Below are 216,978 nucleotides of genomic sequence, written 5' to 3' on the forward strand. Positions count from 1 at the left end.
CCCGCGACGAGGCGGTGCTGACCCTGCTCTACGGCTGCGGCCTGCGGATCTCCGAGGCCCTGTCGCTGAAGCGCTCCGACGCGCCGCTTCCCGACAGCCTGCGCATTCTCGGCAAGGGGTCGAAGACCCGCATCGTCCCCGTGCTGCCCGCCGTGCGCGAGGCGATCGAGGCCTATCTGGCCGAGGTCCCCTTCGCCATCGCCCCGGATGAGCCGCTGTTCCGCGCCAAGCGCGGCGGGCCCCTAAGTCCCCGCCATGTGCAGGCGACGGTGCAGAATCTCAGGGGCCGCCTCGGCCTGCCCGCCAGCGCCACGCCGCACGCGCTGCGCCACTCCTTCGCGACCCACCTGCTGGGGGCCGGCGCGGACCTGCGCTCGATCCAGGAGCTGCTCGGCCACGCCTCGCTCTCGACAACTCAGCGCTACACCCAGGTCGACGCAGCCGCCCTGCTCAGCGCCTATTCCAAGGCCCATCCTCACGCGTGACGGGAGGCGGCGGAACGTCCGCCGCGCCCGGCGCCACGGCCGGGTGATAGCCGATGGGCGTCGGCACCGAGCAGCCATCGAGCTGACGGTGCACCGCATATTGCATGCCCTCACGCACGCTGCCGCGCGCGCGACCGCCGAGGGCTACGGTCTGGCGGCCGACCTCCTGCTCGACGACCGATCGGCAGTGAGCAGGCTGGCGATATAGATTGGGCGTGCGCTCGGCGATCGGCGGCGGAACCTTCACCGCGGGTGCGGCGATCGTGAGAGCGCCGGCCAAGGTGAGCGCGGCGAGGATCATGGCGCGACCTCCACCATGCACATGCGGCCGTCAGGATAGTCGGCCCACTTGAGATACATCCGCCCCGGACGGTCGCCGCGCCGATAGAGCGCCATCGGCTGGGCGAGGGACGCCTCCATCCGCCCCGCGCCCGCACAGGTCGCCGGCGCCGGCAGCCTTGTGATGATCCCGGGCCGGCCGCCAAAGGCGCTCCGGACGGCGGGCGAGTTGAACGATGGAAACTGGTCGAGCGGCGCGTCCCGCGGAAGGGCCGCGGATAGCTGGGCGGCCAGGAGCATGGCGATCATGGCGCTTGTCTCCGTATCGCTTCGATGGCGGAGGCTCTCACCTCCGCGGACCGGCGCCAAGTTAACTCTGCCGCACGAACCTCTGCCAGGCGATGTCGGATCCGGCGTCGCGGCCGTGCTCGATGCAGCGGAACCCCTCGCGCCGGTAGAAGGCCTGGGCGCGGCGGTTGGGCGCCTGCACCTTCAGCGACAGCGGGCCGTCGCCCAGGCCCACGACGTGATCGAGCAAGGCCTTGCCGACGCCGCGGCCGCGCGCATCCACATAGAGCGAGTGGAGGAAGTTCTGCGGTCGGAAATAGCCCGCGAGGCCGAGAATCTGCGCCGCCTCCACCGCCACATAGATCTCCTCCTCGCGGGCCGAGCGCAGGAAGTCCTCGCGGCTGTGCCGTTCCGGCGGCAGCCAGGTGAAGGTCTCGCTCAGCACCTTCACATAGAGGTCCGCGCAGGCGCCGATCTCGTCTGACCTGGCGCGGCGGACCTCCATTGTCTCCAGGGCCTGCCGTCAGGCCTGCATCGTCCACCCCTCGACGCCCATGGCCGCCTGGCGCAGCGCTTCGGAGCGGGTGGGGTGCGGATGGCAGGTGCGGGCCACGTCCTCGGACGCGGCGCGGAATTCCATGGCCACGCAGTATTCGCCGACCATCTCGGAGACCGACGGGCCGATCATATGGGCCCCCAGCACCTCGTCGGTGACCGCGTCGGCCAGCACCTTCACGAAGCCCTCGGTCTCGTGGTTGATCTTGGCGCGGCTGTTGGCGGTGAACGGGAACTTGCCGACCTTATAGGCGCGGCCCTCGGCCTTCAGCTCCTCCTCGGTCTTGCCGACCCAGGCGACCTCGGGGCTCGTGTAGACCACGCTGGGGATGATCCCATAGGCCACGTGGCCCGCCTTGCCGGCGATGGTCTCGATGCAGGCCACCGCCTCGTCCTCGGCCTTGTGCGCCAGCATCGGCCCGTGGGTCACGTCGCCGATCGCCCAGACGCCGGGCGCCGAGGTCCTCCAATGGTCGGTCTCGATGAATCCGCGCTTGTCGGGGGTGATCCCGACGCTCTCCAGGCCCAGGCCCTCAGTGTAGGGCCTACGGCCGATCGCCAGCAGCACGTAGTCGGCCTCGAACGTCTCGGCCGCGCCGCCGGCCACCGGCTCGACGGTCACCGAAACTCCGGATTTCGAGGCCTTGGCGCCGGTCACCTTGCTGGAGAGCTTGAAGACCATCCCCTGCTTGGTCAGCGACCGCTGGAAGGTCTTGGCGACCTCAGCGTCCATGCCGGGGGTGATGCGGTCGAGGAACTCCACCACCGTCACCTGGGCGCCGAGCCGGCGCCACACCGAGCCCAGCTCCAGGCCGATGATCCCGGCGCCGATGACCAACAGGCTCTTCGGGACTTCCGGCAGCGAGAGCGCGCCGGTGGAATCGACGATCCGCTTCTGGTCGACGGTGACGCCTGGCAGGCCGGAAGGCAGCGAACCCGTGGCGATGACGATGTCCTTGACCTCGTAGGCGGTGGTCTTGCCGTCATCGCCGGTCACCTCGACCTTGCCGGCGCCGGCGATGCGGCCCGTCCCGCGCAGCCAGTCCACCTTGTTCTTCTTGAACAGGAACTCGATACCCTTGGTGAGCTGGGCCACCGAGGTCGCCTTTTGGGCCATCATCTGGACGAGGTTCAGCTTGGGCTTCACGTCGATGCCGAGTTCGCCGAAGTGGTTGGCCGCGGCGTCGTACATCTCCGAGGCGTGCAGCAGGGCCTTGGACGGCATGCAGCCGACGTTCAGGCAGGTGCCGCCCAGCGTCGCGCCGCCGTCCACGCCCCTGTCGACACAGGCGACCTTCAGCCCGAGCTGGCCCGCCCGGATCGCGGCGTTGTAGCCGCCGGGACCGCCGCCGATGATGATGACGTCGTACTGGGCCATGGGTGTCCGTGCCTGCTCGGGAAGATGTCGCCCAGATATAGGCCTTTTGGCGAGGATGCGAGGGGGGCCTGGCGGCGGTCTTGGCTAGAGAGCGGGCCCGTCTCCTAGCCGTTCGAAGCGGCGGGGACGCAGGGGCACGATAAATCCAGTGAGCCAGGTCAAGGCGAGGGAGAGAATGAGGCGGAGGGTGGCCTCGACGCTTCCCAGGGGCGCAAGGGTTGAAGGTTGTGTTCGAACCTCGTTGAGGAAGGCGCGCGCCGCTTCCGCATCCTCCTCCGGGACCAAGAGGCCGGGACCGCCGATCGCGTAGATCAGGTTGACGTGGACCTGGATGACCAGGTCGCGCTGGAGGATGACGGGAATGCCGGACGCCCGCAGCGCCGAGGCGGCGACCTGTGGTTCCGTCAGATCGGTAAAACGGGCGACTTCGACAAAACGCATGGCCGGAAGCTTGGCCTTAACGCCAGCAGTCGTCCAGCCGAAGGATCAGGGAGATGCCGGTGGCGAGATCGCCTTCACCGGCCGCTGTTCGACCCACCAGATGAGCAGGCCCACCAGAACCAGGACCGCCAGCCGGTCATAGTTGAAGCGCAGCGCGGCGGTCCCGAACACCCGCCGGTAGGCGCCGCTGAGGTGCATGAGCTGCGTCAGGCCCATGTTCAGCCCAATGCCCGCGACATAGAACCAGAGCGCCGGACGCCGGAGCACCAGGCGCAGGGCGGCGACCGGCAGCAGCAGCACGGCGGCCAGCCAGACGACCAGCTGCCAGTCCGGCGTGGCGCTCCACAGCGAGATCATCAGGACGGCCGGGCCGGCAGTCGGATGGATGACCCCCAGCCGATAGGCGGCGAAACCCATCAGCGGGAAGCCGGTCGACGCCGCCTGCAGCAACAGCAGGATCGCCAGCACGATGCGCAGCCAGATCATCCCTCAGCCTCCCCCGAGGCCGGAAATCTGCGCCGCGGAAGGCCGTGCGTCGAGCCCAGGGGTCGAGCGCCAACCTCTTGCCCCTCTTGATCGTCATCGCCCGGCTTGTCCGGGCGACCCATGATCTCCGCGCCGACGACGTTCTCGGCGGCGGCGGCGCGACCAATCACGCGTTTGCCGTGTTCATGGGTGGCCCGGACCAGCCGGGCCATAGATTTATTTAAACATTTCAACTATTTGACGGGTATCGACCTAGAGGTCGAGCAACAGGCGCTGCGGTTCCTCGATGGCTTCCTTGACATGGACCAGGAAGGTCACCGCGCCCTGGCCGTCGACGACGCGGTGGTCGTAGCTCAGCGCCAGGTACATCATCGGCCGGATCACCACCTGGCCGCCGATGGCCATGGGCCGCTCCTGGATCTTGTGCATCCCCAGGATGCCCGACTGCGGCGCATTGAGGATCGGCGTCGACATCAGCGAGCCGTAGACCCCGCCGTTGGAGATCGTGAACGTCCCACCCTGCATGTCCTCGATGGCCAGCTGGCCGTCGCGGGCCTTCTTGCCAAGCGCGCCGATGGCCTTTTCGATCTCGGCCAGGCTCATGGCGTCGGCGTCGCGCACCACCGGCACGACCAGGCCCTTCTCGGTGCCGACCGCCACGCCGATGTCGTAGTGGTTCTTGTAGATCAGGTCGGTTCCGTCGATCTCGGCGTTGACGTCGGGCACCATCTTCAGCGCGTGGGTCACCGCGCGGACGAAGAAGCTCATGAAACCCAGCTTCACGCCGTGGGTCTTTTCGAAGGCGTCCTTGTAGGTCGCGCGCATCGCCATCACCGCGGTCATGTCCACCTCGTTGAAGGTGGTCAGCATGGCGGCGTTGTTCTGGGCTTCCTTCAGCCGGCGCGCGATGGTCTGGCGAAGCCGGGTCATGCGGACCCGTTCCTCGCGCTCGTGGATCTCGCGCGGACCGGCGGGCGCCGGCGCCGGGGCGGGGGTCTTGGCGCGGGCGTCCAGGGCCGCCAGCGCGTCGCCCTTGGTGATGCGGCCGTCCTTGCCGGTGCCGGGAATGGCGGCGGCGTCGAGCTTGTTCTCCGCGACCACGCGCTGAGCCGACGGCGCCAGCACCGGTTCAGCGGCGGCCTTCACGGGGGCGGGGGCCGGAGCCGCGGCGGGCGCAGGCGACGGCGCGGGCGCGGGCGCGGCGGCCTTCGCCGGTTCAGGCTCGGGGGCGGGCGCCTTGGCGGGCGCGGCCTTGGGCGCGGCGGCGCCTTCGGTGATCTTGCCCAGCACGGCGCCCGGCTCGACCGTCGCGCCTTCTTCCGCGGAGATCTCCGACAGCGTGCCGTCGGAGGGCGCCGCCACCTCCAGGCTCACCTTGTCGGTTTCCAGCTCGACGAGGATCTCATCCTTGCGCACCGCATCGCCGGCCTTCTTGGTCCAGCGCGCCACCGTGGCTTCGGTGACGGACTCGCCGAGGGCGGGCGTCATGATGTCGGCCATTGGGGATGCGCTCCTTGGGGGTCTTGAAGATCTTTAGGCGAAGGCTTCCGTCAGGAACGTCTCGAGTTCCTTCAGGTGGCGGGTCATCAGGCCGGCGGCGGTCGAGGCCGAGGCGGGGCGGCCGACGTAGCGGGCGCGCTTGGCCTTCACCGCCATGCGCTCCAGCGTGAGCTCCAACCAGGGGTCGACGAAGGTCCAGCCGCCCATGTTCTTGGGCTCTTCCTGGCACCAGACCAGCTCTGCGTTCTTGAAGCGCTTCAGGACATTGGACAGCGACTTCAGCGGCCAGGGATAGAACTGCTCCAGCCGCAGGACATAGATGTCGTCGCGGCCGGTCTTCGCGCGATGCTCGATCAGGTCGAAGTAGACCTTGCCGGAGCAGAGCACGACCCGGGTGATCTTGTCGTCGGGCTTGAGCACGACCCCGCCGACGTCGGCCCCGGCCTCAGCCCCGTCGACCATCACCCGATGGAAGCTGGTGCCCTCGGCCATGTCGCTGAGGTTCGAGACGGCTCGCTTGTGCCGGAGCAGCGACTTGGGCGTCATCACGATCAGCGGCTTGCGGAACTCGCGGATCATCTGCCGGCGCAGGGCGTGGAAATAGTTGGCCGGCGTGGTCGGGTTGATGACCTGCAGGTTGTCCTCGGCGCAGAGCTGCAGGAAGCGTTCGAGGCGCGCGGAGGAGTGCTCCGGCCCCTGGCCCTCGTAGCCGTGCGGCAACAGCATGACGAGGCCGCTCATCCGCAGCCACTTGCGCTCGCCCGACGAGATGAACTGGTCGATGACCACCTGGGCGCCGTTGGCGAAGTCGCCGAACTGGGCTTCCCACATGTCGAGCGTGTTGGGGTCGGTGAGCGAGAAGCCGTACTCGAAGCCCAGCACCGCCTCTTCGGACAGCGCCGAGTTCAGCGCCTCGAAGTGCGCCTGGCCGGGGCCGAGGTTGCGCAGCGGGAAATAGGTCTCCTCGGTCTTCTGGTCGACAATCCCGGAGTGGCGCTGGGTGAAGGTGCCGCGGATCGAGTCCTGGCCGGAGAGGCGCACCGGATAGCCCTGGTCGAGCAGGGAGGCGAAGGCCAGGGACTCGCCCGTTGACCAGTCGAGGTCCGCGCCCTTCTCGATGGCTTCGCGGCGCCCGGCGATCACGCGCTCGACCGTCTTGTGGACGCTGATCCGCGCGGGGATGGTGGTGATCTTCTGGCCGAGGTCGAGGAGCTTCTGCCTGGAAACGCCGGTGACGCCGCTCTCTTCGGAGCCCGGGAGCTTCAGGCCGGACCACTTGCCGTCCAGCCAGTCGGCCTTGTCGGCGTGGTAGCTCTTGCCGCTGTCGAACTCGGCGTCGAGGAAGGCGTCGAATTCGGAAATCCAGCCGTCGACCTCGGCCTGGGTGGCCGTACCCTCGGCGACCAGGCGCTGAGCGTAGAGGTCGCGGACGCTCGGGTGCTCCTTGATCTTCGCGTACATCAAGGGCTGGGTCATCGTCGGGTCGTCGCCCTCGTTGTGACCGAACCGGCGGTAGCAGAACATGTCGATGACCACGTCCTTGCCGAACTGCTGGCGGTATTCCGTGGCGACCTTGGCGGCGAACACCACGGCTTCCGGATCGTCGCCGTTGGCGTGGAAGATCGGGGCCTCGACCATCAGCGCCACGTCCGACGGATAGGGCGAGGAACGGCTGTTCTTCGGGCTGGTCGTGAAGCCGATCTGGTTGTTGACGATGAAGTGGACCGAGCCGCCGACGCCGTAGCCGCGAAGCTGGGACAGCGCAAAGCACTCGGCGACGACGCCCTGGCCCGCGAAGGCCGCGTCGCCGTGCATCAGCAGCGGCAGGACGTGGCCGCGGCCGGCGTCGGGGCTGGCGCGCAGGGTGAAGGCCTGCTTGGCCCTGGCCTTGCCGATCACCACCGGATTGACGATCTCCAGGTGGCTGGGGTTGGCGGTCAGCGACAGGTGGACGGAGTTGCCGTCGAACTCGCGGTCCGAAGAGGCGCCCAGGTGGTACTTCACGTCGCCCGAGCCCTCGACGTCGGACGGCAGGCTCGAGCCGCCCTGGAACTCGTGGAAGATCACCTGGTAGGGCTTGCCCATGACGGCGGCGAGCACGTTCAGCCGGCCGCGGTGCGGCATGCCGACGATGATATCCTTCACGCCCAGCGCCCCGCCGCGCTTGATGATCTGCTCCAGCGCCGGAACCAGGCTTTCCCCGCCGTCGAGGCCGAACCGCTTGGTGCCGGGGAAGCGGCGATGGAGGAACTTCTCGAAGCCCTCGGTCTCGATCAGCTTCTTCAGGATGGCGATCTTGCCCTCCTTGGTGAAGACGATCTCCTTGTCGCGGCCCTCGATGCGCGCCTGGATCCAACCCTTCTCCTTGGGATCGGAGATGTGCATGTACTGCACGCCGACGCTGCCGCAGTAGGTGCGCCGCAGGATCGCCAGGATCTCGCGGATCGTGGCCGTCTCCAGCCCCAGCACGAAGTCGAGGAAGATCGGCCGGTCGAAGTCGGCTTCCGAGAAACCGTAGGTCGCCGGGTCGAGCTCGGAGGCGTCGCCGGGCGTGGTGGCGATGCCCAGCGGATCGAGGTTGGCCTTCAGGTGGCCGCGCATCCGGAAGGCGCGGATCATCATGATGGCGCGCAGGCTGTCGAGGGTCGCGGCGCGCACGGCGTCGGTGGAGACGGCAGGGGCGCCGGCCGGCGCGCGCTCGGCGATCTTCGTCGCGAGCTTGGCCTCGACCGCCGGCCACATCCCGTCGATGGCGGAGAGCCAGTCGGGGCGCGCGGCGGGCGCACCGGCCTTCATCCAGGCGGGGTCGGCGGCGGCGCGCTGAACGTCGCCGGCCGAGTCGTGCAGGGAGGCGAAGAAGGCGCGCCAGGAGGGCTCGACCGCGTTCGGGTCGGCCGACCATTTCGCGTAGAGGTCCTCAACGAAGGCCGCGTTGCCACCGTAGAGGAACGAGGTCTCGGCGAGCACCTCGTTGATCAGACCTGCGTCGTCCGCCATGTCGTCCGCTTTCCCGAGCGGGACCGCGGAGCTTCTGAGGAGGAGCCGAGCGCGGACCGCTCTTTAACGTTAGTTGCCGCTCTAGGCGCCTTTCAGCACCTCGAGCAGGGTGGTTCCGAGGGCCGCGGGAGAGGGAGAGACACGGATGCCCGCGGCTTCCATCGCGGCGATCTTGTCATCCGCCCCGCCCTTGCCGCCCGAGATGATCGCGCCCGCGTGACCCATGCGCCGTCCGGGCGGCGCGGTGCGTCCCGCGATGAAGCCGACCATAGGCTTCTTGGTTGCTGAATTTTTAATGAACTCAGCCGCGTCCTCCTCGCCGGACCCGCCGATCTCGCCGATCATGATGATCGACTCGGTCTCCGGGTCCTTCAGGAACAGGTCGAGCATCTCGATGAACTCGGTCCCCTTGACCGGGTCGCCGCCGATGCCAACGGCCGTCGTCTGGCCGAGGCCCACCTGAGTGGTCTGGAACACGGCCTCATAGGTAAGGGTGCCGGAGCGGGAGACAACGCCCACCGAGCCCTTCTTGAAGATGTTTCCCGGCATGATGCCTATTTTGCATTCATCCGGGGTCAGCACGCCGGGGCAATTGGGTCCGATCAGCCTGGATTTCGAGCCGTCGAGCGCGCGCCGCACCTTGACCATGTCGGCCACCGGTATGCCCTCGGTGATGCAGATGATCAGCGGGATTTCCGCGTCGATGGCTTCCAGGATGGAGTCCGCGGCGAAGGCCGGCGGGACGTAGATCACGCTGGCGTCCGCGCCCTCCTGACGCACCGCCTCGCCGACGGTGTTGAACACCGGCAGGCCGATGTGGGTCGTGCCGCCTTTGCCAGGCGTCACGCCACCGACCATTTTGGTCCCGTAGGCGATGGCCTGTTCAGAGTGGAAGGTGCCTTGCGCCCCCGTGATGCCTTGGCAGATCACGCGGGTGGATTTGTTGATCAGGATCGACATTCAGGCAGCGTCCCGCACGGCTTTGACGATCTTTTCCGCACCATCGGAGAGGTCGTTGGCGGCGATGACGTTCAGGCCGCTCTCGTTGATGATCTTCTTGCCGAGCTCGGCATTGGTGCCTTCGAGGCGCACCACCAGGGGCACGTTAAGGCCGACCTGCTTCACCGCCGCGACGACGCCCTGGGCCAGGATATCGCAGCGGGCGATGCCGCCGAAGATATTGACCAGGATCCCCTTCACGTTGGGGTCCGAGATGATAATCTTGAAGGCAGCGGTGACCTTCGCCTCATCCGCCCCGCCGCCAACGTCCAGGAAGTTGGCGGGCTCGGCGCCATAGAGCTTGATGATGTCCATGGTGGCCATGGCCAGGCCCGCGCCGTTGACCATGCAGCCGATCTCGCCGTCCAGCGCGATATAGGAGAGGTCGTACTTGGAGGCCTCGATCTCCTTCGGGTCCTCCTCGCTCTCGTCGCGCAGGGCCTTGATGTCCGGGTGGCGGAAGAGGGCGTTGTCGTCGAAGGACACCTTGGCGTCGAGGACGCGCAGTTGGTCGTCCGCGGTGACGATGAGCGGATTGATCTCCAGCATCGCCATGTCCTTGGCGAGGAAGGCCGCATAGAGCTGACCGAGCAGCTTGCCCGCCTGCTTGGCGAGGTCGCCCTTCAGGTCCAGAGCCGCGGCGAGCTTCAGGCCGTGGAAGCCACGGACACCGGTCACCGGATCGATGCCGAAGGTGATGATCTTGTCGGGGGTCGAATGGGCGACCTCCTCGATGTCCATGCCGCCTTCGGTCGAGGCCACCACCGAGACGCGGCTCGTTTCGCGATCGACCAGCAGCGAGAGGTAGAGCTCGCGGGCGATCTGCGCGCCTTCCTCGATATAGAGCCGGTTGACCTGCTTGCCCTTGGGCCCGGTCTGGTGCGTGACCAGCACCCGGCCGAGCATCTCCGCGGCGTTGGTCTTCACCTCGTCCACCGACTTCACGACGCGGACCCCGCCCTTGGCGTCGGGGCCGAGGCCCTCGAAGCGGCCCTTGCCGCGGCCGCCGGCGTGGATCTGCGACTTCACGACGAAGACCGGTCCCCCCAGTTTCTGGGCGGCCTCGACGGCCTCTTCGACGGTGAAGGCGGGAAACCCGCGCGGGACCGCCACGCCGAACTCGGAGAGGACGGCTTTGGCTTGGTGCTCGTGGATATTCATGAGGCTCGGTGAGGCTTTTTGGGGCGCTGGGAATGTCGCCTCGCCTCAGCGGCGAGTGGGCGCGGTTATAGGCGCCGCTCCCAGGGATGACAACCGCGCGAGGCCGGAAAACCGGGGTCTCTAGCCGGCGCCTTCGAAGCCGGCCGAGGCGCGGCGTTCGAGCTTGCCCCAGCCGACCCGCGCGCCATGCAGGGCCGCGTCGATCGACTTGACCACCACGTAGTACATCAGCTGGCGGTAGCCGAAACGTTGGACCGGCAGCCAGACCAGGTCGGCCCAGGGGGCGCGGCGCTCGAGCGCCATGCCGAGCGCGCCGGCCGAGAGGTCGAGGAAGATGAACGCGGCCCAGAAGAACAGCGGCCGCGACAGGTCGTCGGGCGACCACTCCACGGGGTGGAAAGCCCAGGCGTAGATCGCCGAGATCAGGCTCCAGACGATGGCCAGGTCGACCAGCGGGGCGATGGCGGTGAGGATGATCTGGAACAGCCAGATCTGCGGCAGGGCCACGAAGCCCAGCACCGGCCGCTTCACGTCGAACAGCGCCGCGCGGTGCTTGTAGATGCATTGCAGGGTGCCGAAGGACCAGCGGAACCGTTGCTTCAGAAGCCCGCCCACCGTCTCCGGCGCCTCGGTGTAGGCGCGCGCCTCCGGATCGAATTCCACCCGCCAGCCGGCCCGCTGCATGGCCAGGGTCAGGTCCTGGTCTTCGGCCAGGGTGTCGTCGGGATAGCCGCCGAGGGCTTCCAGCGCTGCCCGCCGCCAGGCCCCCACGGCGCCCGGCACCACGGTCACCGCGCCGAGCGCCGCCAGCGCCCGGCGCTCCAGGTTCTGGGCGGTGACATATTCCAGCGCCTGCCAGCGGGTGATCAGGTTGCGGCGGTTGCCGACCAGGGCGTTGCCGGCCACCGCGCCCACCTCGGGGTCGCCGAACCAGCGGGCGAGCTTGGGGAGCGTGTCCGACGGGAACAGGGTGTCGGCGTCGAGCGCCACGACCACGTCGCCGCTGGCCTTGGTCAGGCCGCGGTTGAGCGCGCGCGCCTTGCCGCCGTTCTCGAAGGCCATCAGCGTCACGCGCGGCTCGTCGGCGAAGGCGCGGCGCACCACCTCGGCGGTGTGGTCCTGCGAGCCGTCGTCGAGCACCAGCACCTCCAGGCGCGCCCAGTTCGACGCCAGGATCCGCCGCACCGAGGACTCGATCACCTTCTCCTCGTTGAAGCAGGGGATCAGCACACTGATCAGCGGCCCGGTCGTCGGATCGGGCATGGGCGGCGTCCGCTTCACGATCGTGAAGCGATGCACCAGGGCCAGCACGCCCAGCAGCAGCAGGCGACCGACGCCCAGGACGATGGCGACGATGAACAGGCTCTGCAGCGCGATCTGCACGCCGTGGAAGAAGCCGAAGCCCATGCGGTCGAGGAGCAGCTGGACGGAGTTGCGGCTGGTCGGCGGCAGCACCTCGGCCTGGGTCATGCCGGCCAGGTCGCCGACGGTGACGAGCTTGTAGCCGTGGGCCCGGATCGCATCGATGAGCGCCGGAAGAGCCTCGACCGTGCGGCTGCGGTCGCCGCCGGAATCGTGCAGCAGCACCACCTGGCCCGGCCGCACCGTGTCCTGCAGCCGCGAGATCACCGTCTCGACGATGTGCTTCGGCGTCGAGGCGTCGGGCGACTTCCAGTCGTCGGGGTCGATGCGCAGGCCGACGCTGAGATAGCCCTGGGTCTGGGCGGCCAGCAGCGGGGCGACCTCGCGCGGGGTCGAAGGTTCGGCGTCGCCGAAATAGGGCGGCCGGAAGAGGCGCATCGACCGGCCGGTGATGGTCTCGAAGAGCCGCTGGGTGGCCGACAGCTCCACCGCGGTCTGCGCCGCCGGCACCTTGGAGATGTCCGGGTGGGTCCAGGTGTGGTTGCCGACGTCGTGGCCTTCGCGCACTTCGCGGGCCACCAGGCCGGGCTTGGCCGCCATGTTCTTGCCGATCACGAAGAAGGTCGCCGTCGCCTTCTTCTCCTTCAGGATATCGAGGATCTTCGGCGTCCAGCGGCCGTCCGGCCCATCGTCGAAGGTCAGCGCCACCCAGCCCGGATGGAAGCCGTAGCGCTGGATCACATAGGAGGTGGGCATCACCTCGTAGTTCTCGCCGGAGATCAGGCCGGTGTCGGAATCCATCTCCAGCGAACGGCGGCCGGGGGTCGGGATGGATTCCACCCTCAGGACCTCGCCCGAACCGTCGAAGTCGACGTCGACGCCGGGCTTCAGGAGCTCCAGGCCCTCGGACTTCACCTGCCCGTACTCGTGGCGCAGCACCTGCCAGTCGAGCTGGTCCTCACCGCCCATCCGCCACAGCGCATAGCCCATGGGCCGGAACCCGTCGGCGACCTTGATCTGGTTGAACAGCGTCGGGGCGTCCAGGAACCAGACCACGTGCTTGCGCCCGGCGTCGTCCTGGTAGCCGAAGGTCGGGTTGAGCGAGGTCTCGTCCATCTCGGCCTGGGCTTCGGCGTCGTGGGCCTTCTGGGTGGCCTCGTTGAAGAGGATGGTCTCGGCCGACGCCTTGTTCTTCGGGCCCTTCAGCGTCCAGTCGTAGCCATAGGCGCCCAGCGCCAGCACGGTCTTGGCCGGATCGAGCGTCTCCATCCGCTTGGCGAGCGTCGCCTCGAACCAGTCCTGGCCGGCCGCCGGGCCCGGCTCGCCGCCGCCCCAATGCTGGTCGTAGGCCATCAGCACCACGGCGTCGGAGACATCCTGCAGGCGCTTGATGGGGAAGTCGTCGTCGGCGAACGGCGTGGTGACCCAGACTTCGCGGCCGATCGGCTTCAGCGCCGCGCGCGCCTGGGCGATGAAGGCCGGATAGGCCCGCGCGGAAGCTTCCGACAGGCTCTCGAAGTCGAAGACATAGCCCGCGTAGCCGCGCTTCTGGGCCTGGGCGACCAGATTGGCGATCAGCGCCGTGCGCGCGGTCGGGCTGAGCAGCACGGCGTCGGCCTGGGGCCCGTTCCACTCGTGGCCGGCGGTGTTGTAGTTGAAGACCCCGGGCAGGATCGACGGCGGCTTTTTTGCCGAGGCGATGATCGCGCGGGCCTGAAGGTCCGAGGTGATCGACAGGCTGCCGTCCACGCCGCTGAGCGCGATCCACTGGGGCGAGACCACATCCAGCTGATCGATGTGGTCGGCGAGCGATTCCCGGGAGCTTTCGTCCCAGGAGACGTAGAAGCCGACGGCCAGCGGGCGGGCGGGCCCGCCGGATGCCGCGGCGCCCCGCGGATGGGGGATGCGGCTCCACTGGGCGCGGCCCTTCAGCTTGTGGGCGTTTTCGGCGTGCAGCGCCGACAGCACCTGAGGGTCCTTCAAAGTCAGGCTCGGCAGCCGCGGCGCGAAGGCCAGGGTCGCGAAGAAGCCGGCGACCATCAGGGCGATCGCGGAGGCTACAAGCCCGCCCGTGAACCGCACGCGCCTGGCGCGCCGCCCGGTCGGATCGTGGAAGATGAGATCGGCCATTGAGAACCGGCGGCCCAAGGTGAATCGGCCAGTCTTATGCCTCGCCGCGATGACCGACGCTAGGCGCGCGCCGCTTGCGAAACCGGCGGCATCCGCTATCCCGACGCCTGAGAGACCGGCCCGGAGCCCGCCCGCCGATGGCGTCACCGCAAAAGCGCCTGAGCTGGGGGCCCTACGACACCTGGGTGGACTGGGCGCGCGGCTTCGGCCTGGCGGTCGTGGCGGCGGGCTTCCTGGCCTATGGCGGCGCCTTCGGGTCCGGGGTGCTGACCACGCCGGTCCGCTTCGCCTACTGGTTCGGCCTAATGATCGTGGGCTGGGTCTGGGGCGTCTTCGTATCGAGCTATGTCTTCCGCCCCCACCGCCGCGTTCGCCAACACCTTTGGCGGCGCGTTCTGCTGACCTCACTGGCGATCTCGATCCCCTATTCCGTCGTCGTGGGCGTCGTGACCCATTTCACCCGCGGATCGCGCTTCGACAACCTGATCGACCTCACCGACCTGCTGGTCTCGGTGACCCTGATCTCGGCGGTGATGATCGGCATCAATGTGCTGGTCGGCCGCCAGATGGGCGCCATGACCTCGGCCTCGTCGGAGCCGCCCAAGTTCCTCGACCGCCTGCCCCTCAAGCTGCGCGGCGCCGAGATCTGGGCTGTGGAGGCCGAGGACCACTATCTGCGGCTGCACACCTCCAAGGGCCAGGACCTGATCCTGATGCGGCTCTCCGACGCCATCGCCGAGCTGGAGGGGATCGAAGGCGCCCAGGTCCACCGCTCCTGGTGGGTGTCGCGCGACGCCATCGCCGGCGCCGTGCGGGGCGACGGGCGCGCCACCCTGACGCTCACCGACGGCGCCGAGGCGCCGGTGAGCCGCACCTATGCGCGGCTGCTGCGCGAGCGCGGCTGGATCTAGCTAGTCCTTGTTTCAGGGAATCGCGGTGCGATTCCCCTGCCGTCTCGCCAGCCACTGCTCGCGGGTCTGGCCCCAGGATTCGACAAAGGTGTCCTGATAGGGCGCCGGCATGGCCGACGGGCCCCAGAGCGTCGACCCGAGGCGCTTGGCCACCGCCTGCGAGGCCGTGTTGGCCGGCTCGATGGTGTGGATCACGTCGGGCCAGCCCAGGACGTCGAAGACATAGTCCATGCAGGCCGCGGCCCCCTCGGTGGCGTAACCCTTGCCCCAGGTCTCCCGCGCCAGCCCCCAGCCGACCTCCCGGCCCGGCCAGTCCTCGGGCTGCCAGGGCCCCAGGCGTCCGATCCAGCGGCCCGACGCCTTTTCGATCACCGAGAACATCGAAAAGCCGCGGATCGACCAGGCGCCGGTCACCGTGCAGATGCCGCGCCAGGCCACCGAACGCGCCTGCGGCCCGCCCAGATGGCGCATGGTCACCTCATCCGCGGCGAATTCCGCCCAGGCTTCAAAGTCTTCCGGGGCCGGGGCGCGCAGGATGAGGCGTTCTGTCTCAAGAATTGGCGCTAGCGTAACGGTCATATTTCAGGCTCATACTGCGTCGGGGAGAGAGCTCGTTGCGGGGGCCGTCACCTTAGCCGTGGGCGCGGCGAGGCGGCCAGCGCTTCGTTCGTCGAGGGATCCGCTAGGGCTGGGATCTCGATCGATGACGTCTGACAACTTCAACCACAGGTCGCCGGCCAGGCGTCGCAGGGGCCCGGGCCGTCTTGTGCTGTTCACCGGCGTCGCCGGCGCCTGCCTGCTCGGCGGCGGCCTCGGCCTCTGGGCCCGGCCGGCGATGAACGAGCGGCAGATGGCGGTCGCCGTCCCGGAGGCCCCGGTCACGGCGGCCGCGCCGAAGGGCAAGATCCAGATTGTGGTGGTCGACAATCCGGCCCCGATCGGCGCCCCGATCGAGGTGCTGTCGTCCGCCCCGGCCAGGCCCGCGCCCGTCGTCCTGCCCGCCCCGCCGCTCGCGCCGGAGCTCCGGGCGCCGGTCAGGCCCCCGGAAGGCCTGACGCGGGTGCGGTCCATAACGCCGCCCGCTCAGGCGCCGCTCCCGCCGCCGAAGCCCGTTCCGGTCAAGGCCAGGCCCCTGGCCCCGCCCGCGCCGAAACTGGTGTTCGCCAGGGCTCGGCTGGTCGCGCCGCCCGTCCACGCCGCTTCGGTTCATGCGGCCCCGGTCCGGCTCGCCAAGGTCGTGACCCCGGCCAAACCCCCGCAGAAGATCCTGCTGGCTCGCGCCGCCGAAGCCCGCGCCGAGCTCGCGAGGGCCGCCCGCGCCAAGGCCGAAGCGCATAGGACCGAGCTCGCCAAGGCGCTCAAGGTCCAGAAGCAGGAGCAGATCCGCCTGGCCAAGGCCGAGGCCAGGGGCCGCGCCGAGGCGCGCGCGGAGGCCAAGGTTCAGGCTTTCGCCCAGGCCCAGGACGAGGCGCGCCGGCGCATCCATCTGGCCAGCCTCGCGCGGGCCACGGCCCGGGCTTCGGCGCATGCGGCGAGGCCGGCGCCGAGCTTCGAACTCGCCCGGCTGGACCGCAGGGCCGCCCAGAAGGTCCGCCATGAGCCGAAGGTCGAACGGGCCTCGGCCCGCAAGCCGCCGCGCGTGGTCGAGCCGTCGTACAGGGCCCACCCGATCCCGCTGGCGCCGCAACCGCACGCCGGCCTAATGAGGGTTTCGACCACCCCGGCCCGGACCGATCCGGCCGTGGACGCCGCCGAGCGCCAGCTCGCCCGCGCCTATCAGGGCGCGAGGGCGGCCGGAGTCCCCGACGCCCAGCTGCAACGCCAGCAGCAGCGCTGGCTCGCCGCCCGCTCGGCCGCGGCCCGCGAAGCCCCCTGGGCGGTGCATGACGTCTACCTGGCGCGTATCGCCGAGCTGAACGGCCAGGCGCACGACGCCCACGACGAGGGCTATTGAGGGGCGCTCCCGGCTAGGAGAGCATCTCCTTGATCGTCTCGCGCTCGCCGACCAGCTCGTCGTTGGTCAGCGCGATCTTCGACTTGGCGAAATCGTCCATCTGGTAGCTGTCGATGACCTCGTGGCCGGTGGCGGTGGTGCGCACCGGCATGCCGGCCCAGACGCCGTCGGCGAAGCCGTAGCGGCCCTGGCTCTCCACCGCCACGGAGTGGACCTTGCCCACGGTGGTCAGGTCGCGGACGTGGTCAACCAGGGCGTTGGCCGCCGAGGCCGCGGAACTCACGCCGCGGGCCTCGATGATCGCCGCGCCGCGCTTGCCGACGGCGGGGAGGAAATCGTTTTTCAGCCAGGCCTCGTCGCCGATCACCTCGGCGGCGGGCTTGCCGTTGATCTTGGCGTGGGTGAAGTCGGCGAACATGGTCGGGGAGTGGTTGCCGTAGATGAAGGTGTCGGTGACCGCGTCGATCGCCACGCCGGCCTTCTGGGCGAGCTGCGCGCGCGCACGGTTCTCGTCCAGGCGGACCATGGCGGTGAAGCGGTCCTTCGACAGGCGCCTGGCCTGGTTGGCGGCGATCATCACATTGGTGTTGCAGGGGTTGCCCACCACCGCCACGCGGCAGTCGTCGGCGGCGACCTTGTCGATCGACTTGCCCTGGGCGACGAAGATCCGGCCGTTGTCCTTCAGGAGGTCGGCCCGCTCCATGCCCGGCCCGCGCGGCTTGGAGCCGACCAGCAGCGCCCAGTTCACGTCCTTGAAGGCCACGTCGGCGTCGCCGGTCAGGACCATGCTCTGCAAGAGCGGGAAGGCGCAGTCGTCGAGCTCCATGGCGACGCCCTTGAGCGCCTTCTGCGGGCCTTCGACGGGGATTTCCAGGAGCTGCAGGATCAGCGGCTGGTCGGCGCCGAACATCTGGCCCGAGGCGATGCGGAAGAGCAGCGCATAGCCGATGTTGCCCGCGGCGCCGGTGACCGCCACGCGGATCGGTGTCTTTGCCATGCTGCTGCTCCTTTGGATGACTGCGGCGGGTCCCTAGCCCAGCGTGGGGCGGGCCGCAATGGCGGGCGCTCGCGCGGGCTTTGGCAAACGGGCTTTGCGGCGGCGCGCGCGGCGTGTTCCCCTGCCGGCATGTTCGAGATCGATCCCGCCTTTCCGGCCACCTCGCAGGCCGTCGGCGACCTGGCGCTGAGCCACGTGCGCCTGCAGGGCGACGCACGCTTCCCGTGGATCGTGCTCATCCCGCGCATCGCCGCGGCCCGTGAGCTGGAGGACCTGCAGGCCGGCGAGCGCGACGTCCTGATCGAGGAGGTTCTGCGGGCCGGCGCGGCGGTGCGCGCGGTGGCCGAGGCGCTGGGCCGGCCGGCATCCAAGCTGAACGTCGCCCAGCTCGGCAATGTGACGCCGCAGCTCCATGTGCATGTGATCGCCCGGCGCCCCGACGACGCAGCCTGGCCGGCGCCGGTCTGGGGTTTCGGCGTCGCCGAGGCCTATACGCCCACCGCCCTCGAAACCGCCCTGGCCGCGGCGCGGACCACGCTGGGCCTCTAGTAGGGGCCGCTGCGGCGCAGGGTCACGGGCCGCCGTGCGCCGCCCTCGGCGAGCTCGCCGGTCCAGCGGCCGTCCGCCCCGCCGTGCAAGGTCGCCACCGTGGTCGGCGCGCCGGGCGCCGGGGTGAAGCGCAGCGTGACCTCCGAGCCCTGCCGCTGGATGTCGTCCACCAGGCCCGATGCATTGATCGAGCCCTTGCGGCGCATGTCGCGCCACACGCCCTCCAGGCGATCGCGCTGGTCGACGAGCTGCAGGGCGTAGAGGTCCTGGCCGTCCGCGGTCAGCGTCCAGCCGCCGTCCAGCGGGCCCTGGAAGCCTTCCGCCGAGGCGAAGGAGGAGCGGATGCGCGCCTCATAGGCCATGTCGCGCGGGGTGGGCGGGGCGTCGGCGGTCTTGCCGGTCTCCTCCAGGTGGACCGGCGCGTCGAGGTGCGGCCGCGGCGCCGGGACGTAAGGGACGGCCCCGGCCTGGGGCGTGAGCACGGGCTCGGGTTCCGGGGCGGCGCGCGGCGCGCTGGCGGTGTCGGGCTCGTCCTCGTCGGTCGGCTGCTGGCCGCGATGGTCCAGCAGCGCGCCGATCACGTCGCGGGGCGCGGGCGGCGGAGTCGCCGGCTGGGCCCAGGCCGGCGGGGCCAGAGCGGCGGCGATCAGCAGGGGCGGCAGGCGCAAGCGCATCGCGTCAGCCCTCGCGGGCGGCGATGGCCTCGGCCACGGCGATCAGCCGCCGCGCCTCCGCCAGATGCAGCCGCTCGACCATGCGTCCCTCGACCTTGAGCACGCCCTTGCCGGCATTTTCCGACGAATCGAAGGCTTGCGCCACCGTCCGCGCCCAGGCCACCGCCTGAGGCTCTGGCGAGAAGGCGCGGTTGGCGGTTTCGAGGTGCGTCGGATGGATCAGGCTCTTGCCGTCGAAGCCGAGGTCCGCGCCCTGCGCGCACTCCCGCGCCAGGCCGTCGAGGTCGGGGATGTCGTTATAGACGCCGTCGAGGATCGCCAGGCCATGCCCGCGGGCGGCCATCACGCTCATCGCCAACGCCGGAACCAGCGGCGCCCGATCGGCGCCGAGGCGGCAGCGCATCTCCTTGACCAGATCGTTGGTCCCGATCACCCAGCAGCCGACGCCTTCCGCCGCCGAGGCCCGGCCGAGCGCATCCAGGGCGAACACCGCCTGGCAGGTCTCGATCATGATCCAGAGCGGCGTCCTGGGCCCCAGCGCCCGGCGGTAGGCGGCGATGTCCTCGGGCGAGCCTGCCTTTGGCGCCAGCACCGCGTCGGCCCCTGCGCCGCCCGCCGCGGCCAGGTCGTCGGCGCCCCAGGGCGTGTCGAGGCCGTTCACCCGCAGCACCAGCTCGCGCGATCCGAAGCCGCCGGCGCGGATGGCCTCGACGGCCAGCGCGCGGGCGGCGACCTTGGCCTCCGGCGCGACGGAGTCCTCCAGGTCGAGGATCACCACGTCGCAAGGCAGGGTGCGGGCCTTCTCGATGGCGCGCACGTTCGAGCCCGGCAGATAGAGCGCGCTGCGGCGGGGTCTCGCGCCATTTTCCGGCAGGGCGGCCATCGTCGCCATTCGCGCGCCTTCTCGCATGGATATCCGCCACTCTTAGCGGTTAGGGTGGGACCATGACCACACGCTACGATCCAGGCGCCCGAAACGTGCTGGGCGGGGAGCTCGAGCCTTGCTCGGTCGAGCCTCTCACGGGCTTCTTTCGCAACGGCTGCTGCGAGACCAGCCACGAAGACATCGGCCTGCACACGGTCTGCGCGGTGATGACCGCCGACTTCCTGGCCTTCAGCCGCGCGGTCGGCAACGACCTGTCGACCCCGGTCCTGGAGTCGGACTTCCCGGGCCTCCAGCCCGGCGACCGCTGGTGCCTCTGCGCACCGCGCTGGAAGGAAGCGCTCGACGCCGGCGCCGCGCCCAAGGTGGTGCTCGAAGCGACCCACGAGGAGACCCTGGCCATCGTCACCCTGGGCGTCCTCAAGGACCACGCGGCCGAGGCCTAGATCAGCGGATAGTCCGCTTCCAGGCGGTAGTGCGCCTGCTCGCTGCCGAGGAAGCTGGAATAGAGGCCGAAGCGTTCGATGCGGATCGGCGGGGACTTCAGCAGGTTGTTGGCCTGGATCCAGGCGGCGACCTCGGCGGGATCGGGGTGGCGCAGGTAGGCCAGGGTCACGTGCGGGCGGTAGTGGCGGCTGTCGGCCTTGAGGCCGGCCCGGCGGGCGGCAGTCTCGCAGGCCTTGGCCAGTCGCCGCAGGGGCTCGCACTCGGCGACGCCCGCCCAGACGGCGTGGATGTCCGGCCCGTCGCTGAACGCGCCGGCGCCCGAAAGCTCGATCTCGAAGGCCCGGCCGCGCACGGTCGAAAGCTCGGCGTCGAGGTCGCGGGCCACGTCCTCGCGGATCTCGCCGAAGAACCTCAGCGTCACGTGCAGGGCCTCCAGCGGCCGCCACCGGGCCCCCTCCACGCCCATCTGGCGCCGCGCCAGCGCCCGGCCGATCTCGTCGGGGATTTTCAGCGCGGCGAAGAGCCGGATCATGCCCCTAACTAGCGCAGGCGGCGGCGGGCCGCCACGGCCCCCCGAAAACGCCGGCGGATCGCTGACAACACCTTAAGCAACAAGGCCTTGCTTCCGCCTCACGGGGCCACGATATTTCAGTGGCGTCCAATCGGGACGTTTAGATCAAGGGCTATGCTCAAATGAGCGACTTCAACCGCGGCTACGCGCGCACGGTCTCCACAGACCGCGCCGATATGTCGGTTGACGCAGGCCTCCGCAGTTTCATGCTTGGGGTCTACAACAAGGTGGCGCTGGGCCTGGTGCTCTCGGCCGCGCTCGCCTGGCTGACGGCCGACTTCGCGCCTGTCCAACAGCTGCTCTACATCACCACGCCGGACGGCCGGCTCGCCGGCTTCACGGCGCTCGGCATGATCATCCGGTTCCTGCCGCTGGTCGTGCTGATCGGGGCGATGTTCATCCGCAATCCCAGCCCCCGCGCGGCCGGGATCGTCTACTGGTCCGTCGTCTCGGGCATCGGCGCGGGCCTCGGCGTCTGGCTGCTGGCCTACACCGGCGTCTCCGTCGCCTCGACCTTCCTGATCACCGCGGCGGCCTTCGGCGGCCTCTCGCTGTTCGGCTACACCACCAAGCGGGACCTGACCGGCATGGGCAGCTTCCTGATGGTGGGGCTGATCGGCCTGGTGCTGGCCTCGCTGGTCGGGATGTTCTGGCATCCGGCGGGCTTCTCGATGATCTTCAGCATCCTTGGCGTGCTGATCTTCGCGGGCCTGATCGCCTACGACACCCAGCGCTTGAAGATGAGCTACTACCAACTGGGCGGTGACCAGGCGGCGATGGGCGTGGCGACCAACTACGGCGCGCTCAGCCTCTACCTGAACTTCATCAACCTCTTCCAATTCCTGCTCAGCCTGACGGGCAGCCGCCGATAAGGCGGGGAACAGGTTGAACGGATCGGGCCCCGGGGAAACCTCCGGGGCCTTTTCTTTTGCCTTCCCGCTGCGCGGGAAAGGCCTAGTCGACCACCTTGAACCGGCCGCGGTCGAAGAAGCGCAGCACCTGCTCCAGGTCGTGGCCGCGGCGCAGGACCATCTCGCCCTGGCCCAGCACAGCCCAGGCGCCCTGCCGGCGGGCCAGGGCCGGGCGCTTCTCGATCCGGTAGAGCGGGGCCTCGGAGCTGCGCTTGTAGACGGAGAACACCGCCGACTCGCTCAGGCCGTCGATGGCGTAGTCGCGCCACTCGCCGGCAGAGACCATGCGGCCATAGAGGGAAAGCAGGCGGATCAGCTCGCGCCGCTCGAAAAAGACGGTCGCCTGACGTGGCGACGCGTGAGACATGTCGAAAGCCATCGACCGCGAGCCTAAACCGGAATCAGGCCGTCTCGCCAGGGGCCTTGCGCGCCTCTTCGGCGGATGCGGCCGTAACGGTCCCGCCGCGAAATGACCTTATTCCCGACCCGCGAGCGCCCGATGCGGTTTCGATATTGGAGAGGTCGGTTGGTCAGAGACGGCGGTCCCGGATCCTGAACAGCCCCCCCAGCCCCCCTGGATCGGCGGCCTGGCCAATCGGCGCTTAGATCTCCTCCAAACGCGAACCCCCGCGGGTGCTCTCCAGCCGCGGGGGTTTTCGCATCTGGCCGCTTGCCTCGCCGCCGATTGCTGAAGAAGCTCCCTGAATTGGGGAGGCGAGTCGATGATGCGTTGGATCTGGCGCGGCGGCCTGGGGCTGTGCCTGGCGACCGCCTTGGCGGGAGCCGGCTCCGCGGAGCCGGCGAAGCTCTCCCCCGAATTTCAAGCCCAGCTTGAGGAAGGCCTGCTTCGCGTGCCGGTCTATCCGGTGATGAAGCAGTACTACCCCGAGGTCTACAACAACCTCCTCGCCCGGGCGATGGACGGCCTGGCGCAGGGTAAGACGATCCTGGCGTTGCAGGGAGAGATCCGCCCGACCTATCTGGCGCTGCTCAAGGCCCAGCTCCCCAAGGCTGAACCCGCGCTTGTCGTCGCCCTGCTCGAACTCTCGCGGAGCGAAACGGAAGGCTTGGTCAGCGCGCCCTCCGACTGCATGTCATTCCTGGGGCTCACGCCCTTCCAAACGCGTATCGATCAGCTGATCTCCCCGGACCTGGCGCAGAAGGAGCTCAAGCTGGACGCGCAGATCCTGCAACAGACGGCCACTCATCCCTACGTCCGCAGGCCCGGGCCCAGGGAGCCGCCAACGGCGGCGCAGATGGCGCTCATCGCCTATGACGAGCTTCCGTCCGACGACAGCCGCCAGCGGTTCACCCGGCTGTCGACCAACCTTCGGGCCGCGACCGATCCCGCCGACCAGCGTGTGGTGTGCGAATATATGGTGGGATTCTTCAGCGCCCTCCTGAAGCAGACGCCTGAAGACGCCGCGGCGGTGTTCACCGGAACCTCAGCCAAGCCCTGATCAGCCCTTGGGCTCGCCCGCCCCCAGCACCCGGCCGCCGCGGCCGGCCTGCACCAGGACCACGGTCTTCAGGCCCTCCTCCGAGGCGGCAGGCAGGCGAAAGGCCGCGGGCTTGCCGCGCCAGGGGCCCAGTCGCGTGACTTCGCGCACGACGTTCCTGTGCGGGATGGTCTGGCCCTTGTTGTCGCCGGTCTTGACGGCGACGTCCTGTTCGCGCGGGTCGTAGCGGATAAGCCAGACCTCGCCGCCGCCCTTGGGCGCGCGCGCCGAGCCGACATAGACCCGCCGGTCGCCGGCGAAGTGAATGTCCGGCGGATTGTGCGGCCCCTTGGCGGCCGCCTCGACCAGGGAATCCACCTTGTCGGTCTTGGACCCCGCGGCCTGCTCGGCGCCGTCCACCACCACCTGCGGCGTATAGGGCTCGCGCAGCGCGAGCTTGGCCACATAGGCCTTCTGCCGCTCGGCGAACTCGGGCTTGGCGAAGGTGTCGGCCCAGCCGAGATAGTCCCAGTAGTCGACGGAGAAGGTCAGCGCGAGAACACCGGGCTTTTCGGCCAGCTTGGCGACGTGCGCATTGGCCTCGCCACAGGAGGCGCAGCCCTGCGCCGTGTAGAGCTCGACCACCACGGGAGGCCTGGCCGCCGCCTGGAAAGGCAGGGCGAGCAGGGCCAGGCTGAAAAGCGCCGCTTTCCGCATGGCTCCGGGCTTAAGGGGACTTCCCCGCCCTGTAAATTGCAACAAGGCGTGAGCGGCGGCAGGCGGACGGCGCATCGAGGCGCCGCCCGCCCCGACCAGGCGCCTAGGCGGCCTGGCGCGCCAGGTTGCGCAGCACGTAGTTCAGCACGCCGCCGTTCTTGAAGTACTCGAGCTCCGTGGGCGTATCGATGCGGCAGCGGACCGGAAAGCGGGCGATGCGGCCGTCGGAAGGACGGTACATCTCGATGGTCAGCTGGCGGCGCGGCGACAGCTCCGTCAGGCCGCGGATGGTGACGATCTCCTCGCCTGTGAGCGCCAGCTTGTTCCAGCCTTCCTGCAGGAACTGCAGCGGCAGCACGCCCATGCCCACCAGGTTCGAGCGATGGATGCGCTCGAAGCTTTCGGCGACCACGGCGCGGACGCCGAGCAGCTTGGTGCCCTTGGCCGCCCAGTCGCGAGACGAGCCGGTGCCGTATTCCTTGCCCGCGAACACCACCAGCGAGCGGCCCTCGGACTGGTAGCGCATGGCCGCGTCATAGATCGACATCACGTCGCCCGAGGGGAAGTGCTTGGTCATGCCGCCCTCGATCTCGGGCGTGATGCGGTTGCGGATCCGGATGTTGGCGAAGGTGCCGCGCATCATGATCTCGTGGTTGCCGCGCCGCGCGCCGTAGGAGTTGAACTCCGAGGTCGGCACCTGATGGTCGCGCAGGTAGACGCCGGCCGGCGACGTCGCCTTGATCGAACCGGCCGGGGAGATGTGGTCGGTGGTGATCGAGTCGCCGAACACCGCCAGCACCCGGGCCTCGACGATGTCGGTGACCGGCTTCGGCTCCATCGACATGTCCTGGAAGTAGGGCGGGTTCTGGACGTAGGTCGAGCCCATGTCCCAGGCGTAGGTCTGGCCGCCGGAGACCTTGATCCCTTGCCACGCCTTGTCGCCCTTGAAGACGTCGGCATAGCGGGTGGCGAACATCTTCTGGGTGACGAACTTGCGCTGCAGGACCGCGACTTCTTCCGAGGTCGGCCAGATGTCCTTCAGATAGACCGGCTTGCCGCCCTTGCCCTCGCCCAGGGGCTCGGTGGTGATGTCGATCGACATGGAGCCGGCCAGCGCATAGGCCACCACCAGCGGCGGCGAGGCCAGGTAGTTGGCGCGCACGTCGGGGTTCACCCGGCCCTCGAAGTTGCGGTTGCCCGAGAGCACCGAGACGGCGACCAGGTCGCCCTTCTGCACGGCCTCGGAGATCGGCTCGGCCAGCGGGCCGGAGTTGCCGATGCAGGTGGTGCAGCCGTAGCCCACCAGGTTGAAGCCGAGCGCGTCGAGGCCCTTGGTCAGGCCGGCGGCCTTCAGATAGTCGGTGACCACCTGGCTTCCGGGCGCGAGCGAGGTCTTCACCCACGGCTTCACCTTCAGGCCCAGTTCGACGGCCTTCTTGGCCACCAGGCCCGCGGCGATCAGCACGCTGGGGTTGGAGGTGTTGGTGCACGAGGTGATGGCGGCGATCACCACGTCGCCGTGGCCGACGTCGAAGTTCGCACCCTCGACCTTCACCCGCGTCGCCATGTCGTCGGCCTTGCCGAAGTCGCCGGCCAGGGCCGCCTTGAACTCGACCGCCGCGCCGGTCAGCACCACCCGGTCCTGCGGACGCTTCGGGCCGGCCAGCGAAGGCAGCACGCTGCCGAGGTCCAGCTCCAGGGTGTCGCTGAACACCGGATCCGGGTCGGACGGATCGAACCACAGGCCCTGTTCCTTGGCGTAGGCCTCGACGAGGGCGATCCGCTCCGGATCGCGGCCGGTGGCGGTCAGGTAGTCGATCGTCGAACGGGTGACCGGGAAGAAGCCGCAGGTCGCGCCATATTCGGGAGCCATGTTGGCGATGGTCGCCTGGTCCTCGATGGTCATCCGCGCCAGGCCCGGGCCGTAGAACTCCACGAACTTGCCGACCACGCCCTTCTTGCGCAGCATCTGGGTGACGGTCAGCACCAGGTCGGTCGCCGTCGCGCCCTCGGGCATGGCGCCCTCCAGGCGGAAACCGATGACCTCGGGGATCAGCATCGGGATCGGCTGGCCGAGCATGGCCGCCTCGGCCTCGATGCCGCCCACGCCCCAGCCCAGGACCGACAGGCCGTTGACCATGGTCGTGTGGCTGTCGGTGCCGACCACGGTGTCGGGATAGGCGACCGGCTGGCCGCCGTCCTCGTTCACCCAGACGGTCTGGGCCAGGTACTCCAGGTTCACCTGGTGGCAGATCCCGGTGCCGGGCGGCACCACGCGGAAGTTGTTGAAGGCCGAGGAGCCCCAGCGCAGGAAGCGGTAGCGCTCCATGTTGCGCTCGTATTCGCGCTCGACGTTCTCGCCGAAGGCCTTGGCGGTGCCGAAGTAGTCGACCATCACCGAGTGGTCGATGACCAGGTCGACGGGGTTCAGCGGATTGATCTTCTCGGGATTGGCGCCCAGGTGGGTCATGGCGTCCCGCATGGCCGCCAGGTCGACCACCGCCGGCACGCCGGTGAAGTCCTGCATCAGCACCCGCGCCGGGCGGAAGCTGATCTCATGTTCGACCGAGCCCTTGTTCTCGATCCAGGCGGCGATCGCCTGCAGGTCGTCGCGGCCGACCGACAGGCCGTCTTCGTTGCGCAGCAGGTTCTCGAGCAGCACCTTCATCGAGTTGGGCAGGCGCGAAATGCCGGAAAGTCCCGCTTCCTCGGCGGCGCGAAGGCTGTAGTAAGCGTAGGTCTTGTCACCCACCACGAGTTCGCGGCGGGTTTTCAGGCTGTCAGCAGACGCCATGTGGGGAGATCCTCTCTCTGTTCCCGGCCGCATCACGCCAACCCCGGAGATCGCGCGCTTTGATGAGCGGACACACAGCGTCCGATCCTGCGCGGCGAGGGTCCCCCGAGGCGACGGCGACCGCGCGCTACATAGACCCGAGAGTCTTACGCGTCCATGCACCGCCACGGCCTAGCTTGGCGCGGCGATGATCCAGGCCCTGGAGCTGCGGAATGTCGGCGTGCGCCGGGGCGGCCGGCGGCTGTTCTCCGATCTGTCCCTGACGCTGAAGGCCGGTGAGGCCTGCGCCCTGACCGGGGCGAACGGCGCGGGCAAGACCAGCCTGCTGCGCGCCGTGGCCGGGTTCGTGCCGCTGGAAGCCGGCGAGATCGCCTTCGGCGGCGCCGACGCCACCGAGGCGCGCGGCGGCGGACTGCATCTGGTCGGCCACCAGGACGGGCTAAAGCCGGCGCGGACCACGCGTGAGGAGCTCCGGTTCTGGAGCGTCTGGAGCGGCGGGACGACGGCCGCCGCGGACGCAGCCGCCACAGCCCTCGACCTCACCGCCCTGCTCGACCTGGAAGTCCGCAGGCTGTCGGCGGGACAGCGGCGGCGCCTGGCGCTCGCCCGGCTGCTGGCCGCGCCGCGGCCGTTGTGGCTGCTGGACGAGCCGCTGAGCCCGCTAGACGCCGGGTGGCGAGCACGGTTCGGGGCGATGATGCAGGCGCACCTGGCCGGCGGCGGCCTGATCCTGGCGGCGGTGCACGACCCCCTGCCGATCAAGGCCAAGGTGCTGGAGATCGGCGCGTGAGCCGGATCGGCGCCCTGCTGGCCCGCGAGACGGTGCTGGCCTGGGGCCGCGGCGGCGGGCCGCTGGTCAGCGTCGGCTTCTACGCCGGGGTCGCGACCCTATTGCCGCTGGCCATCGGGCCGGAGCCGGCGCGGCTGGCCGCCGTCGCCCCGGGCGCGGCCTGGGTGGCCCTGGCGCTCGCGTCCCTGCTCTCGCTCGACCGCCTGTTCGAGCGCGATTACGAGGACGGCGCGCTCGATCACCTGGCCCTGTCGCCGGTTCCGCTGGAGCTCACCTGCGCGGCCAAGTGCGCCGGCCAGTGGCTGGCGACCGGCGCGCCCCTGGCGCTCGCCGCCCCCATCGCGGCGATCGGTCTGGGCGCGTCCCTGGCGCTGGTCCCGCTGATCTTCGTCTGCGCCCTGATCGGCGGCCTCGCCTTCGCCTTCGCCGGCGGGATCGGCGCGGCGCTCAGCCTCGGGGCGCGGCGCGGCGGCCTGCTGACCGCGGTGATCGTGCTGCCGCTTTTCGTGCCGCCGGTGATCTTCGGCGGCGGCGCGCTCGCCGCCTTGGCGGGCGGCCTGCCGTGGACCGGCGGGTTCGCGTTGCTCTGCGCCTATGCGGCGGCGGCCGTGGCGCTGGGTCCGCTGGCCATGGCCGCGGCCTGCCGCAACGCACTCTCCTGACCGCGCCTAAACCCCCGCCGACATTACGAAAGCTTCACTTCGCATGGCGCCGTTTCGCCAATATCCGGCATGACGGTGAAGCTCGAGCCTTGCAACAGGAGACACCGATGTCACGGCCATGGATGGGTTATCTCGCCGGGGCGGCCTTCGCCCTCTCCGCGGCGGCCGCCGCGACGGCCTATGCGCAGTCTTCGGCGCCCGACGCCGATGCCCGCGACCACGTGCGCACGGAGCGCCATGTCATCATCCGCGACGGCGACGGCAACCGCGAGTTCGAGATCGGACATCATCGCGACATGGGCGAGCACCTCAGCACCCTCCTGCAGCTGAAGCCCAGCCAGCAGCCGGCGCTGGCCGCCTATCTCGCCGCAACCAAGCCGCAGCACATGGACCACCACGTGGTCGAGATGTCGAACAAGGGCGACGCCAGGACCACGCCGCAGAGGCTGGCCGAGGTCGAGGCCCGCATGGCCGAGAACACCGCGGCCACCCACGCCCGCATCGAGGCGACCCGCAGGTTCTACGACCAGCTCGAACCCTCGCAGAAGAAGGTGTTCGACGAACTGCCGATGCTGATGATCGGCCCGATCGGACCCATCGGCCCGATGATGCTGCCGAGCGGCCCGATGAAGGTGATGATCAGCTCGCGGCATTTCGACGGGGTGGACCGCTTCGAGCCGCCGATCCCGCCGCTGCCGCCTCGGCCGCCGCATCCGCCCAAGGCGCCGCCCGCGCCGCCGGTTCCGCCCGTCCCGCCGCAGCCCTGAGGCGGCCCCTTGCGACGGTCCGGCTTGTCCGGGCCGTGTGCGCGGTCTAATCCCGGCATCAGATGGTACCGGCGCCCGCCTTCCTGTCGAACCCCGAGCGGTTCATGGCCTTTTCGCGCTGGGCCGCGCCGATGTTCGGAGCGATCGCCGTCGTCCTGGGCCTGGCGGGCCTGTGGCTCGGCTGGACGGCGCCGGAGGACTACCAGCAGGGCTCGACGGTCCGGATCCTGTTCATCCACATCCCCACGGCCTGGATGAGCGAGTTCGTCTATGTCTGCCTGGCCGGCGCGAGCCTGCTGTCGCTGGTCTGGCGCCAGGTCCTGGCCGACGCCGCCGCCCAGGCCGCAGCTCCCCTGGGCGCCGGCTTCACCCTGCTGACCCTGGCCACCGGCTCGCTCTGGGGGCGGCCCGAATGGGGGACCTGGTGGGTCTGGGACGCGCGGCTGACGTCAGAGCTGGTGCTGCTGCTGATCTACGTCGCCTACATGGCGCTGCGGGCCTCGATGGACGACGAGGCCAAGGCGGCTCGCGCCGCGGCGATCCTGGCGCTGGTGGGCGCGGTGAACCTGCCGATCATCCACTACAGCGTCACCTGGTGGAACACCCTGCACCAAGGCGCCTCGGTGTTCCGGGCCGGCGGCTCGGCCCTGGCGCCGGTCTTCTACTGGCCGGCGATCCTGATGGCGCTGGCCTATACCTCGGCCTTCGGGTCACTGTGGCTGGTCCGCATCCGCGGCGAGGTCTGGCGCCGCCGCGCCGAGACCGCGGCGCTGCGCGCGGCGAGGGCTTGAGGACATGCTGCACCTCGAAACCGGGAAGTACGCCTTCTACGTCTGGACCGCCTATGGCCTCACCGCGCTGGTGTTCGGGCTGATGATCGCGGCCTCGCTCAACCACGCCCGCCACTGGAAGGCCCGCGCCGAGGCCCTTTCGCGCAAATGAGCCGCTGGCTGACCCTCCTGCCGCTGATCGTGCTGGCCGCCCTGGCCGTGCTGTTCGCGGGCTACGCCCTGCACCACGACCCGCACGTCGTGCCCGAGGCGCTGGTCGGAAAGCCGATGCCGGACCTGACGCTGGCCAGCCTCGACGACGGCTCGAAGGTCCGGCTGCACGACGCGCTCAAGGACGGGCCGGTGCTGGTGAACTTCTTCGCGTCCTGGTGCGGCCCCTGCCAGCTGGAGCAGCCGGCCCTGCTCAGCCTCAAGGCGCAGGGCGCGCGGATCATCGGGGTCAATTACGAGGACGTGGAGCCCAAGGGCTCGCCGCAGGCCGCGCAGGCCTTCCTGGCCAAGCTCGGCAATCCCTACATCCAGCGCCTGGTGGATCCCGACGGCCGCGCCGGCATCGAATTCGGCCTCACCGGCGTGCCGGAGACCTATGTCGTCGCCCAGGACGGCCGGATCGTCGCCAAGTACACCAACCTCGACGAGCGGGACGTCAAGACGCTGATGCGGCGGCTGTTAACCGGGCGTTGATCCGCGGGCCCGCAGATTGGCCGACGTTAACCATAAGCCGAGCCGCCTCCCGTGACGCCGATCCGCCCCAACCCCTACCCCGTCACGCCCGCCGCCAACCCGGCGGCCGACGCCGCGCGGGCGGCGGCCCAGAAGGCCTTCTTCGCCGCGGCGATGGGCCGGGCCGCGGCGCCCGCCGCGCCCCAGACGGCGGCGTTCACGCCCTCCGCCGCGCCGGTCCGACGCGCCGAGATTCGGCCCGATCCGACCGCCGAGCCGCCGGCCAAACTGCTGCGGCCAGGGTCGCTACTCGACATACGTGTGTGAGCCTACGGCCACGCTTGGTGTTAAGTTCTTAATATAATTAACTTTCCGAATCCGGAACGCCAGCCGTGACTCGGTGTTTGCTCAGTCATGATGAGCCGCGAACAGCGAATCTATGAGGAGGCCGCCGCCCTCTGGCGCGAGATCTTCCACGAGCCGCCGCCGGCCCGCGCCGATGGAACGACGATGCTTGAGATCATCACCCGCAGCCTCGGCGACCCCTCGTACGAACGGCTGCGCTCGCCATTCCTGCGGCCTTCGACGATCGTCGGGCCGGGCCAGCCCACAGAGCAGGGCTCCGGACTGCGCTAGGCGGCTTTCTTCTTCGCCTTCTTGCCGCCCTTGTGCGCCTTCGCGGCCTTGGGCGCCTTCGCAGCCTTAGCCTTCGCCTTGGGCGTCTTGGCCTCGGAAGCCGCGCCCGTCTTCACCAGATCATGCAGCAGGCTGACGAAGGTCGCCCGGCGGCCGCCGCCGGAAATCAGCTTCAGGAGCCGGGCGTCCGCCGCGGCCATTTTCGGCCGGGCCTCGGCCAGGGCGGCGCGCCCGGCCTCGGTCACCCGCACCGCATTGGCCCGGCCGTCGAGCGGCGAGCGTTGCCGTTCCAGCAGGTCCTTGCCCATCATCCGCCGGGCCATGTCGGCCAGGGTGGAGCGATCGATGCCGGTGATCCGCACGAGGTCGGCCTGGGTCGCGCCGTCGCGCTCGTCCGCCGCGGCCAGAACCGCGAACTGGCGCTGGGTGATCCCGCCCTCGCCAAATTCCTCGGCATAGATGTCGAGCGCGCGCTGCAAGGCGCGATGCAGGAGGTGGCTCGGCGACAGGTCCAAGGCGGCGATGCCGCCCTTCGCGCCGGATTTTGACTTGGCCATCGGTCGTCCCCCAAGGCTTGGGCGGAAGCTAGAGGCCGATTGCGTCGATTTAATTACAGACGCTCCGTGGGCGGCGCAGGCCTCTTCCTATGGTGCGTCCGTCGGCGGCTTGGCGTCCACCGGTTCCTCGTCCGGCATGTGCTTCATCATCAAGGGCGCCTGGCTGAGCGCGAAGAGGAAGATCAGGATCGGGGTGCCCGGGAACTTGAAGAAACCCCAGGTGAGCGTGCTCTGTGTGCGCCAGACCGCCTCGTTGGTCAGCGCGAGGGCAAAGAAGAACAGGGCGTAGCGCAGGGTCAGCGTCCGGACCACCGGGTCGGGCAGGTGGAAGGCGTCGCCCATCAGGACCTTCAGCGGATTCTTGCCACGCAGCGCCCCGGTGATCAGGAAGATCCCAAAGGCCGTGTAGAGGATCGTCGGCTTGACCTTGATGAAGCGCTCGTCGTGGAAAAAGATCGTCAGGCCGCCGAAGATCAGCCCAAGGACCGCCGTCACCAGCGGCATGGGCGCAAGGCGCCGCTCGAACACCAGGCCGGCCACCAGCGCCAGGATCGATCCGCCGACGATGGCCCAGCTGGCGGCGATCGCACTGTCGCTGTCGGAATGGTGACTGACCTTCATCCCGACCAATGTGATCAGGAAGACCACCAGCCCGGCGTAGTCGACGAACCAGCGCACCCACTTCGGCGCGCTCCGCGGCGTCGTGGCCTCGCTCATTGCACGGGCTCCGTCAGCCCCACCAGGGAGCGGGCGAAGGCGCGGGCGTTGAACGGTTGCAGGTCCTCGATCCCCTCGCCGACCCCGATCAGCTTGATCGGACTGTCCGAGGCCTGGGCGACCGGCACCAGCACCCCGCCGCGGGCGGTGCCGTCGAGCTTGGTCATGACGATGCCGGAAACCCCGATCTGGTTGCCGAAGATGTTCTCCTGGGCGAGCGCGTTGCGCCCCACGGTGGCGTCGAGCACCAGCAGGGTCTCATGCGGCGCATCGGGATCGATCTTCTTCACCACCCGGATGATCTTGTGCAGCTCGTCCATCAGGCCCTGCTTGTTCTGGAGGCGCCCGGCGGTGTCGATCAGCACGACGTCGTAGTTCTCCGCCTTGGCGCGCTCGACCGCCTCGAAGGCCAGGCCGGCGGCGTCGGAGTTCTGCGGCCGGGACATGAAGTCGGCCTTGGCGCGCTCGGCCCAGACCTTCAGCTGCTCGACGGCCGCGGCGCGGAAGGTGTCGCCGGCCACCACCAGCACCTTGGCGCCGCGCCCGGTGAGGTCGGCGGCGATCTTGCCCAGGGTCGTGGTCTTGCCCGAGCCGTTCACCCCGATGAACAGGACCACGTAGGGCCGGGGCCCCGACAGGGCGTCGAAGTCGCCCTGGCGCGCGGCGAGTTCGTCGCCGATGGCCAGCGCCAGGGCTTCCTTGATCTCGTCCTCGCCGACCGACTTGCCGAATTTCTCGTCGGAGAAGCGCTGGGTGATGCGGGCGGCGGAGTGCGGGCCGAGGTCGGCCTCGATCAGCATCTCCTCCAGCTCGTCGAGCTTGGCCTGGTCCAGCGGCTCCTTGGCGACGAAGACCTGGGTGATCTGCTCGGTCATCTGCTTGGAGGAGCGGGTGAGCCCCTCGGTCAGGCGCGAGAACCAGCCACGTTTGGGTTCGGTCATGACCGGGCTTCTAGAGCGCATCCCGCCAAAGTGGAAACCGGTTTGGCGACGAGGATGCGCTCAAGGCGAAAAATAGCCGGCCTGTCCAAGGGACAGGCCTTGGCCGCAGGCTTGCACCGCGTCACGCGCCCTTACAGGGTGCGGCGTCATGGATCGCCTGGCCGCCACCCTCATCGTCCTCGACTACGCCGCCGTGGCGGTGTTCGGCGCGAGCGGGGCGCTGGCCGCGGCCCGGCGCAAGCACGACATCGTCACCTTCGGCTTCTTCGCCGCGGTCACCGGGGTCGGCGGCGGCACCCTGCGCGACCTCTTGATCGGGGCGCCGGTATTCTGGGTCGGACGGCCGGACTACATCGCCGTCTGCCTGGGCGCCGCCGCGGCCGTCTGGATCCTCGGCCCCAGGCGCTTCCGGGGCCGCATCCTCACGTGGCTCGATGCGGTGGGGATGGCGGCCTATGCGGTCGTCGGGGCGCTGAAGGCCAGCTCGCTCGGCGTCCCGCCCTTCTCCGCCGTGGTGATGGGGGTGCTGACCGCCACCTTCGGCGGGGTGATCCGCGACGTCCTGGCCCACGAGCCTTCGGTGCTGCTGCAGCGCGAGCTCTACGTCACCCCGGCGCTGGCGGGGGCGGCGACCTTCGTGGTCCTGGGCCTGGTCGGCGCCCCGACCATCCCGGCGGGCGTCGCGGGGTTCGTCGTGGCGCTCAGCCTGCGGGCCGGCGCGATCCTCTGGAAATGGTCGCTGCCCGGCTTCGGCGGGCCGCTGCCCGAGGACCCGCCGACCTAGGGCCTATTCCGCCGCTTCAAGCAGCCGCACGCCCGCGAGCGCCCGCTTGCCGTCGTGGCCGGTCACGGTGAGCGGCGCGATCGAACCGACCTGCGCCTCGCCAGTGAAGGCGATTTCCGTGAAGTCCTCGGCGCGGGCCACGCCCCCCTGTCCAAGATCGGCCCGTTCGACCAGGCCCATGACCGTGCGGCCGACCTGGCGCTGCAGGTGGCGCGCGAGCGCCGCGTCGCCAGCGGCGCGCAGGCGGGCGGCGCGCGCCTTGACCACCGGACCGGCTACGGCCGGCATCCGTGCGGCCGGCGTCCCGGGCCGCGCGCTGTAGGGAAACACGTGCAGGAAGGACAGGCCCGCCGCTTCCACCAGCGACAGCGTGTTCTCGAACATGGCGTCGGTCTCGGTCGGGAAGCCCGCGATCAGGTCGGCGCCGAACGCGGTGTCGGGGCGCACCGCGCGCACCTGCGCCACCAGCTTCAGGGCATCGGCGCGGCTGTGCCGGCGCTTCATGCGCTTCAGGATCATGTCGTCGCCGGCCTGCAGCGACAGGTGCAGATAGGGCATCAGGCGCGGCTCGGTCGCCAGGCAGCGCATCAGGTCCGGATCGATCTCTGCGGCGTCGATCGAAGAGAGCCTGAGGCGCGGAAGCTCCGGGACCAGCTTCAGGATCCGGGCCACCAGTTGGCCGAGCGTCGGCGCGCCCGGCAGGTCGGCGCCCCAGCTCGTCACGTCGACGCCGGTCAGCACCACCTCGCGGTAGCCCTGGGCGGCCAGGCGCTTGACCTGCGCCACCACCTCGCCGGCCGCGGCCGAGCGCGAATTCCCGCGGCCATAGGGGATGATGCAGAAGGTGCAGCGGTGGTCGCAGCCGTTCTGCACCTCCACGTAGGCCCGCGCCCGGTCTTTCAGCCCGTCGATCAGGTGCCCGGCGGTCTCGCGCACGCTCATGATGTCGTTGACCCGCACGCGGCCGAGCTCCGGCGCGGGGACATAGGAGCCCGCCGCGCTCTTCTCGGCGTTGCCCAGCACCAGGTCGACCTCGTCCATGGCGGCGAAGGCGGCGGGGTCGATCTGGGCCGCGCAGCCGGTGACGATCAGCCGGGCTCCCGGCCGTTCGCGCCGCGCCTTGCGGATCGCCTGGCGAGCCTGGCGCACGGCCTCGCCGGTCACCGCGCAGGTGTTGAAGACGATGGCGTCGCTGAGCCCGTCGGCCGCCGCCTGCTTGCGGATGATCTCGCTCTCATAGGCGTTCAGCCGGCAGCCAAACGTCACGACCTCCACATCATTCGCCATGGGGCCGCTCATGGCAGCTCCCCCGCGAAGTCGACGGCGGCGGGGCCGGTCATGATCACATGGTCGTCGGCGCGCCATTCGATCAGCAGTTCGCCGCCGTCCAGCAGCAGGGTCGCGGTGCGCTCGGTCAGGCCGCGGCGGGCGGCGGCGACCAGGGCGGCGCAGGCGCCGGTGCCGCAGGCCTGGGTCAGGCCCGCGCCGCGCTCCCAGACGCGTAGGGCGATCCGGTCGCGATCCAAAACCTGGGCGAAACCGACATTCACGCCCTCCGGGAACAGCCGATGACGCTCGATGGCCGGTCCGGCGGTCGCGACCGGCGCGGCGTCGATGTCGTCGACGAAGAACACCACGTGCGGATTGCCCATGGAGACGCAGCCCGGCGCCGTCGCCAGGGCGGGGTCGTCCGAGAGCGTCACGTCGAGGGCGGCGGTGTCGTGCGCCTCGGCGAGCGGAATGTCGGCCCAGTCGAGCCCGGGCTTGCCCATGTCGACGCTGACCAGCCGCTCGCCGGCCCGGGTGGCGACCAGCAGGCCCGCGCGGGATTCCATCACCGCATGGTCCTTGCCGCTGGCCTGCATCAGCAACCAGCCGACGCAACGCGTACCGTTGCCGCAGGCCGCGATCTCCTCGCCGTCGGAATTCCAGAACCGCACGCGGGCGTCGACGCCCTCGCCCGGCTCGATGGCGATCAGCTGGTCGCAGCCGACGCCGCCGGCCCGGTCGGCGATGGCGCGCACGTCCGCCGCGCTCGGCGCGAAGGGCGCGGTGCGGGCCTCGACCACGACGAAGTCGTTGCCGAGCCCGTTCATCTTGAGGAACGGACGGCTCATGGCGGCGGACATATAGGCGAAGACGGCCCCCTTGGCACGCGGCGCTAGGCAGGCCGGCGCCGACAACGCTAGAAACGCCGCCATGAAAGCCCTGCTTGGCGCGCTCGCCGCGCTTGCCCTCGCCCCCCTCGCCGCGCACGCGCAAGCCGCCCCGGCCGACCCCTTCCAATGGCTGGAGGACATTGACGCGCCCCGCTCCATGGCCTGGGTCGAGGGCCAGAACGTCAAGTCCGCCAAGCGGCTGGAAGGCGATCCGCGCTACGAGACCTTCCACGCCGAGGCGCGCGCGATCTTCACCGCCGAGGACCGCATCGCCACGCCGCATTTCCGGGCCGGCGGGATCGACAACCTCTGGCAGGACGCGGGTCACGTGCACGGCGTCTGGCGCCACACGACGCTCGCCTCCTACCGCACCGCCAGTCCGCAGTGGCAGACGCTGCTCGACCTCGACGCGCTCTCGAAAGCCGAAGGCAGGAACTGGATCTGGAAGGGCGCGGACTGCCTGAAGCCCGCCCAGACGCTCTGCCTCGTGCGCCTCTCCAACGGCGGCGGCGACGCCGTCGAGGTTCGCGAGTTCGACACCGCGACCGGCCGGTTCGTGGACGGCGGCTTCCGCTTCGCCAATGGCAAGCAGAACCTGCGCTGGATCGACCGCGACACCCTGATCGCCAGCCGCGAATGGACGCCGGGCGACGTCACCGCCTCGGGCTACGCATACATCGTCAAGACCGTGGCGCGTGGCGGAGAACCCCGCGAGGTGTTCCGCGGGACCAAGACCGACGTCGGCGCGCAGGGGATCGTGCTGGACGGCGCCGGCGGCAAGGCCGACGGGATCATCCTCCAGCGGACGCTCACCTTCTACGATCGCGCCTTCAGCCTGATGGGCGACCAGGGCCAGACGCCCATCGCCCTGCCGCCGAAGGCCGAATACCAGACCTACGTCGCCGGCCAGGCCGTCTTCCAGCTCAAGCAGGCCTGGCGGGGCTTCGGCGCCGGCGCGGTGATCGCCTTCGACCTCGCCGACCTGAAGCGCGGGGCCGCCAAGCCCCAGCTGATCTTCCAGCCGGGCCCTCGCCAGGCGGTGCAGACGGTGGATTCCACCAAGGGACGGCTGGTGGTGACCCTGCTGGAGGACGTGAAGGGCGCCGTGGACGTCTATGGCCGCAAGGACGGCCGCTGGACCGCCAGGCGCCTGCCGCTGCCCAAGGACGCCAACATCAACGAGGTCTCGACCTCGGACGATGACGACCAGCTGTTCTTCACCGCCGAAGGCTTCCTCGATCCGACGTCGCTGTGGCTCGCCGACGGCGCGTCCGGCGCCGTTGCGAAGATGAAGACCTTGCCGGCCCGGTTCGACGCCTCGAAGGATGTAGTCGAACAGCATTGGGCGACGTCCTCGGACGGGACCAGGATCCCCTACTTCCTGGTGCGGCCGAAGGGCATGAAGCCGGACGCATCGACGCCGACCCTGATGTACGGCTACGGCGGCTTCGAGATCGCCAAGCCGCCGGTCTATGTGCCGGAGATGGGCAAGATCTGGCTGGAGCGGGGCGGCGCCTATGTGATCGCCAACATCCGCGGCGGCGGCGAGTTCGGCCCCGCCTGGCACGACTCCGTGCTGCGCGAGAAACGCCAGCTCGCCTTCGACGATTTCGCGGCCGTCGCCCGCGACCTCTTCAAGACCAGGGTCACCTCCCCGCGGCGCCTCGGCATCTACGGCCGGTCGAACGGCGGGGTGCTGATGAGTGTCTCCATGACCCAGCATCCGGAGCTCTGGAACGCCATCGTCATCGAAAGCCCGCTGATCGACATGCTGCGCTACAATCACCTGTCGGCCGGCGCGTCCTGGGTGGCGGAATACGGCGATCCGGATGTCCCGTCCGACCGCGCCTTCATCGAGAAGTACTCGGCCTATCAGAACCTCAAGCCCGGCGTGAAATACCCCGAGCCCTATATCACCACCAATACGCGGGATGACCGGGTGCACCCGGGGCATCCGCGCAAGTTCGCCGCCCGGCTCGAGGCCATGGGGATCCCCTACCTCTACTACGAGCAGACCTTCGGCGGGCACGCCAACGACGCCGATCCGGAGCTCAACGCCCGCCGCTGGGCCAGGCACTATGTCTACCTGGCGCAGAAGCTGATGGACTAGGCGGCGGGAGAGGCCTGCGGCGCGCGGCGCCATTCCACCGCCAGTTCGGGCTCGCGGACGGCGACCCGCTTCAACTGGCGTTCCATCGCCTGCTCCAGGGCGCTCAGCGCCTCGGGCTCGGCCGCGTCGGCCAGGATCATCAGCGTCACCGGCGAGGCGCGCAGATAGACCTCGCCGCTGTCGAAGGCGATCCGGCCTTCGCGCTCGCCCAGGAGGGCGACCGCGCCGTGCAGGAAGTGGTGGCAGAGCTCGGCCATGTAGCGGTGGCTCTGGCCGGTGACGATGGTCGAACTGGACCGCATCGGGGAGGCCCTTAGACCTTTTCGATGGCCGCGGCGGCCTCGTCGATGATGGCGACCACGCGGTCGATTTCGTCCTGGGTGATCGGACGGCGCGAGATGCGCTGGCCCATGGCCATGCCCAGGTTCGCCATGGCGCGGTGGATGCGCGGGCGGGTGGAATCGGAGCCTTCGGCGGCCTCGGCCATGCGGCCGAAGACGGCGTCGACGCCGGCGCGGTTTTCCTCGAGCGCCGCGCGGCCCTCGTCGGTGGCTTCATAGAGCTTGCGGCCGGCCTCGCCGGTCACCGGGCGGATGAAGCCCTCGTCCTCGAGCAGGGCGAGCGTCGGATAGATCACCCCGGGGCTGGGGCGATAGGCGCCGCCCGTGCGGTCTTCCAGTTCCTTGATCAGCTCATAGCCGTGGCGCGGCTGCTCGGCGAGCAGGGCCAGGACGATGAAGCGAAGGTCGCCGTGTTCCAGGAACCGGCCGATGCGGCCGCCGCGGTGGCGTCCGTGACTGTGGCGCTCGCCCATGCGGCCGCCCCAGGGATGACGGCCGCGATGTTCGTCCCGGCCGCCGTGAAAGTGATGATGTCTGTGCATATCGAAAGCCCCCTCCTTAGGTGGGGCGCTATCGATATATCTAAATCGGATCGAGGATGCAAGCGTATTTCGATATGTCTAAATTAGTCTGTCATTCCCGCAGCACCTCGGCCAGCAACCGCCCCTCGGCGGCGCGGTTGGAGCCGGCCCGCCAGGCGACGACGATCTCGCGGCTGGCGTGGCCGGGCGCGATCGGGCGCACGGCCACCGAGGCCGGATCCGTGAGCCCCGCATTGACTGCCATGGCCGGCAGGAAGGTCACCCCCAGGCCCGAACTCACCATCTGGACCAGGGTCGGCAGCGAGGTGGCGGCGAAGGACTCTTCGCCGGAGGCGGTCTTCGGCGGCTTGAGGCCGCAAGCCGCGAGCGCGTGTTCGCGCAGGCAGTGGCCGTCCTCCAGGAGGATGATGTCCTCCTGCTCCAGCGCCTGCGGGTCCGCCGACTTCAGCTTGGCCAGCGGATGGCCGGCCGGCATGGCGGCCAGCAGCTCGTCGTCGGAGACATGCGCCCAGTTGAGACCGTGCATGTCGAAGGGCAGCGCGATCAGCGCCGCGTCGAGCTGGCCAGCCTTCAGCGCCGCGATCAGCCGCTGGGTCAGGTCCTCGCGCAGATAGAGCCGCAGCTTCGGGAAGCGCGCGCGAAGCAGCGGCAGGGCGCGGGGCAGCAGGAACGGGGCGACGGTCGGGATCACCCCCAGCCGGAACCGGCCGGTCAACGGCTGGCCGGCGTTCTTCGCCGCCTCCACCAGCTCCTCGGCCTCGTTGAGGATCACCGTCGCCCGGCGAAGCGCCTCTTCGCCCACCGCCGTCAGGATCACGCCGGAGCGGGCGCGGTCGACCACCGGCGCGCCCAGGGTGCGTTCCAGCTCCTGGATGCCGGAGGAGAGCGTCGGCTGGGTGACGTGGGCGGCGTCGGCGGCGCGGCCGAAGCTGCCCTGCTCGGCGAGGAGCTTCAGGTACTGGAGTTGGCGCAGGGTGGGGAGCATGGATACAAGATAGGCTTGCTCTATCGAAAATCCAGAGGCAATCGATTGGCTATTGGTTCGAGGCGGCCCTATCTCCAGCCCTCGACGCCGCGGACCTCCCCGTCCCGGCCCATCTGAAAACTGGAGACTGTACTCATGCTCGGCGTTGGCGAGACCCTGCCCGACTTCAAGATCGTGGGCGTGAAGCCCAAGTTTAACCGCCACGAGGAGGGTGGCGAGAGCGCTTTCGAGACGCTCACGAAAGCGAGCTTCCCCGGCAAGTGGAAAGTGATCTTCTTCTATCCGAAGGACTTCACCTTCGTCTGCCCGACCGAGATCGCCGAGTTCGCCAAGCTCAATCCGCAGTTCGAGGAGCGCGACGCCGTCGTGCTCGGCGGCTCGACCGATAACGAGCATTCCAAGCTCGGCTGGCGGCGCGAACATCCCGACCTGACGGGCCTGCCGATCTGGAACTTCGCCGACTCGTCCGGCAAGTTCGCCCGCGCGCTCGGCGTGCTCAACGAGGACGAGGGCGTGGCCCTGCGCGCCACCTTCGTGGTCGATCCCGACAACGTGGTGCAGCACGTCTATGTCACCAACCTCAACGTCGGCCGCAATCCGCAGGACACCCTGCGGGTCCTGGACGCCCTGCAGACCGATGAGCTCTGCCCCTGCAACCGCTCGGTGGGCGGCGAGACCCTGAAGGCGGCCTGAAGCCGTCACGGCGGGAGGCGCCGGCGCCTCCCGCACCCTCTTTCAATTGGAGACTGCCATGTTGCTCGACGCCCTGCGCGAGACGCTGCCGGCCTATGCCAAGGACCTCAGCCTGAACCTGTCCAGCCTGGCCGGAGAAACCCTGCTCACCGACCAGCAGAAGTGGGGCGCCTTCGTCGCCTCGGCCTATGCGTTGGGCGCGCCGACCGTGATCCGCGCGGTGGAGGCCGCCGCCGCGGAGGCCGGCCTTTCGCCGGGGGCCCTGACCGCCGCCAAATCCGCCGCCGCGATCATGGGCATGAACAACGTCTACTACCGCGCGACCCACCTGCTTGCGAACAAGGAGTACGGGACCCTGCCGGCGCGGCTGCGGATGAACCTCCTGGCCAATCCCGGCGTCGACAAGGCCGACTTCGAGGTCTGGTCGACGGCGGTCTCGGCGGTCAACGGCTGCGGCATGTGCCTCGACGCCCACGAGGCCGAGCTGAAGAAGCACGGCGTCTCCGCCCACCAGATCCAGGCCGCGCTCCGCATCGCCGCTGTGGTCAACGCCGTAAGCCGTGTCGTGACCGCCGAGACGGCGCTCGCAGCCGCCTAGTCCGGCTTGCCGGTCTCCAGGTACTTCTTGAGCCTGGAGACCTGCTCGCCCATTACGCCGTCGACAGGCCCCGCGAGCTGATCGATCCCGCCCTTGGCGTAGCCGCCGACGTCGTAGGTGAGCACGAGGTCGGTCTTGCCGGCGTTGTCCTTCAGCGTGATCCCCAGGTTGCCGGAGGCGCCGGTCAGCTGCAGCGGCCCCAGGCCGCCGTTCAGCCGCAGCGTCGTGGCGCCATCGTTGTAGACGATCGTCATGTGCCGGACCGCGCCGCGCTTCAGCCGCTCGCAGAAACAGCCCGAGGGGTCGAAGTAGAGGTTCTTGGCGTCGCCCGACCAGCTGTGCTGGCTCGACCACCATTTGTCCGGCCGCATCAGGCCATCCCAGACCTTGCTCAGCGGCGCGGCGATCGTGGCCTTTTCGGTGACCTCGAAGCCGGCGGCCGACTTGTCGGTCACCTCCGCGCGCGCCGTCCCGCCCAGCATCGCCGCGGCGAGCGCCAGTCCCATCAGCCGTTTCATGGATCCAAGTCCCCTAAGCCCGCTCGAAGCTTAGCGGCGCTCCCCAGAAGGCTTCAACCAGACTCGACTGGGCGCCGGGACGGCCGGTGGTCAAGAAGCGACGAACGGAGCCGGTCCCGGTCTTGAATTCCGGGTGCCGCTCGAAATAGCGGACCAGCGCGTCGGCGGTCGCCTGTGGCTGGTGGATCAGCGGCGTGCCCGCCGGCAGGGCCGCGCGGAAGAGGTCGGCCGTAATCTCATAGTGGGTGCAGCCGAGGATCGCCCGGTCGGGCGCACGGCCGATCCGGCTGGTGATCGCCTTCACGTGGCCCGCGATGGCGGCGGCCAGTTCCTCGCGCGGCGTGCCCTGCTCGATCATCGGGGCGAGGTCAGGGCAGGGCTGGGAGAAGACCGCCACGTCCTGGCGGCGCTTGTCGATCTCGATCTCGTAGACGCGGGAGGCGGTGGTGGCCGGCGTCGAGAACACCGCCAGGATGTCCAGCTTCTCGACCTTGTCGCCGCGCCGCTCGGCCTCGTGCTCCCAGGGCAGGCCGGTGGCGGCCTCGATGGTGGGGACGATGATGCCCAGCACGTTCACCGGCCGGCCGAGCTCGCGCCGGTAGCCGGGCAGCCAGGTCTGCTGCAGCCGGCGAAGCGCGATGCCGGAAGCGGTGTTGCAGGCCAGCACGACGAGGTCGCAGCCCTCGGCGAACAGCCGCTCGCAGCCGGCCTTCGTCAGCGCGACGATCTCCTCGCCGGGCCGGCCGCCGTAGGGGGTGTTGGCCTGGTCGGCGAGGTAGACGAAATCGGCGGTCGGGAACCGCTCCACGAGCTTGTGATGGACCGAAAGCCCGCCCACCCCGGAATCGAACACGCCGATGGCCATCCCTGGGTGTTAGCGGCGGGCGGGTCGGCTGTCATCCGGCGTCAACACGTCTGGACGCTGTCGCCGGCGGCGGTTAAGCGCGGAGCGAACGGATCGCGAGGGGCGCCATGACCAGTCCGGCAATCATGAGCCGCCGGGGGCTTATCCTGGGGACGGCCGGCGCCGGCCTGATCGGCCTCGGCGGGTGCGCGACCCGGCCGCTCGCCGCCCCGGGGCCAGGCCCGGCCCCAGTCCCCTTCGCCGAGCGCCGGCCGCCGATCCTGCCGGTCCACGCCCAGATGAACCGGGTGTTCGACATCACCGTCTGCCTGCGGCCGTTCCGCGCCCAGGGCCCGAGGCTCGACGCCGAGCCGGTCGGCGACGCCCTGGTGGTGCACAACTACGGGCACGGCGGGTCGGGCTGGTCGCTCTCCTGGGGCTCCAGCACCATCGCGGTCCGCAAGGCCATGGCCAACACCCCGACCGAGATCGCCGTGGTCGGCTGCGGGGCGCTCGGCCTCACCTCCGCCATCCTCGCCCAGGAGGCCGGCGCGAAGGTGACCATCTACGCCCGCGACCTGCTGGCCGACGCGCGCTCGTCCCGGGCGACCGGCAGCTGGACGCCGGACAGTCGCATCGCCCTCACCGAGGCCGCCGGCCCGAAATTCGGCGAGCTTTGGGAGGAGATGGCCCGCACCTCGTTCAAGCGCTACCGGCGCTACCTCGGCCTGCCGGGGAACCCGGTGGAATGGACTGACCGCTACGCCCTCTCCGACCCTCCGCCCGCCCAAGCCGCGCCAGCCGCAGCCCAAGCTCCAACCGCCCCCGCCCACGACTTCGCGGACTATGGCGACCGCATCCGCGACCTGACGCCGCCCTGGGAGCTCCTGCCGGCCGGCGCGACGCCCTTCCCGACCGCCCGGGTGCGGCGCACCTCGAGCATGCAGTTCAACATCGCCGACTACGGCCACACCCTGATGGCCGATTTCCTGGGCGGCGGCGGGCGGATCGAGCGTCGCGAATTCCACAGCCTGGGCGAGCTCGCCACCCTGAAGCAGAAGGTGGTGATCAACTGCCCCGGCTACGGCGCCCGCGCGCTCTGCAGGGACGAGACGGTGACGCCGGTGCGCGGCCAGATCACCTGGCTGATCCCCCAGCCGGAGGTCGACTACGGCGTGTTCTACAAAGGCGTCGGCATGCTCTCCCGCCGCGACGGCATCGTGGTCCAGGCGCTCTGGGGCGGCGACGAATTCGGCTATGGCGACGACCATGAGGCGCCCGACCGCGCCGAGGCCGAGCAGGCGGTCGGCCGCCTGGCCGAACTCTACGGACGGATGACACGCTCGGCGGCGTGACGCCGGGCAGGCTTCTGCCTAAGGTCGCGCCGACGCGACATGTCCTTCCGGAGTTTCCATGCAACGGCGCACGTTTCTCGCGGCTTCTACAGCCATGGCCGCATCCTCGATGATCTCCGGCGACGCCGGGGCGCAAACCTCGGCCAACCCGCTGACCCAGCCCTGGACCGGGCCCTACGGCGGCGTTCCGCCCTTTGGTCAGGTGAAGGTCGCCGACTTCCGGGCAGCCTGGGCGGCGTCCATGGCCGCGGAGCTGGCCGAGATCGACGCCATCGCCAACAACCCCGCCCCACCCACCTTCGAGAATACCATCGGCGCCCTGGAACGCGCTGGCGCGGCCGGCGATCGGGTCGGCACGATCTACAGCATCTGGAGCGGCACGCTCTCGACACCCGAGATGCGCGCCGTTGAAACCGAGGTCGAGCCGAAGCTCGCGGCGCACAACGACACGATCCTGCAGAACGAGAAGCTCTTCCACCGCATCGAGGCGGTCTACGAAGGCCGCGACAAGGCCGGCCTGACGCCCGAGCAGAAGCGGCTCGCCTGGGTGCGCTGGAACGGCTTCGTCCGGGCCGGCGCCAAGCTCTCGCCTGCCGCCAAGACCCGGGTGGCGCAGATCAACAAGCAGCTGGCCGGGCTCTTCACCACCTTCAACCAGAACCTGCTGGCCGACGAGACCGACTACGTCCTCTACCTCGACCAGAAGGATCTCTCAGGCCTGCCGCACGACGTGACCGAGGCCGCCGCCCAGGCGGCCAAGGAGCACGGCAAGCCCGGCCAGTACGCGATCCTCAACACGCGGTCCTCGATGGACCCGTTCCTGACCTATTCCGACCGCCGCGACCTGCGCGAGAAGGTCTGGCGCACCTTCTACGCCCGCGGCGACAACGGCGACGCCCATGACAACAACGCCGGCATCAAGCAGATCCTGAAACTGCGCGCCGAACGCGCCAAGCTGCGCGGCTATCCGACCCACGCCCACTGGCGCCTCGACGACGCCATGGCCAAGACCCCCGAGCTCGCCATGGACCTGATGATGCGGGTCTGGCCCTCCGCGGTCGCGCGCGTCCACCAGGAGGTGGCCGAGATGCAGGCGGTCGCCGACAAGGAAGGCGGCAAGATCAGGATCGCCCCCTGGGACTATCGCTACTACGCCGAGAAGGTCAGGGCCGAGCGCTACGCCCTCGATATGAACGACGTGAAACCCTACCTGCAGCTCGAGAAGCTGCGCGAGGGCATGCACTGGGCTGCGGGCCAGCTCTACGGCTTCGAATTCACACCCATCGCCGACGTCCCCGTCCAGCACCCCGACGTCCGCGTCTGGAAGGTGACCCGCGCGGGCCAGCTCGTCGGCCTCTGGTACTTCGACCCCTATGCGCGGACCGGCAAGCGCTCCGGCGCCTGGATGAACGCCTACCGCGCCCAGCAGACCTACGAAGGCAAAATCACCACCATCGTCTCCAACAACGCCAACTTCGTGAAGGGCGCGCCGGACCAGCCGGTGCTGGTCTCCTGGGACGACGGGACCACCATGTTCCACGAGTTCGGCCACGCCCTGCACGGCCTGAACTCCGAGGTCACCTACCCCAGCCTGTCGGGCACGCGGGTGGCCCGCGACTATGTGGAGTTCCCCTCGCAGCTCAACGAGAACTGGCTGCCGACGCCGGAGGTGCTCAACCGCTTCGCCCTGCACTACCAGACGGGCAAGCCGATCCCCGCCGAGCTGGTCGCCAAGATCGACAAGGCCCACACCTTCCGCCAGGGCTTCGACGTCACCGAGTACCTGTCCTCGGCGCTGATCGACATGAAGCTGCACCTGGCCGGCGACGCCGACATCGACCCCCGGGCCTTCGAGAAGGACGAGCTCGCCAAGCTGGGCATGCCGGCCGAGCTGCCGATGCGCCACCGCACCCCGCAGTTCCAGCACATCTTCGCCTCCGACGGCTATTCGGCCGGCTACTACTCCTACCTCTGGAGCGAGGTGCTGGACCACGACGCCTTCGAGGCCTTTACCGAAAAGGGCGGGCCCTACGACAAGGCGGTCGCCAAGCGGCTGCACGACAACATCATGAAGGTCGGCAACACCGTCGATCCGGCCGTCCAGTACCGCGCCTTCCGCGGCCGCGACCCGGACGTGAAGGCCTACCTGCGCGACAAGGGTTTCCCGACCTAAGGGCTTCCCGACCTAGGGCCGCAATCATCGAAGGGGGCAGGACACTGGGGGCGTTCGAATATCTGCTGATGTTCGCGGCCGTGATCCTGGGCCTGGCGGTCAGCGATCTGGCGACCAGCCTGCATCGGCTGCTGGGCGCGGGCCGGCGCGTGCGATGGGACGCGCTCGCGCCCCTGGCCGCCGTCGTCGCCTTCCTGAAGATCGTCACCCAATGGTGGAGTTGGTACGCGACGGCCCAGATCGCCCGCGGCCTGACCTTCGAGATGTTCCTGGGTGTGCTCGTCGGGGTGGTGATGATGTTCCTGCTGGCGGCCGCGGCCCTGCCGGACGAACTCGGCGAGGGAGAGGTCGACCTCGCCGCCCACTACCGCTCGGTCTCCCGGCGCTTCTGGCTGCTGTTCAGCGGCGAGCTGGTCCTGATGATCGGCGTCGACATCTGGGCGCAGATGGCGATCGGCCATGCGCGCTTCGATCCCCGCACCCTGCTGGCGCCGGTCTTCGCGATCATCCCCGCCGCGATCGCCCTGGCGTTCGTACGCAACCGCTGGGTCCACGCCATCGCTCTGCTGGGCCTGATCGGGCTCTACATCGCCCAGTTCTTCGGGCGCTCGCTGGGCGGCTAGTCGAACAGTGAGGGCTGCGGCGCGGGCGCGAGCCTGGCCTTCGGCGGTGCGGGCTCCAGCACCTTGGCGCCCTCGATGGCCAGCAGCTTGACCTTGGTGTTGACCCCGCCACGCGCCGAGAAGCCGCCGAGCTTGCCGTTCGCCGCCGTCACCCGGTGGCAGGGCACCACGATCGGCCAGGGGTTCTGGCCGAGCGCGGCCCCCACGTCGCGGGCCAGCAGCTTGTCGCCGAGCCGCACCGCGATCTCGCCATAGGTCAGGGTCTCACCCGGCGGGATCGCGCGGGCGATCTCGTAGACGCGGGCGTTGAAATCGGGGACGCGGGCGATGTCGAGCGGCGCGCCTGTAAGGTCCGCCTTCTCGCCGCGCATCAGGGCCTGGATACCCTGGATCGTCGCCGCGAGGCTTTCCGGCGCGGGCGCCTCGGCAATCCCCGGGAAGCGCCGCTCGAAGCTGCGCCGGTTATTGTCCGGATCGCGCTCGGGCAGGTGCACGCCGATCAGGCCGTTGTCGTTCCAGGCCAACCCGGCCCAGCCGATCTCGGTTTCGAAGAGGGTGTATTGGGTCATGAGGTGAATATAGCGGGGATCGGACGCTTCCGCTGGCGGCTTTCGGACATCGATGCGCGACCTCGCTCTTCTCCCTCGCGCAGCGAAGGGAGAGGCTGGGAGAGGGCGGCGCCGAGGCGGGTGCGCCCAGGCTTTGGATCGAGGGGCCTCGTCCCAACACTCAGGAAGCCGCAAGGCCCGGCCGCCCTCTCCCAACCTCTCCCACGGCGCTTTGCGAACTATTGAACGAGTGGACCTGGGCGTGCTCGACGAGGAGTCCGCCAGCCCAACCGACCCCCTTCCTTGACCCCACCGCCCCTTTGAGCGCATAAGCGCGCCCTTCCGGCGCCAACCTCGGTCAGCGCCCTCCACCGCCACGACCCCCAGCTTCTGGGACGAGGGCGGCGAGGCCCCCCGTCGACGCAATCGTCCACGGGGGTCGATTGCGTTTGGACTACTAGGGCTTGAGCTTGTTTGACGCGCTAACAGATCGTCTGTCGTCAGTCTTCGACCGGCTCTCCGGCCGCGGGGTGCTGTCGGAGAAGGACGTCGCCGAGGTGATGCGCGAGATCCGCGTCGCCCTGCTCGAGGCCGACGTCGCCCTGCCGGTGGTCCGCGACTTCATCGCCAAGGCGACCGAGGCCGCCACCGGCGAGGCGGTGATCCGCTCGGTCCGGCCCGCCGACCAGGTAGTCAAGATCACCTACGACGGCCTGGTCGAGATGCTGGGCGGCGAGGGCGAGCCCGAGGGCCTCAACCTCTCGCTGAACCCGCCGACGGTCATCATGATGGCCGGCCTGCAGGGCTCGGGTAAGACCACCACCGCCGGCAAGCTGGCCCTGCGCCTGGTCAAGGAGCGCAAGCGCGTCCTCCTGGCCTCGCTCGACACCCGCCGTCCCGCCGCCATGGAGCAGCTCGCGACGCTGGCGACCCTCGCCGGTGTCGAGAGCCTGCCGATCGTCGCCGGTCAGGCCGCGCCCGACATCGCCCGCCGCGCGCTGCAATCGGCCAAGCTGCAAGGCTACGACGTCGTCATCCTCGACACCGCCGGGCGCACCACGCTCGACGAGGCGATGATGAGCGAGGCGGCCGAGATCGCGAAGATCGCCAATCCGTCCGAAACCCTGCTGGTCGCCGATGCGCTGACCGGCCAGGACGCGGTGCGCACCGCCAAGGCCTTCCACGAGCGCCTGCCGCTGACCGGCCTGATCCTCACCCGCGCCGACGGCGACGGGCGCGGCGGTGCGGCGCTCTCCATGCGCGCGGTCACCGGCCTGCCGATCAAGTTCCTCGGCACCTCCGAGAAGATCGACGGCCTGGAAGCCTTCGACGCCGCCCGCGTCGCCGGCCGCATCCTGGGCCAGGGCGACATCGTCGCGCTCGTCGAAAAGGCCACCGAAGAGTTCGACGCGGCCAAGGCCGAGGCCATGGCCCGGAAGCTGGCCAAGGGTCAGTTCGACCTCGACATGATGGCCGAGCAGCTCGCCCAGATGAAGAAGATGGGCGGCATGGAAGGCCTGATGGGCATGCTGCCCGGCGTCCAGAAGATCAAGAAGCAGATCGCCGAGGCCAACATCTCCGACAAGATGGTCGACCGCCAGGCGGCGATCATCGGCTCCATGACCAAGCTGGAACGCAAGAAGCCGGACATCCTGGCCGCCTCGCGCAAGCGCCGCATCGCGGCCGGCGCCGGCGTCGACGTGGCCGAGGTCAATCGCCTCCTGAAACAGCACCGCCAGATGGCCGACGCCTTCAAGATGATGAGCAAGGGCGGCGGCAAGGGCTTCGCCCAGATGGCCCAGATGCTGGGCGGCGCCGGCGGCGGTGGCGGCATGGACCGCATGCGGAACATGGGCGGCGGAAAGATGCCGATGCCGTCGGAAAAAGAGATCGAAGAGATGGCCGCCAAGCTGCAACAGGGCGGCGGCCCGAAATTACCCGGCCTGGGCGGCTTGCCCGGCTTCAACCCGTTCAAGAAATAGCTGAGTTCAAGAGGACCATCCGATGCTGAAGATCCGTCTCGCCCGTGGCGGCGCCAAGAAGCGCCCCTACTACTCCATCGTCGTCGCCGACAGCCATTCGCCCCGCGATGGCCGCTTCATCGAAAAGGTGGGCTCCTACAACCCGCTGCTCAAGAAGGACGACCCCAACCGCGTCGTCCTGAAGGTCGAGCGCATCCAGGAATGGATGGGCAAGGGCGCCCAGCCCACCGACCGCGTAGCCCGCGAGCTCGGCAAGCTGGACCTGGTGAAGTGGGAACACGGCAACAACCCCAACAAGGGCAAGCCGGGCGTCAAGGCGCTGGAACGCGTCGAGGAAAAGACCAAGCGCGAAGCCGACCGCGCCGCGGCCATCGAGGAAGCCAAGAACGCGCCGCCGCCGGCCCCCGAGCCGGAACCGGTCGTGGAAGAAGTCGCCGCCGAAGCCGCGCCCGCGGAAGAAGCCGTGGCCGAGGAAGCGGCTCCGGCTGCTGAAGAAGCTCCTGCGGCTGAAGAAGCCCCGGCCGCCGAAGCCGTGGCCGAAGAACCTGCCGCTGAGGCCGCCCCCGCGGAAGAGGCTCCGGCCGAAGCCGCCGCCGAGGAACCGGCCGGCGAGACCGTCGCCGAGGAAGCCGCTGAAGAACCCGCCGCCGAGGCCGCTGCCGACGCCGGCGACGAAGCCGGCGACGAAAAAGCCGAAGGCTGATCCGGCCTTCGCTCTTGAGCGATGACCTGATCCTCGTGGGCCGCGTGGCGGGCGCCTTTGGCGTCCGCGGCGAGGTCCGCATCACCAGCTTCACGGCCGAGCCGCTGGCGCTAGTGGACTACAAGACCCTGCTGCGTGAGGACGGCTCGCCCGCCCTCACGCTGATGGGCGGCCGGGCCGCCAAGGGCGGCGTCGTCGCCCGCGCCCGGGAGATCGAGACCCGCGACCAGGCCGAGGCCGCCCGCGGTCTGCGCCTCTACATCCCCCGCGCCGTCCTGCCCCCGCCGGACGACGAGGACGAGTTCTATGTCGCCGACCTGGTGGGCCTTTCGGTGGTGAGCCCGGACGGCGCGCCCCTGGGCCGCGTCCGCTCCGTCCGCGACTTCGGCGCCGGCGACCTGCTGGAGATCGAGCCCCCCGCCGGCGAAAGCTGGTGGCTTCCCTTCACCAAGGAAGCGGTTCCGGAGGTCTCGATCTCCGAACGCCGCATCGTCGGCGTGAAGCCGGAAGAGACGGAATAGCCACCGCGGACTTAGGCGCCCTTCGGCTTCCGCATCCGCATCAGGCCTTCCTGCGCCACGCTCGCCACCAGGGTTCCGTCGGCGGCGAATATCGAGCCTCGGATGAAGCCCCGGCCGCCGGACGCGCTCGGGCTGTCCTGCGAATAGAGGTGCCAGTTGTTGAAGTTGATCGGCTTGTGGAACCACATGGCGTGGTCGAGGCTGGCCGACTGGAAGCCCGGCGTCTGCCAGTGGACCTTGTGCGGCCGCATGGCGGTCGACAGCAGGTTCATGTCCGAGGCGTAGGCCAGGATCACCTGGTGCATGTGCTGGTCGTCACCGATCGGCTCGCGGGCCCGAAACCAGACCTCGCTGGTGGGGTCCCTGGGCTCGCCGCCCTGGAAGAAGCTGCGGCCGTCGGCCGAGCGCATCTCGATGGGGCGCGGCCGCGACATCCAGCGCTTGGCCTCCTCCGGCAGGTCCTTCATGGCCGCCATCGCCTCGCGCTGCTGCTCGGCCTCGTCGGGCAATTCGTCCCAGGACTTGGTCTTGGGCATCTCCGCCTGGTGCTCGAAGCCGTCCTGCGCCTCCATGAACGAGGCCGCCAGGTTGAAGATCTGCTGACCGTGCTGGATGGCGATCACCCGCCGCGTCGTGAAGCTGCCGCCATCGCGGGAACGGTCGACCTCGAAGACGATCGGCACGGTCGGATCGCCCGGCCGGATGAAATAGCAATGCAACGAGTGGCAGATGCGGTCTTCCACCGTCTCGTAGGCCGCCAGCAGCGACTGGCCGATCACCTGGCCGCCGAAGATCCGCCCCGGCGAATTGTCGGCGGTCACGCCGCGAAAGAGGTTCACTTCGATCCGCTCAAGCTGGAGCGTCTCGGTCAGGTTCTCGGTTTCCATGTGGCGCCGCTTACGCTCCGGCTGTCGGCCCAGCAAGACTTGACGCCGAACTCTCTCGCGGCCCTTTGAAGCGCCATGCCGTTCGACGCCACTGTCCTGACCATGTTTCCCGAGGCCTTTCCGGGCCCGCTAGGCGTCTCGCTGATCGGGACCGCCTGGCGCGAACAGGGGCTTTGGGCGTTGGAAACAGTGGACATTCGCGGCTTTTCCAAAGATAAGCGCGGCTTCCTCGACGACACCCCCGCGGGTGGCGGTCCTGGACAGGTGATGCGGGCGGACGTGATCGCCTCTGCGCTGGACAGCGTGGAGCGGCGGGAACGGCCGCTTTTGTACATGAGCGCCCGGGGCCGGCCCCTGGCCCAGGCGCGCGTGCGTGAGTGGGCCCAAGGGCCCGGGCTGATCGTCCTGTGCGGTCGGTTCGAGGGGGTGGATCAACGGGTCATCGAGGCTCGCGGGTTCGAGGAGGTCGCCGTGGGCGATGCGGTCCTGGCCGGTGGCGAGGCTGCGGCGCTGGTGGCGATCGAGGCGTGCGTACGGCTGGTCCCGGGTGTGCTGGGGCAGGCCGAGAGCTTGAGTGAAGAAAGCTTCGAGGACGGGCTCCTCGAGCATCCGCAGTACACGCGACCGCGGGCGTTCGAAGGGCTGGACATCCCCGAGGTCCTGTTAGGCGGCAACCACGCCGAGGTTCGGAAGTGGCGGCAGGCGGAACGGGAGAGGACCACGCGGGAGCGGCGGCCGGACTTGTGGGCGCGGCATCCCGCCAATCAACAGGCAAAGGGCGATTAAGCCCAGAAGGACGAAGACCATGAACGTGATCGAGACCCTCGAGAAGGAAGAGGCCGACCGCCTCCTCGCCGCCCGCAAGATCCCCGAGTTCCAGCCCGGCGACACCGTGCGCGTGAACGTGAAGATCAAGGAAGGCGAGCGCGAGCGCGTCCAGGCCTATGAGGGCGTCTGCATCGCCCGCGGCGGCCAGGGCATCAACGAGAGCTTCACCGTGCGGAAGATCAGCTTCGGCGAAGGCGTCGAGCGGCTGTTCCCGGTGATGAGCCCGATGATCGACTCCATCGAAGTGAAGCGCCGCGGCGTGGTGCGTCGCGCCAAGCTCTATTACCTGCGCGACCGCCGCGGGAAGTCGGCCCGGATCGCCGAACGCTCCATGGCGCGGACGAGCGACGACGTGGCTCCGGAGGCCGAGGAAGCCTAGAGCTCCCCGACCTCAACGAATTTCAGGCGGCGGCCGCAGCGATGCGGCCGCCGTTTTCGTTTGGGGGCCGATCAGACGCCTCGCGGATGTTGCGGGAGGCCGTCGTCCAGGGTCACCCAGTCCAGCTTTTCGCTGACCCAGATGTGCGCCTGCGGCCGGATTGCGCCGGGCTCGTCGAGGCTCGCCAGCGACACGCCGAGCCGGGCCGGCGGGTCCTTGGGCGCGGCGAACATCGGCGTGCCGCATCGGGCGCAGGAGAGCCGGTCGATGCGCGGCGAGGTGGGCCAGCGGGTGGTCTCGCCACTCCAGGCGATGTCCTCCGCTAGGAAGATCGCGCGGGCGAAGAAGGCCCCGCCGGTGGCGCGCTGGCAGTTTCGGCAGTGGCACAGGCGCACGTTGGCGGGCTCTGCCGCGGCCCGCCAGCGGACCTGGCCGCAGAGGCAGCGCCCTGAGTAAAGCGTCTCATTCATCGCCCTCGCTCCATCGGCCGCGCCGGGGTGACGCAAGGTCCACCCATGGCAGGGGGTGGTTCGACCCCTGGCTGCATCATCACCCCCTCCGGTTGTCCGGATCGCCAGCTTGTTGCGAAGGCGCGACCCAAGCAGTTTCCCCGGCCAACCCATAAAGGATTGTTTAACCATGAGATCTCATCAAGGCCGCTTTCTGCGGCTGGCCGCCGCTGCGGCCTTGGCCGGCGCTGTGGCGCTCGTCGGTTCGGTTGCCCAGGCGACCACGGTCACCAACGGTTCCGGCATTCTCGACACCTTCATCGGCAAGAACGAGGACCACCCGGACCTCAACGCGGTGTCGGCCTCGGCGACCTTCGACTTCAACAACGTCTACCTGAACGCCACCATGGCCGGCGCGATCGGCTTCACCGCGGCGAACAGCGACGGCAAGCAGCAGGGCGTCTATGTCTGGGGCGTCAACCGGGGCAACGGCAAGGCGATCCTGAACGGCGGCCCCAACAACCTGGGAACCGACACCTCCACGCCGATCGGCGGCCCGGACATCAAGTTCGACGCCTTCATCGTCCTCCAGGACCTGGCCGACGGCCATGGCGACGGGTTCGTGGCGCTCATCGGCGACGACGGCAAGGTCGCCGGGACCTTCGGGCTCGACGCCAGCAACATCAGCTATTCGGGCAATGACATCGATCTGACGCTGGCGCGGTCGGACCTGCCCGGCAACGGCTTCACCGACTTCGCCCAGTACGGCTTCAACATCTGGCCGCGGCTGAACGGCCTGGCCTCGAACACGCTGGTCGCCAGCTTCCTGCCGGGCGCCAGCAACTTCGAGGGCAGCGCGGTTCCGGAACCGGCGAGCTGGGCGATGATGATCGCGGGCTTCGGCATGATCGGTTCGACCCTGCGCCGCCGTCGGGTGCTGGCGGCCTAGAGCTGACCTGGATCCGGCGACGCGATCCCCACCACCACGCGTCGGATCCAGGCCGGGCGGCGGCTGTCGAGAGGCAGCCGCCGTCTTCCTTTTTCGGGCGCCTTCAGGCCTCGCGGCCTTCGCCGATATAGGCCGTGGTGCCCTCGACCAGGTGATCGAACATCAGGCGCATCCGGCGGCTGGCCCGCAGGTTCTCGTGCATGACGATCCAGACGCCCAGGTTGAAGACCACGACGTTCGGCATCACGCGCACCAGGCCGTTGCGGCGCGCGATCGTCGGCTGGCAGACGCCGATGCCGTAGCCGGCCCGCAGGAACGCCAGCTGGGCCAGGTCGCTGTCCGACCTGAAGTCGAAGCTCTCGCGGCTGACCTCGAGATTGATCCCAGCCAGGTCCTTGATGCTTCGCGCCGGGCCGTCGAAGCCGATGATGGTGTGCCCGTCGAGGTCTTCCACGCAGCCCGGGCGTCCATGATGCTCGAGGTAGTCCTCGGTGGCGTAGAACCCGAGCTGCACCTCGCCCACCTTCTTGGCCACCAGCGCGCTCTGGGTCGGCGGCGCCATGCGCACGGCGATGTCCGCCTCGCGGCGCGAGAGGTCGTCGACGATGTTGGACATCATCAGCTCGATGATGATGCCGGGGTGCTGGCGCCGGAAGGCCGTCAGCATCGGCGGCAGGACCTCGGCCCCGACCATTTCGCTGGCGGTGATGCGGATCGAGCCGGTCAGAGAATCCGCTGCGCCGGAAGCGTCCCGGACCGCCGCGGAGGCGGCCGCGGCCATGTCGTGCAGGTGCGGCTTCAGCTCCAGCGCCAGGTCCGTCGGTTGCAGCCCACGCGGGCTGCGCAGGAACAGCGGCGAGCCCAGCCGCTGTTCCAGGCTCTCGATGTGGCGGCCCAGCGTCGGCTGGGTCAGTCCGCGCAGCCGCGCCGCGGCCGACAGCGTGCCGGCCTCCAGCACCGCGTGCAGGCTTTGGAAGAGGTCCCAGTCGTTCGGTCCAGGCATGCGCCAATGAATAGCCGATCTAGAAGATTCGGCAATTCTGTTTGGACTGCGGAGGGCGCATCTCTGTCGCGAAGCCAAGGGAGGCCTTGAGATGTCGGGCAAGCGGGACGCACAGCTGGCGCTGGTGATCGGAGCGACGGGCGGGATCGGCGGAGCGGTGGCCGACCGCCTCGTGGCCGGCGGCTGGCGCGTGCGGGCGCTGCACCGCGATCCGGAGACCGCGCGGAAGACCTCGGGCCGTCCGGGCCTGGACTGGGTCAAGGGCGACGCCATGGTCGAGGCCGACGTCGTGGCCGCCGCGAAAGGCGCGAGCCTGCTGGTCCACGGCGCCAACCCGCCGGGGTACAGGAACTGGGCCGGGCTGCAGCTGCCGATGCTGAACGCCAGTATCGCCGCGGCCAGGGCGGCCGGCGCGCGGCTGGTCTTCCCGGGCACGGTCTACAACTACGGCCCCGACGCCTTCCCCACCCTCACCGAGGCCTCGCCGCAGAACCCGCTGACCCGCAAGGGCGCGATCCGGGTGCGGATGGAGGAGGCCCTGAAGGTCGCCTCCGAAGACGGCCTGCGGGTGCTGATCGTCCGCGCCGGCGACTTCTTCGGCCCCAGGCCTGGAAACAACTGGCTGTCGCAGGGCCTCCTGAAGCCCGGCCGCCCGATCGCCGCGCTCACCTATCCCGGGCCGATGTCCGTGGCCCACTGCTGGGCCTACCTGCCGGACCTGGCCGAGACCATGGTTCGGCTGGCCGAACGCGAAGACCTCGCCGGCTTCGAGGTCTTCCACATGCGCGGCCAGACGCTCACCGGCGACGAGCTGGTCGCGGCCCTGGAAGCCGTCGCCGGCCGCAGGCTGCCGGTCAGCCGCCTGCCCTGGTTCGCCATCCGCGCTATGGCGCCGTTCAACGAGACGATGCGCGAGATGCTGGAGATGCGCTACCTCTGGGAGAGCCCGGTGCTGCTGGACAACAGCAAGCTCACCGCGCGCCTTGGCGCCGAACCGCACACGCCCACCCAGGCGGCGCTCAGGGCCGCCCTCGCCGGCCTGGACGCCCTGCCCCGCGAGACGGCGGCGCTCGCCGCCTGACCGCGGCAAGACATTGCGCCGATAGGTGAAAAACTGCGGCTCCGCGGCACTAGACGTGCGCGGGGTCGCGGACCTACATGCGGTCCATGCCCGGCAAGACGCTCTACGACAAGATTTGGGACGGCCACCTGGTCGCCGAACAGGACGGCGAGGCGATCCTCTATATCGACCTGCACCTGATCCACGAGGTGACCACGCCGCAGGCCTTCGCGGGCCTCCGCGCCGCCAAGCGCCCCGTGCGCCGACCCGACCGCACGCTCGCCGTCGCCGACCACAATGTGCCGACCGAGGGCCAGGCGCTGGGCGTCGCCGCGGTCGCCGACGAGGAGGCGCGCCTGCAGCTCCAGACCCTGGAGCGCAACGTCAAGGACTACGGCATCGAGTTCTTCCCGATGGGCGATGTGCGCAACGGCATCGTCCATGTGGTCGGGCCCGAGCAGGGCCGCACCCAGCCCGGCATGACCATCGTCTGCGGCGACAGCCACACCTCGACCCACGGCGCCTTCGGGGCGCTCGCCCACGGCATCGGCACCTCCGAGGTCGAGCATGTGCTGGCCACCCAGACCCTGCGCCAGAAGAAGGCCCGGAACTTCCGCGTCACCATCGAGGGCGAGCCGATCCCCGGCGTCGGCGCCAAGGACTACGCCCTGGCGGTGATCGGTGAGATCGGCACCGCCGGCGGCACCGGCTACGTCATCGAATACGCCGGCTCCGCGATCCGGGCGCTCTCCATGGAAGGGCGCATGACGCTCTGCAACCTGACCATCGAGGCCGGGGCGCGGGCGGGCCTGGTGGCGCCCGACGAGACCACCTTCGACTACCTGCGCGGCCGGCCCGCGACACCCAAGGGCGGGGCCTGGGAGATGGCGCTCCCCTACTGGCAGAGCTTCTTTTCCGATCCCGACGCCCATTGGGATCGCGAGATCACGCTCGATGCCGGGAAGATCGCGCCCCTGGTCACCTGGGGCACCAGCCCGGAGGACGTCATCGCCGTCACCGACCGCGTGCCGGATCCGGCCAGCTTCGCAAGCCCCGACAAGCGCGCCTCGGCCGAGCGTGCGCTGGAGTACATGGGCCTCGCCGCCGGCCAGCCGATCGGCGACGCCAAGGTCGACGTGGTGTTCATCGGCTCCTGCACCAACAGCCGCATCGAGGACCTGCGCGCCGCGGCCAAGATCGTCGAGGGCCGCACGGTGGCCGGCCACGTCCGCGCCTTGGTCGTGCCGGGCTCGGGCCTGGTCCGCGCCCAGGCCGAGGACGAGGGCCTGGACGAGATCTTCCTGGCCGCCGGCTTCGAATGGCGCGAGCCGGGCTGCTCCATGTGCCTGGCCATGAACCCCGACAAGGTGCCCCCCGGCCAGCGCTGCGCGTCGACCTCCAACCGCAACTTCGAAGGCCGCCAGGGCCGCGCCGGCCGCACCCACCTGATGAGCCCGGTCATGGCGGCCGCCGCCGCCATCGCCGGCCACATCGCCGACGTCAGGGACTTCCTGTGAGCCCGCGCCTCGACCATGTCACGGTCGCGGTTCGCGACGCCGAGGCCGCGGCGGACGCCTACCGGCGCCTGCTGGGCGTCCAGCCGGACCGCGAGGACGGCGGCGGGGCGAAGCGGGCCTGGTTCCGCTTCCCGAACATGGCGCTGGAAATCATCGGGCCCGATGGTGACGGCCCGGCCGGTGACCGGCTCCGCGCCTGGCTCGACGCCAACGGCGAGGGCATGTGGATCCTGGCTTTCGCCGCGCACGACCTGGATGCGGTCGCCAAGCTCAGCGAACGCCGAGGCCTGAAGATCTCCGAGCGCACGCCGCGCGCCGTGTTACTCGACCCCGCTGGTCTCGCCGGCCTGCAGGTGCTGTTCTTCGACGGCCCCGCGCCGCCGGCCAAGGCCACTGGCCCGATCGCCGGCCTCGACCACGTGGTCATCCGCACGCCGAACGCCGACCGCGCGGTGGCCAACTTCGGCGGCCGCCTTGGCCTCGACCTGCGCCTCGACCGCTCCAACGAAAGCTGGGGCGTGCGGCAACTGTTCTTCAAGGCGGGCGAGGCGGTGGTCGAGTTCGGCGCGAGCCTGAAGACCCCCGCCAGTGACGGCCCCGACAGCTTCGGCGGCCTAGCCTGGCGGGTTCCCGACCCCGCAACCGCCCGGGCCGCGATGGCCGCCGCCGGCTTCAACGTCTCGGAGGTCCGCACCGGCCGCAAGCCCGGCACCCACGTCTTCACCGTGCGCGACGCCCCGGCCGGTGTGCCGACCCTGATGCTCTCGGCCGAACCGCAAAAAGCTGACACGACGGAAGCCGCCTGATGGACGCCTTCACCCGCCTGGACGCCAAGGTGGCCCCCCTGCCCTTGGCCAACATCGACACCGACCAGATCATCCCCAAGCAGTTCCTGAAGACCGTGGAACGCGCGGGCCTGGCCAAGGGCCTGTTCTACGACCTGCGCTTCGACGGCGAGGGCAAGTCCCGGCCCGACTTCGTGTTGAATCGCCCCGAATACAAAGGCGCCGGCGTGCTGGTGGCGGGCGACAACTTCGGCTGCGGCTCCTCGCGCGAGCACGCGCCCTGGGCGCTGATGGACTTCGGGATCCGCTGCGTGGTCTCCACCAGCTTCGCCGACATCTTCTACAACAACTGCTTCCAGAACGGCCTGCTGCCGGTGGTGCTGAAGGCCGAGGAGGTCCAGGCGTTGATGGAGGAAGCCAAGGGCGGCAATCACCTGGTCACCGTCGACCTGGAGACCCAGACCCTGGTCTCGCCCTCCGGCCGCACCTTCACCTTCGAGGTCGACGCCCAGCGCAAGGAGAAGATGCTGAAGGGCCTCGACGCCATCGGCGAGACCCTGCAGGCGGCGCCCGACATCGACCTCTACGAGATGAAGCAGGCGCTGGCGAAGCCCTGGCTCGAAGACGCATGACCCTGCTCATCGCAGGCACGGTGCGCGTGCCGCCGGAGAACCTCGCGGCCCTGAAGCCCCACATGCTGGCCATGCTGGCCGCCAGCCGGGCCGAAGATGGCTGCCTCACCTATTCCTACGGCGAGGACGTGGCCGAGCCCGGGCTGATCCGCGTGTTCGAGGCCTGGCGCGACCAGGCGGCGATCGAGGCGCATTTCAAGGCCGCCCACATGGCGACCTGGCGGGCGGCCTGCGCCGAGCATGGGGTTTCCGACCGCAAGCTCTTCGCCTACGAGGTCGCCTCCGAACGTCCGCTCTAGCGCCGAGGCCTCCCATCTTGAGACCGATTACATGACCGACCTGCTGCTCCTGCCCGGCGACGGGATCGGGCCCGAGGTGACGGCGGAGGTGCGCCGCGTCGCCGCCAAGATCGCGCCGGACCTGACGATCGATGAGCGGCCCTTCGGCGGGTCGAGCTTCGACAGCCATGGCTCGCCGCTCACCGACGAGACCCTCGCCGCCGCCAAGGCCGCCCGCGCGGTGCTGATGGGCGCGGTCGGTGGGCCGAAGTGGAAGGATGCGCCGCGCGACAAACGGCCCGAGGCCGGCCTGCTCGGTCTGCGCGCCGGCATGGGCGTCTTCGCCAACCTGCGCCCCGCGCTCTGCTTCCAGCCGCTGGCCGGGGCCTCCAGCCTGAAGCGCGAGCTGATCGAGGGCCTGGATTTCCTGATCGTCCGCGAACTGACCGGCGGGGTCTATTTCGGCCAGCCCCGGTTCATCGAGGACCTGCCCGGCGGCGGCCGCCGCGCCGTCGACACCCAGGTCTATACGACCATGGAGATCGAGCGGATCGCCCGCGTCGCCTTCGAACTCGCCCGCGGCCGCCGCAACAAGGTGTCGAGCGCCGAGAAATCCAACGTCATGGAGACCGGCCTGCTCTGGCGCGAGGTGGTCACCGACCTGCACAGGCGCGAGTACGCCGACGTCGAGCTGGAGCACATCCTGGCCGACAACGCGGCCATGCAGATCGTCAAGAATCCGAAGCAGTTCGACGTCATGGTCACCGACAACCTGTTCGGCGACATCCTCTCCGACGCTGCGGCCCAGCTCACCGGCTCGCTGGGGATGCTGCCGTCCGCCGCGCTCGGCCTGCCCGGCACGCCCGGCCTCTACGAGCCGATCCACGGCTCGGCGCCGGACATCGCCGGCAAGGGGATCGCCAATCCGCTGGCCGCCATCCTCTCCTTCGAGATGGCGCTGCGCTGGTCGCTCGATCGCGCCGACCTCGCCGACAAGCTGTTCGCCGCGGTGGGCCAGGCTCTGGAAAAGGGCGCCCGCACCCCGGACCTCGGCGGCGCGATGACCACCGTCCAGATGGCCGACGCGGTGCTGGCGGAGCTTTAGAGCACCAACCGCCAGGTCTCGCTGACCTCGGGCGCGCCGAAGTCGTCGTGGGTCCAGGTGTGCTCGAGCTGGAACCCCTCCACGGCGTAGATCGCCCGGGCGGCGGTGAGCACCGCGTGGGTCCAGAGCACGATCTCGCGGTAGCCGGCGGCGCGCGCGAAGGCGACGCACTCGGCGACCAGGCGCTTGCCGACACCGAGGCCGCGGGCCGACGGCTCGACCATCAACAGGCGCAGGCGCGCGACGCCGTCGATCTCGTCCTTCACCAGGAAGACGCAGCCCAGCCGCTCGCCGCCCCGCTCGGCGAGCCAGCAGCGTTCGCGGGCCGAGTCGTGGCTGTCGAGGAAGTCGGCGCAGATGCGGGCGGTGACCGCCTCGATATGGCCGTTCCAGCCGTATTCCCGGGCGTAGTGCACCCCGTGGCGCTCGGTGATCCAGCCCATGTCGCCGGTCGCGTGCGGCCGCAGGACGACCGGGCCGGGCTCCGGGGCGCCCAGCAGGGCCTCGACCTCGGCCATGGCTCCGGTCAGCCGCCGGCGCCGCTCGGCCGAAAGCCCGCCGATCATCCCCTCCACGAGCGCGGCGGAGCGCCGGTCGAAGGCCGGGAACACCTCGCGGCCGTGGTCGGTGAGCCTGAGGACCGTGCTGCGGCCGTCGCTCGCCAGCCGCTCGCGGCCGACCACGCCGTCGCGCTCCAGCCGGGCCACGATGCGGCTCAGATAGCCCGCGTCGAGCGCGGTGATCTCGCCGATCGCCTTGGCGGTGACGCCATCGGCCTTGGCGATCTCGTAGAGCACCCGGCCCTCGGCCACGGTGTAGGATGTGCCGAGGTAGCCCTTTTCCAGCACCCCGATGGCGCGGGTGTAGAAGCGGTTGAACCGGCGGACGGCGGCGACGGGATCGAGAACCTCGGCGGACATGGACGCTTCTCCTCCGTCACAGAGGAGCGCGAACTAGTTGACGGAGTCAATTGTTTCCCGAGCCAGTGCGGCCTTGGTCGCGGCGACCGCGCGGGCCACGTCGTCGTCGCTCGTGCGCCAATTGCAAACGCTGACCCGCATGCAGCGGCGACCCCGGAAGGTGACGCCGCCGAAGAAGGCCTCGCCGGAAGCGTTGACCGCGGCGATCACCTCGTCGGTGTAGCGGTCGTCGTCGGCCTCGCTGGCGCCCGGGACCGACGACTCGAAGCGCACGAGGCCCTGGTTGAGGCGGGGATTGGCCACCAGTACGGCGCCCGGCAGGGCGCCGATGCCGGTGACGATCGCCTGGGCGTGGCGGCTGGTGCGCTCGACGAGGGCCGCCAGGCCGTCGCGGCCGAGTTCGCGTAGGGCGGCGTAGACGGCGAAGCCCCGCGCCCGCCGGGAGAACTCCGGGTTCCAGTCGATCTGGTCGCGCGCGGCGCCGGCCGGCAGATAGCTGGTCGACAGCGTCATGGCCGCGCGGTGCGCGTCGGCGTCGCGCACGAAGGCCAGGCCCGAGTCGTAGGGCACGCTCAGGTACTTGTGCGCGTCGGTGGTCCAGGAGTCGCAGAGCTCCAGGCCGCGGACCAGGTCGCGATGCCGCGGGCTGGCCTTGGCCCAGAGGCCGAAGGCGCCGTCCACGTGGGTCCAGGCCCCGGCGGCCCGGGCAAGCGGGGCCAGCGTCTCGAAGGGGTCGAAGGCCGCCCGGTTCAGGTCGCCGGCCTGCAAGGCCACGATGGTCGGGTTCTGCGAGACGGCCAGGGCGGCGCTCAGCGCGTCCGGCGTCACCCGGCCGTCGCCGTCCACGGGCAGGGGGACGATGGCGTCCGAGCCCAGGCCCAGGAAGCGCGCAGCCCGGTCGAGAGATCCGTGCTGGTCGGGGTTGGCCAGGATGCGGATCGCCGGCGCCCCGGCCAGGCCCTGGCGCTCCACGTCCCAGTTGCGGTTGCGCAGCAGGGCGTGGCGGGCGGCGGCCAGGCAGGTCATGTGCGCCATCTGGGTGCCGGTGGTGAACCCGACGCTGGTCTCGGCCGGGAAGTCGAAGATGTCCTTCAGCCACTCGGACGCGACCTCCTCGACGACCGAGGCGGCGGGCCCGCAAGCGTGGATGCCGGCGTTCTGGTCCCAGGCGGTGGTCAGCCAGTCAGCCGCCATGGGGGCCGCCGCGCCGCCGCCGATCACCCAGGCGAAGAACCGGCCGCTCTGCGAACCCAGGATGCCACCCTCGGTGTCGGCGACCAGCTCGTCGATCACCTGGGTCGCGGGCAGGCCGTGGGCCGCCAACGGCTTGGTCAGCCGGGCCCGCAGCTCAGCGACCGACGCCGTTGTGGCCACCACGCGGTCGTCGAGGCCGTCGAGCCAGGCGAAGGCGTGCTCAGCGGCGCGCGACAGCGCCGTGCGCTCAGGTGACTCGGTCGGCATCGGCGTCCTCCAGACGCGCGAAATGGGCGGAGCCCGTGACTGAGTCAATCTCCCCCGGCCGCGGGTTTCGGACCTCTCTCCCGTTGCCAATTCCGCGGCGTCATGGTCCGTCTGCAGCATCAGACGCCGGTCGAGGGGGAAACGGACATGGCCCATTGGCTCGTGAAATCGGAGCCCGCGAAATACGGGTTCGATGACCTGAAGCGCGACGGAAAGACCGTCTGGGACGGCGTGCGCAACAACGCCGCGGCCCTGCACCTGAAGACTATGAAGCTGGGCGACGAGGTCTTCTACTACCATTCCCAGGAGGGACTCGCCGTCGTCGGGATCGCCAAGGTGGTCCGCGAAGCCTTTCCGGATCCGAGCGACGCGGCGGGCCGCTTCGTGGCCGTCGAGCTCGCGCCGGTCCGGGCCCTGCCCAGACCCGTGACCCTGGCCGAGATCAAGGCCAATCCGGCGCTCGCCGGCATGACCATGCTGCGCGAATTCCGGCTCTCGGTCTCGCCCGTGAAGCCGGACGAATGGGCGACGATCCTGAAGATGGGCGGCGAATAGCGAAGGGTCCCTCACCCTCACCGCCCCGGTCCGTTAAGGGTTGTTATAAGAGTTTCATAATAAGTAGAGGCCGTATTGGCGTCGTGAGTTCGGTGTCGTTCATGAGACCGAGTCTAGTCCAGACCAGCCCCATCAGGCTCAAGCCTGACCGGTTCGAAGCCTTGATCAGCGCCCACGAAGCCTTCGTGGCCGGGCGGCGCGGCGGACGCCGGGCGGCGTTCAAATTCATCGTCGCCGCCGGCTATAACTGCGATCGGCGCGTGCTCGCCGAGGGCCGGTTCGACGGCGCCGACTTCCGGGGCACGAGCTTCGTCGAAACCGATTTCAGCCGCGCCTCGCTGTTCTGCGCCAACCTCTCGAAATGCGACTTCCGGCGAGCGCGGATGAAGCGCGCGGACCTGCGGGGCGCGACGCTGAGCGGGGCCAACCTCGCCGGCGCCAACCTGGACGGGGCCGACCTTCGCGCGGCCGTCCTCTTCGCGAGCGACGACATCAACGGGATCCGCTGGGTCGGCGGGCGCACCGGCGTCGGCGACGCCAGCCCCAACAACACCGACCTGGGCGAAGCCGTCGCCCACAGCGTCGACTTCTCCAACTGTTCCCTGCAGGGCGCGAGCCTGCGCGACGCCAACATGAAGAACGCCGACTTCAGCGGCGCCAATCTCAGCGGCGCAGACCTTGGCGGGGCGCGCCTGGAGGGCGCGCGCTTCCTGGGCGCCATCCTGAGCGGCATCGATGTCACGAGGCTCGCCATCGGCCCGACCGTTCTGAAGGGCTGCGTGCTCGACCCCTCCCAGGAGGCCCGCGCGCGCGTGGACGAGGTGGAGCGCGAGCTCGACCGGGCCCACGACTGGGTCGCGACCCAGGGGCGGCCGGCCAATCTGGAGGGCTTCGACCTGCGCCCGGCGAGCCACCTGTTCCGCGAGCGGCTGCTGGCCGGCCTGCAGGCCAAGGCGGCCATGGCGATCGGCGTCGACTTCACCGGCACCCAGCTGCAGGGCGCCAACTTCGAGGGCGCCGACCTGCGCGCGGCCAATTTCACCGGCGCGGACCTGCGCGGCGTCTCGTTCGTGAACGCCAACCTGGCCCACGCGGTCTTCGACCGCGCCGATCTCAGCGAACTCGACCTGCACTCGGGCCTGAAGCTCGCCACCCGCTTCGACGGCGCCGTCCTGGACGGCTGCGGGCTCAAGGCCGCCTGATCCGGATCAGGCGGCCTCGATCGTCATCTGGGTCTGGGTCACCAGCGCCAGGAGCTTGCCTTCGGCGTTGGTCAGCCGGGTCTGCCAGACGCTGGAGCGCCGGCCGACGTGCAGCGGCGTCGCCTCCCCGGTGACCACCGAGCCGACCGGCGCGCCGCGCAGGAAGTTGGTCTTGCTCTCCAGCGTCGTGGTGTGCGTCCCGGGCGCCAGGTTCAAGACCCCGCCGATCGCCCCCAGCGCATCGGCGAACGCCATATAGGCCCCGCCGTGCAGGATGCCGCCCGAGGTGCAGAGGTCGGCCCGCACCGTCAGCCGGCCGACGACGCGAGTCTTTTCGCGTTCGAGGATCTCCACCCCCATCAGGTCGGAGAAGGGCATGCCGGTTAGGGACTGTGGCGCATCGGCCATGACGGTTCCGTTTCTCGCTGGGCGTGGGTTGCGTGGCGCGAGCCTAGCCGCCATCTCAGCCATTCTTAAGAGGCGAAGAGTATCGCTCGCCTTGCTTAGGTGCGTTCGAGAGCGTAACGGGACGCTCCGTTTTTTAGGAGAATTGCGATGGGTTACCGGGTGGCCGTCGTCGGCGCCACGGGCAACGTGGGCCGCGAAATGCTGAACATCCTCGAGGAAGTGAACTTCCCCGTGGATAAGATTCACGCGATCGCGTCCCGCAAATCCATCGGCGTGGAAGTCTCGTTCGGCGATCAGATCGTCCGCTGCGAGGACATCGCGCAGTTCGATTTCGGCCGCGTCGACATCGTGCTGATGAGCGTCTCCGGGACCTTCTCCAAGGAATGGTCGCCGAAGATCGCCGCGGCCGGCCCGATCGTCATCGACAACTCCTCGGCCTGGCGCATGGATCCGGACGTCCCGCTGATCGTGCCGGAAGTGAACCCCGACGACGTCGAATGGGCGAGCCGCAAGAATATTATCGCCAATCCCAACTGCTCGACCGCCCAGCTCGTCGTGGCCCTGAAGCCCCTGCACGACCGGGCGCGGATCAAGCGCGTGGTGGTCTCGACCTACCAGTCGGTCTCCGGGGCCGGCAAGGAAGGCATGGACGAACTGTTCGACCAGACGAAGAATGTCTTCGTCCTGGGCGCCACGCCGCCCAAGAAGTTCCCCAAGCAGATCGCCTTCAACGTCATCCCCTTCATCGGCGCTTTCCAGGACGACGGCTACACCGACGAAGAGGGCAAGATGTGGCGCGAGACGCACAAGATGCTCGATCCCGACATCGCCCTGACGGTGACCTGCGTCCGTGTGCCGGTGATGGTCGGCCACTCCGAGGCCGTGAACATCGAGTTCCACGAGCACCTGGACGAGGACGAGGCGCGCGACATCCTGCGCGAAAGCCCCGGCCTGATCGTCATCGATAAGCGCGACGACACGGGCTACATGACGCCGAAGGAGGCCCAGGGCGAGTTCCCGGTCTTCGTCAGCCGCATCCGCAACGACCCCACGGTCGAACACGGGCTCAACATGTGGGTGGTCGCCGACAACCTGCGAAAAGGCGCCGCCCTCAACGCGGTCCAGATCGCCGAGCTCCTCCACGAGCGCGGACTGATCCGCCAAAAATCCCTCGCCTGACGCCATGACCCAGTCCGCGCCCGGCGAATCCCGCCTGGCGCTGGGGGCGGGGATCGGCTGCTACCTCCTGTGGGGGATCGTTCCCCTGGTCTTCCAGGCCATGGACAGGCTCGGCATGTCCTCCTGGGAGATCGTGGCCAACCGCACCGTCTGGGCGGTTCCCCTGGCGCTGGTCTTCGTCCTGATGGCGGGCCAGGGCCGCGAGCTTGTCGCGGCGCTGAAGAGCCCGCGCACGATGGCCTGGCTGGCGCTCTCGGCCCTGCTGATCGGCTTGAACTGGTCGATCTATATCTGGGCGGTGAACTCCGGCCGGGTCCTGGAGACCAGCCTCGGCTACTACATCATCCCGCTGCTCGCCATGGCCGCCGGGGCGTTGATCTTCCATGAGCGGATCGACCGGCTGGGTATGGTCGCCATCGGCCTGGCGGCGCTGGGCGTCGTCATCCAGACGGTGGCCATCGGCGGCCTGCCGTTGGTCTCGCTCGCGCTGGCGCTCAGCTTCGGCGGCTACGGCATCGTCCGCAAGCGGGTGGCGGCCTCGGCCCAGACCGGCCTGCTGATCGAGTGCCTGCTGCTGATGGGGCCGGGCCTGGCCTATGTGATCTGGCTGCAGCACTCGGGCGCGGGGCACTTCGGCGCCAGCGTTCCGGCTACCGCCTGGCTCCTGGCCTGCGGACCGGTGACCGCCGTGCCGCTGGTGCTGTTCTCCTGGGCGGCGCGACGCATCCCGCTGTCGTCGCTGGGCTTCCTGCAGTTCATCGGCCCAACCATCGGCTTCGGGATCGGCGTGACGCAGGGCGAGGCCTTCACCCCGGTCCGAGCCATCTCCTTCATCTTCATCTGGGGCGGTGCGGCGGTCTTCGCCTATGGCGCCTGGAGACGGTCGCGGTCGATCAGCCGGGCCATCGCCGAAGCCGCGCCCGCGGAATGACCAAAGCTTAACTGGGGCCGCCGCGCCGCCGGGCCTAGCCTTCCCATCGGGCTGGAGGATCCTGGGCCATGGGCAAGCTGCTCTGCGCAATCTTGGCTACGGCGGCGGTGGTTGCCGCCGCGCCGGCCTGGGCCGTCGCCCCGGACGCGGCCCAGGCGCCCAAGGTGTTCCTGCGCCAGACCGAACAGGTCACCGCCCGCGCCCACCTGATCTACAAGCCCAACCCCACCGATCCGCCCTTCGAGGGCAATGTGGTGGTGATCGAACAGACGCAAGGGCTGGTGGTGGTTGACGCCGGCGGCTCTCCGCCGTCGGGCGAGGCGGCGGTGGCCGAGATCCGCAAGATCTCCCGCAAGCCGGTCCGCTACCTGATCTACACCCACTACCACGGCGACCATAACCTCGGCGCCGGCGCCTTCCGCGCGGCCTGGCCGGGGATGATCGTCGTCTCGACCGCCAGGACGCGCGAGAACATGACCGGCGCGCCGATGGCCTATGTGGCGGGCTACGCCAAATCCTACAGCGACATGGCCGACTTCGCCGCGAGCCAGGCGGCCGACATGAAGCTCCCCGCCGCCGTGCGCGACGGCTGGGCTCGCACGGCCAAGGCCGGCCCGGGCATGGTCGCGGGCTACACAGGCTTGACGGTCTATCCGGCCGACAAGACCTTCACCGACCGGTTCTCGATCCCCGACGCCGAAGCGCCCATCGAGGTGCTGTTCCTCGGCCGCGGCAACACCGACGGCGATGCGGTGGTCTGGGCGCCGCGGCAGCGGCTGCTCGCCGCCGGCGACCTCGTCGTGGCGCCGATCCCCTACGCCGCCCACACCTATCCCGGCGAATGGATCGCGACCCTGAAGAAGCTGGAGGCCCTGGACTATGCCTACCTGGTCCCCGGGCACGGCCCGGTGATGACCGACCGGACCTATGTGGAGAAGGTGATCGCGGCGCTGGAGACCGTCCGCGCCCAGGTCGGGCCGCTGGCCCGGGCCGACGTGCCGCTGGCCGAGGTCCGCAAGCGCATCGACCTCGCGCCGATGAAGGCCTCCTTCACCGGCGACGACCCCTGGCTCAAGGTCCTGATCGACGCGGTCTTCACCGGCGACCTGGTGTCCAACGCCTACAAGGAAGCCCGCGGCGAAGCGGTGGTTCAGGGAAAAGGCTGAACCCTCGGGAATAAACCCCGCGGCCCTCGCGTCTAGTCGGCAAGAGCAATCGAACCGACAGGTGAAGTGATGGGCGACCAACCGCACAGGCGGCGTTTTCTGGAATGCATGGGCTGGGCCGGGACCGGCCTCTTGTGGACCGCGAGCGGCGGGATCGCCAGTTCGATCACCCTCGACAGCGCGCTCGCCGCCCCGCACGGCGGCGCGAAGAGCGCGGTGAAGCCGTTCAGCTTCCTGCAGGTCAGCGACAGCCACATCGGCTTCGAGAAGCCCGCCAACCCCGACGCCCGGGCGACCTTCCGCGAGGCAGTGGAGAAGATCAAAGCCCTGCCGACAAAACCGGACTTCATCCTGCACACCGGCGACATCAGCCAGCTGTCGAAGGACCAGGAGTTCGACGACGCCGACCAGATCCTCAAGGAGGCCGGCCTCACCGTCTTCCACGTGCCGGGCGAGCACGACATGCTCGACGAGGGCAATGGCGCGGCCTACCTCGCCCGCTACGGCAAGGGCTCGCTGGGCGACGGCTGGTACAGCTTCGACCACAATGGCGTGCACTTCGTGGCCCTGGTCAACGTCAAGGCGCTGAAGGCCGGCGGCATGGGCTCGCTGGGCCAGCCCCAGCTCGAGTGGTTGCAGAAGGACCTGGCCGGCCGCTCGTCCTCGACGCCGATCGTGGTCTTCACCCACATCCCGCTCTGGACGATCTACGCCGACTGGGGCTGGGGCACCGACGACTCGGCCCAGGCCATGACGCTCCTGAAGCGGTTCGGCTCGGTCACCGTGCTCAACGGCCACATCCACCAGGTGATCCAGAAGGTGGAGGGCAATGTCGCCTTCCACACCGCCCGGTCCACCGCCTTCCCCCAGCCGGCGCCCGGCCAGGGCCCCGCGCCCGGCCCCTTGAAAGTCCCGGCCGGCGAGCTCCGCAACGCGCTCGGCGTCCGCACTGTCAGCCTGATCCGCGGCGGCGAGCCGCTGGCTGTCGTCGACGCCAGCCTGGCCTCCTGATCCCTCTCAATCGGAAACCCCTCATGTTCCAACACCTGATCCGCCGCGCCCCCGTCGCGGTGGTGGCCGCCCTGGCGGCCGTGACGCTCGGCGCCGCAGCGCCGGCGCCGAGCGTCATCACCATCGGCAACTTCACCTTCGGCGCGCCGGTCGTGACAGTGCCGGTGGGGACCACCATCACCTGGGTCAACGGCGACGACGTCCCCCATACGGTGGTGGCCAACGACAAGTCGTTCCGCTCCAAGGTGCTGGACACCGACGACCGGTTCTCCTTCACCTTCACGCGGCCGGGCACGTTCGACTATTTCTGCTCGATCCATCCGCACATGACCGGCAAGGTCGTGGTCAAGGCGTCCTGAAGGACTTTCGACAAGGCATGACCGGCCGCATCCTCCCGTTCGGGCCCTTGATGGCCGCCAGACCCGGCCCGGCGGCCACGGCCTTCGTGCTGCCGTTCCGCGCCCGGCGGGCGGCGGCCCCGGCCGATGATGCGCCGCTCGATCCCGGCGAGGCGGAGCGGTTCCGGCGGCTGATCCTGCCGCACCTGGACGCGGCCTACAGCTTCGCCCGCTTCCTGTGCCGCGACGCCACCCTGGCCGAGGACCTGGTGCAGGAGGCCTTCCTCAAGGCCTATCGCGGCTTCCGGGGATTCCGGGGCGGCGAGCCGCGGGCCTGGCTGTTCACGATCGTGCGCACCAGCCATCTCAGCACCGTACGACGCCGGTCCGAGACGCCAGCCGAGCCCGAGGTGCTGGAGGCGATGGCCTCCGACGCCGATACGCCGGAGGTCGCCTTGCTGCGCCAGGGCGAGGTGGAGACCGTGCGGACCGCGATCGAGTCCCTGCCCGAGCCCTTCCGCGAGACCCTGGTCCTGCGCGAACTGGAAGAACTCTCCTATCGCGAGATCGCCGAGATCACCTCGGCGCCGATCGGCACGGTGATGTCGCGCCTGGCCCGAGCCCGGACCATGCTGCTGGCCGCCTTGCCGCCGGAGGAGACGCGTCCATGACCGCCTGCCCCGACAAGGAAGCCCTGCTGCATGGCCTGCTGGACGGCGAGCTCGACGCCGCCAACGCCCAGGCGTTCGAGGCGCATCTGAAGACCTGCCAGGGCTGCGCCCAGGCGCTCGGCGAGTTGCAGGCCCTGAGCGGCCGGCTGTCGGCGCCCGGCGTCGGCTATCGCGCGCCGGCCGCCCTGCGCCAGCGGATCGAAGCCATGAGCGAGGCCCCGGCCGCGCCCCGCCGGCGGCTGCGGCAGGCGGCCCCCTGGGCGCTCACCGGGACCTTCGCGGCGATCGCCGCCAGCCTGGCGATCGTTTCGCTGCAGCCGACCGGCCTCGCGCTGGAGGATCAGCTGGTGTCGAGCCACGTCCGCTCGACGCTGGCCCTGCACCTGGTGGACGTCGAGACCTCCGACCGGCACGTGGTGAAGCCCTGGTTCAACGGCAAGATCGACTTCGCCCCGCCGGTGGTGGAGCTCGCCGACAGCGGCTATCCCCTGGTCGGCGGACGCCTCGACTACGTCGGCAACCGGGTGGTGGCGGCGCTGGTCTATCGGCGCAACCGCCACGTCATCAACCTCTTCATCTGGCCCTCGAAGCCCGGCTTGTCGCTGCCACCGGTTCCCGCGACCCACAGCGGCTATTCGGTGGAGCACTGGCGCAGCGGCGGGCTCGAGTTCTGGGCCGTTTCCGATATCGAAGCGCGCGATCTGCAGTCGTTTCATCAAGCCTTCGCAATCCGGACGCAGAGCTGACAAGTCCGGGCGCTCGTCGTCACGCCACAGGTCGGCTACTGATGGCCCGGGTCAGAGCCAGGGGGCCGTCAGATGCGCCAGTTGCGTCCGCTGTTGATCACGGGGCTCGCCGCCACCGCACTTGCGACGACCGCGCTCGGCGCCGGGCCTGCGCAAAAGCCGCGGCCGATCGGCGAGGCCACCAAGGCGCTGCCAGGTCCGATGCCCGGTGGCGGCTTCGACCTGCCGAACGGCTGGCGCATCACGCCGGCCGGCAAGCGGATCGCCGACACCAACGACCTGATCCTCAAGATGTCGCTGTCACCGGACGGCAAGGTGATCGTGGCGGGCCACGCCGGATATCTGCCGCATGGCCTCAGCGTCATCGACGCCAAGACCCACAGGCTGATCCAGGAGGTTCCGCTCAAGACCACCTGGCTGGGGCTGTCCTGGTCTCCTGACGGCCACAGGCTCTACGTCTCCGGCGGAAACGCCAACGGCGAGAAGAAGATCGAAGCCTCGACCGCGCCGATCTATGCGCTGGCCTACCGCGACGGCCGCCTCGATCCGAAGCCGATCGCGACCTTCATGGACACCCTGCCGACGGAGGAGACCTGGTGGTCCGGCGTGCTGGCCGATCCCAGGCGGGGCCTGGTCTGGGCCGCCAACCGCGGGACCTCGATGGCGGCCACCGACGTCGTGGCGTTCGACGCCAGGACCGGTGCGATCAAGAAGCGCGTGAGGGTCGGCGTCAGCCCCTATGAGCTGGCGCTCAGCAAGGACGGCAAACAGCTCTTCGTCTCCGACTGGGGCGATAAGGCCGTCAGCGTCGTCGACGTCGCGAGCCAGAAGGTGATCAAGATCATCCCGGTCGGGTTCAATCCGAACGACATGGTGCTGAGCGCCGACGGGCGACTGTTCGTCGCCTGCTCAAACGAGAACACCGTCTATGTGATCGACACCCGCACGCTCGAGGTCCTGGAGACCATTTCCACAGCGCTCTATCCGAAGGCGCCCGAGGGCTCGACGCCCAATTCCCTGGCGGTGGACGCCAAGCGCCATCTGCTCTTCGTCGCCAATGCGGACAACAACGACGTCGCCGTGGTCGACATCCATAAGCGGGAAACCAGCGCGGTCTTGGGATTCATACCGGCCGGCTGGTACCCGTCGGCGCTGGCGTTGGGCGAGGCCGGCCAGGCGCTCTACATCGGCGCTACCAAGGGCGAAGAGGGCCACCCCACGCTCAAGGGGCCGACCAGTCCGCTGGTGGCGAAGGGCCAGCCCAACGAGACCATCAAGACCCTGCAGAAGAGCAGCGTCGAGCGCCTGCCGCTCGCGGCCCTGAAGACGAAGCTCGCCCGCTACACCCGCCAAGTCTACGCCAACACCCCCTACAACGACGCCCTGCTGCAGGCGGCGCGTCCGCCGGCCGGCGCATCGATCATTCCAAGCCGGGTCGGCGCGGGATCGCCGATCAAGCACGTCATCTACATCATCAAGGAAAACCGCACCTACGATCAGGTCTACGGCGACCTGCCGCACACCAACGGCGACCCGCGGCTGGCGATATTCGGCCGCCAGATCACACCGAACCAGCACGCCATGGCCGAGCAATTCGCCGCCTTCGACAACTGCTACGCCGACGGCGACGTGAGCAAGGACGGTCACTCCTGGGCCAACGGCGCCTACGCCACCGACCAGAACGAGAAGTCCTGGCCCACCGAGTACGGCGGCCACAGCCAGGCGACGTGGCGCTCGATGGCGTACATGCCCTCCGGCGGCTATCTGTGGGACGCGGCGCGGCGCAAGGGACTGACCTACCGCAGCTACGGCGAGTACGCGACGCGGGCCTCGACAGGCGAGCCGATGATGAACATCTCGGGCGCCAACGGGCTCGTGGGCCACGTATCGCCCAACTACCTGCAGAACCGCGTGCGCGACACCGAGAACGCCAAGGTCTTCCTCGACGAGTTCTCGGCCTATGAGGCGAACTACAACAGCCGCGACCCGGAAAAGCGGCTGCCCAACTACGTCGTCATGTCCATGCAGGAGAACCACACCCACGGGTCCGACCCGAAGTCGTTCACCCCGCGCGCGATGGTCGCCAACCAGGATCTAGCCCTCGGCCAGATGCTCGAGCGGCTGACCCACAGCCGCTATTGGCCGCAGATGGCGATCTTCATCATGGAGGACGACGCCCAGGACGGGCCCGATCACGTCGACGCCCGGCGCACCGCCTGCCTGGTGATCAGCCCCTACGTCCGGCGCGGGATCGTGGACTCCACCCTCTACACGACCTCCTCGATGGTCCGTTCGATCGAGCTCCTGCTCGGCATGCCGCCGCTCAGCCAGTACGACGCCGCGGCGACGCCCTTCTACGCCGCGCTCGGGACGACGCCGGACCTGACGCCGTTCATGGGCCTGCCGGCGCAGTGGGACGTCAACGAGAAGAATTCGCCGGAAGCCTACGGCGCTCGGGAAAGCGCGAAGATGAATTTCGCCGAGGCCGACGAGGCGCCCATGCACCGGCTGAACGAGATCATCTGGAAAAGCGTGAAGGGCGCCGACTCGCCGATGCCGCCGCCCGTGCACCGCTATCGGGCCGTCGCAGGACCAGGCGAGTAGCCGGCCGGCAACCTCGCCGCCAACCGAAGGATCAGGTCTGCGCTAGAGGGCCGCGTAGGCCGCCTCGATCAGCCGCCGCGGGCGGCCGTCGCCCAGCAGGTCGGTCGACTGCCGGTTCATGACATAGGCGCCGCCCAGCCTGCGTTCGGGGTCGGCGAAGGCGCAGGATCCGCCCCAGCCGGCATGGCCGAAGGTCGCGTTCCCGGGACCCCACGGGTGCACGGTCTCATTGCGCATGAAACCCGCGCCCCAGCTGATCTCGAAGGGCAGCACCAGGTCCTGGCCGCGAATCCGCTGGCGGGCGGCCTCGGCGATCAGGGCCGGGGAGAGGATGTCCTCGCCGTCGAGCCAGCCGTCGTTGGCCAGCGCGCCCATCAGCCGGGCCAGGGCCGCGGCCGTCGCCTGCCCGGTCGCGGACGGCAGGTCGAAACGTTTCAGGTCGATCCCGCCGCGCCCGCCCGGCTGGGCCCAGGGGGTCAGGAACGCCGCCCGCGTCGCCGGGTTCTGATGGCCGAAGTCCGGCAGCGCCTTTGGCCGCTGCAGTTCGGCGACCCGGCCGAACTCGGAGTCCGGCAGGCCGATCCAGATGTCGAGGCCGAAGGGGCCCGCCAGGTCCTCCCGCAGCGCCGCCCCCATCCGCCGACCGTCGACCCGCCGGAAGACCTCGCCCGCCAGATAGCCGAAGGTGATCGGGTGATAGCCGCTGGCCGTGCCGGGCGGCCAGAGCGGCGCCATGGCCGCGAGCTTGGCGCAGATGGCGTCCCAGTCGAACCACAGGGATGGGTCCATCGGATCGGGGAATCCCGAGAGGCCATCCTGGTGCGACATCAACTGTTCGATGGTTATCGAAGCTTTTCCGGCCGCGGCGAACTCCGGCCATACCGAGGCGACCGTCTGGACGTAGTCGAGCTTCCCCTGGTCCACCAGCCGGGCGATCAGCAGGGCGGCGATGGCCTTGGTGGTCGAGAAGATCGGGGTCAGGGTCTTGTCGTCGAAGGGCTTGGCGCCGGTGCGGTCGGCGGAGCCGGCCCAAAGGTCGACCACGGTCTCACCGGCCTCCACCAGGGTGAAGCGCGCGCCCAGCTCCTCGCCGGCCTCGAAACTGGCCGCGAAGACGTCCTTCACCGCGGCGAACCGGGGGGACGCGTGGCCGGCGATCTCGACCATGGGGGCTCCTGAGACGGTCAGAGCGGCTCTATACGCAGGGCCGCGGTCGGTTGCACCAGCCGCTGGCCCAGCGCCACGATGGGCAGCTCGGGCGCATTCCAGTCCTGGGCCGCCTGCACCGCTTCGCTGGCCGCGCGGGCGGCGCGCTGGGCGGCGACACAGGGCGCGAGGCCTTGGATAAGACCCGCGCCGAAGCTTGCGGTCACCAGGTCGCCGGTTCCGTTCGGCGATTGTTCCAGGCGCGGATGGGCGAAGAGGATCGCGTCCTCCGGTTCGACCAGCAGCAGGCCGATCTCGTCGGCCCCGGCCGGGGCGGAGGTGATGAAGGCGGGCTTGCCGAGCCGCCGCGCGGCGGCGATCGCCGCCTCGACGCTGTCGATCGGCGCGCCGGTCAGATGGGCGAGCTCCCAGAGGTTGGGGGTGATCCAGTCGGCCATCGGGACGAGCCGGCTCGCCACCGCCTCGGCGACCTCGGCGCTCACATAGAGCCCCTTGGGCGCATCCCCGAGAATGGGATCGACCACGATGACCGGCTTGCGCAGGGCGGCGCCGCGGATGCGGCCCAGGGCGTCGGCGGCGATCTCCACCTGCTCGGCGGACGAAAAGTGGCCGGTGATCACCAGGTCGACGAGACCGAAGAGGGCGTCGGCCTCCACATCGGCCAGCATGCGGGCGAAGAGGTCCGGCGGGGTCGCCTGGCCTTGCGAGCCGCGCGCCGGGTTGCGGCCCAGCATGACGGTCGGGACCAGCACCGGATCGATCCCGTGCGCGGCCAGCACATACTGCTGCGCCGCCCCGCCGATCCGGCTGGCCGCAACGAAGGAGGAAAGGACGAGCGCCAAGGGCATGGCGCTGCTTTATCTGCCTTCCCCATTCATGGGGAAGGGGGACCATCGGCCAAAGAGCCGATGGTGGAAGGGGCAAGCGGCAAACTCGGCGCCCGGTCCTCGCCCCTCCACCACCCGCTCTTCGGCGAGTGGTTCCCCTCCCCCGCTTCGCGGGGGAGGCGGCTAGTACCGGTAGTGGTCAGGCTTGAACGGGCCCTCGGTCGGGACGCCGATATAGTCCGCCTGGTCCTTCGACAGCTTGGTCAGCTTCGCGCCCAGCTTGCCCAGGTGCAGCATGGCCACCTTCTCGTCGAGGTGCTTGGGCAGGGTGTAGACCTGGGTCTTGTACTTGCCGCCGTTCTGCCAGAGCTCGATCTGGGCGAGCGTCTGGTTGGTGAAGGAGGCGCTCATCACGAAGCTCGGGTGGCCGGTGGCGTTGCCGAGGTTCACCAGGCGGCCTTCCGACAGCACGATGATCTTCTTGCCGTCCGGGAATTCCACGTGGTGGACCTGCGGTTTGATCTCGTCCCACTTGAAGTTGCGCAGGCCCGCGATCTGGATCTCGCTGTCGAAGTGGCCGATGTTGCAGACGATGGCGTTGTTCTTCATCGCCCGCATGTGGTCGACGGTCAGCACGTCCTTGTTGCCGGTCGCCGTGCAGAAGATATCGGCCTTGTCGGCGACGTCTTCCATGGTCTGGACCTCATAGCCCTCCATGGCCGCCTGCAGGGCGCAGATCGGATCGACCTCGGTGACGATCACCCGCGCGCCGCCGTTGCGCAGCGAGGCCGCCGAGCCCTTGCCCACGTCGCCGTAGCCCAGGACCACGGCCACCTTGCCGGCCAGCATCACGTCGGTGCCGCGGCGGATGGCGTCGACCAGGCTCTCGCGGCAGCCGTAGAGGTTGTCGAACTTCGACTTGGTGACGCTGTCGTTGACGTTGATGGCGGGGAACGGCAGTTCGCCGCGCTCGGCCATCTGGTAGAGGCGGTGGACGCCCGTGGTGGTCTCTTCGGAGACGCCCTTGATGGCGTCGCGGATCGCCGAATAGAAGCCGGGCTTCTCTTTCAGGTAGCGCTTCATCACCGTGTAGAGGGCTTCTTCTTCCTCGTTCTGGGGGTTGTTGAGGACGCTCGGGTCCTTCTCGGCCTTGGGGCCCAGCACGCAGAGCAGGGTGGCGTCGCCGCCGTCGTCGAGGATCAGGTTCGGGTAGCCGCCGTCGTGCCACTCGAAGATCTTGTGGGCGTATTCCCAGTACTCGATCAGGTTCTCGCCCTTGATCGCGAACACCGGCGTGCCCTTGGCCGCGATGGCGGCGGCGGCATGGTCCTGGGTCGAGAAGATGTTGCAGGAGGCCCAGCGGACCTCCGCGCCCAGGGCCTGCAGGGTTTCGATCAGGACGCCGGTCTGGATGGTCATGTGCAGGGAGCCGGCGATGCGGGCTTCCTTCAGCGGCTGGTCCTTGCCGAACTCGGCGCGCACGGCCATCAGGCCCGGCATCTCGGTCTCGGCGATGTCCAGTTCCTTGCGGCCCCAGTCGGCGAGCGCGATGTCCTTGACGACGTAGTCGGTCATATCAGTCCTCGGGAGGGGAATTGGGTTGGCGGCTCTATAACCACGCCCGCCGCCGAGCGCAAGAAATCATATAAAGATTTCTTTATGTCTTGATTAACCCCAGAACGGCTTGGTCCCTGCGAGCCGTTCCGCCGCCTTGGCCGCCCGCGCCACCAGGCGGGGCTTGCCGGCGATCTGCAGGCCCACGAGCTCACCCGCCGCGAAAGCCGCTTCCGGCCGCAGGGTGAGGCTGGCGATCAGCGGTTCGACGGTGGCGAGGTCGTTGAGCGCTCCCAGCACCTCCTGCAGCTCGCGCACGCCGTGGAGATACCGGCCAGCGTGCTTGCGGCCATAGAGGCTGGCCAGCGCCTCGGCGGTATAGCGGAGTTTCTTGGCCTCGATGCGCAGGCGGTGGCGCGCGGTGTCATCGCCGTCCCTGGCGTCCCGCGCGCGCTTGCGGAACGACCGCACCCGGCGGGTCAGGGCCCGGTCGGCGAACGGTCCGATCGAGCCCCCGGCGACCTCGCCGTTGCGCCAGTCGCCCGTCTCCACCCAGGCGGTGGTGTCGATCATCAGGGCCCGGAACCGGGCGGACGACGCCGCGTCCGCGGCGCTCGCCCAGGCCCGCCGGCGCTCAGCCTCGACGGCCTTGCGCAACGCCGGAAGGCCCTCCGGCGTGACCGGGCCGCCCGCCGCGGGCCTGAGGGTCTCCTCGGCGAAGACGTCGAGGTTGCGGGCGCGGTCGCAGGCGTGGCTCAGCCACCTGAGGTCGGCCGTCCGGACGTCCAGGCCCTCGCCCGCGAGCGCGGGCTTGAAGGCCGTGAGCGCGCTGCGCAGCCGCCGGGCGCCGACGCGGAGCTGATGCACGGCGTCCGGCCCGGGATCGGCGCGAAGCACCGCGGCGTTGGCGGCGATCTGGGCGAGCGCCCGGCGGGCCACCGACTGGAAGGCCTCGGCCACGCTGGCGCCGGATGACAGCTCGACCCCGTTGTTGTGGCGCGCCGACCGCGCCTGGCCCGCCACCAGGGCCTGGCCCCGGGCGGCCTTGGTCTCGAAGGCGATGTATAGGGGCGCGGCGGCCGACAGCTCGCGGGCGAGCGCGAAGAGCGCGGACGGCGGGCCGGACTTCAGCTCCAGCTCCACCTCGCAGATCGGGCTCTTCTGCTCGCCGCCGGTGACTTCGCCCTGGTCCAGGGCCAGCTCGATTTCGGCGTCCAGATAGCGGAAGGTCCGCTGGCGGCGGCTGACGCGGACGTTGAAGGCCGGCCTAAGGCTCGCGCCTTGCGGCATCAGGGACGGCAGGGGCCCAAGCTCCGGATCGGGGGCCAAGCCATCGATCGGCGCCTCGTGCTCCTCGCGAAAGAGGCCTTCGCCCCGTTTCAGGGTCTGGACGCGCCGGCCCTTGCTCTCGCGCACCCGAAGCGAGGCGCCGGCCTTCTGGAGCGCCAGATCGGGCGTGTCGAAATAGACGCTGATCAGCTCACGGCTTTCGTCGTCGCCGGGCGGCGCCGCGGCCAAAACAGCCGCCAGGTCGTCCGCCCCGCAGGCGAACTTCAGCTCGATCTCGTGATCGCTCATCGGTCACCGTCGGTTGCGGTCGGTCCCGGCGCCACGCTATGTCGGCCAGCCGCCAAGACCCTGGAGCTTCCCATGAACGCCCACGCCCACCCCTTCGATCCCGCCGTCCCGCGCCACGACTGGACGCTGGACGAGGTCGAGGCCCTGTTCGAGCTGCCGTTCACCGAGCTGATCTTCCGCGCGGCCGAGGTCCACCGGCGGTGGTTCGATCCCACGCAACTCCAGCTCTCCCAACTGCTCTCCGTCAAGACCGGCGGCTGTCCGGAGAACTGCGGCTACTGCAGCCAGTCGCAGCATTTCAAGACCGCGACCACGGCCTCCAAGCTCATGGAGGCAGAGGCGGTGATCGCCGCGGCGGCCGAGGCCAAGGCCGGCGGCGCGCAGCGGTTCTGCATGGGCGCGGCCTGGCGCGACGTGAAGGACCGCGACCTGCCGAAGGTGGCCGCGATGATCGCAGGCGTGAAGGCGCTGGGCCTGGAAACCTGCGCCACGCTCGGCATGCTGACCGCCGCCCAGGCCAAGGCCCTGAAGGCCGCCGGCCTCGATTTCTACAACCACAACCTCGACACTGGGCCGGACTACTACGACCAGGTGGTGACCACCCGCACCTACCAGGACCGGCTCGACACCCTGGCCCATGCGCGCGAGGCCGGTATGTCGACCTGCTGCGGCGGCATCGTCGGCATGGGCGAGACGCGGCGCGACCGCGCGGGCCTGTTGCACCAGCTGGCGACCCTGCCCAGCCATCCCGAAAGTCTGCCGATCAACGACCTGATGCCGATCCCCGGCACGCCGCTGGGCGGCTCGACCCCGGTCGACGGGCTGGAGTTCGTGCGGATGATCGCGGCCGCTCGCCTGGTCTGCCCGAAATCCATGGTGCGGATCGCCGCCGGTCGCGAGCACATGAGCCGCGAATTGCAGGCGCTGTGCTTCCTGGCCGGCGCCAATTCGATCTTCATCGGCGCGCGCCTGCTCACCACCGACAATCCGGACCAGGACCAGGACACGGCCTTCCTGGCGGACCTGAAGATGGGCCCCCTGCGGACGACCGCGGCGCAGACCGTCTAGCCGCAGACCACCGAGCGGACCGCGCGGGTCAGGAGTTCGACCTCGGCGTCGGAGGTGACGAAGGCCGGCGTCAGATAGACCACCTTGCCCATCGGACGGATCCAGGCCCCGGCCTCGGCGAAGCGCTGACACCAGGCCTGGACAGGGACCGCCGCCTGGAACTCCACGACCCCGATCGCGCCCAGCACGCGGACGTCGACGACGCCGGGCGCACCACGGCACGGCTCCAGCCCGGCCCTCAGCCCCTCACCGATCCGGGGGACATCGGCCCGCCAGGTCCCGGTCTCGAAGAGGTCCAGAGAGGCGTTGGCCGCCGCGCAAGCCAGCGGATTTCCCATGTAGGTCGGCCCGTGCATCAGGGCCGCGCCCGGATCGTCCGACCAGAAGGCCTCGAACACCGCCCGCGTCGCGATGGCCGCCGACAGCGGCAGCGTCCCGCCGGTCAGCGACTTCGAGAGCGTCACGATGTCGGGGACCACGCCGGCCCCTTCGCAGGCGAAGATGTCGCCGGTGCGCCCGAAGCCCACGAAGATCTCGTCGAAGATCAGCAGCACGCCATGCGCGTCCGCCAGCCGGCGCAGGCGCCGCAGCACCTGGTCGTCGTGGAACAGCATGCCGCCGGCGCCCTGCACGCGCGGCTCGACGATGATCGCCGCGATCTCCCTACCCTTCTCGGCCAGCAGCCGGTCGAGGGCCGCCTCGGAGGCCTCGTCGGTCGGCAGGGCGGCGATATGCTGCGCCGGCATGACGCCCGCGAACAGGCTGTGCATGCCCTCCTCGGGGTCGCAGACCGTCATCGTCGCCAGGGTGTCGCCGTGATAGCCGCCGCGGAACGCCACGAAGCGCGCCCGGCCGTGGACGCCGCGGTTGATCCAGTACTGGATCGCCATCTTCATCGCGATCTCCACCGAGACCGAGCCGGACTCGGCGAAGAACACGTGGTCGAGGTCGCCCGGCAACGCCTTGGCGAGCCGCGTCGCGAGGCGATAGGCCGGTTCGTGGGCCAGGCCGCCGAACATCACATGCGGCGCGGTCTCCAGCTGGGCCTGCACGGCGGCGCGGATATGGGGGTGGTTGTAGCCGTGGCAGGCCGTCCACCAGCTGGCGATCCCGTCCACCAACTCCCGGCCGTCCGCGAGGATCAGGCGGGCCCCTTCGGTGCGGGCGACGGCCAGAGGCGGCGGCGCGGTCTTCATCTGGCAATAGGGCCGCCAGACGTGCGCCGCGCCCTGCGCGAGCCAGGCCGGTTGGTGGTCCATGGATGGGTCTCTCTTCCGGGGCGCGTCGGGGTGGGGCATACGGGCGCCGTGATCGACAGCCTTACCCGTTACGCGCAAGCGAAAATCGCCGGCCTGGCCGCCCAAAGCCTCGCCCGTTCGCTGAAACCCACTCACCGCATCGACAGCGTCTGGGTGGAGCGGGACGGCCGGCGGATGATCTCCTTCTCCTGCAATGACTACCTGGGCCTCTCGCACCATCCGGCGGTCAAGGCGGCGGCGGTGGCGGCGATCGGGCTCTACGGCGCAGGGGCCGGGGCTTCGCGGCTGGTGACCGGCGACCATCCGCTCTATGGGCGGCTGGAAGCCCGGCTGGCCGGTCTGAAGGGGACGCAGGCGGCCTGCGTCTTCGGCTCCGGCTACCTGGCCAACACCGGCATCATCCCGACCTTCGCGGGCCCCGGCGACCTGGTGGCGATCGACGAGCTGGCGCACGCCTGCATCTGGGCCGGCGCCAGGCTCTCGGGCGCCGAGGTCGTGGCCTTCCGGCACAATGACGCGGACGATCTCGCGGCCAGGCTGGCGGCGGCGCGGCCCGGCGCCGGCCGCGCCCTGGTGGCCACGGACGGGGTCTTCTCGATGGACGGCGACATCGCCCCGCTGGGCGAGATCAGCCGGGTCGCCCGCGAACATGACGCCTGGCTGATGGTCGACGACGCCCATGGCCTGGGTGTCCTGGGCGGCGGCGCGGGAACGGCCCGGCTGTTTCCGGACGCCCAGATCGACCTGCACATGGGCACGCTCTCCAAGGCGGTCGGCGGCTATGGCGGCTATGTCTGCGCCAGCGCGCCGGTGATCGAGCTCATCAAGATGCGGGCCCGGACACTGGTCTACACCACCGGCCTGCCGCCAGCTTCGGTGGCCGCCGCCCTCGCGGCGCTCGATCTCATCGAGGACGAACCGGAGCGGGTGGCCGCGCCGCTCGCCAAGGCCCGCCGGTTCACCGCCGCCCTCAACCTGGCCGACGCCCAGAGCGCCATCGTGCCGATCGTACTGGGCGCGGCGGAAACCGCGCTCGCCGCCGCCGCGGCCCTGGAGGCGGAAGGCCTGCTGGTCGTGCCGATCCGGCCGCCGACCGTGCCGGCGGGCACGGCGCGGCTGCGCGTCGCCTTCACCGCCGGGCATCCGGACGAGGCCGTCGACCGGCTGGCCGAGGCCGTGCGCCCATGGCTGGCGCGATGAACGGCGCCCGGGTCTTCGTGGCGGGCAGCCACACCGACGTCGGCAAGACGCACGTCGCCTGCGGCCTGATCCGCGCCGCCCGCGCTTCGGGCTTCAGCGTCGAGGCCCTGAAGCCCATCGCCAGCGGCTTCGACGGCGCGGACTGGGCCGACAGCGATCCCGGCCGATTGCTCGACGCCCTCGGCCGACCCCTGACCGACGACGAGCTCCACCGGATGACGCCCTGGCGGTTCGCGGCCCCGCTGGCCCCGCCGATGGCCGCGAAGCTGGAGGGCCAGGCCCTGCCGCTGGCGCCGATCGTTGACGTCTGCGCCGCGCGGCTCGCGGCGACCACGGCCGACCTCTTCGTCCTGGAAGGCGTCGGCGGGCTGATGTCGCCGCTGGCCGACGGCGCCACCGGCCTCGACCTGATGACCGCGCTGACCCTGCCGGTCCTGCTGGTCGGCGGCGGCTATCTCGGCGCGATCAGCCACACCCTGACCGCGCTCGAGGTCCTGCGGATGCGCGACCAGACCGTGGCCGCGGTGGTGGTGAGCCAGGACGCGCAGGCCGACGCGCCTGACTTCGCCCAGACGCTCGCCCTGGTCGCGACCCATGCCAGCGGTGTCCCAGTCCTCGGCGCGCCCCGATCCGGCTCGGACGACTGGGCCGCCGATCTATTGGCCCTGATCGGCGTCCAGCCGGGCGAGTCGGCCTAGCCCTTGAGCAGCGTCACGGCGCGGTCGAGCTGGTAGTCGCCGTTGGCGGCATAACCGGCCGGAGGTGCTTGAGGCGGGCGGGCCGCCGGCGGCGATCCGGCCGGCGGATCGATCGCGCCCGGAAGCGCCGCCTCGCCCGCCGGAAAGCGCGCCGCGGCCTCCGCCGCGCTATTGGCGACGGGAAGGTCCGGCGTCAGCCCGACCTTCTGGATAGGCCGCCCCGAGGGGAGGAAGAACATCGATGTGGTGAGCTTGATGGCGCCGTCGCGGCCTCCCGCCAGCGGGATCACGGTCTGGATTGTGCCGTTGCCGAAGGTATGAAGCCCCAGCAGCTTCGCCCGCCCGCGGTCCTGCAGGGCGCCGGCGATGATTTCCGCGCCCGATGCGGTGCCCCCGTTGACCAGGACGATCATGGGCAAGCCCTGCGCGACCTGCGCCGGGCGCGCCACATAGCGTTCCACATCGCGCGGCTCGCGCCCGCGCTGGGACACGATGTCGCCGCCGTCCAGGAACAGGTCCGCGACCCCGACGGCCTCTGAAAGCAGGCCGCCCGGCGAATTTCGCAGATCGAGCACCAGCCCCTTCATCGCCGGATTTTGCGCCCGCAACGCCCGTATCGCGGTCTCGGCGTCGCGCGCGCAGTTTTCGTTCAGGGCGGAGATCGAGAGATAACCCACCGCGCCGATCATCCGGGACGACTGCGTGGGGCCGGGCGGAACCAGCTGCCGGCTGAGCGTTACATCGAGCAGCCGGTCATCCCGCCGGATACTCAGCACGACGGAGCTCGCCGGTTCGCCCTTCAAGAGGCCCACCGCCTGATCCACCGACAGGTTGGAGGTATATTGGCCGTCGATGGCGACCAGTTCGTCGCCGGGCTGAATGTCGGCTCGCGCGGCCGGTCCGTTGGGCAAGGCCGCGATGACCCGCAGTCCGCGGGAGGTTTCCGTCAGGGATATCCCGATCGCCGCCGGCGTCGGCGTCCGTCCGGTCATCAGGGAAAATGTCGCGGGCGAGATATAGCTCGAGTGCGGATCCAGCGATCGGAACATCCCCTCGAGGCTCGCCTGAATCAATTTCGGCGTGTCCACCGGGCGCAGGTAGTGTTTCTCCACCTGGCTCAGCGCGTCGCCGAAAACCCCGAGCCAGTGGAAAGTCTCCGGAGGCGCCCCGGCGGCGGCCTGCGCCCGGTTGTCGATGAGCGCCATTCCGGTGGCGCCCAGGACAAGCGCGCCGGCCAGGCTCGCGATATGTTTTCTGGTCATTTTCCCCCCGGACGCCGCCACTATTAGGCCAAGGCGGGGGCGCTGCCGCAAGCCCTGGCGGCTCCGGCGCCGGTCGGCGCTTGAAGCGGCAAAAACTGACAGGGCGGCAGCTTTTTTACGGCGCCGCTTGCCGCCGTCACCGCCGCGCCGAACCTAAGAGCCGGAAACGGAACAGGGTTTCCTTCGCACAGGACTTGCAAGGTCTGGCCCAAAACGAGGGCCCATCATGCAAATCCCTTCCGGCGGTGCGAGCCCCTACGTCCCGCCGACATCGCAGACCTCCGCCACGATGACGCCGGTCGCGAAGAAGACCGCCGGGGAAACGGCCGTCGACGATTTCAGGGCCTACGCGCAGATGACGCCCGCCGAGAAGATGCGGGCGGCGATCCTCGGCTCCTTGGACCTTACCGAGGACAAGTTGAAGGCCATGGACCCCAAGGAGCGCGAAAAGGTCGAGGCGAAGATCAAGGAACTGATCAAGGAGAAGGTCCAGGAGGCGACCGAGAAGAAGACCGGCGTCGCCATCGACATCAAGGTCTGAGGCCCGCTCGCGCCGAACGATGTCGGCTACGGCCTAGCCGAAGCGTCCTGGGAACCCTATCTCGGAGGCACCAGGGGGACGCGTGCAGCCAATCATCTCGATCAAGGGTCTTTCAAAGACCTACGCCGGCGGCTTCCAGGCGCTGAAGAACGTCGACCTGGAGATTTCCAAGGGCGAGATCTTCGCCCTGCTGGGCCCCAACGGCGCCGGCAAGACGACGCTGATCGGCATCACCTGCGGCATCGTCAACCCGACCTCCGGCACGGTGACGGCCGACGGCCACGACATCATCCGCGACTATCGCGCGGCGCGCGCCAAGATCGGCCTGGTGCCGCAGGAACTCTCGACCGACGCCTTCGAGACCGTCTGGGCCACCGTCAACTTCAGCCGCGGCCTGTTCGGCAAGCCGAAGAACACCGCCTATGTCGAGAAGGTGCTGCGCGACCTTTCGCTGTGGGACAAGAAGGACGCCAAGATCATGGCGCTCTCCGGCGGCATGAAGCGCCGGGTGATGATCGCCAAGGCGCTCAGCCACGAGCCGCAGATCCTGTTCCTCGACGAGCCCACGGCCGGCGTCGATGTCGAGCTTCGGCGCGACATGTGGGAGATGGTCCGCGGCCTGCGCGAAAGCGGCGTCACCATCATCCTGACCACCCACTACATCGAGGAGGCCGAAGAGATGGCCGACCGGATCGGGGTGATCTCCAAGGGTGAGCTGATCGTCGTCGAGGAGAAGGCCGAGCTGATGCGCAAGCTCGGCAAAAAGCAGCTCACCCTGCACCTGCAGGAGCCGCTGAAGGCGGTGCCCGGCGGATTGAACGGCTTCGACCTGGCGCTCGCCAACGACGGGGCGGACCTCGTCTACACCTTCGACGCCCAGGCCGAGAACACCGGCATCGCCGGCCTGCTGCGCCAGCTCAACGAGCGCGGCGTCGACTTCAAGGACCTGCAGACCGAGCAGAGTTCGCTTGAGGACATCTTCGTCAACCTGGTGAGCGACCGGCGATGAGCGGACCTGCCCTGAACCCCTATGCGATCCGCGCCATCTACCGCTTCGAGATGGCCCGGACCTTCCGCACCATCGTCCAGTCGATCGCCGCCCCGGTGATCTCCACCTCGCTCTATTTCATCGTCTTCGGCGCCGCGATCGGCTCGCGCATGGCCAAGATCGACGGGGTCTCCTACGGCGCCTTCATCGTGCCGGGCCTGATCATGCTGTCGATCCTGACCGAGAGCATCTCCAACGGCTCCTTCGGCATCTACATGCCCAAGTGGTCGGGCACGATCTACGAGATGCTGTCCGCGCCGGTCTCGGCGGTGGAGGTGGTCCTTGGCTATGTCGGCGCGGCGGCCTCGAAGTCGGTGATGCTGGGCACGATCATCCTGATCACCGCGCGGCTCTTCGTGCCGTTCGAGATCCTGCATCCGTTCTGGGCGCTGGCCTTCCTGGTGCTGACCTCGATCACCTTCAGCCTGTTCGGCTTCATCCTCGGCATCTGGGCGGACGGCTTCGAGAAGCTGCAGATCGTGCCCCTGATGGTGATCACGCCGCTCACCTTCCTCGGCGGGAGTTTTTACTCGATCAACATGCTGCCGCCGCTCTGGGCGAAGATCGCGCTGTTCAACCCGGTGGTCTACCTGGTGTCGGGCTTCCGCTGGAGCTTCTACGGGATCTCCGACGTCCGCGTCGGGATCAGCCTCGGCATGACACTCCTGTTCATGCTGATCTGCCTGGGCGTCATCACCCTGATCTTCCGCACCGGCTGGCGGATGAAGACCTAGGACCTATTCGTCTTCGTCGAACTTGGCGCTGACCAGCTGCTCGAGGGCCGCGACGGCGGCTTCGGCCTCGGCGCCCTCGGCCTCGATCTCGATGCAGCAGCCGGGGCCGGCGGCCAGCATCATCAGGCCCATGATCGAGCGGGCGTCGACGGTCTGGCCGTCCTTGGAGACGCGGACCTCGGCGTCGAAGCCGGAGGCCGTCTTGACGAACTTGGCGGAGGCGCGGGCGTGCAGGCCGCGCTTGTTGACGATCTCGACCGTGCGGATCGCCGGTCCGGTCACTTCTCGCCGGCCAGGACGTAGGAGGCGACGGAGATGTATTTGCGGCCGGCCTCCTGGGCGCAGGCCACGGCGTCCTCCAGGCTCTGGCGGGCGCGCACGCTGGCGAGCTTGATCAGCATCGGCAGGTTGAGGCCGGCGATCACCTCTGCCTTGGTCTGCTCCATCACCGAAATCGCCAGGTTCGAGGGCGTGCCGCCGAACATGTCGGTGAGCAGGATCACGCCCGCACCGGTTTCCACGCGCCCGCAGGCCGCGAGGATGTCCTTGCGGCGGCGCTCCATGTCATCCTCGGGCCCGATGCAGATCGCTTCGACCGCGACCTGCGGTCCGACCACATGCTCCATGGCGAAGACGAACTCCTCCGCCAGCCGCCCGTGCGTGACGATCACGAGCCCGATCATACGAAAGCTTCCAAGGGTATCCCCGACGCGCCGCGGTCAAGTTCCCGTCCCGCGAAGCCGTGCTAAATACGCCTCTTGTGCGCCGCGTCAAAGTGGTCGAGCGCGCGACGGAGTTTCGCAGGCGCTGAAGCTTCCCGCGGATCGAGGGTCAGGCGCGGCACCGAAACCCCAAGGATCTCGTCGAAGGCGGGCGCGGGGACGCGCTCGGGCGTCCCGCAACGAACCGCCAGCGCCACCTCGGCCAGCGGCAGGGCTGGAAGGTCCACCACCTCGAGTCCGCGGATTTCCAGCCGTCCGAGCAGCGTATCCGGCGCGCGGCCGAACAGCCGTCCGGCCGAGACCCACAGGATCACCCGGTCGTCGGCCACCAGCTGGAACCCTTGCGCCAGGCAGCGCAGGGCGAGGTCGCTCTTGCCCGCGCCGGCGGGCCCTTCGATCAGCAGGCCGCGCCAGGGTCCGCCGGCCCGGACGGCGATCAGCCCGGCGTGGCGGATCACGCCTTGGCTTCCGGCAGCATCAGCAGGAACACCGCCCCGATCACCTTGCCGTCCACCACCCGGTTCTGGGCCCGCAGGGTGCCCCCGTGCGCCTCGGCGATCTGGCGGGCGATGGAGAGGCCCAGGCCCGAGTTGCCGCCGAACGCCGCCCCCTTGGGCCGGGAGGTGTAGAATCGCTCGAAGATGGTCTCGACGTTTTCGGGCGGGATGCCCGGCCCGGCGTCGGAGATCGTGGCGATCACCCGGCCGCCGGCGCGCTGCAGGGCCACGTCCACCTCGCCGCCCGGCGGACTGAAGGAGCGGCCGTTGTCGATCAGGTTGCGGAAGACCTGCCCCAGGGACCCCTCGCGCCCGGACACCAGCACCGGATCGAGCCCGCCGGACGGATGGAAGCGCACGGCGACCTCCCCGGGCTTGGCGGTCGCCTGGTAGAGCCCGACGATGTCGCCGAGCAGCCGCTCCAGGTCGATGGTCTTGGGCGGATCGCGCGACAGCTCCGCATCCAGCCGCGAGGCGTTCGAGATGTCGGTGACCAGGCGGTCGAGCCGCTGCACATCGTTCTTGAGGATGCCCAGCAGCCGCTCGCGCGCCACGGGATCGGTCACCAGGTCGAGGGTCTCCACCGCCGAGCGCAGCGAGGTCAGCGGGTTCTTGATCTCGTGGGCCACATCGGCCGCGAAGCTCTCGATGGCGTCCATCCGCTCGGAGAGCGCCTGGGTCATGGCCTCGAGGCTGCGGGTGAGGTCGCCGAGCTCATCGTCGCGACGCGCGAGGTCGGGGAGCGAGATCGCCCGGGCTCCGGCCAGCCGCACGCGGTCGGCGGCGCGCGCCAGGCGCAGCACCGGCTGGGCGATCAGCTGGGTCAGCAGCAGGGACGACGACAGGGTCACCCCGATGGCGATGAGGATGAAGGGGATCAGCGCCATCCGCTCGCGGGCGATGATCTCGTCCACGTCATTGGCCTCCAGCGTCAGCACGCCGAGCACGGCCTGGACGCGCTGGATCGGGATCGAGACCGAGACCACGCGGTCGCCGTCCTCCCCGCGCCGCAGGCCCGCCACATGCTGACCGCGCAGCGCCTTGGCCACCTCGGCCCGCAGGGCGGCGCGGGCTTCCCCGGCCATGCCGGCGCGCGGCGGGGCCGGGCGGAGGTCCAGCGACAGTCCGCCGCCGTCGCGCGGCCGGGCCGGCGGCAGGGTCTTCTGCTCCACCCGGTCAGCCACCAGCTCGCTGTCGGCGATGGTGCGCCCCTGCGGATCGAACAGCCGCGCGCGCTGGGTCTTGGGGTTGGCCAGCAACTGCAGGGTGAGGCCCGCGTCGGCGGCGTCCATCGCCGGCTCCGGCTCGCCGAAGGTGTAGGCCTGGTCGATGATGGCGGCCATCAGCTCGCCCTGGGTGGTCAGGCTGTCGATGCGGGCGTTGACCAGCCCCTGGCGAAGCTCATTGAGCACCAGGGCGCCAACGATCAGCACCGCCAGGCCCAGCACGTTCAGCGCGATGATCAGCTGGCCTAGGCGGGTGCCCGGCAGCCAACGGCGTCGCGGAGGCTTGCGGCCCCGATCAGGTTTCGCGGTATCGGTATCCGACGCCATAGAGGGTTTCGATCGCGTCGAACTCGGGGTCAACGTCGCGGAACTTCTTGCGCATGCGCTTGATGTGGCTGTCGATGGTGCGGTCGTCGACATAGACCTGATCGTCGTAGGCCGCGTCCATCAGGTTGTCGCGGCTCTTCACGAAACCGGGCCGCTGGGCCAGCGACTGCAGCAGCAGGAACTCGGTGACGGTCAGCTTCACCGGCTTGCCTTCCCACAGGCAATCGTGACGCGCCGGGTCGAGGGTGAGCTTGCCGCGCTTGATCGCCCGCGAGCCGCCGTCCGCGGCGGCCGCGGCGGCGGTCGGCTCCTCGCCTTCGACGCCCGCGCGGCGCAGCACCGCCTTCACCCGCTCGATCAGCAGGCGCTGGCTGAACGGCTTGTGCATGTAGTCGTCGGCGCCCAGGTTGAAGCCCAGGATCTCGTCGATCTCCTCGTCCTTGGAGGTGAGGATGATCACCGGCATGTCGGAGGTCCGGCGGAGGCGCCGCAGCACCTCCATGCCGTCCATGCGCGGCATCTTCACGTCGAGGATGGCGAGGTCCGGCGGGTCGTTCTCCAGCGCCGCGAGGCCCGCGGCGCCGTCGTAATAGGCCTTCACGGCGTGGCCGTGGCTCTCGAGCGCGAGGCTGACCGACGTGACGATGTTCTCGTCGTCGTCCACCAGGGTGATCTTGGCCATTGGGCTCAGCGGTCTCCTACGTAGCTGTCGTGAAGCTAGTCACCCTGCACCATGGCCTCAATGGGGCGCGAGAACGACGGTCAATCGGACCTTAAAGCTTCGGCGATAGGCTTCAGTTCATTGGGAGGGGCCATATGCCCGGCGCAGACGTGCATTTCGAAGTTTTCGTCCGTCGTTATCCAGACTCGGGGTGGGCCCTGAAGATGGCGACGGACGTGCGGGCCACCGCGCTCGACGCGGCCAACGAGATGGTCGGGAAGGGCGAGGTCGCCGCCGCGAAGGTGACCCGCGAAATCCTCGACGCCGCCTCCGGCGAGTTCCACGCCCTGACCATCCTCACCCTGGGGGCTCCCGAAAAGCCGCGCAAGGTCAAGGCGCCCCAGGCGACCGAGCCGCTCTGCGTCGCCCCGCAGGACCTCTACACCTGCCACGCCCGCGAGCGGATCGGACGCCTGTTCGAGGTCTGGCTGGAGCGCCGCAACGCCACCCCCTTCGAACTTCTGCATCGTCCGGACCTGGTGGAGCAGTTGGAGGCCAGCGGCGTCGAGATCCAGCACGCCGTCCAGAAGATCGCCGTTCCCGAGGCCCACGCCCGCGGCGCCTCGGTCGCCGATATGACCAAGTCCTTCAAGAGCCTGGCCGACCGCGCCATCGAACGCCTCATGCGCGACGCCAAGAAGGGCCTGCCTCACGTCACGCCGGAGACCTTCGCCAAGACCGCGACCCAACTCGTCAAGGACCCGGAAGGCGCCTACCGCCTGGGCTGCGCGGTGGCCACCAGCCTCGCCCCGGCGCAAAGCTGGAGCGAGAAGGTGGGCCTGCTGCTCGACCTCGCCGACGGCGCCCCGGCCTCGGGATCGGCCCGCAAGCTGGCGCTCTCGGTCCTCGCCGAGCCGCTGGAGGAGATCGTCGCGAGCCAGAAGGGCCTCGACAACGTCGTGGGCGGCGGGCTCGACCTCGGCGCGCGCCTGGCGGCCATGAGCCGGCTGGCCGCCGCCGACGTGGTCGACCAGCTGGTCAAGCTCGAACCGTCGGTCGCCAAGGTGATGCCTGAGCTGTCGGTGCGCGCCAAGCGGCTGGCCGGCTGGCTGGTCAGCGAGGATTTCACCGGCGTGCGCGCCGCGATCGGCCAGCGCATCCTGCGCGACCTCGGCGGCCAGCGGCGCCTGCGGCCCACCGATCCGGTGAGCGAGATCGACGTCATCCGCGGCCTGGCCATGGCGCTGACCGCCGCCTCCGGCAAGCTCCTGCCGCTCGACAATGTGCAGGCCGCCTTCTCCGCCCGTTCCAAGATGCTGGTGACCCGCGACTTCGTGGAGGTCTATCTGGGAGACGGCCGCACGGCGCATGAAGAGGCCACGGCGCTCATCTGGCTCACCGAGAACGTCATCGGCCAGGCCGCCAAGCGCGAGGCCGGCCGCTGGCTGCAGTCGCTGGTCTTCAGCCTGCGCTTCGAGACCGAGAGCCGCGAGACCCAGCAGCCCGCCCAGCGCCTCGCCGAGTTCGCCAAGCTGCAGCGCGCGGTCAGCCGGTGCGGCCTGATCGAGGAAACCTATAAGCCCGTCCAGGAGAAGCTCGGCGAGCTGGGCGACATGGTCGAACGCGACGCACGGCTGGTCATCATGACCGCCCACGCCGACGCCTCGGCCCTCAGCCGACTGACCGTCCTCCTGCGGCTGGCGTCCGGCGAGGTGTGCCCGCTGGGCCCCGCCGCCGACCGCGCCCGGGCCGAGGGCCTGAAACTCGCCCGCCAGGACGACACCCGCGCCGAGCTCAGCGACGCGCCGGACCGCGTCGACGCCATCCGCGACCTCCTGAAGCACGCTTCGCTGGCGGCCTGACCGCCCACGCCCGCCGCCGGCCGGCTGGCCTATAGGCCGATCCACCCCTAGGTTGGCGCCTGGGAAGCGGGGAGGCCGGACCTTGGGCGACGGCGCAGAGACCCTTTGGGGCGTGGTGATCGGAGCCCTGCTGGCGACAGTGGGCGGATTCGCGGCGACGCAGATCGAGCACCTCCTGCGGCGGCGCGAACGCGAACGGAGCGCCGCGCTGCTGTTCGGGGAAATCCTCGTGGCCCTCGACCTGACCATCCGGATCGCCGACGAAACCCGGGGCCGGGGCGATCCCTACGGCCATTTCACCATGCGCCTGCTGCGCGCGGTCAGGCGCGAGGCCGAGACCTACGACCGCAACCGCGAGCAGCTCTACGACCTGCGCGACGCCAGGACCCGCGCCCAGATTCACGGGCTTATGGTGCGCATCACCCTCGCGCTCGAGGGAATCGCCGACTCCGCGGCGCAGGTCGCATCCCTGGAAGCCGCAACGAGGGCGCTCAGTCCGGAGGATCCGCTGCGGGAGGATCTCGCGAGCCAGATCGCGGCCATGGCCGACGCCCGGCATGTGACTTTCGGCTTCATGGTCGACGCCGCCCAGCAGATTAAGCCGATCGTCACCACGCTTCGGCCGCTCGCCAAACAGGCCTTCGACGAACACGAGGCGCTTCTCCGTGGCTGATAGCTGGACCGACACCTTTTCGCGCGGCGCGACGTCGGGGGCCACGGCAAGGGCCTTCGCGATCGGCGCCATATCCGCCGCCCTGCTGTGCGGCGCGGCCAACTCGGCGCGGGCAGCGCCCGGGCAAGGAGGCGGTCAGGGCCCCACCGTCTCGGAGCTCGTCGTGACGGCGTCCAAGGAGGTGGCGGAACTCACCGTGACCGCAAAGCTCGCGTGCCTGGCGCCGGACAAGCTTGGCGGGCGGGCGGAGCGACCCAAGGTCGTCAGCAGTTTCCCGGCCAAGGGCTCGGTCGTGCGGCCGGGCCTGCTCGTGGTGCGGGTCACCTTCAACCAGCCCATGGCCTGCGATGGCGCCTTTACCGCCGCGCCGCCGCTTGAGAACCCCTGCCCTGGAGCCGCCCGGCAGATGCTGCTGAGCTATGATCGACGCACAGTAAGAACGGTCTGCGTGGTCGAGCCCAACGTTCAGTATGGGATGTGGATCAGTCAGGACCCCGCCGCGCAGAGCTTCCTGGGTCTGGCCGGCCTTCCGTCCGAGGCCCACCGCATCACCTTCTCCACCTCTGCTGAACCGCCCGCGACAAGCGTTTGCGAGGCCCTGGTTCAGGACCTGGCCACCGCGCACCAGATCCGGCAGCGTCGAGCCCTGGATTGCTCGCAGACGCAGCCAGCCCCTGCAGGCTAGGCGGGCTGGCTCAGAGTTTCAGCACGGCCTTCAGAGCCTCGGCGACCTTGCCCACATCGTCGTCCGCCATGCCGGGGTAGAGCGGCAGCGAGAGGCAGCGGTCGTACCAGCCCTCGGCGCCCGGGAGGTCGAGCTCGCCGTAGCGGTCACGGTAGTAGGGCTGGCGGTGGACGGGGATGTAGTGGACCTGGGTCCCGACGCCGTGTTCACGCAGCGAATCGACCGCTTCGCGCCGAGTGACGCCGGCGGCCTCGAAGTCGATCAGCACGCACATCAGGTGCAGCACCGGGTCGCTCCAGGCGGGCCGCGCGGCGATGCGGACGACCGGCGCCAGCGGCGCCAGCGCCTTCTCATAGGCCTTGGCCAACGCCCGGCGGCGCGCGGCGAAGCGGTCGAGCTTGGCGAGCTGCGACAGGCCCAGCGCGCAGAGGATGTCCGGCAGGCGGTAGTTGAAGCCCGGCTCGGGCATCTCGTACCACCAGGGCTCGGCGCCTTCCGGACGCGCCATGCCGTGGCTGCGCATGATCCGCAGGCGCTCGGCGAGGCCCGCGTCATTGGTGGTGACCATGCCGCCCTCGCCCGTGGCGATGGTCTTCACCGGGTGGAAGGAGAAGGTGGCCATGGCCGAGTGGCGCGCGTCGCCCACCCGCTCGGCGACATTGCCGAAGGTCATGGTGGAACCCAGCGCGTGCGGCGCGTCCTCGACCAGCACCGCGCCCGCGTCGCCGGCCAGGGCCGCGAGCCCCGGCAGGTCGGCCACGTCGCCCCGCAGGTGCACCGGCAGGACCGCGCGCAGCTTGCGGTCTCCGACCCGCTTCAGGGCGTCCGCCAGGGTGTCCGGCGTCATCAGGCCGCTCATCGGGTCGACGTCGGCGAACACCACCTCGGCGCCGACGTAGCGGGCGCAGTTGGCGGTGGCGAGGAAGGTGATCGAGGGCGCGATAACCGCCTCGCCCGGCTGGACGTCGAGCGCCAGCATGGCCAGGTGCAGGGCCGCCGTGCCGTTGGCGCAGGCGACCGCGTGGCGCGCGCCGACCTTTTCGGCGAAGGCGGTCTCGAAGGCCTCCACCATCGGCCCGGTCGTCAGGAAATCGGCCTTCAGCGCGGCGACCACGGCTTCGATGTCGTCGTCCTCGATGGTCTGGCGGCCGTACGGAAGGACGGGGCGGGCCATCCTAGTCCTGCGCGCGCCGCCGGCGCCGGGGCGTGGCGTCCTCGAGCAGCGCCAGCAGGCCGTCGCCGGTCAGCCAATCCTTGTTGGTGTCGCTGGCATAGCTGAAGCCCTCGGCCAGGGCGGCGCCCTTTAGGCCCTTGCGCGTATATTCCACGAAGGCCGGCTCGATGGCGTAGCGGTCGCCGAGATCGAGGGTGGACCGGGCGTCGTCGGCTGAGATCATCATCTCGTGCAGCTTTTCGCCGGGACGGATGCCGACCACCTTGATCGGCAATCCGGGCGCCATGGCGGCGGCGAGTTCGGTCATCTTCATCGACGGGATCTTGGGCACAAAGATCTCGCCGCCCTGCATCATGCCCAGCGAGGAGAGCACGAACTCGACGCCCTCGTTGAGCGTGATCCAGAAGCGGGTCATCCGCGGGTCGGTGATCGGCAGTTCGGTCGCGCCCTTGGCGATCAGACGCTGGAAGAGCGGGGCGACAGACCCGCGCGAGCCCACCACATTGCCGTAGCGCACCACCGAAAACCGCGTGCCGATGTCGCCGGAGAGGTTGTTGGCCGCCACGAAGGTCTTGTCGGAGGCGAGCTTGGTCGCGCCATAGAGGTTGATCGGATTGCAGGCCTTGTCGGTGGAGAGCGCCACCACCGTCTTCACCCGGTTGGTCAGGCAGGCCCAGACCACGTTCTCCGCGCCCAGCACGTTGGTGTGGATGCATTCGGAGGGGTTGTACTCGGCGGCCGGCACCTGCTTCAGCGCCGCGGCATGGATGATGATATCGACGCCGCGGGTCGCCAGGATCAGCCGCTCGCGGTCGCGCACGTCGCCCAGGAAGAAGCGCAGGCGCGCCATCTCCTCCGGGCTGAAGCGTTCGCCCAGATCGGCCACCATCTCGCTCTGTTTCAGCTCGTCTCGGGAATAGATGATAAGTTTCCGGGGCTTGGCGCTCGTCAGCACCGTCTCCACAAACCGCCGCCCGAAGGAGCCGGTGCCGCCGGTGATGAGGATGACCTTGCCGTCAAGGTCGAGGGTAGTCGGCGAAAATCGGCCCAAGGCGCGCTCCGGGAAGGCGGCGAATCTGATCGCTCAGGCACTTGTGGCGCCGCCGCGTAAAGAGACCGCTAACCATAAGTGAGAGATAGTCGCGCCATGAGACGCCGCGACTTCGCAGCCTCGCTCGTCCTGGCCGCAGCGACATCGCTGATCGCGCCCTCAGGCCGGGCCTGGGCCGAGGAAAAGAAGAAGAAGACCGGCGGCCCCGACTACATCGCCATCGACACCCTCACCGGCGCCACCAACAAGGCGGGCGGACGACGCGGGGTCATGACCGTGGATTGCGGCCTCAGCGTTTTCGACCAGAAGCTCCACGAACGCGCGGTGGCCTCGCTCCCCAGGCTGCGGGCGGCCTATGTCCAGGTGGTGCTGATCTACGCCGCGGGACTACCCCCGGGCGCGGAACCGAACGCCGATTTCATCGCCACCGCCCTACAGCGCCAGACCGACCTGGTCCTGGGGCGGCCCGGCGCTCGCCTGTTGATCGGCGCGATCGTCGCGAACTAGCGCCGCGGCCGACGTCACATCGCGCTGATGCCGCCGTCGAGCTTCATTTCCGCCCCGGTCATGAACTTGCTCTCGTCGGAGGCCAGGTAGAGGCAGGCGTTGGCGATGTCGTCGGGCTCGCCGATGTGGCCCAGCGGCACCTGGCGGCCGAGCTTGGCCTCCGCCTCCTCCTTGCCGAACCTCTGGCGCAGCGGATCGAGGATCGGGGTGTCGATGAAGGTCGGGTGGATCGAGTTGGACCGGATATCCAGCCCCTGCTTGGCGCAGTGCAGCGCGATCCCCTTGGACAGCAGCCAGACCGCGGCCTTCGACGCGTTGTAGGATGGCGAATTGTGGGCCGCGATCAGGCCCGCGATCGAGGAGATATTGACGATCGAGCCCGGCTGATGGGCGCGCATGTATTTCAGCGCGTGCTTGGTCCCCAGGAACACCGAGTCGACGTTGACGCTCATCACCGTCTTCCAGTCCTCGAACGCCAGGCTCTCGATGTCGCCGCCCAGGCTGATGCCGGCGTTGTTCACCAGCACCGAAATGCCGCCCATGGCCTCGTCGGCCTCCTCGAGCGCGAAGACCCACTGCTCTTCCTTGGTGACGTCCAGCGGGAAAGCGAAGGCCGTGCCCGCGCCGTGCGCGGCGTTCAGCTCGGCGGCCACCGTCTTGGCGCCTTCGAAGTTGATATCGGCCAGCGAGACCTTGGCGCCCTCGGCGGCCAGCTTGCGGGCCATGGCCGCGCCCAGTCCCTGCGCCCCGCCGGTGATAAAGGCCTTCTTGCCGGCCACCCGTCCTGTCATGTCGTCCTCCAGCGCCGCCGCAGCGGCTAGTCTTCTTTCATCCCGACGCTCTTGGCCGCCATGTCCATCAGGCCGGCGAGCGTGACGTCGAGTTCGGTCACCCCGTTTGCGTCATGCGTCGTCAGGGTCACGTCCACGCGGTTGTAGACGTTGAACCACTCCGGATGGTGGTCGAGCTTCTCAGCCATCAGCGCGGTCCGGGTCATGAAGCCGAAGGCCGCGGTGAAGTCGGAGAAGCGGAAGGTGCGCTGGATCGCGTCGCGTTCACCCTCGGCGAGCTTCCACAGCGGCCGGCGCTTGACCGCCTCGGCGGCTCCGATCTTCGCGGGCCGGCTCATGCGGCTTGCTCCGCGTCGAAGGTCAGGCCCGTCGCCGCGGCGAGTTCCCCGAGCGTCTGGTCGACATCCACCACCTTGATGGCCTTCATCCCGAGCGCCGCGGCGGGTTTGCAGTTGATGCCGAGGTCGTCGAGGTAGACGCAGGCCCCCGGCTTCACGGCCAGGAGCTCGCACATCATCAGATAGATCCGCGGATCGGGCTTGCGGACGCCCGCCTTGGAGCTTTCGATGATCGCGTCGAACAGCGGCATCACCTGGGCCATGGCGCCGGCCGTGCGCTGGCCCTCGTCCTGGCCGGGGCTGTGCATCGAAACCACGTTGTTGGTGATGCAGCCCACCTTGAAGTGCTGCTTGCAGGCCTTCAGCGCCGCCACCATCCGCGGCCGCAGCTCCCCCGACAGCTTCGGCAGGACGTCGGCGCCACGGAGCGGATGTCCGAGCGCGGCGGACTCTTCCAGGAAGAGGCGGTCGAAGCCCGCCGCGTCGATCTCGTTGCGCTCGAACAGCGCCCAGGCGTTGGTGTCGGGGTTGGTCGAATTGACCTTGCGGACCAGGTCCTTCGGCAGGCCCTTCTCGGCTTCCAGGCGGTTGAAGGCCTCGAACGGCGAGGAGGTGAACACCCCGCCGAAATCCCAGATCACCGCCTCGATTTCAGGCTTGGCCGCCATTCCACGCTCCGCATTTCGACAGGCGGCGGACGCTAGAGACGTGGGCGCGGACGTGCAAGTAAGGCGCATGCTTCCCTATCGCCTGCCGCGGCCGCTCCGGCTCGCCCTCTACGCCCTGGCCACGGCCATCCTGCTCTACCTCTGCCTCGCGCCCAGCAAGGACCTGCCGAAGGTCAACCTGTGGGACAAGGAGGAGCACGCCGCCGCCTGGCTGGTCCTGACCCTGACGGGGCTGGCGCTCTCGCCCTGGCGGCCGCGCGCCATCGCGGCCTTCGCCTTTGCGGTCGGCGTCTTCGTCGAGCTGGCCCAATGGGCCATGGCCTTCGGCCGGGACGCCGACTGGCACGACGTGGCGGCCGACTGCGTCGGGATCGTCGTCGCCTTCATCCTCTATGCGCCGGTGCTGGTCTTCGCCCGCTCGCGCCCCCGCCCCCAAAGCCATCCCCAAAACCATCCCCAAAACCATTCATGACCCTGCGCCACCGGCCCTGGGAAGAGGCCGCCGACTTCCAGATCGGCCTGAAGCCCATCGCGCCCGGCGACTGGCTGGAGGGCGGCGAGGCCGACCCGGCGGCGCGCAAGGACACCCTCATCGCGGCCTATCGCGGCCTGGTCTGGGCCGAGACCGAAGACTCGCGGCCGGCTCAGGCCGAGGTCTGGGAGATGGTCGAAGCCGCCCTCGGTCCGGCACCCCGCCCGCCGGACCTGCCGCCGCTCTACGCCGCGGCGCGTCGGGTTCCGGACGACCTCTGCCTGATGGAAAAACGCGACGGCCAGTGGCGATTGACGGCGCTCTCGCTTTCGGCCGGCAGCTTCTTCACCGCCGAGCAGGTGATCGGCCGCAGCCTCGCCGAACTGCACGGCCCGGTGACCGGCTTTGCCGAGCGGTTCCTGGCGCGGGTGCAGCGGATCTTCGAAGGCCTGCGCCCGGAACTGGTGCTGGAGCGGCGCAACTGGACGCTGCTCAACTCCGCGGCCCTGCACACGCCCACGTCGGGGCCCATCCGGTCGCGGATCGGCGAGATCGATCCGGCGCAGGCCGGCGATGTGCTCAATCTGCGGGTCGAACGCCAGACGCTGCGCCGCCTGCCCAGGACCGGCGGCGCGCTGTTCACGATCCGCGTCTGGCTGGCGCCGCTGGACAGCCTCAGGGACGATCCCGACCGCCTGGCCGCCTTCGCCCGCGCCTGGGGTGCGGCCACGCCCGAACTGCGCGCCTACAAGCGATTCGATCTCTATGACGATCTGGTGGAGGCCTTCCTCCGCGGTTCGCAATCCCGCTAGGCTTCAGGGGACACCATGCCGCCGTCCGCCGCCCCCTTCGTCTATCTGGCCACGCCCTGCTACGGCGGGATGCTCACCCTGGCGTTCATGCGTTCGGTCCTGGCCCTGCAGGAGGCCTGCCGCGAGCGTGGGATCGGCCTGCATGTCGAGCTGATGGGCGGCGACGCCCTGATCACCCGCGCGCGCAGCCGGCTCGCCGCCAGTTTCCTGGCCCACCCTCAGGCGACCCACATCCTGTTCTGCGACGCCGACATCGGGTTTGCGCCTGAGAACCTGTTCCGGCTGCTCGAGGCGGACAAGCCGATGATCGCCGGCGTCTACCCGCTGAAGCTGATCGACTGGACCAAGGTCCGCGCCGCGGCCAAGGCCGATGCGCCCGACCTGATGGCCGCCTCGGTCGGCTACGTCATCCGCTTCATCCCGACGCCGGATCATTCAGTGCAGGTCGAGAACGGCATGGCCAAGGTCGCCTATGGCGGCACCGGCTTCCTGCTGATCCAGCGCGAGGCCATGCAGAGCCTCGTCGACGCCCATCCGGAGCTCCGCGCCCGCATGGGCGACATGGCCGACACGCTCGGCGAGGAAGCGGTCATGGTGTTCGAGACCATGATTGAGCCGGAGACCGGCCAATACCTCTCCGAGGACTACGCCTTCTGCCGCCGCTGGCGCGACCTCGGGGGCGAGATCTGGGCCGACACGGAGGCCCGTCTGACGCATGTCGGGGCGATGGCCTATTCGGGCGGCCTCATCCAGGCGTTGCGGCCGGGCTGACGCCTAGCGGCTGTGGAGGACCACCGCGCCGGCGGTCTGTTCGACGCGCACCGGCACGAAGGCCTGCAGACGCCGCAGAACCTCAGGCTCGCTGTCGGTCACCAGCACGCCTGAGAAGCGCAGCGAGGCCGTGTGCGCGTCCGCCGTCCGCACCGGCGTCGCGAACCGGCGGGAGAGGTCGGCGGCGACCTCGGAGAGCGGCTGGTCGCGGTAGATCTGCTGGCCGCTGGTCCAGGCGAAGGCCGCCCCGGGATCGGAGACCTTGAGGATCGAGCCGGCCTCGCCCTCGGTGTAGGTCAGCATCTGACCGATGGTCACCCGGGTCGGGTCGGCCTGCAGGGCGTCGGCCGGGCGCACCTCGACCACGCCGCGGCGGACGGTGAGCGCGACCTTGTCGGCCCGATGACGCAGATTGAATTCGGTGCCGACCACCCGGACCTGGCGGTCGCCGACGGCGATCAGGAACGGCCGGGCGGTGTCGTGGGCCACGTCGAACACCGCTTCGGCGTCAGCCATCTCCACGCGTCGCGCGTCGCGGCCGAGGCTGACGGTGATCTTCGAGGCGGCGTTCAGCTGGATATGGGTGCCGTCGGCGAGCGCGATCTGCCGCGTCTGGCCGGGGCCCGTCTGATAGGTCTGGATCGCCACGCCGGGCGCCGACCAAAGTCCCAGCCCGACAGCGACGGCGAGACCGGCTGCGATCGCGGCGCCCGCGCCGATCCAGGCGCGGCGGCCGGGACTGGCTGCCGAACCGCGAGACGCACGGCGGCGGCGAGCCGCCATCAAGGGACGTCCGCCAAGGTCGCGGGCGACCGGCGCATAGTCGAGATCGACCCACAGGCGCTCTAGACCCTCATAGGCGCGCGCGTGCGTCGGCGACCTCTGCAGCCAGCGCTCGAACGCCAGCCAGTCGTCGCCGGTGGCCGCCTCGCCCTGCAGGCGCGCGAACCAGCCGGCGGCCTCCTCGGCCACCGCGGCTGCGACCCCGCCCGGGCCTGGGATTTCCTCGGTCCTGCTCATCAACCTCGCGCCCGCGGATCGGCGAACCATCCGCTTTCGATGAGATGACGCCACGGCCCGCCGTGCTCCTCCAAATAACGTGTTCCGCGGATCACGGAAGCCGTCCCAGAAGGTGTTTCAGCGCGGCCATCATGTGTTTTTCGACGGCGCTGCGCGAAATGCCGAGCGCGGCGGCCACTTCCGGATGGCTCAGACCCTCGAACTTGTGCATCCGGAAAACCCTCTGGGTCTGCGGATTGAGCTCCGCGATCGCCGCGGTGAGCAGGGCCAGGCGCTGGCGCGCGGCCACCGCGGCCTCGGCGCTGGGCTCGGCGGAAATCTCCTCCGTCCCGATCCGGGTCGTCTGGCTGTCGAGCCAGGCGCCGTCGCGGTGCGCTGTGCGCCGCTCCCCGCGCAGGCGATCGAGCATCAGGTTGGAGCCCAGCCGATAGAGGTAGGCCATGGGGTTCTGGATTTCGGTCGGCTGGTCGAGGCCCGAGAGGCGGACATAGATGTCCTGCACCAGGTCCTCGGCGGCCGCGACGGAGCGCAGGCGCATGGTGAAGAACCGGACGAGGTCTGACCGGCGCTCCAGATAGAGCCGGATCAGGGCTGTGCCGCCGCGCTCCTGCAATCCCACGCGCTCCACGCCACCCCGCAGCCCGACACCGGCGCCCTCCGCCCCAAGGGGATCGGCGCAAGCGACACCATTGGCGCCGCGCGAGGCCGGCGCCAATGGGCCACGCGCGCGACGCCCGGGCGGTCCGGCTCGCCATCGGAAGGTTCCCACTCCCGGGCGTGGCGGGTATGAGGGCGGATGCGCGCGCCGACAGGGGGCCCTTTGCGTCAAAAACCCGCCGTGCGCGAGCCGCGCCCGCTCGAACTGGGCGTCATCGTCCCGACGTTCAAGGAGGCCCCGAACGTTGCGCCCCTGCTGGCCAAGCTGGAGGCGGCGCTCGAGGGCGTGGCCTGGCAGGCGATCTTCGTCGACGACGACAGCCCGGACGGCACCGCGGCGGCCGTCAAGGCCATCGCCGCGGTCGATCCGCGGGTCAGCTGCCTTCACCGCATCGGCCGGCGCGGACTGGCGGGCGCCGTGATCGAGGGCGCCATGGCCAGCGCCGCGCCCTTCGTCGCGGTGATCGATGGCGATCTGCAGCATGACGAGACCCTGTTGCCGCAGATGCTGCGCGCCCTGCAGGAGGATCGCGCCGACGTGGTGGTGGGCAGCCGCTACCTGGCCGACGCCGGCTCCGGCGCCTCGGCGCTCGGCGCCCGGCGCGAGGCCGGCAGCCGGCTGGCCAACTGGCTGGGCCGCCTGGTGTTGCGCGCCGAGGTGACGGACCCGATGAGCGGCTTCTTCATGATCCGCCGGGAGATGGTCGAGGCGGTGGCGCCCGCGCTCGCCACCTCGGGCTTCAAGGTGCTGTTCGACATCCTAGCCTCCCAGAAGACCCCGCCGCGCTATCTCGAGCTGCCCTACGAGTTCCGCGCCCGCCACGCCGGCGACTCGAAGCTCGATAATGGGGTGGTCATCCAGTACCTCGGCCTGCTGGCCGCGAAGTTCACCCGCGACCTGATTTCCCCGCGCTTCATCATGTTCGCAATGGTCGGCGCGAGCGGCGTCGGCGTCCATCTGGCGATCCTGCGGTCGCTGCTGCATCTTGGCTTCGCGGAGGCCCAGCTCGTCGCCGCGCTCGGCGCCATGACCTCCAACTACCTGATCAACAACGCCGTCACCTACCGCGACCGGCGCAAGCGCGGCCTGGCGCTGATCAGCGGATACCTCAAGTTCGTCCTGCTCTGCAGCATACCGCTGGCGGCCAATGTCGCGGTCGGCACCATGGTCTATGAGCGCGGCCCCTCCTGGTGGGTGGCGGGCGTCGCGGGCGCGGTCGTGGCGGCGGTCTGGAACTATGTCACCACCTCCCGGGCGGTCTGGTGACGGCGGACACGCTGAAAACCGGCCGCGGCGTCCTGCTGCTGGCTTTGGGCCTGACCGCGCTTCGCCTGATCGCCGCCGGGACCATCCACCTGACCGAGGACGAGGCCTACTACCGCCTCTGGGCGCAGCATCTGCAGCTGGGCTACCTGGACCACCCGCCGATGATCGCCTGGTGGATCCGGGCCGGCGAATGGATCGCGGGCGACACGCCGCTCGGCGTGCGTCTCCTGCCGGCGTTGGGGAGCGGGCTCTCGACCTGGCTGATCGGCGACCTCGCCCGGCGGCTGGGCGCGGAGCCGAAGACCGCCTTCCGCGCCGCGCTCTGGTACAACGCGACCCTGACCGTGGGCCTGGGCGGCATGCTGGCCATCCCCGACGCGCCGGCGAGCCTCTTCTGGACGGCCACCCTCTGGGCCCTGGCCCGGTTCTGGGCGGAGCGGCGCGCGGCCTGGTGGCTCGCGGCGGGCATCGGCGCGGGCCTGGCCGTGCTCTCGAAATATTCCGGCCTCTTCCTCGCCCCGGGCGTGCTGCTCTGGCTGCTGCTCACGCCCGGCGGCCCGGCGGAGCTGCGCAAGCCCGGCCCCTGGGCCGCCGCCGTCATCGCGGGCCTGGTCTTCGCGGTGAACGTGACCTGGAACGCCCAGCATCACTGGCTGACCTTCGCCAAGCAGTTCGGCCGGGTAGCGCCCCATGGCCTCTCGCCGCTGCACCTGGCCGAGCTGCTGGGCGCGCAGACCCTGCTGTTCACGCCGCTGATGGCTCTCTACGCGGCCCGGGGCGTAGGCCAGGGGTGGCGCGAACGCCGCGAGCCCGGCGCGGTCCAGCTGATGCTGCCGCTCGCCACCGCCGCGCCCTTCGCGGTCTACCTCCTGATCCACAGCCTGCATGACCGCGTGCAGGGCCATTGGCCCGTGCCGCTGTTCGGCGCATTCGCGATCTGCGCGGCGGTGGCGGCCGAGGGGTCCGGCGCCACGCGCGGCGGCCGGTTCCTGCGGGGCCTGACCCCGGTGCTGGGCTTCGCCTTCGCCGCCGCCGCCTTCGTCCTGATGGCCCTGCCCACGCCGACCCCGCTCGGACGGTTCGACCCGACGTTGGCGCTGCGCGGCTGGCCGCAGTTCGCCGGCGAGATCGAGCGGCTCCGCGCCCGGACGGGAGCGGCCTGGGTGGGGACCGAGAGCTATGGCGTCTACGCCCAGCTCAACGACGAACGCCAGATCGCGACCCCGCTCCTCGATGTGGTCGAGCGCGAACGCTACTGGCTGGGCGACGCCAACCGGCCGGACTTCACCCGCCCCGGACTGATCGTCGACCTCGCCCGCCGGATGAAGCCGGACGGCCTGCGCCGGTGCTTCACGAGCTTCGCGCCCGCCGGCGAGCTGACCCGCGCCGGCGGACCGGGCCGCAACCAGCGCTACACGGCCTATCTGGTCTCGGGCCCGCGGCGCGACGTCTGGCTGATCGGCTGTCCGGACGAGATCTCCCCCGGCGTCTGGCGCTAGAATTTTCGGCTGAGGCCCAGCCCGAAGGTGCGCGGCCTAAGCGGCGTGGCCTGGGTGGCGCGCGCCCGGCTGAAGGGATTGCCGTAGGCGAAGGTGTTGCCGGCCTCGTCGGCGACATTGTCGACATAGGCCGTCGCCCGCCATGCGGCCGCGCCGAGCGCCATGGCGACCCGCCCCGAGCCGTAGCCCCCCATGCTGTTCCCCGACCCGCCGTCGAAAGTCAGGAAGGAGCGGCCGACATAGGCGATCTGGGCGGAGGCCTCGGCGTCGAACCGGCCGATCCGCCAGCGATAGCGAACGTCGGCGGCGCCCATGTTGTAGGGCACGCCCGGCAGGCCGATGTCGCGGCGCGCCGGAAAGACGTCAAAGGCCCGGTTGATCGTGGGATCCTCGACCAGCAGATTGGCGCGGACCTGCAGCTGCGCGTTCGGCCGCCAGACCAGCTCGGCCTCGAGGCCGGTGTTCGAGCCATTGCCGATATTGACCGTCATCGGCAGGCCCGAGGCGAGCCGCTGGTCAGTCTGCAGATCGCGCCAGTCGGCGTGGAACAGGGCGCCGCGCAGGACCAGCGCATGATCGAACAGCGGCAGGGCCGCGCCCAGTTCGTAGCTCCAGAGATGGTCGGGCCGGAACCGCGCGGCCACTGTCTCGATCGCGCCGCCGCCGGCCGCGGCCGGGATGTTGAAGCCGCCGGCGCGGTAGCCCTCCTGCACCTGGACGTAGATCACCACGTCGGGGGTGGCGTCGAAGCTCAGCCGCAGCTTGGGCGCCAGGCCCTCGTCGGTCAGGCGGCCGCGCACCGGCGCCAGCGGCGACGCCGCGAGTTCGAAGGCGCCGGCGTGGGTTTCGACGCGGGTGGCGAACCATCTCGCGCCTGCGGTCGCGGTCAGCCGAGGCGTCAGGTCATAGGCCACCTCTCCATAGACGGCGGCTTCCGAGAGCAGGTCATGGCGGCGGTAGATCGACCGCGCCGGCTCGGGCGGCGTCACACCGACCAGCTGGGCGGCGTCCATCTCGTCGGTATAGGCGGCGAAGGCCCCGGCCAGCCAGCGCAAGGGCCCTGGGCTGTTCGAGGACAGCAGGCCCTCTGCCGCCCACAGCTTGATCCGCTTGTCTTCGTCGAACGCGCCGCCGGTCCGCGAGCCGCCGGCCGCGCGGAAGGCGCCGGTGGCGTCGTAGCGGGTTCCGAGGTTGTGGTCGATGAAGGCGGTCGAGATCTTCAGGTCGGCGCCCGCGCCGGCGTGCGAGGCGGTGACCCCGATCTCGGAGAAGTCGTTGTCGTGCGGCTCGCGCACCGCGGAGTCGCGGGTGAGCGGTCCGTCGGACCCCTGGGTGTACTGGCTGTCGGCGGTCTCGATCGACTGGTGGGCGAGGCCGCCCTCCAGCCGCCAGCCGTCCGGCAGATCGACGAGCGCGGCCAGCCGCCCGCCGGAGCGGCGGCTGTAGTTCACGTCGCGAAGCCCCAGCACCGGGTTGTCGATGTAGCCGCCGCGGGCGTCGCTGTAGACCACCCCTCGGAGCGCGGCCCGCCCGTTCGCCAGGGGCAGGTTCGCCATCGCTTCGACGCCCGACGAGGGATCGCCGTGCTGGGTGAGCATGCCCTCGGCCGAGACCTCGCCGGAATAGGCCGAGACGTCCGGCTTGGCGGTGACCATCCGCACGATGCCGCCGATGGAGCCCGCGCCATAGAGCGTGCCCTGCGGACCGCGCAGCACCTCGACACGGTCGATGTCGGCGAGGCGCAGGTCGGGGTCCGGGGCGTTGTAGGTGATCGGGACGTCGTCGAGATAGAGGCCGACGGTCGACTGCGTCTTGCCGGTGAAGGAGCCGTCCGAAAGCCCGCGCACGAAGATCTTGTTGCGCCCAGAGCCGAGGTTGGTGACCGATACGCCCACGACCTGGGCCGCCACCTCGTCGAAGCTCTTGCCGCCGAACGCCAGGACGTCGTCCGCCGAGAGGACACTGACCGCCGAGGCGCTGCGGGTCAGGAATTCCGGCCGCTTCTCGGCGGTCACCACCACCTCGTCGAGGCGCGGCGCCGCATAGGCCTCCGTTTCGAGCCGGTGGGGCGCCACCGCCGCGGCCGCCACCGGCCGCCCGGCGACCCGGAAGCTCTTCGCATCCACCGGTTCGAAGCGGCAGCCCGCCGGCAGCAGCGCGGCCAGGGCCCTGGCCGGCGTCATGGTCCCCGACACCGCGTGCGACATACCGCTGCATCCGCGCGACGGCACTCCGCCTACGGAGACTCCCGCCTGCAGGGCGAAGCGGACCAGGGCGGCCTGCAGAGGTTCCGACGGCAGCTGGAAGACGCGCGTCTCCGCCGCCGACGCCGCGCCGGCCGCCGCAACCGCGCACGCCAGCGCCAGCACGCCCACGGAAGCCGCGACGACGCGACGTCTGGCGCCCCTCCTGCTGAGGTGATTGTCTGCCTGCGGCGTCATTTGAGCGTGAGCTACCCCCGGCAAGGCGACCAGATCAATGCGTAGAAGTCCACTGGCCTTGCTCGATCCCGCGCCGAGCGGGGGGCCGCCGGCCGATGAGACGACCCGCGATCGGGACGCCTGCCGTGCTCAATTCGCCAAGAGTCTCCGCACCGCCGCGGCTTGCGAGGATCCCTACAGGCACTGGCTGCTGCGTGACGTCCTGCCTGACGACATGGCCGCGGCCATGAACGCCCTGCCCTTTCCCGCACCGGCCCTGAGCGGCCTATCCGGCTCGCGCGAAATCCACAACAACACCCGCCGCTATGTAGACGACGACGCCATCGCCGCCCACCCGGTCTGCCGCAGCCTCGCCGACGCCTTCCATCATCCGGAGACCGTGGCCGCGATCGAAGAGATCACCGGCGCGCGGCTGGATGGCTGCTGTCTACGGATCGAATACGCCCAGGACACCGACGGCTTCTGGCTGCAGCCGCACACCGATCTGGGCGTGAAGAAATTCACCCTGCTCTACTACCTGAGCCCGGCGGGCGAACCCGACCTCGGCACCGACGTCTATCTGAACGCCGAGACCTGGTCGCACCGCGCGCCCTTCGAGCCGGGCGGGGCGTTGGCTTTCGTGCCCTCCGACCGCACCTGGCACGGTTTCGAGCCCCGGCCGATCCCCGGCGTCCGCAAGTCGCTGATCGTCAACTATGTGACCGAGGAATGGATGGCTCGCGAGCAGCTCGCCTATCCGGACCGCCCGGTCAGCGGCCGCCCGGCCTAGCCGACCACGGGGAGGGTGACGATGGCCGTCACGCCGCCCGGCTTGGACGTCAATTCGATATCGCCGCCATGGGCGCGGGCGGTGGATCGCGCGATCGGCAGGCCAAGTCCCACCCCGCCGTTGTCGAGGTTGCGCGAGGCGTCGGTGCGATAGAACGGCTGGAAGACCCGCCCCAGCTCTTCCGGCGAGAGGCCGGGACCCTTGTCGGCGATGGTCACCACAGCCTGGTCGCCTTCGCGCCGCACATCGATGCGCGCCTCGACGCCATACTTCAGCGCATTGTCCACCAGGTTCGAGAACAGCCGCTGCAGGGCCACCGGATCGCCGTCCACCGTCACCGGGCGGCCATCCACGATCTCCACCTGCCCGCCGACCATGGCCGCGTCGTCGGCGACGCATTCGATCAGCGACAGCAGGTCCAGCTTCTCGCGGCGGCGCGGCGCGCCCTCGTCTCGGATGAAGGCCAGCACGCCGCCGATCATCTGCTCCATCTGCTCGACGTCCGAGAGCACGGCCTCCTTCAGCGCCGGCGGCGCGGCCTCCAGCTTGAAGCGGATGCGGGCCAGCGGGGTGCGCAGGTCGTGGCTGATCGCGCCGACCATCGCCGTGCGGTCGATGATGTAGCGCTTGAGCCTGGCCTGCATCTCGTTGAAGGCGTGGGCGGCGGCGCCCACCTCGGCGGGCCCTTTGAGGGTCATCTGCGGCGCGTGCGGATCGCGCCCCAGGGTCTCGGCGGCCTCGGCGAAGCGGCGGAGCGGGGCGGAGATGCGGCGGGAGAACAGATAGCCGGCCGAGGCGACCAGCAGGAAGCCCGCCAGCAGCCAGCCCGAGGCCTGCATCTGCCATTCGTTCGGGAAGGCGTCGGGCTTGGAGCGGACCACCGTCCAGCTTCCGTCGTCCTGCTGCAGGGCCGCGGTGAAATCGCCGAAGATCGGCAGCTCCGAGCCGCCGAAGCGCCGCCAGCCGCCGCGCGGCCGGTCAGGGCGCGGCTCTCCAGACCCCTGCGCCTCGAAGCCCGGTGGATCGGAGGACGCGGCTTGCGGCCCGCGGTCCATTTCGAACGGCGAAGCGCCCATCGGCCCGCCGCGATCGGGCCGCCGCGGCGGCGACTCGCCGGTCAGCACCCGGCGCAGCCGCCAGATCGGGGAGGCGTTCTGCTCTTCCAGCCGCACGCGGGTCTCGGGCGCGCCGAGCGCGCGGGCGAGCGAGGCCAGGGTCCGTTCGTGCTCACGATGCGGCGCGACGAGCTCGGGCGGGAGGCTCTTGGCCGTCGTTCGGATCATCGGCCGGCCGAACCGGGTCTTCAGCAATCCGCCGCGGATCGCGGCCGCGACATCGGCCACGCGGTAGACCGGTGGGCGCGGCGGCGGGATCAGGAAGACGATGCCGAAGCTGATCGCCTGGGCGACCAGCAGGCTCGCCAGCAGCAGAACGATCAGTTGCAGGCCGATCGGGGCCCGTGGCCAGGGGCGGCGTTCTCCCGCCGGCCCCGCCTTGGTCACGCCCGTGTCACCTTGGCGTCGAACAGATAGCCCGCGCCCCGGTAGGTCTTGATGATCTCGCCCTCGACGGAGGCGTGCAGCTTGCGGCGCAGCCGGCTGATCTGCACGTCCACCGCGCGGTCGAAGACCTCGGTCTGCGAGCCGCGGGCCTGCTCCAGGAGCTGGTCGCGCGACAGGATCCGCTGCGGATTCTCCAGGAACACGCTGAGCAGCGAGAACTCCCCCCCGGTGAGCAGGATGGTGGTGCCGTTCGGCGCGCGCAGCTGGCGGCGCAGGGTGTCCACGACGAAGCCCTGGAAGTGATAGGTCTTGCCGCGCCGCGGCGCCCCACCGCGCACCTCGTCCAGCCGCCGGAACACCGCCCGGACGCGGGCCAGCAGCTCGCGCGGGCTGCAGGGCTTGGGCAGGTAGTCGTCGGCGCCCAGCTCAAGGCCCAGCACGCGGTCCACCTCGTCGCCCATGGCGCTGACCATGACGATCGCCGGACCGCCGGTCTCGGTCAGGCGGCGGCAGATGGAGAGCCCGTCCTCGCCCGGCAGCATGACGTCGAGCACGATCAGGTCGATCGGCGCGGCGGCAAGCGCCAGCTCCATGCTGGCCGCGTCGCTGGCGGCGTGGAGCTGGTAGCCGTGCTCGCGAAGGTAGCCGACCACCTGCTCGCGCAGCTGGGAGTCATCATCGACGACGAGGATGTGACGGGCGGGAAGGACGCTGGCTTGCGTGTTCATGGCCTCTCCTTCCCCATCATTGTGGCGCCGCGACTACGGCGACGCCACAATCCTTGTGGATGGCGCGGCCGCGAGGGGTTCGCTAGCCGCGCGGCGGACCATCCGGAGGACCGCCCTCGGGGCCTCCAAAACCGTGGCCGTGGCCCCAGCCGCCATGCCCGCGCCCGCGGCCTTCCACCCGCGTCAGGGCGTCGAACACCGGGCGCTGGTCCGGGCTGAGCGCGGCGTAGAAGGCGCGGACGGCGTCGGTGTGGCCTTGGCGCATCTGGGCGTGCTCAGCCTCGCGCCGGGCATCCTCGTCGAGCCGCTGCGGGGTGGTCAGGACAGCGCCCGGCGGTGCGCGGCGCTCGGCCGGCGGCATGGGCGGCTTGTGCGACTGCAGGAAGGCGGTCAGCGCCGGTTCCTGGTCGGAGCGCAGGCGCAGGATGGTCCGCAGGTCCTGGGCGCGCTGGCGCTCGTGCGCCTCGCGCATGGCCTGGAACTCCGGCCGCGGCGGGTGCGGCGCGGAGCGGTCGGCCTGCGCCCAGGCCGCGGACGGAATGGCGGCGGACGACGTGGCGGCGCCCAGGGCGAGGGCGGCGCAGAGCACTGTGGTGCGGCAGGTCAGTGGCATGAAAGGCTTCCCCATCTTTCGTCGCCGGCTTGATCGCACGCCACCAGTCCAGGGGAATTTCGGGCGGCAAGACGCCCGCGACATCCCCGCGACACAGAGACCGGCAGGCGGCGAAGACGGCCGGGACCCCCGCGAAGGGCCCCGGCCGGCCGCGTCAGGCCGCGACGACCTGGGCGGGTTGCGCCGCGGTGGAGGTCGCCGGAGCCCCGCGGTGGTGCGCGGCACGGAACGCGTCGATCGCCGTGCTCAGTTCGCTCGCGCTGAGCTTGCCGTCGGCGTCGGTGTCCAGATTGCCGATGGCCGAAGTCAGGGTGTCGCTCGCCTTCGAGCCGAGGGCCGTCTGGATCTCGCCGGCGCTGAGTTCGCCGTCGCCGTCGGTGTCGAGCGCACCCAGCACGTTGCTCGCCAGGTCCGAACTGCTCGGCGCGGACTGGTGCGCATGATGGGCATGGTGGGCGTGATGCGCGCCGGACGCCGACTTCTGGGCGTCGAGGGCGGAGGTGAGTTCGTTGGCGTCGACCTGGCCGTCACCGTTGGTGTCGACCTTCGCAAACGCCTGGCTGAGCGCGTCCGCGCCCGTGGTGGTGTCCTGGCCGAGCGCCTTTTCGACTTCGTCGAGGCTGAGCGCGCCGTCGCCATTCGCATCCGCCGTCCCGATGACCTTCGCCGCCACATCGGCGCTGGTCGGCGGCGCTTCCTGCGCGGAGAGGAGGGAAGACAGGGTGTCCGCCGTGAACTGGGCCGCGTTCGGGCCGCCGGCGGGCTGGGTCGTCGTCGGCGGCGTCGCCGACGTCGCGGTCTGATCGGCGCCCGGCAAGTCTTGCCCAGGCTGGCCGCCGCGCCGCTGGAGGAGCATGTTGAGCAGGCGTTGCGCCTCTGTCCCTCCGTAAGCTGTTGGAGTTGAAGATATTTGCATCTAAGCCTCGCATGCGGTTTCAAAGGGCGCGCGCCGGTTTGCGCCCCGAGGGGCTCGCCGCGCGGCTAAGACCATGCAATTTCTGGGAAAGTCGGTGGAAAAACCGATTGTTGCGGTCTTCGATGCAGGGTTGAAACGATAGGGGCGATCTTACCGGCCGGTCGCGGCATATCGAGGGCCGGAAGTCATTCGTAGGACACAATCGTGCTCAATCGATCGGTCCGTCGTAGGGGATACAGTTAGATGACTGGGTATTTTTCGCCGAACGCCGCGAAGAGCGCGGACCAGCGGCGGCGTTGGGCGCGGATTCTGCGATTCGGCCCGCCCCTGGTCAGCGTCACGGCCCTGATCTGGGCCGGCCAGTCGCTCGCCCAGACGACCATCAGCACCGACACCACCGCCCCGGTCGCCACCGCCACGACGGGCGACCTCACCATCGCCACCGGCGGCACGATAAAGCCCGCCTCGGGCGTGGCCGTGACCATCAACAGCAACAACGCCGTCATCAACGGCGGTTTGATCCAGTTCCAGGACAAGGACAACACGACCGGCGTGCTGATCCTGGGCGGCCACACCGGCTCGCTGATCAACAACAACACCATCCAGGTCGACGACACCTCGACCACCACCACCGATTCCAACGGCATCGTCCACGGTCCGTTCGCCGTGGGCGTGAACCGGATCGGCGTGCGCGTGGTGGGCCCAGGCGACTTCACCGGCCCGATCACCAACGCCGCCGGTGGCGTGATCACGGTGAGGGGCGACAGCTCGTACGGCATTTCGGTCGAGACGAACGTCACCGGCTCGATCGGCACCCTCGGCTCCCTGACCGTCCAGGGGACCAGCAGCGTCGGCCTGCGCACTACCGGGGTGATTACCGGCGACGTCAACCTGGGCGGCTCGGTCGCCGTCTCCGGCGAAAAGACTCAGGCCGCCTCGATCGGCAACGACGTGTCGGGCGCCCTGCTGATCAACGGCGCGATAAGTTCGACCGGCTACCGCTACACGACCCGCAGCACCGACCCCAATTTCTTCGCGGCCTTGAAGGCCGACGATCTCCTGCAGGGCGGCCCCACGGTCGTCGTGGCCGGCAGCGTCGGCAAGGGGATCCTGGTCGACTCCACCACGACCACCGACACGGCGGGCAACGTCACCACGGTCGCCGGCAGCATCAGCTCATCGGCCGCCGCGCCGGCGCTGATCGTGGGCGCGATGGGGCGCGACATCCACGTGGGCGACGTCGGCACGGGCGTCGACGCCTTCGGCATCGAGATCAAGGGCACCGTCCTCGGCAACGGGATCTATGACGGCGTCACCGCCCAGGCGATCCAGCTCGGCGTCGCCGGCGGCGGCGCGGTCACCACCGGCGACGGGATCCGCGTCAGCGGCACGGTCGGCGCGACGGCCTTCGCCGCCGGGGCCACGGCCCTGCAGATCAATTCCGGCGTCAGCGCGCCGTTGCTGCGCAACGAAGGCAATATCGGGGGGGTCATGAGTTCGGACGCCGCCGGCGCCGCGGCCCGGGCCATCGACATCGCGGCCGGCGCGACCCTGCACACCCTGGCGAACGCGGGCGAGATCACCGCGAGCGTGGCGGGCCAGAAGGCCAGCGCCATCGCCATCAGCGACAAATCCGGCACCCTGAGCGAGATCGAGAACATCGGCACGATCCTCGCTGGGCGCACGCTCACCGACGTCACCGCCGCTGTCTCCGGCAGCGCCATCGCCATGGACCTGTCCGTCAACACCAGCGGCGTGCACGTCGTCCAGACCGACCCGAGCGCCGGGGTGACTCCACCGTCGATCGTGGGCTCGGTCCTGTTGGGCTCCGGCGCCGACCGGGTGGAGATCCTCGCAGGCAAGCTCACCGGCGATCTCGACCTGGGCGCGGGCGCCAACACCCTGACCATCGACGGCGGCTCGACCGTCGTCGGCGCGCTGAAGGCCCAGGGCGGCACCGTGGCCTTGTCGGTCGGCACGGGCTCGCTCGACATCAAGAGCCCGAGCCAGCTTCAGCTCACCAGCCTGTCGCTGGGCGCCGCCTCGACCGTGATCTTCACCGCCGACCCCGCGACCAATACCGCGACCAGGTTCGACGTCGCCGGAAACGCGACCATCGTCAGCGGCGCCAAGATCGGCCTGCGGCTGAACGACATCCTGCAGACCAGCGCGACCTACACCCTGATCCGCGCCGACCACCTGACCGCCGGCACGATCGATTCGAGCCTCCTGGGCAGCGTGCCCTACCTCTATAATTCCAGCCTGAAGACCGACACCGTGGCCGGGACGGTCACCGCCACCCTGGCGCGCAAATCCGCCGCGGAACTGGGCCTGCCCGTCACCACCTCCGGCGCCTATGAGCCGCTGATCCAGAACATCAGCCGCGACGCCGGCCTCGAGGGCGCGCTGCTGGCCCAGACCACCCGCTCGGGGCTGATCAATCTCTACAACCAGCTGATGCCGAACCACTCGGGCGGGCTGTTCAACATCGCCGCGGCCAGCATCAGCGCCTTCTCCCGCCCGATCGACGACCGGCAGGACCCGCAGGGCGGCGGCTTCTGGCTGCAGGAGACCAACCTCGGCGTCTTCTCCGACGGCCACAACGACGACCCGGGCTACAAGGGCTGGAGCATCGGCGCGGTGGGCGGCTACGAGCTTCCCCGCAATTCGCTCGGCATCCTGGGCGCGAGCTTCGGGGTGAGCTCGAACCAGATCTATCCGGACAATGTCGACAGCGCCGAAGACCTGCACGCCACCCTGATGGACGCCGGCGTCTACTGGCGGGCCACCCGCGGCGGCTTCTCGGCCAATGCGAAGATCGGCGGCGACTATATGCGCGTGACCAGCGACCGGGTGATCGCCGTCCTGGGCGGCGACGGCCTAGCGGTCAACCGCACCGCCAACGGCCGCTGGTCGGCCTACGGCTTCAACGCCCGCGGCATGGTCAGCTACGAGAAGCGGATGGGCCGCTACTACATCCGCCCGCAGGCGACGCTCGACTACCTGACGCTGATCGAAGGCGCCTACACCGAGAGCGGCGGCGGCGATGGCATGGACCTCTCCGTCAAGTCGCGGACCAGTTCGCGCCTGGCGGCCTTCGCCGGCGTGGCCGTGGGCGCGACCTACGGGCCGGACAACTCGTGGGGCCCCGAGGTGCTGGTGGGCTACAAGGGGGTCATCAGCGAGACCCTGGGCGACACCACGGCCCGGTTCGTCGGCGGCGGCGACGCCTTCACCCTGCGCGCCGACAATCTCTCGGGCCAGGGCGTGGCGGCCCACTTCTCGCTCAAGGGCGAGAACGGCTCCGGCGGCTTCGCGGTGGAGACCGGGGCCGAGGCGCGCGATGGCCTGGCGATCTATGACCTGAAACTCGCCGGCCACGTGCAGTTCTAGGAGACGCGCGCCGTGACAGGACCCGTCGCATGAGGCGCGATCCGTGGCCAATGTAGACGGCGCCCAGGGCAAGGTCGGCGCGAGCCCCGTGTCCTTCGGCCGTTTCACCTACGGCTACCAGCGCCTGGCCGTGAAGCAGTGGGACGAGGGCGCGGCGCTGCGCATCGGCAGCTTCTGCTCGATCGCTGAGAACGTGACCATCTTCCTGGGCGGGAACCACCGGGTGGACTGGATGACCACCTATCCGTTCGGGCACATCTTCGTCGAAGAACTGGGCGGGGCGGGCCTCGTCGGCCATCCGGCGACCAAGGGCGACGTCGAGATCGGCAGCGACGTCTGGCTAGGCCATGGCTCCACGATCATGTCCGGGATCAGGATCGGGCACGGGGCGGTCATCGCGGTCAACGCCACGGTCGTGAAGGATGTGGCGCCCTACGAGATCGTCGGCGGCAATCCGGCCAAGCACCTGAAATTTCGCTTCGACGAGGAAATCCGCGGCCTGCTGCTGGAGCTGAGCTGGTGGGACCTGCCGCTGGACGACATCCGCCGCCTCACCTGGAGCCTGTCTTCCGCCCCCACGCCTGGCTTGGTGCGCGACCTGATACGCCGGTTCCGCGGCGGCGAGCGTCCCGCCGAGCAGGGCTGAGAGACCAAGGCCGCTGGCGCACCCGACACGATTCGAACGTGTGACCTTTGCCTTCGGAGGGCAACGCTCTATCCAGCTGAGCTACGGGTGCGTTTCCAGCGGACGCTTCCTCTAGCCGAAAGCCCCCGCCGCCGCAAACCCCGCTCGCGGATCAGCCCTTGACGCTGTCCCAGAAGGTCTTGGCCTTGCCGGCGAAGTTGGCGTTCTTCGGGTGCTGGGCCTCGGTGGAGAGGCCGGCGAATTCGCGCAGCAGCTCCTTCTGGCGCGCCGTCAGCTTGGCGGGCGTCTCGATGAACAGCTCGACCACCAGGTCGCCGCGGTCGCGGGAGCGCAGCGAGGGCATGCCGCGGCCCTTCAGCCGCACGGTCTTCCCGGTCTGGGCGCCCTCAGGCACCTTGACCGGCATCTTGCAGTTGCCGTCGCAGTTCTCGCCGCCCATCAGGCAAGGCGCCTCGATCTCGCCGCCCAGCGCCGCCGTCGCCATCGGCACGGGGACGGTGCAGAGCAGGTCCAGGCCGTCGCGCTCGAAAAGCTCGTGCGGCTTCACCGAGACGAAGATGTAGAGGTCGCCGCGCGGGCCGCCCCTGGTCCCGCCATCCCCTTCGCCAGCCAGTCTTATGCGCGCGCCGTCGTCGACACCGGCCGGGATGCGCACCGAGAGCGTCCGCTCGCGGCGCACCTGGCCCATGCCGTGGCAGTCGGCGCAGGGGTCGAGCACCAGCCGCCCGGAACCGCCGCAGCGCGGGCAGGCGCGCTCGATGGAGAAGAAGCCCTGCGTCGCCCGCACGCGGCCCTGGCCGCCGCAGGCGTTGCAGGCGGTGGGGCTGGTGCCGGGCTTGGCGCCGGATCCCTCGCAGGTCTCGCAGGTCAGCGCGGCCGGGACGGTGATTTCCACCTCGGCCGAGGCGTAGGCCTGCTCGAGCGTGATCTCGAGGTCGTAGCGCAGGTCCTGGCCGCGGGCCGGGCCGTTGCGCTGCTGGCCGCCGCGCCGGCCGCCGAACATGTCGCCGAAGACGTCGCCGAACACCTCGTTGAAGATGTCGCCCACATCGTGGAACTGGGGGCCGCCCGGGCCGCCGCCGGCGCCGTTCACCCCGGCGTGGCCGAAACGGTCGTAGGCCGCGCGCTTCTGCGGATCGGAAAGGACCGAATAGGCCTCGTTGATCTCCTTGAAGCGCCCCTCGGACTCGCCGCAACCGCCGTTGCGGTCCGGATGGTGCTCCATCGCCAGCTTGCGGAAGGACGCCTTCAGCGCGCCCGCGTCGCAGGTGCGCTCGACACCCAGGATTTCGTAATAGTCGCGCATCAAACCGTCAGGTGTTTGAAGTGTGGCTGTTGGGAAGGTGGGAAAACCCCCGCCCGGCTGCAAGGCCAAAGCTTGGCCGAGCGGGCGGGGGTCCCTAGTCGCACAGAAGCGGCGGCGACGTCCCCAGTGGCAAACTCATCGCATCGTGGCTGTGAGGTCGCCATGGGGCAGGTTGTCACGCCGACTTCTTGTGATCGTCGCCGTCGACTTCCTCGAACTCGGCGTCGACCACGTCTTCGCCATGCTCGCCCTGGGCCGCATGGGCCGCATCCTCGTCGGATGCGGGGCCTTCACCGCCGCCCTGCTGGGCGTTGTACATGGCCTCGCCGAGCTTCATGGACGCCTGGATCAGCGTCTGGGTCTTGGCGGAGATCACTTCGGAATCGCCGCCGTCGACCACGCCCTTCAGATCGTCGAGCGCCGTCTGGATCGCCGTCCGCTCAGCCTCGCCGACCTTGTCGCCGTGTTCGGCGAGGGCCTTTTCGGTCGAGTGGATCACCGCGTCGGCCTGGTTCTTGGCCTCGACGCCGGCCTTGCGCTTCTCGTCCTCGGCCTTGTTGGACTCGGCTTCCTTGACCATGGCGTCGATGTCCGCGTCGGAAAGGCCGCCGTTGGCCTGGATACGGATCGACTGTTCCTTGTTGGTCGCCTTGTCGCGGGCCTGGACGTTGACGATGCCGTTGGCGTCGATGTCGAAGGTCACCTCGACCTGCGGCACGCCGCGCGGCGCCGGCGGGATGCCGACCAGGTCGAACTGGCCCAGCATCTTGTTGTCGGACGCCATCGGCCGCTCGCCCTGGAACACCCGGATGGTCACCGCCGACTGGTTGTCATCGGCGGTCGAGAAGGTCTGCGAGCGCTTGGTCGGGATGGTGGTGTTGCGCTCGATCAGCGGGGTGAAGACGCCGCCCAGGGTCTCGATGCCGAGCGTCAGCGGGGTGACGTCGAGCAGCAGCACGTCCTTGACGTCGCCCTGCAAGACGCCCGCCTGCACGGCCGCGCCCAGCGCCACGACTTCGTCGGGGTTCACGCCGGTGTGCGGCTCGCGGCCGAAGAAGGCCTTCACGGTCTCGACGACCTTGGGCATGCGGGTCATGCCGCCGACCAGGATCACCTCGTCGATGTCGGACTTCTTCAGGCCCGCGTCCTTCAGCGCCTGTTCGCAGGGACCGACCGTCTTGTTGATCAGGTCCTCGACCAGGGCTTCCAGCTTGGCGCGGGAGAGCTTGATGTTCAGGTGCAGCGGGCCGTTGGCGTTCATCGAAATGAACGGCAGGTTCAGCTCGTACTGCGTGGTGAAGGAGAGTTCCTTCTTGGCCTTCTCGGCCTCTTCCTTGAGGCGCTGGAGGGCCAGCTTGTCTTTCCGCAGGTCGACCGAGTTCTCCTTCTTGAACTCGTCGGCGAGGTAATCGACGATCCGCATGTCGAAGTCTTCGCCGCCCAGGAAGGTGTCGCCGTTGGTCGACTTCACCTCGAAGACGCCGTCGCCGATCTCCAGGACCGAGACGTCGAAGGTGCCGCCGCCCAGGTCGTAGACCGCGATCTTCTTGCCTTCGTTCTTCTCGAGGCCGTAGGCCAGCGCCGCGGCGGTGGGCTCGTTGATGATCCGCAGGACTTCCAGGCCCGCGATCTTGCCCGCGTCCTTGGTCGCCTGACGTTGCGCGTCGTTGAAATAGGCCGGGACGGTGATGACCGCCTTTTCGACCTTCTCGCCGAGGTACTGCTCGGCGGCTTCCTTCATCTTCTGCAGGATGAAGGCGGAGACCTGCTGGGGCGAATAGTCCTTGCCCTGGGCGCGCACCCAGGCGTCGCCGCTGGGGCCCTTGACGATCTCATAGGGCACCATGCCCTTGTCCTTCTCGACCATCGGGTCGCCGAAGTTGCGCCCGATCAGGCGCTTGATCGCGAAGAGGGTGTTGGACGGATTGGTGACGCCCTGGCGCCGCGCGGGCTGGCCGACCAGACGCTCGCCGTCTTCCAGGAAAGCCACGACGGACGGTGTGGTCCGCGATCCCTCGGCGTTTTCGATCACCTTCGGCGTCTTGCCATCCATGATGGCGACGCACGAATTGGTCGTGCCAAGGTCGATACCGATAATCTTGCTCATTGAGAGTCTAGCTCGCTCCTTTGTGGCGGACGTTACGGGGAAGCCTTCCTACGAAGCGCCTCTTGTTTGCAACGTCCCCGGTTCGATCTGTCTCGACCGGGCTTCGCGTGGATAGTTTCCCCGTGCGGAACCCGGTGTCGCTAGCCGATATGGGGAAAATAGGCGCGCTCGCAAGGGTGAAAGTCCCTAATCGCTTCAGGGCTATGACTCAAACCGTGCGCCATCCGGGCGCGGCCTGACCATAGAGATGTGCGGCAAACGGCGCCTTAATTCCCCGCGCCGCCAGGAATGCGTGCTCCACCACCGTCGCCTGCTGCTCGATATTCAGCTCACTGAATGCAGGGCCCGACACGAGATCATAGGCGTAGGACGCCGCTGAATCCCCCGCGCGGAGCTTGGCCAGCGGCAGGAAAACCCCGCGCTGCGCCTGCCAGACGTGGGCCAGCTCGTGGACGAATGTGGCCTGCAGCCCCAGCGGCGCGGCGCCGAAATCCTGGGCCGCCTCGGCCGCCGGCCAAACGATCAGGCCGGGCCCAGCCACAAAGGCGCGCCGCCAGACCGGAAGGGCGAGGATCCGCACGCGGTCCGCGTCCAGACCGGCGCCGAACATCTCCTCGCCCATGCGCCGCTCGGCGGCGGTGAGGCGGCGGCGGGTCAGCGGCGGCATGGTCGGCATTCGGTCCATCGGCTTACGTCGTCACTTTGACTCCCTGCGTCCAGGCGCCGCAGTGTCAGCGTCACAACGAAAAACCCCCGCGGAGGCTCCACCCATGGTCACTCTCACTCGCGCCGAAGGCACCTGGACCGGCGATCTCGACCTGACCCGGCGCTCGATCGCGCTCGCCCTGGCCGGCGGCTACGCGGTCGCGGCCTATTCCGCCGAGGCCGATCCGATCCACACCGATGAGACGGGCCTGATCACCGAGGCGGTCGAGATCCAGGCCGCGGACCGCAAGATCCCCGGCTACCTCGCCCGGCCCGCGGCCGAGGGCAGACACCCGGTGGTGTTCGTCAATTCCGAGGTCTTCGGGGTGCACGAGTGGGTGAAGGACATCTGCCGCCGCCTCGCCAAGGCGGGCTATGTGGCGCTGGCCCCCGACCTCTTCGTCCGCACCGGCGATCCCTCCAAGACCACCGACATGAAGGTGGTGATGGACATCGTGAAGGCCCAGCCCGAGGCCCAGGTGCTGGGCGACACCACCGCCTCGCTGAAATACCTCGCGGCCCAGCCCTTCGCCAACATGAAGCGCCTGGGGGTGACCGGCTTCTGCTGGGGCGGCGGGGCGACCTGGCGCTGCTGTGAGACCTTCCCCGAGTTCAGGGCCGGCGTGGCCTGGTACGGCCCGCTGAAGGCCGGCCCCTATCCGCGCACGCCGCCGCTCGACGGGGTGAAGGACCTGCATTGTCCTGTGCTCGGCCTCTACGGCGGCCAGGACAAGGGCATTCCGGCCGCGGACGTGGAGGCCATGCGCGAGGCGATCAAGGCGGCAGGCAAGAGCGCCGAGATCATCGTCTATCCGGACAGCCAGCACGGCTTCCTGGCCGACTACCGGCCGAGCTATGACGCCAAGGCCTCGGCGGACGCCTGGGCGAAGATGCTGGCCTTCTTCAAGGCGCACGGCGTGGCCTGAGGCCCGCCCGCCGCCTCAGTGCGGCGGGTCTTCCTGCGGCGGGGTGACGCTCTGCAGCATCTCGCCGACCTTGTCGGGCGGGGTCACGGTGGGGGCCTGGGTCGCCGCGGCCTGCGCGCCGGCGGCGGCCAGCTTGGCGGCGGTCCTGGCTTCCTTGTCCGCCTCCTGCTTGGCCTTCTCCTCCGGGGTCAGCTCGACCGGCGCGGGCGGCCCCTCGATGCGTTCCTGGCTGAGCGGCGTGGCCTCGGCGGCCTGGATCGCCGGGCCGCCGGCGTCGCCCGCGCGGCGCTCGCCTGGCATGCGGCCCCGCTGCGGGGCGTTGACCACGCCGAGCGTGAAGGCGGAAAGCGCGACGAGCACGATCAGGCCGGCGACGACCTGCAGGACGCGATGAGGCATGGACCACTGCATGGCCCGGACCCTAATCCGGGCGATGCGCCAGCGGAAGGCCCGCCGGGCGCGCCAACCCAATCCGAACGGCCGCAAATCGCCGCGCGGGCCAGGTTAAAGTAAACGCCTCTTAACCACTTCCCGCCAAACAGGATCGGTTGATCTGAGTGGGAGTGGTTCGGGCATGGCGCGGACGGCGCGAAAGACCGGCATGGCCTTGGCGTGGCACATCGCGGGCCTGGCCTGGAACCATCCCGGCGCGGCGCGGCTGCGCGGCGGGGTGCTGGCCGCCACGGGCGCGGCCCTGGCCGTGGCCTTCGCCACCTACAACGCCGCCGACCCGAGCTTCAACGCCGCCAGTTCGGCCATCGCCACCAATGCGCTGGGCGCGTTGGGCGCGACCTTCGCCGACCTGGGCGTCCAGTCGCTGGGGCTGGCCTCGGCCCTCGCCGTCCTCACCATCGTCGTCCTGGGCCTTTGCCGCGCCGCGGCCGCCGACCCCGCCGCCAGCCGCGGCCACCTGCGCCTGCGCGCGCTGGCCGGCGCCGCGGGCGTCCTGGCGCTCGCCGCCGCGCTGGCCTGGCCCGCCCCGCCGGTCGCCTGGCCGCTCGCCAAGGGGCTCGGCGGCTTCTGGGGTGACGCCCTGCTCTCGGGCCTGGCCGGCCTGCTGCGCTACGCCCACCTGCCGATCGCCCAGCCGATCGCCGCCGTGCTGTTCGCCGCCGCCGGCCTCTTCGCCATGGGCTACGCCATCGGCCTGCGCCCCTCCGAGCTGCGCGGCTTCGGCGACTGGCTGACGCGCGCGCTCACCCCCAAGCCCAAGGCCGCGGTGAAGCCCGAGCGCGCCGCGCGCGTGGCCGCCCGCAACCGCCGCGAAGGCGGCATCCCCGACGCCGCGCTCGACCCCGCGCCCCTGGTCGCCGCCGACGCCGGCGAAGGCCCCAAGGTCAAGCCGCCCAAGTTCGGGCCCAAGGAATCGCCGCGCGAACAACGCGAAGCCCAGTCCACCTTCGATTTCGTCCGCCCCGGCGGCTTCCTGCTGCCCGAGCTCTCGATGCTCGCCAAGCCCAAGCCGCGCGCGGCCCAGTTCGACGAGGGCGCGCTTCGCCAGAACGCCCAGCTGCTGGAAAGCGTGCTGGCCGAGTTCGGCGTCCGCGGCCAGGTGGACCAGATCCGCCCCGGCCCGGTGGTCACGCTCTACGAACTCGTCCCCGCGGCCGGCGTGAAGTCGGCCCGCGTGGTGGCGCTCTCCGACGATATCGCCCGCTCCATGAGCGTCGCCGCCTGCCGGGTCTCGGTGGTGCCGGGCCGCAACGCCATCGGCATCGAGCTCCCCAACCAGAAGCGCGAGACGGTCTATCTGCGCGACCTGCTGGCCTCTCCCGAATACGAGCGCGGCGGCCAGACCCTGCCCATGGCGCTGGGCGAAACCATCGGCGGCGAGCCCTATATCGCCGACTTGGCCCGCATGCCCCACCTGCTGATCGCCGGCACCACCGGCTCGGGCAAGTCGGTGGGGGTCAACGCCATGATCCTGTCGATCCTCTACCGCCTGCCGCCGGACCAATGCCGGATGATCATGATCGACCCGAAGATGCTGGAGCTCTCGGTCTACGACGGCATCCCGCACCTCCTGGCCCCGGTGGTCACCGACCCGAAGAAGGCCATCGTCGCGCTGAAGTGGACCGTGCGCGAGATGGAGGACCGCTATCGCCGCATGTCGAAGATCGGGGTCCGCAACGTCGCCTCCTACAACGAGCGCGCCAAGGAGGCCCTCGCCAAGGGCGAGCACTTTGAACGGACGGTCCAAACGGGCTTCGACGACACCGGCCGGGCGATCTACGAGAGCGAGAAGATCACCCCCGAGCCCATGCCCATGCTGGTGGTGATCATCGACGAGGTCGCCGACCTGATGATGGTGGCCGGCAAGGACATCGAAGGCGCCGTCCAGCGCCTGGCGCAGATGGCGCGGGCCGCGGGCATCCACCTGATCATGGCCACCCAGCGCCCGTCGGTGGACGTCATCACCGGCACCATCAAGGCCAACTTCCCGACCCGGATCTCCTTCCAGGTCACCTCGAAGATCGACAGCCGCACCATCCTGGGCGAGCAGGGCGCCGAGCAGCTCCTGGGGCAGGGCGACCAGCTCTACATGGCCGGCGGCGGGCGGATCACCCGCCTGCACGGGCCGTTCGTCTCCGACGGCGAGGTCGAGGCGGTGGCCAAGTTCCTGCGCGAGCAGGGCCAGCCGCAGTACCTCGAGGAGGTCACCGCCGCCCCGGAAGAGGATGGCGAGGCCGGCGATTTCGGCCTCGGCGGCGGCGATGGCGAGGGCGGCAACGACCTCTACGACCGCGCCGTGGCCGTGGTCACCCGCGACGGCAAGGCCTCGACCAGCTACATCCAGCGCCGCCTGCAGATCGGCTACAACCGCGCCGCCTCGCTGATGGAGCGGATGGAGCAGGAGGGCGTGGTCGGCGCCGCCAACCACGCCGGCAAGCGCGAGATCCTGGTCAGCGCGGCGCCATAGGATCTGCCTTGCCGGCGGCGAGCTTCCTCGCCGCGCTCTAGACCGGCAGGACCGCGCGGCGGCGCGCGGACCTGAGGCCCGCGCCCAGCATGCCGAACCCGCCCACCATCAGCGCCCAGGTTCCGGGTTCCGGAACGCCCGGCAGGTTGAGGTGGGTGTCGAAGGTGATGACCGAACTGGCCGTGGTCGGCCCGAACTGGACGGTCCCGTTGCCGGTGAAGGCGCCCGAGGCCCCGGCGAACCGGCCCGTGCCGCCGGTCACCACGAAGTTCTGTACGTTATTGAAGAGCCCCGGCGTGGCGGTGGCCGTGAGCGCGCCGTCGTAGGTGCCGATCAGGCTGTCCCCGCCGCCGAACTCATAGTCGAACTGACCGAGCGTGTAGGGCGCCGGAAGCGGCGGCACGATGCAGTGGCTCTCGATGGCGTCGAAGGCGCCGAGGTTCGATGTGCCCGACGAGGAGACGCTGCCCGGCTGGATCGTGACGGTGAACGCGCCCGACGAGGCGCACCGGCCCGCGGGCGAGGCGGGGAAGTTGACGTTGGACTGGGTTCCGCTGAACAGCACCACGGCGGCCAGGGAGGGCGCCGCGAAACCGACCGCGGCGGCTCCGGCGAGAAGTCCTGCGAGGTTCGAGAGATGACGGATCACGGGAAAGTCCCTTCGTGCCAGCGTCCAATTGACGAGGCCCGATCCAACACCAGCTCTGAAGGCAGGAGCAGTAGGGGAAACCTGATGTTTTCCTGATGGCCTGTATTCTTGGGTATTCGGCAGGCTTTATGCGGGCCGAACGACGATAGATATTCGCCTATCGCGCGAAGTCCGGGATTATCCCCGCGTCCTGCCAATAGTCCGCCAGACCTATATGTTCGACGATGGCCTGAAATCCGTCCAGCCACCGGATCGAGGCGGTGTCGCAGCGGAACAGGACCGTGGTGTCCGGCTGCCCACCCAGGGCGTAGGTGCCCATCATGTTGACGCCGGTCCGCCGCGACTGCGGGGCGTCCAGGCGGAAGATCTCGTCGGCGACCGCCAGGGCCGGGCCCGTTTCGTCGAGCGTCGTCAGCGCGTGGATGGCGACGACGGCCGGGACGATGCCGATCTGGGCGAAGTCGAGGAAGTTCTGCCGGGCCGCGGCCAGATCCTCGGGCCGCCGGTCGCGCCGCGCCTTCAGATGCAGCCGACGGCGCGCCACGTTCTCGTCGCCGCGGCCCACCGACGGCGGCGGCGCGGCGAGCATCTCCTCGACGACGTCATCGTGCCCCGCCAGAAGGTGCAGGCGGATGCGTTCCGACCAGACGAGCATGATCGCCGGCCAGAGCGCGTAGGCGCGGTCGATCTGCGCCAGGGCTTCGCGCGCCCGGCCGGCGTCGGCCAGCGCGGCGGCCAGCTCCACCGCGACCGACGCGCTCAGGGGGTTGAGCCGCTGGAGCGCGAGCAGGCTTTCCAGACCTTCCGCCGTCCGGCCGACCGCCAACAGGAACTGGGCGTGCAGCTGGCGCAGCGCCGGGCTCTCGGGCGTCAGGGCGAGGCCCCGCTCGAAGAGCGCCTCCACCTCCCGCCAGCGCCCAAACCTCGGGATCAGGCTCGCCAGGGCGCCGTAGGCCTGGCCGAGGCCGGGGTCGATCTCAAGGGCCCGCTCGGCCGAGGCCTTGCTTTCCGCTCGCCCCGCCGCCTGGCGCAAGGGTGGGAAGTAGAGCATCCGCAGGCGCTGGGCCTCGGCGAGGCTGGCCCAGGCGGCCGCGAAGTTGGGGGCGGCCGCCACCACCTGGTTCAGATAGGCCACCGCCTGTTCCGCGGACTCCCGGCCGGGCTGCTCCAGCGAGTGCAGCGCGCGGGCGTAGAGCTCAAAGGCCGCCGCATCGACCGCGTCGGGCGCCCGCTGGCGGCGCAGCCGGACCTGCAGGGTGTTGGCGACCCGCTCGGCGATCCGCGCCTGCGCGGCGAAGACCTGGGAGGCCGGGCCCTCCGACTCCTCCGACCAGAGCACCACGTCCCGCTCCGCGTCGACCAGGTAGGCGTTGACCCGCACGACGCCGTCGCGGACCCGCACCGAGCCGTCGACCATGTGGCTGGGTTTCAGCGCGGCCGCGGCCTCGGCCTTGCGCGCGCCGCGGAACTGGAAGCTCGAATGCCGCGCCGCGACGGCGAGGCCGCCGTTCCGCACGAGCTTGGAAAGGATGGCCTCCGAGACGCCCTCCGCCAGTCCCGCCGCGCCCGGTCCACCATCGCCGTCGAAAGGCAGGACGGCGACCAGGAGACGCCGCGCGCCGGCCTCAGCGGACGGCGCGGCGCCCAGCGGCGGAGATGGGAGGAGGCGATAGCCGATCCGCGACCGCGTCTCGATCCTGAAGGCCCCGTCGGCGCGGGCCGCCAGCGCCCGCAACAGGCTGATCGCCCGGTTGATCGCGTCGTCGGAGACCACCACCCCGCCCCAGCACCGCGCCGTCAGTTCGTCGCGGGACACCGTGGAGGCCTGGCGGCTGGCGAGGGCGACCAGGACCTGCATCACCCGGGGCTCGAGGCGTTCCACCCGGCCATCCGCCTCGACCTCCCCCCGCGAGGGCCTGACCGCGAGCCCGCCCAGCGAAAAGTCGGGTTCGAGTGCGAGTTGGACCGGTGGCGACGGCGTGGGAACGCGCTCGTTCATGCGGCGAGCATTCCACTGAACGGCGCAGCGGCGAAGGCCAATTGCGCCAAACAGCGGTCAGCGGGCGGCTCAGCCCTTCGGGTGGTTGGCGACGGCGCTGAACGGATTGGGGATCGTCCGGCCGGTCTCCAGCAGGGTCTTGAGGTTCGACAGCACGGCGGGCCAGCCACCGGAGATGTCGTTCAACGCCTTGTCGCTCAGGTCGGAGTGGGTGACCGTCAGCTTCACCTTGCCGCCCAGGTCCTCGATGTCGAAGACGCAGCGGTTGGTTGTGTCGGGATTGCCCCGATCGGAGGGGACTTCCCAGGTGGTGACCAGCCGGCGCGGCGGGTCGCTTTCCAGCACCTGGCCGATGACGTCGGCCGACTTCCCGGGCAGACGGTGCTGCCACTCCGAGCCCACCTTCCAATCCGAGACGTTCTCGCGCTCCCAATAGCTGGCGCTGATCTTGGCGTCGGTGAGCGCCTCCCAGACCTTCTGCGGCGTGCTGAGGATATAGGTCACGTAGACGTAGGTGTGCTTAGGCATCGTCTTCTCCTTCGAGGCGCTGTTTCAGGGCGGCCAGCGCATCGAGGCGCGGCCGTTCGAATTTCGCGATCCACCGCGCGTGGATCTCGTGGATCGGCACGGGGTTCAGGTAGTGCAGCTTCTCCCGCCCGCTCCGGACGGTGGCGATCAGGTTGGCGGCCTCCAGCACGGCCAGGTGCTGGCTCACCGCCTGGCGGGTCATGTCCAGGCGCCCGGCCAGCGCGCCCAGGGTCTGACCCTCATCGGCCTGGAGCAGGTCCAGCAGCCGCCGGCGGCTCGCGTCCGCCAGGGCCTTGAAGACCCGATCCATGTCGTCGGCCATGACCTAAAATATGCAAGTAATCACTTGCCGGTCAAGCCGCAGGGCTTAGCGGCGGCGGCCGCCGGGCTTGTAGCCCTTGGTCATCGGGTCGGGCTTGGTCGGCAGTGCGCCCGATCCGTCGCGGCGATAGTCTTCCTGGCTCGAGCCCAGACCCATGCGCCCGGGTCGCTGCTCCGTCAGCGCGCTCTCGCCACTGCGCAGGCGCTCGATCGCCTCGCCCAGGAGGTCGGCGGTTTCCGCATCGCCCGCGGCGCGGGCCTCGGCCATGCGGGCTTCGAGCTTTGCGATGGCGTCCATGGCTGGGCAACGTAGCATGCGGCCGGTCCGTTGCCGTCCTGCAGGAGTCGCCGTCCCCATGCGTCTATCCATGCTTGCCTTGGTCGCCGCCCTGCTCGCAGCCGGCGGCCCCGCGCTGGCTGCGCCCGCGTGCGTCCGCCCCGCCGCCCTGACGCCCGCTCCGGTGATCGTCCCGCGGGCCGACGAGGTCGTAAGCGGCGTGACCACGGCCTACTACCTGCTGGCGCTCAGCTGGACGCCGCAGTGGTGCCGTTCGGGCGGGGCCGGCGCGAGCGCCAAGGAGATGGAATGCGGCCAGGCCTTCGGCTTCAGCCTGCACGGCCTGTGGCCGGATGGGGCGGCCAAGCCCTACCCGCGCTTCTGCCGCCCGGTAGGCGCCCTCGACGCTTCGACAGTTGTCGAAATGTATTGCCGCACGCCCTCGCCCAAGCTGCTGCAGCACGAATGGCAGGCCCACGGCGCCTGCGGCTGGAACGACCCCAAGGCCTATTTCGGCCAGGCGTCGCGGCTCTACGACCGCCTGGTCATGCCGCGCATCGAGGCGATCGCGCCGGACGCCCTGACGGCGGGCGCCGTGCGCGCCGCCTTCGTCGCCCGCAACCCGGGGCTCGCGCGGAACCAGGTCTTCGTCCAGACCGACCGCAGCGACGACCTGACCGAGGTCCGCATCTGCTACGACCTGAAGTTCCGGCCCGCGGCCTGTCCCGGCGGGACGGGGACGCCGGACCGGGTGCGGCTGCATCTCGCGCCCAGCCGGACGGGCGCCTTCTAGCGCCTGGGGCGTTTTGGCTTACCAAGTCATCCTGCGGCCACGATGCGCCGCCAGCCTTAGGTTCATGATGCATCCGACCCTGACGACCCGCCGCCGGCTGCTGGCGCTGGCCGCCGCAGCCGCTGCCGTTCCGCCGCTCCAGGCCCTGGCGGCCACAGCCCCAACGCCCCTCTCGGCCGACGACCAGGCCCTGGTGGACAAGGCGGTCGCCTATCTGCAGGGCCTGACCGAGGCCAAGGGCCGCTTCGTGCAGACCGATGCGCGCGGCGCGACCAGCCAGGGCGAACTCTTCCTGAAGCGGCCCGGCAAGGCGCGCTTCGCCTACGATCCGCCGTCGGGCCTCTTGGTGGTCTCCGACGGCGGCGCCGTCGCCATCGCCGACAGCCGGCTGAAGACCTTCGATTCCTACCCGCTGATGGCGACGCCGCTGTCGCTGTTCCTGGCCAAGACCATCCGGCTGGACAGGGGCGTGCAGGTGACGCGGGTGGCGCGCGCCGCCGACGGCTTCACCATCACCGCCCGCGACGGCAAGAAGGAGACCGCGGGCCAGATCGCGCTGACCTTCACCGACAATCCCCTGGTCCTGGCGGGCTGGGCGGTCACCGACGCCCAGAGCCGAACGACCCAGGTCCGGATCGCCGGACTACAGCGCGTGACCGGCCTCGATCCGTCGCTGTTCGTCCTGAAGGACCCCCGCCCGAAGAACGTCGGCCGCGGCAAGATGTGACGGATTCGCCACGAGCAAGGGTTAACTTTTGGCCGCTTGACTTTAACCATCTCTGTGGCTTCAATGCCACTACGCCATTGGCGCGGCGCACGCGCCGACGGAATCCGTGCCGGAACCTATCCCCTCCCGGCGGCGGCATGAGAGACCACTGAACGCCCGGGCTTCTCCAGTGCCCGGGCGTCTCTTTGTCAGCCATTCCCTCGCTGCCCGGCCACGCCTAAGGAGGCGCATGCGTCTTCGAATCTGCACCTGGAACGTCAACTCCGTCCGCCTGCGCGCCGAGCAGGCCGCCCGCTTCGTGGCCGAACAGGCGCCCGACGTCCTGTGCATGCAGGAGATCAAGTGCCAGACCGGCGAGTTCCCGCGCGAGGCCTTCGCCGAAATGGGCCTGCCGCACCTGAAGATCGCCGGTCAGAAGGGCTGGCACGGGGTGGCCATCGCCTCGCGACTGCCGCTGGAGGACGCCCCGCCGCTCGACGTCTGCCGCGAAGGCCACGCCCGCTGCGTGGGCGCGACCGTAGCCGGCGTCGAGATCCACAACTTCTATATCCCGGCCGGCGGCGACGTCCCCGACCGCGCGGTGAACCCCAAGTTCGACCACAAGCTCGACTTCTACGAGAAGCTCACCGCCGAGCTTTCCAAGCGCGATCCCAAGGCGCCGCTGGCCATCGTCGGCGACCTGAACGTGGCGCCCGGCGAGAACGACGTCTGGAACCACCGGTACATGTCGAAGATCGTCAGCCACACGCCGGTCGAGATCGAGGCCATGGCCGCGCTGCAGGCCTCGCTGGGCTTCATCGACCTGACGCGCGAGGCCTATCCCGAGCCGCAGAAGCTGGCCTCGTGGTGGAGCTACCGCGCCCAGGACTTCCGCCAGTCCAACCGCGGCCTGAGGCTCGACCATATCCTGGTGACGCCCGGCCTGCGCGACGCGGCCTTCCGCCAGGGCTCCGCCTCAGCACGGATCCACGACGACGTGAGGGAATGGGAACGCCCCAGCGACCACGCGCCGGTCAGCGCGGATCTGGGGTTCTAAGGCGCCAGCCGGTAGCCGCCGGCTTCGGTCAGCAGCAGCCTGGCGTTGGCGGGGTCCGGCTCGATCTTCTGGCGCAGGCGGTAGACGTGGGTTTCCAGGGTGTGGGTGGTGACCCCGGCATTGTAGCCCCAGACCTCGGCCAGGAGTTCCTCGCGCGACACCGGCTTTTCGCCGGCGCGGTAGAGGTATTTCAGGATGTTGGTTTCCTTCTCCGTCAGGCGGATTTTCTTGCCCTGCGCGTCGACCAGCATCTTGGCCGCCGGGCGGAACTCGTAGGCGCCCAGGCGGAAGACCGCGCCCTCCGAATGTTCGTAGTCGCGCAGCTGCACGCGGATGCGGGCGAGCAGCACAGCGAACTTATAGGGCTTGGCCACATAGTCGTTGGCCCCGGCGTCGAGCCCCTTGATGGTGTCGTCGTCCTCGCCGGCCGCGGTCAGCATGATGACCGGCGTCGCGACCCCGCTCTCGCGGATGCGGCGGCAGGCTTCGCGCCCGTCGAAGTCGGGAAGGTCGACGTCCAGCAGGATGAGGTCGGGCCGCGCGGTCTGGGCCAGCCGCACGCCTTCGCCCGCCGTGGCGGCCTCCAGCGTCGTGAAGTCCTCGGCCTGCAGCTGTTCGGCGACCGCCCCGCGAAGGTCCGCGTCGTCATCGACGATGAGGAGGGTCTTGCGTTGAGCCATGGCGTGCGACCATGCACCGTATGTAGGCTCCCGGGCAAAGGGATTTGCGTTCGCCGATGATCTTCACCGCCACGGCCGACGGCTGGCTGGACCTGGGCGGGCGCCGCGTGCGCTGCGCGCTGGGCAAGTCCGGGGTCAAACCCGCCGCCGAGAAACGCGAGGGCGACCTCGCCTCGCCGGCCGGCGTCTGGCCGATCCGCCGCGTGCTCTACCGCCCCGACGAGGGCGCGCCGCCGAAGACCGGGCTGCCCGTCGCGCCGCTCGCGCCCGACGACGGCTGGTGCGACGCCCCGGACGACCCCGACTACAACCGCCCCGTCAAGCTGCCGCACGCCGCCAGCTTCGAGCGGATGTGGCGCGACGACAACCTCTACGACCTGGTGGTCGTCCTCGGGCACAACGACGACCCGCCGAAACCGCACATGGGATCGTGCATCTTCCTGCACCTGGCGCGGCCCGGCTATGCGCCCACCGAGGGCTGCGTGGCGGTGACCCGCGAGGACATGGAAGCGCTGCTGGCTTCGGCCAGGCCCGGCGACGCCGTCGAGATCAAGGGTGGCTAGCCGCCGGGACGATCTTGAGGCGGCCGACGGATCGACGGCGGCGAAGCTCTGCGCCGCGGCGATGGACGAGTTCAATGCGCACGGCTTCGCCGGCACCGACACCAACCGGATCGCGCGCCGCGCCGGCTTCGCGCCGCAGACCTTCTATCGCTGGTACCGGGACAAGACCGAGATCTTCGTCGCCGCCTACCGGGCCTGGGAGGACGCCGAGAAGGACGTCCTTGGGAGCCTGCTCGCGCGCGACGCGCCGGTCGAGGCGCTGGTGGAGGCCGGCATCGCGCATCACCGGCGCTATCTGATGTTCCGCAGGAGCCTGCGGCAGCTCTCGCTCGAAAATCCCGCTGTGCGTCGCGCGCGAGCCGAAAGTCGCCTGCGGCAGATCGATCAGATCCACACCTGGACCGGGCTCGCGGCCGACACCGGGACCGTGGCCGTGCGGCTGTTGCAGCTGGAACGCCTCTCCGACGCGGTGGCCGAGGGCGAGCTCGCCGACATGGGCCTCAGTGAAGACGAAGCGCGCGCGGCGCTGGGCCGCATCGTGGCGAGCTTGCGGGATACGGCCTAGGGCGCGATCGCCGCGCGTCCATAGAGCGAGGCGAACGCCATCAGCCCGCCGGCGATGGCCAGGTCCTTGACGAACTGGGTGCGCTCGACCTTGTCGGCGAAGTCCAGGTGGAAGACGAAGGCGGTCATCAGGCTGAAGACCGCCAGCGCGAGCGCCGCCCAGCGCGCCTGCCAGCCGATCAGCACCAGCGCGCCGGCCCCGATCTCCAGGGCGATGACCAGGGGCAGCAACAGGCCGGGCACGCGATGCTCGGCCATGTGGTCGAGAAACGGCTTCGGCCCGATGATCTTGGCGATCCCGGCCGACACGAACAGGAAGGCGATCAAAGCCCGCCCGAGGATGTTCACCGCCGTCCAGGCCATTGACGATCTCCCTCAAAGACAAGGTGATATATCTATCACTATCTGAGAGCGGTCAAGTCGGCCACGATTCCCTGTCCCCTCGGAGGCACGACACATGCCCTTGTCGACCTGGATCGCCTTTACGCTGGCCGCCGCCGCCATGGGGCTGATTCCGGGCCCGGGCGTGACCAGCATCGTGGGCTATGCGCTCAGCTCCGGACGGCGCACGGCCCTGGCCTCGGTCGCCGGCATGGCGCTGGGCAATGCGCTCTGCATGACCGTGTCGCTGGCCGGCGCCGGCGCGCTGCTCGCCGCTTCGGCGATCGCCTTCACGGCGCTGAAGTGGGCGGGCGCGCTCTACCTGATCGGGCTCGGCGTCCTGGCGATCGTCCGCAGCGGCCCGGCCCACGATACCGCGCGGACCTTCGCGCCGATCCGGCCGCGCACCGCCTTCCTCGGCAACCTGGCGGTGGGGACCTTCCACCCGAAGACCATCGTCTTCTTCGTAGCCTTCGCGCCGCAGTTCATTCGGGCGGACGCGAGCTATCCGCTGCAGGCCGCCCTACTGATCGCCACCTTCACCGTGGTCGTCGGGGCGACCGACACGGCCTATGCGCTCGCCGCCGCCCGCGCCTCGCACCTGCTGAAGAGCCCGCGGGCCACGCGCTGGTCGCGGCGGGCCGGCGGCGGGGTGCTGATCGCGGCCGGCGTCGCCACCGCCGCGGCGTCTCGGGCCTAGGCCCGCGCCCCGAACACCGCCGAGCCGACCCGGACGCTGGTGGCGCCGAAGGCGATGGCGGTCTCGAAGTCGCCGCTCATGCCCATGGAGAGCTTCGAAAGCCCGTTGCGCGCGGCGATCCTGGCCAGCAGCGCGAAGTGCGGGCCCGCGGGCTCGTCGACCGGCGGGATACACATCAGGCCCTCGGGCTCGAGGCCGTAGCTGGTGCGGCAGGCGGCGATGAAAGCGTCGGCGTCGGCCGGGATCACGCCGGCCTTCTGCGGCTCCTCGCCGGTGTTGACCTGGACGTAGAGCCGGGGCCCGCGCCCCTGGGCCTGGACTTGGTCGGCGAGGACGCGGGCCAGCTTCTCACGGTCGAGGGTCTCGATGACGTCGAAGAAGGCCACGGCCTCGGCGGCCTTGTTGCTCTGCAAGGGGCCGATGAGGTGCAGGGTCAGGCCATCGCGGTGTTCGGCCCAGCGGCCCTGCGCCTCCTGGACGCGGTTCTCGCCGTATACCGTCTGGCCCGCCGCCAGGACCGGCGCAATGGCCTCCCAGGGCTGCATCTTGGAGACCGCGACCAGGGTCACCTCCGACGGCGCGCGGCCTGCGGCTTGCGCCGCGCGGGCGATCCGGGCCACGACAGCGGCGTAGGCCCCTTCCTGGCTAGGGGCGGCGGGATCGGGAGAGGCGGCCATTTCCGGGGGTTTCTGGACCTTGGCGAGAACCGCTGCGTTCCTAGGGCGCCGCAGCGGCGGGCGAAAGGCCCTGCCGAGCCTGCTGTTCTTCACCGACCCGGCCCGCACCCCCGAACCCGAGGTGATCGCCCGGCGCCTGCCGCCCGGCGCCGCGGTGGTCTACCGCGCGTTCGGCGCGGGGGACGCGGCGGCGCAGGGCGCGAGGCTCGCGGTCATCGCGCGCGGCCGGAAGCTCAAGTTGCTGGTCGGCGCCGATGCGGACCTGGCCGCGCGGCTGGGCGCGCATGGCGTGCACCTGCCCGAACGACTGGCGCACCGGGCCCGCCAGCTCAAGGCCGCTCATCCCGGCTGGCTGGTCACCGCCGCGGCGCATTCGCCGCGCGGCGCGCGCCGCGCGCTCCTGGCCGGGGCGGATGCGGTGGTGGTCTCAGCGGTCTTCCCGAGCCGCAGCGCCTCCGCGGGACCACCGATGGGGCCGATCCGGCTGGCGATGCTGGTGCGGGGCCTAGGCGGGCCGGTCTACGCCCTGGGCGGCGTCGATAATAAAACGGCCCGCCGTCTTAAAGACGCGGGCCTGGTCGGTCTGGCGGCGGTGGACGCCTTTAGAACTTGAACTTGGTCTCGAACTGGACGCGCGGCTGGCTGCTGTCGGGCGTGTTCGGCTTCGGCCCCGGCACGATCTGCTGCTCGCCGAGCGCCACGGCGCCGCCAACCCGCAGCGACGGCGTGATCTTGTAGTAGGCGCCGGCCTGGATGTCGTTGAGCGTGGTTTCGCGGGTGTCGGGCTGCTGCAGATTGAACATCACGCCCCAACGGCCCTTGGCCGCATCCCACTTCAGGGTCTGGGCGCCCGACGCCACGGCGGTAGGTTCGGCGCGGACCGTGAAGTCCATGGGCTTGGTCTTGGCCGCGTCCGCGGCCTGCGCAACGCCGCCGGCCGCCGCGAGGGCGGCGGTCGTGGCGATCAGCAGTGCGAACCGACGGACGGACATGCCCTACATATAGTCCCTGCAACCCGCGCGCGCATCCCCGGGCTTCCCCCAGGACACCTCACGGCTCAGTTCGATTAGAGAGCCGCGAGGGGCAAGGTCAACCGACTCCCTCATTATGCAGCTCGAATGCGTCGAAGAACCTCGGCGCCTGTGGCGGCGGGGCCACGCGATTCCTGTTTGGCGACTGACACGGCGTTGTTATAGAGGGCCAGGCGCGGGGCGGCGCCGTGGCGCTTGGCTTGAGCGCGACGGAAACCATTGGAGACGGATACATATGCCGTTTGTGCGCGGTACCTGGATGCGTGGCGTAGCGTTGAGCGCCTTGGCTACGGCCCTGCTGGGCGTGGCGGGTTGTTCCCATGTCATGCATCCGTTCGGCGGCGGCAATGGCCCCCGGGCGACAGCCGGACCCGACGGCCAGCCGGCCTCGATCAGCGTCAACAGCTATCTGTGGAGCGCGACGCTCCAGACCCTGTCGTTCATGCCGCTGGCCTCGGCCGACCCCTACGGCGGCGTGGTGATCACCGACTGGTACACCAATCCGGAAAAGCCGGATGAGCGCTTCAAGGTCACCGTCTACATCCTGGACGCGCGGCTGCGCGCCGACGGGCTGAACGTCGCGGTGTTCAAGCAGAACAAGGCCGCCGACGGCAACTGGGTCGACGCCCCCTCGGCCAGCCAGACCGAGACGGACTTCGAAAACGCCATCCTGACCAAGGCGCGGCAGCTTCGACTCTCGAACCTCAAGGGCTGATCGCCCTTAAGATCGTTCGTTTGTCGGCGCCCTCCCGCGTGAGGCGTTGACCGGAAGTCCAACTCCAGTCCAAAGCCTCTTCAAGATGGCCCGCTATAATCCCAAAGAGACCGAGCCCAAGTGGCGCAAGGCCTGGGCGGACACCGACGCCTTCCGCGCGGTGATGGATCCGTCCCGGCCCAAGTACTACGTGCTGGAGATGTTCCCCTACCCGTCGGGGCGTCTGCACATGGGCCATGTGCGCAACTATGCGCTGGGCGACGTCATCGCCCGCTTCAAGCGCGCCCGCGGCTTTTCCGTGCTGCATCCGATGGGCTGGGACGCCTTCGGCCTGCCGGCAGAGAACGCCGCCATGGAGCGCGGCGTCGATCCCCGGGCCTGGACCTACGACAACATCACCCGCATGCGCTCCGAGCTGAAGGAGCTGGGCCTCTCGATCGACTGGTCCCGCGAGTTCGCCACCTGCGACATCGAATATTACGGCAAGCAGCAGGCGCTGTTCCTGGACCTGTTCGCCCAGGGTCTCGTCTACCGCAAGGAAGGCATGGTCAACTGGGATCCGGTCGACCAGACGGTGCTGGCCAACGAGCAGGTGGTCGACGGCCGCGGCTGGCGCTCCGGCGCGGTGGTCGAGAAACGTAAGCTGAACCAGTGGTTCCTGCGCATCACCGACTACGCCGACCAGCTGACCGACGACCTGGCGGGCCTCGACCGCTGGCCGGAGAAGGTGCGGGTCATGCAGGAGAACTGGATCGGCCGCTCCAAGGGCCTGAAGTTCGCCTTCCACTTCGCCGGCGCGGCCCCGCCGGGCTTCGAGAAGGGCGTGGAGGTCTACACGACCCGCCCGGACACCCTCTATGGCGCGAGCTTCGTCGGCATCGCGCCCGACCATCCGCTGGCCGAACAGATCGCCGCGCGCGATCCCAAGGCCGCGGCCTTCATCGCCGAGTGCAAGAAGGGCGGCGCCTCCCAGGCGGAGATCGACACCGCCGAGAAGATCGGCTTCGACACCGGCCTGAAGGTCGCCCACCCGTTCGACCCGGCGTGGGAGCTGCCGGTCTGGATCGCCAACTTCATCCTGATGGACTACGGGACCGGCGCGATCTTCGCCTGCCCGGCGCATGACCAGCGGGACCTGGATTTCTCCCGCAAGTACAGCCTGCCGGTGAAGCCCGTCGTGCTGCCGCCGGGCGAGGATCCGGCGACCTTCGCGGTGGCCGACGAGGCCTATACGGGCCCGGGGACCATCTACAACTCCGGTTTCCTCGACGGACTCGACATCGAGGCCGCCAAGGCCGCGGCGATCGCCCGGATCGAAGCGCAGAACCAGGGCGAGGGCGCGACCGTCTATCGCCTGCGCGACTGGGGCGTCGCCCGCCAGCGCGCCTGGGGTTGCCCCATTCCCGTGGTCCACTGCGCCAAGGGCGGCGTGGTGCCCCTGCCCAAGTCGGCGGTGCCGCTGGCGCTCCCCGACGACCTGGAATTCGGCAAGCCGGGCAATGCGCTGGAGCGCCATCCGACCTGGAAGCACACCACCTGTCCGGAGTGCGGCGGGCCGGCGACGCGCGAGACCGACACGCTCGACACCTTCGTGGACAGCTCCTGGTACTTCGCCCGTTTCGCCAACTCCGATGCGCCGCAGCCCATCGACAAGGCCGCGGCGGACTACTGGCTGCCCGTCGACCAGTACATCGGCGGCATCGAGCACGCGGTGCTGCACCTGCTCTATGCGCGCTTCGTCACCAAGGCGCTGGCCGACGACGGCCAGCTGTCGGTGCGCGAGCCGTTCGCCGGCCTCTTCACCCAGGGCATGGTCACCCACGAGACCTACCGCCGGCAGAGCGGCGAGTGGGCGGAGCCCCGGGAGGTGGAGATCCTCGTCGAGGGCAAGACCCGGCGCGCGCGCCTGCTGGAAAACGGCGCCGAGGTGGTGATCGGCGACGCCGAGAAGATGTCCAAGTCCACGCGCAACACCGTGGCCCCCGAGGAGATCTTCGACGTCTACGGCGTCGACGCCGCGCGCCTGTTCGTGCTCTCCGACAGCCCGCCCGAGCGGGACACCCTGTGGTCGAGCGCCGGCGTCCAGGGCGCCTGGCGGTTCGTCAACCGGGTCTGGGAGGAGTTCGACAGCCAGCCGGCCTCCGCGCCCGCCGCCGGGGCCGACGCGGCGGCGCTCGCCGTGCGCCGCGCCACCCACAAGCTCACCAAGCAGGTGACCGAGGCCATCGACAGCTTCCGGTTCAACTCCGGCATCGCCCGGCTCTACGAGTTCCTGAACCTCTTGAAGGCCAATCCGGCCAAGGGCGCCTCTCCGGCCCTGCTGGCCGCCCGCCAGGAGGCGCTGTCGGCGTTCGCACGCCTGATCGCGCCGTTCACGCCGCACCTGGCCGAAGAGTGCTGGGTCCGGGTCGGCGGACAGGGCATGGTGGCCATGGCCCCCTGGCCAGAGTTCGACGCGGCGCTCACCGAGGACGCCGTGCGCGTGCTGCCGGTGCAGGTCAACGGCAAGCGCCGCGGGGAAATCTCAGCCCCGGCCGGGGCCTCGGCCGCCGATGTGGAGAAGATCGTGCTTGACGACCCGGAGATCGCACGGCGCCTTGAGGGCCTGACCATCCGCAAGGTGATCGTGGTGCCCGACCGCATCGTCAATATCGTGGCCGCCTGATGGGCCGGGTCCTCGCCCTTGCCGCGATCGCCGCCGCCGGCCTGGCGCTGGGCGGCTGCGGGTTCACCCCGCTCTACGCCCAGCAGGGCGTGGTCTCGAGCCTCGCGGCGATCGACGTGGTGGCGCCGCAGGGCCGCACCGGCTACCTGCTGCGCCAGCACCTGGACGATGCCTTCGCCAAGAACCACGCCGGGCCCGCGAAATATTCCATGCGGCTGGCGATCTCCGAAGCCCGCTATCCGCGCGGCATCCGCACCGACAACGTCGCGACCCGCTACGAATATGTGCTGACCGCCGACTACACGCTCGCCAACCTGCCGGCCGGCGACGTCGCCAAGAAGGGCCGGGTGCGCGTCGAGCTGACCTATGATTCCGCCGACCAGCCCTACGCCTCGATCGCCGCCCAACAGGACGCCGAGGACCGCGGCGCCGAGGAAGCCGCGCGCCGCATCCAGCTCGAACTCGCCGCCTGGCTGGCGACCGGCGAACCCAAGGCGTCCAAGCCGCCGACGGTCGTGCCGCCCAGCGCCTCGGGGACCCCGAAGAAGGGCTGAGGGCATGATCCTCGGCAAACGTCCCGATATCGAGCGGTTCCTGAGGGCGCCGGACAGCCAGGTCCGCGCCGCCCTGATCTACGGCCGCGACATGGGCGTGGTGCGTGAGCGCGGCCAGGAGCTCTCGGGCCGGATCGCCAGGGATCCGAACGACCCCTTCGACGTGGCGCAGCTCACCGACGGCGACCTCGACGCCGACGCCGGACGCCTGGAGGGCGAGCTCGCGGCCCAGTCGCTGATGGGCGGCCGCCGGCTGGTGCGCCTGCGCTTCGCCACCGAGAAGGCCGGCCTCGACAAGCTGGCCGCCGAAGCCCTCACCCGCCATGCCGCCGGCGAGCTCAATCCCGACGCCTTCCTGCTGATCGAGGCCGGCGCGCTGGGCCGCGACTCCGCCTTGCGCAAGGTCGCCGAGAAGGCGCCGGCGGTGGCCACCATCCCTTGCTACGAGGACGAGCCCGGCGACGTGGCCCGGCAGGTCCGCGAGGCGCTGGCCAAGGACAACCTCTCGCTCAGCTCCGAGGCCCTGGCGGTGTTCGTGGCCAGGATGCCCAAGGAGCGCGGGGTCGCCCGCCAGGAGATCGAGCGGCTGGCCCTCTACCTCGGCCCCGGCAGCGGCGCGACCGCGACGCCGGCCGACCTTGAACCCTTCCTTGGCGTCGAGCCCGAGGCCTCGCTGGCCGACGCGGCGGCCGACGCCTTCGGAGGACGCCTCGCCGACGCCCAGGCCGGGATGCGCCGCGCCGCCCAGGAAGGCGAGGCCGGGCCCGCCGCCGTCCGCGCCATGGGCATGCACCTGGGTCGCCTGCGCCGCACCCTGACCCTGGCCAAGAGCGGCGCGGGCCTGCAGGAGGCGGCCAAGGCCTCGGGCGTCTTCTGGAAGCAGGAGCGCGAGTTCCTGCGCCAGGCCCGCAGCTGGACGCTGGACGAGCTCGACCGCATCCAGCCGGAGATCCTCAACGCCGACCGGCTCTGCAAGACCGCCGGCTCCCCCGACCAGCTGATCGCCGAGCGCCTGGCGCTGGCGGTCGCCGGACGGGCGCGGCGCCTCGGCCTCTAACCTCGGGCCTTGTGGCCGGCCGCGAAGGCCGGAATACTCCCGCCCATAGTCAGCGATGACCGTAGGCGGCTTGGGAGGGCTCCATGGTTGCGACCCGTTGGAAGGCGAAGGCGCTCGCGGGCGCGCTCAGCCTCGCCATCCTGCCGAACCTCGCCACGGCCCAGCCGCCGGCGGCGAACGCCGGCTACAAGTCGCCGCGCGACGCCTATGGCCACCCGGACCTGCAGGGCGTCTGGACCAACGTCGCCCTCACCCGCCTGGAGCGCAATCCGAAGTATGGCGCGGGCCTGGTGCTGACCGAGGCCGAGACGAAGAAGATCGAGGCCAGGACCAAGGCGCAGATCGATCTCGGCAACAAACCCACCGACCCCAACGCCAAGGTCACCGACCTGCCCGCCGACTGCTCGGGCGGCCGCGGCACCGATTGCAACTACAACGCCGCCTGGACCGATCCCGGCAGCGTGGTGATGCGGGTGAACGGCCAGCCCCGGAACGGCTTCATCACCTCCACGCCGGACGGCCGCGTGCCGATGCGCAAGGACGTGCGCGTCAATCCGTTCGGCCGCGCCCTGCCGCCGGGCAAGAGCCCCAGCGACAACCCCGAGACCCGCGCCTTGGGCGAGCGGTGCCTGCTGTCCTTCGGCAATTCCTCGGGCCCGGTGATGCTGCCCGGCCTCTACAACAACACCTATCAGTTCGTGCAGACCAGGGATCAGGTCGTCATCGACGTGGAGATGGTGCACGACGCGCGCATCGTCCGCCTGAACACCAGCCAGCACCTGCCGGACTCCGTGCGGCCCTGGATGGGCGATTCCATCGGCCGCTGGGAAGGCGACACCCTGGTGGTCGAAACCACCAACTTCCACCCGGAACAGGTCTTCCGCGGGGCCTCGGCCCACCTGAAGGTCACCGAGCGGTTCACCCGCACGGCCAAGGACCGGATTCGCTACGCCTTCTGGGTGGACGATCCGACGGTCTTCGCCCAGCCCTGGGGCGGCGAATATGAGTTCTCGCGCATCACGGGCCAGATCTACGAATACGCCTGCCACGAGGGGAACTACGGACTGGTGGGCATCCTGCAGGGCGCGCGCGAGGAAGACCGCACCGGCCACAAGACCGCGCCCACCAATATCGACCAGAAGGCCAAGGCCGCGGACGCCGAGGACGGCGAGGGCTAGTCGCGGACCCGGGAGTAGATGAAGCAGTCGCTGGGCTCGTCCGGCGACGAATAGCCCGCCTTGCGCAGGATGCCTTCGCTCGCATAGCCGCAGTTCTCGGCCAGCCGCGCCGAGGCGTCATTCCAGGTCTCGATGATCAGCTGCAGGCGGTGGCACCAGTCGTGCCCGGCGAACAGCAGGTCGGAGAACAGCCTGAGCGCCTCGGAGGCGTAGCCTTTCCCGCGATCGTCCTCGTCATGGAGGATGTAGCCGATCTCCAGGCCGTGGATGCCCGGGCCGGCCCGGTAGAACTGCAGGGTGCCGATCAGCCGGCCGCCGTCCGTCGCCTCGATGGCGCAAGCCCCGGCGTCGGGTGTCCAGAAACCGGTCTTGTCGTAGACCTCCCGAGCCCGCGCGGGGTCGGTCATCGGCTCGGTGATCGAGAGCGTGTAGAGGTGCGCGGTGGCGGCCTTCAGGTCGCGTACGCCGATCGTGCGCAGGCGCACCTTCTGGCCATCGGCGAGGATCATGTGCGGGTCAGCCTCCGGCAGAGCTCGTCGAGCTGTTCGAGCGTCGCGTATTTGATCTTGAGTTCGCCGGCGCCGCCGCGGTCGGCGATGTCGACGCTCATGCCGAGCGCATCCTCCAGATCGGTCTCCAGGGCGGCGGTGTCGGTGTCCTTGCCGCCCCGGCGCTTCCCGGCGGGCTTCTTGGGGGCGACGGCCCGGCCCTTGGCCAGGTTCTCCGCGTCGCGGACGGAAAGGCCTTTCTCGACAATGGCTTGAGCCAGAACTTCCGGATAGGCGGCGCTGAGGATCGCCCGCGCATGGCCGGCCGTCAGGCGGCCGAACAGCACGTGATCCTGTACACTGTCGGGCAGCTGCAGCAGGCGAAGGGTGTTGGCCACGTGGCTGCGCGACTTGCCGACCGCGCTCGCCGCCTTGTCCTGGGTGTAGGCCATCCGGCGCATCAGGGAGGCGTAGGCCTGGGCCTCCTCCATGGCGTTGAGGTCCTCGCGCTGCACGTTCTCGACGACGGCGATCTCGAAGGCCTTGTCGTCGTCGAGCACCCGGATCAGCGCCGGGATGACGGTCAGCCCCGCCTGCTGCGCCGCCCGCCAGCGGCGCTCGCCGGCGACGATCTCATATTCGCCCGGCGTCTTGGGCGACGGCCGCACCAGGATCGGCTGCAGGACGCCCTTGTCGCGGATCGAGGCTTCCAGCTCACCGATCTCGGCCTCGGAGAAATGCCGGCGCGGCTGGTCGGGATTGCGGTGGACCAGCTCGATGGGAATGTCGCGCGTGCCGTCGCTCGGCGCCTGGCCGTCGCCCGCGTCGTCCAGCAGGGCCGAAAGCCCGCGGCCCAATCCTCTGCGGCCCTCGGCCATCGAAATCTCCTACGCCTCCCTAAGCCGGCACTTTGCGGCGCGCGCGCTCGCGCAGCACCACCTCGCGGGCGAGCCGCAGATAGGCCTGGCTCCCCGCGCACTTCAGATCGTAGACCAGCGCCGGCTTGCCGAACGACGGCGCCTCGGAGACCCGAACGTTCCGCGGAATCACCGTCTGGTAGACCGTCTCCCCGAAATGTGACCGCACGTCGTCGCCGACCTGGGCCGAGAGGCCGTTGCGGCGGTCGAACATGGTCAGCACGATCCCCTGGATCTCCAGCTTCGGATTGAGGCTCGCTCGGACCATCTCGATGGTGCGCATCAGCTGGCTCAGTCCCTCCAGCGCGAAGAACTCGCACTGCAGCGGCACCAGGACGGCGTCCGCCGCGGCCATGGCGTTGACGGTCAGGAGGTTCAGCGACGGGGGGCAGTCGATCAGCACATAGCTGTAGCTCCCCGCCTGGCGGACGAGGTCGAGGGCGTCCTTGAGCTTGAAGGACCGGCGAGGCTGCTGGGCCAGCTCCATCTCGATGCCCGAGAGGTCCGGGTCGGAGGGCGCGATATGCAGGCCGGGCACCGAGGTCTTCACCACCGCCTCCAGCACCGTCTTCTCGCCCATCAGCACGTCATAGAGGGTGTGCTTGCGCTGGGCGTGGGGGATGCCCAGGCCGGTGGAAGCGTTGCCCTGGGGGTCGGAATCGATCAGCAGCACCCGCTCGCCGACCGCGGCCAGGGCCGTGCCGAGGTTGATGGCGGTTGTGGTCTTGCCCACCCCGCCCTTCTGGTTGGCGACAACCAGGACACGCAACTCACGCTCAGACCCTACGGGCACGGCCAAGCCTCTTCACGCGAACGATTCGGCCCCGGGGGTCACTCTTAGACGGCACGACGTCGGCCTCATATTCCCAATATCTAGCCGCTTCCCTCATCTCGGACACAACATCTTGACCCTTCAGGAAGAGGCCGGTCGCGCCCGACTGGAGGTAGGGCTGGGCATACCCGAGCAGGCGGTGAAGCGGGGCACAAGCCCGCGCGGCGACGATCTCCACAGTTAGATCGAGGTTTTCCGCACGCGCGTTGTGGACGGTGGCGGGAAGCTCCAACGCCTCCACCACCTCCCCGAGAAACTTGCAGCGCTTGGTCATGCTCTCCACGAGGTCGACGTGGAAGCCCATCACGCCCTTGCCGAGTATGGCCAGCACCAAGCCCGGCAGGCCGGCGCCCGCGCCCAGATCCGCCCAGGACCGGGCCTCGGGCGCCAGCCGGATCAGTTGGGCGGAGTCCCAGGCGTGACGCGACCAGAAGTCCGGTAGGGAGGCGGGCCCGATGAGGTTCATGACCGCATTGCGCTCGGCCAGCATGAGCCGGAACCGCTCCAGGTCGGCGACCTGCGCGGCCGTGGCGCCGCTGACCGCGGCGAACCCCTCGGCGTCCATCAAGGGCTGGGCCTCAGGCGGCGCGGCGACGGACATGGGCCAGCAGGGCGGTGAGCGCTCCGGGCGTGACGCCCTCGATCCGGGCCGCCTGGCCGAGCGTCAAGGGTTTGACGGTGCTCAGCTTTTCCCGGGCCTCATTGGAAAGTCCGCCCACGGCGGAATAGTCGAGCGCGGCCGGCAGGGTCAGGTCTTCGTCGCGGCGGAAGGCGGCCACGTCGGCGGCCTGGCGGTCGAGATAGCCGGCGTAGGAGGCGTCGATCTCCACCTGCTCGCGCACGGCCGGCGCCCAGGCGCCGATCTCAGGCCACACCCGCACCAGGTCTTCGAAAGCGATGGTCGGATAGGCCAGGAGCTCGGTCAGGTTGCGCCGCTGGCCGTCGGCCTTGACCGGCAGCCCGGCCTTCTCCGCCTGGGAGGGCGTGAGCGTCAGGCCGGCCGCAGTGGCGCGGGCCGCCGCCAAGGCTCGGGCCTTCTCGCCGAAGGCCTTGGCGCGCACGGACCCGACCGCGCCCAGGGCCTCGCCCTTGGCGGTCAGCCGCTGGTCGGCGTTGTCGGCGCGCAGGATCAGGCGGAACTCCGCGCGGCTGGTGAACATCCGGTAGGGCTCGGTGACGCCGCGGGTGACCAAGTCGTCGATCAGCACGCCGATATAGGCCTCGTCACGGGCGAAAGCGGCGGCGTCCGCCCCGGACGCGGCCCGCGCGGCGTTCAGGCCGGCCACCAGGCCTTGCGCGCCGGCCTCCTCGTAGCCCGTCGTGCCGTTGATCTGGCCGGCCAGGTAGAGGCCCGGCAGGCGCTTGGCCTCCAGCGTCGGATAGAGCTCGCGGGGGTCCACATAGTCGTACTCGATGGCGTAGCCGTAGCGCTTCACCCGCACCGCCTCGAGACCGGGGATGGTCCTCAGGAAGAGGTCCTGGGTCTCCTCGGACACCGAGGTCGAGATGCCGTTCGGATAGACCGTGTCGTCGTCGAGGCCCTCCGGCTCAAGGAAGATCTGGTGACTGGTCTTGTCGGCGAAGCGGACCACCTTGTCCTCGATCGAGGGGCAGTAGCGCGGGCCGATCCCGGTCGCCCGGCCGCCGTAGACCGCTGATTCAGTGAGCCTTTCGGCGATGATCCTGTGGGTCTCGGCTGTCGTGTAGGTGATGCCGCAGTCGATCTGCGGCGTGGTGATCGCCGCGGTCAGGAAGGAGAACGGCACGGGCTCGGCGTCGGCCGCCTGCATCTCCAGCCGGTCCCAGGCGATGGTCCTGCCGTCGAGCCGCGCCGGCGTTCCGGTCTTGAGGCGGCCCATCTTCAGACCCGACGCATAGAGCCGGTCGGAGAGGCCGATGGCCGGCGCGTCGCCCACCCTCCCGGCGGGGATGCGCTGCTCACCGCGGTGGATCACGCCCTTCAGGAAGGTGCCGGTGGTCAGCACCACCCGACCGGCGCGGTAAGCCTCGCCGCTGGCGCCGAGCACGCCGACCACGACGCCGTCCTCGACGATCAGGTCCTCGACGGCCTCGGCGACGATGGTCAGGTTAGGGGTGGCGGCAAGCTCCGCCTGCATGGCCTCGCGGTAGAGCCGCCGGTCGATCTGCGAGCGCGGGCCGCGCACCGCCGCGCCCTTGGAACGATTCAGCAGCCGGAACTGGATGCCCGCCACATCGCCAAGCCGGCCCATCAGGCCGTCGAGCGCATCGATCTCCCGGACTAGGTGCCCCTTGCCGAGGCCGCCGATCGCCGGATTGCAGCTCATCTCGCCAATGGTTTCGAGCTTGTGGGTGAGCAGCAGGGTGCGCGCGCCGAACCGCGCCGCAGCCGCAGCCGCCTCGCAGCCGGCATGTCCGCCGCCGATGATGATCACGTCCCAGGTCATGGAGCGCGTCATATAGTCGAAGGGCGGCCCTGTTTCACGTGAAACACTATTTGCCGATGCAAAAGGTCGCGAAGATGCGGCCGAGCACCTGTTCGGGGTCGATGCGGCCGGTGATCCGGTCGAGGGCGCGGGCCGCCAGACGGACATCCTCGGCGGCCAGTTCGAGGGCGTTGTCCTCGGCCAGCGCGTGGCGCAGGCGCTCGGCCGCCTCGGTGAGCAGCTCCTTGTGGCGCAGCCGGGTCGCGGCCGGCGGCTCGCCCCCGGCCAGGGCCTCGACCACCGTCTCGGTCAGGGAGCGTTCCAGCCAGGCGACGTCGTTAGGGCTCTTGGCGGTGAAGGGCTCCCCTGGCAGGCCCTCGAGCCCCTCGCCCAGGTCGCGTTTGGTCAGCAGCACGATGTCGCCGCGCTTGAGCACCGCCGGAACCTCGGGCTCCGCGTCGCCGTAGCCGTCCACCAGCCAGACCCGCAGGCCCGCGGTCTCCGCCCAGGCCTCGGCGCGGCGGACGCCCTCGGCCTCGATCTCGTCGTCGGTGCGGCGCAGGCCGGCGGTGTCGGCGACGATCACCTTGTAACCCCCCAGCACCATGGGGACTTCGATGATGTCCCGCGTGGTCCCTGGTATGGCCGAGACGATGGCGGCCGCGCGCCCGGCGAGTGCGTTGAGCAGGGTGCTCTTGCCGGCGTTGGGGGCGCCCAGCAGCGCGATGCGGAACCCTTCCCTCACCTGCTCGCCTCGGTCGACGTCCGCGGCGGCGGCTTCCAGCTCGTCGGCCAGAATCTCCAGGATCGGCCGCGCGCGCCCGGCGACGTCGGCCGGCACCTCCTCGTCGGGGAAGTCGACGGCCGCCTCCAGCATGGCCGAGGCGCGGATCAGCCCGTCGCGCCAGCGGGCCTGCACGCCGGAGAGCCGGCCGCCGAGCTGGGCCAGCGCCTGGGCCCGCTGGGCCTCGGTCTCCGCGTCGATCAGGTCGGCGACGCCCTCGGCCTGGGCGAGGTCGAGCTTGCCGTGCTCGAAGGCGCGGCGGGTGAATTCGCCGGGCTCGGCCAGCCGTAGCCCCTGGGCCGACAGCGCCGCGACCAGGGCGCCGACCACCGCCGGTCCGCCATGGATGTGGAATTCGGCGCTGTCCTCTCCGGTGTAGCTGCCGGGCGCCGGGAACCAGAGCACAAGCCCCTCATCGATCCGCCGCCCCACGGCGTCCTTCAGCGCCCTCAGGCTCGCCCGCCGCGCCGTCGGCAGCCGCCCGGCGATCGCGCGCACCGCCTCGGCGGTGTTCGGGCCCGACAGCCGCACCACGGCCACCGCCGCGCGACCCGCCGCCGTGGCGGGCGCGAAGATCGTGTCGGTCATTTCTTGGTCGTAGCGGCGCTCATCCCGACTTCCATCAGCTTGCGAAAGTGCTCCTGGGCGCCGGCCCCGAAGCTCATCCAGTTCTTCACCAGCTCGTCGGGCGAAATCATCGTCATGTTGGCGTCGATCCGCTTCTTCATCTCGCCGACCAGATGGTCGTTGAGCGCGCTGACATCCGGCAGCCCCAGGAAGCGCCGCGCCTCCTCTGGCGTGCAATCCACCTCGATGGTCATCTTCATGGCCGAATTCCCCGTTCGGATTGCATATGGCCGTGGAGTGGCCGCTCGCGCTAGTAGCGCGGGACAACAAAGCCCGGAACAGGAGCCGATCATGGTCGAGCGCACGACGATCACCGCCAAGGACGGGACCTTCTCGGCCTACGTCGCCCGGCCGAGCCGCTCGCCCGCGCCGGCTGTGGTGGTCATCCAGGAGATCTTCGGGGTGAACCAGGTGATGCGCGACATCACCGATGGCCTGGCGGCCCAGGGCTACCTGGCGATCTGTCCGGACCTCTTCTGGCGGATCGAGCCCGACATCGACATCACCGACCACTCCGAGGCCGAGTGGAAACGGGCCTTCGAGCTGTTCAACGCCTTCGACGTCGAGGCCGGCGTCGGTGATATCGCCGCGACCGTCGCCCACATCCGCAAGGACGCGGGCTGCAACGGCAAGGTGGGCGCGGTGGGCTATTGCCTGGGCGGCCAGCTCGCCTTCCTCACCGCCACCCGCACCGACGCCGATGCTTCGGTCTCCTACTATGGCGTCGGCCTGGAGAACCGCGTGGCCGAGGCCGAGGCCGAGAAGCTGACCCACCCTCTGCTCATGCACATCGCCGAGGAGGACCAGTTCGTGCCCAAGCCCGCCCAGGCCGTGATCCTGGCGGCGCTCAAGGACCACCCGCAGATCGAGATCCACACCTATCCCGGCTGCGACCACGCCTTCGCCCGAGAGGGCGGCGACCACTTCAACGTTGAGGCGGCCAAGCTCGCCAACGGCCGCACCCTCACCTTCTTCCAGAAGACCCTCGGCTGATGCGCGCGATCCGCTTTTCCCAGACCGGCGGCCCCGAGGTCCTCGAGCTCGTCGAGGTCGACATGCCCGAGCCGCGGCCCGGCCAGATCCTGGTCCGCCATCAGGCGGTGGGGATCAACTTCATCGACACCTACCAGCGCTCCGGCCTCTATCCGATGAAGCTGCCGTCCGGCCTGGGGTCGGAGGCCGCCGGCGTCGTGGAGGCCGTGGGCGACGGGGTCACCCGCTTCAAGGTCGGCGACCTGGCGGCCTATGCCGGGACGCCCGGCGCCTATGCCGACGCCAACACCGTGGTCGCCGACCGCGCGGTGAAGCTCCCGGCCGGCGTCGACGCGCGCACGGCCGCGGCGGCCCTGTTGAAGGGCATGACCGTCGAGTTCCTGATCCGCCGCCTGCACCGCGTGGAGGCCGGCGAGACGATCCTGGTCCACGCGGCCGCCGGCGGGGTGGGTCAGATCATGGTCCAGTGGGCCAAGGCCCTGGGCGCCGTGGTCATCGCCACGGTGGGCTCCGAGGAGAAGGCCGCCCGGGTGCGCGCGCTCGGCGCCGACCATGTGATCCTCTATCGCGAGCAGGACGTGGCCGCGGCGGTCCGCCAGATCACCGACGGCAAGGGCGTGCCGGTAGCCTACGACTCGGTGGGCAAGGACACCTTCGACGGCACGCTGGGCAGCCTGGCGCGGCGAGGCCTGTTCGTCAGCTTCGGCAACGCCTCCGGCCCGCCGCCGCCGGTCGAGGCGCGGCGGCTGATGCTCGGCGGCTCGCTGTTCTTCACCCGACCGACCATGGGCGACTATCAGGCCACCACCGAGGAGCTCGACGCCAGCGCCGCGGCGCTGTTCGAGATGATCGAGTCGGGCAAGGTCAGCGTCGAGATCGGCCAGACCTTCCCGCTCGCGGAGGCCCGCAAGGCCCACGAAGCGCTGGAAAGCCGAGCGACGATCGGGGCGAGCCTGCTCATTCCGTGACAACCGCAGCGCGAGCCTCGGCTCGCGCGATCGGTAACTGTTTCACGTGAAACACAAGTAGGGCCTGGCCATACCGGGTCAAACGGCGGCCACGGCTCGCTGATAGGCCGGCCTGGTCTTCAGTCCAGCCTCGTAGGCCAGCACCGAGACGGGCAGCAATTCGTGCAGGCCGGAGAGCTCCGAAAGGCCCAGCACATAGCCGACCGAGAGGTCCGCGAGCGTCAGACGCCCCGCCGCCAGGAACGCGCGGCCGTCCGCCAGAACCCGCTCGATGACCCCAAGGCGTAGGGCGAACGCCGCGCGGCCTTCGGCCAGCGCCGCATCCAGACGCGGCCCGAAACGCCGGGCCCAGGCTAGCGGCGGGCTCAGTGTCCCTTCCCCGAAATGCAGGAACTGCAGGTAGTCGGCGAACCCCGGCTCGTCGGCGCGGACGACCAGCGGCCCGCCGAACCTGCTGTTCAGGTATTCGCAAATCGCCAGGCTCTCGATCAGGGTGAGGTCGCCGTCCTCCATCGCCGGAAGGGCGCCGGCCGGGCTGATCGCGAAATAGTCCGGGTGGTGGACCCTGGGCGGGAAGGTCAGGGCGACGACCTCATAGGGCGCGCCCAGCTCTTCGAGCGCCCAGAGCACGCGGAGCGACCGCGTGCCCTTCGACGCATAGACCTTGATCATGGCCGCCCCCGTGGCGGGATCCGCCTAGGTGTTCATCGACTGGAAGAATTCTTCGTTGGTCTTGGACGAGCGGAGCTTGTCGAGCAGGAACTCGATGGCGTCCTGGGCGCCCATGGGCCCAAGGATCCGGCGCAGGATGTAGGTCTTGGTCAGGTGTTCCTTCGGGGTGATCAGCTCTTCCTTGCGGGTGCCGGACTTGATCACGTCGATGGCCGGATAGACCCGCTTGTCGGCGACCTTGCGGTCGAGCACGATTTCCGAGTTACCGGTGCCCTTGAACTCTTCGAAGATCACCTCGTCCATCCGGCTGCCGGTGTCGATCAGGGCGGTGGCGATGATGGTCAGCGAGCCGCCTTCCTCGATGTTACGCGCCGCGCCGAAGAAGCGCTTCGGGCGCTGCAGGGCGTTGGCGTCGACGCCGCCGGTCAGCACCTTGCCCGACGAGGGGACGGTGGTGTTGTAGGCGCGGCCAAGGCGGGTGACGCTGTCCAGAAGGATCACCACGTCGCGCTTGTGCTCGACCAGGCGCTTGGCCTTTTCGATAACCATTTCAGCGACTTGCACGTGCCGCGTGGCGGGCTCGTCGAAGGTCGAGGAGATCACCTCGCCCTTCACGGTGCGCTGCATGTCGGTGACTTCTTCCGGGCGCTCGTCGATCAGCAGGACGATCAGGTAGCACTCGGGATGGTTGGTCTCGATCGACTTGGCGATGTTCTGCAGCATCACCGTCTTGCCGACCCGCGGCGGCGAGGTGATCAGGCAGCGCTGGCCCTTGCCGAGCGGGGCCACGATATCGATCACCCGGCCGGAGCGGTCCTTGAGGGTGGGATCGTCGATCTCCATCCGCAGGCGCTGGTCGGGATAGAGCGGCGTCAGGTTGTCGAACAGCACCTTGTGGCGGACGTTCTCGGGGTTCTCGAAGTTGGTCAGGTCGACCTTCACCAGGGCGAAGTAGCGCTCGCCCTCGCGCGGCGCGCGCACCGCGCCGTCCACGGTGTCGCCGGTCCGCAGGCCGAATTTCCGGATTTGTGAGGGGCTGACATAGATGTCGTCGGGGCCGGGCAGGTAGTTGGCCTCCGGCGAGCGCAGGAAGCCGAAGCCGTCCTGCACCACTTCCAGGGTGCCGGAACCCGAGATCTCGACGCCCTCCTCCGCGAGGGTCTTCAGGATCGCGAACATCATGTCCTGCTTGCGCATGGAGTTGGCGTTCTCGATCTCGAAGAGCTCGGCGAAGGCCAGCAGGTCGGCGGGCGCCTTGTCCTTCAGCTCCTGCAGGCTCATGCGGGTGAGCCCCATGGAGGCGATGGTGTTGGCGATCTCGGAGGGTTCTTCCGGTTCGCCGGCGGCCTCGGCCTCTTCGGCCGCGGTCTCAGCAGCCAGCTCGGCGCCCGCGGTTTCCACGGCTTCGGCGTCTTCGGGGGCGGTCGGTTCGGAATTGTCGTCTTGCATTGAATTCACTCGTGTTCGCCCACGGGCGGAGCGGACTCCGGGCGTGGACTTCTAGATGATGTGGACGCCTCGCGGGCGCCGATGTGTTTCGTCTTCGTGGGGGCCGGACCGATCCTCGCGTCTACGCGCGTGGCGGCCGGAGATAAGGCGGGGCGCGCCCTTGTCGGGGACGCGTACGGGATCGGAACCACAGACGCGGGCCCCGGTCAAGCAAACCGGCGTCGCAAGCTAGGGGTGGCCGAACTCGGTGGTGACCGCCAGGACCATGACAATCGCCGCCAGGAAGGGCAACTCGTTGGTCATCCGCCAGAACTTCGCGGGGCGGTCCCGACGGCCGGCGACGAAGCCTTTCCGGGCCCTGCTGAGATAGTGATGCCAGCCGGTGAGGAAAAGCACCCCGGCCAGTTTGGTGATCATCCAGGGCTCCAGCAGGAAGCGCCAGCCGTCGCCGTGCCGGTGCGCGTCGACCCAGATAAGCCCCACGCCGAACAGCCAGGCCATGACCATCGCCGGGTTCATGATGATCCGCAGGAGCTTGCCTTCCCAGACCTGGAAGTGGGCGTCGAACGGGCTGCCCGGCGGCGCCGTCTCGGTGTGATAGGCGAACAGCCTGGGCAGGTAGAGCAACCCCGCCATCCAGGCGATCACCGCCAGGATGTGGAGACCCCGCAGTAGGTCGTAGACGCCGTCGTAGGTCATGCCGCCGCCCCTGTCCGCAGGGCGCATTTCGCATGGCCGGCGGGACACCGCCAAGGGCCGTGCGGCGCGACACCGCCCTCGCGGCCCGCCGCTTCGAGGACCGTTCGCGCCAGTTCGTCGACGAAGGCGCTCGCGATGCCCGGGGTCGGCGCCCGTAGATAGGGCGAACAGCCGACCTCCCGCGCCAGGGCCGCATATTCGTGGTCGAGCTCGACCAGCGTCTCCACATGCTCGGAGACGAAGGCGATGGGCGCGATCAGCACGCCCTTCCGATCGGCCCCGGCCCGCCGGATCTCATCGTCGGTGGAGGGTTTGAGCCATTGCAGCCGCCCCACCCGGCTCTGGAAACAGACCCGCCAGTCGGCCAGCTCGGGCAGCTGCGCCGCGATCGCCTCGGCCGTGGCCTCGATCTGCGCGCGGTAGGGATCGCCGGCGTCGACAATCTGTTGCGGCAGGCCGTGGGCGGAGAACAGCAGCCGCACACCCCGCGGCTTGCCGGCCGCCTCCCAGACCTCGCGGATCGCCTGGGCGTGGGCCTCGATCAGCCCGCGCGCCGTCGGATAGCAGCAGACCGTGCGCGAGCGGCCCGGTCCCCGATAGACCTTGAGCCAATCCTCCACCGATGAGGCGGTCGTCGTGGTCGAGTACTGCGGATAGAGCGGCAGCAGCACGATCTCGTTCGGCGCGAAGGCCGCGACCTCGGCGGCGGTCTCCTTCGCGAGCGGCTTCCAGTAGCGCATGGCGATGAAGCAGCGGGCCTCGACGTCCGGCGCCTTGGCCTTAAGCGCCGTCTCCAGCACCCGTGCCTGGGCCCGGGTTTCGGCCAGCAGCGGCGAGGCGCCGCCCATGATCGCGTAATTGGCCTGGGCGGTCTTCTCGCGCGTCGTGGAGATCAGGGCCGCCAGCGGATAGCGCGCCACCGCCGGCAGGGAGATGATGGCCGGATCACGGAACAGATTGAAAAGAAACGGCTTTACGGCCTTCAGGCGATCCGGCCCGCCGAGATTGAACAGGACGACGGCAAGCTTGGTCACTCGGCGGCCATGGCCTTCGCCGGCTTACCGGTCACCCGCGCCACGACCCGGGCGATATGCTCGACGGGGGTGTCGGGCATGACCCCGTGACCGAGGTTGAAGATGTAGGGCCCGTCGCTCCACTGGGCGAGCAGGCCTTCGACCCGGGCGTCCAGCGCCGGCCCGCCGGCCCGCAGCAACAGGTTGTCGAGCGCGCCCTGGATGGTCTTGCCACCCGCCTGCAGCCGGCGGCCGAGCTCCGCGCTGGCCTGGGTGTCGAGCGCCACGCCCTCGACCGGCACGGCCCTGGCGTAGGTCTCGACCAGAGCGCCAGCCCCGCGTGGGAAGCCGATGAACGGCGCCGTGACGCCAGCGGCCCGCACCTGCTCCACGATGGCCCGGTGCGGCCTGACGACGATGCGCTCGAAGACATCCTCGGCCAGGCCCTCGGCCCAGCTTTCGAAGATCTTCAGCGCCTGGGCGCCCGAGTTCGCCTGCATGATCAGGTAGCGGGCGGTGGAGTCGACCAGCACCTCCAGCAGGGCATCGAGTTTCTCGGGGTTTTCGTAGGCGAAGGTCCGCGCCGCCGACCGGTCCGAGCTACGGCCCTCGATCATGTAGGTCGCCACCGTCCAGGGTCCGCCGGCGAACCCGATCAGCGCCCGCTCCGGCTCCAGCTCGGCCCGCACGCGGGCAAGCGTCTCTCCGACAGCCGACAACCGCTCCGTCGAAGCCTCGACCTGGTCCGCCAGGGCCGGGATCGTGGGCAGTGGGCCGAGCCTGGGGCCCTCCCCGGCTTCAAACCACAGGTCCTGGCCTAACGCGCGGGGGATCAGCAGGATGTCGGCGAAGACGATCGCCGCATCGAACGGGAAGCGCCGCATCGGCTGCAGCGTGACCTCCGCGGCCATCTCTGGATTCATCGCGAGACTGATGAAGTCCCCGGCCCGGGCGCGGAGCTCGCGGTACTCCGGCAGGCAGCGGCCAGCCTGGCGCATGAACCAGATCGGCGGCCGGTCCAGGGTCTCGCCGGACAGCGCGCGCAGGAGGCGTGGGGTCTCGCTCATCAGCGCCTTAAATCGCCTATGGGCCGAACTCTCAAGCCCAAGGCCCGGTCGATCGTCCGGTCTGCCCTTCTTCCTTCCCTGGAAGACTCTAGAAAAAAGATTGGGACGATGGCGGTAGGGCCTGTCGAGCGGGTGGACGAATCCATCCGTCCGCGCGGGTTTCTGGTCTTCTCCCCAGGCTGTCCGGCGCGGACGCGGGCCCCGTCCCCACGCTGTGAATCGCGGGGACGCCCGGGCAAGACCCCTGCGGGCCTTAAGGTTTCGTTAAGACTTTCGGGGAGGACGGCCGGCGCCGATGTTTCCGTCCCGAGCCTGTCGACAAGCCTTCCCAGCCGCCGCGGGGCGGGTCCGAGGGTGTGGGTTAACGGAAGGTAAACGGCTCGTTTCATCCCGCCCATACATGGGGAAGGCCGCTCGGGCCCTGGCGCACGCGATCTATCCCCATTCGCCCCGGCGTTCGCTAAGACTGCTCCACAGGAATCGTCCCCAGGAATCGTTTCTGGGATTTTCGCTCGAAGGCCGCCCGTGACCACGCCCGCTCCAAGGCTAGCCACCTATTTCCATGTCCACCTGGTGTCGGACTCCACCGGCGAGACGCTGAACGCCATGGCGCGCGCGGTCTGCGCCCGGTTCGATAACGTCCTGCCGATCGAGCACATCTATGCCCTGGTCCGCTCGCAGCGCCAGCTCGACCGGGCGCTGGGCGACATCGAGGAAGCGCCGGGCGTGGTGATCCACACCATCGTCGACGACGGCCTGCGCGAGGCGCTGGAGGAGGGCTGCCGGCGGCTCGACATGCCCTGCATCCCGGCGCTCGACCCGCTGGTCTCGGCCATGTCGCGCTACCTGGGCTATTCGACGACGACCCGGGTCGGCGCGCACCTGCGGCTCGACAACGACTATTTCAACCGCATGGACGCGCTCAACTACGCGATCGGCCATGACGACGGCCAGGGCGGCCAGGACCTCGAACAGGCCGACGTGATCCTGGTCGGCGTGTCGCGGACCTCGAAGACGCCGACCTGCATCTACCTGGCGCACCGCGGGGTGCGGGCCGGCAATGTGCCGCTGGTGCCGGGCCGCCCGCCGCCGGATCAGCTGTTCGCGCTGAAGAAGACCCTGGTGGTGGGCCTCTCGATCTCCCCCGACCGGCTGATCCAGATCCGCCGCAACCGGCTGCTGAGCCTCAAGGAGAACCGGGAATCCACCTACATCGACGTGGACGCGGTGCGCGACGAAATCGTCCAGGCCCGCCGGCTCTATGAACGCCAGGGTTGGCCGGTGATCGACGTGACGCGCCGCTCGGTCGAGGAGACGGCGGCCGCGGTGATGAACCTGCTGCATGGCGGCCACGGCCAGGTGGAGGTGCTCGGGTGAACCCAGGCCTCGTCCTGGCCTCGAAGAGCGCCGCGCGCCGCGCGGTGCTGGAAGGCGCGGGGGTGCCCTTCGAGGCGGTGGGATCGGGCGTGGACGAGGACGCGGCAAAGCTTACCCTGCTCGCCAACCGCGCCACGCCGCGTCAGGTCGCCGAGGCCCTGGCCGAGGACAAGGCGATCGCGGTTTCGGTGAGCCGGTCCGAACTGGTCGTGGGCGCCGACCAGACCCTGGAGTTCCAGGGCAAGCTCTACGACAAGGCCGAGACCCTCGCCGAGGCCCGCGAGCGCCTGACCACCCTGCGCGGCAAGCCGCACCAGCTGCATTCGGCGGTGGTGGTGGCCCAGGGCGGCGCGGTCGTCTGGCGCGGGACCCAGAGCGCCACCCTGCGGATGCGCGACTTCTCGGACGCCTTCCTGGAGGACTACCTGGCCGCCGAGGGCGAGGCGGCGCTGGGCTCGGTGGGCTGCTACCGGCTGGAAGGGCTGGGGCTGCAGCTCTTTTCGAAGATCGAGGGCGACTATTTCACCATCCTGGGCCTGCCGATGATGGGTCTCCTGGACCTGTTGCGCCGCCGGGGTGTTCTGACGTCATGAGCAACCTTCCCGCCTATCGCCCGATCACCGGCGCCACCGCCGTCGCCGGCGTCGCCGGCTCTCCCATCGCCCACTCGCTGAGCCCGCTGATCCACAATGCCTGGATTGAGGCGGCCGGTCTGGATGCGGTCTATGTCGCCTTCGCCCCGCCCCCCGACCGCTTCAGCCATTTCGCCGAGGGGATGCGCGGCGGTGCGGTCCGCGGGCTCAATGTCACCCTGCCCTTCAAGGAGGCCGCGCTCAGCGTCGCCCATGAAGTCGGCGAGCGCGCGGAACGGGCCGGGGCGGCCAATCTGCTGATCTTCAACGAGGACGGCTCGATCGTGGCGGACAATGTCGACGGTCTCGGCCTGCTGGGCGCGCTCGCCTCCCAGGCGCCGGGGTTCGACCCGCGATCCGGTCCGGTGGTGGTGATGGGCGCGGGCGGCGCGGCGCGGGGCGCGGCCGCGGCCCTGGTGATGGCCGGCGCCCCTGAGGTCCGGCTGGTCAACCGCACCCTGGCGCGCGCCGAGCTGGTGGCCGGCGCGGTCGGCGGCTCGACCCGGGCCTATCCGCTCGACGCCGCGGCCGAGGCCTTCCGGGATGTCACCCTGGTGGTCAACGCGACCTCGGCCGGCATCGCCAGCGACGACGCGCTCGACCTGCCGCTCGAGGGCATCCCGGCCGGGGCGGTGATGATGGACATGACCTATTCGCCGCTGATCACGCCGTTCCTGTCGCGGGCCAAGCTGCTCGGCCATCCGATCGTCGACGGGCTGGAGATGCTGGTGCGGCAGGCCGGCCCCTCCTTCGAGGCCTTCTTCGGGCGGGTCCCGCCGGCCGAGGTCGATGTCCGGGCGCTCTGCATCGCGGCCCTGGAGGCCAGGACCAAGTGATCCTGATCGGCCTCACCGGCTCCATCGGCATGGGCAAGTCGACGACGGCGGCCATGTTCCGCGAGGCAGGCGTGCCGGTCTATGACGCCGACGCCGCGGTGCACGACCTCTACGACCAGGGCGGCGCGGCGGTCGGACCGGTGGGCGAGGCCTTCCCGGGCGCGATCCGCGACGGCCGGGTCGACCGTGAGGCCCTGCGGCAGGCCGTACTGGGAAACCCCGAGGCCCTGAAGCGGCTGAACGCCATCGTCCACCCGCTGGTCGGGCGCGACCGCGTGGGCTTCTTCGCCAAGGCCGAGGCGGAAGGGGCCGACATGGTGGTGCTGGACATCCCTCTGCTGTTCGAGACCGGCGGCCACGCCAATGTCGACGCCGTGGTGGTGGCCAGCGCGCCCGCGCAGATGCAGCGCGACCGGGTGCTGGCCCGCCCCGGTATGACGCCAGAGCGCCTCGACGCCATCCTCGCCCAGCAACTGGCCGATGTGGAGAAGCGCACCCGCGCCCACTTCGTGGTCGACACGTCGCGAGGCCTGGAGCCGGCTCGCGAGCAGGTGGCGGAGATCATCGCGGTGATGCGCGATCCACAACGCAGGCCGGCCCGCGACCGCACGACCGATTGAACTCCGGGCCCGAACCGGGCCATGAAAGGTCATGGCGCGCGAGATCGTCCTCGATACCGAGACCACAGGCTTCGAGCCCTCCATGGGCCATCGGATGGTGGAGATCGCCTGCCTGGAGATCGACGACTTCGTGCCCACGGGCCGGAGCTTCCACACCTACATCGACCCCTGCCGCGACATGCCGCCGGACGCCGAGCGGGTGCATGGCCTTTCCGGCGCGTTCCTGAGGGGCAAGCCGAGGTTCGAGCATCCGGAGGTGGTCGAAGCCTTCCTGGAGTTCATCGGCGACGCGCCGCTGATCGCCCACAACGCCGGCTTCGACCGCAACTTCATCAACCACGAGCTGGGCGTCACCAATCGCTCGCCGCTGCACGAGAGCCGCTGGGTCGACACCCTGGCGCTCGCCCGGGTGCGCTTCCCGGGGATGCACAATTCGCTCGATGCGCTCTGCAAGCGCTTCAAGATTTCGCTGTCGGAGCGCGACAAGCACGGCGCCCTCGTCGACGCCAAGCTGCTGGCGGCGGTCTATCTGGAGCTGAAGGGCGGCCGCGAGCGCCGGCTGGAGCTGGGCGCAGCCGCCATAGCCACAGCCGCGGTCGCCGCGGCGACCCGCAACGCCTATGGCGTCCGCCCGCGCCCGATGGCGCCGCTCTCCACCGAGGAGGAGCGGCTGATCCACGCGAGCTTTATCCGCGAGGTGGTGAAGAGCGACGAGCTCTGGTCGAGGTTCGGCCTCTGACCCTCTAGGCGTGCCCGACCTGGCCGCCCTGTTCGGCCTTGCGCGCGGCATAGACGCCGGCGAAATCGATCGGATCCAGCAGGAAGGGCGGATAGCCGCCGTCCGAGGTCACGTCGGCGATGATCCGGCGGGCGAACGGGAAGAGGTAGCGCGGGCACTCGATCAGCAGCACCGGCTCCATGTCCTCGGCGGTCACGCCGCTGATCTGGAAGACCCCGCCGTACATCAGCTCGACCACGAAGATCGCGCCGTCGTCGCGGTTGGCCTTGGCCGAGAGCTTCAGGTCGACCTCGTAGAAGCCGTCCTCGCGGCCGCGGGCGTTCATCTCGACGCCGAGGTCGATCTGCGGCTGGGCCGCGCCGCCGCGCAGGCTTTCGGGCGCGCGCGGGTTCTCGAACGACAGGTCGCGGATGAACTGCGCGAGGATCCGGATGCCGGGGCCTTCAGCGCCCAGCGCGGCTTCGGAGGCGGGTTCGGTGGCGCCATTGCCAGCGTCGGTATCGGTCATCGTTCGACTTAAAATCCGTGGTGAGACGACGAAGGGTTCGTGTCTTATTGGTCGGCCGGGCTATCATGGCGCCCTAGGGGATGCAACGTCGCCCCTGACGGGGGCGTTGGATCGTCCTATATTGGATTTAGCGCCACACGGCGGAACTCCTGAAGGCCTCATCGTTGCAAGTGCTCGAGTTGATCATCTTCGCAGGCCTCGCGGCCATCGTGCTCTACCAGCTCTACGCGGTGCTGGGCCGGCGCGTGGGACGCCAGCCGGAGGATTCACCGGCCGTTCCGACGACGTCGTCAGCCGTCGAGCGCGGGCCGGACGCCCCGGCCCTTGAGGCTTCGGACGACGGCGTCTCGCTCACCGGCCTCGCGGCCGTGAAGGCCAAGGATCCCGCCTTCGATGTCAGCCGGTTCCTGGGCGGCGCGAAGAGCGCCTATGAGATGATCGTCAAGGCCTTCGCGGCCGGCGACCGGAACAAGCTGCGCGACCTGCTGGCCCCGCCGGTGATGGCGGGCTTCGACACCGCGATCGCCGCGCGCGAGGCGGAGAACCGCACCGAGACGGTCGAATTCCTGCATGCGCCCCGCGCCGACCTGGAAAAGGCCGAGGTGGTGGGCGCCGACCTCGCGCGGGTGACCGTGCGGTTCCTCGCCGAATTCCGCAGCCGCACCAAGGGACCGGAAGGCGAAGGCGTCGAGGATCGGCGCACCGCCGAGCTCTGGACCTTCGAGCGCCACCTGAAGAGCCGCGATCCCAACTGGATGCTGATCCACGTCGACGCCGCGGAGGCTTGAGCGGCCGTGCAGTCGCGAGCCGTCGGCGCGGCGTTTGCCGCGCTCATCCTGGCCGCCTGCGCCGCCACCCCGCCCAGCTACCCGATCGCCCATTCGCCAGCCCGGCGTCCCCCGCCCTCGCCCTTCCCCACTGAGCCGCGCGCGCCATCGACCCCCGTTGAACGCAGCGCGCCGCTCACCGCTCTGAAGGGCTGGGAGGCCGAGGACCACGCCGCGGCGCTGGCCGCGTTCCGCGAGACCTGCGGCGCGGCGCGCGATCCGGCCATGGCCCAGGTCTGCCGCAGCGCGCGCGCCATCGGCCCGCTCGACCGCGACCGGTCCAGGCGTTTCTTCGAGGCCAACTTCCGGGCCGAGGCCGCGCCGGGCGATGGTGTGCTGACCGCCTATTTCGCGCCCGAATACCCGGCCCGCCACAAGAAGACCGAGGAGTTCAGCGCCCCGCTGCGCGCCCGGCCCGCCGACCTCAAGACCGTCGACGCCGGGATGTTCGATCCGGCCCAGACCGGACGGTCGGGCGCCGCGCGCGATAACGGCGACGGGACGCTCGCCCCCTATCCCGACCGCACGGCCATCGAGGCGACGCCGCCCGGCCACGCGCTCGCATGGCTCCGGCCCGAGGACCTGTTCTTCCTGCAGATCCAGGGCTCCGGCGTGCTGACCTTCGAGGGCGGCAGGCGGATGAAGGCGCTCTACGCCGCCAACAACGGCCGGGCCTTCGTCGCGGTCTCCAACATCATGCGCGACCGGGGCCTGCTGGCCGGCGACAACACCTCGGCCGAGGCGATCCGTTCCTGGCTCGCCGACCACCGGGGCCCCGACGCCGAGGCCATCATGCGGCTCAATCCGCGCTACGCCTTCTTCAGCCTGGCCCCGGACGACGGCCGCCAGCCGGTCGGCTCGGCGAACCTGCCGCTGCCGCCGGGCCGCGCCCTGGCGGTCGATCCGGCCTACCACCAGATGGGCGAGCTCTACTGGGTGGACGCCGAGACGCCGATCCTCAAGGGCGCCTTCCCCAGCTACCGGCGCCTGGCGCTGGCGCTCGACACCGGCGGGGCGATCAAGGGCGAGGTCCGCGCCGACCTCTACCTGGGCCTGGGCGCGGCAGCGGGCGCCGAGGCCGGGCGAGTGCGCCATACACTTAGGCTTTACCGGCTGGTCCCTAAAGACGGCCCGCGATGAAGCGGCCCCTGAAACCGGAAGAACGGCACATCTGGGGGATGGTGGCGGCCACGGTCCATCCCCTGCCCGGCCGCGCGACTCCCAAGGCTGAAACGGCCGACGCCATCCCCGCGCCGGCCAGGGCCGAAGCCGCCGCCAAAATCGGCGTCGCAGCCGCGCCGCGGCCCAAGCCGGCCAAGCCGCGGGCCGAGCTCCACTACATCGAACCGAACCGCAAGCACCGCATCGCCCGCGAGCGCGACCCGATCGGCGCGCGCCTCGACATGCATGGTCTCGACCAGGACCGGGCCCGTGGCGTGCTCGAGCGGTTCCTGACGCGGGCCTGGGACGAGGGCTTCCGCGCCGTGCTGATCATCACCGGCAAGGGCGTCCAGGGCGACGGGATCCTCAAGCGCCGCACACCGGAGTGGCTGGCCGCGCCGCACCTGGCGCACATGGTCGCCGGCATCTCCGACGCCGCCCGCCACCACGGCGGCGGAGGCGCGCTCTATGTGGCGCTGAAGCGGAAGGCGCGCGGCTAGGTCTTACGACCGGCCTTCTCGTCGAGGCCGGACGTCCCTTCGCGGGCCTCCAGCTTCGCGGCGACCTCTTCCAGCGACACCCCCGCCGCCGCCAGAACCACCAGCCAGTGGTAGATCAGGTCGGCGCTTTCGGCGGCGAGCGCGGCCTTGTCGCCCTGGGTGGCGGCGATGACCGCCTCGACGGCTTCCTCGCCGAGCTTCTTGGCGGCCAGCGACGGGTCGGCGAGCAGCTTGGCGGTGTAGGACGCCGCCGGATCGCCGCCCTTGCGGCTTTCGATGACGGCGCCGAGGCGCGCCAGGACATCGGCGAAACGGCTCATGCGGCGGCCCCGGTCTTCATATCCGGCAGGCGTACGGGGATGCGGGCCGCGGCCATGGCCTGCTTGACCTCGCCGATCGAGACCTCGCCGAAGTGGAAGATCGAGGCGGCCAGCACGGCGTCCGCGCCGCCCTGGATCACGGCGTCGACCATATGTTGCGCGTTCCCGGCGCCGCCCGAGGCGATCACCGGCACGGACACGGCGCTTGTGACGCCTTTCAGAAGCTCGAGGTCGTAGCCGATCTTGGCGCCGTCGCGGTCCATGGAGGTGAGCAGGATCTCGCCGGCCCCGCGGCCCACCGCCTCGACGGCGTAGTCGACGACGTTCAGCCCGGTGGCGGTGCGACCGCCGTAGGTGAAGACTTCCCACCCCTCACCGACCCGCTTCGCGTCGATGGCGACCACCGTCGCCTGGCTGCCGAAGGCGTCGGCGCAGCCGGAGATCAGGTCGCGGTTCTCGACCGCGGCGGTGTTGATCGAGATCTTGTCGGCCCCGGCCAGCAGCAGGCGCCGTGCGTCCTCCACCTGGCGGATGCCGCCGCCGACCGAGAGCGGCATGAAGCAGACGTCGGCCGTGCGGGCCACGACGTCGAGGATCGTCCCGCGGTTCTCGTGGCTGGCGGTGATGTCGAGGAACATCAGCTCGTCGGCGCCGGCCGCGTCATAGGCGCGGGCCTGCTCCACCGGATCGCCGGCGTCGCGCAGGGAGACGAACTGCACGCCCTTCACCACCCGGCCGTCCTTGACGTCCAGGCAAGGGATGACGCGAACTCGCAGCGTCATGCGGCCACCTTCAGCGCCTCGCCGGGCGTGATCGCGCCGTTGTAGAGCGCGCGGCCCAGGACCGCGCCGGCGATGGCGGTCCCCTGGTGGGCCTTCAGGCGGACGATGTCGTCGATGGTGGCGAGGCCGCCGGCGGCGATCACCGGGATCGCCACCGCGTCGGCGATCGCCCCGAAGGCCTCGACGTTGAAGCCCATCACCGTCCCGTCCCGGTCGATGTCGGTGATGATCAGGGCGCTGACGCCGGCGTCCTCGAACCGCTTGGCGACCGTGATGGCGCCGAGGTCGCTGTCCTCGGTCCAGCCCTGCACGGCGACCTTGCCCTTGCGGACGTCGACGCTGACGGCGATCTGCTCGGGCCAGGCCTTGGCGGCGTCGCGCACGATCTGCGGCTCGCGCACCGCCACGGTGCCGAGGATCACGCGGCTGACGCCGGCTTCGATCCAGCCCTCGATGTCGGCCATGGTGCGGATGCCGCCGCCGAGCTGCACGGGCACCGAGACCGCGTTGAGGATCTCCTCGACCGCGGCCTGGTTGACCGCCTGGCCGGAGACCGCTCCGTTCAGGTCGACCACGTGGATCCAGTGGAAGCCGCCGTCGGCCCAGAGCCGCGCCTGGTCGGCCGGCGAGGTGTTGAACACCGTCGCGGTGGCGAGGTCGCCGTGCACGACGCGCACGCAGCTGCCGTCCTTCAGGTCGATGGCGGGGTAGAGGATCACGGTCGCCACTCCAGGAAGCGCGCGAGAAGGGAAAGGCCGGAGGCTTGCGACTTCTCCGGGTGGAACTGCACGCCGGCCACATTGCCCCGCGCCACCGCGGCGGGGAACCGCTCGCCGTGCTCCACATAGGCCGCGACGTCGCGTTCGTCCTTCGGGAAAAAGGCGAAGGAGTGGGTGAAGTAGACCGTCTGCCCATCTTTCAGGCCGGCGAAAATGGGTGGCTGGTCGGCGACGCCGGTCAGGCCGTTCCAGCCCATGTGCGGGACCTTGATCGCCGGGTCGGCGCTCTCGAGCCTGCGGACATCGCCGGCGATCCAGTCCAGCCCGGGCGTCTCGCCGAACTCCAGGCCGCGCGAGGCGAGCAGCTGCATGCCGACGCAGATGCCCAGGAACGGCGCGCCCTTGCCGTGGACGGCCTCGGTCATGGCCTCGGAGACGCCGGGCCGGGCCTCGAACGCCGCCATGCAGGCCGCGAAGGCGCCGACGCCCGGCAGCACGATGCGGTCGGCGTTGGCGATGACGTCGGGGTCGTCGGTGACCACGATCTCGCTCTTCCCGTCCGCGGCGCGGATCAGGGCCTTTTCGGCCGAGCGAAGGTTGCCCGACCCGTAATTGATCAGGGCGACGCTCTGCATGGACATGGCTTCCTTATTTGGTCGCGCGTCCTGCGAAAAAGCTCGCCGCTTTTTCTGTCCGTCGCTCCACCTAGAGCACACCCTTGGTGGAGGGGGCGTGGCCATGGGTCTTGGGGTCGAGCTCAACCGCGTGGCGCAGCGAACGGGCCAGCGCCTTGAAGCCGCTCTCGGCGATGTGGTGGGAGTTGGTCCCGTAGAGGGTTTCCAGGTGCACGCAGGCCCCGCAGTTCATGGCGAAGGCGTGGTGGAACTCCTTGAAGAGCTCGGTGTCCATATCGCCCACCCTGGGGGTCTTATACGACACGTTCCAGATCAGGTACGGGCGGTTGGAGAGATCGATGGCGCAGCGCGTCAGGGTCTCGTCCATCGGGATGTAGGCGTGGCCGAACCGGCGCACGCCCTTGAAGCCGTCCAGCGCCTGGTTGAACGCCTGGCCGAGCACGATCCCGGTGTCCTCCACCGTGTGGTGCATGTCGATGTGCAGGTCGCCCTTGGTCTCGATTGTGGCGTCGAAGCCGCCGTGCCGGATGAAGCTCTCCAGCATGTGGTCGAAGAAGCCGATGCCGGTGGAGACCTTGGACTCGCCCGAGCCGTCCAGATCGAGCACGATCCGGATCTGGGTCTCCTTGGTGTTGCGGACGACCTCCGCCTTGCGGCTCATCATCAATATCCCCGATTAGTAGCCTTTTTGGGCCGCCAGGTCCTTGAGCGAGACCAGCGGTCGCGGACCGTAGTGCGAGATCACCTCGGCCGCCGCAAGCGAGGCGAACTGTCCGCATTGCTGGAGGGCTCGCCCCCGTGAAAGACCGAACATGAAACCGGCTGCGTATTGGTCGCCGGCGCCGGTCGTGTCCACGATTTTCTCCACCGGCTCGGCCTTGACGCTCAGGCGTTCCCCCGTCGACAGGATCACCGAGCCCGCCTCGCCCCGGGTCACCGCCGCCAGCTTCACGCGCGGGCGCAGCGCCTCGACAGCCTCGTCGAAGCTGTCGGTCTGGAACAGGGCCAGGATCTCGTTCTCGTTGGCGAACAGCAGGTCTACCTGGCTTTCGATGAAGCCCATCAGGCCGGCGCGGTGGCGTTCGACCACGAAGCCGTCGGAAAGCGTCAGCGCGATCATCCGGTCGGCCCCGTGCGCCAGGGCCGCGGCCTTGGCGAAGGCGCGGCGGGCGGCTTCGGCGTCGAACAGATAGCCTTCGAGGTAGACGATCTTCGCCGCTTCCACGACCGCGGGGTCCACGTCGCTGTCGGTGAATTCCACGGAGGCGCCCAGGAAGGTGCACATGGTGCGCTGGGCGTCGGGGGTGACGTTGATCATGCTGATCGCCGTGCCCGGCCCGCCGACCAGCGGCGCGTTCTGGAAGCGCGCGCCGATCGCGTGCATGTCCTGGGCGAAGACTTCCCCGTGCCAGTCGTCGGCGACCTTGCCCATGAAGGCGCCCCGGCCGCCGAAGCTGGCGAGGCCGGCGATGGTGTTGGCCGCCGAACCGCCCGACGTCTCGACGCCCGCGGCCATCTTAGCGTAGAGCGCCGCCGACTGGGCCGGGTCGACCAGCATCATCGCGCCCTTGTCGAGATTGTTCGCCGCCAGAAATTCGTCGGTCGCCGGAGCGATCACGTCGACGATGGCGTTGCCGATCGCGGCGACGTCGTAGAGGTCCGGCATTCTTGAGCTTTCAGGCGAGAGACGAGGGCGGACTTACAGACAATCCGCCCGCGCGGCAACGCAGCCCTCGCCCGCGCCCCGGCGTCAGGCCGCCAGGTGCGACACCAGGAACGCCGCCGCCGGCAGCATGAGCAGCAGGCCGACCGCGACGATGGCGAGCAGGCCCCATTCGGTGGGCGAGATGGTGACACCCGCCTTGCGGGAGGTCCGGTTGGCGATGTTCGGCCGGGTGATGCAATCGGTGGTCATGGAAACCTCCATCAGGGGAATTCGATTGACCTCAATAAGGTCATCGGACGCCGCTCGACAAAGGACAATGCCACCGGTCAGGTGATCTCAGATCACTCGAAGCGACGCAGGCCCTCGGCGTCCGCCTGGGCGACCATCCAATTGCGGAAGCGCCGGATATCGGGCCGGTCGGCCTTCTCGGGCAAGGTCAGGATCCACTGGCTGTAGGTACTGAGGAGCTCGATATCGAAGGGCTTGACCAGCCGCCCGGCGGCCAGCTCGTCCTGCACCAGGGCCGCCTCTGCCAGCGCGACGCCCCGGCCGGCCACGGCGGCCTCGATGGCCAGGTAGATGTTGGAGAACAGCTGGCCGCGCCGCCAGTTGACCTCCGGGGCGCCGGCGAGCGCCAGCCAGGCGCCCCAGTCGGGCTCGGCCTGCGCGAGGTTCACGTCGGCGAACAGCTGGACGTTCGCCAGATCGCGAGGATGGTCGAGCGGCGTTTCCGCCAGGAGCCGCGGGCTGCAGACCGGGAACATGAAGAGCGAGATCAGCTTCTTCGCCGCGAGCCCCGGATAGGGACCCCGGCCGAAGCGGATCGCAACATCGTAGCGGTCGCGCACCAGGTCCACGGTGGTGTCGGAGGCCGCCACCAGCACCTGGATCTCCGGATGGCGCTCGTTGAAGAGGTGCAGCCTGGGCACCAGCCAGCGGGCGGCGAAGGAGTGCATCGCGGTGACCGCGAGCACCTGCTGGCGCGGGTTGCGCACCTCGTCGACCGCCTCCTCGATCCGGGTGATCCCCTGGCGCACGCCGACGGCCAGGCGCTCGCCGGTCTCGGTCAGGCGGACCGCGCGGTTGAACCGCTCGAAGAGCCTGACGGCGAGGTCGGCCTCCAGCGCCTTGATCTGACGGCTGACCGCGCCCGGCGTGATCGCCAGCTCCTCGGCGGCCCGCAGGAAGCTCTCGTGCCGTGCGGCCGCCTCGAAGACCCTGAGCGAGGTCAGCGGAAGGCGCGGCCGCGCGCTCATCCCGGCACGAACAGGTGCTTCGACGGGCAGAGATCGCCGACGACGCATTCCTCGCACTTCGGCCGCCGCGCCACGCAGACATAGCGGCCGTGCAGGATCAGCCAGTGGTGGGCGCGGGTCTTGAGCGGGTCGGGCACGATGGCCATCAGTTCCGCCTCCACCTGGTCGGGCGTCTTGCCGGTGGCCAGGCCCAGGCGATGGGAGACCCGGAAGACGTGGGTGTCGACGGCGATGGCCGGCTCGATCCGCAGCTCGTTCAGCACCACCGAGGCGGTCTTGCGCCCGACGCCCGGCAGGGCCTGCAACGCCACGCGGTTCAGCGGCACCTCGCCGCCGTACTGCTCCACCAGGATGCGGCTCATGGCGATGACGTTCTTGGCCTTCATATTGTAGAGGCCGATCGAGGAGATGAACGGCTTCAGGCCCGCCTCGCCCAGCGCCAGCATCTTCTGGGGCGTGTCGGCCACCTTGAAGAGCTTCCCGGTCGCCTTGTTCACCGAGACGTCGGTCGCCTGGGCCGAGAGCGCCACGGCGGTCACCAGGGTGAAGGGGCTCGCGTAGTCGAGCTCGGTGCGCGGATCGCTCTCCTGCTCCTCGAAACGCCGGAAGATCTCGGCGATGCGCGCCTGCTCGGCGGGGCTGAGGCGCTTCGCGCGCGGCTTGGTCTTGGCGGGTTTCGGGGGCTTGGCCATGCGACACGCAAGATGGCCGCCGCGACCCCTTCCGCCAAGGCGCTTTCCGGGCCTATGGTCCCCACCCAGATGCTCGGCCAGACCTACATGGACGCGGTGATCACGCCGCACCGATCCCTCTCCGAGCGGGGCTTCATCATCCTGATCACCGTGGTGACACTCGCCAACTGCTGCTCGGCGGCGGTGTTCATCTACATGGGCGCGGTTTTCGTGCCGTTCTTCCTGGGCCTCGACGTCCTGGCGGTGATCGTCGCCTTCATGGCGAGCTTCCGCGCCGCGCGGCGGATCGAGCGGGTGCAGGTCACCGCCCGCGACGTGGTGGTCACCCACGAAGCGCCCAACTGGAGCCGCATCGTCTGGGAGAGCCCGACGGCCTTCACCCGGGTTTCGGTGGAGACGGAGGAAGACCGCACCATCGGCCTGCGCCTGGCGCTATCCGACCGGCAGGTCGCCGTCGCCCAGGCGCTCAGCCCGCGCGAGCGCGGCGAGTTCGCCAAGGCCCTGCAGCAGGCGATCCGCGACGCCCGGCTGGAGCGCGGTTAGGCGGGTTTCTCCACCGCGATGATCTGATCGAACACCAGGGCCCACTTGCCGGCGCGGCGTTGCCAGATGCGGACATAGTGGCCGCGGCCGGTCTCCCAGCGGGCGTCGCCGTAGGTCCAGGCGAGGTCGCCGGCCTTCGAGGCGCCGCCGCCGAGCGGGCCGAAGGCGATCGACCTGGCGCGGGTCGCCAACTCCCTGTCCACCGCCGCCGGCGTGGTCGAAGGCGCGGCGCCCGATCCCTGCACGTGGGCGTCGGCGGCGAGCACGGCCTTCACGGCCGCCGCAGCGTCCGTCCTGGCGCGGGCGGCCAGCGCCATCTCTGCGGCCCTGACCTGGTCCATGGCGGCGGCCGGGGCGAGCGGCGTGGGATCTCCGGGCGGCATGACGGCCGGCGCGGCGTCGGGACCGGGCGCGGCCGCGTTGTCGGCATTGGCTCCGCCGTCGAACAGCCACTTCCAGCCGCCGTCCGGCTGGCGGGCCCAGACCGTGAAATAGAAGATGTTGAGCGGCTTGCCGTTGATCGTCGCCGGGCCGGTGGTGAAGCCCAGGTCGCCGGAGCGGGCGACGCCGACGAAATTCGGCCACCAGTTCAGCAGCGGCCCGCCCTCCCTTGGCGTCTTGCCGGGCGGCCGGGCGCCATAGACGGCCCTCGCCAGCAACGGATCGGGGCTGAAGACGATCGCCTCGTCGGTCATAGATTCCAGGAAGCTCGGTCCGATGCCGGCCACGGAGGCGCGGGCGGCGAAGGCGCGCTCGGCGGCCACCACCGGCGCGGGATCGGCCGGAGCCGCCGCACGGGCTGAAAGGGCCAGCAGGCTCACGGCCAGCAGGCCCGGCGCCACGATCGTCTTCCGCACGGCTTCAGCTCTCCCCCGAGTTCCATGCAAATCTGCCTGAACCGCCGCGCGGCGTCTCGGCGCCTCGCGACGAACGGCGCCAGCGCCGCGACCGGCGCCGCGATGACGGTTGCGCCGGGCGGGCTGAGCGACAAGATACGAGCATGGTCTTCACCGAAGCCGAGGTCGAGCGCTACGCCCGCCATCTGGTGTTGCGCGAAGTGGGCGGCCCCGGGCAGCAGAAGCTGAAGGCGGCCAGCGTGCTGATCGTCGGCGCCGGCGGCCTGGGCTCGCCCGCCGCCCTCTACCTGGCCGCGGCCGGGGTCGGCTCGCTGTTCATCGTCGATCCGGACGAGGTCGACCGCTCGAACCTGCAGCGGCAGATCCTCTATGCCGAGGCCGACGTGGGCCGGTCCAAGGCCGAGGCCGCCGCCGACCGGCTGGCCGGGTTGAATTCCCACATCTTTGTCGCCGGATATAAGGGCGCTTTCGATAATTCGACAGCCGACGAACTGTGCCGGCGCGTCGATCTGGTGCTGGACGGGACCGACGACTTCGCCGTCCGCTATGATGTGAACGCCGCCTGCGTGCGGCATGGCAAGCCGCTGATTTCCGGCGCTATCGGCCGCTGGACCGGGCAGGTCGGCGTGTTCGGCGGCCAGCCCTGCTACCGCTGCCTGGTGCCGGAGATCCCGCCCGACGCCGAGACCTGCGTCGCGGTGGGGGTGGTGGGCGCCCTGGCCGGGGTCATAGGATCGATGATGGCGCTGGAGGCGGTCAAGCTGATCGCCGGGGCCGGCGAGCCGCTGCTCGGCCGGCTGATGATCTACGATGCGCTCTCGGCAGAGACCCGGACGGTCAGGGTGGGGGCGGACCCGGAGTGCCCGGTCTGCGGCGGCCGATGACCGCGCCGCTGGTTCCGGAGCTCGACGTCACCGACCTCGACCTGTCGCTGGCCTTCTATTGCGACGTCCTGGGCTTCGTCATCCGCTACGCCCGACCTGAGGAACGGTTCGCCTATCTGCAGCGGGACGGCGCGGAGCTGATGCTGGAGGAAGCCGCGGGACCGGGCCGCCGCTTCCGCACCGCCGCGCTCGAGCCGCCCTTCGGCCGGGGCATGAACCTGCAGATCCGGGTGGCCGACGCCGGCGCGCTGTGCCGCAAGGCCGCGGCGGCGCAGGCCAGGATCGTCGTCGATCTGGAGGACCGCTGGTACCGCCGCGCCGAGGATGAGGTCGGAAACCGGCAGTTCGTGGTGGCCGATCCCGACGGCTATCTCCTGCGGTTCTACGAGGATCTCGGAGCCCGGCCCGCCTAGCCCGCTTCGACCAGCCGTGCGCGGCGCAGGCCGTGCAGGCTGTTGCCCAGGAACCAGCGCTCGGCGCGGCGGATGTCGTCGAGGATGAGCGGCGCCTCGATCGCCTGCCCGTCGGCGATCAGGGTCCTACGCAGGACGCCGGGCAGGGCGCCGGCGTTGAGCGGCGGCGTCACCAGCCGCCCGGCGATCTCCACGAAGAGGCTGTTGCGCGAGGCGTCGGCCGCCGCCTCGTCCCGGTTTAGCAGCAGCGCCTCGTCGAGGCCGCGCGCCGCGGCCGCGGCGAAGGCGCGTTCGTAGACGGCGCGATGGGTCGTCTTGTGGCGCAGGAACGGATCGCCGGCATCCAGCCGGTCCGCCGCCACCCCGACCTGCAAGACCCGGTCGGAGGGCGGCGCGGCGGCCTCGCAGGTGACCGCGAGCGCGCCGTCGCGGCTCAGGACGACACGCACCCGGCGGTCGTCCCCGGCCCAGGCCTCACCCAGGCGGGCCAGCTCGGCCCCCGCCGCGTCGCGGTCGAAGGTGAAGCCGAGACGGAGCGCCGAGGCGCCGAGGCGGTCGAGGTGGGCTGAAAGGCGGATGAAGCTCCCGGCCGACCAGCGGAAGGTCTCGATCAGGCCGTAGTCCTCGGCCAGGTCGGTCAGGACCCGGGCCTTGAGCAGGGCTTCGTCATATTCGCCGGCCGGGTCGGAATCGGCGACGATCCCGCCGCCCACGCCGTAGGACCCCTCGCCCGTGGTGGAGAGCACAGCGGTCCGGATGGCGACGTTGAAGGCCATGTCGCCGCCCGGCTCGATCGCCCCGATCGCGCCGGTGTAGGCGCCGCGCGGCTCGGTCTCCAGGTCCGCGATCGCCTCGGCCGCCCGGATCTTCGGCGCGCCGACGATGGAGCCGCAGGGGAACAGCGCCGTCATCCTCGCCCGCAGGCTCGTCCCCGGCCGCAGGCCCGCCGTGACCGTCGAGGTCAGGGCGTGGAAGGTCGGGAAGGTCTCGACGGTGAAGAGCGCCGGCGTCCGCACGCTGCCCGGCCGGCTGATCCGCGACAGATCGTTGCGCAAGAGGTCGACGATCATCAGGTTCTCGGCCCGTTGCTTGGGATCGGCCGGGAGGCGCCGGGCGGCCGCGGCGTCGGCCTGCGCCCCGCTCTCCCGCGCCGCCGTGCCCTTCATCGGCCGGGCGGTCGCGCGGTCCCCGCGCACCTCCACGAAGAGCTCCGGCGACACCGACAGCAGGGTCCGGTCGCCCATCGCCACGACGCCGCCGTGCGCCACCGGCTGGCGGGCGCGCAGGGCCGCGTAGAGCGCCAGCGGCGCGCCGGCGTAGCGGAAGCGCATCGGGAAGGTCAGGTTGGCCTGGTAGAGGTCGCCGGCCCGGATCAACCGCAGGACCTCATCCACCTTGGCCATGTGGTCGGCCCGCTCGCGCCCGGCCGCGAGGGCGGCGATCGGCGGCGGCGGGCCAAGCGCGGCGAAGGCCTCGTCCAGGGCCTGGGCCGTCAGCGCCCGCGCCCCTTCGAACAGGCCGAACCACAGCAGGGGGCCGTCCCGGGCCTCCGGCATGCGCGCCGCCAGCGCCGGCTCCAGCGCATAGCCCAGCTCATAGGCGAAGAAACCCGCGGCGTGCAGGCCGCGGCCAAGCCCGGCTTCGATGGCGTCGAACGCCGCCTCGACGGCGGCCGGGTCATCGCAACGGACCACCGCCACCGGATCGCGATAGAGCCTGGCAGGCGCCTGGCGGCTCAGGCGGTCTTCGAGCAGGACGAAGGGGGCGGTCAGGTTGGCGGGCGGCTCCTCAGGCTCCAGGCGGACACCTTGGCTCACATCATCGAGGGGATCACCCGGTCCGGCGGCTTGTGGCCGTCCATCCAGGTGCGGATGTTGATGATCACCTTCTCGCCCATGTCGATGCGCCCTTCCAGGGTCGCCGAGCCCAGGTGGGGCAGGAGGACCGCATTGGGCAGGTTCAAGAGCTTCGGATTGATCCGCGGCTCGAACTCGAAGACGTCGAGGCCGGCCCCGGCGATGGCGCCCGACTTCAGCAGCTCGGCCAGCGCGTTCTCGTCGATGATCTCGCCGCGGGCGGTGTTGATCACGATGGCGTGCGACTGCAGCAGCTTCAGCCGCCGCGCCGAGAGCAGGTGATAGGTGGCCGGGGTGTGGGGCGAGTGGACCGAGATGATGTCCATCCGAGCCAGCATCTGGTCGAGGCTGTCCCAGTAGGTGGCGCCCAGCTCCTCGGCGATCCGCGGGCTGACCGGTTTCCGGTTGTGGTAGTGGATCTGCAGGCCGAAGGCTCTGGCCCGCCTCGCCACCGCCTGGCCGATGCGGCCCATGCCGATGATCCCCAGCCGCTTGCCGGTGACCCGGTGGCCCATCATCCAGGTGGGGGTCCAGCCGGTGAAGCCGCCGGCCTGGGTGACGTTGGCGCCCTCCACGATCCGGCGGGCCACGGCCATGATCAGGGCCAGGGTCAGGTCGGCGGTGTCCTCGGTGAGCACGCCCGGCGTGTTGGTGACGGTGATCCCCTTGGCGATGGCGGCGGCGACGTCGACGTGGTCGATGCCGGCCCCGAAGTTGGCGATCAGCTTCAGCTTCGGCCCGGCCTTTTCCAGGAGCGCCGCGTCGATCTTGTCGGTGATGGTCGGGGCCAGCACGTCGGCGCGCGCCACCGCGTCGGAAAGTTGCGCCCGGGTCATCGGCGTGTCGGTCAGGTTGAGTTCGGTGTCGAACAGCTCGCGCATCCGCGTCTCCACCGGATCGGGGAGCTTTCGCGTGACGATGACTTTCGGCTTGCGGGCTGGCATGTGTGACTTGAGATTGGGGGCGACGTGAAGAGGAAGCGTTTCCGGCGCCGCTTCACCGGCGCGTCGTATTGTCCGCAACCTCTATCAAAGGCGCCATGCACGGCCAAGGCGAGGCTCTTGAATTGGTGAAGACGCAAGGCCGCCTGCTGAAAAGCGCGGCGCTCGGTTTGCTGGCCGCGCTCGGCCTCGCCGCGGCCGCGGGGGCCGCCGAACGGCAGACGCCGTCCGGCATGCCGGTGCCGCGCTATGTGTCCCTGAAGTTCGACAAGGTGAACGCCCGCGCCGGTCCCGGCGACGATTACAAGCTGCTCTGGGTCTACAAGGTCCGCGGCCTGCCGCTGCAGGTGATCGCCGAGACGGCGGAATGGCGCCGGGTCTGCGATCCGGAGGGCGCGCTGGCCTGGGTGCACAAGCGCGTCACCGACGGGCGGCGGATGACCATGAACGTCACCCAGGCCTCGGTTCCCCTGCTGCAGAAGCCCAAGGAAGACGCCAGGCCGGCCGCCTATTTGAACCCCCGCTCGCTGGCCGCGTTGGACCGTTGCCGCAAGGGCTGGTGCCGTGTGCGCGCCGACCATGCTTCGGGCTGGGTGCGCCAGGGCGGCCTCTGGGGCGCGGCCGAAGGACCGCAATGCCGGCCGCAGGGCCGGTGAGCCCGGCATTGAGCGCCGGGTTCGGCTCTGCTACGGCCAGACCCCGTAAAGTGTTGGAACCCCAGATGACCGAAGCCAAGGCGCAGGATCACTACAGCTTCGAAGAGCTCATGACCTGTGCTCGCGGCGAGATGTATGGGACGGGCAACGCCCAGCTCCCGGCGCCGCCGATGCTGCTGTTCGACCGAATCACCAAGATCAACGACACCGGCGGGCAGCACGGCAAGGGCTACATCGAGGCCGAATTCGATATCAATCCGAACCTCTGGTTCTTCGATTGCCACTTCATCGGCGACCCGGTGATGCCCGGCAGCCTCGGCCTCGACGCACTCTGGCAGCTGGTCGGCTTCTACCTGGGCTGGATCGGCGGCAAGGGCCGCGGCCGCGCGCTCGGCTGCGGCGAGGTGAAGTTCGGCGGCGAAGTGACCCAGTCCATCAAGAAGGTCACCTACAAGATCGAAATGAAGCGGGTCATCAACCGCAGGCTGGTCATGGGGATCGGCGACGGGGTGTTGGAAGCCGACGGAACGCCCATCTATTGGGCGGCTGACCTCCGTGTCGGCCTTTCTCAGCGGCCGTAGCGCCGAGGATTCGGGAAGAAACCATGCGACGCGTCGTCGTCACCGGGATGGGCATTGTTTCCTCGATCGGGAACAACGCCAACGAAGTGCTGGCCTCGCTGCGTGAGGCCAGGTCCGGCGTGGTCGCCGCGCCGGAATACGCCGAGCTCGGCTTCCGCTGCCAGGTCCACGCCCCACCGCAGATCGACTGGGAATCGATGGTCGACCGCCGGGCCGCCCGGTTCCTGGCCCAAGGCACCGCCTTTGGGCACCTGGCCATGGAACAGGCGATCGCCGACTCCGGCCTGGAAGACTCCCAGGTCTCCAACGAACGCACCGGCTTGATCGTCGGGTCCGGCGGACCGTCCACGCGGGCTATCGTCGAGGCCGCCGAGATCACCCGCACCAAGGGCCCCAAGCGCGTCGGCCCCTTCGCGGTGCCCAAGGCGATGAGTTCGGGCGCCTCGGCGGTCCTGGCCACCTGGTTCAAGATCAAGGGCCTGAACTTCTCGATCTCCTCGGCCTGCGCCACATCGGCCCACTGCATCGGGGTCGGCTACGAGCAGATCCTGATGGGCAAGCAGGACGTGGTCTTCGCAGGCGGTGTCGAGGAGCTCGACTGGACGCTCAGCGTCATGTTCGACGCCATGGGCGCCATGAGCTCGAACTTCAACGCGACTCCGGCGGTGGCCAGCCGCGCCTACGACAAGGATCGCGACGGTTTCGTCATCGCCGGCGGCGGGGCCATCGTCGTGCTGGAGGAATACGAGCACGCCAAGGCCCGCGGCGCGAAGATCTATGGCGAGATCATCGGCTACGCCGCCAATTCCGACGGCTTCGACATGGTCGCCCCGTCCGGCGAGGGTGCGGTGCGCTGCATGAAGCTCGCCATGTCGACCATCGGCGGCCGGCCCATCGACTACCTCAACCCGCACGGCACCTCGACGCCGGTGGGCGACAGCCGCGAGATGGAGGCGGTGCGCGGTGTGTTCGGAGCCAAGCCGCCGCTGATCTCGTCCACCAAGTCGCTGACCGGCCACAGCCTGGGCGCCGCCGGGGCGCAGGAGGCGATCTACTGCCTCTTGATGCTCAACAACGGCTTCGCGGCCAAGAGCGCCAACATCGACACGCTCGACCCCGAGTTCGCCGACCTGCCGATCCTCCTGGAGCGGTCGGACAAGCCGCTCGAGACCGTGATGTCCAACAGCTTCGGCTTCGGCGGCACCAACGGCTGCCTGGTGATGGCGCGGGTCTAGGCTTGCCCTAGGCGTCCGGCCCGGCCACAAACCCCGTCAACGAGACGAGGGAGGCGTGACGTGGCCGACGACTATAAGATGCTCAAGGGCGATCTCATGCGCGGCAAGCGCGGGGTCGTCACCGGTGTCGCCAACCACCAGTCGATCGCCTGGGGCATCGCCAGCCAGCTCGCCGCCCAGGGCGCGGAGATGGCCTTCCTGCACCTGCCGGGCATGGAGCGCCGGGTCGAGCCGCTTGCCGAGAGCATCGGGGTCAAGGTCCTGGCGCCCGTCGATGTCACCGACGACGCGGCCATGGATACGGCCTTCGGGGTGGTCGAAAAGGCGTTCGGCAAGATCGACTTCTTCGTCCACGCCATCGCGTCCGCCAGCCGCGACGAACTGAAGGGCTCGTTCGTGGACAACACCACGCGGGACGGCTTCCTGCGGGCGATGAACATCTCGGCCTTCAGCTTCGTCGACTGCGCCCGGCGCGCGGCGGCGATGATGCCGGAGACCGGCGGCTCGATCCTCACCCTGACCTACATGGGCTCGGAGCGGGCCATCCCGAACTACAACACCATGGGCGTGGCCAAGGCGGCGCTGGAGGCGGCCGTCCGCTACGCCGCGCGCGACCTGGGCCCGAGGGGCATCCGGGTGAACGCGCTCTCGCCGGGGGCCATGAAGACCCTGTCGCTGGCCGGCATCTCCGGAGGGCGCGGCATGCTGGCCAAGGGCCGCTCGCTCTCGGCCATGCAGCAGGACACCTCCATGGAAGGCGTCGCCGGCGCGGCGCTGTGGCTGCTGTCGGACCTCGGCCTGTCGACCACGGGCGAGATTGTCCACGTGGACGCGGGCTTCCACATCATGGGCTTCCGCGAAGACGAGGCCGAGGCGGGCTAAGCCCTATGGCCGGCGCCGACGCTCCCAAGGACATCGACGTCATCATCGCCGGCGCGGGGATCGCAGGCGCGACGCTGGCGCTGGCGCTGAACCAAGCCGGTCTCAAGCCGGTGCTGATCGACCCGGTGGTGTTCGACGCCCAGGTGGCGCCCACGTTCGACGGGCGCGCCTCGGCCATCGCTTATGCAGCGTTCCGGCAATGGCGCGCGCTGGGGGTCGGCGCGGCGCTCGAGCCGCACGCCCAGCGCATCGAGCAGATCCTGGTCACCGACGGTCAGACCCCCGGCGCCGCGGCCGGAGGACCCTCGCCCTTCTTCCTGCGGTTCGACAGCGCCGAGATCGCCGACTCGTCCGATGGCGAGCCGCTCGGCTACCTGCTGGAGAATCGCCACATCCGCGCCGCGCTCGCCAAGGCGGTGATGGACGCCGGCATCGAGGTCCTGGCCCCGGCCAAGGTGGCCCGCGCCGCGTTCGGGCCGCGCGAGGCGGTGGTGACCCTGGCCGACGGCCGCGAGCTGCGCGCGCCGGTCGCCGTGGGCGCCGAGGGCCGCGGCTCGGTGATCCGCATCGAGGCCGGGATCGGCGCGGTGGGCTGGGACTATCCGCAGACCGGCGTGGTCGCCACCGTGCGCCTGGAAAAGCCGCACGAGGGCGTGGCGCACGAATATTTCCTGCCCGGCGGCCCCTTCGCCATCCTGCCGTTGACCGACAACCGCGCGAGCCTGGTCTGGACCGAAAGCCGCGGCCGGGGCGAGGCCCTGAAGTCGGCTCGGCCGGAGGTGTTCCACACCCACCTGATGCGCCGGTTCGGGGACTTCCTGGGCGAGGTCACGGTCGAGGGGCCGGTCTTCACCTATCCGCTCAGCCTGCAGCTCGCGGAGCGCTTCGTCGCGCCCCGGGCCGCCCTGCTGGGCGACGCCGCCCACGGGGTCCATCCGATCGCCGGCCAGGGCCTGAACCTCGGCCTGAAGGGCGCGGCGGCGCTGGCCGAGACCCTGGTCGAGGCCATGCGGCTCGGCGAAGACATCGGCTCGGAAGTCGTCCTGGAGCGCTACGCCGCCTGGCGCCGCTTCGACACCGTCACCCTCTCGGCCGGCATGGACGCCTTCGTGCGGCTGTTCTCCAACGACAACCCGCTGCTGCGCCTGGCGCGGGGGGCCGGCATGGCCGCGGTCAATCGGATCGGCCCGGCGCGGCGGTTCTTCATGACCGAAGCGGGCGGCGCGGTGGGAGACCTGCCGCGGCTGCTCCGGGGCGAGGCGCTCTAGGCGGCGATAAGATGAAGGCTCGGATCACCTTCAACATGAGCGAAGACGGCGAGCTGGAAATCTGGTTGAACGCGGCCGGCCGTGATCTGCTCGTGCGCGAACTCCAGGGACTGAACGAGAAGTGGGACCATTTCCATTTCGGCCCGGAGGATATGGCGGAGGTCGAGGTTTCCAGCATCGCCTACCGGGCGACAGATACCCTCCTCGAATGGGGAAAGATCTTGTTCAGGCCAGACGAGTGGGACGCCGACTATTACCCACACGTTCTGCAACCGCCCGAGAAGCCGACCGCCAGCTAATCCCTTCGCGGCTCCAGCCGCATCGCGCCGGAGGCGCGTGCTTGAGCAGCCCCGAAGCCAAGCTGCAATCTCGCCATGAGTCTAAGGCGCTTCCCATTCTGACGAATGGAAGTTCGATGACAGCGCGTTCCGGCTAAGCTCCCGCCATGCGCCTCGCCACGATCCTCTTCACCCTCACCCTCGCCAGCGCCGCCCAGGCGGCGCCGCCCACGGGCGTCCTCGACGACACGCCGCGCACCGCGGTGATCTCGGCCTTCGCGCCGGAGCTGGCGGCCTTGGCTCAGGCCACCACCGGCAAGCACGCCTATGTGGCCGGCGGCACGGCCTTCACGACGGGCGTCCTGGAGGGCAAGCCGGTGGTGCTGTTCCTCAGCGGGATCAGCATGGTCAACGCGGCCATGACCACCCAGGCGGCGCTCGACCGCTTCCATGTGACCCGCATCGTCTTCTCCGGCATCGCCGGCGGCGTCGATCCGGGCCTGGACGTGGGCGATGTCGTGGCGCCCGGCCAGTGGAGCCAGTACCTGGAGAGCGTCATGGCCCGGGAGGACCGGCCCGGCCACTTCGCGCCTCCGCCGAGCGACCAGGTGGTCGCAGCGCCGTTCGGCATGATCTATCCGACGACCGTGGACATCACCCACAGCGACGGCGCGCGCGAGCGCCGGCAGTGGTTCCCCGCCGACCCGGCGCTGCTGGCGGTGGCCGAGCGCGTGGCGGGCCAGGTGGCGCTGAAGCGCTGTACGGGGTCGGGCCGGTGCCTGACCAAGGCCCCGCGCGTGGTGGTCGGCGGCAACGGGGTTTCGGGGCCGGCCTTCGTCGACAACGCCGCCCTGCGCGGCTGGGCGGCGTCGGCCTTCCAGGCCAAGGTGCTCGACATGGAGAGCGCCGCGGTCGCCCAGGTGGCGCTGGTCAACGGCACGCCGTTCATAGCCTTCCGCAGCCTCTCGGACCTGGCCGGCGGCGACCCGGGGGCGAACCAGGCGCCGGTCTTCTTCCAGCTCGCCTCCGACAACTCCGCTGCGGTGGTCCGCGCCTTCGTGGCGGCGCTTCCCTGAGGGCTGGGCCCTAGCCCTTCGCCAGGTAGACAGCAGCCAGTCGCTCCGCCGCGCCTGGCCGCGCAGCAGCTTCAGGGCCGCGAAGCCGGTGATGCCGAAGGCCAGGCCATTGGCGATGGAATAGGTCAGCGGGATCACCACCACGGTCAGGAAGGCGGGGATCGCCACGCCTGGGTCGCTCCAGTCGACCTCGACGATCGCGCTCATCATCAGGGCGCCCACCAGGATCAGGGCCGGCGCCGTGGCCGCGCTGGGGATCGCCTGGACGAGCGGGGCGAAGATGAGGGTGATCAGGAAGAGGACCCCCACCACGACGCTGGTCAGCCCCGTGCGCCCGCCGGCCGCCACGCCGGAGGCGCTTTCGATGTAGCTGGTCACCGTGCTGGTCCCGGCCAGCGCGCCGGCCATGGTCGCCACGGAGTCAGCGACCAGGATGCGGTTGAGGCGCGGGATCTTGCCCGCCTCGTCGACCAGGCCCGCCCGCTTGGTCACCGCCACCAGGGTGCCGACATTGTCGAAGAGGTCGACGAACAGGAAGACGAAGACGATCTCCAGCAGGGTCAGGCCGAGATTGCCCTTGAGGTTCAGCACGCTGGGGATGTCGAGCTTGAAGGCTGTCCCCGAGATCGCGGTCAGGCTGTAGCCGCCGGGCGCCACATGGGCGAGGCCCAGCGCCCAGCCGGCCGCGGCGGTGACCAGGATGCCGATCAGCATCGCGCCCTTCACCCGCCAGGCCTGCAGGGCGCCGATCACCAGCAGGCCGAGGATCGACAGCGCCGCCGTGGGCTTGGTCAGGTCGCCCAGCGCCACCGCCGTCGCGGGATTGGGGACGATGATCCCGGCGTCCCGCAGGCCGATGAAGGCGATGAACACGCCGACGCCCGCCGCCACCGCCGCGAACAGCGAGCGCGGGACCGCCGCCACGATCAGCTGGCGCACGCCCACCAGGGTCAGCACCAGGAAGGCCGCGCCCGAGATGAAGACGCAGCCCAGCGCGGTCTCCCACGGCACGCCCATCCCCTTGACGACGGTGTAGGTGAAATAGGCGTTCAGCCCCATGCCGGGCGCCAGCGCCAGGGGGTAGTTGGCGACCAGGCCCATCAAGAGGCTGCCAAAGCCCGCGGCCAGGCAGGTAGCGGCCGCCACCGCGGCGACCGGCATGCCCGCGTCGCCGAGGATCGCGGGGTTCACCACCACGATGTAGGCCATGGTCAGGAAGGTGGTGAAGCCGGCCAGCACCTCGGTGCGGACGTTCGTCCCGTGACCGCTGAGGCCGAAGATCCGTTCCAGCATGATCCGCCCCAGTTGCCCGGCCCGAAGCTAGGGGACGCCGGGGTTTTGCGGAATAGGCGCTACTCGGTCTTCAGCGTGAACTTCGAGGCCAGGACGCAGCGCGGGACATCCCGGTGGAGGCTCAGGGTCGCCGGCTGGCCCGCGCCGGTCTCGTAGTAGGTGGTCCCGGTGGGGGTGGTGACGGTCAGGACCGTGGGGCTGGTGAACTGGCAGATCTTGTCCGTGCGGAACCCGCTCCCGCCCTTGTCCTTCACGTCCGAGCAGGAGGCGTCGCCGGACCAGCGGCCGAGCTGGGTCCCGTCGTAGTCGAAGGTCTTGGGCGCCTTCAGTTGCCGGGCCGTCCAGTCGGCCGCGGAAACCTGCGGGCAGGGCGGGCCCTTGATGTCCCAGGCCTGGGCCGTGGCGACGTGGGCGTTGCGGTCGCGGACGAACTGGAAGGCGACCATGCCGATCCCGGCGGTCAGCACCACGACCGCGCCGATCGCATGGGCCAGGCCGAAGCGGGCGGCGGCGCCGTAGTCGCGCCCGAGCCTAGTCGCCATCGCCCAGCTCGCGCGCATCCTCCGGCAGCATGATCGGCACGCCGTCGCGGATCGGATAGGCGAGGCGGGCGGAGCGGCTGACCAATTCGCCCTTGGCGCGGTCGTATTCCAGCGCCCCGTGGGTCACCGGGCAGACGAGAATCTCCAGCAGGCGCGGATCGACCTCAACATCGGGGACGGTCGGCGAACTCGGCGGGGCGGCGTCAGTCATGCCGGGCAGTCCTACTGCAAGGAGCGGCCCTCGTCATCGCCGTCGTCCACCCCGTCGATCTCCAACAGGGTCGCCAGGGTCTCGAAGCGGCCGGAGAGGGTAGGGGCCTCCAGCAGCGCCTGCTTTTCCGCCGGCTCGAAGGGCAGGCCCATGGACAGGCTGGTGACCAGGGACTCCAGCGGGGCCGACTGGGCGGTTTCCCAATCGATGTCGAGTTCGCGGCGGTTCAGGTAGCGCTTGAGCGCGCTGGCGAAGCGATTGCGGGCGGCCTCGGGCGCCAAGGCTTCGTCGGCCTCGCTGAGGTCGGCCTCGAAGCGCTCGTAGCGGGCGCGAACCTGCCGGTAGGGCGCGTGGATGAACAGCTCGTCGCCAGCGTCGAAACGGCAGACTCCGCTGAGCGTGATCAGGTAGCGCCCGTCGGGGGTCTCAGCGTAACTGGTGACCCGGCCCGCGCAGCCGACGTCGGAGAGCTTCGGCCGTTCGCGGTCGCCGCCGGCCCGGGTCTGGATCATGCCGACGATCCGGTCGCCGGCCATCACGTCGTCGATCATATTGAGGTAGCGCGGCTCGAAGATCTGCAGCGGCAGGTCGCCGCCGGGCAGCAGCAGGGCGCCGTCGAGCGGGAACACCGGGATCATCTGCGGCAGGTCGGCGGTGCGACGATAGGCCGGCATGAGGCTTCCTCCGCGGCGGTTCAACTGAAGAGGATCGCCGAAAGCCGGCGGCGGCCGTTCTTGGCCACTTCAGACATCTGGCCGGCGGCTTCGAAGACCACCAGCAGCTGTTTGCGCGCCGCCTCGTCGTTCCAGGCGCGATCCTTCTCGATGATGGTCAGAAGCTGATCGGCGGCTTCGGCGAATTTGTGGCCGCCGGCCAGCGCCTTGGCGAGTTCGAAGCGGGCCTCGTGGTCGTCGGGGTCCTTGGCCAGGCGCGCCTCGAAGGCGGCGGTATCCGACGGGGCCTCGGCGGCCAGCGCCAGGGCGGCGCGGACACTGTCGAGGTCGGGGTCCTTGGCGCCTTCCGGGGCCATGGCCAGCACCTCGCCGGCCCGCTCGGCGTCGCCGGAGGCCATGTAGACCTTGGCCAAGCCGCCTAGCGCCTTCACGTTCTGCGGATCGGCCTGCAGCGCCTGGGCATAGGCCTGGGCCGCGCCGCCCATGTCGCCGAGCTCGAGCGATTCCTTGGCGAGCTCCAGCAGCTCGTCGAGCGGGGAGGGGCCGCCTTTGCCGGCCTTGGCCAGCTTGTCGACGAAGGCCCGCACCTCGCTGTCGGGCAGGGCGCCCATGAAGCCGTCGACCGGCCGCCCGTCCACGAAGGCGAACACCGCCGGGATCGACTGCACCCGAAGCTGGCCGGCGTAGGCCGGGTTCTTGTCGATATCGACCTTGACCAGCTTCACCGCCCCCTTGGCCGCGGTGACGGCCTTTTCCAGGGCCGGACCGAGCTGGCGGCACGGGCCGCACCAGGTCGCCCAGAAGTCGACGATGACCGGCTGGTCCTTGGAGGCCTCGACCACGTCGGCCATGAAGCTCGCGTCGGTGGCGTCCTTGATGATCTCGCCCACCGGCTTGCCGGCGGTTTCCCCGATCAGGCTCATGCCCTGGTCCTCAACTTGAAGTCTTGAAACGCGTCGCCCGCAAAGATGGTCCCGCAGTGCGACGGCTTCAACGCGCTTCGGCGTCTTCGACGACCATCATGGCCGCGAAATCGACCACCAGCGGGGTCACCCCGACCGCCGCGAGGAACTTTCGGAAGTCCGCCTGTCCGACGCCGGTGGTCGCCGTATTGGTCAGCGGATGGAAGTTCACCCGCTCGGCTTCGAACAAATTTCGATCGAGGACGAAGCGTACCCGATGCTCCTCGTCGTTGATCAGGGCGAAGGCGGTGACCGAGCCCGGCGTGACGCCCAGGACCCCCTCCATCAGCTCGGCCCGGCCAAAGGAGAGGCGCGCCGAGCCGATGACGTTGTGCAGCCTTTTCAGGTCGATCGCGGTGCGGTCCTGCGCCGAGATCAGCCAGAGCTGGTCCTTGGCGTCCTTGAGGAACAGGTTCTTGGTGTGGGCGCCCGGTATGGCCGCCTTGACGTCCTCGCCCTCGCCGACCCGGAAGACGGCCGGGTGCTCGTGGGTCGCATGTTCGACGCCCAGGCTGTCCAGCAGGGCCATCAGGTCGGCGCGGGTCTTCATCGGGACCCTCTTAGCCGGATGGCGCTGATAGCGGAACTGGACGCGAAGGCGACCCACTGCTTTAGGTCGAGACAGTCGCCTCAGAGGTCTTCCATGGAACTGGAGTGCTATCCCACCACCGAGCGCCCGCCGGAGATCGTGCCGGGCCGCCAGAGCCGCGCCTGGATGGACGCCTTCCATGCGCGCCACGCCTACCGCTGCCTGCCGCTCAACATGGCCAACACCTCGGGCTGGGAAATCCTCTGCCCGGTGGCGTTCACCGCCGAATGGAACGGTGGCATCCGGCAGGAAGACATCACGCTGAAGCCCGACTTCCCCAGCCCGGACTTCCATCGCCTGGCCACCAGCCACTTCAGCCACGGCGTGCTGACCATGCACCCGGGCTACTTGTTCCGCACCCCGCCGGGCTGGTCGATGATGGCCATGGGTTCGCCCAACCACGTCAAGGACGGCATCCAGCCGCTGGCCGGGGTGGTGGAGACCGACTGGCTGCCGTTCCCCTTCACGATGAACTGGCTCTTCACCCGGCCCGGCAAGGTGCGGTTCGAGAAGGGCGAGCCCTTCTGCTTCATCACGCTCCTGCAGGACAAGCCGCTGCACGAGATCCAGCCGGTGATCCGGCGCATGGATTCCAACCCGGAGCTGCGCCACCAGTACGACGTCTGGGAAAAGCACCGCAGCGAGTTCAACCAGAAGATCTTCCGCCAGGATCCGGAGGCCACCAAGGAGGCCTGGCAGCGCTACTACTTCAAGGGCGAGTACCCCGAGGACATCGCCCCGGCCCGCGAGGATCACGTCAACAAGCGCCGGCTGAAGGAGCCCCGGTTCGGGCGCTAGGCCGGGTTGCCAACGCAAGGGGCGTCTGCCATAAGCCGCCTCTCGATTTTTCGGGGCGTTAGACCCCGAGGAGCGCGGGCGTAGCTCAGTGGTAGAGCACAACCTTGCCAAGGTTGGGGTCGAGAGTTCGAATCTCTTCGCCCGCTCCAAATTTCCGCAAGACGACAATCAGGTAGGGCGCCGCATTCCACGCGGCGCCTTGGCCTGCGCGCGCGGCGGGCGGGGCGCCCGTTAGCGGCTGTCGGCGGTCGCCGCTTCCCCGCTGTGCGCGGCCCAGCGGTCCGCGAAGCCGTAGAGGGGCATGAACGAGGCCAGCATGTCGCGTCCTAGCGCGGTGAGCTGATAGCCCAGCGGCCGCTCGTGGGTCACCAGATGCGCCCGCCGGAGCTCGGCCAGCCGGGTCTGCAGCACGGTCGGCGAGGCGTCGTCGCAGGCTTCGCGCAGGGCCCGGGAGGTGAGCGCGCCGTTGCGAAGCTCCCACACGATGCGCAGGGTCCAGCGGCGGCCCAGCAGGTCCAGGAGCGCCATGACCGGCCGGCCGGTGGTCGAGCCTCGCGTTGCTTTCCGCCCTGTCGAAACCATCGCCCCCGTCCCTCACTGCGCTACAGCAACCCTAGCGGATTGATGCGCCGACTTGCGCGCCCCGCCAACGGGCGCCAAAGGCGGGCCGATGCGGCCGAATCCGGGTATCCAGCCGGCGGACGGTCCAAGGCTCGCCGCCAGGAGTTCTGAGGCATGACCCACGATCCCGCGCTCGAGGCGCACGAACACGCCGAGCATGCCGAGCATGCGGCCCACGAGCACGACCCGTTCATCAGCCGGGTGTCGATCACCATCGCCGTCCTGGCGGTGCTGGCCGCAGGCGTCGGCAGCCTGGAGACCATCGAGGCGGGGGGTGCGATCACCGCCGCCAGCGAGGCCGTGCTGAGCCAGGACAAGGCCACCGACGTCTGGGGCGAGTACGAGGCCGATAGCCTGAAGAAGCACCTCTACGGCATCGCTGCCGACGCCGGCGGGGCCAAGGCGGCGCAATACGCCGGCACGGCCAAGGAGCAGATCGCCAAGCAGGCCGAGCTCAAGAAGCAGGCCCAGGAGGACGAAACCGAGCGGGACAAGCTGCTGGCGACAAGCCGCACCCACGAGCACCGCCACCACTGGCTGACCGCCGCGGCGACCCTGCTGGAGATCGGCATCGCGATCTGCACGGTGGCGATCATCACCCATCGCCGGCACTTCTGGCTGGGTTCGATCGGCCTGGGCCTTCTCGGCCTCGCCCTGTTCGGCGCTGCCTACCTACTCTGACTACTTCGGCGGGGCCGGGTACTGGATCTTCGGCTTCAGGTTCTCGACCACCGCGTGGGCGTCGAAGGCGCGCGGATCGTCGGCGGGCTTGGCGCCCTTGTGGGTGACGATCTCGGCGGAGGCCTCGAAGTTCTCGACGGTCTGGACGTCGACCCGGTCAGCCCAGAAGGGGTCGCCGAGATAGGGGTCCCAGGTGCGCCAGCCGAAGCCACGGCCGCGGAACCGCCAGGACGGGCGCCAATAGCCGAAACCCGGGCCGTACCAGGGGTGATAGAGCGGATCGGGCTCGACATAGGTGCGGGCGTTGCGGTCGGTCTGGCGGTCGTTGATCGCGAACCAGTCATCGCCGTTCTGCAGCGTCAGCTCGGCGGCGCGGAACAGCAGATAGCCTTCCACCGTCTCGCGGGAGGTCATGGAGTTGCCGGCGAAGTTGACCCGCCAGCGGTTGGGCTCCAGCCGCGTCTCGGAATAGCCGCCGGACGTGGCCGAGCCGCGCACGTTGGGCTGGTAAGGCGTCGCGGTCTGGCAGGCGGCGAGCCCCGTCGCCAGGACCAGGGCGGTCGCAAGGGCCGCGGATATCTTGCTCATCTTGCAGTCTCGAACCAGAGCGTCCCTCGACGGGCTTGAACTAAACCCCACAACACTTGGCCGCAATTGTGGTTGCGCTGTTTCACAACTGTGAAGCTGGCGACTGCGGCCGTCACGCGCCGACCATCACCAGGATGTAGATCACCCGGCCAAGCGCGCCGAACAGCAGGACGGCCGTTGCTATCGCCTGAATGAGGAACCCCGGCCCGCGCTTGGCGGCGTCGGCGGCGTAGCCCAGGGCGTAGAGGATGCGCCCGACGATCCAGACGACGCCCAGGGCCGCCGCCACCAGGTCGTTCCAATAGATGGCGAACAGCCACATGGAGACCAGGAACAGCGGCAGCCATTCCAGCGTGTTGTAATGCGCCCGGATGGTGCGCTCGAGAACCGGATCGCCGGTCATGGCGGGCGCCTGGATGCCGCACTTGTTGCGCGCGATCGGCACGCGGGTGCTCATCCAGAAATAGGTCAGGAGCGCCAGAAGGGTGACGAGCGCCACCAGGCTGTGCGGATGCATGCGGTTTCCCCCAAAATCTCTCGGACGGAGAGTGGCGAACGAAGCTTCGCCTTGGCGGCGAGCTTGGCACGGATCGGGGTTCAGCGGGAACCAGCTATGCACGGTCGGGTGTTCTAGGGAGCGCCACAGCCCACCGGAGGCCCCCCGATGGACGTCGATTCAACCGCCATCAGCGAGATCGACTACGACTCTGAACGCGCCAAGCTCCTGGTGCGCTTCGTCAGCGGCGAGCGCTATGTCTACGTCGGCGTGCCGGCCGAGGTGTGCCGATCCTTCGTCGAAGCGGACTCAAAAGGCCGCTTCTTCCAGCTCCACGTCCGCGACCGCTACCCGTTCAACCGGTTGGACGCCTAGCTTTTCACCCGCTTGTCGCGCTGGGCCTTCACCCGCAGGCGCAGCGCGTTGAGCTTGATGAAGCCGCTGGCGTCGCGGTGGTCGTAGGCCACCGCGCCCTCTTCGAAGGTCACCAGGTCCTGGTCGTAAAGCGAATAGGGGCTGGTGCGGCCGATGATGGTCACGTTGCCCTTGTAGAGCTTCACCCGCACCTGGCCGGTGACCATCTCCTGCGACAGGTCGATGGCCGCCTGCAGCATCTCGCGCTCGGGCGAGAACCAGAAGCCGTTGTAGATCAGGCTGGCGTACTTCGGCATCAGCTCGTCCTTCAGGTGCATGGACCCGCGGTCGAGGGTGATGGATTCGATGCCCCGGTGGGCGGCGAGCAGGATCGTGCCGCCGGGGGTCTCATAGACGCCCCGCGACTTCATGCCGACGAAACGGTTCTCGACCAGGTCGAGGCGGCCGACGCCGTTGTCGTGGCCGAGCTGGTTGAGCTTGGTCAGCAGGGCGGCGGGTGAGAGCTTCCGGCCGTCGATCGCCACCGGGTCTCCGTTTTCGAAGTCCATGGTGAAGACGGCCGGCTTATCCGGCGCGTCCTCCGGCGCGATCGTGCGCATGTGCACGAACTCCGGCGCCTCGACGGCCGGGTCCTCCAGCACCTTCCCCTCGGAGGAGGAGTGCAGGAGGTTGGCGTCGACGCTGAACGGCGCCTCGCCGCGCTTGTCCTTGGTGATCGGAATCTGGTGCTTCTCGGCGAAGTCGAGCAGGGCCTCGCGGCTCTTGAAGTCCCATTCCCGCCAAGGCGCGACCACCCGGATGTCAGGCTCGAGCGCGTAGTAGGCGACCTCGTAGCGGACCTGGTCGTTCCCCTTGCCGGTCGAGCCGTGGCTGACGGCGTCGGCCCCGACCTTGCGCGCGATCTCGATCTGCTTCTTGGCGATCAGCGGCCGGGCGATGGAGGTGCCGAGCAGGTACTGGCCCTCATAAACCGTGTTGGCGCGGAACATCGGGAAGACGTAGTCGCGGACAAACTCCTCGCGGACGTCCTCCACGAAGGCGTTCTCCGGCTTGACGCCCAGGCTGATGGCCTTCTGCCGCGCGGGCTCGACCTCCTCGCCCTGGCCCAGGTCGGCGGTGAAGGTCACCACCTCGGCGCCCAGCTCGGTCTGCAGCCACTTGACGATTGTGGAGCTGTCGAGGCCGCCGGAGTAAGCGAGCACGACTTTCTTGACGGGCTTGTCGGCCATGGGAACGGCGGCGTCCTGAATAGAGCGGGAGGAAGAGGTCGCGCGCCTTTAAGGGCGAACGGCGGCGAAGTTCAAGAGCAGGCGTTCAAGACTTGAGAGCGCCCTCGCGCTCCAGCGTGGCGAGCGCGGCCTTCAACGAGGTCACCTGGACGAGCGCCAGGAACGAGGCGGCGAAGATCCGCCCGCAGAGCAGCAGCATGGCGGTTTGATCCTCCAGGCCGGCCCGCCGCGCCTCGTAGCCCAGGCCGAAGAGGATCAGGATCCCGGCTGTGGGGACGAGGCCGAAGCCCAGGTTGCGGCTGAACCGGGCGCCCATCAGCGGCACCCGCGCCTCGGGCCGCGCGCGGCGCCACGCGCTGCGGGCCGTCGAAGCCATGATCGCCATGGCGATCACCGACAGGACATCACCGGCGTAGATGAAGACCACGCTCCAGGGCACATCCGACAGCACCGGTCAGACCGTCACCTGGGTGCCCAACTCCACCACCCGGCCCGGTGGGATCTTGTAGAAGTCGGTCGGGTTGGCGGCGTTTTTCATCAGGAAGATGAAGAGCTTGTCCTGCCACATCGGCATGCCCGACTGGGCCGAGGGCACGACCGAGCGGCGGCCGAGGAAGAAGCTGGTGGCCATGATGTCGAACTTCAGGCCGAGCTTGCGGCAGAGCCCGAGCGCCTTGGGCAGGTTCGGGCTCTCCATGAAGCCGTAGGAGATGATCACCTTCTTGAAGTCCTCGTTGACCGGCTCGATGCGCACCCGGTCGTCGTCGCGCACGCGCGGCGTCTCCGCCGTCTCGATGGTCAGGACGATATTCTTCTCGTGCAGCACCTTGTTGTGCTTGAGGTTGTGCATCAGGGCCACGGGCGCCATCGACGAATCCGAGGTCAGGAAGATCGCGGTGCCGGGCGCGCGGTGCGGGGCGCGGGCCTTGAGGATCTCGGAGAGCTCGATCAGGGGCACGCTGTCGCGGCGGGTCTTGTCGGTGAGGATCTGGGCGCCGCGGGTCCAGGTCCACATGACCACGATGATCGCCGTCGCCAGCGCCAGCGGCAGCCAGGCCCCGTTGAGGAACTTCAGCAGGTTCGAGGAGATGAAGGTGATGTCCAGCGCCCCGAACCCTCCGGCGGCCAGCAGCGCAACCCACAGCGGCCGTTTCCACATCCAGCGTACGATGACGAAGAACAGCATGGTGTCGACGAACATCGCGCCGGTGACCGCGATGCCGTAGGCGGCCGCCAGGTTCGACGAGGTCTTGAAGGTGAACAGCAGCACCAGCACGCCGATCATCAGCGCGGTGTTGACCTGCGGCACGAAGATCTGGCCCGCCTGGGTCTCCGAGGTCCGCAGGATCGAGATGCGCGGGAAGAGGCCCAGCTGGACGGCCTGCTGGGTCATCGAGAAGGCGCCGGTGATCACCGCCTGGCTGGCGATGATCGCCGCGGCGGTGGCCAGCAGGATGACCGGCCAGTAGATCGCCTGCGGGATCATCTCGAAGAACGGATTGGACCGGGTCGCCGGGTGGTGCAGCACCATGGCGCCTTGACCCAGGTAGTTGAGCAGCAGGGCCGGCAGCACGAAGACCAGCCAGGCCATGCGGATCGGATTGCGCCCGAAATGGCCCATGTCGGCATAGAGCGCCTCGGCCCCGGTGACCGCCAGGAAGACGCTGCCCAGGATGATGAAACCCAGGAAACCGTTGTCGATCAGGAAGATCACACCGTAGTGCGGCGACAGCGCCCGGAAGATCGTCGGGTCCTCGGCGATGTGGTAGACGCCCAACCCCGCCAGGACCAGGAACCAGAGCGCGCAGATCGGGCCGAAGAAGCGGGCCACGGCCGCGGTGCCCTTGGCCTGGACCAGGAAGAGCGCGATCAGGATGCCCGCCGAGATCGGCAGCACCAGATTGGCGACCTCATGGGGCGCGCCGGGTGCGTCGCGGACGCCCTCCACCGCTGACAAGACAGTGACCGCCGGGGTGATGATGCCGTCGCCGTAGAAGAGGGCGGCCCCGATCATGCCGAGCAGCAGCACCCAGCCCGACCGCCGGGGCACGAAGCGCTGCGCCAGCGCCATCAGCGCCAGCGTGCCGCCCTCGCCCTTGTTGTCGGCGCGCATCAGGAAGACGACGTACTTCACCGTCACGATGAGGATCAGCGCCCAGGTGACGAGCGAGACCACGCCCAGCACCGCCACCGAAGGATCGACCGTGGCGCGCGTGTGCCGCAGCGCCTCACGCATGGCGTAGAGCGGACTGGTGCCGATGTCGCCGAACACCACGCCCATGGAGCCCAGCGCCAGGCCCCAGAAACTCTCGGTGTGCGGGGAGCGATGCGACTCCTCGGACGCCTCTGTGGCGCCCACAGCCGGATCAGCCATCCAATATCTCCGGGAACGTAGACAGCGTCCCCTCGGGCGGCCCGATGCCGTCTTGCGGCGGGCGCGATACACCCATTCCAGACCCCATACAATGGCGCGCGCCCCGAGAGGCGAGTGAGGGTTACGCCCGCGGCCACGCTTTTCCTTGAACGCCCGCGACACGGCCCTAGGTTCGCACCTTAGACGAGGAGTGCGGCGATGGATCGCAGATTGGCGCTGGTGACCGGCGCCTCGGCCGGCATCGGGGCGGCGTTCGCGCGCATCCTGGCGAGCCATGGCTACGATCTGGCGCTCACCGCCCGCAGGGCCGACCGGCTGGACAGGCTCGCCGAGGAACTGTCGCTCCGCTACGGCGTCGAGGCGCTCACCGTCACCGCCGACCTCGCCGAGCCGGAAGCCCCCGGGCAGATCCTGGACTTCCTGACGGCCCACGGGCGAACCGTCGACGCCCTGATCAACAATGCCGGCTACGGCCTGCCGGGCGCCTACGCCGACACCCGCTGGGAGGACCAGCGCGCGGTGATCCAGGTGATGATGACGGCGCCGGCCGAGCTCGCCCATCGGGTGCTGCCGGGCATGATCCACCGCAGGTTCGGACGGATCGTCAATGTGGCGTCCCTGGCCGGCCTGATCCCCGGCGCGGCGGGGGCCACCCTCTACGGCGCGACCAAGGCCTTCATGGTGCGCTTCTCCCAGAGCCTGCACCTGGAGACCGAGGCGCACGGGGTGCACGTGAGCGCGCTCTGCCCGGGCTTCACCTATTCGGAGTTCCACGACGTCAACGGCATGCGAGCCCAGATCAGCCAGTCGACCCCGCCGTGGCTGTGGCTGGGCGCCGACGAGGTGGCCGCGGCCGGCTACGAGGGGGTGGAGGCCAATCGGCCGATCTGCGTGCCCGGCGCGCCCAACAAGGCCATCGCCGCCCTCGTCAAGCTGATCCCCGACGAATGGGCCTTGGCGCTCATGGCGTCACAGGGGCCGCGCTTCCGGAAGGTGTAGCGTAGGGCGCCGCGGCCTCCGGGCGGATCAGGCCGTGGGTGGAATCGGCGATGCCGGCCAGCAGGAACTGCACGGCCATGGCGCAGAGGATCAGGCCCAGCACCCGCACGATGATCGACAGTCCGATCTTGCCGAGGAGCTTGCTGATCAGAGGCGTCGCCAGGAACGACAGCAGGGTGGCGATGGATACCGCGGCGATGGCCCCGATCCCCAGGGCCGTGCCCGGCAGGCCATACTGCTTGGCCTGGCTCGCATAGATGATCACCGTCGAGATCGCGCCCGGCCCGATCAGGAGCGGCATGGCGAAGGGCACGATCATCTGCTCGACGCGCCGGCGGACGTAGGTGCGCTTGTCGTCGGCCGTGGCTTCGGCGGCGTCGGCGAAGGCCGCGGTGAAGTCGTCGCCGATCATCTTCAGGCCCAGGACGAACAGGATCACCCCGCCGGCGATGCGGAAGGCCGGCAGCGAGATGCCGAAGAAGGTCAGCAGGCCGAGACCGGAGAAATAGAAGAAGGTCAGGAAGCCAAAGACGAAGAGCGAGATCACAAACGCGATCTGCGCGCGTTCGCGGCCCGAGGCGCCCACCGTCGAGGCGGCGAACACCGGCACATTGCCCACCGGGTCGAGCAGGGCGAACAGCGCCACGAAGAAGTTGACCGCGAAGTCCCAATGGATCATCTCACGGTCTTAGCCCAAATCGCTGCGCGCGCCGAACCCTCGGCCTGCGCCCTCCTGCCCGGAGCCTCCCATGGCCGCCGCCGCGCTCGCACAAGTTCCCACCACCGCCGACGCCAGGCTGATCGTGCCGCTGGATGTGCCGACGGCCGGCGAAGCCCGCGCGATGGTCGCCGCGATCGGCGACGCGGTCAGCTTCTACAAGGTCGGCCTCGAACTCTTCGCCACCGACGGCATGGCGCTGGCCCGCGAGCTGAAGGCCCAGGGCAAGCAGGTGTTCCTGGATTGGAAGCTGCACGACATCCCCACGACCGTGCAGCGCGCCGCCGCGGCCATCGCCCAGTCGGGCTGTGACTTCATCACCGTCCACGGCGAGCCGCAGGTGATGGCCGCCGCGGTGCGCGGCCGCGGGGCCTCGTCGCTGAAGATCCTGGCGGTCACGGTGCTGACCAGCCTCGCCGACGAGGACCTGGCCGAGATGGGCTATGCCGAGACCGCCCGCGCGCTGGTCGAACGCCGCATCCACCAGGCCATCGCCGCCGGTTGCGACGGCGTGATCGCCAGTCCGCACGAGGCCGCGCTGGCCCGCGCCCTGGGTGGCCGCGACTTCCTGGTGGTGACCCCGGGCGTGCGTCCGGACTGGTCGGCCAAGAACGACCAGGCTCGCGCGGCCACGCCGCTCGACGCCCTGAAGGCCGGCGCCTCGCACATCGTCTGCGGGCGGCCGATCACCGCGGCCAACGATCCGCACGCCGCGGCCCTGCGGGTCGCCGCGGAAATGGCGCAGGCCGGCTGACTGCGAGCGCGCCTACTCCGCCGGAAGGCTGAGGTCGGTCTGGGCGGTCCACGCGCCGGCGCCGCCGGCCGGCGCGCGGCTCACGCGCAGCAGGACGAGGCCGATGTGGGCGACGAGCAGGGTGCAGACCAGCAGCAGCGCGCCATCGGCGAACGGATGGGGCTGCGAGCCCCGGCAAAAGGGCAGCAGGCCGGCGATCACCGCGCTGAGCCCTACATAGCCCGCCACCTCGCCGCGGCTCGGCTCGGCTATCGCGCCCGGCCGAAGGAAGGACCGCAGCAGGAAGGCGCCCAGGATCAGGTTCTGGACCGCGGCGACCGGAACGCCGAGCTGGATGTCCTGGTCGAAGGCGACGTAGCTCAGGATCGCGCTCGTCTGCGCCGCCAGGGCGACCAGCAGATATCGCCGGTTCTGGCAGGCGAGGATGATCGAGAGCATCTCGAAGGCGTAGAAGTAGCGGTCGTGCATCTTCGGCAGGAGCAGCGGCATCGCCAGAAGCGAAAGGCAGGCCGCCAGGGTGTTGAACTCGATGTCCCGGCGCTTGGCGCGGTCGATCATGACCGTGAGGGCGAGCCCGGCCGCGCCGGCCACGGCCGCGCCGATCGGCAGGCCGACCGAATAGGGGATGCCCGGCGCGAGCGCCCAGAGATTGGCGGCGTGCTTTGACAGCGCCTGGAAGTAGTCGGCCTGATCGAGATAGATTCGCAGCACCCCCCTGAGCGGCCGGCCGGCCAGGAGCGTCGGCGCGGCGAACGCCAGATAGGCTGCGGGCAAGGCGGCCAGCCACAGGAGCGAGCGCCGCTCGCGCAGGATCATGCCGAGCGCGAACGGCCCCAGGAAGACCGCCTGGGCCTTGACGGCGAAGGCCACGCCGAACGGGATGGCGCCGTTGCGGCCGGTCGAGAACAGATAGGCCGACAGCACGATGAAGAAGGTCCAGATCGAGTCCGCCTGGCCCCACAGGGCGCCGTTGTAGAACACCGTCGGCGCCAGCCAGCAGGCGATCAGCGCGACGGCGGCGCGGTTGTGGCTCCGCGTGGCCCGCAGCACGAAACGATAGGCCAGCAGCGCGGTCCCGAGTTCGAAGGCGAAAGAGATCGCCTTGATCAGCAGGAGCATGGGCGCGCGTCCGTCGAAGGCGGTCACCGCGATCAGCAGGTAGCTGTAGAACGGCGTGTAGTTGGTGAAGCCGGCGCTGAGCGAGGCCCAGCCGTGGTCGCGGGCGAACTCATACCAGGGCCGGAGGTAGCGCCCCACGTCGAGCGTCGCGTAGGGCGACATGGCCAGGCGCAGTCCGAGCCCCAGCAGCAGGGCGGCCCCGAGGATGGCGGCCCTGGCGGCCGGCGATAGGCGAGGCCCCGCTGCGGCCGGCGATGCTGCGATGGCGCCGGCTGGCGGGCGCTCGCTGGATCCGGAAGTCATGGGTGGCGCGCTCGCGAAACAGTGGTGCGAACCTAGGGCCCAAGCCTTGCGGAAACGTACACGGCGCGGCCCGCCGGCCGATTTCCCTAGAAGTCGACCGCGATGCCCTTGCGCTCCCAGTCGCCGAACCGCGTGGGCTCCAGGCCCTTGGGTCCGCCTTGCTCGGGCGTCCTCGCGGCGGCTTCCGCCGCGACGCGGCGGGCTTCGGCCTCATCCAGCGCGCGGCGCGCGGCGGGGGCTAGCGGCTTGCCCGGCGCGGCATTGGGGGGAAGGTCGTCCATGAGTCCAATCTAGGTGGGCAGACCGCTCACCGCCAGCGTTGCCAATCTACGGTAACGCTGGTCTGATCCGCCCAGGACCTAAACCTCGGGGGAGGATCAGATGAAACGACTGCCGCTGGCGTTCTTCAGCGCCGCCGCACTTTGCGTCACGACCGGGATGGCGTGGGGAATCTACATGGGGTCGAAGCAGGACTTCACCCTGGCGCCCGCCCACGCCCATCTCAATCTTGTCGGCTGGGCGAGCCTGGCGCTGATGGGGACCTTCTACGCCCTGAGCGGCAAGGGCGGCCGGCTGGGCTGGCTGAACTTCATCCTGTCGAGCGGCGCGGTGGTGGTGATGATCCCGTTCCTGGCCGTGATGCTCGGCGGAAAGCCCACGGCCGAGCCCGGCGTCATCGCCGGCTCCATCCTGGCGATCCTCGGCATGCTGACCTTCCTTTTCAACGTGCTTTCGACCTGGCGTGAGGTGGAAGCCGCCTGATCGGCCTTGCGCCGGCGCGCCCGAAGGGGCACGCCGCGCCGGTGACCGATCTTGCTTCCCCTAACTCGCCCAGCGACGCCGTCGGCCTGCCGGCCCGCGCCGCCGCCCTCGACCTGCTGACCGCCGCGCTCGGCGGCCGCGCCGGCATGGACGAAGGTCTGAGCCATCCGGCGCTGGCCGCCCTCGACGGCCGCGACCGGGCCTTCGCCCGCGCCCTGGTCATGGCGACCCTGCGCCACCTTGGCCCGATCGACGCAGCCCTGCAGGCCAAGGTGAAGAAGGCCCCGCCCGACAAGGTCGTGCACATCCTGCGGCTCGGCGTCGCCCAGGCTTTCCTGCTGAAGACCCCGGCCCACGCCGCCGTCGCCACCTCGGTCGACCTGGTGGCGCAGGACAAGGGCCTGCAGATGTTCAAGGGGCTGGTGAACGCGGTGCTGCGCGGCCTGGTCCGCGAACCGCCGGAACTCGCCGATCCCGACCTCTTGGCGCCGAGCTGGCTCTACGCCCGCTGGCGCGCGGCCTTCGGAGCGGAGGAGGCCCGCCAGATCGCCGCGATGATCGCCCAGGAGCCGGCCACCGATTTGTCGCTCAAGGATCCGGCCGCCGCCGCGCCGCTCGCCGCGGAGCTCGAGGCCCAGGTCCTGCCCGGTGGGACCCTGCGCACGCTCAAGCGGGGCGACCTGGCGACCTGGCCGCAGTTCGCCGAGGGCGCCTGGTGGGTGCAGGACGCCTCGGCCGCCATCCCCGCCCGCCTGCTGGCTGTCCAGCCCGGCCAGACCGCCCTCGACATGTGCGCCGCGCCCGGCGGCAAGACCCTGCAGCTGGCGGCGGCCGGCGCGACGGTGACCGCGCTCGACCGGTCGCCCCCGCGGCTGAAGCGGGTCAGCGAGAACCTCGCCCGCACCGGCCTTTCCGCCGAGGTCATAGCCGCCGACGCCGCGAACTGGCCGGACAGGCGGACCTTCGACGCCGTCCTGCTCGACGCCCCCTGCTCGGCCACAGGGACCTTCCGCCGTCACCCGGACGTGCTGTGGGCCGCCAAACCCAGCGACGTCGCGGGCCTGGCCGCCGTGCAGTCGAAGCTGCTCGACGCCGCCGCCCGGCGGACGAAGTCAGGCGGCCGGCTGGTCTATTGCGTCTGCTCTCTGGAGCCCGAGGAGGGCGAGGGCCAGGTCGCCGCCTTCCTGGGCCGGACCCCGGGCGTCACCTTGGACCCGATCGGGGACGGGGAGGGCGGCGCGCCGTCCGCCAGCCGCAAGGCCGACGGGACCCTGCGAATCCTGCCGCACCACGCCGAGGGCGGGATGGACGGCTTCTACATGGCCCGCTTCCGCAAGGCCTGACGCGCTCCGTCTGGCGGCCCCTCTGGCTCCAGACCGCGCATCACGTTATTCGGGGCCATGGCCACGCGCTCGCCCCTTATCGCCCCCTCCATCCTGGCGGCGGATTTCGCGCGCCTGGGCGAGGAGGCCCGCGCCGTGGAGGCGGCCGGGGCCGACTGGCTGCACGTCGACGTCATGGACGGCCACTTCGTGCCCAACATCACCATCGGGCCGGACGTCGTGAAGGCGCTCCGCCCGCACGTGAAGATCCCGATGGACGTCCATCTGATGATCTCGCCGGCCGATCCGTACCTGGAAGCCTTCCGCACGGCGGGCGCGGACATGATCAGCGTCCACCCGGAGGCCGGGCCGCACCTCAACCGGACGCTCACCCAGATCCGAAAACTGGGGGCCAAGGCGGGCGTGGTGTTCAATCCCTCGACCGACCCATCGGTGATCCAGTGGATGATGGACGACGTCGACCTGATCCTGGTGATGTCGATCAACCCGGGGTTCGGCGGCCAGAGCTTCATGACCTCGCAGCTCGCCAAGATCGCGGCCCTGCGCGCGATGATCGACGCCACCGGCCGCGACATCCCGCTGGAGGTCGACGGCGGAGTGACGCCGGAGACGGCGCGGCAGTGCGTCGCCGCCGGCGCCACGGCGCTGGTCGCCGGCACGGCGGTGTTCCGCGGCGGACCCTCCGCCTATGCGGCCAATATCGCCGCCTTGCGCGGCGGCTGAGCGGAGGGCTGAGCCGATGCCGGCGTCGGCCCTCGAACGCATCCCGGGAGGCTACGAGGCGCTCGCCGTGGCGGTGGCCGTTCGGCGGCGGGTCGGCCTGGAGTGGGTGGCCTCGCCGCTGCAGCGGCTGCTGCTGAGCGGTCCGCACCCCGAGGGGCTCGGCGCGAGCCCCCGCGACCTCAGGCCCGCCGATCCGGAAGCCGGCCGCCGCATCCTGGCCGGCGCCTTCGTGCTGGGCGGCGCGACGCTGACGACCGGCCCGCGCGGCGACCCCTGGGACCGGCCGAGCCCCGTGCGGCCGTTTGCTGTGGCGCTGCACGAATTCGGCTGGCTCAAGGACCTTGCCGTCCACGGCGACCCGGGCGCCTGGGAGGCCCTGCGCCTGACGCTGGCCTGGCGGCGGCTGTTCGGGCGTGGCAACGCCTTTTCCTGGGCTCCGCCGGTCCTGGAGCGGCGGGTCTTCAACCTGGCCTGCAACCTCCGCGCCCTCGCAGGTCCCGCCTCCGACGCCGAGGCCGATCAGGTCGCCGGCGATCTGGCCCTCCAGGCCCGCATCCTGCTGGCGGTTCGCGACGGGCCGTTGCGGGCGGCGGAACAGGCCACCGCGGCTGGGGTGGCGGGCGCCGCGCTCGGCGGCCGGGCCGGCGAACAGCTCATCGAACGGGCGGTCGGGCGCCTGCGGATGGTCCTGCCGGACACCGTGACGCCGGATGGCGGCCACGCCACGCGCAGCCCGCAGGCGGCGCTGGAGCTGTTCTTCGACCTCGTCACGCTCGACGACGCCCTGGCGCAGCGCGGGATCTCCGCGCCCGACGACATGATGCGGGCCATCGACCAGCTGGCCGGCACCGTGCGGTTCTTCACCCTGGCCGACGGCCGCCTGGCGGCCTTCCAGGGCGGTGAAGCCCTGCCAGGCGCCTACGTCGCCGCCGCCCGCGCCCAGGACGAGCTGCGCGAACGGCCGACGCCGGCCGCCCGCAACGGCTATCAGCGCCTGGAGACCGGCTCGCTGCAGGTGATGGCCGACGCCGGGGCCCCCGCCGCCGGCCCCTGGAGCATCGCGGCCTGCGCCCAGCCGCTGGCCATCGAGGTGCTGGCCGGCGGCAGACGATTGATCGTGGGCTCGGGCTGGACGCCGGACGTCCAGGGTCCGCAAGCGCTTCGCCTGGTGGACGCCGCTTCGACGGCCGCCGTCTCCGACGCCTCCTGCGGCGCCCCGCTGGCGGGCTTCGCGGCCGAGGCGCTGGGCCCGCGGTTGCGCGGCGCCTACGCCATCCTCGACGTCCGCCGGCACGAGGCCCCCGGCGCGGTCTGGCTGGAGCTGGCGCACGACGGCTGGACGCGGCGCTTCGGCCTGCGCCACGAGCGCCGGCTCTATCTCGACGCCGAGACCGACGAGTTGCGCGGCGAGGACCGCCTCACCCCGCTCGGCGGCCGCAGCCTGGCTGACGGGCGCCGCTTCGTGCCCTTCGTGGTTCGCTTCCATCTGCACCCGCACGTCAGCGCCCTGATCGCCCGCGACAAACGGAGCGTGCTGCTTAAGGCCGAGGGCGAGGAGACCGGCTGGTGGCTGCGCAACGATGCGCTCGATGTCGGGCTGGAGGCCTCCGTCCATCACCAGGACGGCCTGACCCGCCACGGCCAGCAGATCGTGCTGCGCGGCCAGGCGCGGCTCGACGCCGGCGCCAAGGTCCGCTGGAAACTCTCTGCGGCGCGAGAGCGCGCCGGCGAGGGCCAAGTTGACGGGGCGCCGCCGCCGGAATAAGCCCCAGCCATCCTTACGTGACTGGCGAACGAGGTGGGCGACCACCGGGGAGCGTGAAGGACCATATGACGCCGCTCGCCTGGGCATTTTCCGCTGACGCCAGGAGGATGCCGTGCCCGCCGCTCCCGATTTTCCGCCCGCCCCGGACCGCGCCCCCGTCAAACGGGCGCTGATCTCCGTTTCCGACAAGACCGGCCTGGTCGAGGCCGCCCGCGTGCTGGCGGGCCTTGGGGTGGAGCTGGTCTCCACCGGCGGCACCCGCAAGGCGATCGCCGACGCCGGCCTGCCGGTGAAGGACATCTCCGACCTGACCGGCTCCCCGGAGATGATGGACGGGCGGGTGAAGACCCTGCACCCCGTGGTCCACGGCGGCCTCCTGGGCGTGCGCGACGCCCCCGACCACGCCAAGGCCATGGCCGACCATGCGATCGGCGGCATCGATCTGGTCTATGTGAACCTCTACCCCTTCGAGTCGACGGTCGCGGCGGGCGCCGACTACGCGACCGCGGTGGAGAACATCGACATCGGCGGCCCGGCCATGATCCGCTCGGCGGCCAAGAACCACGGCTATGTCGCGGTGTGCACCGAGATCGCCGACCTCGAAGAGGTGCTGGCCGAGCTGCAGGCCGACGGGACGACGAGCCTCGATCTGCGCAAGCGGCTGGCGGCGCGGGCCTATGGGCGCACGGCGTCCTACGACGCGGCGATCTCGGCCTGGTTCGCCGAGGCCCTGGGCGACGAGGCGCCGAGCCGGCGCGCGTTCGCCGGCGAGCTGGTCCAGACCATGCGCTATGGCGAAAACCCGCATCAGAAAGCGGCCTTCTACCGCTTCGCCAATCCACGGACGGGCGTCGCCACGGCCAAACAGCTCCAGGGCAAGGAGCTCAGCTACAACAACATCAATGACACCGACGCGGCCTTCGAGCTGATCGCCGAGTTCGCGCCCGAGGCCGGCCCCGCCTGCGCGATCATCAAGCACGCCAACCCCTGCGGCGTGGCCACAGGCAAGACCATGGTCGAGGCCTATGAGCGGGCGCTGGCCTGCGACCCCACCAGCGCCTTCGGCGGCATCATCGCGCTCAACGGGCGGCTCGACGCGGCGACCGCGACCGAGGTCCTGAAGCTGCTCACCGAGGTGGTGATCGCCCCGGAGGCCGACGATGACGCGGTGGCGCTGTTCAAGAAAAAGAAGAACGTCCGTCTACTGACGACCGGCGGAATGCCCGATCCGCTGGCGCCCGGCCTGACCTTCAAGTCGGTGGCCGGCGGCTTCCTGGTGCAGAGCCGCGACGACGCCCGGCTGACGTCCGCCGACCTCACAGTGGTGACCAAGCGCGCCCCCACCGAGGCGGAGGTGCGCGACATGCTGTTCGCCTTCACCATCGCCAAGCACGTGAAGTCGAACGCCATCGTCTACGCGCGCAACGGCCAGACCCTGGGCGTCGGCGCCGGGCAGATGAACCGCAAGGACTCGGCCCGCATCGCCGCTCTGCGCGCCGCCGACTTCGGCCTCGACCTCAAGGGCTCGGCCTGCGCCTCAGAGGCGTTCTTTCCGTTCCCGGACGGCCTGATCCAGGCGGCCGACGCCGGCTGCACGGCGGTGATCCAGCCCGGCGGCTCGATCGGCGACAAGGCGGTGATCGAGGCCGCCGACGCGCGCGGCATGGCGATGGTCTTCACCGGCGTGCGGGTGTTCCGGCACTAGGTCTTGTCGCGGGCTCTCCGCTTCGCGCCCTCGGCCGCCAGTTCGCGCAGGGCGGCGTTGGCGATGGTCAGCTTGGCGAAGGTCCAGGGACCGCCGGAAGCCTCGATGTCGTCGATGGTGCGCCGCGCGGTGGAGGTCTTTTCGCGGTGGAGCGCGGCCCAGGAGTTGGCCGCGTCCTTGGCGTGCTCCGCTTCGTCGCCGGCCTGGGCGTTGCCGGTGAAAGCCATGACCGCGCGGGTGAGCTCCCCCTGCTGGGTGAGGAGGTCTTCGATCAGCCGGCGCAGCGCCATGCGCTCGAAGTTGTCGCCTACCGAATAGGCGCTGGCCGCCTGGCGGACCCGGTCGAAGCCGAAGGCCGCGCCTACCGCGTGGTAGAGCCGCGCCACATTGGGCAGCGCCCAGCTCGACGCCTCGGAGATATCCACCAGGTCGCCGGCGGTGGTCAGCGGCTGCAGCACGGCGACCGCCCGGGCCATGTCCGCCGGCGCGCCGGCCTCGACCAGGTGGGCGATGCGCTCCTGCACCGAGCCCTGTTCGATCGGCGACAATATGCCGGGCATCAGCCGGTGCAGCGCCTTGAAGTCGGGGCCGTAGCGGGCGATCAGGCCGTCGACCTCCAGCTTCTCGCGGGCCGCGCGGCGGGCCAACCAGAAGGTGGCGCCGCGCAGCGCCGCGCTGATCCGCCGGAACAGCGCCATCTGGCCGGAGGCCGGCGCCTTGCCGTCGAGCGCGGCGACCGCGTCCCACAGCGGCGGGATCTCCAGCACCGCCTTGGCCGCCTCATAGCCGGCGGTGAAGGCCTGAGCGTCGGCGCCGGCGGCCGGCATCAGCCGTGACGGGAAGCTCGGGCCGCAGCGGTTGATCATGTCGTTGGCGACCACCGTGGCGATGATGTCGCGCCGCAGCCGGTGGCGGCGCATCGGCTCTTCGTATTTCCGCAGCGCCTTGGGGAAGTAGTCGACCAGCAAGCCCTCGAAGAAGGGGTCGTCCGCCGCGTCGCTGGCGACGATCTCGCGCTTCAGCTCGAGCTTGCCGTAGGCCAGCAGGACCGCCAGCTCCGGCCGCGTCAGGCCCATCCCCATCTGCGCCCGCTCGGCGATGGCGGTGGCGTCCGGCAGGCCCTCAACCACCCGGTCGAGCCGGCCCTTGCTTTCCAGCTCGGCCATGAACTGGGCGTGCGGCAGGAGTTCGCCCACCGAATCCATCTCCATCAGCGAGAGCGCCAGGGTCTGGTCGTAGTTGTGGGCCAGCACATGGCGGCCGACGTCGTCGGTCATCGACTGCAGCAGGGTGTCGCGGCGCTTGCGGGTCAGCTCGCCGGTGCGCTCGAGCATGCCGGTGAGGATCTTGATGTTGACCTCGTGGTCGGAGGTGTCGACGCCGGCGGAATTGTCGATGGCGTCGGTGTCGATCCGCCCGCCGGCGAGCGCGTACTCGATGCGTCCGGCCTGGGTGAGGCCGAGGTTGGCGCCTTCGCCCACCACCTGGACCCGCAGGTCCGAGCCGTTGATCCGCACCCCGTCGTTGGCCTTGTCGCCGACCTCGATATTGGCCTCGGCCCTGGCTTTCACATAGGTGCCGATGCCGCCCAGGTAGAGCAGTTCGGCTGGGGCCTTCAGGATCGCGTGGATCAGCTCGGCGGGCGACAGGCTGTCAGCCTCGATCAACAGCATCGCCTTGACCGGCGCCGACAGCGGGATCGATTTCAGGGTGCGGGGGAAGACCCCGCCGCCCTTGGAGATCAGCTTGCGGTCATAGTCGTCCCAGGACGAGCGGGGCAGGGCGAACATCCGCTCGCGTTCCTTCCACGACTTCGCCGGGTCGGGATCGGGGTCGAGGAAGACGTGGCGGTGGTCGAAGGCGGCCAGCAGCTTGATCTGCTTCGACAGCAGCATGCCGTTGCCGAACACGTCGCCCGACATGTCGCCGCAGCCGACCACGGTGAAGGACTCGGTCTGGATGTCCTTGCCGAGTTCGCGGAAGTGGCGTTTCACCGCCTCCCAGGCGCCGCGGGCGGTGATGCCCATGGCCTTATGGTCATAGCCGGCCGACCCGCCGGAGGCGAAGGCGTCGCCCAGCCAGAAGCCGTAGTCCTCGGCCACGCCGTTGGCGATGTCGGAGAAGGTCGCCGTGCCCTTGTCGGCGGCCACCACCAGATAAGGGTCGTCGCCGTCGAAGGCGATGACATGCTCGGGCGGGATCACCTTGCCGTCCGGCGCCAGGTTGTCGGTTATGTCGAGCAGGCCGGAGAGGAAGGTCTTGTAGGCGCCGATCCCCTCGGCGCGCACGGCGTCGGCCGAGCCGCCCTTCGGCAGCTGCTTGGGATAGAAGCCGCCCTTGGAGCCCACCGGCACGATCACTGCGTTCTTGACCTGCTGGGCCTTCACCAGCCCCAGCACCTCGGTGCGGAAGTCGTCCCGCCGATCGCTCCAGCGCAGGCCGCCGCGGGCGACGGGCCCAAAGCGCAGGTGCACGCCCTCGACATTGACCCCCCAGACGAAAATCTCCCGGTAGGGCTTGGGCGCCGGCAGGTCGGCGAGTTCGCCGCTCGCCACCTTGAAGGAGATGTAGGCCTTGGGTCCGCCGTCGGCGGCGGGCTGGTAGAAGTTGGTCCGCTGGGTCGCGCCGACCAGCAGCGCCAGGCGGCGCAGGACGCGATCCTCGTCGAGGCTGTCGACGTGCTGCAGCGCCTCGATGATCCTGACCATCACCTGGTCGGCCTGGGCCCGGCGCTTGTCGAGGCCGGTCCGGGGCGCCGGATCGAACTTGGTCTTGAACAGCTCAAGGATCAGGCGCGCCACCTCGGGGTGGGCGGAGAGCGCCTCTTCCTGCACCCGCTGGCTTGGGTCGAGGCCCGACTGCTGGCGGTGGCGGGCGAGCGCGCGGATCAGAGCCGCGTCGCGCCAGGGGATCGACAGCTCCAGCACCAGGCGGTTGAAGCCGTCGTTCTCGGTGCGGCCGTTCCAGACCGCCACGACAGCGTCCTCGAAGGCCTCCTTCAGCTGGGCGAAGACCAGCTTGGCGCCGTGCGGGTCCTCGATCTCGAAATCGTGCACCCAGATGACCTGGCCGTCCGCGCGGGTGACCGGGAAACCGGCCTCGGCCATGGCCTTCAGGCCCATGTTGTCGAGGATCGGCAGGACGTCGGCGAGTGGAGCCGGGGCCGCCGGCCGGTAGAGCTTGAAGCGGAACTGCAGCTCGGTGTCGGCCGCGCAGCGGTAGGCGCGCACCGCGACGCTCTGGCCCTCCGCCATGCCGTCGATCACCGCCAGGTCTTCCAGCGCCCCGGATGGGTCGAACCGGTCGCGGTAACCGGCCGGGAAGGCCTCGCCGTAGCGGGCCAGGGTCGTCGCGATGTCCTGCGGCGCGCGCCCGGAGGCGCGGACCGCGGCGTCGAAGCGGTCTTCCCAGGTGCGGGCGGCCTCGGTGATCGCGGCTTCCAGGACCTTCAGATCCGGCTCGTCGTGCGCGCCCGGCGTGAAGCCGATGATGTAGTGCACGCGGGCGAGCGGCGCGTCGGAGAAGCTCGGATAGGAGGCCGAGACCCGGCCGCGGTAGGCTTTCGCCAGGATCTTGCCGGCGCGCGCGGCCAAGTCGGAATCGTAGTGGTCGCGGGGCAGGAACAGCAGCAGCGAGGCGAACCGGTCGAAGGGGTCGCGCCGCTCGAAGAGGCGCACCCGCGGGCGGTCGTAGAGGTGGAGGATGCCCAGCGCCTCGGCCAGCAGCTCGTCCTCGCTCATCTGGAAGAGTTCGTCGCGCGGGTGATTGTCGACGATGTTCTTCAGGCGCTTTTCGTTGTGGCTGCCGGGCGCCATGGCCGCGCGGGCCAGCACATGGGCGACCTTCTCGCGGATCAGCGGCACAGCGCTGGCCGGCTGGTCGTAGGCCTCGGCGGTGAACAGGCCGACGAAGCGCACCTCGCCGATGGGCCGGTCATCCGCGCCGTAGCGCTTGATACCGACGTAGTCCATGTAGCCGCGCCGGTGCACCCTGCTGCGCACGTTGGACTTCGCGACGGTCAGCGCCGGGTCGGTGAGCAGCCGGTCCTTGACCTTGCCCAGCAGGATCGCCGGCTCATTGGCGCGGCGCAGCACCGTGCGCTCGGGGTCGCGCAGCACGCCCAGGCCGTCCTTGGCCTGGTAGAGCGGCTCCTCGGCGGCGTAGTCGCCGTTCTTCAGCCGCGGATATTCGTAGACCCGGGCGCCCAGGAAGACGAATTGCTCGGCCTCCAGCCAGGCCAGGAAGGCGACCTCCTCGGGCCGCGCCCGCTTGGCGTGGGCCTTCAGCTCCGCAAGCGTGCGCGCCATCAGGCTGAGCATCTCGGGGAAGTCGTCGACCGCCGCGCGAACGTCTTTCAGCGTCTCGGTGACGCCGCGGATCAGGGCCTGTTCGCGGTCGGCCCCCACGGGGTCGAGGATCACCTGGATCATCGACTCGCGCCGCACGTCGCCGGTCCCGCCGCGGATGCCGGCGCGGTCGCGTTGCACCTGGACGATCGGGTGGAAGAGCGCTCTCACCGACAGGCCCTGCTCGGCGATCTCGCCCATGATCGAGTCGACCAGGAACGGCGCGTCGTCCTGCACGATTTCCAGCCGGTCCAGCGCCTTGCTGCCGATCGCCGGTGTGATGCGGATGGTCGGCGCGCGGCCGCGGCGGCGCTCGCCGAAGCGCCAAAAATCGGCGAGGTTGGCGCCCAGCTCGGCGGGCGAAAGTTCGGGCAGCTCGTCCGGCGCGGCGTCGGCCGCCGCCTGGGCGGCGAAGGCCTTGGCGCCGGCGATCGCCGCGTCGCCCCTGAGCGCGTCGACGACGGCTTTCGTGAGGGAAGTGGCGCTGACGGCGCGGGTCACGCGGCGCCTCCAGATGCGAGGACGGCGCCGGAGGAGAGTGTCCGGCGCCGTGTGGTTCCGCCGTGGGGGGGCGGCGGAACGCTCTCTGCTCGCTGTGTCCGCATGCTTGGGGGGGTGCGGACCCAGCCGCCGGACTTTTGAAGCCCGGGGCCCACCTTAGATAGGAACCGAAAACGCAAGTTGAAGTCCTTCGGTGAAGGTTTGGCGGATCAGGATTGTCTGGCCCGGCGGACGGCCGGTTTGGCGTGGGGGCCCTTGGTCGGCGGCGGATCGGCCTTGTCGGGGGGTTCGTTGGGCATCTTGTTCTTCAGCTGCTGCGGATCGCCGTCCGCCGATAGGATCACCGCGATCCACCGGCTGCCGTCGAACTGCGCCAGGACCACCATGGCCATGACCGTCAGCGGCGTGGACAGGAACGCGCCCGTCACGCCCCAGATGGCGCTCCAGAACGCCAGCGACAGCAACACGATGACCGGGTCGATATTGAGGCTGCGCCCCTGCATCCGCGGATAGATCACGTTGCCGATCACGATGCCGATGAGCTGCAGGACGACGAACAGGATGATCGCCTGGCCATAGCTGGGAAACTGCACCAGGGCGAAGAGCGGCGGGGCGACGCCGGCGAACACGCCGCCGGCCACGGGGATGTAGACCGCCAGGAAGATCAGGAACGCCCAGAAGAGCGCGTCGTGCAGGCCGACCGCCGCCATGGCGATCCAGGACAGCCCCGCCACCATCAGGCCGGTGACGGTCTGGACGAAGAGGTAGCGCTCGACGCCGTCGCGGATGCGCAGGAAGGCGACCACCGCGTCCTGCCGTTCCTCGCGCACCGGGAAGAGGCCGATCGCCTTGCGCTCCCAGCCCTTCCGCGAGGCCAGGATGAAGGCCAGGTAGACCAGGACGAAGAGGGCGGTGGAGGCGAAGTCCTGAACGGCGCGGGCGACGAGGCCCAGGTATTTGCTGGCGTCGAGCCCCTTGACGATACTGAGCACGGTCGGCGGGCGATCGATGTGCGCCAGGCCCGCGACCTGGGCGATGACGGCGTCGAGGCGCGGTCCGTAGGCCACCAGCTGGGTGGCGAAGCCGGCGCCGTTCTCGGCGACGAAGAAGGCGGTGCCGCCGAACAGCCCGATCGCGATCACGATGGCCAGCGGCAGGGCGGCGCGCTTGGAGACGTGCGGCAGGCGGTGCTGCAGGACGCGCGCGAAGCCGTCGATCATCACCGCCAGGAACATGGCCAGCGCCAGCGGCGTCAGGATGCTCGCCAGCACATAGAGCGTCGCCCCGCCCGCGATCACCGCCAGGATGACGAGCGCGTTGCGGGCGACAATGGACTCGGTGACCGGCATGGAAGGCTTTCGCGTGACGCGCTGGCTCGACTGTCCGCGGCGGGCGTTCCGCCGTCTATACGGGCTGATCCCTACCCCGCTTCGAGGCCATTGGGGAGGGAATTTGCCTCTTGGAAACGGTGTTCGGCCGCGGAGGTTCAGGCCTCGTGGAGGGTCTTGTCGAGGATTGCCTCGAGCAGCTCGGCTTCGGTCAGCGGTTCGGTCATGAAGCTCCTCAGCCGTCCGCCCTGCACCAGGGCGATGAAGCCGTGAAGCGTCGACCAGCCGGTGATGGCGCGGCGCTTCACGGTGGCCGTGTCGGCGTCCGGATCGAGCGCGTGGACGGCGCGGAACAGGCCCTCCCAGGCTTCGCCGGCGGTCTCGATCAGGTTGGGCGGCGCGTCGGGTCCCAGGATGTCGCTGCCGAACATCAGCCGGAACAGGCCGGGCCGGCCGAAGGCGAGCGTCAGATAGGCCCGCGCGGTCTCCCGCATCGCCGCCATCGGCGTGGCGCCCTCGGCCTGGGCGCGGGCGTAGGCGGCGTTGAGGTCGGCGAAGCCCTTGGCGGCCACCTCCGCCAGCAGGGCGCGCCGGTCGGGGAAGTGCCGATAGGGCGCGGCGGTGGAGACGCCCAGCGACTGCGCGAGGTCGCGCAGCGACAGCGCCTCGGGCCCGCCGGCCTCCACCGCGGCCTGGGCGGCGGCGACCAGCGCCTCGCGCAGGTCTCCGTGGTGATAGGTGCGCTTGGCGGCCATACCGAATGTTGACACAGCTAACATCGCCGCGCAATGTAAGTGGCGCTTACATAGGAGATCGAGATGAAGCTGCATGTCTGGCTGGCCGGCCTCGCGGCCCTGGTCTGGTGCGGGTTCGCCCACGCCGCCACGGTCGGGTTCGAGACGGTGAGCGCGCCCGTGGCCGGCGACCGGCCCCTGAAGATCTCAATCTGGTATCCAAGCGATGCGCCGGAGGTTTCGGAGCCGATGGGTCTCGAGACCCAGGCCGTCGCGCGCGGCGGGCCGATCGTCGGACGGGGCCATCCGCTTGTGGTCATCAGCCACGGGACCGGCGGATCGGACACCTCGCACTGGGACACCGCCCAGGCCCTGGCCCGCGCCGGCTTCGTGGTCGCCGCCGTCGCCCACACCGGCGACACCTACGATGACCGCAGCCGGGCGCTGCGGATCATCGAACGGCCGAAACATCTCAGCGTGGCGATCGACTACATGACGGGCGCCTGGCGCGGACATGAAGCGATCGACGCCGGGCGGATCGGAGCCTTCGGCTTCTCAGCCGGCGGCTTCACGGTCCTGGCGGCGATCGGCGGTGAGCCCGACATGAGCAAGGTGGACCGCCACTGCGCCGTCCACCCGCACTTCTACGAATGCCAGATGCTGCGCATGCTGCCGCGCCAGCCGACCGCACAGACCGTTCCGGCGCATGATCCGCGTATCCGCGCTGGGGTGATCGCCGCCCCGGCCCTGGGTTATGCCTTCACGCCTCAGGGCTTGGCGGCGGTGAAGGTCCCGGTGCAGCTCTGGCGCGCGGAGTGGGACACCGTGCTGCCTCAGCCCTACTACGCCGAGGCGGTGCGCAGGACCCTGCCGAAGCCGCCGGAGAGCCACGTGGTCCCGGGCGCCGATCACTTCGACTTCATGCCGGCCTGCGGCGCTGCGATGGCCAAGGCCGCGCCCTCGATCTGCGGCGACGGCGTCTTCGACCGCGTGGCCTTCCACGCGGCCTTCAACGCCGAGATCGTGCGGTTCTTCCGAAAGACGCTGGGCTAGGGCCTAGCGCGGCGCCATGCGGATCGCGCCATCGAGCCGGACATCCTCGCCGTTGAAGTAGCCGTTGGTGATCATGGTCAACGCCAGCTGCGCATATTCCTCGGCGTTGCCCAGGCGCTTGGGGAACGGCACCGAGGCGGCCAGGGCGTCCTTCACCTGCGGCGGCGCGAACTGCATCAGCGGCGTGTTGAAGATGCCGGGCAGGATGGTGTTCACCCGGATACCGTCGCCGGCCAGATCGCGGGCGATCGGCAGGGTCATGCCGACCACGCCGCCCTTGGACGCCGAATAGGCCGCCTGGCCCATCTGCCCGTCCTCAGCCGCCACCGAGGCGGTGTTGACGATGGCGCCGCGTTCGCCGTCGATCGGCTCCAGGTCCAGCATGCCCTTCGCCGACTTGGCGATGCAGCGGAAGGTGCCGACCAGGTTGATCTGGATGATCAGGTTGAAGGCCTCGAGCGGGAAATGCTTGGTCTCGCCGGTCTGCTTGTCGCGGCCGGCGGTCTTGATGGCGTTGCCGGTGCCGGCGCAGTTGACCAGGATCCGCTCCTGGCCGTTGGCGGCGCGGGCCTTGGCGAAGGCCGCGTCGACCTCTTCCTCGGACGTCACATTGCACTTGCAGAAGACGCCGCCGACTTCCTTGGCCATGGCCTCGCCCTTCTCTTCGTTCATGTCGAAGATGGCGACCTTGACGCCCTGGGCGGCGAGCGCGCGGACGGTCGCGCCGCCCAGGCCCGAGGCCCCACCTGTAACGACCGCGGCGACGGAGGAATTGAGTTGCATGGACGTTGCGCTCCCGATCTCGTTATCTAGATGCCTATTAGCCGAGGCTTTAGCCCGATGAGCGGCCGCGAAAAAGCGTCACCCCACGTCAATGCCGATTTCGACCCTGCCCATGCCGGCAAAGGGGGGCCGCTCGATCCGAGCCGCGCGCTGGTCCCGCATGTCATGCGCGTGAACGAGCAGCGGGTGGCCCGCGGCTTCTGGCCGAAGATCCGCAAGGTCGCGGCCCACGTGCCCTTCGCCTCGGAGGCGCTGGCCGTCTGGTTCTGCGCCCGCGACGACGAGACCCCGGTGGCGGCCAAGGGGATGATGTTCGCCGCGCTCGCCTATTTCGTCATGCCGGTGGACGCCATCCCCGATTTCATCGCGGGCATCGGCTACACCGACGACGCGGCGGTGTTCGTGGCCATGCTGTCGATCGTCGGCCGCCACCTGAAACCCCGCCACCGCGAGGCGGCGCGGCTCGCGGTCGAGCGGATGCGGGCGACCGACTGAGCCTCAGTCGACGGTGATGACCACCTTGCCCATGGCCTGGCGGCTGGCCAGATGCTTGATGGCGTCGGCGGCCTTGGCCAGGGTGAAGCGCTCGGAGACGTAGGGCTTGATCTTGCCGGCGGTGTAGAGGTCGAGCAGCTCGGCCACGCTCTTCTGGTGCAGCTTTGGGTTCTTGCCGACCCAGGCGCCCCAGAAGACGCCGACGATGTCGCAGCCCTTCAGCAGGGCGAGGTTCAGCGGGATCTTCGGGATGTCGCCGGCGGCGAAGCCAACCACCAGATATTTGCCCTCCCAGGCGATGGAGCGCAGCGCGGGCTCGGCATAGTCGCCGCCGATCCCGTCATAGATCACGTCCGCCCCGTTCGGGCCGCAGGCCTGCTTGAACTGCTCGGCGAGCGCCTTCTGGCCGTCGCGGTCGAACGGGCCGCGGCCGTAGACCACGCCCTCGTCGGCCCCGTGGCGCTTGCAGAGGTCGACCTTCTCCTGGCTCGAGGCCGCCGCGATCACCCGCGCGCCCATCTGCTTGCCCAGCTCCACCGCCGCCAGGCCGACACCGCCCGCCGCGCCCAGTACCAACAGGGTCTGGCCGGGCTGGAGGTCGGCCCGGTCCTTCAGGGCGTGGTAGCTCGTGCCATAGGTCATGATGAAGGCGGCCGCGTCGTCGAAGGGCATGGCGTCGGGGATCTTCACCAGCCGCGCGGCCTCCAGCGCCAGCTCCTCGGCCATGCCGCCCCAGCCGGTGTTGCCCAGCACCCGGTCGCCCGGCTTGATGTGGGTCACGCCCTCGCCGACCGATTTGACGACGCCGGAGATCTCGCCGCCGGGCGCGAAGGGCCGCGCGGGCTTGAACTGGTACTTGTCCTCGATGATCAGCACGTCGGGAAAGTTCACCCCGACCGCCTTGACCGACACCACCGCGAAGCCGGGTTTGGCCTCCGGCGACGGCACGTCTTCCAGCACCAGGGTCTCGGGCCCGCCAACGGCCTTGCTCAACAGCGCCTTCATGTCCGCTCTCCCGGGTGGTGGTGTTCTCGAAGTCGGCCGGACGCTAGCCCAGCCAGCCAGAGCGCGGAAGGCGCAAATCGAACGGCCGTTTGAATGGCGCGGTCTAGAACCGCCGCGCGATGCCCGCGTAGATCTCCGCGTTCGGGGTCGCGTGGTTCAGGCCGAAGTTCGCGCCGACGTCGAACTGCAGGGACTTGCCGACCGCGACGGCGGCGGTGAGGTCGGCGCTGGCGCGGCGGATGGTTCCGGCGGGCTCGTCCTCGACCTCGCCCCAGAGCTCGGCGCCCAGGGTCGTCGGGCCAAAGGCGCGGCTGAGGCTCGCGACCCCGACCCAGGCGGCATGCACGCCGCCGCCCGCTGCGTCGCGCAGGAGATCGATCTCCGGTGTCAGGCCGAGCGACACGCTGTCGCTCAGCGGCGCGGCGATCGGCAGCCGCACCCCGCCGGTCCAGCCGCCCGCGCCCAGACCGTGGGTGGCGGTCGGCAGAGTGACGAACCCCTGGGCCGACACAGCGACGCCCTTGCCGTCCGGATCGGTGAGGGCGCCCAGGACCGCGAAGCTGGCGTCCCCAGCGCCCGTCCGCCGCTCGCCCCCACGCACGGTGTCGATTACCGCGGGCGACCAGCCGGCTTCGAGTTCGATCCGCGGCGTGACGCCGACCCGCAGCTCCGCGGCGCCCAGGGTATAGGTGTCTTCGTGGACGCCGCCCCGCCGCTGGAAAACCGCATCGGCGAGGCCGACCTCGATCTGCAGGTGTCCGGCGTCGAGGATACAGGGCGGCGTCGCCTTGCCGGGCCGCTGGGCGCAGAGGTCGCGCAGGTCCTGGGCGCGGGCGGGCGCGGCCGCCAGGATGGCGAAACCGAGGGCGAGGAGGATCTGGCTACGCATCGCGCGTCCTTCAGGGGCGTCGGTCCAGTCACCGCCGATTTGGCCGAAAGCGCCAGCTCGCCTATATTCGGCGACCTCCAGACAGGAAGCTTGTCCCCTTGGGCGTGACCCTCGACCTTTCGCGTGCGCCGGCCACGCCTCGCGCCGCCGTGAAACCGAACCTTTCGGGGCTGACGCGGCCTGAGCTCGCCGCCGCCCTGATCGCGGCCGAGGTCGTGCGCCCGGAGAAGGCGCGCATGCGGGCGAGCCAGCTCTGGCGCTGGATCCACCACTACGGCGTCACCGACTTTGCGCTGATGAGCGACGTGGCCAAGGAGATGCGCGCGGCCCTGGCCGAGGCCTTCACCATCGCGCGTCCCGAGATCGTCGAGCGGCAGGTCTCCAAGGACGGCACGCGCAAGTGGCTGATCCGCACGGCGCCCGGCATCGAGATCGAGACGGTCTACATCCCCGACGTCGGCCGGGCCGGCGCGCTCTGCGTCTCCAGCCAGGTGGGCTGCACGCTGAACTGCACCTTCTGCCACACCGGCACCCAGGCCCTGGTCCGCAACCTGACCGCCGCCGAGATCGTGGCCCAGGTGCAGGTCGCCCGCGATGACCTCGGCGAATGGCCGAGCCCCAAGGAGGATCGCCGGCTCTCCAACATCGTCTTCATGGGCATGGGCGAGCCGCTCTACAATCTGGACAGCGTCGCCGGCGCCATCGACATCATCGCCGACAACGAGGGCATCGCGATCTCGCGCCGGCGGATCACCGTCTCGACGTCGGGCGTGGTCCCCGAGCTGCAGGCGCTGGGTGAGCGGACCCAGGCCATGCTGGCGATCTCGCTGCACGCCACCAACGACCAGCTCCGCGAACAGCTCGTGCCGCTCAACAAGAAGTATCCCCTGGCGGAACTGATGGCCGGCATCCGGGCCTTCCCGGGCCTTTCCAACGCCAAGCGGGTGACCTTCGAATACGTCATGCTGAAGGGCGTCAACGACAGCCCGGCCGAGGCAAAGGCCCTGGTCCAGTTGCTGAAGGGCATCCCGGCCAAGATCAACCTGATCCCCTTCAATCCCTGGCCGGGCAGCCCCTACGAATGCTCCGACTGGGGGACCATCGAGGCCTTCGCCGCGATCCTCAACCGCGGCGGCTACGCCTCGCCGATCCGCACGCCGCGCGGCCGCGACATCCTCGCCGCCTGTGGCCAGCTGAAGAGCGACAGCGAGAAGGTCCGCGCCAGTGTCCGGCGCAAGGCGGCTCAGGCCGAGGCTCAATAGTTCGACGAGCGCGTCCCCCGGCTTGTCCCGGATGGCCCGGACAGGCTGAGCCATGACGGTCGTTGTTGGGGTGCGGCGGCGTGCTATCCAAGGCGGTCTGCCGAGAGAGCCCGTCCCATGACCACGACCCTCCAGTCTCCGGAAATCCAGGCCTTCGCCACCGGCTTTCCGATCACCCTGCTGCACGCCGGGATCACGGTGGTCATCCTGTTCGCCGCCGCGACGCTCTACGTCATGCTGACCCCGCACAAGGAGATCACCCTGATCCGCGACGGCAACACCGCCGCGGCGGTGTCGCTGGGCGGGGTGCTGGTCGGTCTGGCCATACCGCTCGCCGTATCGCTCAAGGCCTCGACCACCATGATCGAGCTGGGGCTCTGGGGGGTGGCGACCATGCTGGTCCAGCTGCTGATCTTCCGCGTGGTCGACCTGGTGCTGCATGGCCTGCCCAAGCGGATCCAGGACGGCGAGATGGCCGCGGCCGCCATGCTGGTCGGGGCCAAGATCGCCACCGCCCTGATCCTCGCGGCCGCGGTCTCGGGCTGAGCCCAGGGTCCCGCCTATGCATTTCCCGAGGCTGCCGGACTGGCTGATCTACGCCGCCGTGGTGGTCGCCCTGCTGATCGCCGCGGTCGGCCGCCAGGCGCACGTCGATGCGCCCGCCGCCCCGCCGCCCGCGCCCGCGGCGGAGGGCGCGGCGCTCGGCCCCGCCTCGCCCTTCGATCCGGCGGTGGTGGTCGAGGTGTCCGGCAAGACCGAGCCGGGCGCCGGCACCGCGTTTTCGGTCTCGGCCTCGGGCGTCTGGGTCACCGCGCGCCATGTGGTCGAGGGCTGCTCCCAGGCCGCCATCGTGGTGGCCCCGGGCCGCGGCGTGGCCGCCGAAGTCAGGATCGACCCCGAGGCCGAGACGGCGATCCTCACCACCGACGGCGGCGCGCCGCCCTTGCCGCTCGGCCTGACGGCACGGCTGCGGCGGGGCGAACAGGCCTTCCACATGGGCTTTCCGCAGGGCCGTCCCGGCGAGGCGAGCTCCCGCCTGATCGGCCGCGAGAACCTCGTCGTTCAGGGCCGCGGCGCGCGCACCGAGCCGGTGCTGGTCTGGGCCGAGACCGGCCGCACCGATGGCCTGAAGGGCACGCTGGGCGGACTTTCCGGCGCGCCGGCGCTGGACGACCAGGGGCGCGTGGTCGGCGTGACCATCGCCGAGGCGCCCCGGCGCGGCCGCATCTACACCACCGCGCCGGAGACTACCGCGCGGATCCTCGGGGCCGGCGGGCGGCGGCTTTCCGGCGCGCCGGGCGGGGCGATCTCGGCGGACAACTACGGGCGGGTCGCCGACGACCTGCGCCGCAACCTGCGGGTCGCCCAGGTGGTCTGCCTGACCGCCTAGACGGTGGTTTCCGTGGCGCTGGCCGCCGCGGGCTGCCTCGCCGCCACGATCAAGACCAGCACGATCGCCAGGAAGCCGATGCCGGCCGAATAGAGGAAGAACACGACGTAGCCGACGCCGAGCGCCTGCGGGCTCACATGCGACTTCTCGAGCGCGTGGACATAGGCCTCCGGCGGCGTCGTCGCGAAGATCCCCTTGAGGCCCGAGAACACCCCGCCGGTGTCGGCCGACTTGGCCGAGGCCTCGACGATCCGGCCGGACTGCGAGGCGAGCAGCTTTCCGGGCAGCGAATAGAGCGATGAGAAGAGCGCGTACTGGGTGGCGGTGAAACCGACCCGCGTCAGGCTCGACATATAGGCGATCAGGCAGGTGCCTGCGAAGCCGGAGGCGGCGTTCTCGATGCCGATGGCGATCAGCAGCGCGTGGATATCCGGCCCCTCGATGGCCAGCCAGGCGAAGGCGATGTGACTGACCGGGGCCAGGAAGGCGCCGATCACCAGCGCCCGCATCAGGCCCCATCGGGCGACCGCGAATCCGCCCAGGAAGACGCCGCCCATGGTGGCGGCGGTGCCGAACACCTTCCGCACCTCGGCGATCTGGATCTTGCTGAAGCCGAGGTCGAGGTAGAACGGGTTCATGATGTTGAGCACGAAGTCGGTCAGCCGGTAGAGGCAGATCAGCGCCAGGATCAGGCCGGCGATCTTTCCGTAACGGGTGAAGAAGTCCCGCAAGGGATCGCCGAGCGCGGCGCTCAGATAGACGCCGGGCCGGGTGCGGACGCCAGGGGCCGGGAGGGCCGCGACCACGATGATCGTCAGGCCGACCAGGAAGCCGCCGAGCTGGTAGAAGACGCCCCAGGGCTTTGCCGACCAGGCCGCCTTGAGGGCCTCGCCCGCCGGGCCCTGGCCGAGCGAGGTCAGGGCCGCGGAGATCAGGCTCGCGTCGGCCGCCAGGCCGCAGCCCAGGATCACCGCGCCCAGCCCGAAGAGGCCAAGGCGCAGGATCCACTCCGGGATTTCGAGCGCCGGGCGCGCGGGCAGGCCCTCGGCGTGGATCGGCCTCACCTGATGGGCGGCCTCGCGCGGCGCGGCCAGGACGCCGGCCACGCCGATCAGCATCATCGCGGCCATCACCGCATAGGACAGATGCCAGTTGTAGGCCTCGGCCAGCACCAGGGGGATCGCGCCGGCCGCAATGGTCGCGAAGCGGTAGCCCCACTGGTAGGCCGCCGCCATGGCGCCTTGCTTCTCGACGGTCGCCGCCTCGATCCGCCAGGCGTCGATGACGATGTCCTGCGTTGCGCCGGCGAAGCCCACGAAGACCGCGAAGAGCGCCATGACCCCGAGCGCGGCCTTCGGGTCGCTGCCGGCCACCAGCCACAGGCCCAGCATGACCAGGGCCTGGCAGACCAGCATCCAGGAGCGGCGGTGGCCGAGCCATTTCGTCAGCCAGGGCACCTTGGTGCGGTCGACCAGGGGGGCCCACAGGAACTTCGCAGAATAGGCCAGCGTCGCCAGACTGAAGACCGCGATCACCTCCAGCGAAAGCCCGGCGTCCCTGAGCCAGGCCGACAGCGTGTCGAAGATCAGGAGGTTCGGCAGGCCCGAGGCGAACCCCAGGGCCAGCATCACCAGGCTGCGTCGCTCGCCGAACACGGCCAGCGCCGCCAGCACGTTCCGCTTGGGTTTCGGCTCGGCGGCGTCCGCGCTCATGTCTGGTCCGGCGTTTTCGGCGCCAGGCGCCCGGTCAGCCGACCTTGGCGCGCCGCGCGGTCTCCGTCCAGCCGCGCCCCGTCCAGCGGGTCAACATGGCCCGCAGGGCGTCAGGCGACATCGGCTTGACCAGGAAGTCGTTCATCCCGGCCGCGAGGCAGGCGTGGCGGTCGTCCTCGAAGGCGTTGGCGGTCAGGGCCACGATCGGCGTGGCGACGCCCATGGCCCGCAGCCCCCGCGCCGTCTCCTCGCCGGAGAGCCCGGGCATGCGCATGTCCATCAGGATCAGGTCGTAGGTCCCGACCTTGATCGCCGCGATGGCTTCCTCGCCACCGCTGGCGTGGTCGATCTCGCAGCCCTCGCGGGTCAGGAGCGCGCGCGCCAGCAGCGCATTGATCGGATTGTCCTCGACCAGCAGCACCTTCTTGCCCGGCGCCGCGGCCGCGGCGATCCGTTCGTCCTCGACGCCGGCGGCCGGGGCCTGTTCGGCGCCCGCCGCGATCAGCACCCGCTCGGCGAGCGAGGCGCGGCGCAGCGGCTTGATCAGATAGCCGGCGAAGCCCGCGCGGCGGTAGCGCCCGATCAGCGCGCGCTCTTCGGGGGCCAGCAGGATGATGGCGCGGCGTTCGGGCGGACGGCGCAGCAGGCGCGAGCCCGCGACCAGCGCATGGTCCACAAGGATGACGTCGCCGAAGGCGGTGCGACCGGCCAACGCCTCGATGCTGGCCTCCGCCACCGCCTTGCCGCCGCAGGCCTCGATCTGCCGGCGGGCGGCCTCGCGGACGATGGGATTGGGGGAGGCGACGCCGACCTTGCGGCCGACCAGTGTCGGCGCGGCGGCGGTGCCGGGCAGGGCGCGGAAAGTCGCCTCGAACCAGAACTGCGCGCCGCCTTCGGTCCGCGTCTCGACGCCGACTTCGCCGTCCATGGACTGGGCCAGACGACGGGCGATGGCCAGGCCCAGGCCCGTGCCGCCCAGGCTGGCGTGCGCCGGATCGGCCTGGGCGAAGGCCTCGAAGATACGCTCGCGCTGGGCGGCCGAGACGCCCGGCCCGGTGTCGTCCACCATGAACCGCAGGCGGCCTTTTCCCGGCTGTGAAACACTGACCAGCACGCCGCCGGTCTCGGTGAACTTCACGGCGTTGCCGGCGAAGTTGAGCAGGATCTGGCGCAGGCGGCCCTCGTCGGCGCGAATCGCGCCCAGGTCCTTCGGCGTCGCCCAGGCGATCTCGACGCCCTTTTCGCGCGCCCGCGGCGACAGCAGTTCGCAGATTCCCCGCAGCAGGCCCGCGACGTCGACCTCGCCGGGATGCAGCTCAACCTTGCCCGCGCCGAGCTTGGCGAAATCCAGCACGTCGTTGACCAGGGTCAGCAGATGCTCGCCGGAATCGCGGATGGCGGTGGCGTAGTCGCGCTGTTCGGCGGTGAGCCGGGTGCTCTCGAGCAGGCGCGCCATGCCCAGCACGCCGTTTAGCGGAGTGCGGAACTCGTGGCTGAGCGAGGCGAGCTGTTCGGCGCTGATCTGCGCGCGCCGCGGGCGGCGC

Annotated in this window: 229 protein-coding genes, 2 tRNA genes, 3 pseudogenes and 1 riboswitch (1 of these 235 only partly in view); of the genes and pseudogenes, 112 read left to right on the forward strand and 122 right to left on the reverse strand. The window is 69.9% G+C overall.

The genetic code is table 11. The annotated features are described in order from the left end of the window. The coding region (locus ACESMY_RS00005) for a tyrosine-type recombinase/integrase (RefSeq protein WP_372780901.1) at positions 1-485 on the forward strand (485 nt) is incomplete at its 5' end. On the opposite strand, the gene ACESMY_RS00010 is transcribed toward ACESMY_RS00005, so the two are convergent. The 12 genes from ACESMY_RS00010 to ACESMY_RS00065 form a co-directional block, all read right to left on the reverse strand. Beyond that, positions 451-786, reverse strand: coding sequence for a hypothetical protein (locus ACESMY_RS00010; protein WP_372780903.1), 336 nt, complete (start codon positions 784-786; stop codon positions 451-453). The genes ACESMY_RS00005 and ACESMY_RS00010 overlap by 35 nt on opposite strands. Beyond that, positions 783-1,073, reverse strand: a complete 291-nt coding sequence (locus ACESMY_RS00015) for a hypothetical protein (protein ID WP_372780905.1) — start codon at positions 1,071-1,073, stop codon at positions 783-785. The genes ACESMY_RS00010 and ACESMY_RS00015 overlap by 4 nt, the downstream gene beginning before the upstream one ends. Before the next feature lie 61 nt (positions 1,074-1,134). Continuing rightward, positions 1,135-1,557: an N-acetyltransferase family protein gene (locus ACESMY_RS00020; protein ID WP_372780907.1), complete on the reverse strand. Its 423-nt coding sequence runs from the start codon at positions 1,555-1,557 to the stop codon at positions 1,135-1,137. An 18-nt stretch (positions 1,558-1,575) separates the two neighbouring features. Then, complete coding sequence (gene lpdA / locus ACESMY_RS00025) at positions 1,576-2,985, reverse strand: dihydrolipoyl dehydrogenase (protein ID WP_372780909.1); 1,410 nt, start codon at positions 2,983-2,985, stop codon at positions 1,576-1,578. Positions 2,986-3,069: 84 nt separating this feature from the next. Further along, a complete protein-coding gene (locus ACESMY_RS00030) occupies positions 3,070-3,426 on the reverse strand; it encodes a hypothetical protein (protein WP_372780911.1) in 357 nt (118 codons plus the stop codon). A gap of 45 nt (positions 3,427-3,471) precedes the next feature. Further along, positions 3,472-3,912 carry a hypothetical protein gene (locus ACESMY_RS00035; protein ID WP_372780913.1) on the reverse strand — a complete coding sequence of 147 codons (441 nt, stop codon included), beginning with the start codon at positions 3,910-3,912 and terminating at the stop codon, positions 3,472-3,474. Continuing rightward, positions 3,909-4,124, reverse strand: coding sequence for a hypothetical protein (locus tag ACESMY_RS00040; RefSeq protein WP_372780915.1), 216 nt, complete (start codon positions 4,122-4,124; stop codon positions 3,909-3,911). The genes ACESMY_RS00035 and ACESMY_RS00040 overlap by 4 nt, the downstream gene beginning before the upstream one ends. Positions 4,125-4,164: 40 nt before the next feature. Further along, a complete protein-coding gene (odhB, locus tag ACESMY_RS00045) occupies positions 4,165-5,412 on the reverse strand; it encodes a 2-oxoglutarate dehydrogenase complex dihydrolipoyllysine-residue succinyltransferase (protein WP_372780917.1) in 1,248 nt (415 codons plus the stop codon). Positions 5,413-5,445: 33 nt separating this feature from the next. Further along, the gene (locus ACESMY_RS00050) at positions 5,446-8,409 is read right to left on the reverse strand and encodes a 2-oxoglutarate dehydrogenase E1 component (protein ID WP_372780919.1); all 2,964 of its coding nucleotides are present in this window, start codon (positions 8,407-8,409) and stop codon (positions 5,446-5,448) included. A gap of 81 nt (positions 8,410-8,490) precedes the next feature. Further along, entirely contained in the window at positions 8,491-9,369 is an 879-nt protein-coding gene (gene sucD, locus ACESMY_RS00055) for a succinate--CoA ligase subunit alpha (protein ID WP_372780921.1), read from the reverse strand. Next, positions 9,370-10,569, reverse strand: coding sequence for an ADP-forming succinate--CoA ligase subunit beta (gene sucC / locus ACESMY_RS00060; protein WP_372780923.1), 1,200 nt, complete (start codon positions 10,567-10,569; stop codon positions 9,370-9,372). It lies immediately after the preceding gene. 120 nt (positions 10,570-10,689) lie between these two features. Next, positions 10,690-14,061, reverse strand: coding sequence for a glycosyltransferase (locus ACESMY_RS00065; RefSeq protein ID WP_372780925.1), 3,372 nt, complete (start codon positions 14,059-14,061; stop codon positions 10,690-10,692). Positions 14,062-14,198: 137 nt separating this feature from the next. On the opposite strand from ACESMY_RS00065, the gene ACESMY_RS00070 reads away from it, so the two are divergent. Next, positions 14,199-14,972: a LytTR family DNA-binding domain-containing protein gene (locus ACESMY_RS00070; protein WP_372780927.1), complete on the forward strand. Its 774-nt coding sequence runs from the start codon at positions 14,199-14,201 to the stop codon at positions 14,970-14,972. Positions 14,973-14,984: 12 nt separating this feature from the next. Here ACESMY_RS00070 and ACESMY_RS00075 read toward each other — a convergent pair whose 3' ends face one another. Next, positions 14,985-15,551 carry a GNAT family N-acetyltransferase gene (locus ACESMY_RS00075; protein WP_372780929.1) on the reverse strand — a complete coding sequence of 189 codons (567 nt, stop codon included), beginning with the start codon at positions 15,549-15,551 and terminating at the stop codon, positions 14,985-14,987. Between the two features lie 124 nt (positions 15,552-15,675). Here ACESMY_RS00075 and ACESMY_RS00080 point away from each other — a divergent pair, with 124 nt between their 5' ends. Further along, a complete protein-coding gene (locus ACESMY_RS00080) occupies positions 15,676-16,926 on the forward strand; it encodes a hypothetical protein (RefSeq protein WP_372780931.1) in 1,251 nt (416 codons plus the stop codon). Between the two features lie 13 nt (positions 16,927-16,939). On the opposite strand, the gene ACESMY_RS00085 is transcribed toward ACESMY_RS00080, so the two are convergent. Then, positions 16,940-17,923, reverse strand: a complete 984-nt coding sequence (locus ACESMY_RS00085) for a malate dehydrogenase (protein WP_372780933.1) — start codon at positions 17,921-17,923, stop codon at positions 16,940-16,942. Between the two features lie 129 nt (positions 17,924-18,052). Here ACESMY_RS00085 and ACESMY_RS00090 point away from each other — a divergent pair, with 129 nt between their 5' ends. Then, entirely contained in the window at positions 18,053-18,472 is a 420-nt protein-coding gene (locus tag ACESMY_RS00090) for an HIT domain-containing protein (protein ID WP_372780935.1), read from the forward strand. On the opposite strand, the gene ACESMY_RS00095 is transcribed toward ACESMY_RS00090, so the two are convergent. Together ACESMY_RS00095 and ACESMY_RS00100 are read right to left on the reverse strand one after the other, a co-directional pair. After that, the gene (locus ACESMY_RS00095) at positions 18,469-19,146 is read right to left on the reverse strand and encodes a hypothetical protein (protein WP_372780937.1); all 678 of its coding nucleotides are present in this window, start codon (positions 19,144-19,146) and stop codon (positions 18,469-18,471) included. The two genes, ACESMY_RS00090 and ACESMY_RS00095, sit on opposite strands and share 4 nt — an antisense overlap. A 4-nt stretch (positions 19,147-19,150) precedes the next feature. Beyond that, on the reverse strand, positions 19,151-20,038 hold the full coding sequence (locus ACESMY_RS00100; RefSeq protein ID WP_372780939.1) for a CoA ester lyase: 888 nt from the start codon (positions 20,036-20,038) through the stop codon (positions 19,151-19,153). A 53-nt stretch (positions 20,039-20,091) separates the two neighbouring features. On the opposite strand from ACESMY_RS00100, the gene ACESMY_RS00105 reads away from it, so the two are divergent. After that, complete coding sequence (locus tag ACESMY_RS00105) at positions 20,092-20,475, forward strand: DUF2237 family protein (RefSeq protein ID WP_372780941.1); 384 nt, start codon at positions 20,092-20,094, stop codon at positions 20,473-20,475. Here the strand turns inward: ACESMY_RS00105 and thpR are convergent. Next, the gene (gene thpR, locus ACESMY_RS00110) at positions 20,472-21,008 is read right to left on the reverse strand and encodes an RNA 2',3'-cyclic phosphodiesterase (RefSeq protein WP_372780943.1); all 537 of its coding nucleotides are present in this window, start codon (positions 21,006-21,008) and stop codon (positions 20,472-20,474) included. The genes ACESMY_RS00105 and thpR overlap by 4 nt on opposite strands. A 161-nt stretch (positions 21,009-21,169) precedes the next feature. Here thpR and ACESMY_RS00115 point away from each other — a divergent pair, with 161 nt between their 5' ends. Beyond that, positions 21,170-21,919 carry a Bax inhibitor-1/YccA family protein gene (locus tag ACESMY_RS00115; RefSeq protein WP_372780945.1) on the forward strand — a complete coding sequence of 250 codons (750 nt, stop codon included), beginning with the start codon at positions 21,170-21,172 and terminating at the stop codon, positions 21,917-21,919. An 82-nt stretch (positions 21,920-22,001) separates the two neighbouring features. Here ACESMY_RS00115 and ACESMY_RS00120 read toward each other — a convergent pair whose 3' ends face one another. Next, positions 22,002-22,337, reverse strand: a complete 336-nt coding sequence (locus ACESMY_RS00120; RefSeq protein ID WP_372780947.1) for a DUF2794 domain-containing protein — start codon at positions 22,335-22,337, stop codon at positions 22,002-22,004. Positions 22,338-22,680: 343 nt separating this feature from the next. Between ACESMY_RS00120 and ACESMY_RS00125 the strand changes: the two genes are divergently transcribed. Then, a complete protein-coding gene (locus ACESMY_RS00125) occupies positions 22,681-23,418 on the forward strand; it encodes a hypothetical protein (protein WP_372780949.1) in 738 nt (245 codons plus the stop codon). On the opposite strand, the gene ACESMY_RS00130 is transcribed toward ACESMY_RS00125, so the two are convergent. Both ACESMY_RS00130 and acnA read right to left on the reverse strand, forming a co-directional pair. Beyond that, complete coding sequence (locus tag ACESMY_RS00130) at positions 23,419-24,114, reverse strand: DUF1223 domain-containing protein (protein WP_372780951.1); 696 nt, start codon at positions 24,112-24,114, stop codon at positions 23,419-23,421. It abuts the gene before it with no gap. A 103-nt stretch (positions 24,115-24,217) separates the two neighbouring features. Then, entirely contained in the window at positions 24,218-26,908 is a 2,691-nt protein-coding gene (gene acnA, locus ACESMY_RS00135; RefSeq protein WP_372780953.1) for an aconitate hydratase AcnA, read from the reverse strand. A gap of 187 nt (positions 26,909-27,095) precedes the next feature. Here acnA and ccmA point away from each other — a divergent pair, with 187 nt between their 5' ends. The 8 genes from ccmA to ACESMY_RS00175 all read left to right on the forward strand — a co-directional run bounded on the left by ccmA (position 27,096) and on the right by ACESMY_RS00175 (position 31,217). Then, entirely contained in the window at positions 27,096-27,698 is a 603-nt protein-coding gene (ccmA, locus tag ACESMY_RS00140; RefSeq protein WP_372780954.1) for a heme ABC exporter ATP-binding protein CcmA, read from the forward strand. Further along, on the forward strand, positions 27,695-28,360 hold the full coding sequence (gene ccmB, locus ACESMY_RS00145; RefSeq protein ID WP_372780956.1) for a heme exporter protein CcmB: 666 nt from the start codon (positions 27,695-27,697) through the stop codon (positions 28,358-28,360). The genes ccmA and ccmB overlap by 4 nt, the downstream gene beginning before the upstream one ends. A 107-nt stretch (positions 28,361-28,467) precedes the next feature. Continuing rightward, positions 28,468-29,127 (forward strand): Spy/CpxP family protein refolding chaperone, encoded by a 660-nt coding sequence (locus ACESMY_RS00150; RefSeq protein ID WP_372780958.1) that lies wholly within the window; start codon positions 28,468-28,470, stop codon positions 29,125-29,127. A 62-nt stretch (positions 29,128-29,189) separates the two neighbouring features. Beyond that, positions 29,190-29,918: a heme ABC transporter permease CcmC gene (gene ccmC, locus ACESMY_RS00155; protein ID WP_372780960.1), complete on the forward strand. Its 729-nt coding sequence runs from the start codon at positions 29,190-29,192 to the stop codon at positions 29,916-29,918. Positions 29,919-29,922: 4 nt separating this feature from the next. Then, positions 29,923-30,069 carry a heme exporter protein CcmD gene (gene ccmD / locus ACESMY_RS00160; protein WP_372780962.1) on the forward strand — a complete coding sequence of 49 codons (147 nt, stop codon included), beginning with the start codon at positions 29,923-29,925 and terminating at the stop codon, positions 30,067-30,069. Next, entirely contained in the window at positions 30,066-30,602 is a 537-nt protein-coding gene (locus tag ACESMY_RS00165) for a DsbE family thiol:disulfide interchange protein (protein WP_372780964.1), read from the forward strand. The genes ccmD and ACESMY_RS00165 overlap by 4 nt, the downstream gene beginning before the upstream one ends. A 51-nt stretch (positions 30,603-30,653) precedes the next feature. Then, a complete protein-coding gene (locus ACESMY_RS00170) occupies positions 30,654-30,908 on the forward strand; it encodes a hypothetical protein (protein ID WP_372780966.1) in 255 nt (84 codons plus the stop codon). 90 nt (positions 30,909-30,998) lie between these two features. After that, positions 30,999-31,217, forward strand: a complete 219-nt coding sequence (locus tag ACESMY_RS00175) for a hypothetical protein (protein ID WP_372780968.1) — start codon at positions 30,999-31,001, stop codon at positions 31,215-31,217. Here ACESMY_RS00175 and ACESMY_RS00180 read toward each other — a convergent pair. From ACESMY_RS00180 to ftsY, 3 genes are all read right to left on the reverse strand, one after another. Next, positions 31,214-31,774 carry a MarR family winged helix-turn-helix transcriptional regulator gene (locus tag ACESMY_RS00180; RefSeq protein WP_372780970.1) on the reverse strand — a complete coding sequence of 187 codons (561 nt, stop codon included), beginning with the start codon at positions 31,772-31,774 and terminating at the stop codon, positions 31,214-31,216. The genes ACESMY_RS00175 and ACESMY_RS00180 overlap by 4 nt on opposite strands. An 87-nt stretch (positions 31,775-31,861) precedes the next feature. After that, on the reverse strand, positions 31,862-32,491 hold the full coding sequence (locus ACESMY_RS00185; protein ID WP_372780972.1) for an inner membrane-spanning protein YciB: 630 nt from the start codon (positions 32,489-32,491) through the stop codon (positions 31,862-31,864). Then, positions 32,488-33,432, reverse strand: coding sequence for a signal recognition particle-docking protein FtsY (gene ftsY, locus ACESMY_RS00190; protein ID WP_372780974.1), 945 nt, complete (start codon positions 33,430-33,432; stop codon positions 32,488-32,490). The genes ACESMY_RS00185 and ftsY overlap by 4 nt, the downstream gene beginning before the upstream one ends. A 148-nt stretch (positions 33,433-33,580) precedes the next feature. On the opposite strand from ftsY, the gene ACESMY_RS00195 reads away from it, so the two are divergent. Continuing rightward, positions 33,581-34,216: a trimeric intracellular cation channel family protein gene (locus ACESMY_RS00195; protein WP_372780976.1), complete on the forward strand. Its 636-nt coding sequence runs from the start codon at positions 33,581-33,583 to the stop codon at positions 34,214-34,216. Between the two features lie 3 nt (positions 34,217-34,219). Here ACESMY_RS00195 and mtaB read toward each other — a convergent pair whose 3' ends face one another. Together mtaB and dapF are read right to left on the reverse strand one after the other, a co-directional pair. Further along, the gene (mtaB, locus tag ACESMY_RS00200; protein ID WP_372780978.1) at positions 34,220-35,581 is read right to left on the reverse strand and encodes a tRNA (N(6)-L-threonylcarbamoyladenosine(37)-C(2))-methylthiotransferase MtaB; all 1,362 of its coding nucleotides are present in this window, start codon (positions 35,579-35,581) and stop codon (positions 34,220-34,222) included. Beyond that, positions 35,512-36,333: a diaminopimelate epimerase gene (gene dapF, locus ACESMY_RS00205; RefSeq protein WP_372780980.1), complete on the reverse strand. Its 822-nt coding sequence runs from the start codon at positions 36,331-36,333 to the stop codon at positions 35,512-35,514. Before dapF ends, mtaB begins: the two co-directional genes overlap by 70 nt. 82 nt (positions 36,334-36,415) lie before the next feature. Between dapF and ACESMY_RS00210 the strand changes: the two genes are divergently transcribed. Further along, positions 36,416-38,485, forward strand: coding sequence for a prolyl oligopeptidase family protein (locus ACESMY_RS00210; RefSeq protein ID WP_372780982.1), 2,070 nt, complete (start codon positions 36,416-36,418; stop codon positions 38,483-38,485). Here the strand turns inward: ACESMY_RS00210 and ACESMY_RS00215 are convergent. The 3 genes from ACESMY_RS00215 to ACESMY_RS00225 form a co-directional block, all read right to left on the reverse strand. After that, a complete protein-coding gene (locus tag ACESMY_RS00215) occupies positions 38,482-38,787 on the reverse strand; it encodes a DUF2218 domain-containing protein (RefSeq protein ID WP_372780983.1) in 306 nt (101 codons plus the stop codon). The genes ACESMY_RS00210 and ACESMY_RS00215 overlap by 4 nt on opposite strands. An 11-nt stretch (positions 38,788-38,798) precedes the next feature. Next, positions 38,799-39,368 carry a PadR family transcriptional regulator gene (locus ACESMY_RS00220; RefSeq protein ID WP_372780986.1) on the reverse strand — a complete coding sequence of 190 codons (570 nt, stop codon included), beginning with the start codon at positions 39,366-39,368 and terminating at the stop codon, positions 38,799-38,801. A 91-nt stretch (positions 39,369-39,459) separates the two neighbouring features. Beyond that, complete coding sequence (locus ACESMY_RS00225) at positions 39,460-40,353, reverse strand: hydrogen peroxide-inducible genes activator (protein WP_372780988.1); 894 nt, start codon at positions 40,351-40,353, stop codon at positions 39,460-39,462. A 135-nt stretch (positions 40,354-40,488) separates the two neighbouring features. Between ACESMY_RS00225 and ACESMY_RS00230 the strand changes: the two genes are divergently transcribed. After that, positions 40,489-41,046 (forward strand): peroxiredoxin, encoded by a 558-nt coding sequence (locus ACESMY_RS00230; protein ID WP_372780990.1) that lies wholly within the window; start codon positions 40,489-40,491, stop codon positions 41,044-41,046. A 58-nt stretch (positions 41,047-41,104) separates the two neighbouring features. Then, the gene (locus ACESMY_RS00235; protein ID WP_372780992.1) at positions 41,105-41,644 is read left to right on the forward strand and encodes a carboxymuconolactone decarboxylase family protein; all 540 of its coding nucleotides are present in this window, start codon (positions 41,105-41,107) and stop codon (positions 41,642-41,644) included. Here the strand turns inward: ACESMY_RS00235 and ACESMY_RS00240 are convergent. Together ACESMY_RS00240 and ACESMY_RS00245 are read right to left on the reverse strand one after the other, a co-directional pair. Then, complete coding sequence (locus tag ACESMY_RS00240) at positions 41,641-42,162, reverse strand: ATPase (RefSeq protein ID WP_372780994.1); 522 nt, start codon at positions 42,160-42,162, stop codon at positions 41,641-41,643. The two genes, ACESMY_RS00235 and ACESMY_RS00240, sit on opposite strands and share 4 nt — an antisense overlap. Positions 42,163-42,175: 13 nt before the next feature. Next, positions 42,176-43,027 carry a glutamate racemase gene (locus ACESMY_RS00245; protein ID WP_372780996.1) on the reverse strand — a complete coding sequence of 284 codons (852 nt, stop codon included), beginning with the start codon at positions 43,025-43,027 and terminating at the stop codon, positions 42,176-42,178. Between the two features lie 107 nt (positions 43,028-43,134). On the opposite strand from ACESMY_RS00245, the gene ACESMY_RS00250 reads away from it, so the two are divergent. The 3 genes from ACESMY_RS00250 (at position 43,135) to ACESMY_RS00260 (ending at position 47,157) form a co-directional block, all read left to right on the forward strand. Then, positions 43,135-44,361 carry an FAD-dependent oxidoreductase gene (locus tag ACESMY_RS00250; RefSeq protein WP_372780998.1) on the forward strand — a complete coding sequence of 409 codons (1,227 nt, stop codon included), beginning with the start codon at positions 43,135-43,137 and terminating at the stop codon, positions 44,359-44,361. A gap of 58 nt (positions 44,362-44,419) precedes the next feature. Further along, positions 44,420-46,534, forward strand: a complete 2,115-nt coding sequence (locus ACESMY_RS00255; protein ID WP_372781000.1) for a M3 family metallopeptidase — start codon at positions 44,420-44,422, stop codon at positions 46,532-46,534. A gap of 68 nt (positions 46,535-46,602) precedes the next feature. Then, complete coding sequence (locus ACESMY_RS00260; RefSeq protein ID WP_372781002.1) at positions 46,603-47,157, forward strand: hypothetical protein; 555 nt, start codon at positions 46,603-46,605, stop codon at positions 47,155-47,157. On the opposite strand, the gene ACESMY_RS00265 is transcribed toward ACESMY_RS00260, so the two are convergent. After that, positions 47,154-47,726: a methylated-DNA--[protein]-cysteine S-methyltransferase gene (locus ACESMY_RS00265; protein ID WP_372781004.1), complete on the reverse strand. Its 573-nt coding sequence runs from the start codon at positions 47,724-47,726 to the stop codon at positions 47,154-47,156. The two genes, ACESMY_RS00260 and ACESMY_RS00265, sit on opposite strands and share 4 nt — an antisense overlap. A 449-nt stretch (positions 47,727-48,175) precedes the next feature. On the opposite strand from ACESMY_RS00265, the gene ffh reads away from it, so the two are divergent. The 3 genes and pseudogenes from ffh to rimM all read left to right on the forward strand — a co-directional run bounded on the left by ffh (position 48,176) and on the right by rimM (position 50,911). Then, the gene (gene ffh, locus ACESMY_RS00270; RefSeq protein ID WP_372782256.1) at positions 48,176-49,687 is read left to right on the forward strand and encodes a signal recognition particle protein; all 1,512 of its coding nucleotides are present in this window, start codon (positions 48,176-48,178) and stop codon (positions 49,685-49,687) included. 22 nt (positions 49,688-49,709) lie between these two features. Further along, positions 49,710-50,246: pseudogene (gene rpsP / locus ACESMY_RS00275) on the forward strand (30S ribosomal protein S16); the annotation flags it as partial. Positions 50,247-50,404: 158 nt separating this feature from the next. Then, positions 50,405-50,911 (forward strand): ribosome maturation factor RimM, encoded by a 507-nt coding sequence (rimM, locus tag ACESMY_RS00280; protein WP_372781006.1) that lies wholly within the window; start codon positions 50,405-50,407, stop codon positions 50,909-50,911. Positions 50,912-50,922: 11 nt separating this feature from the next. On the opposite strand, the gene ACESMY_RS00285 is transcribed toward rimM, so the two are convergent. Beyond that, the gene (locus ACESMY_RS00285) at positions 50,923-51,798 is read right to left on the reverse strand and encodes an acyl-CoA thioesterase (protein ID WP_372781008.1); all 876 of its coding nucleotides are present in this window, start codon (positions 51,796-51,798) and stop codon (positions 50,923-50,925) included. 75 nt (positions 51,799-51,873) lie between these two features. Here ACESMY_RS00285 and trmD point away from each other — a divergent pair, with 75 nt between their 5' ends. Together trmD and rplS are read left to right on the forward strand one after the other, a co-directional pair. Then, entirely contained in the window at positions 51,874-52,584 is a 711-nt protein-coding gene (gene trmD / locus ACESMY_RS00290; RefSeq protein ID WP_372781010.1) for a tRNA (guanosine(37)-N1)-methyltransferase TrmD, read from the forward strand. Positions 52,585-52,603: 19 nt separating this feature from the next. Then, positions 52,604-53,005, forward strand: coding sequence for a 50S ribosomal protein L19 (gene rplS, locus ACESMY_RS00295; protein WP_372781012.1), 402 nt, complete (start codon positions 52,604-52,606; stop codon positions 53,003-53,005). A 71-nt stretch (positions 53,006-53,076) separates the two neighbouring features. Here rplS and ACESMY_RS00300 read toward each other — a convergent pair whose 3' ends face one another. After that, on the reverse strand, positions 53,077-53,475 hold the full coding sequence (locus ACESMY_RS00300; RefSeq protein ID WP_372781013.1) for a GFA family protein: 399 nt from the start codon (positions 53,473-53,475) through the stop codon (positions 53,077-53,079). 832 nt (positions 53,476-54,307) lie between these two features. Between ACESMY_RS00300 and ACESMY_RS00305 the strand changes: the two are divergent. Next, positions 54,308-54,403, forward strand: a pseudogene (locus ACESMY_RS00305) (PEPxxWA-CTERM sorting domain-containing protein); the annotation flags it as partial. A 103-nt stretch (positions 54,404-54,506) separates the two neighbouring features. Here the strand turns inward: ACESMY_RS00305 and ACESMY_RS00310 are convergent. Further along, positions 54,507-55,406 carry a LysR family transcriptional regulator gene (locus ACESMY_RS00310; protein ID WP_372781015.1) on the reverse strand — a complete coding sequence of 300 codons (900 nt, stop codon included), beginning with the start codon at positions 55,404-55,406 and terminating at the stop codon, positions 54,507-54,509. A 91-nt stretch (positions 55,407-55,497) separates the two neighbouring features. Between ACESMY_RS00310 and ACESMY_RS00315 the strand changes: the two genes are divergently transcribed. From ACESMY_RS00315 to leuB, 6 genes are all read left to right on the forward strand, one after another. Next, a complete protein-coding gene (locus tag ACESMY_RS00315) occupies positions 55,498-56,487 on the forward strand; it encodes an NAD(P)H-binding protein (RefSeq protein WP_372781017.1) in 990 nt (329 codons plus the stop codon). An 86-nt stretch (positions 56,488-56,573) separates the two neighbouring features. Continuing rightward, positions 56,574-57,983: a 3-isopropylmalate dehydratase large subunit gene (gene leuC, locus ACESMY_RS00320; protein WP_372782258.1), complete on the forward strand. Its 1,410-nt coding sequence runs from the start codon at positions 56,574-56,576 to the stop codon at positions 57,981-57,983. Then, a complete protein-coding gene (locus tag ACESMY_RS00325) occupies positions 57,980-58,789 on the forward strand; it encodes a VOC family protein (protein ID WP_372781019.1) in 810 nt (269 codons plus the stop codon). Before leuC ends, ACESMY_RS00325 begins: the two co-directional genes overlap by 4 nt. Beyond that, on the forward strand, positions 58,789-59,400 hold the full coding sequence (gene leuD, locus ACESMY_RS00330) for a 3-isopropylmalate dehydratase small subunit (protein WP_372781021.1): 612 nt from the start codon (positions 58,789-58,791) through the stop codon (positions 59,398-59,400). The genes ACESMY_RS00325 and leuD overlap by 1 nt, the downstream gene beginning before the upstream one ends. Beyond that, positions 59,397-59,699 carry a putative quinol monooxygenase gene (locus ACESMY_RS00335; RefSeq protein ID WP_372781023.1) on the forward strand — a complete coding sequence of 101 codons (303 nt, stop codon included), beginning with the start codon at positions 59,397-59,399 and terminating at the stop codon, positions 59,697-59,699. The genes leuD and ACESMY_RS00335 overlap by 4 nt, the downstream gene beginning before the upstream one ends. Positions 59,700-59,730: 31 nt before the next feature. Next, positions 59,731-60,783 carry a 3-isopropylmalate dehydrogenase gene (gene leuB, locus ACESMY_RS00340; protein ID WP_372781025.1) on the forward strand — a complete coding sequence of 351 codons (1,053 nt, stop codon included), beginning with the start codon at positions 59,731-59,733 and terminating at the stop codon, positions 60,781-60,783. Here leuB and ACESMY_RS00345 read toward each other — a convergent pair. Together ACESMY_RS00345 and ACESMY_RS00350 are read right to left on the reverse strand one after the other, a co-directional pair. Next, positions 60,780-61,703: a GNAT family N-acetyltransferase gene (locus tag ACESMY_RS00345; RefSeq protein WP_372781027.1), complete on the reverse strand. Its 924-nt coding sequence runs from the start codon at positions 61,701-61,703 to the stop codon at positions 60,780-60,782. The genes leuB and ACESMY_RS00345 overlap by 4 nt on opposite strands. A gap of 33 nt (positions 61,704-61,736) precedes the next feature. Continuing rightward, on the reverse strand, positions 61,737-63,164 hold the full coding sequence (locus ACESMY_RS00350) for an aspartate aminotransferase family protein (RefSeq protein ID WP_372781029.1): 1,428 nt from the start codon (positions 63,162-63,164) through the stop codon (positions 61,737-61,739). Between the two features lie 147 nt (positions 63,165-63,311). Here ACESMY_RS00350 and ACESMY_RS00355 point away from each other — a divergent pair, with 147 nt between their 5' ends. Together ACESMY_RS00355 and ACESMY_RS00360 are read left to right on the forward strand one after the other, a co-directional pair. After that, positions 63,312-63,719 carry an EVE domain-containing protein gene (locus ACESMY_RS00355; protein WP_372781031.1) on the forward strand — a complete coding sequence of 136 codons (408 nt, stop codon included), beginning with the start codon at positions 63,312-63,314 and terminating at the stop codon, positions 63,717-63,719. A gap of 101 nt (positions 63,720-63,820) precedes the next feature. Beyond that, positions 63,821-64,921 (forward strand): pentapeptide repeat-containing protein, encoded by a 1,101-nt coding sequence (locus tag ACESMY_RS00360; RefSeq protein WP_372781033.1) that lies wholly within the window; start codon positions 63,821-63,823, stop codon positions 64,919-64,921. A 6-nt stretch (positions 64,922-64,927) separates the two neighbouring features. On the opposite strand, the gene ACESMY_RS00365 is transcribed toward ACESMY_RS00360, so the two are convergent. After that, positions 64,928-65,329, reverse strand: a complete 402-nt coding sequence (locus ACESMY_RS00365) for a PaaI family thioesterase (RefSeq protein ID WP_372781035.1) — start codon at positions 65,327-65,329, stop codon at positions 64,928-64,930. 147 nt (positions 65,330-65,476) lie between these two features. Between ACESMY_RS00365 and ACESMY_RS00370 the strand changes: the two genes are divergently transcribed. From ACESMY_RS00370 to ACESMY_RS00405, 8 genes are all read left to right on the forward strand, one after another. Continuing rightward, complete coding sequence (locus ACESMY_RS00370) at positions 65,477-66,508, forward strand: aspartate-semialdehyde dehydrogenase (protein WP_372781037.1); 1,032 nt, start codon at positions 65,477-65,479, stop codon at positions 66,506-66,508. 4 nt (positions 66,509-66,512) lie between these two features. Beyond that, entirely contained in the window at positions 66,513-67,439 is a 927-nt protein-coding gene (rarD, locus tag ACESMY_RS00375; RefSeq protein ID WP_372781039.1) for an EamA family transporter RarD, read from the forward strand. A gap of 68 nt (positions 67,440-67,507) precedes the next feature. Next, on the forward strand, positions 67,508-68,605 hold the full coding sequence (locus tag ACESMY_RS00380; RefSeq protein ID WP_372781041.1) for an MBL fold metallo-hydrolase: 1,098 nt from the start codon (positions 67,508-67,510) through the stop codon (positions 68,603-68,605). Positions 68,606-68,674: 69 nt separating this feature from the next. Next, positions 68,675-69,616 carry a metallophosphoesterase gene (locus ACESMY_RS00385; protein WP_372781043.1) on the forward strand — a complete coding sequence of 314 codons (942 nt, stop codon included), beginning with the start codon at positions 68,675-68,677 and terminating at the stop codon, positions 69,614-69,616. A gap of 23 nt (positions 69,617-69,639) precedes the next feature. After that, the gene (locus ACESMY_RS00390; protein ID WP_372781045.1) at positions 69,640-69,975 is read left to right on the forward strand and encodes a cupredoxin family copper-binding protein; all 336 of its coding nucleotides are present in this window, start codon (positions 69,640-69,642) and stop codon (positions 69,973-69,975) included. A 50-nt stretch (positions 69,976-70,025) separates the two neighbouring features. Continuing rightward, positions 70,026-70,625 (forward strand): sigma-70 family RNA polymerase sigma factor, encoded by a 600-nt coding sequence (locus ACESMY_RS00395; protein ID WP_372781047.1) that lies wholly within the window; start codon positions 70,026-70,028, stop codon positions 70,623-70,625. After that, positions 70,622-71,371, forward strand: coding sequence for an anti-sigma factor (locus ACESMY_RS00400; RefSeq protein ID WP_372781049.1), 750 nt, complete (start codon positions 70,622-70,624; stop codon positions 71,369-71,371). Before ACESMY_RS00395 ends, ACESMY_RS00400 begins: the two co-directional genes overlap by 4 nt. 72 nt (positions 71,372-71,443) lie before the next feature. Continuing rightward, a complete protein-coding gene (locus ACESMY_RS00405) occupies positions 71,444-73,975 on the forward strand; it encodes an alkaline phosphatase family protein (protein ID WP_372781051.1) in 2,532 nt (843 codons plus the stop codon). Positions 73,976-74,017: 42 nt separating this feature from the next. On the opposite strand, the gene ACESMY_RS00410 is transcribed toward ACESMY_RS00405, so the two are convergent. The 4 genes from ACESMY_RS00410 to ACESMY_RS00425 form a co-directional block, all read right to left on the reverse strand. Beyond that, entirely contained in the window at positions 74,018-75,142 is a 1,125-nt protein-coding gene (locus ACESMY_RS00410) for a serine hydrolase domain-containing protein (protein WP_372781053.1), read from the reverse strand. Between the two features lie 17 nt (positions 75,143-75,159). Beyond that, positions 75,160-75,990: a PfkB family carbohydrate kinase gene (locus ACESMY_RS00415; protein WP_372781055.1), complete on the reverse strand. Its 831-nt coding sequence runs from the start codon at positions 75,988-75,990 to the stop codon at positions 75,160-75,162. Positions 75,991-76,152: 162 nt separating this feature from the next. Next, positions 76,153-77,544, reverse strand: a complete 1,392-nt coding sequence (ahcY, locus tag ACESMY_RS00420; RefSeq protein ID WP_372781056.1) for an adenosylhomocysteinase — start codon at positions 77,542-77,544, stop codon at positions 76,153-76,155. A 93-nt stretch (positions 77,545-77,637) separates the two neighbouring features. Beyond that, positions 77,638-79,101, reverse strand: coding sequence for a CHAD domain-containing protein (locus tag ACESMY_RS00425; protein ID WP_372781058.1), 1,464 nt, complete (start codon positions 79,099-79,101; stop codon positions 77,638-77,640). Between the two features lie 72 nt (positions 79,102-79,173). Here ACESMY_RS00425 and bioB point away from each other — a divergent pair, with 72 nt between their 5' ends. After that, complete coding sequence (bioB, locus tag ACESMY_RS00430) at positions 79,174-80,169, forward strand: biotin synthase BioB (RefSeq protein ID WP_372781060.1); 996 nt, start codon at positions 79,174-79,176, stop codon at positions 80,167-80,169. Here the strand turns inward: bioB and ACESMY_RS00435 are convergent. After that, positions 80,166-81,428, reverse strand: coding sequence for an adenosylmethionine--8-amino-7-oxononanoate transaminase (locus tag ACESMY_RS00435; RefSeq protein ID WP_372781062.1), 1,263 nt, complete (start codon positions 81,426-81,428; stop codon positions 80,166-80,168). The two genes, bioB and ACESMY_RS00435, sit on opposite strands and share 4 nt — an antisense overlap. A gap of 51 nt (positions 81,429-81,479) precedes the next feature. Here ACESMY_RS00435 and bioF point away from each other — a divergent pair, with 51 nt between their 5' ends. Together bioF and bioD are read left to right on the forward strand one after the other, a co-directional pair. Beyond that, positions 81,480-82,628: an 8-amino-7-oxononanoate synthase gene (gene bioF, locus ACESMY_RS00440; RefSeq protein WP_372782260.1), complete on the forward strand. Its 1,149-nt coding sequence runs from the start codon at positions 81,480-81,482 to the stop codon at positions 82,626-82,628. Further along, positions 82,613-83,326, forward strand: coding sequence for a dethiobiotin synthase (gene bioD, locus ACESMY_RS00445; protein WP_372781064.1), 714 nt, complete (start codon positions 82,613-82,615; stop codon positions 83,324-83,326). The genes bioF and bioD overlap by 16 nt, the downstream gene beginning before the upstream one ends. Here bioD and ACESMY_RS00450 read toward each other — a convergent pair. Further along, on the reverse strand, positions 83,323-84,531 hold the full coding sequence (locus ACESMY_RS00450; protein ID WP_372781066.1) for a S41 family peptidase: 1,209 nt from the start codon (positions 84,529-84,531) through the stop codon (positions 83,323-83,325). The two genes, bioD and ACESMY_RS00450, sit on opposite strands and share 4 nt — an antisense overlap. Before the next feature lie 283 nt (positions 84,532-84,814). Between ACESMY_RS00450 and ACESMY_RS00455 the strand changes: the two genes are divergently transcribed. Genes ACESMY_RS00455 through ACESMY_RS00465 form a run of 3 tightly spaced genes read left to right on the forward strand, consistent with a single transcriptional unit; the run spans position 84,815 to position 86,911 of the window. Continuing rightward, positions 84,815-85,129: a hypothetical protein gene (locus ACESMY_RS00455; protein ID WP_372781068.1), complete on the forward strand. Its 315-nt coding sequence runs from the start codon at positions 84,815-84,817 to the stop codon at positions 85,127-85,129. Between the two features lie 58 nt (positions 85,130-85,187). Further along, on the forward strand, positions 85,188-86,138 hold the full coding sequence (locus tag ACESMY_RS00460; RefSeq protein ID WP_372782262.1) for an ABC transporter ATP-binding protein: 951 nt from the start codon (positions 85,188-85,190) through the stop codon (positions 86,136-86,138). A gap of 11 nt (positions 86,139-86,149) precedes the next feature. Continuing rightward, positions 86,150-86,911, forward strand: coding sequence for an ABC transporter permease (locus tag ACESMY_RS00465; protein ID WP_372782264.1), 762 nt, complete (start codon positions 86,150-86,152; stop codon positions 86,909-86,911). Positions 86,912-86,914: 3 nt separating this feature from the next. Here ACESMY_RS00465 and ACESMY_RS00470 read toward each other — a convergent pair whose 3' ends face one another. The 5 genes from ACESMY_RS00470 to ACESMY_RS00490 all read right to left on the reverse strand — a co-directional run bounded on the left by ACESMY_RS00470 (position 86,915) and on the right by ACESMY_RS00490 (position 90,365). Then, on the reverse strand, positions 86,915-87,193 hold the full coding sequence (locus ACESMY_RS00470; protein ID WP_372781070.1) for an HPr family phosphocarrier protein: 279 nt from the start codon (positions 87,191-87,193) through the stop codon (positions 86,915-86,917). After that, a complete protein-coding gene (locus ACESMY_RS00475; protein ID WP_372781072.1) occupies positions 87,190-87,594 on the reverse strand; it encodes a PTS sugar transporter subunit IIA in 405 nt (134 codons plus the stop codon). Before ACESMY_RS00475 ends, ACESMY_RS00470 begins: the two co-directional genes overlap by 4 nt. A gap of 62 nt (positions 87,595-87,656) precedes the next feature. Next, complete coding sequence (locus tag ACESMY_RS00480) at positions 87,657-88,091, reverse strand: HPr kinase/phosphorylase (RefSeq protein WP_372781074.1); 435 nt, start codon at positions 88,089-88,091, stop codon at positions 87,657-87,659. Next, the gene (locus ACESMY_RS00485) at positions 88,088-89,683 is read right to left on the reverse strand and encodes an ATP-binding protein (RefSeq protein ID WP_372781076.1); all 1,596 of its coding nucleotides are present in this window, start codon (positions 89,681-89,683) and stop codon (positions 88,088-88,090) included. Before ACESMY_RS00485 ends, ACESMY_RS00480 begins: the two co-directional genes overlap by 4 nt. Next, positions 89,652-90,365 (reverse strand): response regulator transcription factor, encoded by a 714-nt coding sequence (locus ACESMY_RS00490; protein WP_372781078.1) that lies wholly within the window; start codon positions 90,363-90,365, stop codon positions 89,652-89,654. Before ACESMY_RS00490 ends, ACESMY_RS00485 begins: the two co-directional genes overlap by 32 nt. 203 nt (positions 90,366-90,568) lie before the next feature. Here ACESMY_RS00490 and ACESMY_RS00495 point away from each other — a divergent pair, with 203 nt between their 5' ends. The 3 genes from ACESMY_RS00495 to ACESMY_RS00505 all read left to right on the forward strand — a co-directional run bounded on the left by ACESMY_RS00495 (position 90,569) and on the right by ACESMY_RS00505 (position 93,564). Continuing rightward, the gene (locus ACESMY_RS00495; RefSeq protein ID WP_372781080.1) at positions 90,569-92,206 is read left to right on the forward strand and encodes a hypothetical protein; all 1,638 of its coding nucleotides are present in this window, start codon (positions 90,569-90,571) and stop codon (positions 92,204-92,206) included. A gap of 82 nt (positions 92,207-92,288) precedes the next feature. Next, positions 92,289-92,879, forward strand: a complete 591-nt coding sequence (locus ACESMY_RS00500) for a hypothetical protein (protein WP_372781082.1) — start codon at positions 92,289-92,291, stop codon at positions 92,877-92,879. Then, complete coding sequence (locus ACESMY_RS00505; protein WP_372781084.1) at positions 92,872-93,564, forward strand: hypothetical protein; 693 nt, start codon at positions 92,872-92,874, stop codon at positions 93,562-93,564. Before ACESMY_RS00500 ends, ACESMY_RS00505 begins: the two co-directional genes overlap by 8 nt. Positions 93,565-93,574: 10 nt before the next feature. Here the strand turns inward: ACESMY_RS00505 and pseC are convergent, their stop codons facing one another. Continuing rightward, the gene (pseC, locus tag ACESMY_RS00510) at positions 93,575-94,738 is read right to left on the reverse strand and encodes a UDP-4-amino-4,6-dideoxy-N-acetyl-beta-L-altrosamine transaminase (RefSeq protein WP_372781086.1); all 1,164 of its coding nucleotides are present in this window, start codon (positions 94,736-94,738) and stop codon (positions 93,575-93,577) included. A gap of 1 nt (position 94,739) precedes the next feature. Then, positions 94,740-95,789 (reverse strand): UDP-N-acetylglucosamine 4,6-dehydratase (inverting), encoded by a 1,050-nt coding sequence (pseB, locus tag ACESMY_RS00515; RefSeq protein ID WP_372781088.1) that lies wholly within the window; start codon positions 95,787-95,789, stop codon positions 94,740-94,742. 96 nt (positions 95,790-95,885) lie between these two features. Here pseB and ACESMY_RS00520 point away from each other — a divergent pair, with 96 nt between their 5' ends. Beyond that, complete coding sequence (locus ACESMY_RS00520) at positions 95,886-96,296, forward strand: hypothetical protein (protein WP_372781090.1); 411 nt, start codon at positions 95,886-95,888, stop codon at positions 96,294-96,296. A gap of 14 nt (positions 96,297-96,310) precedes the next feature. On the opposite strand, the gene ACESMY_RS00525 is transcribed toward ACESMY_RS00520, so the two are convergent. The 3 genes from ACESMY_RS00525 to ACESMY_RS00535 are packed head-to-tail and all read right to left on the reverse strand — an operon-like array spanning position 96,311 to position 98,093. Beyond that, positions 96,311-97,087: an SDR family oxidoreductase gene (locus ACESMY_RS00525; protein ID WP_372781092.1), complete on the reverse strand. Its 777-nt coding sequence runs from the start codon at positions 97,085-97,087 to the stop codon at positions 96,311-96,313. A 26-nt stretch (positions 97,088-97,113) separates the two neighbouring features. Continuing rightward, on the reverse strand, positions 97,114-97,425 hold the full coding sequence (locus tag ACESMY_RS00530; protein WP_372781094.1) for a 4a-hydroxytetrahydrobiopterin dehydratase: 312 nt from the start codon (positions 97,423-97,425) through the stop codon (positions 97,114-97,116). After that, positions 97,422-98,093 carry an HAD-IA family hydrolase gene (locus ACESMY_RS00535; protein WP_372781096.1) on the reverse strand — a complete coding sequence of 224 codons (672 nt, stop codon included), beginning with the start codon at positions 98,091-98,093 and terminating at the stop codon, positions 97,422-97,424. Before ACESMY_RS00535 ends, ACESMY_RS00530 begins: the two co-directional genes overlap by 4 nt. A gap of 67 nt (positions 98,094-98,160) precedes the next feature. Here ACESMY_RS00535 and ACESMY_RS00540 point away from each other — a divergent pair, with 67 nt between their 5' ends. The 3 genes from ACESMY_RS00540 to ACESMY_RS00550 are packed head-to-tail and all read left to right on the forward strand — an operon-like array spanning position 98,161 to position 100,148. Beyond that, complete coding sequence (locus ACESMY_RS00540) at positions 98,161-98,565, forward strand: hypothetical protein (protein ID WP_372781098.1); 405 nt, start codon at positions 98,161-98,163, stop codon at positions 98,563-98,565. Beyond that, complete coding sequence (locus tag ACESMY_RS00545) at positions 98,562-99,377, forward strand: heme-dependent oxidative N-demethylase subunit alpha family protein (protein ID WP_372781100.1); 816 nt, start codon at positions 98,562-98,564, stop codon at positions 99,375-99,377. The genes ACESMY_RS00540 and ACESMY_RS00545 overlap by 4 nt, the downstream gene beginning before the upstream one ends. A 15-nt stretch (positions 99,378-99,392) precedes the next feature. Next, positions 99,393-100,148 carry a hypothetical protein gene (locus ACESMY_RS00550; protein ID WP_372781102.1) on the forward strand — a complete coding sequence of 252 codons (756 nt, stop codon included), beginning with the start codon at positions 99,393-99,395 and terminating at the stop codon, positions 100,146-100,148. Positions 100,149-100,151: 3 nt separating this feature from the next. Here the strand turns inward: ACESMY_RS00550 and ACESMY_RS00555 are convergent, their stop codons facing one another. Next, positions 100,152-101,168: a FecR domain-containing protein gene (locus ACESMY_RS00555; RefSeq protein ID WP_372781104.1), complete on the reverse strand. Its 1,017-nt coding sequence runs from the start codon at positions 101,166-101,168 to the stop codon at positions 100,152-100,154. A gap of 91 nt (positions 101,169-101,259) precedes the next feature. Further along, complete coding sequence (locus ACESMY_RS00560; protein ID WP_372781106.1) at positions 101,260-101,787, reverse strand: RNA polymerase sigma factor; 528 nt, start codon at positions 101,785-101,787, stop codon at positions 101,260-101,262. Between the two features lie 201 nt (positions 101,788-101,988). On the opposite strand from ACESMY_RS00560, the gene ACESMY_RS00565 reads away from it, so the two are divergent. After that, positions 101,989-103,092, forward strand: coding sequence for a glycosyltransferase (locus tag ACESMY_RS00565; RefSeq protein ID WP_372781108.1), 1,104 nt, complete (start codon positions 101,989-101,991; stop codon positions 103,090-103,092). Next, a complete protein-coding gene (locus tag ACESMY_RS00570) occupies positions 103,089-104,591 on the forward strand; it encodes an ArnT family glycosyltransferase (RefSeq protein ID WP_372781110.1) in 1,503 nt (500 codons plus the stop codon). The genes ACESMY_RS00565 and ACESMY_RS00570 overlap by 4 nt, the downstream gene beginning before the upstream one ends. On the opposite strand, the gene ACESMY_RS00575 is transcribed toward ACESMY_RS00570, so the two are convergent. Continuing rightward, entirely contained in the window at positions 104,588-106,960 is a 2,373-nt protein-coding gene (locus ACESMY_RS00575; RefSeq protein WP_372781112.1) for a TonB-dependent receptor, read from the reverse strand. The genes ACESMY_RS00570 and ACESMY_RS00575 overlap by 4 nt on opposite strands. Positions 106,961-107,069: 109 nt before the next feature. On the opposite strand from ACESMY_RS00575, the gene ACESMY_RS00580 reads away from it, so the two are divergent. After that, on the forward strand, positions 107,070-107,801 hold the full coding sequence (locus tag ACESMY_RS00580) for a hypothetical protein (RefSeq protein WP_372781114.1): 732 nt from the start codon (positions 107,070-107,072) through the stop codon (positions 107,799-107,801). Here the strand turns inward: ACESMY_RS00580 and ACESMY_RS00585 are convergent. The 4 genes from ACESMY_RS00585 to ACESMY_RS00600 all read right to left on the reverse strand — a co-directional run bounded on the left by ACESMY_RS00585 (position 107,798) and on the right by ACESMY_RS00600 (position 111,461). Beyond that, positions 107,798-109,303 (reverse strand): sensor histidine kinase, encoded by a 1,506-nt coding sequence (locus ACESMY_RS00585; protein WP_372781116.1) that lies wholly within the window; start codon positions 109,301-109,303, stop codon positions 107,798-107,800. The genes ACESMY_RS00580 and ACESMY_RS00585 overlap by 4 nt on opposite strands. Beyond that, positions 109,300-110,031, reverse strand: a complete 732-nt coding sequence (locus tag ACESMY_RS00590; RefSeq protein WP_372781118.1) for a response regulator — start codon at positions 110,029-110,031, stop codon at positions 109,300-109,302. Before ACESMY_RS00590 ends, ACESMY_RS00585 begins: the two co-directional genes overlap by 4 nt. An 82-nt stretch (positions 110,032-110,113) precedes the next feature. Further along, a complete protein-coding gene (locus ACESMY_RS00595; protein WP_372781120.1) occupies positions 110,114-110,644 on the reverse strand; it encodes a Spy/CpxP family protein refolding chaperone in 531 nt (176 codons plus the stop codon). Between the two features lie 154 nt (positions 110,645-110,798). Then, on the reverse strand, positions 110,799-111,461 hold the full coding sequence (locus tag ACESMY_RS00600; protein WP_372781122.1) for an EF-hand domain-containing protein: 663 nt from the start codon (positions 111,459-111,461) through the stop codon (positions 110,799-110,801). A 342-nt stretch (positions 111,462-111,803) separates the two neighbouring features. Between ACESMY_RS00600 and ACESMY_RS00605 the strand changes: the two genes are divergently transcribed. Further along, positions 111,804-114,953, forward strand: a complete 3,150-nt coding sequence (locus ACESMY_RS00605; protein WP_372781124.1) for an autotransporter domain-containing protein — start codon at positions 111,804-111,806, stop codon at positions 114,951-114,953. 43 nt (positions 114,954-114,996) lie between these two features. Beyond that, complete coding sequence (locus ACESMY_RS00610) at positions 114,997-115,599, forward strand: CatB-related O-acetyltransferase (RefSeq protein WP_372781126.1); 603 nt, start codon at positions 114,997-114,999, stop codon at positions 115,597-115,599. Between the two features lie 14 nt (positions 115,600-115,613). On the opposite strand, the gene ACESMY_RS00615 is transcribed toward ACESMY_RS00610, so the two are convergent. The 4 genes from ACESMY_RS00615 to ACESMY_RS00630 all read right to left on the reverse strand — a co-directional run bounded on the left by ACESMY_RS00615 (position 115,614) and on the right by ACESMY_RS00630 (position 119,679). Further along, positions 115,614-115,690 (reverse strand) — tRNA-Arg (locus ACESMY_RS00615). 60 nt (positions 115,691-115,750) lie between these two features. After that, positions 115,751-116,905 (reverse strand): molecular chaperone DnaJ, encoded by a 1,155-nt coding sequence (gene dnaJ / locus ACESMY_RS00620; RefSeq protein ID WP_372781128.1) that lies wholly within the window; start codon positions 116,903-116,905, stop codon positions 115,751-115,753. 175 nt (positions 116,906-117,080) lie between these two features. Continuing rightward, on the reverse strand, positions 117,081-119,012 hold the full coding sequence (dnaK, locus tag ACESMY_RS00625) for a molecular chaperone DnaK (RefSeq protein WP_372781130.1): 1,932 nt from the start codon (positions 119,010-119,012) through the stop codon (positions 117,081-117,083). 208 nt (positions 119,013-119,220) lie between these two features. After that, positions 119,221-119,679 (reverse strand): hypothetical protein, encoded by a 459-nt coding sequence (locus ACESMY_RS00630; protein WP_372781132.1) that lies wholly within the window; start codon positions 119,677-119,679, stop codon positions 119,221-119,223. Positions 119,680-119,782: 103 nt separating this feature from the next. Here ACESMY_RS00630 and ACESMY_RS00635 point away from each other — a divergent pair, with 103 nt between their 5' ends. Continuing rightward, positions 119,783-120,643, forward strand: coding sequence for a dienelactone hydrolase family protein (locus ACESMY_RS00635; protein ID WP_372781134.1), 861 nt, complete (start codon positions 119,783-119,785; stop codon positions 120,641-120,643). 15 nt (positions 120,644-120,658) lie between these two features. Here the strand turns inward: ACESMY_RS00635 and ACESMY_RS00640 are convergent, their stop codons facing one another. Further along, complete coding sequence (locus ACESMY_RS00640; protein ID WP_372781136.1) at positions 120,659-121,042, reverse strand: hypothetical protein; 384 nt, start codon at positions 121,040-121,042, stop codon at positions 120,659-120,661. A 175-nt stretch (positions 121,043-121,217) separates the two neighbouring features. Between ACESMY_RS00640 and ACESMY_RS00645 the strand changes: the two genes are divergently transcribed. Beyond that, complete coding sequence (locus ACESMY_RS00645; RefSeq protein ID WP_372781138.1) at positions 121,218-123,563, forward strand: DNA translocase FtsK 4TM domain-containing protein; 2,346 nt, start codon at positions 121,218-121,220, stop codon at positions 123,561-123,563. A gap of 37 nt (positions 123,564-123,600) precedes the next feature. Here the strand turns inward: ACESMY_RS00645 and ACESMY_RS00650 are convergent, their stop codons facing one another. The 5 genes from ACESMY_RS00650 to ACESMY_RS00670 form a co-directional block, all read right to left on the reverse strand. Beyond that, on the reverse strand, positions 123,601-124,212 hold the full coding sequence (locus ACESMY_RS00650; protein WP_372781140.1) for a PEPxxWA-CTERM sorting domain-containing protein: 612 nt from the start codon (positions 124,210-124,212) through the stop codon (positions 123,601-123,603). 157 nt (positions 124,213-124,369) lie between these two features. Continuing rightward, on the reverse strand, positions 124,370-126,211 hold the full coding sequence (locus tag ACESMY_RS00655) for a winged helix-turn-helix domain-containing protein (RefSeq protein ID WP_372781142.1): 1,842 nt from the start codon (positions 126,209-126,211) through the stop codon (positions 124,370-124,372). A gap of 69 nt (positions 126,212-126,280) precedes the next feature. After that, the gene (locus ACESMY_RS00660) at positions 126,281-126,739 is read right to left on the reverse strand and encodes an SRPBCC family protein (protein ID WP_372781144.1); all 459 of its coding nucleotides are present in this window, start codon (positions 126,737-126,739) and stop codon (positions 126,281-126,283) included. Next, positions 126,732-127,061 (reverse strand): ArsR/SmtB family transcription factor, encoded by a 330-nt coding sequence (locus ACESMY_RS00665; RefSeq protein WP_372781146.1) that lies wholly within the window; start codon positions 127,059-127,061, stop codon positions 126,732-126,734. The genes ACESMY_RS00660 and ACESMY_RS00665 overlap by 8 nt, the downstream gene beginning before the upstream one ends. A gap of 45 nt (positions 127,062-127,106) precedes the next feature. Next, complete coding sequence (locus ACESMY_RS00670) at positions 127,107-127,376, reverse strand: hypothetical protein (RefSeq protein ID WP_372781148.1); 270 nt, start codon at positions 127,374-127,376, stop codon at positions 127,107-127,109. Between the two features lie 40 nt (positions 127,377-127,416). Here ACESMY_RS00670 and ACESMY_RS00675 point away from each other — a divergent pair, with 40 nt between their 5' ends. The 3 genes from ACESMY_RS00675 (at position 127,417) to ACESMY_RS00685 (ending at position 129,893) form a co-directional block, all read left to right on the forward strand. Then, positions 127,417-128,130 (forward strand): ribonuclease T, encoded by a 714-nt coding sequence (locus tag ACESMY_RS00675; RefSeq protein ID WP_372781150.1) that lies wholly within the window; start codon positions 127,417-127,419, stop codon positions 128,128-128,130. A 67-nt stretch (positions 128,131-128,197) separates the two neighbouring features. Next, on the forward strand, positions 128,198-128,857 hold the full coding sequence (locus tag ACESMY_RS00680) for an outer membrane lipoprotein carrier protein LolA (RefSeq protein ID WP_372781152.1): 660 nt from the start codon (positions 128,198-128,200) through the stop codon (positions 128,855-128,857). Between the two features lie 229 nt (positions 128,858-129,086). Continuing rightward, the gene (locus ACESMY_RS00685) at positions 129,087-129,893 is read left to right on the forward strand and encodes an exodeoxyribonuclease III (protein WP_372781154.1); all 807 of its coding nucleotides are present in this window, start codon (positions 129,087-129,089) and stop codon (positions 129,891-129,893) included. On the opposite strand, the gene ACESMY_RS00690 is transcribed toward ACESMY_RS00685, so the two are convergent. After that, on the reverse strand, positions 129,890-130,573 hold the full coding sequence (locus ACESMY_RS00690; RefSeq protein ID WP_372781156.1) for a response regulator transcription factor: 684 nt from the start codon (positions 130,571-130,573) through the stop codon (positions 129,890-129,892). The genes ACESMY_RS00685 and ACESMY_RS00690 overlap by 4 nt on opposite strands. Before the next feature lie 56 nt (positions 130,574-130,629). Between ACESMY_RS00690 and ACESMY_RS00695 the strand changes: the two genes are divergently transcribed. Together ACESMY_RS00695 and ACESMY_RS00700 are read left to right on the forward strand one after the other, a co-directional pair. After that, positions 130,630-131,136, forward strand: coding sequence for a L,D-transpeptidase (locus ACESMY_RS00695; protein ID WP_372781158.1), 507 nt, complete (start codon positions 130,630-130,632; stop codon positions 131,134-131,136). Next, on the forward strand, positions 131,129-131,701 hold the full coding sequence (locus ACESMY_RS00700; protein WP_372781160.1) for a TetR/AcrR family transcriptional regulator: 573 nt from the start codon (positions 131,129-131,131) through the stop codon (positions 131,699-131,701). Before ACESMY_RS00695 ends, ACESMY_RS00700 begins: the two co-directional genes overlap by 8 nt. Here the strand turns inward: ACESMY_RS00700 and ACESMY_RS00705 are convergent. Continuing rightward, positions 131,698-132,063 carry a DoxX family protein gene (locus ACESMY_RS00705; RefSeq protein ID WP_372781162.1) on the reverse strand — a complete coding sequence of 122 codons (366 nt, stop codon included), beginning with the start codon at positions 132,061-132,063 and terminating at the stop codon, positions 131,698-131,700. The genes ACESMY_RS00700 and ACESMY_RS00705 overlap by 4 nt on opposite strands. A 94-nt stretch (positions 132,064-132,157) precedes the next feature. Here ACESMY_RS00705 and ACESMY_RS00710 point away from each other — a divergent pair, with 94 nt between their 5' ends. Next, a complete protein-coding gene (locus tag ACESMY_RS00710) occupies positions 132,158-132,781 on the forward strand; it encodes a LysE family translocator (protein ID WP_372781164.1) in 624 nt (207 codons plus the stop codon). Here the strand turns inward: ACESMY_RS00710 and ACESMY_RS00715 are convergent. Continuing rightward, positions 132,778-133,458, reverse strand: a complete 681-nt coding sequence (locus tag ACESMY_RS00715; protein ID WP_372781166.1) for a YggS family pyridoxal phosphate-dependent enzyme — start codon at positions 133,456-133,458, stop codon at positions 132,778-132,780. The genes ACESMY_RS00710 and ACESMY_RS00715 overlap by 4 nt on opposite strands. A 19-nt stretch (positions 133,459-133,477) precedes the next feature. On the opposite strand from ACESMY_RS00715, the gene ACESMY_RS00720 reads away from it, so the two are divergent. Continuing rightward, complete coding sequence (locus ACESMY_RS00720; protein ID WP_372781168.1) at positions 133,478-134,071, forward strand: thiamine phosphate synthase; 594 nt, start codon at positions 133,478-133,480, stop codon at positions 134,069-134,071. Here ACESMY_RS00720 and ACESMY_RS00725 read toward each other — a convergent pair. Next, positions 134,061-134,450, reverse strand: coding sequence for an NtrZ family periplasmic regulatory protein (locus ACESMY_RS00725; RefSeq protein ID WP_372781170.1), 390 nt, complete (start codon positions 134,448-134,450; stop codon positions 134,061-134,063). The two genes, ACESMY_RS00720 and ACESMY_RS00725, sit on opposite strands and share 11 nt — an antisense overlap. Positions 134,451-134,724: 274 nt before the next feature. On the opposite strand from ACESMY_RS00725, the gene ACESMY_RS00730 reads away from it, so the two are divergent. The 5 genes from ACESMY_RS00730 to ACESMY_RS00750 all read left to right on the forward strand — a co-directional run bounded on the left by ACESMY_RS00730 (position 134,725) and on the right by ACESMY_RS00750 (position 140,658). Next, entirely contained in the window at positions 134,725-135,204 is a 480-nt protein-coding gene (locus ACESMY_RS00730) for a DUF3576 domain-containing protein (protein WP_372781172.1), read from the forward strand. Between the two features lie 85 nt (positions 135,205-135,289). Continuing rightward, positions 135,290-137,869, forward strand: coding sequence for a leucine--tRNA ligase (leuS, locus tag ACESMY_RS00735; protein WP_372781174.1), 2,580 nt, complete (start codon positions 135,290-135,292; stop codon positions 137,867-137,869). After that, positions 137,869-138,423, forward strand: coding sequence for an LPS assembly lipoprotein LptE (lptE, locus tag ACESMY_RS00740; RefSeq protein WP_372781176.1), 555 nt, complete (start codon positions 137,869-137,871; stop codon positions 138,421-138,423). The genes leuS and lptE overlap by 1 nt, the downstream gene beginning before the upstream one ends. A 4-nt stretch (positions 138,424-138,427) precedes the next feature. Then, positions 138,428-139,480, forward strand: coding sequence for a DNA polymerase III subunit delta (holA, locus tag ACESMY_RS00745; RefSeq protein WP_372781178.1), 1,053 nt, complete (start codon positions 138,428-138,430; stop codon positions 139,478-139,480). Positions 139,481-139,563: 83 nt separating this feature from the next. Further along, entirely contained in the window at positions 139,564-140,658 is a 1,095-nt protein-coding gene (locus tag ACESMY_RS00750) for a hypothetical protein (protein ID WP_372781180.1), read from the forward strand. Here ACESMY_RS00750 and ACESMY_RS00755 read toward each other — a convergent pair. Genes ACESMY_RS00755 through ACESMY_RS00785 form a run of 7 tightly spaced genes read right to left on the reverse strand, consistent with a single transcriptional unit; the run spans position 140,655 to position 146,911 of the window. Then, positions 140,655-141,167 carry a GNAT family N-acetyltransferase gene (locus tag ACESMY_RS00755; RefSeq protein ID WP_372781182.1) on the reverse strand — a complete coding sequence of 171 codons (513 nt, stop codon included), beginning with the start codon at positions 141,165-141,167 and terminating at the stop codon, positions 140,655-140,657. The two genes, ACESMY_RS00750 and ACESMY_RS00755, sit on opposite strands and share 4 nt — an antisense overlap. Further along, positions 141,164-142,024, reverse strand: coding sequence for a ParB/RepB/Spo0J family partition protein (locus ACESMY_RS00760; RefSeq protein ID WP_372781184.1), 861 nt, complete (start codon positions 142,022-142,024; stop codon positions 141,164-141,166). The genes ACESMY_RS00755 and ACESMY_RS00760 overlap by 4 nt, the downstream gene beginning before the upstream one ends. A 19-nt stretch (positions 142,025-142,043) precedes the next feature. Continuing rightward, a complete protein-coding gene (locus ACESMY_RS00765) occupies positions 142,044-142,856 on the reverse strand; it encodes a ParA family protein (RefSeq protein ID WP_372781186.1) in 813 nt (270 codons plus the stop codon). Beyond that, positions 142,840-143,460: a 16S rRNA (guanine(527)-N(7))-methyltransferase RsmG gene (rsmG, locus tag ACESMY_RS00770; RefSeq protein WP_372782266.1), complete on the reverse strand. Its 621-nt coding sequence runs from the start codon at positions 143,458-143,460 to the stop codon at positions 142,840-142,842. Before rsmG ends, ACESMY_RS00765 begins: the two co-directional genes overlap by 17 nt. 13 nt (positions 143,461-143,473) lie before the next feature. Next, positions 143,474-145,333 carry a tRNA uridine-5-carboxymethylaminomethyl(34) synthesis enzyme MnmG gene (gene mnmG / locus ACESMY_RS00775; RefSeq protein ID WP_372781188.1) on the reverse strand — a complete coding sequence of 620 codons (1,860 nt, stop codon included), beginning with the start codon at positions 145,331-145,333 and terminating at the stop codon, positions 143,474-143,476. Between the two features lie 34 nt (positions 145,334-145,367). After that, complete coding sequence (gene mnmE, locus ACESMY_RS00780) at positions 145,368-146,672, reverse strand: tRNA uridine-5-carboxymethylaminomethyl(34) synthesis GTPase MnmE (protein WP_372781190.1); 1,305 nt, start codon at positions 146,670-146,672, stop codon at positions 145,368-145,370. Next, positions 146,669-146,911 (reverse strand): DUF6489 family protein, encoded by a 243-nt coding sequence (locus tag ACESMY_RS00785; RefSeq protein ID WP_372781192.1) that lies wholly within the window; start codon positions 146,909-146,911, stop codon positions 146,669-146,671. Before ACESMY_RS00785 ends, mnmE begins: the two co-directional genes overlap by 4 nt. A 91-nt stretch (positions 146,912-147,002) precedes the next feature. Here ACESMY_RS00785 and ACESMY_RS00790 point away from each other — a divergent pair, with 91 nt between their 5' ends. Both ACESMY_RS00790 and ACESMY_RS00795 read left to right on the forward strand, forming a co-directional pair. Continuing rightward, the gene (locus ACESMY_RS00790; protein WP_372781194.1) at positions 147,003-147,704 is read left to right on the forward strand and encodes a dienelactone hydrolase family protein; all 702 of its coding nucleotides are present in this window, start codon (positions 147,003-147,005) and stop codon (positions 147,702-147,704) included. Continuing rightward, positions 147,704-148,672: a quinone oxidoreductase gene (locus ACESMY_RS00795; RefSeq protein ID WP_372781196.1), complete on the forward strand. Its 969-nt coding sequence runs from the start codon at positions 147,704-147,706 to the stop codon at positions 148,670-148,672. The genes ACESMY_RS00790 and ACESMY_RS00795 overlap by 1 nt, the downstream gene beginning before the upstream one ends. 78 nt (positions 148,673-148,750) lie before the next feature. Here ACESMY_RS00795 and ACESMY_RS00800 read toward each other — a convergent pair whose 3' ends face one another. The 5 genes from ACESMY_RS00800 to hemE form a co-directional block, all read right to left on the reverse strand. Then, entirely contained in the window at positions 148,751-149,344 is a 594-nt protein-coding gene (locus tag ACESMY_RS00800; RefSeq protein ID WP_372781198.1) for a glutathione S-transferase family protein, read from the reverse strand. Between the two features lie 24 nt (positions 149,345-149,368). Continuing rightward, positions 149,369-150,793: a transcription termination factor Rho gene (gene rho / locus ACESMY_RS00805; RefSeq protein ID WP_372781200.1), complete on the reverse strand. Its 1,425-nt coding sequence runs from the start codon at positions 150,791-150,793 to the stop codon at positions 149,369-149,371. Between the two features lie 228 nt (positions 150,794-151,021). Further along, positions 151,022-151,492 (reverse strand): CopD family protein, encoded by a 471-nt coding sequence (locus tag ACESMY_RS00810; protein ID WP_372781202.1) that lies wholly within the window; start codon positions 151,490-151,492, stop codon positions 151,022-151,024. Beyond that, positions 151,489-152,526, reverse strand: coding sequence for a ferrochelatase (gene hemH, locus ACESMY_RS00815; protein WP_372781204.1), 1,038 nt, complete (start codon positions 152,524-152,526; stop codon positions 151,489-151,491). Before hemH ends, ACESMY_RS00810 begins: the two co-directional genes overlap by 4 nt. Then, positions 152,523-153,572, reverse strand: coding sequence for a uroporphyrinogen decarboxylase (hemE, locus tag ACESMY_RS00820; protein WP_372781206.1), 1,050 nt, complete (start codon positions 153,570-153,572; stop codon positions 152,523-152,525). Before hemE ends, hemH begins: the two co-directional genes overlap by 4 nt. Positions 153,573-154,064: 492 nt before the next feature. Here hemE and ACESMY_RS00825 point away from each other — a divergent pair, with 492 nt between their 5' ends. Genes ACESMY_RS00825 through dnaQ form a run of 5 tightly spaced genes read left to right on the forward strand, consistent with a single transcriptional unit; the run spans position 154,065 to position 157,776 of the window. Continuing rightward, a complete protein-coding gene (locus tag ACESMY_RS00825; RefSeq protein WP_372782268.1) occupies positions 154,065-154,949 on the forward strand; it encodes a pyruvate, water dikinase regulatory protein in 885 nt (294 codons plus the stop codon). Then, positions 154,946-155,542 (forward strand): nucleoside triphosphate pyrophosphatase, encoded by a 597-nt coding sequence (locus ACESMY_RS00830; RefSeq protein ID WP_372781208.1) that lies wholly within the window; start codon positions 154,946-154,948, stop codon positions 155,540-155,542. Before ACESMY_RS00825 ends, ACESMY_RS00830 begins: the two co-directional genes overlap by 4 nt. After that, positions 155,539-156,417 (forward strand): shikimate dehydrogenase, encoded by an 879-nt coding sequence (gene aroE / locus ACESMY_RS00835; RefSeq protein ID WP_372781210.1) that lies wholly within the window; start codon positions 155,539-155,541, stop codon positions 156,415-156,417. The genes ACESMY_RS00830 and aroE overlap by 4 nt, the downstream gene beginning before the upstream one ends. After that, complete coding sequence (gene coaE / locus ACESMY_RS00840) at positions 156,414-157,037, forward strand: dephospho-CoA kinase (protein ID WP_372781211.1); 624 nt, start codon at positions 156,414-156,416, stop codon at positions 157,035-157,037. The genes aroE and coaE overlap by 4 nt, the downstream gene beginning before the upstream one ends. Positions 157,038-157,068: 31 nt before the next feature. Beyond that, positions 157,069-157,776, forward strand: coding sequence for a DNA polymerase III subunit epsilon (gene dnaQ / locus ACESMY_RS00845; protein ID WP_372781213.1), 708 nt, complete (start codon positions 157,069-157,071; stop codon positions 157,774-157,776). 4 nt (positions 157,777-157,780) lie between these two features. Here the strand turns inward: dnaQ and secB are convergent, their stop codons facing one another. Then, positions 157,781-158,284, reverse strand: a complete 504-nt coding sequence (gene secB / locus ACESMY_RS00850; RefSeq protein ID WP_372781215.1) for a protein-export chaperone SecB — start codon at positions 158,282-158,284, stop codon at positions 157,781-157,783. A 170-nt stretch (positions 158,285-158,454) separates the two neighbouring features. Here secB and timA point away from each other — a divergent pair, with 170 nt between their 5' ends. The 3 genes from timA to ACESMY_RS00865 are packed head-to-tail and all read left to right on the forward strand — an operon-like array spanning position 158,455 to position 160,772. Further along, positions 158,455-159,072 (forward strand): TIM44-related membrane protein TimA, encoded by a 618-nt coding sequence (gene timA / locus ACESMY_RS00855; protein ID WP_372781217.1) that lies wholly within the window; start codon positions 158,455-158,457, stop codon positions 159,070-159,072. Between the two features lie 6 nt (positions 159,073-159,078). After that, a complete protein-coding gene (locus ACESMY_RS00860; protein WP_372781219.1) occupies positions 159,079-160,251 on the forward strand; it encodes an MltA domain-containing protein in 1,173 nt (390 codons plus the stop codon). Continuing rightward, entirely contained in the window at positions 160,248-160,772 is a 525-nt protein-coding gene (locus ACESMY_RS00865) for a Smr/MutS family protein (protein WP_372781221.1), read from the forward strand. The genes ACESMY_RS00860 and ACESMY_RS00865 overlap by 4 nt, the downstream gene beginning before the upstream one ends. Here ACESMY_RS00865 and ACESMY_RS00870 read toward each other — a convergent pair. The 9 genes from ACESMY_RS00870 to nth form a co-directional block, all read right to left on the reverse strand. Continuing rightward, positions 160,769-161,092, reverse strand: coding sequence for a phosphoribosyl-ATP diphosphatase (locus tag ACESMY_RS00870; RefSeq protein ID WP_372781223.1), 324 nt, complete (start codon positions 161,090-161,092; stop codon positions 160,769-160,771). The genes ACESMY_RS00865 and ACESMY_RS00870 overlap by 4 nt on opposite strands. Continuing rightward, the gene (gene hisF / locus ACESMY_RS00875) at positions 161,089-161,874 is read right to left on the reverse strand and encodes an imidazole glycerol phosphate synthase subunit HisF (RefSeq protein WP_372781225.1); all 786 of its coding nucleotides are present in this window, start codon (positions 161,872-161,874) and stop codon (positions 161,089-161,091) included. The genes ACESMY_RS00870 and hisF overlap by 4 nt, the downstream gene beginning before the upstream one ends. Further along, positions 161,871-162,593 (reverse strand): 1-(5-phosphoribosyl)-5-[(5-phosphoribosylamino)methylideneamino]imidazole-4-carboxamide isomerase, encoded by a 723-nt coding sequence (hisA, locus tag ACESMY_RS00880; RefSeq protein WP_372781227.1) that lies wholly within the window; start codon positions 162,591-162,593, stop codon positions 161,871-161,873. Before hisA ends, hisF begins: the two co-directional genes overlap by 4 nt. Beyond that, positions 162,590-163,228, reverse strand: a complete 639-nt coding sequence (gene hisH / locus ACESMY_RS00885) for an imidazole glycerol phosphate synthase subunit HisH (protein ID WP_372781229.1) — start codon at positions 163,226-163,228, stop codon at positions 162,590-162,592. The genes hisA and hisH overlap by 4 nt, the downstream gene beginning before the upstream one ends. 70 nt (positions 163,229-163,298) lie before the next feature. Beyond that, positions 163,299-163,889, reverse strand: coding sequence for an imidazoleglycerol-phosphate dehydratase HisB (gene hisB / locus ACESMY_RS00890; protein WP_372781231.1), 591 nt, complete (start codon positions 163,887-163,889; stop codon positions 163,299-163,301). A gap of 15 nt (positions 163,890-163,904) precedes the next feature. Then, a complete protein-coding gene (locus ACESMY_RS00895) occupies positions 163,905-164,894 on the reverse strand; it encodes an adenosine kinase (protein WP_372781233.1) in 990 nt (329 codons plus the stop codon). Between the two features lie 84 nt (positions 164,895-164,978). Further along, positions 164,979-165,143 (reverse strand): hypothetical protein, encoded by a 165-nt coding sequence (locus tag ACESMY_RS00900; RefSeq protein ID WP_372781235.1) that lies wholly within the window; start codon positions 165,141-165,143, stop codon positions 164,979-164,981. 92 nt (positions 165,144-165,235) lie between these two features. Further along, a complete protein-coding gene (gene gcvA / locus ACESMY_RS00905) occupies positions 165,236-166,150 on the reverse strand; it encodes a transcriptional regulator GcvA (protein ID WP_372781237.1) in 915 nt (304 codons plus the stop codon). Continuing rightward, a complete protein-coding gene (nth, locus tag ACESMY_RS00910) occupies positions 166,147-166,842 on the reverse strand; it encodes an endonuclease III (RefSeq protein WP_372781239.1) in 696 nt (231 codons plus the stop codon). The genes gcvA and nth overlap by 4 nt, the downstream gene beginning before the upstream one ends. 12 nt (positions 166,843-166,854) lie before the next feature. Here nth and ACESMY_RS00915 point away from each other — a divergent pair, with 12 nt between their 5' ends. Beyond that, positions 166,855-167,385 carry a DUF2244 domain-containing protein gene (locus ACESMY_RS00915; protein ID WP_372781241.1) on the forward strand — a complete coding sequence of 177 codons (531 nt, stop codon included), beginning with the start codon at positions 166,855-166,857 and terminating at the stop codon, positions 167,383-167,385. On the opposite strand, the gene ACESMY_RS00920 is transcribed toward ACESMY_RS00915, so the two are convergent. Next, entirely contained in the window at positions 167,382-168,242 is an 861-nt protein-coding gene (locus ACESMY_RS00920; RefSeq protein WP_372781243.1) for a DUF4440 domain-containing protein, read from the reverse strand. The genes ACESMY_RS00915 and ACESMY_RS00920 overlap by 4 nt on opposite strands. A gap of 143 nt (positions 168,243-168,385) precedes the next feature. On the opposite strand from ACESMY_RS00920, the gene ACESMY_RS00925 reads away from it, so the two are divergent. Together ACESMY_RS00925 and ACESMY_RS00930 are read left to right on the forward strand one after the other, a co-directional pair. After that, a complete protein-coding gene (locus ACESMY_RS00925; protein ID WP_372781245.1) occupies positions 168,386-169,126 on the forward strand; it encodes a ThiF family adenylyltransferase in 741 nt (246 codons plus the stop codon). Continuing rightward, complete coding sequence (locus ACESMY_RS00930; RefSeq protein WP_372781247.1) at positions 169,123-169,539, forward strand: bleomycin resistance protein; 417 nt, start codon at positions 169,123-169,125, stop codon at positions 169,537-169,539. The genes ACESMY_RS00925 and ACESMY_RS00930 overlap by 4 nt, the downstream gene beginning before the upstream one ends. Here the strand turns inward: ACESMY_RS00930 and pabB are convergent. Both pabB and ACESMY_RS00940 read right to left on the reverse strand, forming a co-directional pair. After that, positions 169,536-171,356 (reverse strand): aminodeoxychorismate synthase component I, encoded by a 1,821-nt coding sequence (gene pabB / locus ACESMY_RS00935; protein ID WP_372781249.1) that lies wholly within the window; start codon positions 171,354-171,356, stop codon positions 169,536-169,538. The two genes, ACESMY_RS00930 and pabB, sit on opposite strands and share 4 nt — an antisense overlap. Next, positions 171,353-172,339: a 2-hydroxyacid dehydrogenase gene (locus ACESMY_RS00940; protein ID WP_372781251.1), complete on the reverse strand. Its 987-nt coding sequence runs from the start codon at positions 172,337-172,339 to the stop codon at positions 171,353-171,355. The genes pabB and ACESMY_RS00940 overlap by 4 nt, the downstream gene beginning before the upstream one ends. Positions 172,340-172,464: 125 nt before the next feature. Between ACESMY_RS00940 and ACESMY_RS00945 the strand changes: the two genes are divergently transcribed. The 7 genes from ACESMY_RS00945 to ACESMY_RS00975 all read left to right on the forward strand — a co-directional run bounded on the left by ACESMY_RS00945 (position 172,465) and on the right by ACESMY_RS00975 (position 178,312). After that, on the forward strand, positions 172,465-172,992 hold the full coding sequence (locus ACESMY_RS00945) for an SH3 domain-containing protein (RefSeq protein WP_372781253.1): 528 nt from the start codon (positions 172,465-172,467) through the stop codon (positions 172,990-172,992). A gap of 65 nt (positions 172,993-173,057) precedes the next feature. Beyond that, a complete protein-coding gene (gene fabA / locus ACESMY_RS00950) occupies positions 173,058-173,573 on the forward strand; it encodes a 3-hydroxyacyl-[acyl-carrier-protein] dehydratase FabA (RefSeq protein ID WP_372781255.1) in 516 nt (171 codons plus the stop codon). A gap of 23 nt (positions 173,574-173,596) precedes the next feature. Continuing rightward, a complete protein-coding gene (gene fabB / locus ACESMY_RS00955; RefSeq protein ID WP_372781257.1) occupies positions 173,597-174,808 on the forward strand; it encodes a beta-ketoacyl-ACP synthase I in 1,212 nt (403 codons plus the stop codon). A gap of 60 nt (positions 174,809-174,868) precedes the next feature. Next, entirely contained in the window at positions 174,869-175,690 is an 822-nt protein-coding gene (locus tag ACESMY_RS00960) for an enoyl-ACP reductase (RefSeq protein WP_372781259.1), read from the forward strand. Positions 175,691-175,695: 5 nt separating this feature from the next. Beyond that, a complete protein-coding gene (locus ACESMY_RS00965) occupies positions 175,696-176,958 on the forward strand; it encodes a UbiH/UbiF/VisC/COQ6 family ubiquinone biosynthesis hydroxylase (RefSeq protein WP_372781261.1) in 1,263 nt (420 codons plus the stop codon). A gap of 11 nt (positions 176,959-176,969) precedes the next feature. Further along, positions 176,970-177,257, forward strand: a complete 288-nt coding sequence (locus tag ACESMY_RS00970; protein WP_372781262.1) for a hypothetical protein — start codon at positions 176,970-176,972, stop codon at positions 177,255-177,257. Between the two features lie 146 nt (positions 177,258-177,403). Beyond that, a complete protein-coding gene (locus tag ACESMY_RS00975) occupies positions 177,404-178,312 on the forward strand; it encodes a 5'-methylthioadenosine/S-adenosylhomocysteine nucleosidase (RefSeq protein WP_372782270.1) in 909 nt (302 codons plus the stop codon). Positions 178,313-178,342: 30 nt separating this feature from the next. Here the strand turns inward: ACESMY_RS00975 and ACESMY_RS00980 are convergent. From ACESMY_RS00980 to ACESMY_RS01005, 6 genes and pseudogenes are all read right to left on the reverse strand, one after another. Continuing rightward, positions 178,343-179,605, reverse strand: a pseudogene (locus tag ACESMY_RS00980) (NCS2 family permease); the annotation flags it as partial. 59 nt (positions 179,606-179,664) lie between these two features. After that, entirely contained in the window at positions 179,665-180,147 is a 483-nt protein-coding gene (locus tag ACESMY_RS00985; RefSeq protein WP_372781264.1) for a hypothetical protein, read from the reverse strand. Beyond that, positions 180,137-180,358, reverse strand: coding sequence for a Trm112 family protein (locus tag ACESMY_RS00990; protein WP_372781266.1), 222 nt, complete (start codon positions 180,356-180,358; stop codon positions 180,137-180,139). Before ACESMY_RS00990 ends, ACESMY_RS00985 begins: the two co-directional genes overlap by 11 nt. 11 nt (positions 180,359-180,369) lie before the next feature. Then, on the reverse strand, positions 180,370-181,032 hold the full coding sequence (locus tag ACESMY_RS00995) for an LON peptidase substrate-binding domain-containing protein (protein ID WP_372781268.1): 663 nt from the start codon (positions 181,030-181,032) through the stop codon (positions 180,370-180,372). 20 nt (positions 181,033-181,052) lie between these two features. Continuing rightward, positions 181,053-181,955 (reverse strand): tetratricopeptide repeat protein, encoded by a 903-nt coding sequence (locus ACESMY_RS01000; protein ID WP_372781270.1) that lies wholly within the window; start codon positions 181,953-181,955, stop codon positions 181,053-181,055. Between the two features lie 67 nt (positions 181,956-182,022). Beyond that, positions 182,023-182,544, reverse strand: a complete 522-nt coding sequence (locus ACESMY_RS01005) for a prolyl-tRNA synthetase associated domain-containing protein (RefSeq protein WP_372781272.1) — start codon at positions 182,542-182,544, stop codon at positions 182,023-182,025. Between the two features lie 93 nt (positions 182,545-182,637). Between ACESMY_RS01005 and ACESMY_RS01010 the strand changes: the two genes are divergently transcribed. Both ACESMY_RS01010 and ACESMY_RS01015 read left to right on the forward strand, forming a co-directional pair. Continuing rightward, positions 182,638-183,381, forward strand: a complete 744-nt coding sequence (locus tag ACESMY_RS01010) for a DUF6065 family protein (RefSeq protein ID WP_372781274.1) — start codon at positions 182,638-182,640, stop codon at positions 183,379-183,381. 74 nt (positions 183,382-183,455) lie between these two features. Continuing rightward, positions 183,456-183,530, forward strand: a tRNA-Gly gene (locus tag ACESMY_RS01015). Between the two features lie 82 nt (positions 183,531-183,612). Here the strand turns inward: ACESMY_RS01015 and ACESMY_RS01020 are convergent. After that, positions 183,613-183,963 (reverse strand): winged helix-turn-helix transcriptional regulator, encoded by a 351-nt coding sequence (locus ACESMY_RS01020; RefSeq protein ID WP_372781276.1) that lies wholly within the window; start codon positions 183,961-183,963, stop codon positions 183,613-183,615. A gap of 153 nt (positions 183,964-184,116) precedes the next feature. Between ACESMY_RS01020 and ACESMY_RS01025 the strand changes: the two genes are divergently transcribed. Then, positions 184,117-184,683, forward strand: a complete 567-nt coding sequence (locus ACESMY_RS01025; protein WP_372781278.1) for a DUF4337 family protein — start codon at positions 184,117-184,119, stop codon at positions 184,681-184,683. On the opposite strand, the gene ACESMY_RS01030 is transcribed toward ACESMY_RS01025, so the two are convergent. Both ACESMY_RS01030 and ACESMY_RS01035 read right to left on the reverse strand, forming a co-directional pair. Further along, complete coding sequence (locus ACESMY_RS01030; protein WP_372781280.1) at positions 184,684-185,271, reverse strand: hypothetical protein; 588 nt, start codon at positions 185,269-185,271, stop codon at positions 184,684-184,686. Positions 185,272-185,383: 112 nt separating this feature from the next. Beyond that, complete coding sequence (locus tag ACESMY_RS01035; protein WP_372781282.1) at positions 185,384-185,788, reverse strand: MAPEG family protein; 405 nt, start codon at positions 185,786-185,788, stop codon at positions 185,384-185,386. A gap of 147 nt (positions 185,789-185,935) precedes the next feature. On the opposite strand from ACESMY_RS01035, the gene ACESMY_RS01040 reads away from it, so the two are divergent. Next, positions 185,936-186,142, forward strand: coding sequence for a KTSC domain-containing protein (locus tag ACESMY_RS01040; protein ID WP_372781284.1), 207 nt, complete (start codon positions 185,936-185,938; stop codon positions 186,140-186,142). On the opposite strand, the gene ACESMY_RS01045 is transcribed toward ACESMY_RS01040, so the two are convergent. The 3 genes from ACESMY_RS01045 to ACESMY_RS01055 form a co-directional block, all read right to left on the reverse strand. Further along, complete coding sequence (locus tag ACESMY_RS01045) at positions 186,139-187,371, reverse strand: argininosuccinate synthase (RefSeq protein WP_372781286.1); 1,233 nt, start codon at positions 187,369-187,371, stop codon at positions 186,139-186,141. The genes ACESMY_RS01040 and ACESMY_RS01045 overlap by 4 nt on opposite strands. 85 nt (positions 187,372-187,456) lie before the next feature. Then, a complete protein-coding gene (locus ACESMY_RS01050) occupies positions 187,457-187,822 on the reverse strand; it encodes a hypothetical protein (RefSeq protein WP_372781288.1) in 366 nt (121 codons plus the stop codon). 3 nt (positions 187,823-187,825) lie between these two features. Continuing rightward, positions 187,826-189,745 carry a potassium transporter Kup gene (locus ACESMY_RS01055; protein ID WP_372781290.1) on the reverse strand — a complete coding sequence of 640 codons (1,920 nt, stop codon included), beginning with the start codon at positions 189,743-189,745 and terminating at the stop codon, positions 187,826-187,828. A gap of 198 nt (positions 189,746-189,943) precedes the next feature. On the opposite strand from ACESMY_RS01055, the gene ACESMY_RS01060 reads away from it, so the two are divergent. Continuing rightward, on the forward strand, positions 189,944-190,744 hold the full coding sequence (locus tag ACESMY_RS01060; RefSeq protein ID WP_372781292.1) for an SDR family NAD(P)-dependent oxidoreductase: 801 nt from the start codon (positions 189,944-189,946) through the stop codon (positions 190,742-190,744). Here ACESMY_RS01060 and ACESMY_RS01065 read toward each other — a convergent pair. Beyond that, on the reverse strand, positions 190,707-191,423 hold the full coding sequence (locus tag ACESMY_RS01065) for a MarC family protein (protein ID WP_372781294.1): 717 nt from the start codon (positions 191,421-191,423) through the stop codon (positions 190,707-190,709). The genes ACESMY_RS01060 and ACESMY_RS01065 overlap by 38 nt on opposite strands. A 70-nt stretch (positions 191,424-191,493) precedes the next feature. On the opposite strand from ACESMY_RS01065, the gene pyrF reads away from it, so the two are divergent. Then, the gene (pyrF, locus tag ACESMY_RS01070; protein WP_372781295.1) at positions 191,494-192,216 is read left to right on the forward strand and encodes an orotidine-5'-phosphate decarboxylase; all 723 of its coding nucleotides are present in this window, start codon (positions 191,494-191,496) and stop codon (positions 192,214-192,216) included. Between the two features lie 12 nt (positions 192,217-192,228). On the opposite strand, the gene ACESMY_RS01075 is transcribed toward pyrF, so the two are convergent. Next, positions 192,229-193,638, reverse strand: a complete 1,410-nt coding sequence (locus ACESMY_RS01075; RefSeq protein WP_372781297.1) for a hypothetical protein — start codon at positions 193,636-193,638, stop codon at positions 192,229-192,231. Between the two features lie 86 nt (positions 193,639-193,724). Then, positions 193,725-193,919: a DUF1674 domain-containing protein gene (locus ACESMY_RS01080; protein ID WP_372781299.1), complete on the reverse strand. Its 195-nt coding sequence runs from the start codon at positions 193,917-193,919 to the stop codon at positions 193,725-193,727. 100 nt (positions 193,920-194,019) lie between these two features. Here ACESMY_RS01080 and ACESMY_RS01085 point away from each other — a divergent pair, with 100 nt between their 5' ends. From ACESMY_RS01085 to purH, 5 genes are all read left to right on the forward strand, one after another. Next, entirely contained in the window at positions 194,020-194,400 is a 381-nt protein-coding gene (locus tag ACESMY_RS01085) for a hypothetical protein (RefSeq protein WP_372781301.1), read from the forward strand. Between the two features lie 41 nt (positions 194,401-194,441). Beyond that, positions 194,442-195,743, forward strand: coding sequence for an RsmB/NOP family class I SAM-dependent RNA methyltransferase (locus ACESMY_RS01090; protein ID WP_372781303.1), 1,302 nt, complete (start codon positions 194,442-194,444; stop codon positions 195,741-195,743). 57 nt (positions 195,744-195,800) lie between these two features. Continuing rightward, positions 195,801-196,466: a ribulose-phosphate 3-epimerase gene (rpe, locus tag ACESMY_RS01095; RefSeq protein ID WP_372781305.1), complete on the forward strand. Its 666-nt coding sequence runs from the start codon at positions 195,801-195,803 to the stop codon at positions 196,464-196,466. 16 nt (positions 196,467-196,482) lie between these two features. Next, complete coding sequence (locus tag ACESMY_RS01100) at positions 196,483-198,231, forward strand: heparinase II/III family protein (RefSeq protein WP_372781307.1); 1,749 nt, start codon at positions 196,483-196,485, stop codon at positions 198,229-198,231. A 7-nt stretch (positions 198,232-198,238) separates the two neighbouring features. Further along, a riboswitch (ZMP/ZTP riboswitch) is annotated at positions 198,239-198,323 on the forward strand. 20 nt (positions 198,324-198,343) lie between these two features. Then, positions 198,344-199,936, forward strand: coding sequence for a bifunctional phosphoribosylaminoimidazolecarboxamide formyltransferase/IMP cyclohydrolase (gene purH / locus ACESMY_RS01105; protein WP_372781309.1), 1,593 nt, complete (start codon positions 198,344-198,346; stop codon positions 199,934-199,936). On the opposite strand, the gene ACESMY_RS01110 is transcribed toward purH, so the two are convergent. The 3 genes from ACESMY_RS01110 to ACESMY_RS01120 all read right to left on the reverse strand — a co-directional run bounded on the left by ACESMY_RS01110 (position 199,933) and on the right by ACESMY_RS01120 (position 206,866). Further along, positions 199,933-204,783, reverse strand: a complete 4,851-nt coding sequence (locus ACESMY_RS01110; RefSeq protein WP_372781311.1) for an NAD-glutamate dehydrogenase — start codon at positions 204,781-204,783, stop codon at positions 199,933-199,935. The genes purH and ACESMY_RS01110 overlap by 4 nt on opposite strands. A gap of 209 nt (positions 204,784-204,992) precedes the next feature. Next, on the reverse strand, positions 204,993-206,132 hold the full coding sequence (locus ACESMY_RS01115) for an AI-2E family transporter (RefSeq protein ID WP_372781312.1): 1,140 nt from the start codon (positions 206,130-206,132) through the stop codon (positions 204,993-204,995). Positions 206,133-206,269: 137 nt separating this feature from the next. After that, on the reverse strand, positions 206,270-206,866 hold the full coding sequence (locus ACESMY_RS01120; protein ID WP_372781314.1) for a TetR/AcrR family transcriptional regulator: 597 nt from the start codon (positions 206,864-206,866) through the stop codon (positions 206,270-206,272). A 63-nt stretch (positions 206,867-206,929) separates the two neighbouring features. Between ACESMY_RS01120 and ACESMY_RS01125 the strand changes: the two genes are divergently transcribed. Beyond that, on the forward strand, positions 206,930-207,898 hold the full coding sequence (locus tag ACESMY_RS01125; RefSeq protein ID WP_372781316.1) for an alpha/beta hydrolase family protein: 969 nt from the start codon (positions 206,930-206,932) through the stop codon (positions 207,896-207,898). 3 nt (positions 207,899-207,901) lie between these two features. Here the strand turns inward: ACESMY_RS01125 and ACESMY_RS01130 are convergent, their stop codons facing one another. Continuing rightward, a complete protein-coding gene (locus ACESMY_RS01130; protein WP_372781318.1) occupies positions 207,902-208,681 on the reverse strand; it encodes an SDR family NAD(P)-dependent oxidoreductase in 780 nt (259 codons plus the stop codon). Positions 208,682-208,738: 57 nt separating this feature from the next. Here ACESMY_RS01130 and ACESMY_RS01135 point away from each other — a divergent pair, with 57 nt between their 5' ends. Beyond that, complete coding sequence (locus ACESMY_RS01135) at positions 208,739-209,176, forward strand: YkvA family protein (protein WP_372781320.1); 438 nt, start codon at positions 208,739-208,741, stop codon at positions 209,174-209,176. A gap of 3 nt (positions 209,177-209,179) precedes the next feature. Here ACESMY_RS01135 and ACESMY_RS01140 read toward each other — a convergent pair whose 3' ends face one another. Beyond that, on the reverse strand, positions 209,180-210,181 hold the full coding sequence (locus ACESMY_RS01140) for an NADPH:quinone oxidoreductase family protein (RefSeq protein ID WP_372781322.1): 1,002 nt from the start codon (positions 210,179-210,181) through the stop codon (positions 209,180-209,182). A 103-nt stretch (positions 210,182-210,284) separates the two neighbouring features. Next, the gene (locus ACESMY_RS01145) at positions 210,285-211,070 is read right to left on the reverse strand and encodes a transporter (protein ID WP_372781324.1); all 786 of its coding nucleotides are present in this window, start codon (positions 211,068-211,070) and stop codon (positions 210,285-210,287) included. A 98-nt stretch (positions 211,071-211,168) separates the two neighbouring features. Between ACESMY_RS01145 and rlmN the strand changes: the two genes are divergently transcribed. From rlmN to ACESMY_RS01160, 3 genes are all read left to right on the forward strand, one after another. After that, positions 211,169-212,332 (forward strand): 23S rRNA (adenine(2503)-C(2))-methyltransferase RlmN, encoded by a 1,164-nt coding sequence (rlmN, locus tag ACESMY_RS01150; protein WP_372781326.1) that lies wholly within the window; start codon positions 211,169-211,171, stop codon positions 212,330-212,332. A 117-nt stretch (positions 212,333-212,449) separates the two neighbouring features. After that, positions 212,450-212,878, forward strand: a complete 429-nt coding sequence (locus tag ACESMY_RS01155; protein WP_372781328.1) for a DUF350 domain-containing protein — start codon at positions 212,450-212,452, stop codon at positions 212,876-212,878. Between the two features lie 16 nt (positions 212,879-212,894). Continuing rightward, positions 212,895-213,722, forward strand: a complete 828-nt coding sequence (locus ACESMY_RS01160) for a serine protease (RefSeq protein WP_372781330.1) — start codon at positions 212,895-212,897, stop codon at positions 213,720-213,722. On the opposite strand, the gene ACESMY_RS01165 is transcribed toward ACESMY_RS01160, so the two are convergent. Beyond that, on the reverse strand, positions 213,719-215,434 hold the full coding sequence (locus ACESMY_RS01165) for an MFS transporter (RefSeq protein WP_372781332.1): 1,716 nt from the start codon (positions 215,432-215,434) through the stop codon (positions 213,719-213,721). The genes ACESMY_RS01160 and ACESMY_RS01165 overlap by 4 nt on opposite strands. A gap of 34 nt (positions 215,435-215,468) precedes the next feature. Further along, a protein-coding gene (locus ACESMY_RS01170) for a response regulator (RefSeq protein ID WP_372781334.1) crosses the window boundary here: on the reverse strand, positions 215,469-216,978 show its 3' portion. The gene runs 41 nt beyond the window's last position; only the last 1,510 of its 1,551 coding nucleotides appear in the window; the start codon falls outside the window, past its right edge; its stop codon occupies positions 215,469-215,471.

The sequence above is a fragment of the Phenylobacterium sp. genome, from assembly GCF_041691455.1.
Classification (GTDB): domain Bacteria; phylum Pseudomonadota; class Alphaproteobacteria; order Caulobacterales; family Caulobacteraceae; genus Phenylobacterium.

Bases quoted from the DNA above. Each gene is read 5' to 3' on its own strand.
- ACESMY_RS00010 (WP_372780903.1), bottom strand. From the start codon at position 786: ATGATCCTCGCCGCGCTCACCTTGGCCGGCGCTCTCACGATCGCCGCA.
- ACESMY_RS00015 (WP_372780905.1), bottom strand. From the start codon at position 1,073: ATGATCGCCATGCTCCTGGCCGCCCAGCTATCCGCGGCCCTTCCGCGG.
- ACESMY_RS00020 (WP_372780907.1), bottom strand. From the start codon at position 1,557: ATGGAGGTCCGCCGCGCCAGGTCAGACGAGATCGGCGCCTGCGCGGAC.
- lpdA (WP_372780909.1), bottom strand. From the start codon at position 2,985: ATGGCCCAGTACGACGTCATCATCATCGGCGGCGGTCCCGGCGGCTAC.
- ACESMY_RS00030 (WP_372780911.1), bottom strand. From the start codon at position 3,426: ATGCGTTTTGTCGAAGTCGCCCGTTTTACCGATCTGACGGAACCACAG.
- ACESMY_RS00035 (WP_372780913.1), bottom strand. From the start codon at position 3,912: ATGATCTGGCTGCGCATCGTGCTGGCGATCCTGCTGTTGCTGCAGGCG.
- ACESMY_RS00040 (WP_372780915.1), bottom strand. From the start codon at position 4,124: ATGGCCCGGCTGGTCCGGGCCACCCATGAACACGGCAAACGCGTGATT.
- odhB (WP_372780917.1), bottom strand. From the start codon at position 5,412: ATGGCCGACATCATGACGCCCGCCCTCGGCGAGTCCGTCACCGAAGCC.
- ACESMY_RS00050 (WP_372780919.1), bottom strand. From the start codon at position 8,409: ATGGCGGACGACGCAGGTCTGATCAACGAGGTGCTCGCCGAGACCTCG.
- sucD (WP_372780921.1), bottom strand. From the start codon at position 9,369: ATGTCGATCCTGATCAACAAATCCACCCGCGTGATCTGCCAAGGCATC.
- sucC (WP_372780923.1), bottom strand. From the start codon at position 10,569: ATGAATATCCACGAGCACCAAGCCAAAGCCGTCCTCTCCGAGTTCGGC.
- ACESMY_RS00065 (WP_372780925.1), bottom strand. From the start codon at position 14,061: ATGGCCGATCTCATCTTCCACGATCCGACCGGGCGGCGCGCCAGGCGC.
- ACESMY_RS00070 (WP_372780927.1), top strand. From the start codon at position 14,199: ATGGCGTCACCGCAAAAGCGCCTGAGCTGGGGGCCCTACGACACCTGG.
- ACESMY_RS00075 (WP_372780929.1), bottom strand. From the start codon at position 15,551: ATGACCGTTACGCTAGCGCCAATTCTTGAGACAGAACGCCTCATCCTG.
- ACESMY_RS00080 (WP_372780931.1), top strand. From the start codon at position 15,676: ATGACGTCTGACAACTTCAACCACAGGTCGCCGGCCAGGCGTCGCAGG.
- ACESMY_RS00085 (WP_372780933.1), bottom strand. From the start codon at position 17,923: ATGGCAAAGACACCGATCCGCGTGGCGGTCACCGGCGCCGCGGGCAAC.
- ACESMY_RS00090 (WP_372780935.1), top strand. From the start codon at position 18,053: ATGTTCGAGATCGATCCCGCCTTTCCGGCCACCTCGCAGGCCGTCGGC.
- ACESMY_RS00095 (WP_372780937.1), bottom strand. From the start codon at position 19,146: ATGCGCTTGCGCCTGCCGCCCCTGCTGATCGCCGCCGCTCTGGCCCCG.
- ACESMY_RS00100 (WP_372780939.1), bottom strand. From the start codon at position 20,038: ATGGCGACGATGGCCGCCCTGCCGGAAAATGGCGCGAGACCCCGCCGC.
- ACESMY_RS00105 (WP_372780941.1), top strand. From the start codon at position 20,092: ATGACCACACGCTACGATCCAGGCGCCCGAAACGTGCTGGGCGGGGAG.
- thpR (WP_372780943.1), bottom strand. From the start codon at position 21,008: ATGATCCGGCTCTTCGCCGCGCTGAAAATCCCCGACGAGATCGGCCGG.
- ACESMY_RS00115 (WP_372780945.1), top strand. From the start codon at position 21,170: ATGAGCGACTTCAACCGCGGCTACGCGCGCACGGTCTCCACAGACCGC.
- ACESMY_RS00120 (WP_372780947.1), bottom strand. From the start codon at position 22,337: ATGGCTTTCGACATGTCTCACGCGTCGCCACGTCAGGCGACCGTCTTT.
- ACESMY_RS00125 (WP_372780949.1), top strand. From the start codon at position 22,681: ATGATGCGTTGGATCTGGCGCGGCGGCCTGGGGCTGTGCCTGGCGACC.
- ACESMY_RS00130 (WP_372780951.1), bottom strand. From the start codon at position 24,114: ATGCGGAAAGCGGCGCTTTTCAGCCTGGCCCTGCTCGCCCTGCCTTTC.
- acnA (WP_372780953.1), bottom strand. From the start codon at position 26,908: ATGGCGTCTGCTGACAGCCTGAAAACCCGCCGCGAACTCGTGGTGGGT.
- ccmA (WP_372780954.1), top strand. From the start codon at position 27,096: ATGATCCAGGCCCTGGAGCTGCGGAATGTCGGCGTGCGCCGGGGCGGC.
- ACESMY_RS00150 (WP_372780958.1), top strand. From the start codon at position 28,468: ATGTCACGGCCATGGATGGGTTATCTCGCCGGGGCGGCCTTCGCCCTC.
- ccmC (WP_372780960.1), top strand. From the start codon at position 29,190: ATGGTACCGGCGCCCGCCTTCCTGTCGAACCCCGAGCGGTTCATGGCC.
- ccmD (WP_372780962.1), top strand. From the start codon at position 29,923: ATGCTGCACCTCGAAACCGGGAAGTACGCCTTCTACGTCTGGACCGCC.
- ACESMY_RS00165 (WP_372780964.1), top strand. From the start codon at position 30,066: ATGAGCCGCTGGCTGACCCTCCTGCCGCTGATCGTGCTGGCCGCCCTG.
- ACESMY_RS00175 (WP_372780968.1), top strand. From the start codon at position 30,999: ATGAGCCGCGAACAGCGAATCTATGAGGAGGCCGCCGCCCTCTGGCGC.
- ACESMY_RS00180 (WP_372780970.1), bottom strand. From the start codon at position 31,774: ATGGCCAAGTCAAAATCCGGCGCGAAGGGCGGCATCGCCGCCTTGGAC.
- ACESMY_RS00185 (WP_372780972.1), bottom strand. From the start codon at position 32,491: ATGAGCGAGGCCACGACGCCGCGGAGCGCGCCGAAGTGGGTGCGCTGG.
- ftsY (WP_372780974.1), bottom strand. From the start codon at position 33,432: ATGACCGAACCCAAACGTGGCTGGTTCTCGCGCCTGACCGAGGGGCTC.
- ACESMY_RS00195 (WP_372780976.1), top strand. From the start codon at position 33,581: ATGGATCGCCTGGCCGCCACCCTCATCGTCCTCGACTACGCCGCCGTG.
- mtaB (WP_372780978.1), bottom strand. From the start codon at position 35,581: ATGGCGCGCCGACGACCATGTGATCATGACCGGCCCCGCCGCCGTCGA.
- dapF (WP_372780980.1), bottom strand. From the start codon at position 36,333: ATGAGCCGTCCGTTCCTCAAGATGAACGGGCTCGGCAACGACTTCGTC.
- ACESMY_RS00210 (WP_372780982.1), top strand. From the start codon at position 36,416: ATGAAAGCCCTGCTTGGCGCGCTCGCCGCGCTTGCCCTCGCCCCCCTC.
- ACESMY_RS00215 (WP_372780983.1), bottom strand. From the start codon at position 38,787: ATGCGGTCCAGTTCGACCATCGTCACCGGCCAGAGCCACCGCTACATG.
- ACESMY_RS00220 (WP_372780986.1), bottom strand. From the start codon at position 39,368: ATGCACAGACATCATCACTTTCACGGCGGCCGGGACGAACATCGCGGC.
- ACESMY_RS00225 (WP_372780988.1), bottom strand. From the start codon at position 40,353: ATGCTCCCCACCCTGCGCCAACTCCAGTACCTGAAGCTCCTCGCCGAG.
- ACESMY_RS00230 (WP_372780990.1), top strand. From the start codon at position 40,489: ATGCTCGGCGTTGGCGAGACCCTGCCCGACTTCAAGATCGTGGGCGTG.
- ACESMY_RS00235 (WP_372780992.1), top strand. From the start codon at position 41,105: ATGTTGCTCGACGCCCTGCGCGAGACGCTGCCGGCCTATGCCAAGGAC.
- ACESMY_RS00240 (WP_372780994.1), bottom strand. From the start codon at position 42,162: ATGAAACGGCTGATGGGACTGGCGCTCGCCGCGGCGATGCTGGGCGGG.
- ACESMY_RS00245 (WP_372780996.1), bottom strand. From the start codon at position 43,027: ATGGCCATCGGCGTGTTCGATTCCGGGGTGGGCGGGCTTTCGGTCCAT.
- ACESMY_RS00250 (WP_372780998.1), top strand. From the start codon at position 43,135: ATGACCAGTCCGGCAATCATGAGCCGCCGGGGGCTTATCCTGGGGACG.
- ACESMY_RS00255 (WP_372781000.1), top strand. From the start codon at position 44,420: ATGCAACGGCGCACGTTTCTCGCGGCTTCTACAGCCATGGCCGCATCC.
- ACESMY_RS00260 (WP_372781002.1), top strand. From the start codon at position 46,603: ATGTTCGCGGCCGTGATCCTGGGCCTGGCGGTCAGCGATCTGGCGACC.
- ACESMY_RS00265 (WP_372781004.1), bottom strand. From the start codon at position 47,726: ATGACCCAATACACCCTCTTCGAAACCGAGATCGGCTGGGCCGGGTTG.
- ACESMY_RS00285 (WP_372781008.1), bottom strand. From the start codon at position 51,798: ATGGAAACCGAGAACCTGACCGAGACGCTCCAGCTTGAGCGGATCGAA.
- trmD (WP_372781010.1), top strand. From the start codon at position 51,874: ATGCCGTTCGACGCCACTGTCCTGACCATGTTTCCCGAGGCCTTTCCG.
- rplS (WP_372781012.1), top strand. From the start codon at position 52,604: ATGAACGTGATCGAGACCCTCGAGAAGGAAGAGGCCGACCGCCTCCTC.
- ACESMY_RS00300 (WP_372781013.1), bottom strand. From the start codon at position 53,475: ATGAATGAGACGCTTTACTCAGGGCGCTGCCTCTGCGGCCAGGTCCGC.
- ACESMY_RS00310 (WP_372781015.1), bottom strand. From the start codon at position 55,406: ATGCCTGGACCGAACGACTGGGACCTCTTCCAAAGCCTGCACGCGGTG.
- ACESMY_RS00315 (WP_372781017.1), top strand. From the start codon at position 55,498: ATGTCGGGCAAGCGGGACGCACAGCTGGCGCTGGTGATCGGAGCGACG.
- leuC (WP_372782258.1), top strand. From the start codon at position 56,574: ATGCCCGGCAAGACGCTCTACGACAAGATTTGGGACGGCCACCTGGTC.
- leuD (WP_372781021.1), top strand. From the start codon at position 58,789: ATGGACGCCTTCACCCGCCTGGACGCCAAGGTGGCCCCCCTGCCCTTG.
- ACESMY_RS00335 (WP_372781023.1), top strand. From the start codon at position 59,397: ATGACCCTGCTCATCGCAGGCACGGTGCGCGTGCCGCCGGAGAACCTC.
- leuB (WP_372781025.1), top strand. From the start codon at position 59,731: ATGACCGACCTGCTGCTCCTGCCCGGCGACGGGATCGGGCCCGAGGTG.
- ACESMY_RS00345 (WP_372781027.1), bottom strand. From the start codon at position 61,703: ATGTCCGCCGAGGTTCTCGATCCCGTCGCCGCCGTCCGCCGGTTCAAC.
- ACESMY_RS00350 (WP_372781029.1), bottom strand. From the start codon at position 63,164: ATGCCGACCGAGTCACCTGAGCGCACGGCGCTGTCGCGCGCCGCTGAG.
- ACESMY_RS00355 (WP_372781031.1), top strand. From the start codon at position 63,312: ATGGCCCATTGGCTCGTGAAATCGGAGCCCGCGAAATACGGGTTCGAT.
- ACESMY_RS00360 (WP_372781033.1), top strand. From the start codon at position 63,821: ATGAGACCGAGTCTAGTCCAGACCAGCCCCATCAGGCTCAAGCCTGAC.
- ACESMY_RS00365 (WP_372781035.1), bottom strand. From the start codon at position 65,329: ATGGCCGATGCGCCACAGTCCCTAACCGGCATGCCCTTCTCCGACCTG.
- ACESMY_RS00370 (WP_372781037.1), top strand. From the start codon at position 65,477: ATGGGTTACCGGGTGGCCGTCGTCGGCGCCACGGGCAACGTGGGCCGC.
- rarD (WP_372781039.1), top strand. From the start codon at position 66,513: ATGACCCAGTCCGCGCCCGGCGAATCCCGCCTGGCGCTGGGGGCGGGG.
- ACESMY_RS00380 (WP_372781041.1), top strand. From the start codon at position 67,508: ATGGGCAAGCTGCTCTGCGCAATCTTGGCTACGGCGGCGGTGGTTGCC.
- ACESMY_RS00385 (WP_372781043.1), top strand. From the start codon at position 68,675: ATGGGCGACCAACCGCACAGGCGGCGTTTTCTGGAATGCATGGGCTGG.
- ACESMY_RS00390 (WP_372781045.1), top strand. From the start codon at position 69,640: ATGTTCCAACACCTGATCCGCCGCGCCCCCGTCGCGGTGGTGGCCGCC.
- ACESMY_RS00395 (WP_372781047.1), top strand. From the start codon at position 70,026: ATGGCCGCCAGACCCGGCCCGGCGGCCACGGCCTTCGTGCTGCCGTTC.
- ACESMY_RS00400 (WP_372781049.1), top strand. From the start codon at position 70,622: ATGACCGCCTGCCCCGACAAGGAAGCCCTGCTGCATGGCCTGCTGGAC.
- ACESMY_RS00405 (WP_372781051.1), top strand. From the start codon at position 71,444: ATGCGCCAGTTGCGTCCGCTGTTGATCACGGGGCTCGCCGCCACCGCA.
- ACESMY_RS00410 (WP_372781053.1), bottom strand. From the start codon at position 75,142: ATGGTCGAGATCGCCGGCCACGCGTCCCCCCGGTTCGCCGCGGTGAAG.
- ACESMY_RS00415 (WP_372781055.1), bottom strand. From the start codon at position 75,990: ATGCCCTTGGCGCTCGTCCTTTCCTCCTTCGTTGCGGCCAGCCGGATC.
- ahcY (WP_372781056.1), bottom strand. From the start codon at position 77,544: ATGACCGACTACGTCGTCAAGGACATCGCGCTCGCCGACTGGGGCCGC.
- ACESMY_RS00425 (WP_372781058.1), bottom strand. From the start codon at position 79,101: ATGAGCGATCACGAGATCGAGCTGAAGTTCGCCTGCGGGGCGGACGAC.
- bioB (WP_372781060.1), top strand. From the start codon at position 79,174: ATGAACGCCCACGCCCACCCCTTCGATCCCGCCGTCCCGCGCCACGAC.
- ACESMY_RS00435 (WP_372781062.1), bottom strand. From the start codon at position 81,428: ATGGACCACCAACCGGCCTGGCTCGCGCAGGGCGCGGCGCACGTCTGG.
- bioD (WP_372781064.1), top strand. From the start codon at position 82,613: ATGGCTGGCGCGATGAACGGCGCCCGGGTCTTCGTGGCGGGCAGCCAC.
- ACESMY_RS00450 (WP_372781066.1), bottom strand. From the start codon at position 84,531: ATGGCGCTCATCGACAACCGGGCGCAGGCCGCCGCCGGGGCGCCTCCG.
- ACESMY_RS00455 (WP_372781068.1), top strand. From the start codon at position 84,815: ATGCAAATCCCTTCCGGCGGTGCGAGCCCCTACGTCCCGCCGACATCG.
- ACESMY_RS00475 (WP_372781072.1), bottom strand. From the start codon at position 87,594: ATGATCGGGCTCGTGATCGTCACGCACGGGCGGCTGGCGGAGGAGTTC.
- ACESMY_RS00485 (WP_372781076.1), bottom strand. From the start codon at position 89,683: ATGGCGTCGGATACCGATACCGCGAAACCTGATCGGGGCCGCAAGCCT.
- ACESMY_RS00490 (WP_372781078.1), bottom strand. From the start codon at position 90,365: ATGGCCAAGATCACCCTGGTGGACGACGACGAGAACATCGTCACGTCG.
- ACESMY_RS00495 (WP_372781080.1), top strand. From the start codon at position 90,569: ATGGCGACGGACGTGCGGGCCACCGCGCTCGACGCGGCCAACGAGATG.
- pseC (WP_372781086.1), bottom strand. From the start codon at position 94,738: ATGGCCCGCCCCGTCCTTCCGTACGGCCGCCAGACCATCGAGGACGAC.
- ACESMY_RS00520 (WP_372781090.1), top strand. From the start codon at position 95,886: ATGAGACGCCGCGACTTCGCAGCCTCGCTCGTCCTGGCCGCAGCGACA.
- ACESMY_RS00525 (WP_372781092.1), bottom strand. From the start codon at position 97,087: ATGACAGGACGGGTGGCCGGCAAGAAGGCCTTTATCACCGGCGGGGCG.
- ACESMY_RS00530 (WP_372781094.1), bottom strand. From the start codon at position 97,425: ATGAGCCGGCCCGCGAAGATCGGAGCCGCCGAGGCGGTCAAGCGCCGG.
- ACESMY_RS00535 (WP_372781096.1), bottom strand. From the start codon at position 98,093: ATGGCGGCCAAGCCTGAAATCGAGGCGGTGATCTGGGATTTCGGCGGG.
- ACESMY_RS00540 (WP_372781098.1), top strand. From the start codon at position 98,161: ATGCTTCCCTATCGCCTGCCGCGGCCGCTCCGGCTCGCCCTCTACGCC.
- ACESMY_RS00545 (WP_372781100.1), top strand. From the start codon at position 98,562: ATGACCCTGCGCCACCGGCCCTGGGAAGAGGCCGCCGACTTCCAGATC.
- ACESMY_RS00550 (WP_372781102.1), top strand. From the start codon at position 99,393: ATGCCGCCGTCCGCCGCCCCCTTCGTCTATCTGGCCACGCCCTGCTAC.
- ACESMY_RS00555 (WP_372781104.1), bottom strand. From the start codon at position 101,168: ATGAGCAGGACCGAGGAAATCCCAGGCCCGGGCGGGGTCGCAGCCGCG.
- ACESMY_RS00580 (WP_372781114.1), top strand. From the start codon at position 107,070: ATGCGTAGAAGTCCACTGGCCTTGCTCGATCCCGCGCCGAGCGGGGGG.
- ACESMY_RS00590 (WP_372781118.1), bottom strand. From the start codon at position 110,031: ATGAACACGCAAGCCAGCGTCCTTCCCGCCCGTCACATCCTCGTCGTC.
- ACESMY_RS00595 (WP_372781120.1), bottom strand. From the start codon at position 110,644: ATGCCACTGACCTGCCGCACCACAGTGCTCTGCGCCGCCCTCGCCCTG.
- ACESMY_RS00605 (WP_372781124.1), top strand. From the start codon at position 111,804: ATGACTGGGTATTTTTCGCCGAACGCCGCGAAGAGCGCGGACCAGCGG.
- dnaJ (WP_372781128.1), bottom strand. From the start codon at position 116,905: ATGCGCGACTATTACGAAATCCTGGGTGTCGAGCGCACCTGCGACGCG.
- dnaK (WP_372781130.1), bottom strand. From the start codon at position 119,012: ATGAGCAAGATTATCGGTATCGACCTTGGCACGACCAATTCGTGCGTC.
- ACESMY_RS00630 (WP_372781132.1), bottom strand. From the start codon at position 119,679: ATGCCGCCGCTGACCCGCCGCCGCCTCACCGCCGCCGAGCGGCGCATG.
- ACESMY_RS00635 (WP_372781134.1), top strand. From the start codon at position 119,783: ATGGTCACTCTCACTCGCGCCGAAGGCACCTGGACCGGCGATCTCGAC.
- ACESMY_RS00640 (WP_372781136.1), bottom strand. From the start codon at position 121,042: ATGCCTCATCGCGTCCTGCAGGTCGTCGCCGGCCTGATCGTGCTCGTC.
- ACESMY_RS00645 (WP_372781138.1), top strand. From the start codon at position 121,218: ATGGCGCGGACGGCGCGAAAGACCGGCATGGCCTTGGCGTGGCACATC.
- ACESMY_RS00655 (WP_372781142.1), bottom strand. From the start codon at position 126,211: ATGAACGAGCGCGTTCCCACGCCGTCGCCACCGGTCCAACTCGCACTC.
- ACESMY_RS00660 (WP_372781144.1), bottom strand. From the start codon at position 126,739: ATGCCTAAGCACACCTACGTCTACGTGACCTATATCCTCAGCACGCCG.
- ACESMY_RS00665 (WP_372781146.1), bottom strand. From the start codon at position 127,061: ATGGCCGACGACATGGATCGGGTCTTCAAGGCCCTGGCGGACGCGAGC.
- ACESMY_RS00670 (WP_372781148.1), bottom strand. From the start codon at position 127,376: ATGCTACGTTGCCCAGCCATGGACGCCATCGCAAAGCTCGAAGCCCGC.
- ACESMY_RS00675 (WP_372781150.1), top strand. From the start codon at position 127,417: ATGCGTCTATCCATGCTTGCCTTGGTCGCCGCCCTGCTCGCAGCCGGC.
- ACESMY_RS00680 (WP_372781152.1), top strand. From the start codon at position 128,198: ATGCATCCGACCCTGACGACCCGCCGCCGGCTGCTGGCGCTGGCCGCC.
- ACESMY_RS00685 (WP_372781154.1), top strand. From the start codon at position 129,087: ATGCGTCTTCGAATCTGCACCTGGAACGTCAACTCCGTCCGCCTGCGC.
- ACESMY_RS00690 (WP_372781156.1), bottom strand. From the start codon at position 130,573: ATGGCTCAACGCAAGACCCTCCTCATCGTCGATGACGACGCGGACCTT.
- ACESMY_RS00695 (WP_372781158.1), top strand. From the start codon at position 130,630: ATGATCTTCACCGCCACGGCCGACGGCTGGCTGGACCTGGGCGGGCGC.
- ACESMY_RS00705 (WP_372781162.1), bottom strand. From the start codon at position 132,063: ATGGCCTGGACGGCGGTGAACATCCTCGGGCGGGCTTTGATCGCCTTC.
- ACESMY_RS00710 (WP_372781164.1), top strand. From the start codon at position 132,158: ATGCCCTTGTCGACCTGGATCGCCTTTACGCTGGCCGCCGCCGCCATG.
- ACESMY_RS00715 (WP_372781166.1), bottom strand. From the start codon at position 133,458: ATGGCCGCCTCTCCCGATCCCGCCGCCCCTAGCCAGGAAGGGGCCTAC.
- ACESMY_RS00725 (WP_372781170.1), bottom strand. From the start codon at position 134,450: ATGTCCGTCCGTCGGTTCGCACTGCTGATCGCCACGACCGCCGCCCTC.
- ACESMY_RS00730 (WP_372781172.1), top strand. From the start codon at position 134,725: ATGCCGTTTGTGCGCGGTACCTGGATGCGTGGCGTAGCGTTGAGCGCC.
- leuS (WP_372781174.1), top strand. From the start codon at position 135,290: ATGGCCCGCTATAATCCCAAAGAGACCGAGCCCAAGTGGCGCAAGGCC.
- lptE (WP_372781176.1), top strand. From the start codon at position 137,869: ATGGGCCGGGTCCTCGCCCTTGCCGCGATCGCCGCCGCCGGCCTGGCG.
- holA (WP_372781178.1), top strand. From the start codon at position 138,428: ATGATCCTCGGCAAACGTCCCGATATCGAGCGGTTCCTGAGGGCGCCG.
- ACESMY_RS00750 (WP_372781180.1), top strand. From the start codon at position 139,564: ATGGTTGCGACCCGTTGGAAGGCGAAGGCGCTCGCGGGCGCGCTCAGC.
- ACESMY_RS00755 (WP_372781182.1), bottom strand. From the start codon at position 141,167: ATGATCCTCGCCGATGGCCAGAAGGTGCGCCTGCGCACGATCGGCGTA.
- ACESMY_RS00760 (WP_372781184.1), bottom strand. From the start codon at position 142,024: ATGGCCGAGGGCCGCAGAGGATTGGGCCGCGGGCTTTCGGCCCTGCTG.
- rsmG (WP_372782266.1), bottom strand. From the start codon at position 143,460: ATGGACGCCGAGGGGTTCGCCGCGGTCAGCGGCGCCACGGCCGCGCAG.
- mnmG (WP_372781188.1), bottom strand. From the start codon at position 145,333: ATGACGCGCTCCATGACCTGGGACGTGATCATCATCGGCGGCGGACAT.
- mnmE (WP_372781190.1), bottom strand. From the start codon at position 146,672: ATGACCGACACGATCTTCGCGCCCGCCACGGCGGCGGGTCGCGCGGCG.
- ACESMY_RS00785 (WP_372781192.1), bottom strand. From the start codon at position 146,911: ATGAAGATGACCATCGAGGTGGATTGCACGCCAGAGGAGGCGCGGCGC.
- ACESMY_RS00790 (WP_372781194.1), top strand. From the start codon at position 147,003: ATGGTCGAGCGCACGACGATCACCGCCAAGGACGGGACCTTCTCGGCC.
- ACESMY_RS00795 (WP_372781196.1), top strand. From the start codon at position 147,704: ATGCGCGCGATCCGCTTTTCCCAGACCGGCGGCCCCGAGGTCCTCGAG.
- ACESMY_RS00800 (WP_372781198.1), bottom strand. From the start codon at position 149,344: ATGATCAAGGTCTATGCGTCGAAGGGCACGCGGTCGCTCCGCGTGCTC.
- rho (WP_372781200.1), bottom strand. From the start codon at position 150,793: ATGCAAGACGACAATTCCGAACCGACCGCCCCCGAAGACGCCGAAGCC.
- ACESMY_RS00810 (WP_372781202.1), bottom strand. From the start codon at position 151,492: ATGACCTACGACGGCGTCTACGACCTACTGCGGGGTCTCCACATCCTG.
- hemE (WP_372781206.1), bottom strand. From the start codon at position 153,572: ATGAGCGAGACCCCACGCCTCCTGCGCGCGCTGTCCGGCGAGACCCTG.
- aroE (WP_372781210.1), top strand. From the start codon at position 155,539: ATGAGCAACCTTCCCGCCTATCGCCCGATCACCGGCGCCACCGCCGTC.
- dnaQ (WP_372781213.1), top strand. From the start codon at position 157,069: ATGGCGCGCGAGATCGTCCTCGATACCGAGACCACAGGCTTCGAGCCC.
- secB (WP_372781215.1), bottom strand. From the start codon at position 158,284: ATGACCGATACCGACGCTGGCAATGGCGCCACCGAACCCGCCTCCGAA.
- ACESMY_RS00865 (WP_372781221.1), top strand. From the start codon at position 160,248: ATGAAGCGGCCCCTGAAACCGGAAGAACGGCACATCTGGGGGATGGTG.
- ACESMY_RS00870 (WP_372781223.1), bottom strand. From the start codon at position 161,092: ATGAGCCGTTTCGCCGATGTCCTGGCGCGCCTCGGCGCCGTCATCGAA.
- hisF (WP_372781225.1), bottom strand. From the start codon at position 161,874: ATGACGCTGCGAGTTCGCGTCATCCCTTGCCTGGACGTCAAGGACGGC.
- hisH (WP_372781229.1), bottom strand. From the start codon at position 163,228: ATGCAGAGCGTCGCCCTGATCAATTACGGGTCGGGCAACCTTCGCTCG.
- hisB (WP_372781231.1), bottom strand. From the start codon at position 163,889: ATGAGCCGCAAGGCGGAGGTCGTCCGCAACACCAAGGAGACCCAGATC.
- ACESMY_RS00895 (WP_372781233.1), bottom strand. From the start codon at position 164,894: ATGCCGGACCTCTACGACGTCGCCGCGATCGGCAACGCCATCGTCGAC.
- ACESMY_RS00900 (WP_372781235.1), bottom strand. From the start codon at position 165,143: ATGACCACCGATTGCATCACCCGGCCGAACATCGCCAACCGGACCTCC.
- gcvA (WP_372781237.1), bottom strand. From the start codon at position 166,150: ATGAGCGCGCGGCCGCGCCTTCCGCTGACCTCGCTCAGGGTCTTCGAG.
- nth (WP_372781239.1), bottom strand. From the start codon at position 166,842: ATGGCCAAGCCCCCGAAACCCGCCAAGACCAAGCCGCGCGCGAAGCGC.
- ACESMY_RS00915 (WP_372781241.1), top strand. From the start codon at position 166,855: ATGGCCGCCGCGACCCCTTCCGCCAAGGCGCTTTCCGGGCCTATGGTC.
- ACESMY_RS00925 (WP_372781245.1), top strand. From the start codon at position 168,386: ATGGTCTTCACCGAAGCCGAGGTCGAGCGCTACGCCCGCCATCTGGTG.
- ACESMY_RS00930 (WP_372781247.1), top strand. From the start codon at position 169,123: ATGACCGCGCCGCTGGTTCCGGAGCTCGACGTCACCGACCTCGACCTG.
- ACESMY_RS00940 (WP_372781251.1), bottom strand. From the start codon at position 172,339: ATGCCAGCCCGCAAGCCGAAAGTCATCGTCACGCGAAAGCTCCCCGAT.
- fabA (WP_372781255.1), top strand. From the start codon at position 173,058: ATGACCGAAGCCAAGGCGCAGGATCACTACAGCTTCGAAGAGCTCATG.
- fabB (WP_372781257.1), top strand. From the start codon at position 173,597: ATGCGACGCGTCGTCGTCACCGGGATGGGCATTGTTTCCTCGATCGGG.
- ACESMY_RS00965 (WP_372781261.1), top strand. From the start codon at position 175,696: ATGGCCGGCGCCGACGCTCCCAAGGACATCGACGTCATCATCGCCGGC.
- ACESMY_RS00970 (WP_372781262.1), top strand. From the start codon at position 176,970: ATGAAGGCTCGGATCACCTTCAACATGAGCGAAGACGGCGAGCTGGAA.
- ACESMY_RS00975 (WP_372782270.1), top strand. From the start codon at position 177,404: ATGCGCCTCGCCACGATCCTCTTCACCCTCACCCTCGCCAGCGCCGCC.
- ACESMY_RS00985 (WP_372781264.1), bottom strand. From the start codon at position 180,147: ATGGCGACTAGGCTCGGGCGCGACTACGGCGCCGCCGCCCGCTTCGGC.
- ACESMY_RS00990 (WP_372781266.1), bottom strand. From the start codon at position 180,358: ATGACTGACGCCGCCCCGCCGAGTTCGCCGACCGTCCCCGATGTTGAG.
- ACESMY_RS00995 (WP_372781268.1), bottom strand. From the start codon at position 181,032: ATGCCGGCCTATCGTCGCACCGCCGACCTGCCGCAGATGATCCCGGTG.
- ACESMY_RS01000 (WP_372781270.1), bottom strand. From the start codon at position 181,955: ATGAGCCTGATCGGGGAAACCGCCGGCAAGCCGGTGGGCGAGATCATC.
- ACESMY_RS01005 (WP_372781272.1), bottom strand. From the start codon at position 182,544: ATGAAGACCCGCGCCGACCTGATGGCCCTGCTGGACAGCCTGGGCGTC.
- ACESMY_RS01010 (WP_372781274.1), top strand. From the start codon at position 182,638: ATGGAACTGGAGTGCTATCCCACCACCGAGCGCCCGCCGGAGATCGTG.
- ACESMY_RS01020 (WP_372781276.1), bottom strand. From the start codon at position 183,963: ATGGTTTCGACAGGGCGGAAAGCAACGCGAGGCTCGACCACCGGCCGG.
- ACESMY_RS01025 (WP_372781278.1), top strand. From the start codon at position 184,117: ATGACCCACGATCCCGCGCTCGAGGCGCACGAACACGCCGAGCATGCC.
- ACESMY_RS01030 (WP_372781280.1), bottom strand. From the start codon at position 185,271: ATGAGCAAGATATCCGCGGCCCTTGCGACCGCCCTGGTCCTGGCGACG.
- ACESMY_RS01035 (WP_372781282.1), bottom strand. From the start codon at position 185,788: ATGCATCCGCACAGCCTGGTGGCGCTCGTCACCCTTCTGGCGCTCCTG.
- ACESMY_RS01040 (WP_372781284.1), top strand. From the start codon at position 185,936: ATGGACGTCGATTCAACCGCCATCAGCGAGATCGACTACGACTCTGAA.
- ACESMY_RS01045 (WP_372781286.1), bottom strand. From the start codon at position 187,371: ATGGCCGACAAGCCCGTCAAGAAAGTCGTGCTCGCTTACTCCGGCGGC.
- ACESMY_RS01055 (WP_372781290.1), bottom strand. From the start codon at position 189,745: ATGGCTGATCCGGCTGTGGGCGCCACAGAGGCGTCCGAGGAGTCGCAT.
- ACESMY_RS01060 (WP_372781292.1), top strand. From the start codon at position 189,944: ATGGATCGCAGATTGGCGCTGGTGACCGGCGCCTCGGCCGGCATCGGG.
- ACESMY_RS01065 (WP_372781294.1), bottom strand. From the start codon at position 191,423: ATGATCCATTGGGACTTCGCGGTCAACTTCTTCGTGGCGCTGTTCGCC.
- pyrF (WP_372781295.1), top strand. From the start codon at position 191,494: ATGGCCGCCGCCGCGCTCGCACAAGTTCCCACCACCGCCGACGCCAGG.
- ACESMY_RS01075 (WP_372781297.1), bottom strand. From the start codon at position 193,638: ATGACTTCCGGATCCAGCGAGCGCCCGCCAGCCGGCGCCATCGCAGCA.
- ACESMY_RS01080 (WP_372781299.1), bottom strand. From the start codon at position 193,919: ATGGACGACCTTCCCCCCAATGCCGCGCCGGGCAAGCCGCTAGCCCCC.
- ACESMY_RS01085 (WP_372781301.1), top strand. From the start codon at position 194,020: ATGAAACGACTGCCGCTGGCGTTCTTCAGCGCCGCCGCACTTTGCGTC.
- rpe (WP_372781305.1), top strand. From the start codon at position 195,801: ATGGCCACGCGCTCGCCCCTTATCGCCCCCTCCATCCTGGCGGCGGAT.
- ACESMY_RS01100 (WP_372781307.1), top strand. From the start codon at position 196,483: ATGCCGGCGTCGGCCCTCGAACGCATCCCGGGAGGCTACGAGGCGCTC.
- ACESMY_RS01115 (WP_372781312.1), bottom strand. From the start codon at position 206,132: ATGCCGGTCACCGAGTCCATTGTCGCCCGCAACGCGCTCGTCATCCTG.
- ACESMY_RS01120 (WP_372781314.1), bottom strand. From the start codon at position 206,866: ATGGCCGCCAAGCGCACCTATCACCACGGAGACCTGCGCGAGGCGCTG.
- ACESMY_RS01125 (WP_372781316.1), top strand. From the start codon at position 206,930: ATGAAGCTGCATGTCTGGCTGGCCGGCCTCGCGGCCCTGGTCTGGTGC.
- ACESMY_RS01130 (WP_372781318.1), bottom strand. From the start codon at position 208,681: ATGCAACTCAATTCCTCCGTCGCCGCGGTCGTTACAGGTGGGGCCTCG.
- ACESMY_RS01135 (WP_372781320.1), top strand. From the start codon at position 208,739: ATGAGCGGCCGCGAAAAAGCGTCACCCCACGTCAATGCCGATTTCGAC.
- ACESMY_RS01140 (WP_372781322.1), bottom strand. From the start codon at position 210,181: ATGAAGGCGCTGTTGAGCAAGGCCGTTGGCGGGCCCGAGACCCTGGTG.
- ACESMY_RS01145 (WP_372781324.1), bottom strand. From the start codon at position 211,070: ATGCGTAGCCAGATCCTCCTCGCCCTCGGTTTCGCCATCCTGGCGGCC.
- ACESMY_RS01155 (WP_372781328.1), top strand. From the start codon at position 212,450: ATGACCACGACCCTCCAGTCTCCGGAAATCCAGGCCTTCGCCACCGGC.
- ACESMY_RS01160 (WP_372781330.1), top strand. From the start codon at position 212,895: ATGCATTTCCCGAGGCTGCCGGACTGGCTGATCTACGCCGCCGTGGTG.
- ACESMY_RS01165 (WP_372781332.1), bottom strand. From the start codon at position 215,434: ATGAGCGCGGACGCCGCCGAGCCGAAACCCAAGCGGAACGTGCTGGCG.